This window comes from Streptomyces galbus (genome assembly GCF_005280195.1).
Lineage (GTDB): Bacteria > Actinomycetota > Actinomycetes > Streptomycetales > Streptomycetaceae > Streptomyces > Streptomyces galbus.
This window is the reverse complement of the sequence record NZ_SZPR01000019.1, coordinates 1-224666: the sequence shown is the minus strand read 5'-3', so window position 1 is coordinate 224666 and position 224666 is coordinate 1. Positions and strand designations below refer to the sequence as shown.

At 73.3% G+C, this 224666-nt stretch carries 213 protein-coding genes, 1 tRNA gene, 1 rRNA gene, 3 pseudogenes and 1 riboswitch (1 of these 219 running past the window's edge); of the genes and pseudogenes, 108 read left to right on the top strand and 110 right to left on the bottom strand.

Translation table 11 applies throughout. The features are described 5' to 3' along the window. Positions 1 to 739, bottom strand: partial view of an NsdA family TPR-like regulatory protein gene (locus E4U92_RS24305; RefSeq protein ID WP_137302574.1) — the 5' portion only. The gene continues 647 nt to the left of window position 1, outside the view; only the first 739 of its 1386 coding nucleotides appear in the window; the start codon lies at positions 737 to 739; its stop codon lies beyond the left edge, outside the window. Between the two features lie 265 nt (positions 740 to 1004). Here E4U92_RS24305 and E4U92_RS24300 point away from each other — a divergent pair, with 265 nt between their 5' ends. From E4U92_RS24300 to E4U92_RS24290, 3 genes are all read left to right on the top strand, one after another. Beyond that, positions 1005 to 1658, top strand: a complete 654-nt coding sequence (locus tag E4U92_RS24300) for a bifunctional DNA primase/polymerase (protein WP_137302573.1) — start codon at positions 1005 to 1007, stop codon at positions 1656 to 1658. 80 nt (positions 1659 to 1738) lie between these two features. Further along, positions 1739 to 2509, top strand: a complete 771-nt coding sequence (locus E4U92_RS24295) for an ABC transporter ATP-binding protein (RefSeq protein ID WP_137302572.1) — start codon at positions 1739 to 1741, stop codon at positions 2507 to 2509. Then, on the top strand, positions 2485 to 4095 hold the full coding sequence (locus E4U92_RS24290) for a transporter (protein WP_137302813.1): 1611 nt from the start codon (positions 2485 to 2487) through the stop codon (positions 4093 to 4095). Before E4U92_RS24295 ends, E4U92_RS24290 begins: the two co-directional genes overlap by 25 nt. Before the next feature lie 8 nt (positions 4096 to 4103). On the opposite strand, the gene E4U92_RS24285 is transcribed toward E4U92_RS24290, so the two are convergent. Further along, positions 4104 to 5030 carry an alpha/beta fold hydrolase gene (locus tag E4U92_RS24285; protein ID WP_137302571.1) on the bottom strand — a complete coding sequence of 309 codons (927 nt, stop codon included), beginning with the start codon at positions 5028 to 5030 and terminating at the stop codon, positions 4104 to 4106. A 434-nt stretch (positions 5031 to 5464) separates the two neighbouring features. Further along, a complete protein-coding gene (locus tag E4U92_RS24280; protein ID WP_067234232.1) occupies positions 5465 to 6157 on the bottom strand; it encodes an iron-dependent transcriptional repressor DtxR in 693 nt (230 codons plus the stop codon). 225 nt (positions 6158 to 6382) lie between these two features. Between E4U92_RS24280 and E4U92_RS24275 the strand changes: the two genes are divergently transcribed. Next, a complete protein-coding gene (locus E4U92_RS24275) occupies positions 6383 to 7138 on the top strand; it encodes an SIS domain-containing protein (protein WP_137302570.1) in 756 nt (251 codons plus the stop codon). A 49-nt stretch (positions 7139 to 7187) separates the two neighbouring features. On the opposite strand, the gene E4U92_RS24270 is transcribed toward E4U92_RS24275, so the two are convergent. Next, positions 7188 to 8690, bottom strand: coding sequence for a PAS domain-containing protein (locus E4U92_RS24270; protein WP_137302569.1), 1503 nt, complete (start codon positions 8688 to 8690; stop codon positions 7188 to 7190). 798 nt (positions 8691 to 9488) lie between these two features. On the opposite strand from E4U92_RS24270, the gene E4U92_RS24265 reads away from it, so the two are divergent. Further along, positions 9489 to 10529 carry an isopenicillin N synthase family dioxygenase gene (locus tag E4U92_RS24265; RefSeq protein ID WP_137302568.1) on the top strand — a complete coding sequence of 347 codons (1041 nt, stop codon included), beginning with the start codon at positions 9489 to 9491 and terminating at the stop codon, positions 10527 to 10529. An 86-nt stretch (positions 10530 to 10615) separates the two neighbouring features. Here the strand turns inward: E4U92_RS24265 and E4U92_RS24260 are convergent, their stop codons facing one another. Then, complete coding sequence (locus E4U92_RS24260; protein WP_229862548.1) at positions 10616 to 11545, bottom strand: PaaX family transcriptional regulator C-terminal domain-containing protein; 930 nt, start codon at positions 11543 to 11545, stop codon at positions 10616 to 10618. Next, positions 11542 to 12180 carry a GNAT family N-acetyltransferase gene (locus tag E4U92_RS24255; protein ID WP_137302567.1) on the bottom strand — a complete coding sequence of 213 codons (639 nt, stop codon included), beginning with the start codon at positions 12178 to 12180 and terminating at the stop codon, positions 11542 to 11544. The genes E4U92_RS24260 and E4U92_RS24255 overlap by 4 nt, the downstream gene beginning before the upstream one ends. 103 nt (positions 12181 to 12283) lie before the next feature. Between E4U92_RS24255 and E4U92_RS24250 the strand changes: the two genes are divergently transcribed. Next, a complete protein-coding gene (locus tag E4U92_RS24250; protein ID WP_229862549.1) occupies positions 12284 to 13366 on the top strand; it encodes an alpha/beta hydrolase family protein in 1083 nt (360 codons plus the stop codon). Positions 13367 to 13487: 121 nt separating this feature from the next. Here the strand turns inward: E4U92_RS24250 and E4U92_RS24245 are convergent, their stop codons facing one another. Then, positions 13488 to 14588: a citrate synthase 2 gene (locus E4U92_RS24245; RefSeq protein WP_137302565.1), complete on the bottom strand. Its 1101-nt coding sequence runs from the start codon at positions 14586 to 14588 to the stop codon at positions 13488 to 13490. A gap of 285 nt (positions 14589 to 14873) precedes the next feature. Here E4U92_RS24245 and pdxH point away from each other — a divergent pair, with 285 nt between their 5' ends. Next, positions 14874 to 15584, top strand: coding sequence for a pyridoxamine 5'-phosphate oxidase (gene pdxH / locus E4U92_RS24240; RefSeq protein ID WP_137302564.1), 711 nt, complete (start codon positions 14874 to 14876; stop codon positions 15582 to 15584). Positions 15585 to 15636: 52 nt separating this feature from the next. Here the strand turns inward: pdxH and E4U92_RS24235 are convergent, their stop codons facing one another. The 11 genes from E4U92_RS24235 to E4U92_RS24185 form a co-directional block, all read right to left on the bottom strand. Beyond that, complete coding sequence (locus tag E4U92_RS24235; RefSeq protein WP_137302563.1) at positions 15637 to 16272, bottom strand: TetR/AcrR family transcriptional regulator; 636 nt, start codon at positions 16270 to 16272, stop codon at positions 15637 to 15639. After that, a complete protein-coding gene (locus E4U92_RS24230) occupies positions 16260 to 17003 on the bottom strand; it encodes an enoyl-CoA hydratase family protein (RefSeq protein WP_137302562.1) in 744 nt (247 codons plus the stop codon). The genes E4U92_RS24235 and E4U92_RS24230 overlap by 13 nt, the downstream gene beginning before the upstream one ends. Continuing rightward, on the bottom strand, positions 17000 to 18568 hold the full coding sequence (locus tag E4U92_RS24225) for a 4-coumarate--CoA ligase family protein (protein ID WP_137302561.1): 1569 nt from the start codon (positions 18566 to 18568) through the stop codon (positions 17000 to 17002). The genes E4U92_RS24230 and E4U92_RS24225 overlap by 4 nt, the downstream gene beginning before the upstream one ends. A 31-nt stretch (positions 18569 to 18599) precedes the next feature. Then, positions 18600 to 19730 (bottom strand): acyl-CoA dehydrogenase family protein, encoded by a 1131-nt coding sequence (locus E4U92_RS24220; protein ID WP_137302560.1) that lies wholly within the window; start codon positions 19728 to 19730, stop codon positions 18600 to 18602. Positions 19731 to 19784: 54 nt separating this feature from the next. Then, positions 19785 to 21638 (bottom strand): acetyl/propionyl/methylcrotonyl-CoA carboxylase subunit alpha, encoded by a 1854-nt coding sequence (locus tag E4U92_RS24215; protein ID WP_137302559.1) that lies wholly within the window; start codon positions 21636 to 21638, stop codon positions 19785 to 19787. A gap of 10 nt (positions 21639 to 21648) precedes the next feature. Then, positions 21649 to 23247, bottom strand: a complete 1599-nt coding sequence (locus E4U92_RS24210; RefSeq protein ID WP_067234267.1) for an acyl-CoA carboxylase subunit beta — start codon at positions 23245 to 23247, stop codon at positions 21649 to 21651. Next, a complete protein-coding gene (locus E4U92_RS24205; RefSeq protein ID WP_137302558.1) occupies positions 23244 to 24917 on the bottom strand; it encodes an acyclic terpene utilization AtuA family protein in 1674 nt (557 codons plus the stop codon). Before E4U92_RS24205 ends, E4U92_RS24210 begins: the two co-directional genes overlap by 4 nt. After that, a complete protein-coding gene (locus E4U92_RS24200) occupies positions 24914 to 25708 on the bottom strand; it encodes a TIGR03084 family metal-binding protein (protein WP_137302557.1) in 795 nt (264 codons plus the stop codon). The genes E4U92_RS24205 and E4U92_RS24200 overlap by 4 nt, the downstream gene beginning before the upstream one ends. A gap of 100 nt (positions 25709 to 25808) precedes the next feature. Then, positions 25809 to 26735, bottom strand: coding sequence for an EamA family transporter (locus E4U92_RS24195; RefSeq protein ID WP_137302556.1), 927 nt, complete (start codon positions 26733 to 26735; stop codon positions 25809 to 25811). Between the two features lie 144 nt (positions 26736 to 26879). Further along, positions 26880 to 28016, bottom strand: a complete 1137-nt coding sequence (locus E4U92_RS24190) for a lipid II:glycine glycyltransferase FemX (protein ID WP_137302555.1) — start codon at positions 28014 to 28016, stop codon at positions 26880 to 26882. 92 nt (positions 28017 to 28108) lie between these two features. Continuing rightward, on the bottom strand, positions 28109 to 31012 hold the full coding sequence (locus E4U92_RS24185) for an FAD-binding and (Fe-S)-binding domain-containing protein (protein ID WP_137302554.1): 2904 nt from the start codon (positions 31010 to 31012) through the stop codon (positions 28109 to 28111). Positions 31013 to 31112: 100 nt separating this feature from the next. Here E4U92_RS24185 and E4U92_RS24180 point away from each other — a divergent pair, with 100 nt between their 5' ends. After that, on the top strand, positions 31113 to 31913 hold the full coding sequence (locus E4U92_RS24180) for a DUF817 domain-containing protein (protein WP_137302553.1): 801 nt from the start codon (positions 31113 to 31115) through the stop codon (positions 31911 to 31913). On the opposite strand, the gene E4U92_RS24175 is transcribed toward E4U92_RS24180, so the two are convergent. After that, positions 31852 to 32643 (bottom strand): alpha/beta fold hydrolase, encoded by a 792-nt coding sequence (locus tag E4U92_RS24175; RefSeq protein WP_137302552.1) that lies wholly within the window; start codon positions 32641 to 32643, stop codon positions 31852 to 31854. The two genes, E4U92_RS24180 and E4U92_RS24175, sit on opposite strands and share 62 nt — an antisense overlap. Before the next feature lie 154 nt (positions 32644 to 32797). Between E4U92_RS24175 and serC the strand changes: the two genes are divergently transcribed. After that, on the top strand, positions 32798 to 33916 hold the full coding sequence (gene serC, locus E4U92_RS24170; RefSeq protein WP_137302551.1) for a phosphoserine transaminase: 1119 nt from the start codon (positions 32798 to 32800) through the stop codon (positions 33914 to 33916). A 67-nt stretch (positions 33917 to 33983) separates the two neighbouring features. Here serC and E4U92_RS24165 read toward each other — a convergent pair whose 3' ends face one another. The 4 genes from E4U92_RS24165 to E4U92_RS24150 form a co-directional block, all read right to left on the bottom strand. Further along, entirely contained in the window at positions 33984 to 34256 is a 273-nt protein-coding gene (locus E4U92_RS24165) for a hypothetical protein (protein WP_229862555.1), read from the bottom strand. Positions 34257 to 34286: 30 nt separating this feature from the next. After that, the gene (locus tag E4U92_RS24160; protein ID WP_137302550.1) at positions 34287 to 35177 is read right to left on the bottom strand and encodes an RpnC/YadD family protein; all 891 of its coding nucleotides are present in this window, start codon (positions 35175 to 35177) and stop codon (positions 34287 to 34289) included. A 138-nt stretch (positions 35178 to 35315) separates the two neighbouring features. After that, positions 35316 to 36836 carry a cellulase family glycosylhydrolase gene (locus E4U92_RS24155; RefSeq protein WP_137302549.1) on the bottom strand — a complete coding sequence of 507 codons (1521 nt, stop codon included), beginning with the start codon at positions 36834 to 36836 and terminating at the stop codon, positions 35316 to 35318. A 173-nt stretch (positions 36837 to 37009) separates the two neighbouring features. Further along, on the bottom strand, positions 37010 to 38038 hold the full coding sequence (locus E4U92_RS24150) for a WD40 repeat domain-containing protein (RefSeq protein ID WP_137302548.1): 1029 nt from the start codon (positions 38036 to 38038) through the stop codon (positions 37010 to 37012). 113 nt (positions 38039 to 38151) lie between these two features. Here E4U92_RS24150 and E4U92_RS24145 point away from each other — a divergent pair, with 113 nt between their 5' ends. The 4 genes from E4U92_RS24145 (at position 38152) to E4U92_RS24130 (ending at position 41303) form a co-directional block, all read left to right on the top strand. Further along, the gene (locus E4U92_RS24145) at positions 38152 to 38826 is read left to right on the top strand and encodes a GDSL-type esterase/lipase family protein (RefSeq protein ID WP_137302547.1); all 675 of its coding nucleotides are present in this window, start codon (positions 38152 to 38154) and stop codon (positions 38824 to 38826) included. A gap of 95 nt (positions 38827 to 38921) precedes the next feature. Further along, on the top strand, positions 38922 to 39509 hold the full coding sequence (locus E4U92_RS24140; protein WP_067234300.1) for a Uma2 family endonuclease: 588 nt from the start codon (positions 38922 to 38924) through the stop codon (positions 39507 to 39509). A 29-nt stretch (positions 39510 to 39538) separates the two neighbouring features. Continuing rightward, entirely contained in the window at positions 39539 to 40180 is a 642-nt protein-coding gene (locus tag E4U92_RS35995; protein WP_168725184.1) for a maltokinase N-terminal cap-like domain-containing protein, read from the top strand. A 127-nt stretch (positions 40181 to 40307) separates the two neighbouring features. After that, complete coding sequence (locus tag E4U92_RS24130) at positions 40308 to 41303, top strand: aldo/keto reductase (RefSeq protein WP_137302546.1); 996 nt, start codon at positions 40308 to 40310, stop codon at positions 41301 to 41303. A gap of 132 nt (positions 41304 to 41435) precedes the next feature. Here E4U92_RS24130 and thpR read toward each other — a convergent pair whose 3' ends face one another. After that, entirely contained in the window at positions 41436 to 42008 is a 573-nt protein-coding gene (gene thpR, locus E4U92_RS24125) for an RNA 2',3'-cyclic phosphodiesterase (RefSeq protein WP_137302545.1), read from the bottom strand. A 116-nt stretch (positions 42009 to 42124) separates the two neighbouring features. On the opposite strand from thpR, the gene E4U92_RS24120 reads away from it, so the two are divergent. The 3 genes from E4U92_RS24120 (at position 42125) to E4U92_RS24110 (ending at position 44636) form a co-directional block, all read left to right on the top strand. After that, positions 42125 to 42718 (top strand): Uma2 family endonuclease, encoded by a 594-nt coding sequence (locus E4U92_RS24120; protein ID WP_137302809.1) that lies wholly within the window; start codon positions 42125 to 42127, stop codon positions 42716 to 42718. Positions 42719 to 43426: 708 nt separating this feature from the next. Beyond that, positions 43427 to 44017 (top strand): hypothetical protein, encoded by a 591-nt coding sequence (locus E4U92_RS24115; RefSeq protein WP_137302544.1) that lies wholly within the window; start codon positions 43427 to 43429, stop codon positions 44015 to 44017. Positions 44018 to 44114: 97 nt separating this feature from the next. Then, the gene (locus E4U92_RS24110; protein ID WP_137302543.1) at positions 44115 to 44636 is read left to right on the top strand and encodes a hypothetical protein; all 522 of its coding nucleotides are present in this window, start codon (positions 44115 to 44117) and stop codon (positions 44634 to 44636) included. Between the two features lie 77 nt (positions 44637 to 44713). Here E4U92_RS24110 and E4U92_RS24105 read toward each other — a convergent pair whose 3' ends face one another. Next, complete coding sequence (locus tag E4U92_RS24105; RefSeq protein ID WP_137302542.1) at positions 44714 to 46078, bottom strand: MFS transporter; 1365 nt, start codon at positions 46076 to 46078, stop codon at positions 44714 to 44716. 33 nt (positions 46079 to 46111) lie between these two features. Continuing rightward, positions 46112 to 46549, bottom strand: coding sequence for a MarR family winged helix-turn-helix transcriptional regulator (locus E4U92_RS24100; protein ID WP_137302541.1), 438 nt, complete (start codon positions 46547 to 46549; stop codon positions 46112 to 46114). 155 nt (positions 46550 to 46704) lie between these two features. Between E4U92_RS24100 and E4U92_RS24095 the strand changes: the two genes are divergently transcribed. Then, positions 46705 to 46887, top strand: a complete 183-nt coding sequence (locus E4U92_RS24095) for a ribbon-helix-helix protein, CopG family (RefSeq protein ID WP_137302540.1) — start codon at positions 46705 to 46707, stop codon at positions 46885 to 46887. Positions 46888 to 46912: 25 nt separating this feature from the next. Here E4U92_RS24095 and E4U92_RS24090 read toward each other — a convergent pair whose 3' ends face one another. Next, a complete protein-coding gene (locus E4U92_RS24090; RefSeq protein WP_137302539.1) occupies positions 46913 to 48367 on the bottom strand; it encodes an NCS2 family permease in 1455 nt (484 codons plus the stop codon). Between the two features lie 146 nt (positions 48368 to 48513). On the opposite strand from E4U92_RS24090, the gene E4U92_RS24085 reads away from it, so the two are divergent. Continuing rightward, positions 48514 to 48780: a DUF2530 domain-containing protein gene (locus E4U92_RS24085; protein WP_137302538.1), complete on the top strand. Its 267-nt coding sequence runs from the start codon at positions 48514 to 48516 to the stop codon at positions 48778 to 48780. A gap of 128 nt (positions 48781 to 48908) precedes the next feature. Then, positions 48909 to 51314: a cation-translocating P-type ATPase gene (locus tag E4U92_RS24080; RefSeq protein WP_137302537.1), complete on the top strand. Its 2406-nt coding sequence runs from the start codon at positions 48909 to 48911 to the stop codon at positions 51312 to 51314. Here the strand turns inward: E4U92_RS24080 and E4U92_RS24075 are convergent. The 4 genes from E4U92_RS24075 to E4U92_RS24060 all read right to left on the bottom strand — a co-directional run bounded on the left by E4U92_RS24075 (position 51298) and on the right by E4U92_RS24060 (position 57606). Beyond that, the gene (locus E4U92_RS24075; RefSeq protein WP_137302536.1) at positions 51298 to 52092 is read right to left on the bottom strand and encodes a hypothetical protein; all 795 of its coding nucleotides are present in this window, start codon (positions 52090 to 52092) and stop codon (positions 51298 to 51300) included. The genes E4U92_RS24080 and E4U92_RS24075 overlap by 17 nt on opposite strands. Positions 52093 to 52314: 222 nt before the next feature. Further along, positions 52315 to 53232, bottom strand: a complete 918-nt coding sequence (locus tag E4U92_RS24070) for a hypothetical protein (RefSeq protein ID WP_137302535.1) — start codon at positions 53230 to 53232, stop codon at positions 52315 to 52317. A gap of 153 nt (positions 53233 to 53385) precedes the next feature. After that, positions 53386 to 56568 carry a sacsin N-terminal ATP-binding-like domain-containing protein gene (locus E4U92_RS24065; protein WP_137302534.1) on the bottom strand — a complete coding sequence of 1061 codons (3183 nt, stop codon included), beginning with the start codon at positions 56566 to 56568 and terminating at the stop codon, positions 53386 to 53388. 111 nt (positions 56569 to 56679) lie between these two features. Then, positions 56680 to 57606, bottom strand: a complete 927-nt coding sequence (locus tag E4U92_RS24060) for a DUF3027 domain-containing protein (RefSeq protein WP_137302533.1) — start codon at positions 57604 to 57606, stop codon at positions 56680 to 56682. Positions 57607 to 57932: 326 nt separating this feature from the next. On the opposite strand from E4U92_RS24060, the gene E4U92_RS24055 reads away from it, so the two are divergent. The 4 genes from E4U92_RS24055 (at position 57933) to E4U92_RS24040 (ending at position 61449) form a co-directional block, all read left to right on the top strand. Next, entirely contained in the window at positions 57933 to 59336 is a 1404-nt protein-coding gene (locus tag E4U92_RS24055) for an MFS transporter (RefSeq protein WP_137302532.1), read from the top strand. A gap of 82 nt (positions 59337 to 59418) precedes the next feature. Beyond that, the gene (locus tag E4U92_RS24050; RefSeq protein ID WP_137302808.1) at positions 59419 to 59886 is read left to right on the top strand and encodes a DUF2771 domain-containing protein; all 468 of its coding nucleotides are present in this window, start codon (positions 59419 to 59421) and stop codon (positions 59884 to 59886) included. After that, a complete protein-coding gene (locus E4U92_RS24045) occupies positions 59856 to 60599 on the top strand; it encodes a futalosine hydrolase (protein WP_137302531.1) in 744 nt (247 codons plus the stop codon). The genes E4U92_RS24050 and E4U92_RS24045 overlap by 31 nt, the downstream gene beginning before the upstream one ends. Next, the gene (locus tag E4U92_RS24040; RefSeq protein ID WP_137302530.1) at positions 60583 to 61449 is read left to right on the top strand and encodes a 1,4-dihydroxy-6-naphtoate synthase; all 867 of its coding nucleotides are present in this window, start codon (positions 60583 to 60585) and stop codon (positions 61447 to 61449) included. The genes E4U92_RS24045 and E4U92_RS24040 overlap by 17 nt, the downstream gene beginning before the upstream one ends. A 10-nt stretch (positions 61450 to 61459) precedes the next feature. On the opposite strand, the gene E4U92_RS37060 is transcribed toward E4U92_RS24040, so the two are convergent. After that, positions 61460 to 61843: a cold-shock protein gene (locus E4U92_RS37060; protein WP_137302529.1), complete on the bottom strand. Its 384-nt coding sequence runs from the start codon at positions 61841 to 61843 to the stop codon at positions 61460 to 61462. A gap of 166 nt (positions 61844 to 62009) precedes the next feature. On the opposite strand from E4U92_RS37060, the gene E4U92_RS24030 reads away from it, so the two are divergent. Beyond that, on the top strand, positions 62010 to 62261 hold the full coding sequence (locus E4U92_RS24030) for a hypothetical protein (RefSeq protein WP_067234349.1): 252 nt from the start codon (positions 62010 to 62012) through the stop codon (positions 62259 to 62261). Here the strand turns inward: E4U92_RS24030 and E4U92_RS24025 are convergent. Together E4U92_RS24025 and E4U92_RS24020 are read right to left on the bottom strand one after the other, a co-directional pair. Next, on the bottom strand, positions 62237 to 62929 hold the full coding sequence (locus E4U92_RS24025) for an HAD family hydrolase (RefSeq protein WP_137302528.1): 693 nt from the start codon (positions 62927 to 62929) through the stop codon (positions 62237 to 62239). The genes E4U92_RS24030 and E4U92_RS24025 overlap by 25 nt on opposite strands. A 34-nt stretch (positions 62930 to 62963) precedes the next feature. Further along, positions 62964 to 64031, bottom strand: a complete 1068-nt coding sequence (locus E4U92_RS24020) for a hypothetical protein (protein WP_137302527.1) — start codon at positions 64029 to 64031, stop codon at positions 62964 to 62966. A 139-nt stretch (positions 64032 to 64170) separates the two neighbouring features. Here E4U92_RS24020 and E4U92_RS24015 point away from each other — a divergent pair, with 139 nt between their 5' ends. Further along, a complete protein-coding gene (locus E4U92_RS24015; RefSeq protein ID WP_137302526.1) occupies positions 64171 to 66768 on the top strand; it encodes a helicase C-terminal domain-containing protein in 2598 nt (865 codons plus the stop codon). A 45-nt stretch (positions 66769 to 66813) separates the two neighbouring features. On the opposite strand, the gene E4U92_RS24010 is transcribed toward E4U92_RS24015, so the two are convergent. Beyond that, positions 66814 to 67353, bottom strand: coding sequence for a hypothetical protein (locus tag E4U92_RS24010; RefSeq protein ID WP_137302525.1), 540 nt, complete (start codon positions 67351 to 67353; stop codon positions 66814 to 66816). 172 nt (positions 67354 to 67525) lie between these two features. Between E4U92_RS24010 and E4U92_RS24005 the strand changes: the two genes are divergently transcribed. After that, complete coding sequence (locus tag E4U92_RS24005; protein ID WP_137302524.1) at positions 67526 to 69169, top strand: DNA repair helicase XPB; 1644 nt, start codon at positions 67526 to 67528, stop codon at positions 69167 to 69169. Positions 69170 to 69228: 59 nt separating this feature from the next. Here E4U92_RS24005 and E4U92_RS24000 read toward each other — a convergent pair whose 3' ends face one another. Beyond that, on the bottom strand, positions 69229 to 71262 hold the full coding sequence (locus E4U92_RS24000) for a flavin monoamine oxidase family protein (protein ID WP_137302523.1): 2034 nt from the start codon (positions 71260 to 71262) through the stop codon (positions 69229 to 69231). Positions 71263 to 71494: 232 nt separating this feature from the next. Between E4U92_RS24000 and E4U92_RS23995 the strand changes: the two genes are divergently transcribed. After that, on the top strand, positions 71495 to 73483 hold the full coding sequence (locus E4U92_RS23995; RefSeq protein WP_137302522.1) for a CASTOR/POLLUX-related putative ion channel: 1989 nt from the start codon (positions 71495 to 71497) through the stop codon (positions 73481 to 73483). Here the strand turns inward: E4U92_RS23995 and E4U92_RS23990 are convergent. Continuing rightward, positions 73437 to 73628, bottom strand: a complete 192-nt coding sequence (locus tag E4U92_RS23990; RefSeq protein ID WP_067234370.1) for a hypothetical protein — start codon at positions 73626 to 73628, stop codon at positions 73437 to 73439. The two genes, E4U92_RS23995 and E4U92_RS23990, sit on opposite strands and share 47 nt — an antisense overlap. 260 nt (positions 73629 to 73888) lie before the next feature. Here E4U92_RS23990 and E4U92_RS23985 point away from each other — a divergent pair, with 260 nt between their 5' ends. Further along, positions 73889 to 75976, top strand: a complete 2088-nt coding sequence (locus E4U92_RS23985; protein ID WP_137302520.1) for a HelD family protein — start codon at positions 73889 to 73891, stop codon at positions 75974 to 75976. Positions 75977 to 76007: 31 nt separating this feature from the next. On the opposite strand, the gene E4U92_RS23980 is transcribed toward E4U92_RS23985, so the two are convergent. Together E4U92_RS23980 and E4U92_RS23975 are read right to left on the bottom strand one after the other, a co-directional pair. Continuing rightward, on the bottom strand, positions 76008 to 76754 hold the full coding sequence (locus E4U92_RS23980; RefSeq protein ID WP_137302519.1) for a copper homeostasis protein CutC: 747 nt from the start codon (positions 76752 to 76754) through the stop codon (positions 76008 to 76010). A gap of 159 nt (positions 76755 to 76913) precedes the next feature. Beyond that, the gene (locus E4U92_RS23975; protein WP_137302518.1) at positions 76914 to 77597 is read right to left on the bottom strand and encodes a maleylpyruvate isomerase family mycothiol-dependent enzyme; all 684 of its coding nucleotides are present in this window, start codon (positions 77595 to 77597) and stop codon (positions 76914 to 76916) included. A 66-nt stretch (positions 77598 to 77663) separates the two neighbouring features. On the opposite strand from E4U92_RS23975, the gene E4U92_RS23970 reads away from it, so the two are divergent. Further along, the gene (locus tag E4U92_RS23970) at positions 77664 to 78308 is read left to right on the top strand and encodes an HD domain-containing protein (RefSeq protein ID WP_137302517.1); all 645 of its coding nucleotides are present in this window, start codon (positions 77664 to 77666) and stop codon (positions 78306 to 78308) included. Between the two features lie 26 nt (positions 78309 to 78334). Further along, positions 78335 to 79426, top strand: a complete 1092-nt coding sequence (locus tag E4U92_RS23965) for a GNAT family N-acetyltransferase (RefSeq protein ID WP_137302516.1) — start codon at positions 78335 to 78337, stop codon at positions 79424 to 79426. A gap of 9 nt (positions 79427 to 79435) precedes the next feature. Here the strand turns inward: E4U92_RS23965 and E4U92_RS23960 are convergent, their stop codons facing one another. Further along, the gene (locus tag E4U92_RS23960) at positions 79436 to 79702 is read right to left on the bottom strand and encodes a DUF4031 domain-containing protein (RefSeq protein ID WP_137302515.1); all 267 of its coding nucleotides are present in this window, start codon (positions 79700 to 79702) and stop codon (positions 79436 to 79438) included. A 40-nt stretch (positions 79703 to 79742) separates the two neighbouring features. Next, a complete protein-coding gene (locus E4U92_RS23955) occupies positions 79743 to 80126 on the bottom strand; it encodes a hypothetical protein (protein ID WP_137302514.1) in 384 nt (127 codons plus the stop codon). A 55-nt stretch (positions 80127 to 80181) separates the two neighbouring features. Between E4U92_RS23955 and E4U92_RS23950 the strand changes: the two genes are divergently transcribed. The 4 genes from E4U92_RS23950 to E4U92_RS23935 are packed head-to-tail and all read left to right on the top strand — an operon-like array spanning position 80182 to position 84184. Next, the gene (locus E4U92_RS23950; RefSeq protein ID WP_373311512.1) at positions 80182 to 81072 is read left to right on the top strand and encodes a MurR/RpiR family transcriptional regulator; all 891 of its coding nucleotides are present in this window, start codon (positions 80182 to 80184) and stop codon (positions 81070 to 81072) included. A gap of 50 nt (positions 81073 to 81122) precedes the next feature. Beyond that, the gene (gene murQ / locus E4U92_RS23945) at positions 81123 to 82079 is read left to right on the top strand and encodes an N-acetylmuramic acid 6-phosphate etherase (RefSeq protein WP_137302512.1); all 957 of its coding nucleotides are present in this window, start codon (positions 81123 to 81125) and stop codon (positions 82077 to 82079) included. A gap of 16 nt (positions 82080 to 82095) precedes the next feature. Beyond that, positions 82096 to 83538, top strand: coding sequence for a PTS transporter subunit EIIC (locus tag E4U92_RS23940; RefSeq protein ID WP_137302511.1), 1443 nt, complete (start codon positions 82096 to 82098; stop codon positions 83536 to 83538). 58 nt (positions 83539 to 83596) lie between these two features. Further along, entirely contained in the window at positions 83597 to 84184 is a 588-nt protein-coding gene (locus tag E4U92_RS23935; RefSeq protein WP_137302510.1) for a hypothetical protein, read from the top strand. 24 nt (positions 84185 to 84208) lie between these two features. On the opposite strand, the gene E4U92_RS23930 is transcribed toward E4U92_RS23935, so the two are convergent. The 6 genes from E4U92_RS23930 to thrC all read right to left on the bottom strand — a co-directional run bounded on the left by E4U92_RS23930 (position 84209) and on the right by thrC (position 90536). After that, on the bottom strand, positions 84209 to 84865 hold the full coding sequence (locus E4U92_RS23930; protein WP_137302509.1) for a hypothetical protein: 657 nt from the start codon (positions 84863 to 84865) through the stop codon (positions 84209 to 84211). A gap of 87 nt (positions 84866 to 84952) precedes the next feature. Continuing rightward, a complete protein-coding gene (locus E4U92_RS23925) occupies positions 84953 to 86104 on the bottom strand; it encodes an NADH:flavin oxidoreductase (protein WP_229862557.1) in 1152 nt (383 codons plus the stop codon). A gap of 228 nt (positions 86105 to 86332) precedes the next feature. Beyond that, complete coding sequence (groL, locus tag E4U92_RS23920) at positions 86333 to 87955, bottom strand: chaperonin GroEL (protein ID WP_137302507.1); 1623 nt, start codon at positions 87953 to 87955, stop codon at positions 86333 to 86335. Between the two features lie 389 nt (positions 87956 to 88344). Continuing rightward, the gene (locus tag E4U92_RS23915; protein ID WP_004986573.1) at positions 88345 to 88548 is read right to left on the bottom strand and encodes a cold-shock protein; all 204 of its coding nucleotides are present in this window, start codon (positions 88546 to 88548) and stop codon (positions 88345 to 88347) included. Positions 88549 to 88974: 426 nt separating this feature from the next. Beyond that, positions 88975 to 89253, bottom strand: coding sequence for a MoaD/ThiS family protein (locus tag E4U92_RS23910; protein WP_137302506.1), 279 nt, complete (start codon positions 89251 to 89253; stop codon positions 88975 to 88977). Next, positions 89250 to 90536 (bottom strand): threonine synthase, encoded by a 1287-nt coding sequence (thrC, locus tag E4U92_RS23905; protein WP_137302505.1) that lies wholly within the window; start codon positions 90534 to 90536, stop codon positions 89250 to 89252. Before thrC ends, E4U92_RS23910 begins: the two co-directional genes overlap by 4 nt. A gap of 18 nt (positions 90537 to 90554) precedes the next feature. Further along, positions 90555 to 90700: riboswitch (SAM riboswitch) on the bottom strand. Positions 90701 to 90830: 130 nt separating this feature from the next. Between thrC and E4U92_RS23900 the strand changes: the two genes are divergently transcribed. Further along, positions 90831 to 91775 (top strand): glucosyl-3-phosphoglycerate synthase, encoded by a 945-nt coding sequence (locus E4U92_RS23900; protein WP_137302504.1) that lies wholly within the window; start codon positions 90831 to 90833, stop codon positions 91773 to 91775. 88 nt (positions 91776 to 91863) lie between these two features. Continuing rightward, entirely contained in the window at positions 91864 to 93270 is a 1407-nt protein-coding gene (locus E4U92_RS23895) for an alpha,alpha-trehalose-phosphate synthase (UDP-forming) (RefSeq protein ID WP_137302503.1), read from the top strand. Here the strand turns inward: E4U92_RS23895 and otsB are convergent. The 3 genes from otsB to E4U92_RS23880 form a co-directional block, all read right to left on the bottom strand. Beyond that, complete coding sequence (gene otsB / locus E4U92_RS23890; protein WP_137302502.1) at positions 93258 to 94115, bottom strand: trehalose-phosphatase; 858 nt, start codon at positions 94113 to 94115, stop codon at positions 93258 to 93260. The genes E4U92_RS23895 and otsB overlap by 13 nt on opposite strands. 154 nt (positions 94116 to 94269) lie before the next feature. After that, positions 94270 to 94488, bottom strand: a complete 219-nt coding sequence (locus E4U92_RS23885; protein ID WP_067234418.1) for a DUF3263 domain-containing protein — start codon at positions 94486 to 94488, stop codon at positions 94270 to 94272. Between the two features lie 15 nt (positions 94489 to 94503). Then, a complete protein-coding gene (locus tag E4U92_RS23880; protein WP_444545289.1) occupies positions 94504 to 95781 on the bottom strand; it encodes an extracellular solute-binding protein in 1278 nt (425 codons plus the stop codon). A 127-nt stretch (positions 95782 to 95908) separates the two neighbouring features. Here E4U92_RS23880 and E4U92_RS23875 point away from each other — a divergent pair, with 127 nt between their 5' ends. From E4U92_RS23875 to E4U92_RS23865, 3 genes are all read left to right on the top strand, one after another. Continuing rightward, positions 95909 to 96850, top strand: coding sequence for an ROK family protein (locus E4U92_RS23875; RefSeq protein WP_137302501.1), 942 nt, complete (start codon positions 95909 to 95911; stop codon positions 96848 to 96850). 68 nt (positions 96851 to 96918) lie between these two features. Beyond that, positions 96919 to 98049, top strand: coding sequence for an N-acetylglucosamine-6-phosphate deacetylase (gene nagA, locus E4U92_RS23870; RefSeq protein ID WP_229862635.1), 1131 nt, complete (start codon positions 96919 to 96921; stop codon positions 98047 to 98049). Positions 98050 to 98169: 120 nt separating this feature from the next. Beyond that, positions 98170 to 99099, top strand: a complete 930-nt coding sequence (locus tag E4U92_RS23865; RefSeq protein WP_137302499.1) for a 1-phosphofructokinase family hexose kinase — start codon at positions 98170 to 98172, stop codon at positions 99097 to 99099. Positions 99100 to 99106: 7 nt separating this feature from the next. Here the strand turns inward: E4U92_RS23865 and E4U92_RS23860 are convergent, their stop codons facing one another. Next, positions 99107 to 100072 (bottom strand): carbohydrate-binding protein, encoded by a 966-nt coding sequence (locus E4U92_RS23860; RefSeq protein ID WP_137302498.1) that lies wholly within the window; start codon positions 100070 to 100072, stop codon positions 99107 to 99109. Positions 100073 to 100236: 164 nt separating this feature from the next. Beyond that, entirely contained in the window at positions 100237 to 101901 is a 1665-nt protein-coding gene (cdgB, locus tag E4U92_RS23855; protein WP_137302497.1) for a diguanylate cyclase CdgB, read from the bottom strand. A gap of 372 nt (positions 101902 to 102273) precedes the next feature. Here cdgB and E4U92_RS23850 point away from each other — a divergent pair, with 372 nt between their 5' ends. Next, on the top strand, positions 102274 to 102846 hold the full coding sequence (locus E4U92_RS23850; protein WP_137302496.1) for a flavin reductase family protein: 573 nt from the start codon (positions 102274 to 102276) through the stop codon (positions 102844 to 102846). A gap of 27 nt (positions 102847 to 102873) precedes the next feature. Here the strand turns inward: E4U92_RS23850 and arfB are convergent, their stop codons facing one another. Continuing rightward, positions 102874 to 103311: an alternative ribosome rescue aminoacyl-tRNA hydrolase ArfB gene (gene arfB, locus E4U92_RS23845; protein ID WP_137302495.1), complete on the bottom strand. Its 438-nt coding sequence runs from the start codon at positions 103309 to 103311 to the stop codon at positions 102874 to 102876. Positions 103312 to 103487: 176 nt separating this feature from the next. Between arfB and E4U92_RS23840 the strand changes: the two genes are divergently transcribed. Next, positions 103488 to 104063, top strand: a complete 576-nt coding sequence (locus tag E4U92_RS23840) for a TerD family protein (RefSeq protein ID WP_048459028.1) — start codon at positions 103488 to 103490, stop codon at positions 104061 to 104063. Positions 104064 to 104159: 96 nt separating this feature from the next. After that, a complete protein-coding gene (locus E4U92_RS23835; RefSeq protein ID WP_137302494.1) occupies positions 104160 to 104696 on the top strand; it encodes a GNAT family N-acetyltransferase in 537 nt (178 codons plus the stop codon). Here E4U92_RS23835 and E4U92_RS23830 read toward each other — a convergent pair. Beyond that, positions 104693 to 106135 carry a M1 family metallopeptidase gene (locus tag E4U92_RS23830; protein ID WP_137302806.1) on the bottom strand — a complete coding sequence of 481 codons (1443 nt, stop codon included), beginning with the start codon at positions 106133 to 106135 and terminating at the stop codon, positions 104693 to 104695. The genes E4U92_RS23835 and E4U92_RS23830 overlap by 4 nt on opposite strands. A gap of 7 nt (positions 106136 to 106142) precedes the next feature. Here E4U92_RS23830 and E4U92_RS23825 point away from each other — a divergent pair, with 7 nt between their 5' ends. Then, positions 106143 to 106643, top strand: coding sequence for a hypothetical protein (locus E4U92_RS23825; protein WP_137302493.1), 501 nt, complete (start codon positions 106143 to 106145; stop codon positions 106641 to 106643). A gap of 70 nt (positions 106644 to 106713) precedes the next feature. Here the strand turns inward: E4U92_RS23825 and E4U92_RS23820 are convergent, their stop codons facing one another. Further along, positions 106714 to 107397, bottom strand: coding sequence for a pentapeptide repeat-containing protein (locus E4U92_RS23820; protein ID WP_137302492.1), 684 nt, complete (start codon positions 107395 to 107397; stop codon positions 106714 to 106716). Between the two features lie 125 nt (positions 107398 to 107522). Here E4U92_RS23820 and E4U92_RS23815 point away from each other — a divergent pair, with 125 nt between their 5' ends. The 5 genes from E4U92_RS23815 (at position 107523) to E4U92_RS23795 (ending at position 113496) form a co-directional block, all read left to right on the top strand. Beyond that, a complete protein-coding gene (locus E4U92_RS23815; protein ID WP_137302491.1) occupies positions 107523 to 108695 on the top strand; it encodes an FAD-dependent oxidoreductase in 1173 nt (390 codons plus the stop codon). A gap of 113 nt (positions 108696 to 108808) precedes the next feature. After that, on the top strand, positions 108809 to 109789 hold the full coding sequence (locus E4U92_RS23810) for a zinc-binding dehydrogenase (protein WP_137302490.1): 981 nt from the start codon (positions 108809 to 108811) through the stop codon (positions 109787 to 109789). Positions 109790 to 109859: 70 nt separating this feature from the next. Continuing rightward, positions 109860 to 111362, top strand: a complete 1503-nt coding sequence (locus E4U92_RS23805; RefSeq protein ID WP_137302489.1) for an MFS transporter — start codon at positions 109860 to 109862, stop codon at positions 111360 to 111362. A gap of 64 nt (positions 111363 to 111426) precedes the next feature. Then, positions 111427 to 112092 (top strand): rhomboid-like protein, encoded by a 666-nt coding sequence (locus E4U92_RS23800; protein WP_174864002.1) that lies wholly within the window; start codon positions 111427 to 111429, stop codon positions 112090 to 112092. A 9-nt stretch (positions 112093 to 112101) separates the two neighbouring features. Further along, positions 112102 to 113496 carry an NAD(P)/FAD-dependent oxidoreductase gene (locus tag E4U92_RS23795; protein WP_174864000.1) on the top strand — a complete coding sequence of 465 codons (1395 nt, stop codon included), beginning with the start codon at positions 112102 to 112104 and terminating at the stop codon, positions 113494 to 113496. Between the two features lie 20 nt (positions 113497 to 113516). On the opposite strand, the gene E4U92_RS23790 is transcribed toward E4U92_RS23795, so the two are convergent. Next, positions 113517 to 113927: a GNAT family N-acetyltransferase gene (locus E4U92_RS23790; RefSeq protein WP_229862559.1), complete on the bottom strand. Its 411-nt coding sequence runs from the start codon at positions 113925 to 113927 to the stop codon at positions 113517 to 113519. Positions 113928 to 113951: 24 nt separating this feature from the next. Here E4U92_RS23790 and E4U92_RS23785 point away from each other — a divergent pair, with 24 nt between their 5' ends. Next, positions 113952 to 114809 carry an 8-oxoguanine DNA glycosylase OGG fold protein gene (locus E4U92_RS23785; RefSeq protein WP_229862560.1) on the top strand — a complete coding sequence of 286 codons (858 nt, stop codon included), beginning with the start codon at positions 113952 to 113954 and terminating at the stop codon, positions 114807 to 114809. Between the two features lie 28 nt (positions 114810 to 114837). Then, positions 114838 to 114995, top strand: a pseudogene (locus E4U92_RS36725) (site-specific integrase); the annotation flags it as partial. An 81-nt stretch (positions 114996 to 115076) separates the two neighbouring features. Here E4U92_RS36725 and E4U92_RS23780 read toward each other — a convergent pair. Continuing rightward, positions 115077 to 115149 (bottom strand) — tRNA-Thr (locus E4U92_RS23780). A gap of 218 nt (positions 115150 to 115367) precedes the next feature. Here E4U92_RS23780 and E4U92_RS23775 point away from each other — a divergent pair. The 3 genes from E4U92_RS23775 to E4U92_RS23765 all read left to right on the top strand — a co-directional run bounded on the left by E4U92_RS23775 (position 115368) and on the right by E4U92_RS23765 (position 118207). Further along, the gene (locus E4U92_RS23775; RefSeq protein ID WP_137302488.1) at positions 115368 to 116453 is read left to right on the top strand and encodes an ABC transporter ATP-binding protein; all 1086 of its coding nucleotides are present in this window, start codon (positions 115368 to 115370) and stop codon (positions 116451 to 116453) included. A gap of 233 nt (positions 116454 to 116686) precedes the next feature. Then, positions 116687 to 117157 (top strand): hypothetical protein, encoded by a 471-nt coding sequence (locus E4U92_RS23770; RefSeq protein WP_373311515.1) that lies wholly within the window; start codon positions 116687 to 116689, stop codon positions 117155 to 117157. A gap of 318 nt (positions 117158 to 117475) precedes the next feature. Then, positions 117476 to 118207 carry a nucleotidyltransferase family protein gene (locus E4U92_RS23765; RefSeq protein ID WP_067234464.1) on the top strand — a complete coding sequence of 244 codons (732 nt, stop codon included), beginning with the start codon at positions 117476 to 117478 and terminating at the stop codon, positions 118205 to 118207. Between the two features lie 124 nt (positions 118208 to 118331). Here E4U92_RS23765 and E4U92_RS23760 read toward each other — a convergent pair whose 3' ends face one another. The 6 genes from E4U92_RS23760 to E4U92_RS23735 form a co-directional block, all read right to left on the bottom strand. After that, positions 118332 to 120026 carry a DoxX family membrane protein gene (locus E4U92_RS23760; RefSeq protein ID WP_137302487.1) on the bottom strand — a complete coding sequence of 565 codons (1695 nt, stop codon included), beginning with the start codon at positions 120024 to 120026 and terminating at the stop codon, positions 118332 to 118334. Between the two features lie 128 nt (positions 120027 to 120154). After that, on the bottom strand, positions 120155 to 121099 hold the full coding sequence (gene rlmB, locus E4U92_RS23755; protein WP_137302486.1) for a 23S rRNA (guanosine(2251)-2'-O)-methyltransferase RlmB: 945 nt from the start codon (positions 121097 to 121099) through the stop codon (positions 120155 to 120157). 87 nt (positions 121100 to 121186) lie between these two features. Beyond that, positions 121187 to 122587 (bottom strand): cysteine--tRNA ligase, encoded by a 1401-nt coding sequence (gene cysS / locus E4U92_RS23750; protein ID WP_137302485.1) that lies wholly within the window; start codon positions 122585 to 122587, stop codon positions 121187 to 121189. A 67-nt stretch (positions 122588 to 122654) separates the two neighbouring features. Further along, entirely contained in the window at positions 122655 to 123161 is a 507-nt protein-coding gene (gene ispF, locus E4U92_RS23745; RefSeq protein WP_137302484.1) for a 2-C-methyl-D-erythritol 2,4-cyclodiphosphate synthase, read from the bottom strand. Then, positions 123151 to 123903, bottom strand: a complete 753-nt coding sequence (ispD, locus tag E4U92_RS23740) for a 2-C-methyl-D-erythritol 4-phosphate cytidylyltransferase (protein WP_137302483.1) — start codon at positions 123901 to 123903, stop codon at positions 123151 to 123153. Before ispD ends, ispF begins: the two co-directional genes overlap by 11 nt. A gap of 358 nt (positions 123904 to 124261) precedes the next feature. Next, on the bottom strand, positions 124262 to 124744 hold the full coding sequence (locus E4U92_RS23735) for a CarD family transcriptional regulator (RefSeq protein ID WP_003953493.1): 483 nt from the start codon (positions 124742 to 124744) through the stop codon (positions 124262 to 124264). Between the two features lie 613 nt (positions 124745 to 125357). Here E4U92_RS23735 and E4U92_RS23725 point away from each other — a divergent pair. After that, positions 125358 to 126017, top strand: a complete 660-nt coding sequence (locus tag E4U92_RS23725) for a copper chaperone PCu(A)C (protein WP_137302482.1) — start codon at positions 125358 to 125360, stop codon at positions 126015 to 126017. 101 nt (positions 126018 to 126118) lie between these two features. Here the strand turns inward: E4U92_RS23725 and phoP are convergent, their stop codons facing one another. Beyond that, complete coding sequence (gene phoP, locus E4U92_RS23720) at positions 126119 to 126790, bottom strand: two-component system response regulator PhoP (RefSeq protein WP_018568744.1); 672 nt, start codon at positions 126788 to 126790, stop codon at positions 126119 to 126121. A 5-nt stretch (positions 126791 to 126795) separates the two neighbouring features. Then, a complete protein-coding gene (gene phoR / locus E4U92_RS23715; protein WP_137302481.1) occupies positions 126796 to 128109 on the bottom strand; it encodes a two-component system sensor histidine kinase PhoR in 1314 nt (437 codons plus the stop codon). Positions 128110 to 128352: 243 nt separating this feature from the next. Here phoR and phoU point away from each other — a divergent pair, with 243 nt between their 5' ends. Further along, on the top strand, positions 128353 to 129039 hold the full coding sequence (phoU, locus tag E4U92_RS23710; RefSeq protein WP_137302480.1) for a phosphate signaling complex protein PhoU: 687 nt from the start codon (positions 128353 to 128355) through the stop codon (positions 129037 to 129039). A gap of 519 nt (positions 129040 to 129558) precedes the next feature. Further along, positions 129559 to 129807 (top strand): SCO4226 family nickel-binding protein, encoded by a 249-nt coding sequence (locus E4U92_RS23700; RefSeq protein WP_137302478.1) that lies wholly within the window; start codon positions 129559 to 129561, stop codon positions 129805 to 129807. Between the two features lie 88 nt (positions 129808 to 129895). Here the strand turns inward: E4U92_RS23700 and E4U92_RS23695 are convergent, their stop codons facing one another. After that, positions 129896 to 130720, bottom strand: coding sequence for a helix-turn-helix transcriptional regulator (locus E4U92_RS23695; RefSeq protein WP_137302477.1), 825 nt, complete (start codon positions 130718 to 130720; stop codon positions 129896 to 129898). Positions 130721 to 130769: 49 nt separating this feature from the next. Here E4U92_RS23695 and E4U92_RS23690 point away from each other — a divergent pair, with 49 nt between their 5' ends. Then, complete coding sequence (locus E4U92_RS23690; RefSeq protein ID WP_137302476.1) at positions 130770 to 131195, top strand: DUF2000 domain-containing protein; 426 nt, start codon at positions 130770 to 130772, stop codon at positions 131193 to 131195. 118 nt (positions 131196 to 131313) lie between these two features. Here E4U92_RS23690 and E4U92_RS23685 read toward each other — a convergent pair whose 3' ends face one another. Further along, a complete protein-coding gene (locus E4U92_RS23685; protein WP_229862562.1) occupies positions 131314 to 132639 on the bottom strand; it encodes an MDR family MFS transporter in 1326 nt (441 codons plus the stop codon). Positions 132640 to 132845: 206 nt separating this feature from the next. On the opposite strand from E4U92_RS23685, the gene E4U92_RS23680 reads away from it, so the two are divergent. Then, positions 132846 to 133607 (top strand): phosphoglyceromutase, encoded by a 762-nt coding sequence (locus tag E4U92_RS23680; RefSeq protein WP_137302475.1) that lies wholly within the window; start codon positions 132846 to 132848, stop codon positions 133605 to 133607. An 80-nt stretch (positions 133608 to 133687) separates the two neighbouring features. Here E4U92_RS23680 and E4U92_RS23675 read toward each other — a convergent pair whose 3' ends face one another. Then, positions 133688 to 133873 (bottom strand): hypothetical protein, encoded by a 186-nt coding sequence (locus tag E4U92_RS23675; protein WP_137302474.1) that lies wholly within the window; start codon positions 133871 to 133873, stop codon positions 133688 to 133690. Between the two features lie 769 nt (positions 133874 to 134642). On the opposite strand from E4U92_RS23675, the pseudogene E4U92_RS23670 reads away from it, so the two are divergent. Then, positions 134643 to 135385: pseudogene (locus E4U92_RS23670) on the top strand (IS5 family transposase). 69 nt (positions 135386 to 135454) lie between these two features. Then, positions 135455 to 135781, top strand: coding sequence for a hypothetical protein (locus E4U92_RS23665; protein ID WP_137302800.1), 327 nt, complete (start codon positions 135455 to 135457; stop codon positions 135779 to 135781). 9 nt (positions 135782 to 135790) lie between these two features. Here the strand turns inward: E4U92_RS23665 and E4U92_RS36720 are convergent. Beyond that, positions 135791 to 135907: pseudogene (locus E4U92_RS36720) on the bottom strand (tyrosine-type recombinase/integrase); the annotation flags it as partial. Positions 135908 to 136128: 221 nt separating this feature from the next. Between E4U92_RS36720 and E4U92_RS23655 the strand changes: the two are divergent. The 5 genes from E4U92_RS23655 to E4U92_RS23635 all read left to right on the top strand — a co-directional run bounded on the left by E4U92_RS23655 (position 136129) and on the right by E4U92_RS23635 (position 143750). Beyond that, on the top strand, positions 136129 to 137730 hold the full coding sequence (locus E4U92_RS23655; protein ID WP_137302473.1) for a restriction endonuclease: 1602 nt from the start codon (positions 136129 to 136131) through the stop codon (positions 137728 to 137730). Positions 137731 to 138146: 416 nt separating this feature from the next. After that, positions 138147 to 138491, top strand: a complete 345-nt coding sequence (locus E4U92_RS23650; RefSeq protein WP_137302472.1) for a CATRA system-associated protein — start codon at positions 138147 to 138149, stop codon at positions 138489 to 138491. Between the two features lie 47 nt (positions 138492 to 138538). Further along, on the top strand, positions 138539 to 140074 hold the full coding sequence (locus E4U92_RS23645) for a CATRA conflict system CASPASE/TPR repeat-associated protein (RefSeq protein WP_190046399.1): 1536 nt from the start codon (positions 138539 to 138541) through the stop codon (positions 140072 to 140074). 156 nt (positions 140075 to 140230) lie between these two features. After that, a complete protein-coding gene (locus tag E4U92_RS23640; protein WP_229862568.1) occupies positions 140231 to 142924 on the top strand; it encodes a CHAT domain-containing protein in 2694 nt (897 codons plus the stop codon). A gap of 37 nt (positions 142925 to 142961) precedes the next feature. Further along, complete coding sequence (locus tag E4U92_RS23635; RefSeq protein ID WP_137302469.1) at positions 142962 to 143750, top strand: NUDIX hydrolase; 789 nt, start codon at positions 142962 to 142964, stop codon at positions 143748 to 143750. Positions 143751 to 143753: 3 nt separating this feature from the next. On the opposite strand, the gene E4U92_RS23630 is transcribed toward E4U92_RS23635, so the two are convergent. Further along, positions 143754 to 144170: a winged helix-turn-helix transcriptional regulator gene (locus E4U92_RS23630; RefSeq protein ID WP_137302468.1), complete on the bottom strand. Its 417-nt coding sequence runs from the start codon at positions 144168 to 144170 to the stop codon at positions 143754 to 143756. Positions 144171 to 144314: 144 nt separating this feature from the next. On the opposite strand from E4U92_RS23630, the gene E4U92_RS23625 reads away from it, so the two are divergent. Both E4U92_RS23625 and E4U92_RS23620 read left to right on the top strand, forming a co-directional pair. After that, entirely contained in the window at positions 144315 to 145187 is an 873-nt protein-coding gene (locus E4U92_RS23625) for an SDR family oxidoreductase (protein WP_137302467.1), read from the top strand. An 85-nt stretch (positions 145188 to 145272) separates the two neighbouring features. Next, positions 145273 to 145737: a hypothetical protein gene (locus E4U92_RS23620; protein WP_137302466.1), complete on the top strand. Its 465-nt coding sequence runs from the start codon at positions 145273 to 145275 to the stop codon at positions 145735 to 145737. Positions 145738 to 145770: 33 nt separating this feature from the next. On the opposite strand, the gene E4U92_RS23615 is transcribed toward E4U92_RS23620, so the two are convergent. From E4U92_RS23615 to mshA, 4 genes are all read right to left on the bottom strand, one after another. Next, positions 145771 to 146655 carry a DMT family transporter gene (locus tag E4U92_RS23615; protein WP_373311523.1) on the bottom strand — a complete coding sequence of 295 codons (885 nt, stop codon included), beginning with the start codon at positions 146653 to 146655 and terminating at the stop codon, positions 145771 to 145773. A 101-nt stretch (positions 146656 to 146756) separates the two neighbouring features. After that, positions 146757 to 147383 carry a TetR/AcrR family transcriptional regulator gene (locus tag E4U92_RS23610; protein ID WP_137302465.1) on the bottom strand — a complete coding sequence of 209 codons (627 nt, stop codon included), beginning with the start codon at positions 147381 to 147383 and terminating at the stop codon, positions 146757 to 146759. 431 nt (positions 147384 to 147814) lie between these two features. Then, a complete protein-coding gene (locus E4U92_RS23600; protein WP_137302464.1) occupies positions 147815 to 148327 on the bottom strand; it encodes a type III secretion system chaperone family protein in 513 nt (170 codons plus the stop codon). Beyond that, positions 148320 to 149660 carry a D-inositol-3-phosphate glycosyltransferase gene (gene mshA, locus E4U92_RS23595; RefSeq protein ID WP_168372497.1) on the bottom strand — a complete coding sequence of 447 codons (1341 nt, stop codon included), beginning with the start codon at positions 149658 to 149660 and terminating at the stop codon, positions 148320 to 148322. The genes E4U92_RS23600 and mshA overlap by 8 nt, the downstream gene beginning before the upstream one ends. Positions 149661 to 149977: 317 nt before the next feature. Here mshA and E4U92_RS23590 point away from each other — a divergent pair, with 317 nt between their 5' ends. The 3 genes from E4U92_RS23590 to E4U92_RS23580 all read left to right on the top strand — a co-directional run bounded on the left by E4U92_RS23590 (position 149978) and on the right by E4U92_RS23580 (position 153969). Then, complete coding sequence (locus tag E4U92_RS23590) at positions 149978 to 150820, top strand: class I SAM-dependent methyltransferase (protein ID WP_137302462.1); 843 nt, start codon at positions 149978 to 149980, stop codon at positions 150818 to 150820. A gap of 264 nt (positions 150821 to 151084) precedes the next feature. After that, positions 151085 to 152212: a C40 family peptidase gene (locus tag E4U92_RS23585; RefSeq protein ID WP_137302461.1), complete on the top strand. Its 1128-nt coding sequence runs from the start codon at positions 151085 to 151087 to the stop codon at positions 152210 to 152212. 398 nt (positions 152213 to 152610) lie between these two features. Then, a complete protein-coding gene (locus E4U92_RS23580; RefSeq protein ID WP_168725183.1) occupies positions 152611 to 153969 on the top strand; it encodes a PP2C family protein-serine/threonine phosphatase in 1359 nt (452 codons plus the stop codon). Positions 153970 to 154039: 70 nt separating this feature from the next. On the opposite strand, the gene E4U92_RS23575 is transcribed toward E4U92_RS23580, so the two are convergent. The 3 genes from E4U92_RS23575 to E4U92_RS36715 form a co-directional block, all read right to left on the bottom strand. Next, on the bottom strand, positions 154040 to 154378 hold the full coding sequence (locus tag E4U92_RS23575; RefSeq protein ID WP_174863998.1) for a DUF2516 family protein: 339 nt from the start codon (positions 154376 to 154378) through the stop codon (positions 154040 to 154042). Positions 154379 to 154541: 163 nt separating this feature from the next. After that, positions 154542 to 155213: a hypothetical protein gene (locus E4U92_RS23570; protein WP_137302459.1), complete on the bottom strand. Its 672-nt coding sequence runs from the start codon at positions 155211 to 155213 to the stop codon at positions 154542 to 154544. Positions 155214 to 155317: 104 nt separating this feature from the next. Then, positions 155318 to 155887 (bottom strand): helix-turn-helix domain-containing protein, encoded by a 570-nt coding sequence (locus E4U92_RS36715; protein ID WP_229862573.1) that lies wholly within the window; start codon positions 155885 to 155887, stop codon positions 155318 to 155320. Positions 155888 to 156054: 167 nt separating this feature from the next. Here E4U92_RS36715 and E4U92_RS23560 point away from each other — a divergent pair, with 167 nt between their 5' ends. Continuing rightward, on the top strand, positions 156055 to 156939 hold the full coding sequence (locus tag E4U92_RS23560) for a GNAT family N-acetyltransferase (RefSeq protein WP_137302458.1): 885 nt from the start codon (positions 156055 to 156057) through the stop codon (positions 156937 to 156939). Between the two features lie 66 nt (positions 156940 to 157005). Here the strand turns inward: E4U92_RS23560 and E4U92_RS23555 are convergent, their stop codons facing one another. The 7 genes from E4U92_RS23555 to E4U92_RS23525 all read right to left on the bottom strand — a co-directional run bounded on the left by E4U92_RS23555 (position 157006) and on the right by E4U92_RS23525 (position 165742). Further along, complete coding sequence (locus E4U92_RS23555; RefSeq protein ID WP_137302457.1) at positions 157006 to 157647, bottom strand: RraA family protein; 642 nt, start codon at positions 157645 to 157647, stop codon at positions 157006 to 157008. Positions 157648 to 157724: 77 nt separating this feature from the next. After that, on the bottom strand, positions 157725 to 159869 hold the full coding sequence (locus E4U92_RS23550) for a HelD family protein (protein WP_137302456.1): 2145 nt from the start codon (positions 159867 to 159869) through the stop codon (positions 157725 to 157727). A 104-nt stretch (positions 159870 to 159973) separates the two neighbouring features. Further along, complete coding sequence (locus E4U92_RS23545) at positions 159974 to 160552, bottom strand: TetR family transcriptional regulator (RefSeq protein WP_137302797.1); 579 nt, start codon at positions 160550 to 160552, stop codon at positions 159974 to 159976. A gap of 123 nt (positions 160553 to 160675) precedes the next feature. Continuing rightward, positions 160676 to 161482, bottom strand: a complete 807-nt coding sequence (locus tag E4U92_RS23540) for a hypothetical protein (protein ID WP_229862577.1) — start codon at positions 161480 to 161482, stop codon at positions 160676 to 160678. A 159-nt stretch (positions 161483 to 161641) separates the two neighbouring features. Next, positions 161642 to 163822, bottom strand: coding sequence for an aminoglycoside phosphotransferase family protein (locus E4U92_RS23535; RefSeq protein ID WP_137302454.1), 2181 nt, complete (start codon positions 163820 to 163822; stop codon positions 161642 to 161644). A 289-nt stretch (positions 163823 to 164111) separates the two neighbouring features. Next, the gene (locus E4U92_RS23530) at positions 164112 to 164912 is read right to left on the bottom strand and encodes an HAD-IA family hydrolase (protein ID WP_168725182.1); all 801 of its coding nucleotides are present in this window, start codon (positions 164910 to 164912) and stop codon (positions 164112 to 164114) included. Continuing rightward, a complete protein-coding gene (locus tag E4U92_RS23525; protein WP_137302452.1) occupies positions 164861 to 165742 on the bottom strand; it encodes a GntR family transcriptional regulator in 882 nt (293 codons plus the stop codon). Before E4U92_RS23525 ends, E4U92_RS23530 begins: the two co-directional genes overlap by 52 nt. A gap of 194 nt (positions 165743 to 165936) precedes the next feature. On the opposite strand from E4U92_RS23525, the gene E4U92_RS23520 reads away from it, so the two are divergent. Then, positions 165937 to 166119, top strand: coding sequence for a hypothetical protein (locus E4U92_RS23520; RefSeq protein WP_137302451.1), 183 nt, complete (start codon positions 165937 to 165939; stop codon positions 166117 to 166119). On the opposite strand, the gene E4U92_RS23515 is transcribed toward E4U92_RS23520, so the two are convergent. The 3 genes from E4U92_RS23515 to E4U92_RS23505 all read right to left on the bottom strand — a co-directional run bounded on the left by E4U92_RS23515 (position 166109) and on the right by E4U92_RS23505 (position 169427). Next, positions 166109 to 167035, bottom strand: coding sequence for a winged helix-turn-helix domain-containing protein (locus tag E4U92_RS23515; RefSeq protein WP_168725181.1), 927 nt, complete (start codon positions 167033 to 167035; stop codon positions 166109 to 166111). The two genes, E4U92_RS23520 and E4U92_RS23515, sit on opposite strands and share 11 nt — an antisense overlap. A gap of 384 nt (positions 167036 to 167419) precedes the next feature. After that, a complete protein-coding gene (locus tag E4U92_RS23510) occupies positions 167420 to 168694 on the bottom strand; it encodes a GNAT family N-acetyltransferase (protein WP_137302449.1) in 1275 nt (424 codons plus the stop codon). Between the two features lie 70 nt (positions 168695 to 168764). Next, complete coding sequence (locus E4U92_RS23505) at positions 168765 to 169427, bottom strand: RsiG family protein (protein WP_137302448.1); 663 nt, start codon at positions 169425 to 169427, stop codon at positions 168765 to 168767. Positions 169428 to 169585: 158 nt separating this feature from the next. Between E4U92_RS23505 and dtd the strand changes: the two genes are divergently transcribed. Then, a complete protein-coding gene (dtd, locus tag E4U92_RS23500; protein WP_137302447.1) occupies positions 169586 to 170011 on the top strand; it encodes a D-aminoacyl-tRNA deacylase in 426 nt (141 codons plus the stop codon). Between the two features lie 23 nt (positions 170012 to 170034). Here dtd and ygfZ read toward each other — a convergent pair whose 3' ends face one another. From ygfZ to E4U92_RS23465, 6 genes are all read right to left on the bottom strand, one after another. Beyond that, positions 170035 to 171000, bottom strand: coding sequence for a CAF17-like 4Fe-4S cluster assembly/insertion protein YgfZ (ygfZ, locus tag E4U92_RS23495; protein WP_137302446.1), 966 nt, complete (start codon positions 170998 to 171000; stop codon positions 170035 to 170037). Between the two features lie 9 nt (positions 171001 to 171009). Beyond that, on the bottom strand, positions 171010 to 171447 hold the full coding sequence (locus E4U92_RS23490) for a Fur family transcriptional regulator (protein WP_137302445.1): 438 nt from the start codon (positions 171445 to 171447) through the stop codon (positions 171010 to 171012). Between the two features lie 88 nt (positions 171448 to 171535). Beyond that, the gene (locus E4U92_RS23485; RefSeq protein ID WP_137302444.1) at positions 171536 to 172111 is read right to left on the bottom strand and encodes a heme-binding beta-barrel domain-containing protein; all 576 of its coding nucleotides are present in this window, start codon (positions 172109 to 172111) and stop codon (positions 171536 to 171538) included. 244 nt (positions 172112 to 172355) lie between these two features. Next, positions 172356 to 173264: a hypothetical protein gene (locus E4U92_RS23475; RefSeq protein WP_137302443.1), complete on the bottom strand. Its 909-nt coding sequence runs from the start codon at positions 173262 to 173264 to the stop codon at positions 172356 to 172358. Further along, positions 173261 to 174082: a hypothetical protein gene (locus E4U92_RS23470; RefSeq protein WP_137302442.1), complete on the bottom strand. Its 822-nt coding sequence runs from the start codon at positions 174080 to 174082 to the stop codon at positions 173261 to 173263. The genes E4U92_RS23475 and E4U92_RS23470 overlap by 4 nt, the downstream gene beginning before the upstream one ends. Further along, positions 174079 to 174756 carry a hypothetical protein gene (locus E4U92_RS23465; protein ID WP_137302441.1) on the bottom strand — a complete coding sequence of 226 codons (678 nt, stop codon included), beginning with the start codon at positions 174754 to 174756 and terminating at the stop codon, positions 174079 to 174081. The genes E4U92_RS23470 and E4U92_RS23465 overlap by 4 nt, the downstream gene beginning before the upstream one ends. Before the next feature lie 196 nt (positions 174757 to 174952). Here E4U92_RS23465 and E4U92_RS23460 point away from each other — a divergent pair, with 196 nt between their 5' ends. Continuing rightward, positions 174953 to 175315, top strand: coding sequence for a DsrE family protein (locus E4U92_RS23460; RefSeq protein ID WP_137302440.1), 363 nt, complete (start codon positions 174953 to 174955; stop codon positions 175313 to 175315). A 24-nt stretch (positions 175316 to 175339) separates the two neighbouring features. Here E4U92_RS23460 and E4U92_RS23455 read toward each other — a convergent pair whose 3' ends face one another. Beyond that, on the bottom strand, positions 175340 to 175600 hold the full coding sequence (locus E4U92_RS23455) for a DUF3099 domain-containing protein (RefSeq protein WP_137302439.1): 261 nt from the start codon (positions 175598 to 175600) through the stop codon (positions 175340 to 175342). A gap of 79 nt (positions 175601 to 175679) precedes the next feature. Between E4U92_RS23455 and E4U92_RS23450 the strand changes: the two genes are divergently transcribed. From E4U92_RS23450 to E4U92_RS23430, 6 genes are all read left to right on the top strand, one after another. Beyond that, the gene (locus E4U92_RS23450; RefSeq protein ID WP_137302438.1) at positions 175680 to 175934 is read left to right on the top strand and encodes a MoaD/ThiS family protein; all 255 of its coding nucleotides are present in this window, start codon (positions 175680 to 175682) and stop codon (positions 175932 to 175934) included. A gap of 10 nt (positions 175935 to 175944) precedes the next feature. Next, positions 175945 to 177237 (top strand): hypothetical protein, encoded by a 1293-nt coding sequence (locus E4U92_RS23445; RefSeq protein ID WP_137302437.1) that lies wholly within the window; start codon positions 175945 to 175947, stop codon positions 177235 to 177237. Positions 177238 to 177352: 115 nt separating this feature from the next. Further along, positions 177353 to 178075 (top strand): LmeA family phospholipid-binding protein, encoded by a 723-nt coding sequence (locus tag E4U92_RS23440; protein ID WP_137302436.1) that lies wholly within the window; start codon positions 177353 to 177355, stop codon positions 178073 to 178075. A gap of 240 nt (positions 178076 to 178315) precedes the next feature. Then, positions 178316 to 178396 (top strand): Ms5788A family Cys-rich leader peptide, encoded by an 81-nt coding sequence (locus E4U92_RS37260; protein WP_350751515.1) that lies wholly within the window; start codon positions 178316 to 178318, stop codon positions 178394 to 178396. A gap of 134 nt (positions 178397 to 178530) precedes the next feature. Continuing rightward, on the top strand, positions 178531 to 179376 hold the full coding sequence (locus E4U92_RS23435) for a sulfurtransferase (RefSeq protein WP_137302435.1): 846 nt from the start codon (positions 178531 to 178533) through the stop codon (positions 179374 to 179376). Positions 179377 to 179419: 43 nt separating this feature from the next. Next, the gene (locus tag E4U92_RS23430) at positions 179420 to 179707 is read left to right on the top strand and encodes a DUF1416 domain-containing protein (RefSeq protein ID WP_137302434.1); all 288 of its coding nucleotides are present in this window, start codon (positions 179420 to 179422) and stop codon (positions 179705 to 179707) included. Positions 179708 to 179811: 104 nt separating this feature from the next. On the opposite strand, the gene E4U92_RS23425 is transcribed toward E4U92_RS23430, so the two are convergent. After that, the gene (locus E4U92_RS23425; RefSeq protein WP_137302433.1) at positions 179812 to 180666 is read right to left on the bottom strand and encodes an alpha/beta hydrolase; all 855 of its coding nucleotides are present in this window, start codon (positions 180664 to 180666) and stop codon (positions 179812 to 179814) included. Between the two features lie 170 nt (positions 180667 to 180836). On the opposite strand from E4U92_RS23425, the gene E4U92_RS23420 reads away from it, so the two are divergent. The 7 genes from E4U92_RS23420 to E4U92_RS23390 all read left to right on the top strand — a co-directional run bounded on the left by E4U92_RS23420 (position 180837) and on the right by E4U92_RS23390 (position 187714). Continuing rightward, positions 180837 to 181616 (top strand): winged helix-turn-helix transcriptional regulator, encoded by a 780-nt coding sequence (locus E4U92_RS23420; RefSeq protein ID WP_137302432.1) that lies wholly within the window; start codon positions 180837 to 180839, stop codon positions 181614 to 181616. Positions 181617 to 181712: 96 nt separating this feature from the next. Then, positions 181713 to 182735 (top strand): LacI family DNA-binding transcriptional regulator, encoded by a 1023-nt coding sequence (locus E4U92_RS23415; protein WP_137302431.1) that lies wholly within the window; start codon positions 181713 to 181715, stop codon positions 182733 to 182735. A 154-nt stretch (positions 182736 to 182889) separates the two neighbouring features. Further along, the gene (locus E4U92_RS23410; RefSeq protein WP_137302430.1) at positions 182890 to 183987 is read left to right on the top strand and encodes a S1C family serine protease; all 1098 of its coding nucleotides are present in this window, start codon (positions 182890 to 182892) and stop codon (positions 183985 to 183987) included. Positions 183988 to 184219: 232 nt separating this feature from the next. Further along, positions 184220 to 184468: a hypothetical protein gene (locus tag E4U92_RS35985; protein ID WP_168725178.1), complete on the top strand. Its 249-nt coding sequence runs from the start codon at positions 184220 to 184222 to the stop codon at positions 184466 to 184468. A 127-nt stretch (positions 184469 to 184595) separates the two neighbouring features. Then, the gene (locus E4U92_RS23400) at positions 184596 to 185330 is read left to right on the top strand and encodes a response regulator transcription factor (RefSeq protein WP_137302428.1); all 735 of its coding nucleotides are present in this window, start codon (positions 184596 to 184598) and stop codon (positions 185328 to 185330) included. After that, entirely contained in the window at positions 185327 to 186814 is a 1488-nt protein-coding gene (locus E4U92_RS23395) for a HAMP domain-containing sensor histidine kinase (RefSeq protein WP_137302427.1), read from the top strand. Before E4U92_RS23400 ends, E4U92_RS23395 begins: the two co-directional genes overlap by 4 nt. Before the next feature lie 216 nt (positions 186815 to 187030). Then, positions 187031 to 187714 (top strand): PH domain-containing protein, encoded by a 684-nt coding sequence (locus E4U92_RS23390; protein WP_229862581.1) that lies wholly within the window; start codon positions 187031 to 187033, stop codon positions 187712 to 187714. A 70-nt stretch (positions 187715 to 187784) separates the two neighbouring features. Here the strand turns inward: E4U92_RS23390 and E4U92_RS23385 are convergent, their stop codons facing one another. Then, entirely contained in the window at positions 187785 to 189587 is a 1803-nt protein-coding gene (locus tag E4U92_RS23385) for a bifunctional metallophosphatase/5'-nucleotidase (protein ID WP_137302425.1), read from the bottom strand. Positions 189588 to 189779: 192 nt separating this feature from the next. Here E4U92_RS23385 and mshD point away from each other — a divergent pair, with 192 nt between their 5' ends. After that, positions 189780 to 190706, top strand: coding sequence for a mycothiol synthase (gene mshD / locus E4U92_RS23380; RefSeq protein WP_137302424.1), 927 nt, complete (start codon positions 189780 to 189782; stop codon positions 190704 to 190706). A 23-nt stretch (positions 190707 to 190729) separates the two neighbouring features. Here the strand turns inward: mshD and E4U92_RS23375 are convergent, their stop codons facing one another. From E4U92_RS23375 to E4U92_RS23355, 5 genes are all read right to left on the bottom strand, one after another. Continuing rightward, on the bottom strand, positions 190730 to 191398 hold the full coding sequence (locus tag E4U92_RS23375; RefSeq protein ID WP_137302423.1) for an ABC transporter: 669 nt from the start codon (positions 191396 to 191398) through the stop codon (positions 190730 to 190732). Positions 191399 to 191886: 488 nt separating this feature from the next. Further along, positions 191887 to 193026: a hypothetical protein gene (locus tag E4U92_RS23370; RefSeq protein ID WP_229862583.1), complete on the bottom strand. Its 1140-nt coding sequence runs from the start codon at positions 193024 to 193026 to the stop codon at positions 191887 to 191889. Further along, positions 193023 to 193892: an ABC transporter ATP-binding protein gene (locus E4U92_RS23365; protein ID WP_137302422.1), complete on the bottom strand. Its 870-nt coding sequence runs from the start codon at positions 193890 to 193892 to the stop codon at positions 193023 to 193025. The genes E4U92_RS23370 and E4U92_RS23365 overlap by 4 nt, the downstream gene beginning before the upstream one ends. Before the next feature lie 190 nt (positions 193893 to 194082). Beyond that, on the bottom strand, positions 194083 to 194922 hold the full coding sequence (locus tag E4U92_RS23360; protein ID WP_137302421.1) for a cupin domain-containing protein: 840 nt from the start codon (positions 194920 to 194922) through the stop codon (positions 194083 to 194085). A 154-nt stretch (positions 194923 to 195076) separates the two neighbouring features. Then, the gene (locus E4U92_RS23355) at positions 195077 to 195619 is read right to left on the bottom strand and encodes an RNA polymerase sigma factor (RefSeq protein WP_137302420.1); all 543 of its coding nucleotides are present in this window, start codon (positions 195617 to 195619) and stop codon (positions 195077 to 195079) included. 167 nt (positions 195620 to 195786) lie between these two features. On the opposite strand from E4U92_RS23355, the gene E4U92_RS23350 reads away from it, so the two are divergent. The 11 genes from E4U92_RS23350 to pstB all read left to right on the top strand — a co-directional run bounded on the left by E4U92_RS23350 (position 195787) and on the right by pstB (position 207960). After that, complete coding sequence (locus tag E4U92_RS23350; protein ID WP_137302419.1) at positions 195787 to 196245, top strand: GntR family transcriptional regulator; 459 nt, start codon at positions 195787 to 195789, stop codon at positions 196243 to 196245. Continuing rightward, the gene (locus E4U92_RS23345) at positions 196242 to 197198 is read left to right on the top strand and encodes an ABC transporter ATP-binding protein (RefSeq protein WP_137302418.1); all 957 of its coding nucleotides are present in this window, start codon (positions 196242 to 196244) and stop codon (positions 197196 to 197198) included. The genes E4U92_RS23350 and E4U92_RS23345 overlap by 4 nt, the downstream gene beginning before the upstream one ends. Further along, positions 197195 to 198250, top strand: coding sequence for an ABC transporter permease (locus E4U92_RS23340; RefSeq protein ID WP_137302417.1), 1056 nt, complete (start codon positions 197195 to 197197; stop codon positions 198248 to 198250). The genes E4U92_RS23345 and E4U92_RS23340 overlap by 4 nt, the downstream gene beginning before the upstream one ends. Next, positions 198247 to 199233 carry a hypothetical protein gene (locus tag E4U92_RS35980; protein WP_168725180.1) on the top strand — a complete coding sequence of 329 codons (987 nt, stop codon included), beginning with the start codon at positions 198247 to 198249 and terminating at the stop codon, positions 199231 to 199233. Before E4U92_RS23340 ends, E4U92_RS35980 begins: the two co-directional genes overlap by 4 nt. 340 nt (positions 199234 to 199573) lie before the next feature. Further along, positions 199574 to 201805 carry an RNA degradosome polyphosphate kinase gene (locus E4U92_RS23330; protein WP_137302416.1) on the top strand — a complete coding sequence of 744 codons (2232 nt, stop codon included), beginning with the start codon at positions 199574 to 199576 and terminating at the stop codon, positions 201803 to 201805. After that, entirely contained in the window at positions 201786 to 203054 is a 1269-nt protein-coding gene (locus E4U92_RS23325) for a CHAD domain-containing protein (RefSeq protein ID WP_229862586.1), read from the top strand. The genes E4U92_RS23330 and E4U92_RS23325 overlap by 20 nt, the downstream gene beginning before the upstream one ends. A 47-nt stretch (positions 203055 to 203101) precedes the next feature. Next, positions 203102 to 203563, top strand: coding sequence for an NUDIX hydrolase (locus E4U92_RS23320; protein ID WP_137302415.1), 462 nt, complete (start codon positions 203102 to 203104; stop codon positions 203561 to 203563). A gap of 227 nt (positions 203564 to 203790) precedes the next feature. Further along, on the top strand, positions 203791 to 204924 hold the full coding sequence (gene pstS / locus E4U92_RS23315) for a phosphate ABC transporter substrate-binding protein PstS (RefSeq protein ID WP_137302414.1): 1134 nt from the start codon (positions 203791 to 203793) through the stop codon (positions 204922 to 204924). A gap of 126 nt (positions 204925 to 205050) precedes the next feature. Then, the gene (gene pstC, locus E4U92_RS23310) at positions 205051 to 206061 is read left to right on the top strand and encodes a phosphate ABC transporter permease subunit PstC (RefSeq protein WP_137302413.1); all 1011 of its coding nucleotides are present in this window, start codon (positions 205051 to 205053) and stop codon (positions 206059 to 206061) included. After that, the gene (pstA, locus tag E4U92_RS23305) at positions 206058 to 207110 is read left to right on the top strand and encodes a phosphate ABC transporter permease PstA (protein ID WP_137302412.1); all 1053 of its coding nucleotides are present in this window, start codon (positions 206058 to 206060) and stop codon (positions 207108 to 207110) included. The genes pstC and pstA overlap by 4 nt, the downstream gene beginning before the upstream one ends. Before the next feature lie 73 nt (positions 207111 to 207183). Continuing rightward, complete coding sequence (gene pstB, locus E4U92_RS23300; RefSeq protein WP_137302411.1) at positions 207184 to 207960, top strand: phosphate ABC transporter ATP-binding protein PstB; 777 nt, start codon at positions 207184 to 207186, stop codon at positions 207958 to 207960. A 170-nt stretch (positions 207961 to 208130) separates the two neighbouring features. Here the strand turns inward: pstB and E4U92_RS23295 are convergent, their stop codons facing one another. Together E4U92_RS23295 and E4U92_RS23290 are read right to left on the bottom strand one after the other, a co-directional pair. Then, a complete protein-coding gene (locus E4U92_RS23295) occupies positions 208131 to 209129 on the bottom strand; it encodes an inorganic phosphate transporter (RefSeq protein WP_137302410.1) in 999 nt (332 codons plus the stop codon). An 8-nt stretch (positions 209130 to 209137) separates the two neighbouring features. Further along, positions 209138 to 209758 carry a DUF47 domain-containing protein gene (locus E4U92_RS23290; RefSeq protein ID WP_137302409.1) on the bottom strand — a complete coding sequence of 207 codons (621 nt, stop codon included), beginning with the start codon at positions 209756 to 209758 and terminating at the stop codon, positions 209138 to 209140. Positions 209759 to 209964: 206 nt separating this feature from the next. Here E4U92_RS23290 and E4U92_RS23285 point away from each other — a divergent pair, with 206 nt between their 5' ends. Next, on the top strand, positions 209965 to 210330 hold the full coding sequence (locus tag E4U92_RS23285) for a metal-sensitive transcriptional regulator (protein ID WP_137302408.1): 366 nt from the start codon (positions 209965 to 209967) through the stop codon (positions 210328 to 210330). Between the two features lie 61 nt (positions 210331 to 210391). Here E4U92_RS23285 and E4U92_RS35975 read toward each other — a convergent pair whose 3' ends face one another. Then, the gene (locus E4U92_RS35975; protein ID WP_168725179.1) at positions 210392 to 210568 is read right to left on the bottom strand and encodes a hypothetical protein; all 177 of its coding nucleotides are present in this window, start codon (positions 210566 to 210568) and stop codon (positions 210392 to 210394) included. Positions 210569 to 210701: 133 nt separating this feature from the next. Next, entirely contained in the window at positions 210702 to 211538 is an 837-nt protein-coding gene (locus tag E4U92_RS23280) for an SCO4651 family lipoprotein (RefSeq protein ID WP_137302407.1), read from the bottom strand. A 174-nt stretch (positions 211539 to 211712) separates the two neighbouring features. Between E4U92_RS23280 and E4U92_RS23275 the strand changes: the two genes are divergently transcribed. After that, a complete protein-coding gene (locus tag E4U92_RS23275; RefSeq protein WP_137302406.1) occupies positions 211713 to 211895 on the top strand; it encodes a hypothetical protein in 183 nt (60 codons plus the stop codon). Between the two features lie 96 nt (positions 211896 to 211991). After that, a complete protein-coding gene (locus E4U92_RS23270; protein ID WP_137302405.1) occupies positions 211992 to 213572 on the top strand; it encodes an FAD-binding oxidoreductase in 1581 nt (526 codons plus the stop codon). Between the two features lie 40 nt (positions 213573 to 213612). On the opposite strand, the gene E4U92_RS23265 is transcribed toward E4U92_RS23270, so the two are convergent. The 3 genes from E4U92_RS23265 to E4U92_RS23255 all read right to left on the bottom strand — a co-directional run bounded on the left by E4U92_RS23265 (position 213613) and on the right by E4U92_RS23255 (position 216339). Continuing rightward, positions 213613 to 214323, bottom strand: a complete 711-nt coding sequence (locus E4U92_RS23265) for a phosphatase PAP2 family protein (protein ID WP_137302404.1) — start codon at positions 214321 to 214323, stop codon at positions 213613 to 213615. A 192-nt stretch (positions 214324 to 214515) separates the two neighbouring features. Continuing rightward, positions 214516 to 215523: a C40 family peptidase gene (locus E4U92_RS23260; protein ID WP_229862589.1), complete on the bottom strand. Its 1008-nt coding sequence runs from the start codon at positions 215521 to 215523 to the stop codon at positions 214516 to 214518. Positions 215524 to 215592: 69 nt separating this feature from the next. Next, positions 215593 to 216339 carry a trypsin-like serine peptidase gene (locus tag E4U92_RS23255; protein WP_137302403.1) on the bottom strand — a complete coding sequence of 249 codons (747 nt, stop codon included), beginning with the start codon at positions 216337 to 216339 and terminating at the stop codon, positions 215593 to 215595. A 353-nt stretch (positions 216340 to 216692) separates the two neighbouring features. On the opposite strand from E4U92_RS23255, the gene E4U92_RS23250 reads away from it, so the two are divergent. From E4U92_RS23250 to E4U92_RS23225, 6 genes are all read left to right on the top strand, one after another. Then, entirely contained in the window at positions 216693 to 217001 is a 309-nt protein-coding gene (locus E4U92_RS23250) for a hypothetical protein (RefSeq protein WP_014673544.1), read from the top strand. Between the two features lie 177 nt (positions 217002 to 217178). Continuing rightward, positions 217179 to 218042, top strand: coding sequence for a DUF8175 domain-containg protein (locus E4U92_RS23245; RefSeq protein ID WP_137302402.1), 864 nt, complete (start codon positions 217179 to 217181; stop codon positions 218040 to 218042). Further along, a complete protein-coding gene (locus tag E4U92_RS23240) occupies positions 218032 to 219387 on the top strand; it encodes a hypothetical protein (protein WP_137302401.1) in 1356 nt (451 codons plus the stop codon). Before E4U92_RS23245 ends, E4U92_RS23240 begins: the two co-directional genes overlap by 11 nt. Beyond that, complete coding sequence (locus tag E4U92_RS23235; protein ID WP_137302400.1) at positions 219384 to 220943, top strand: SCO6880 family protein; 1560 nt, start codon at positions 219384 to 219386, stop codon at positions 220941 to 220943. The genes E4U92_RS23240 and E4U92_RS23235 overlap by 4 nt, the downstream gene beginning before the upstream one ends. Positions 220944 to 220951: 8 nt before the next feature. Continuing rightward, the gene (locus tag E4U92_RS23230) at positions 220952 to 222367 is read left to right on the top strand and encodes an ATP-binding protein (protein WP_137302399.1); all 1416 of its coding nucleotides are present in this window, start codon (positions 220952 to 220954) and stop codon (positions 222365 to 222367) included. Between the two features lie 37 nt (positions 222368 to 222404). After that, complete coding sequence (locus tag E4U92_RS23225) at positions 222405 to 223874, top strand: type IV secretory system conjugative DNA transfer family protein (protein WP_137302398.1); 1470 nt, start codon at positions 222405 to 222407, stop codon at positions 223872 to 223874. Between the two features lie 3 nt (positions 223875 to 223877). Here the strand turns inward: E4U92_RS23225 and E4U92_RS23220 are convergent, their stop codons facing one another. Together E4U92_RS23220 and rrf are read right to left on the bottom strand one after the other, a co-directional pair. Continuing rightward, positions 223878 to 224432 carry a GNAT family N-acetyltransferase gene (locus E4U92_RS23220; RefSeq protein WP_137302397.1) on the bottom strand — a complete coding sequence of 185 codons (555 nt, stop codon included), beginning with the start codon at positions 224430 to 224432 and terminating at the stop codon, positions 223878 to 223880. 107 nt (positions 224433 to 224539) lie between these two features. After that, positions 224540 to 224656 (bottom strand): 5S ribosomal RNA (gene rrf / locus E4U92_RS23215). Between the last annotated feature and the right edge of the window lie 10 nt (positions 224657 to 224666).

The window sequence follows — 224666 nt, the reverse complement described above, 5'->3', positions numbered from 1 at the left end:
GCGCCTGGATGTAGTACCGCTGGGCCAGGCCCGGTTGGCCGGTGTCCACGGCCATGTACCCGGCCAGCTCGGTGAGTCGGGCCACGGCGGCGAACAGGTCGCGGCCGACGGCCTCCCGGTAGGAGCCGGCGAGCAGCCCGGAGACGACGCTGTTGAGGTAGTGCACGACGACCGGGCGCACGTGCCCGCTGCCGTACTGGTGGTCCAGGTCGACCAGCGCCTGTGTCATCGCCCGCACGGCCGCGACGTCGGACTGCCCGACCCGCGGCCCCGCCGACCGCGCCACCTGGGCGTCGGGCGCGGAGATCAGCCAGTCGCGGCTGGGCTCGACGAGCGCGGAGGCGGCCACCGAGGACCCGGACAGGAAGTCCCGCCGGCCCACGTCGCTGCGCCACAGCTCGCAGACCTGCTCGATGGCCCCCAGTACCGTCGGCGAGAACTGGAGGCCCACGCCCGAGGCGAGGTTCTTGCCGTTGGCCATGCCGATCTCGTCGATCGTGACCGTCCGGCCGAGCTTGCGGCCGAGCGCCTCGGCGATGACCGCCGGGGCGCGGCCCCGGGGCTGCTGGCCGCGCAGCCAGCGGGCCACGGACGTCTTGTCGTAGCGCAGGTCGAGGCCGTGTTCGGCGCCGCACATGTTGACGCGGCGCGCGAGCCCGGCGTTGGAGCATCCGGCTTCCTGGATGAGCGCCTGCAGCCGTTCGTTCGGCTGCCGCGCGACAAGCGGCCTTGCGGCCATGGCATAACCCCCTGCGAACCCCTTGGAACGAAAAAGATCCGGCCGTGAAGATCGATGCCCCACGGACATACCGAAAATGCGGGACATGCGAGGATTGCCGGGGTAAGCCACCAGCCGACCCCTTCCGGTGCCTACCCGCTCCCCCTCGCGTTCCTGCCGCGCGCCCCCGCGTGTGCACCTGTGCGCCCCGGAGCCCGCGACGGTGCTCCTCCCCCGCGCACAGGGCACGGCGTAACCCCTGGTGACGGCTGGAGTTGTGTTCATCGTGGAAGAGACCATCCCGGAGACCGAAGCCGCCCAGATCCCGGAGCAGCGCGGGGAATCGCTGCTGGAGACCGCCGTCCGCTACGCCGGGGAACGGCACTGGGACGTGTTCCCCGGCACCTGGCTGGAGGCGGTCGACGGGGTGCAGCGCTGCTCGTGCGGCGACCCCGCGTGCGAGGCGCCGGGGGCCCATCCCGCGCGGGCCGACTGGGCGACCCGGGCGACGGGCAGCGCGACCGTCGCCCGCCGGATGTGGCAGAAGCAGCCGGCGGCCTCGATCCTGCTGCCCACGGGGCGGACGTTCGACGCGGTCCGCGTGCCGGAGACGGCCGGGTTCCACGCCCTCGCGCGCATGGAGCGCATGGAGGTGACGCCGGGACCGGTGACGCTCGCGCCCGACCGGCGGATGTACTTCTTCGTGCTGCCGGGGGCCGCCGCGAAGGTCCCGGACCTGGTGCGCGCGCTCGGCTGGGCGCCCGCGTCGCTGGACCTGGCGGCGCTCGGCGAGGGCGCGTACGTGGCCGCGCCGCCCACCCGGTTCGGGTCGCGCGGGGCCGTGCAGTGGGCGTGCCGGCCGACGCAGGCGAACCGGTGGCTGCCGGACGCCGAGGAGTTGGTCCCCCCGCTCGCCTACGCGTGCGGCCGGGACCGGTAGCCCCGTCCGCACGTCCGCGCGCGTCCCGGTGCGCCGTGCGGCCCTCCGCGCCTCCGGCTCCGTGCGCCTAAGGTGCCTGCATGAGTTCTGCCGTACGTGTACGCGACCTCCACAAGCGGTTCGGGCAGCAGGTCGCCGTGGCCGGGATCGATCTCGACCTGCCCGCGGGGCGGTTCATCGGGCTGGTCGGACCCAACGGTGCGGGCAAGACCACCACCCTGTCGATGGTGACCGGGCTGCTGCGGCCCGACGGCGGGACCGTGGAGGTCGTGGGGCACGACGTGTGGCGGGACCCGGTCGCGGTGAAGGCCCGGATCGGGGTGCTGCCGGAGGGACTGCGCCTGTTCGAGCGGCTGTCGGGCCGCGAACTCCTCGGCTACACCGGGCGGTTGCGGGGCCTGCCGGGGGCCGAGGCCGACAAGCGGGCCACCCAGCTCCTCGACGTCCTCGACCTCGCCGGCGCCCAGCACAAGCTCGTCGTCGACTACTCCACCGGGATGCGCAAGAAGATCGGCCTCGCGGCGGCGCTGCTGCACAATCCCGAAGTGCTCTTCCTGGACGAGCCGTTCGAGGGCGTGGACCCGGTGTCGGCGCAGACCATCCGGGGCGTGCTGGAGCGGTACACCGCCTCCGGCGCCACCGTCGTCTTCTCCTCCCACGTCATGGAGCTCGTCGAGTCGCTGTGCGACTGGGTGGCCGTGCTGGCCGCCGGGCGGATCCGCGCCCACGGCCCGCTGGAAGAGGTGCGCGGGTCCGCGCCGTCGCTGCAGAAGGCGTTCCTGGAGCTCGTCGGCGCCCGGGAGCGGGACGCCGGCTCCGACCTCGACTGGCTGGGCGGCGGGTCGCGGTGAGCGCGCCGACCGCCGTCGTCGTACGGCTGAAGCTGTCGCTGCTGCGCAACGGGCTGCGGCAGTCCGCGGGCCGGCGGGCCGCCTACGTCGCCTCCGCCGTCGTCGTCCTGCTGTTCGCCGCGCTGCAACTGGTGGGGCTCATCGCCCTGCGCGGGCACGCGCACGCCGCGTCCCTGGTGGTGCTGCTGGTGGCGGTGCTGGGGCTCGGCTGGGCGGTGATGCCGCTGTTCTTCCCCAGCGGGGACGAGACGCTGGACCCGACCCGGCTGGTGATGCTGCCGCTGCGGCCCCGGCCCCTGGTGCGGGCGCTGCTGGCCGCCTCGCTGGTCGGCATCGGACCGCTGTTCACCGTGCTGATGCTCGCGGGCTCCGTGGTGGCGGTCGCGCACGGGGCGGTGGCGTACGGCGTCGGCGTCCTCGGTGCCGTTCTGGGGCTGCTGATGTGCGTGACGCTCGCGCGGGCCGTGGCCGCCGCCAACATCCGCCTGCTGACCAGCCGTCGGGGGCGCGACCTGGCCGTGCTGAGCGGGCTGGTCGTCGCGGTGGGCGCACAGGTGGTCAACTTCGGTGCCCAGCGCCTGGGTTCCTCGGGCCTCGGCCAGCTCGACCCGGCCGCCGACGTGCTGCGGTGGGTGCCGCCCGCCGCCGCGATCGGCGCCGCGGACTCCGCGAGCGCGGGGTCGTACGGGACGGCGGCCGCCCAACTGCTGCTCACGGCTGCCGCCTCGGTGGCCCTGCTGGTGCTGTGGGAGCGCAGCCTGACCCGGCTGATGACCGCGCCCGACGGGTCCACCCTCCAGGCCGCCGGGGAAGGGACGCGGGGTCGGCGCGGGTCGTCCGGGCTCACGCGGCTGCTGCCCGCCGGCCGCACCGGGACCGTCATGGAACGCAGCCTGCGCTACGTGTGGCGGGACCCCAAGACGAAGGCGGCCTGGGTGACGTCCCTGGCGATCGGCCTGATCGTGCCGGTGTTCAACGCCCTGCAGGGCACCGGCTCGCCGTACTTCGCGTGCTTCGCCGCCGGGATGCTCGGCATCCAGATGTACAACCAGTTCGGGCAGGACACCTCCGCCTTCTGGATCGTCGCCCTGAGCATTTCCTCCGCGCAGGACGCCTACGCCGAACTGCGGGCGCGGGCGCTGGCGCTGCTGGTGATCACCCTGCCGTACGCCACCCTCGTCACCGTGCTGACCACCGGGCTGCTCGACGACTGGCCCCGGCTGCCGGAGGTGCTCGGGCTGTCCTTCGCGCTGCTCGGCGCGATGCTCGCGACCGGCGCCTGGACCTCGGCCCGCTTCCCCTACTCGATCCCGCAGGAGGGCTACAAGAACGTGGCCCCCGGGCAGGCGGGCCTCGCCTGGATCGCGATCTTCGGCGGCATGGTGGCGGCCGCCCTGCTGTGCGCCCCGGTGATCGCCGCGGCGATCTGGCTGAACGTCAGCGCGGGCGGGGCGGCGTGGAGCTGGGTGCTGCTGCCGGCGGGCGCGGCCTACGGCGCGACGGTGACCTGGCTGGGCCTGCGCCTCGCGGCTCCCCGCACGGCGGCCCGCCTGCCGGAGATCCTCGCCGCGGTGAGCAAGGGGTAGGGGCTGCCTCAGCCGGTGAGGACGCCGTCCAGGAACGGCTCGACGGCCTCCCGCCACCCCTCCGGCTGGTCGTAGTGCACCAGGTGTCCCGCGTCGGCCACCTCCGCGTACTCGCCCCGGGGCAGCACCCGCACCATCTCCTGTGCCTCCGCCCGTCCCAGCTCGCCGTCCAGGCCGCGCACGACCAGCGCGGGGCACCGCACCTGCGCCAGTTCCTCCCAGTGGGCGTCGTAGACCCAGGTCTCGCGGGAGCGCAGCATCTGCTCGGGCTCGAAGACGGGCCGCCAGCCGTCGGCGGCCTCCTGCATGACCTCGGCGTAGAACGCGCCGCGGGAGGGGTTGGGCCGCTCCACCCAGGGGTCGTCCTCGCCGAACCACTTGCGGACGTCGGCCAGGGTGGCGAAGGGCAGGGGCCAGGAGCGGAACCAGTCGGCCCACTCGCGCTGCGAGGCCGCGCCGATCGCGGAGGCCCGCATGTCGCAGATGACGAGGCCGCGGACGAGGTCGGGGCGCTTGGCGGCGAGCTGCCAGGCGGTGAGGGCGCCCATGGCGTGGCCGATGACGACGGCGGGGGCGAGGCCGAGCTGTTCGAGGGCGGCCTCGGCGTCCTCGACGTACGCCTCGCGGGTGTACGACGCGACCTCGGGCGGCTTCTCGCTGCGGCCGTGGCCGCGCTGGTCGAGGGCGACGGCGCGGTGCCGCTCGGAGAGCCAGCGGGCGGTGGGGGCCCAGTGGGAGGCGCGGCCCATCAGGCCGTGCAGTAACAGGACGCCGGGGCCGCGGTCCCCCTGCGGGCCGCTGCCGTCGGCGGCCGCGCCGGGCCGGCCGCCGAGGGGGCCGTCGACCGGGCCGGGGGCCTCCTTGGGCGGGTCGCCGAACTCCCAGGCCGCCAGGCGCACGCCCCCCGCCCCGGTCACGTCGATGCGTCGCGCCATCGGAACTGGCACCCCCTGGCTTGGCTCGCCGGCTTCCCACACTCACATGGCTCAGCGCACGCGGTGTTGCTCGCGTGTCACACGCAGACTATCGAACTTGCATTCGAAAAACGCCTGCGTGCCAGGCAACACCCCTCGTTCGAGTGACCCCCCTCAAGGAATGATCGCCGCTGCCGAGGGGAGACCTTCTGCGGGGGGCGGACCGCTCGGGGAAATCGGTCCGAGGGGCACGACCCTGAGAGCTCGGGGCTCCGGGTCGACCCAGGGGAGGACAGGCCCCGGTGCCGTACGGCACCGGGGCCCTCCTCTCGTCTGCGGCACATCGTCCCGCCCCCTCCGGTCATATGCCTCACGCGACAGCCTGGCACGAGACGCGGTGCGGCGCTGCCGTTTTTCGCCCGGCTCCCTCCTCGGGCGCGCGGCACGGGGCCGGCTCAGCGCTTGGCGACGAAGACGTGGGAGGCGACGTCCGACGCGAGCTCGGCGGCCTCGCCCCCGCTGCCGACCAGCACCCCGCCGGCCGACTCGGTGACGCTCACCACGGAGCCGGGCTGCACCCCGGCGCGGCGCAGGGTGTACATGAGCTGGGCGTCGGTCTGGATGGGCTCGCCGATCCGGCGCACGACCACCGTCTTGCCCTCCAGGCCCGGGTGGAGCTCGGCCAGCGAGACCATGCCCTCGTCCAGGAACGGGTCGGCGCCGTCCTTCTCGCCCAGCTCCTCCAGGCCCGGGATCGGGTTGCCGTACGGCGACTCGGTGGGGTGGCGCAGCAGCTCCAGCACGCGCCGCTCGACGGCCTCGCTCATCACGTGCTCCCAGCGGCAGGCCTCGGCGTGCACCTGCTCCCACTCCAGGCCGATCACGTCGACGAGGAGGCACTCGGCGAGGCGGTGCTTGCGCATCACGCGCGTGGCGAGGCGGCGGCCCTCGTCGGTCAGCTCCAGGTGCCGGTCGCTGGCGACGGACACCAGGCCGTCGCGCTCCATGCGCGCGACCGTCTGGCTGACCGTCGGACCACTCTGGTCGAGCCGCTCGGCGATGCGGGCGCGCATGGGGACGACACCCTCCTCCTCCAGCTCGAGGATGGTGCGGAGATACATCTCCGTGGTGTCGATGAGTCCGGACATACGTGCCCCTCGATGAGTGTCCCGGAGGCTGGACGGCTCTCCGGCGCGTGCGCTGGCCCTGACCTCAATTCTGCCGGATCCCACTGACAACCGTGCCGTGCCGAGGAAAGGGGGACCCCGCCGCGCGGGCCCGCGCCCGGCCGCCCGCCGTATTGACATCCCACTGGTCCAGACCGCACGGTGATCCGCGACACGGACACCCGACTCGGCAAAGGGGCCCCTCGGATGAGCGACCGCAGGCTCGGTGGGCAGTTCTTCGACGCGGCGATCGGGCTCCTGCAGCGGGTCCGCGACGAGGAGGCCGAGGCCGTCGAGGCCGCCGGGAAGCTCCTCGCGGACACCGTGGCCGACGGCGGCCGGCTCTTCGCCTTCGGCGCCGGTCACTCCTCCCTCGCCGCGCAGGACGTCGTCTACCGGGCCGGCGGACTGGCGCTGATGAACCTGCTCGCCGTGCCGGGCACCGTCGGCGTCGACGTCACCCCGGCCACCCTCGGCTCCGCCCTGGAGCGGGTCGACGGCCTCGCGAGCGCCGTGCTGGACACCTCCCCGATCGGCGCCGGCGACGCCCTGGTGATCATCTCGCTGTCCGGCCGCAACGCCCTGCCCGTGGAGATGGCCCTCAACGCCCGCGCCCTCGGCGTCCGGGTCATCGGCGTGACGTCGGTGGCGTACGCGACGGAGACCAAGTCCCGGCACTCCTCCGGCACCTTCCTGAAGGACCACTGCGACGTCGTCCTGGACTCGAAGATCGCGGTGGGGGACGCCGAGCTGACCCTGGACTCGGTGCCCGCGCCGTTCGCGCCCGCCTCCACCGTGGTCACCACCGCGCTGCTCCAGGCGGTCATGGCCACCGCGGCCGGCTCCCTGGCCGAGCGGGGCGTCGAGCCGCCGCTGCTGCGCTCGGGCAACGTCGACGGCGGCCACGAGTGGAACGGGCGGATCATGGACGAGTACGGGGCGCGCATCTTCTACCGGCACTGACGCCGGGGCGGACGACCGCGGCGATCGCGGCGATCGCGGCGGCGAACCGTCAGGTGTCCCGGCCCCGGTCGCCCACCGCCTCCGCGAGGTCCAGGGCCGCCGCGATCCGCACGGCCACGTCCTCCGCGTAGGCCGTGTCGGAACGCTCGAAGGGGCTGCGGCCGCGCCCGCGCAGGAACGTCACGACGCCGAGCGTGCGGCCCCGGCTGCGCAGCGCCGCGCACAGGGCGTGCACCGTGTCCTCGGGCCACTGGCGGGCGCGCGCCCACTCGCGGGCCTGGTCGGGCGGCACGCTGCCGGCGCCGGCCCGCACGGACCCGGCGCGGGCCACGCACTGCAGCGCCGGGTGGCCCTCGGCGTAGCGCGCGGGCAGCCCCGCGCGGCCGGTGAGCGTGCTGGGGCCCGGGCCGCCGCCGGAGGGGGTCTCGACGATGCGGACCAGCCGCAGCGGAGCCCCGGGCGGGCGCCCCCCGCCCGCGCCCGTCGCGCCGCCCTCCGACGGCGCCGTACCGCCGGTGACGCGGTCGATCAGCGCGTGGTCGGCGAATCCGGCGAGGGCGAAGTCGAGGTGGACGGTGACCGCCTCGGCGGGGTCCTCGCACTCGGCGGCCGCGCGGGCGGCCCGGTGGAGCTGGTTGCCGCGGAAGCGCAGCACGGACGCCTCCTGCTCGCCCTGCTTGGCCTCGGTGACGTCCTGGAACACCCAGCCCACGCCGAGCGGCACGGGTTCCTCCGCGAGCGGGGAGGCCAGGCGCAGGAAGCCGCTGCGCCAGCAGCGCCGCTTCTCGCCGTCCGGGGTGCGCACCCCGACCCACATCTCGGCGAGCGCCGGCGGGGCGCCCTCGGCGAGGACGTGCGTGAGGGCGTTCTCCACCTCCTCCACGCCGTGGGTGAGCAGCTCGCCCAGCGGGCGGCCCAGCGCGGCCGTGCGGCCGGTGCCCAGCGCGCGCGCCGCGTGCGCGTTGACGACGGCGGGCCGCAGGTCGGCGTCGACCAGGACCACGCCCCAGGAGGCGTCCTCCAGCAGTGCCTCGCTCAGCGCGATGGACCGCTCCAGGTCGATCTGGGCGTGCACCTCGCTGAACGCGCAGTACAGGCCGGCGGGCGTGCCGTCGGGGCCGCGCACCGCGGCGGACTGGGTGCGCACCAGGACCCGGCCGCCGTCCTTGGTGACCAGCGCGAACTCGTGCACCTGGCGGCCCGGGGCGCGCATGGCCGCCCGCAGCCGGCCCTCGACCTCCTCGGCGTCCGCCTCGCGCACCGCCCAGCCGGCGAACCCGTGCCGGCCGACGGCCTCCGCGGCCGTCCAGCCGAGGATGCGCTCGGCCTCCCGGTTCCAGTGGGTGACGACGCCGTCCGCGTCGAAGGCGCACAGCGCCGCGTCCATGCCGTCCAGGAGCGCGGCGAGCAGGTCGGCGCCGTCGGGGTGATCGGGGTGGCCGGGACCGCCGGGCGGCGGGGTGCCGGAGCCGGAACCGCCCCGGTCGGGCGGCTCGGGGCCGTCGTCCGGCCCCAGCTCGTCCGTGGTCCCACTACGCCGGGAAGCACTCACCTGGACCCCCATGCCGGCCGCGTCGGCAGCGACGGCGCGCCGGTTCGCTCACGGGCCGCCACCGGCCCTTTCCCTGGCCTTCATTCAACTCGAACGTGATGGAGCACACACAGGGTTCCTGCAATATTGCAGAGCAATCGTTAAAGAGCGGAGCGGCCCCGGCGCGCTCCCGCCGCGGGCCCGTCAACGGTGTCTCGGGACGGTCCGGCGGGGCCCGCAGCGGGTTCGTGGAAAAAAACGGTTGATCCGGCGGCGAACGGTTCCTAGGGTGGCTAGCACTTCGGAAAGGAGGTGGTTCGGCAGATGTATGCATACCGGACGGAAGAGGTGACTGCGGGCTAGCGGTCCGCCGTCAGACTCGGTTCGGCGCCGGACCAGCGTGTGCGCGACACACGCAGCCGGCCAGTTCCACGCAGTCACCCGACCCGCGAGTCGCCGGTACGTCCGGCCGGCTCCTCCCCCGGGAGGAACCAGACTCGCGGGTCGCTGCATGTCCGGAAGATCTTCCGGTTCCGGTCCGCGCGCTGTACGGGTCTTCCGGGCGAGCGGTACCCTGACGCCATGCTTTCGCTCGTTCGACGCCGCCACGTGGACTTCGTCCGCGTCACGAGCATGGGCTGTCGACGCTCCCTCTGAGCCGCCCCGGCTCCCGCCGAGCCGTCCGGCCCCCAGTGGTCCGAGCTTCTCCCCGCGCCTCGCCGGCGCCCCTCTCGCGGTCACCGCCGCCTCCCCTCCCCCGCTCCACCCGAGCGGCTTTCCGTCAGCTCTCGCCGAGCCCGTACACCCCGCGGACACCTCATGACGCACGCACCCACCCCCGTAGCGACGCACCCCGCCCAGCGGCAGCTCCCGATCATCGACCTGTCCGCCGCCGACCGCGGACCCCGCGCGCGGGCCCTGCTGCGCGCCCAGTTGCACAGCGCCGCCCACGACGTGGGCTTCTTCCAGCTCATCGGGCACGGCGTGACCCGGCAGGAGACCGACGGGCTGCTGACCGCCATGCGCCGGTTCTTCGCCCTGCCGGAGGCCGAGCGGCTCGCCCTCGACAACGTCCGCTCCCCCCACTTCCGCGGCTACACCCGCACCGGCGACGAGCGCACCGGCGGCCGGCGCGACTGGCGCGACCAGCTCGACATCGGCGCCGAACGGCCGGCCCGGGTGCCGGGCCCCGGGGAGCCGGCGTACTGGTGGCTGCAGGGGCCCAACCAGTGGCCCGCGTCGCTGCCGGAGCTGCGCGCTGCCGCGCTGCACTGGATCGAGCGGCTGAGCGCGGTCGCCGAGCGGCTGCTGCACGAGCTGCTCGCCTCGATCGGCGCGCCCGCCGACTTCTACGACCCCGTCTTCGGCGACCGGGCCCACCCGCAGCTCAAGCTGGTGCGCTACCCCGGCAGCGCCGGGGACGGCGCCGACCAGGGCGTCGGCGCGCACAAGGACTACGGCTTCCTGACCCTGCTGCTGCAGGACGAGGTGGGCGGGCTGCAGGTGCAGCGCGAGGACGGGCAGTTCCACGACGTCCCGCCGATCGACGGGGCGTTCGTGGTGAACCTCGGCGAACTCCTGGAGGTCGCCACCGACGGCTACCTGCTCGCCACCAACCACCGCGTGGTCTCGCCGCCCGGGGCGGTGGAGCGCTACTCGGTGCCGTTCTTCTACAACCCGCGCCTGGACGCGCGCGTGGAGCCGCTGCCGTTCCCGCACGCCCAGGCGGCGCCCGGCGCCACGGACGACCCGGCCAACCCGCTGTTCGCCGAGTACGGCTACAACGAGCTCAAGGGCAAGCTGCGCGCGCACCCGCTGGTCGCCCGGCGGCACCACGCGGGACTGCTGACCCCGGCGTGAGCCGGCCGCCGGGCCGGCACCGCTGACCGGCTGCCGGCCCGGGCGGGGATCACTCACCCCCGGGCGTCCTCCCCTGTACCGCGCCCTCAAGGGGTGTCGGGCACGTCGCCGAGCGTGTCGCCGTAGAGCCGGAACAGGCGCAGCCCGGCCGGCCCGCCGGTGTCCGTCCCGCGCAGGTGGTGCCAGCAGTCGGCGGTGAGGCGCCGCGCCTCGGTGCCGGGCCACGGCTGGGGCAGCAGCTCCGGCGGGAGCAGCGGGTCGGGGTCCATCGCCCTGGTGAACTCCGCCGCGAGTTCCACGGCCGTCGCCAGCCGCCCGGCGGCCACGCTCGCGGTGCCGTCGCCCCCTGCCGGCGCGTCCAGCCGGGTCAGGCAGTGCCGCGCGAAGGCGGTGAGCCGTTCGTAGCGGGCGGCGACCTCGTCCAGGGGCCACAGTCCGGCGGCCAGGGCGGCGGGGTCGGTGAGGGCGCCCACGCGCAGGTCGGTGCTGGTCAGGAAGGTCAAGGAGTCCAGGACGCCCAGGTGGCGGGCGTGCGCCTCGACGATGGCGGCGACGGGGTTGGCGGTGACGTAGAGGCCGCCCTGGAGGGGGGCCGCACCGAGGTGGAGGAGGGTGTCCCGCAGGGCGTCGCGGAGGGTGCGCCGGGATTCGGGGACGGCGAACGCGAACAGGTGCCAGACACCGTTCCAGGGGGCCTGCCCGGCGTCCTGCCGGTAGGCGTGGCGGACGTACTCCGCGTCCGGTGCGAGGGCGCCGGTGGGGTCGGCGACGGCCCGCAGGACGGCCTTGCGCCCGCGGCCCTCCTGGGTGAACCGCCCGTCGGCGACGAGGCGTCTGACGCACAGGCGCAGCTGTTGGTCGGTCATGCCGAGCAGGCCCGCGACGTCGTACAGCTCGGCGGCGTCGACGGTGCCGTCCTCCCGCACGAGGGCGTGCACGAGCAGCCGGGTGGGCACCTCCGGCCGGGGAGGGCCTTCCGCCCCCGTACCGGTGACGGGTGTGGCGGCGGCCGTCACCGCCCGTCCCCCGCGATGCGGTCCGCCCCGGTGACGGGTCGGTACATGGTCGTCACCGCGCCGAAGCCCAGCAGCCGGCGCAGCCAGGGCGTCCGCTCGGTGCGCCGGGCGACGTAACCGTGCCGTTCGTACAGGGCGCGCGCCCGGGGGTTGGTGTCGATGACGTCCAGCCGGATGCGCCGGCATCCGTTCTCGGCGGCGACGGCGGCGACCTGCCCCAGCAGGAGGCTGCCGATCCCGCCGCCCCGGTGGCGCGCGTCCACGGCGATGCCGTCCATGACGAGTTCCGCCTCCTCGGGGATGCGTTCGAACAGGGCGAGCACGGCGAGCCGGGGCAGGCCGCGAAGGACGCCGTAGGCGGACAGGACGTCCGGCACGCCACCGCCGGTCAGCGCGCGCCCGCCGAGATGGTAGCCCGCAATGCCGACCACCTTGCCGTCGACGAGGGCGGTCACGCCCCGGTCGTGGTTGAGGTGCGCGGCGATGAAGGCCCGCCCGGTCTCAGGGGGGTCGAGGGCGGGGCCGAGCTTGCGGCCGAACGCTTCCCAGTACAGCGCGGCCACCTCCGCCTCGGCCCCCTCGGGCACCCCTCGTCGGCACGTGACGGCCTCGGTCCTCGGGTCCGTGGGCTCCATGTCCTGCTCCCCCTGCCTTTTCGATCACCTTGCACTATCGATTCTAATACGTTCATTCTTAGCACGAGCGTTTTATAGACGAACGATAGATCGGAGCGGTCCGGTGCTGGGACGACGGAGGACGGTCCGCGCGAGGCGTGGCCGGCGGTACCTGCTGTGGGCCCTGGTGGGCGCCCTGCTCGTGGCGGGCGGGCTCGGCGGGGTCGTGGTGTGGCAGAACACCTACGACCTCCGCGAGGAGCGCGTGGTGCTGCGGCACCACGGTCACCGCCTGGAGGGGGTGCTGGCCCGCCCGCCGGCGGGCGAGGGGCCGTTCGGGCTGGTGGTCTTCGTGCACGGCGACGGGCCCGTGGACGCGACCCACGACACCTTCTACCGGCCCCTGTGGGAGGCGTTCGCGCGGGCGGGTTACGCCTCGCTGTCCTTCAGCAAACCGGGGGTGGCCGGCTCGGAGGGCGACTGGCTCGACCAGAGCATGGACGACCGCGCCGAGGAGACACTCGCCGCGGTCGCCTGGGCCCGCGGACGCCCCGGGATCGACGGCCGTCGCATCGGGCTGTGGGGCGCCAGCCAGGCCGGATGGGTCCTGCCCAAGGTCGCCGCGAAGGACCGGCGCCTGCGTTTCGTCATCGCCGTCTCGCCGGCCGTCAACTGGCTGCGGCAGGGCCGCTACAACCTGCTCGCCGAACTCCACCGGGAAGGCGCCGACGAGCGGCGCGTCGCGGCCGCGCTGCGCCGCCGCGAGACGACCGTGCGCCTGCTGAGGAGGGGCGCGACCTACGACGAGTACCGCGCGGCGGTCGGTGACACGGGCGGCATCACCGCGGCCCGTTGGCGCTTCATCTCGGCGAACTACACCTCCGACGCGGTCGCCGACCTGCGCGCCGTGCGGGGAACGCCCGTCCTGCTCGTGCTGGCCGGCCACGACGTGAACGTGGACGTCAGGGAGACGGAGACCGTGTACCGCGCGGTCCTTCCCCCCGCCGCGCTGAGCGTCGCGCACTACCCCGACGCCACCCACTCGCTGGTGGACCACGCCACCGAACGCTCGTCGCTGCGGCTGACCATGACCGCCGTCCTCGCACCACGGAAGCTGTACGCGGCGGGATTCCTCGACCGCCAGGCCCGCTTCCTGCGGGAGACCGGCGCGAGCGACGGCGGCGTGGCGACGTCTCCCGCTCCCTGACCCCGGACCGGCGGTGCCACGGACCCGCACCGCCGGTCACGGCAGCCGCTCGGCGACAGCCCCGGCAATTGGCTGACCGCCTCAGGAAGCGGGTGACCGCCTCAGGAAGCGGGTGACCGCCTCAGGAGGCGATGTCCGCGTACCCCTCGATCTCGCGCGGGTCGCGCGGGCCGGGGCCGATGTAGCGGGCGGACGGGCGCACCAGGCGGCCGGTGCGCTTCTGCTCCAGGATGTGCGCCGACCAGCCCGCGGTGCGGGCGCAGGTGAACATCGAGGTGAACATGTGCGCCGGGACCTCGGCGAAGTCCAGGACGATGGCGGCCCAGAACTCGACGTTCGTGGCGAGGACGCGGTCGGGGCGGCGGTTGTGCAGCTCCTCCAGCGCGGCCTTCTCCAGCGCCTCGGCGATCTCGAAGCGGGGGGCGCCCAGCTCGCGCGCAGTGCGGCGCAGGACGCGGGCGCGGGGGTCCTCGGCGCGGTAGACGCGGTGCCCGAAGCCCATCAGGCGCTCGCCCCGGTCGAGGGCCTGCTTGACGTACGCCTCGGCGTCGCCGGTGCGCTCGATCTCCTCGATCATCCCGAGCACGCGCGAGGGGGCGCCGCCGTGCAGCGGGCCGGACATGGCGCCCACGGCGCCCGAGAGGGCCGCGGCGACGTCGGCGCCGGTGGAGGCGATGACGCGGGCGGTGAAGGTGGAGGCGTTCATGCCGTGCTCGGCGGCGGACGTCCAGTAGGCGTCCACGGCGGCCACGTGCTTGGGGTCGGGCTCGCCCCGCCAGCGGATCATGAACCGCTCGACGACGGACTGCGCCTGGTCTATCTCGCTCTGCGGGACCATGGGCAGGCCCTGGCCGCGGGCGGACTGGGCGACGTAGGACAGGGCCATGACGGCGGCACGCGCGAGGTCGTCACGGGCCTGGTCGGCGTCGATGTCGAGGAGCGGTTTCAGGCCCCAGACGGGGGCGAGCATGGCCAGCGCGGACTGCACGTCCACGCGGATGTCGCCGGAGTGGACGGGGATGGGGAACGGCTCGGCGGGCGGCAGGCCGGGGTTGAAGGCGCCGTCCACGAGCAGGCCCCAGACGTTGCCGAAGGAGACGTGACCGACCAGGTCCTCGATGTCGACGCCCCGGTACCGCAGGGCGCCGCCCTCCTTGTCCGGTTCGGCGATCTCGGTCTCGAATGCGACGACTCCCTCGAGCCCGGGTACGAAGTCGGACATCAGGCGGCTCCTCGTGAGGTGAGTGACAGGTGGTGCGTCCGGGGGGACGACCAGGTGTCGGGCGGCTGGGGAGGGTGAGGGGCCCGTGGATCCGCGGTCGTGTCCCGGCTCGCGGTCCTGGGCGCTCACCCCTGTGATGCCCCGTGCGGTCGGCGGTCACCCCACCGGCACGGCACCAGCACGATATCCCCGGAGTGCCACCTTTGGGGAGCCCCCGCGGCACTCAGTGCCATCTCGGTCGGCCGGGGGGCTTCCGGTCCGCGGGCCGGGCGGTGCGGGCGGACCATGCGGCAAGATGACCATGTGAGCGACCGAGACGCCGTCCCGTACGATCCCGCCGCCGAACCCGCGCCCGATCCCGCGTCGATGCGCAAGCAGTACCGGGCCGAGGGCCTCGACGTGTCCGACCTGGCCGCGACGCCGGTGGAGCAGTTCGCCCGCTGGTTCCGGGACGCGGCCCTGGAGGCCCACCTCTTCGAGCCGAACGCGATGGTCGTCTCCACGGCCGACGCCGAGGGCCGGCCCAGCTCGCGCACGGTGCTGCTGAAGCAGTTCGACGAGCGGGGCTTCGTCTTCTACACCAACTACGACTCCCGCAAGGGCCGCGACCTCGCCGAGAACCCCCACGTCTCGCTGCTGTTCCCCTGGCACCCGATGGCCCGGCAGGTCGTCGTGCGGGGCGTGGCCCGACGCACCGGGCGCGACGAGACCGCCGCGTACTTCCGGACCCGGCCGCACGGCTCCCAGCTCGGCGCCTGGGCGAGCGCCCAGTCCACGGTGATCGCCTCACGCGACGGGCTGGACGCGGCGTACGCCGAGCTGGAGGCCCGCTACCCGGAGGGCGAGCAGGTGCCCGTGCCGCCGCACTGGGGCGGCTTCCGGGTCACGCCCGAACGCGTGGAGTTCTGGCAGGGCCGGCTGAACCGCCTGCACGACCGCCTGGCCTACGTCGCCGAGCCGGCCGGCGGCTGGCGCGTGGAGCGGCTGAGCCCCTGAGGGGGCCGTCGACATCGGCGACGTCCGGCCCGGCGGCGGCTCAAGCTCAGGCTCAGGCGAGGGCCGTGTCCAGGAGGGCCGCCCATTGCGCCACCACGCGGGTGCGGCGGGTCGTGTCGTCGGTGAGGAGGTTGGCGAGGCCCAGGCCGCGGGCCATGTCCAGCAGCCCCTGGACGGTCTCGCGGACGCCGGGGCGGGACTCGTCGGCGCCGAGCAGCTCGACGGCTATGCGGTGGGTCTCCCGGCCGACGCGGGCCTCCAGCTCGGTGACCCTCGGGCGGAGCTGCTCCTCGTCGGAGGCGGCGACCCACAGGTGCAGGGCGGCCCGGAACAGCGGGCCGGTGTACAGGTCCACCAGGGCGGCGACGACGGCGCGCCGGTCGCCGGCCGCGCCCTGCGGGAAGAGGGCGCGCAGGGCCGTGGAGCGCTCCTCGGCGACGTACTCGACGGCTGCGGTGAACAGGTCCTCACGGGTGCGGAAGTGGTGCTGGGCGGCGCCCCGGGAGACACCGGCGCGCTCGGCGACGACGGAGACCGTGGAGCCCGCCCAGCCGCGCTCGGCGAGGCAGGCCACGGCGGCCTCCAGGAGCCGCTGCCGGGTCGCGCGGCTGCGGTCCTGCTTGGGGAGGCGCTCCGCGCGCTGGTCCGCCGTCGCGGCACCGGCCGAGGCACCGGTCACAGCACCCATGAGGGATCCCGTCGTTCGAGGAAGGCCGTCATCCCCTCGCGGGCCGGCGGGGAGGCGAACAGCCGGCCCGAGAGCGCGGTCAGGGTGGCCGCGTCCCGGTCGAAGGTCTCCAGCACCCTAGCCGTGAGCAGCCGCTTCGTCTCGGCCAGGGCCTCGGGCGCGGATCGCCGCAGCCCGTCGAGGACCGGGTCGAGGACGGCCTCCACCTCCTCGCCGTCGCCCGCGGCCGCGGTGAGCAGGCCGGTGCGGGCCGCCTCGACGGCGTCGAAGCGCTCGCCGGTGAGGTAGTAACGGGCCAGGGCGCGCGGGTCGGCGCGGTCCAGGAGGGTCAGCGAGATGACGGCGGGGGCCACGCCGATGCGCACCTCGGTGAACGCGAAGGTCGCCGCGCGGGACGCGACCGCGATGTCGCAGGCGGCCAGGAGGCCGAGGCCGCCCGCGCGGACGTGGCCGGTGACCCGCGCGACCACCGGGCGGGGCAGCTCCACGATCCGGCGGAGCAGGTCCACGAGCGCGTCCGGGTGCGGCGGGTCCCGCAGGTCGGCGCCGGCGCTGAACGTGCCCCCGGTGTGGGTGAGCACGACGGCGCGGACACCGGGGTCCTCGGCGCAGTCCGCGAGCGCCCCCGCGAGTTCGGCGACCAGCGCCGCCGAGAGGGCGTTGCGGTTGTCCGGGGAGTCGAGCGCGAGGGTCTCCACGCCCCGCGCGCGGGTACGGCCGATCAGTGTCATGTGCGCTCCCTGAGCTGCCGGCGCAGGATCTTCCCGGACACGGCGCGCGGCACGGCGTCGATGAAGGTGACGCGGCGCACGCGCTTGTACGGGGCGACCCGCTCGGCGACGTACATCATGACCTCGCCCGCGGAGAGGTCGGCGGCGGTGGGCTGGCGGACCACGTAGGCGTGCGGCACCTCGTTGCGGTCGTCGTCGCGGGCGCCGACGACGGCCGCGTCCGCGATGCCCGGGTGGGTGAGCAGCAGCGCCTCCAGCTCGGCCGGGGCGACCTGGAAGCCCTTGTACTTGATGAGTTCCTTGACCCGGTCGACGACGAACAGCCAGCCGTCCCGGTCGACGTGGCCGACGTCGCCGGTGTGCAGCCAGCCGTCGGCGTCGATCATCGCCCCGGTGGCGTCGGGGCGCCCCAGGTAGCCCTTCATGACCTGCGGGCCGCGGATCAGGATCTCGCCCGCCTCGCCGACGCCGAGGTCCTTGCCGGGGTCGTCGAGGGAGACCACGCGCATCTCGGTCCCGGCGATGAGCTTGCCGACGGTGCCGGGCGGGGCCTCCTCCATGGCGTCCAGCGGGACCACGTGCGTGCCCGGGGACAGCTCGGTCATGCCGTACGCCTGGCCGACCGGCGGCAGGCCCAGCCGCTGCGCGCACGCGGCGGCGAGGTCGGCGTCCAGGGGCGCGGCGGCGCTGATGACGTACCGCAGGGACGACAGGTCGTACTGCGCGACCGCCGGGTGCTTGGCGAGGGCCAGCACGATCGGCGGCGCCACGTACAGCCCGGTGATGCGGTGGGTCTGGATCGCGGCGAGGAACGCCTCCAGCTCGAAGCGGGGCAGCACGACGACCGTGGCGCCCTTGCGCAGGGGGGCGTTCATCAGGGCGGTCAGCCCGTAGATGTGGAAGAACGGCAGCACGGCGAGGATGCGGTCGTCCGGTCCCGCCGGGATCGCGGGCTCGAGCTGGGCGAGGTTGGTGGCGATCTGGCGGTGGGTGAGCATCACGCCCTTGGGGACGCCGGTCGTGCCCGAGGAGTACGGCAGGGCCGCCACGTCCTCGGCGGGGTCGATGTCGGGCCGGGGCTCGGGGGCGCGGGAGGCGAGCATGTCGATCAGCGAACGGTGGCCGGGCGCGCTGTCGCAGACGAAGACCTCCTCGACGCCGCCCGCGAGTTCGGCCGCGCGTCGGGCCGTCGCCAGCAGCGGGGAGACGGTGACGATCCAGCGGGCCCCCGAGTCGCCGAGCTGCTTGGCGAACTCCTCGGGCGTGCACAGCGGGTGCACGGTGGTGACCGAGGCGCCCGCGCGCGTGGCCGCGTAGAACGCGAGCGGGAAGGCGACCGTGTTGGGGCTGTGCAGGGCCAGCACGTCGCCCTTGCGCACCCCGGCCTCGGCGAGCGCGGCGGCCACCCGGCGGTGGAAGCGGTCGACCTGTTCGTACGTGAGCGTGGTGCCGTCCGTGCCGTCGATCAGCGCCGGCCGGTCGCCGAACTCGGCGGCACCGCCCAGCACGGCCTCGTGGATGGGCAGGTCGACGGGCGGAACGTCTGCGTACTCGCTGCGGAACACGGTTCCTCCTCACGCACGCCGGCGTGCGTCGTCAGTACGACTTGGGCAGACCGAGGGTCTGGTGGGAGACGTAGTTGAGAATCATCTCCCGGCTCACCGGGGCGATACGAGCCACGCGCGCGGCCGTGATCAGCCGGGCCAAGCCGAACTCACGCGTCAGGCCGTTCCCGCCGAGGGTGTGCACCGCCTGGTCGACCGCCTTCACGCAGGCCTCCCCCGCCGCGTACTTCGCCATGTTCGCCGCCTCGCCCGCGCCGACGTCGTCCCCCGCGTCGTAGAGGTGGGCCGCCTTCTGCATCATCAGGCGGGCCAGCTCCAGCTCGATGTGGGCCTGGGCGAGCGGGTGGGCGACGGCCTGGTGGGCGCCGATGGGGACCTTCCACACGGTGCGCTCGCGCGCGTACTCCACCGCGCGGGCCAGGGCGTGGCGCCCCATGCCGATCGCGAAGGCCGCCGTCATGATGCGCTCGGGGTTGAGCCCGGCGAACAGCTGGAGCAGACCGGCGTCCTCGTCGCCCACCAACGCGTCGGCGGGCAGCCGCACGTCGTCCAGGACCAGCTCGAACTGCTTCTCCTCGCTGTGCAGTTCCATGTCGATCCGGCGGCGGGTGAAGCCGGGCGCGTCCCGCGGGACGATGAACAGGCAGGGCTTGAGGCGTCCGGTGCGGGCGTCCTCGGTGCGGCCGACGATCAGGGTGGCGTCCGCGATGTCCACGCCGGAGACGAAGACCTTGCGGCCGGTGAGCAGCCAGTCGGCGCCGTCGCGGCGGGCCGTGGTGGTGATGCGGTGGCTGTTGGAGCCGGCGTCGGGCTCGGTGATGCCGAACGCCATCAGGCGGGAGCCGTCGGCGAGGGCGGGCAGCCACTCGCGCTTCTGGGCCTCGGTGCCGAAGCGGGCGATCACGGTGCCGCAGATCGCCGGGGAGACGATCATCATGAGCAGGGGGTTGCCCGCGGTGCCGAGCTCTTCGAGGACGAGGGAGAGTTCGGCGATGCCGCCGCCTCCCCCGCCGTATGCCTCCGGCAGGTTGACGCCGATGTAGCCCAGCTCGGCAGCCTGCCGCCACAGGTCGCGGTGGGCGACGTCCCGGTGGCTTTGGGCGAAGGCCGCTACCGCCTTGCGGAGGGCCTGGTGCTCTTCGGGTTCGATGAGGGTGGTCACTGTCGTCCTCCGGGTGGCTGTCGTCGGTGGCCGGGCGCGCAGTTCCCCGCGCCCCTAAGGTTGGTTGCTCTCGACGACCGCCAAGAGCGTGCCCACCTCCACTTGCTGTCCTTCCGTCACCTGCACCGCCGTCACCGTCCCTGTCACCGGTGCGGAGATGCGGTGTTGCATCTTCATCGCTTCGAGCCACAGCAGCGGTTCACCGGCCCGGACACCCGATCCGGTGACGAGGCCGTCCGCGATCTTGACGACCGTGCCCGGCATCGGTGCGAGCAGGGAGCCGGGGGCCTGCTGGGCCGTCGGGTCGGGGAAGCGGGGCAGGGCGGTGAGCGCGGTGCCGTTCACCCAGACCCGGTCGCCGTGGCGGGCCACCTCGAAGCGGCGGCGCACACCGTCCGTCTCCAGGACGACGGCCGAGGCGTCCACGTGGATCACCTGGACGTCGTCCGCCGCGAGGCCGTCGCGGGTGTGCCGGTAGCGCACCTCGTGCTCGCGGCCCGCCATCACGTACCGCTTCACCTGCGGCTGCGAGGGCAGGTTGCGCCAGCCGCCGAAGCGGGAGCGGCCGTGGGTGTCGGCGAGGGCCGCGGCGAGGGGGGCGAGCGGGTCGGCGGCGGGCTCGGTGAGGGCGGCCAGGTGGCGGTCGTAGAAGCCGGTGTCCATGCGCGCGGAGGTGAACTCCTCGTGGCGCAGGGAGCGCACGAGCAGGTCCCGGTTGGTGACGGGGCCGTGGATCGCCGTGCGCTCCAGCGCGCCGGCCAGTCTCCGCACCGCCTCCGCGCGCGTGGGGGCGTGCGCGATCACCTTGGCGATCATCGGGTCGTAGTGGACGCCGATCTCGTCGCCGTCGGCACAGCCGGTGTCGAGGCGGACGCCGTCGGGGACGGCGAGGTGGTGCAGGGTGCCGGTCTGCGGGGCCCAGTCGGCGGCCGGGTCCTCGGCGTACAGGCGGGCCTCGACGGCGTGCCCGCGCGCGGGGGGCGGCTCGGCGGCCAGGGGGGCGCCCTCGGCGATCCGGATCTGCTCGGCGACCAGGTCGAGGCCGAAGACCTCCTCGGTGACCGGGTGCTCGACCTGGAGGCGGGTGTTCATCTCCAGGAAGTGCGCGGTGCCGTCGGCGACCAGGAACTCGACGGTGCCGGCGCCCACGTAGTCCACGGCGCGTGCGGCGCGGACGGCGAGGGTGCGCAGCTCCTCGTCGAGCGCCGGGGTGAGCCCGGGGGCGGGCGCCTCCTCGATCACCTTCTGGTGGCGGCGCTGCAGGGAGCAGTCGCGCGTGCCGAGCGCCCACACCGTGCCGTGGGTGTCGGCGAGGACCTGCACCTCGACGTGGCGGCCGTGTTCCAGGTAGGGCTCGACGAAGACCTCGCCGTCGCCGAAGGCGCTCGCGGCCTCGGCGCGCGCGGCCCGCAGGGCGGGGTCCAGCTCGTCCAGGCGGCGCACGACGCGCATGCCGCGCCCGCCGCCGCCCGCGGCGGCCTTCACCAGCACGGGCAGGTCGGCCTCGGTGACGTGCGCCGCGTCGAGCGGTGCGATGCCCATGAGCGCCTTGGCGCGGGTCTTGGACGCCATGGCCTCGATGGCCTGCGGCGGCGGCCCGATCCACACCAGGCCCGCGTCGAGGACGGCGCGCGCGAAGCCGGGGTTCTCGGACAGGAAGCCGTAGCCGGGGTGCACGGCGTCGGCGCCGGCCGCGACGGCCGCCTTCACGATCAGGTCGCCGCGCAGGTACGTCTCGGCGGGTGCCGCGCCCGGCAGGCGTACGGCGCTGTCGGCCACGCGCGTGTGCAGGGCGTGCGCGTCGGCGTCGGAGTGCACGGCGACGGTGCGGATGCCCAGTGCGGCGCAGGTGCGGAAGACGCGGCGGGCGATCTCGCCCCGGTTGGCCACGAGGACAGAAGTGATCACGTCAGGTCCCTCACATCCGGAAGACGCCGAAGCCGCCCCGCGCGCCTTCGTAGGGCGCGGTGTGGATCGCGGACAGGCACAGGCCGAGGACGGTGCGGGTGTCGCGCGGGTCGATGACGCCGTCGTCGTACAGCCGCCCGGACAGGAACATCGGGAGCGACTCGGACTCGATCTGCTGCTCCACCAGGGCGCGCAGGCCCGCGTCGGCCTCCTCGTCGTAGGGCGCGCCCTTCGCGGCGGCCGACTGGCGGGCGACGATGGAGAGCACGCCGGCGAGCTGCTGCGGGCCCATCACCGCGGACTTGGCGCTGGGCCAGGCGAACAGGAAACGGGGGTCGTACGCGCGCCCGCACATGCCGTAGTGCCCGGCGCCGTAGGAGGCGCCCAGCAGCACCGACAGGTGGGGGACGCGGGAGTTGGACACCGCGTTGATCATCATGGCGCCGTGCTTGATGATGCCGCCCTGCTCGTACTCGCGGCCGACCATGTAGCCGGTGGTGTTGTGCAGGAAGAGCAGCGGGACGTCGCGCTGGTTGGCGAGCTGGATGAACTGGGCGGCCTTCTGCGACTCGGCGCTGAAGAGGACGCCCTGGGCGTTGGCCAGGACGCCGACCGGGTAGCCGTGCAGCCGGGCCCAGCCGGTGACCAGGCTGGTGCCGTACAGCGGCTTGAACTCGTCGAAGTCGGAGGCGTCGACGATCCGGGCGATCACCTCGCGCGGGTCGAAGGGGACCTTGAGGTCGTCGGGGACGACGCCGAGCAGCTCCTCCGGGTCGTACTTCGGCGGCTCGGCCGGGCCCGGGTCGGGGTACGCCTTGCGGTGGTTGAGGCGGGCGACCACGCGGCGGGCCTGCCGCAGCGCGTCCGGCTCGTCGACGGCGAAGTGGTCGGCGAGGCCCGACACGCGCGCGTGCATCTCCGCGCCGCCGAGGGACTCGTCGTCGCTCTCCTCGCCGGTGGCCATCTTCACCAGCGGCGGGCCGCCGAGGAACACCTTGGCCCGCTCCTTGACCATGATCACGTGGTCGGACATGCCGGGGACGTAGGCGCCGCCGGCGGTGGAGTTGCCGAAGACGACGGCGACCGTGGGGATGCCGGCCGCGGACAGCCGGGTGAGGTCGCGGAAGATGGCCCCGCCCGGAATGAAGATCTCCTTCTGGGAGGGCAGGTCGGCGCCCCCGGACTCCACCAGGCTGATCACGGGCAGCCGGTTGGCGAGCGCGACCTCGTGGGCGCGCAGCGCCTTCTTCAGCGACCAGGGGTTGGAGGCGCCGCCGCGCACGGTCGGGTCGTTGGCGGTGATCAGGCACTCCACGCCCTCGACCACGCCGATGCCGGTGACCAGGGAGGCGCCGACCGTGTAGTCGCTGCCCCAGGCGGCGAGCGGGGACAGTTCCAGGAACGGCGTGTCCGGGTCGAGCAGCAGCTCGACGCGCTCACGGGCGAGGAGCTTGCCCCGCGCGCGGTGCCGCTGCACGTACTTCTCGCCGCCGCCCGCGAGGGCCTTGGCGTGCTCGGCGTCGAGGTCGGCCAGCTTGGCGAGCATGGCCGCCCGGTGGGCCGCGTGGTCGGGGCCCCGGGTGTCCAGGGCGGACGGCAGGACGGTCACAGCAGGGCCTCCGGGATGTCCAGGTGGCGGGAGCGCAGCCATTCGCCGAGGGCCTTGGCCTGCGGGTCGAAGCGGGCCTGCGCGGCGACGCCCTCGCCGAGGATGCCCTCGACGACGAAATTCAGGGCGCGCAGCCGGGGCAGGACGTGCCGGGTCACCGGCAGCGGGGCGGTCTCCGGCAGGAGCGCGCGGAAGCGGTCGACGGTCAGGGTGTGGGCGAGCCAGGACCAGGCCGCGTCCGTGCGGGCCCACACGCCCACGTTGGCGTGGCCGCCCTTGTCACCGCTGCGGGCGCCGGCGACCAGCCCGAGGGGCGCCCGCCGGGTGGGCCCGTCCGGCGGCGGACCGGGCAGCGGCGGCTCGGGCACGTCGTCCAGAACGGTGCTGTCCGGGGCCGGTGCCACGGGGACGCGGCGCCCGTCGGGCAGGACGGCCACGTGCTCGACGGCGTCCTGCGGGACGCGGGCGTCCTCGAAGACGCCGTACGGCGCGCCCTTCCCGGACGGGGCCAGCACGTGGAAGCCGGGGTAGCTGCCGAGGGCGAGTTCCACCGCGGCCCCGCTCAGCGCCCGGCCCACGGCCTGCTGGTCGGCGTCGCGCACGACGAGCCGCAGCAGCGCGCTCGCCGTCTCCTCGGTGGCGGCGTCGGGCCGGTCGGTGCGCACCAGCTCCCACCGGGCGTCGGCGACCTTGCCGAGCGCGGGCGCGAGCTGGCGCCGGACGAGGGCGGCCTTGGCCTCGACGTCGAGGCCGGTCAGCACGAAGACGACCTCGTTGCGGAAGCCGCCGAGCCGGTTGCGGCCGACCTTGAGCGTGGGCGGCGGCGCCTCCCCGCGCACGCCCTCGATCCGCACCCGGTCCGGCCCGTCCTGGCGGAGCCGTACGGTGTCCAGCCGGGCGGTGACGTCGGGGCCCGCGTACCGGGCGCCCGCCGTCTCGTAGAGCAGTTGCGCGGTGACCGTGCCGACGTCGACGAAGCCGCCGGTGCCGGGGTGCTTGGTGATGACGGCGGTGCCGTCCTCGTGCAGCTCGGCCAGCGGGAAGCCCGGGTGGCCGACGTCGCCGGGTCCTTCGGTGAAGAAGGCGTAGTTGCCGCCGGTGGCCTGGGTGCCGCACTCCAGGACGTGCCCGGCGACGACGGCCCCGGCGAGCCGGTCGTAGGCGTCGGGCGGCCAGTCGAAGTGGGCGGCGGCGGGCCCGGTGACCAGGGCGGCGTCCGTGACCCGGCCGGTGACCACGACGTCGGCGCCCGCGCGCAGACAGGCCGCGATGCCGAAGCCGCCGAGGTAGGCGTGGGCGGCGAGGCTGCCGGGGTGGGCGGCGGTGAGGTCGTCGCCCTCGACGTGGGCGACCCGCAGCGGCACGCCGAGCCGCTCGGCCAGCTCCCGGACGCGGGCGGCGAGCCCGGCCGGGTTCAGGCCGCCCGCGTTGGTGACGATCTTCACCCGCTTGTCGTGGACCAGCGCGAGGCACTCCTCGAGCTGCCGCAGGAAGGTGCGGGCGTACCCGGCGCCGGGGTCCTTCAGCCGGTCCCGGCCGAGGATGAGCATGGTCAGCTCGGCGAGGTAGTCGCCGGTGAGGACGTCGACCTCGCCGCCGGTGAGCATCTCGCGCAGGGCGTCGGAGCGGTCGCCGTAGAAGCCGGAGAAGTTGCCGATGCGCAGGGTCACGCGCCGGCTCCCTTCGGCGGCCGGCCGGCGCCGGGCGGGCCGGCGAACGCCTGGGCCAGGTCCAGCCAGCGGTCGGCGTCCGGGCCCTCGGCGCGCAGCGCCAGGTCGGCGCGGTGGGCCCGCCGGGTGACCAGGAGGCAGAAGTCGAGGGCGCTCCCGGTGACGCGCTGCGGGGCGTCCCCGGGGCCGTAGGTCCAGACGTCGCCGCCGGGGCCGGTCAGGTCGAGCCGGAACGGGTCGGCGGGGACGGGCAGGCCGTGCACGGTGTACGCGAAGTCGCGGGTGCGGTGGCCGAGCCGGGCGATGTGGCGCAGCCGGTCGGTGGGGGGCCGGGTGACCCCGAGGGCGTCGGCGACGTCCAGGCCGTGGGCCCAGGTCTCCATCAGGCGGGCGGTGGCCATGGAGGCGGCCGACATCGGGGGCCCGTACCAGGGGAAGCGGGCGCCGGGCGGGGCCGCGGCCAGGGCCCTGCTGAGGGCGGCGCGGCCCTCGCGCCAGCGGCCCAGCAGGTCGGCGGGCGCCAGGCGGGCGCCGTCCTCGGCGCCCTCGTCGACGAAGGTGTCGGGCGCGGCGAGGGCCTTCTCCACCAGCTCCCGGAACGCCTCCTCGTCGGTGACCGCGGTGAGCGCCGAACGGTCGGTCCAGGCGAGGTGGGCGATCTGGTGGGCGATCGTCCAGCCCGCGGCGGGGGTGGGCAGGGCCCACTGCTCGGGTTCCGACTCGGCGACGAGGCGGTCCAGTTCGTCGCTCTCGGCACGCAGGTCGTCGAAGACGGGCGTCGGGTCGGCCATGGGGGGAGCATGGCAGCGGGGCCAGAAACAAGCAAGCGTGCTTGCATGAATTCATGAGCCGGGTACCCCCGGGCCAGGGGGCCGGGAGGGCCCGCCGGGCTCACGCCTCCGGCGCCACCACCGGCTTGCGCCGCCCCACCTGGGTGCGCACCGCGCCCATGCTGGCCGCGATGACCAGGCCGATGGCCAGGGTCTGGGGCAGGCTCAGGGACTGGCCGAGGACGAGGAAGCCGGCGGTGGCGGCGAGGGCCGGCTCCAGGCTCATCAGGACGGCGAAGGTGGAGGCGGGCAGGCGGCGCAGCGCGAGGAGTTCGAGCGTGTACGGCATGACCGAGGAGAGCATGGCCACCGCGGCGCCCAGCCCCAGTGTGACCGGGTCGAACAGCTTCGTGCCGGACTCGGCCAGGCCCAGCGGCAGGAAGACCACCGCGCCCACCGCCATCGCCAGCGCCAGGCCGTCCGCCTGCGGGAAGCGCCGGCCGGTACGCGCGCTGAAGACGATGTACGCCGCCCACATCGCGCCCGCCCCGAGCGCGAACGCCACGCCCGCCGGGTCCAGGTCGTCGAAGCCGCCGCCGCCCAGGAGGAAGACCCCGGCCAGCGCGAGCCCGGCCCACACCAGGTTGATCGCCCGGCGCGAGGCGAGGACGGACAGGGCGAGGGGGCCCAGGACCTCCAGGGTGACCGCGGGGCCCAGCGGGATGCGGTCCACGGCCTGGTAGAACAGCCCGTTCATGGCGGCCATCGCCAGGCCGAAAACCACCACCGTGCCCCAGTCGGCGCGCGAGTGGCCGCGCACCTTGGGGCGGCACACCAGCAGCAGCACCACCGCCGCCACCAGCAGCCGCAGCGCGACCACGCCGAGGGCGCCGGCCCGCGGCATCAGCGTCACCGCCAGGGCGCCGCCGAACTGCACGGACACCCCGCCGGCCAGCACCAGGCCGACGGGACCGAGGGACGAGCGGGGGCCCGGGGCGGCCGGGGCGTGCGCCGCCGTGGGTGCGGTGGAGGTGCTGGGCGTGGTCACGGGCGGTCCAGGTTCTAGGTTCTCGGCTCGGAGATTGTTCAGCGTGCTGCACTGCGAAGTCCAGGGTAGTGGACCTCGTCAGGCGTGTGAACCCGTTATGCAACTGTCCCGCATGATGGACGGACCCGCGCGTCGTGAGTCGGCTCAGCGGCGGCTCAGGTAGAGGCCGAGCGCCGTGTGCAGCAAGCGGTTGAGGGGGAGGTCCCACTCGCCCAGGTACTCCACCGCCTCGCCGCCCGTGCCGGCCTTGAAGCGCAGCAGGCCGAGGAGGGGGTCGGACTCCTCCAGGGTGTCGGTGATGCCCCGCAGGTCGTAGACGGCGGCGCCCTCCTCGTGGGCGTCGCAGAGCATCCGCCACTGCAGCGCGTTGCCGGGCTGCACCTCGCGCCTGCGGGCGGTGGAGGCGCCGTAGGAGTACCAGACGTGCTCGCCGACGGTGAGCAGCGTGGCGGCGGCCAGGACCTCGCCGTCGTGGTGGGCGAGGTAGAGCCGCATCCGGTCCGGGTGCTCGGCGGTCAGGGCGGTCCACATCCGCTCGAAGTACGGCAGCGGGCGGGGCAGGAAGCGGTCGCGCTCGGCGGTCTCCCGGTACAGCTCGTGGAACACGGGCAGGTCCTCCCGGCCGCCGCGGACCACCTTCACGCCGGCCTGCTCGGCCTTCTTGATGTTGCGCCGCCACTGCTGGTTCAGGCCGCGGTGGACGTCCTCCAGGGTGCGGCCGGCGAGGGGCACCTGGAAGACGTGGCGGGGCTGGCCGGCGGCGAAGCCGTCCTCGCCGCCCTGCCGCGAGGGCCGCCAGCCGGCCCGGCGCAGCCGCTCGGCCACCCCGGCCGCGCGCGGGTCGTACGACGTCGGCTCGACGTCGCCCAGCCGGCGGGCGTCCGGGTCGGCGACGGCCGCCTTGACCACGTCGGCGCTCCAGCGGCGCAGGACGACGGGCGGGCCCATCCGCACCGAGAAGGCGCCCAGCCCCTTCAGGTGGGCGAGCAGGGGCGTCAGCCAGCGGTCCAGGTCGGCGTCGAACCAGTCGATCACCGGGCCCTCGGGCAGGTAGGCGAGGTACCTGCGCAGCCCGGGCAACGGCCGCAGCAGGACCAGCCCGGCCCCGGCCAGGCGGCCGTCCGGCGTGCACCAGCCGAGGCTCTCCGCCCGCCACTCCCGCTTCACCTCGCCCCACGCGGGGACCTGCAGGTGACTCACGGAGGGCCGCTCCGCGACGAAGGCGAGGTGCTCGGCCCGGGACAGGGGCCGGACGGACAGGGGCGGGGCGGGCAGGGACATACCGGGATCTCCTTCGCGCAACGGTTGCGACCACCGTAGGAGCCGGGCGGGGCGGAGCGCGCGACGAGAGACCTCCTGGGGTCACTCCGGGGTCATGCCTCGTCCGGCAGGGCCCGGGCCAGCACCTCCGCCAGGTGCCTGGCCCGCGTTCCGGTCAACTGCTCCACCTGGGTGCGGCAGGAGTAGCCGTCCGCGAGGACCACCGCGTCCGGTGGCGCGTCCTTCAGCGCCGGCAGGAGCTGTTCGTCGGCGCAGGCGCGGGAGACCTCGAAGTGGCCGCGCTGGAAGCCGAAGTCGCCCGCCAGGCCGCAGCAGCCGCCGCTCAGCTCCCCGTCGAGGCCGGCGGCCGCGCGCAGCCGGCGGTCCGGGGCGTCGCCGAGCACCGCGTGCTGGTGGCAGTGGGTCTGGCCGACGGCCGGGCGGTCCACGCGGGGCGGCACCCAGGAGGGCGCGTACCGCTCCAGCACCTCCGCGAACGTCAGCACGCGCGTGGCGAGGCGGGCGGCCCGCGGGTCGTCGGGCAGCAGCCCGGGCAGGTCGCCGCGCAGCGCCGCCGCACAGCTCGGCTCCAGGACGACGACCGGGGCGGTGGTCTCCAGCACCGGTTCCATCAGGTCCAGGGTGCGGCGCAGCACCGTGCGCGCGTGGTCGAGCTGGCCGGTGGAGACGTACGTCAGGCCGCAGCACACGCGCGTGTGGCGGGCCGTCAGCAGCGCGAGCGGCAACCGGGAGCGGCCGTCGCCGACCGGGCGCCCGCGCATCCGCAGCGTCGGCGGCAGCGTCACCCGCAGCCCGGCCGCCTCCAGCACGCGGACCGCGGCCCGCCCCACCGACGGCGCCAGGTGCTCGGTGAAGGTGTCGGGCCACAGCACCACCAGCGGCCCGGCCCCGCCGCTCTCCCCGACACCCCCATGGCTCCCGCTCCCCCGCCCCGCCGAACGCCGCCACCACCGGCTGAACGTCTCCCCGGCCAGGCGCGGCACCGCCCGCTCGGGCGCCACGCCGGCCAGCCGCTTGCCCACGCGGGCCAGCGGGCGTACCGCCGCGAGCGCGTTGACGAGCCCCGCCAGCCGGGCGCGGGACGTCCACCGCAGCCACCGCGGGAGCCGGCCCAGGCTGTAGTGGGCGGCGGGGCGGCGCCGGCCGGCGTAGTGGTGGTGCAGGAACTCCGCCTTGTACGTGGCCATGTCCACCCCGACCGGACAGTCCGAGCGGCAGCCCTTGCAGGCCAGGCACAGGTCGAGGGCGTCGCGCACCTCCGGCGAGCGCCAGCCGTCCGTGACCAGCTCGCCGGCCAGCATCTCGTGCAGCAGCCGGGCCCGCCCGCGCGTGGAGTGGGCCTCCTCGCCGGTGACGCGGAAGGAGGGGCACATCACGGCCGGGCCGGCCGCCGACGTCGTACGGCACTTGGCGACGCCGACGCAGCGCCGCACCGCCGCCGTGAAGTCGCCGCCGTCGGCCGGGTAGCCGAAGACCACCGGGACCGGTCCGCGGGGCAGCGGCGCGAAACGGAGGTGGGAGTCGAGGGGGGCGGGGCGGACCAGCATGCCGGGGTTGAGCAGGTCGTCGGGGTCCCAGACGGCCTTGGCCCGCTCGAACAGGGCCACGAGTTCCGGGCCGTACATGCGCGGCAGCAGCTCGGCCCGTGCCTGTCCGTCGCCGTGCTCCCCGGACAGCGAGCCGCCGTGCGCGACGACCAGGTCCGCGAGGTCCTCGGAGAACCGGCGGAAGCGGCCCACGCCGGCCTCGCTCAGCAGGTCGAAGTCGATGCGGACGTGGATGCAGCCGTCCCCGAAGTGCCCGTACGGGGTGCCGCGCAGGCCGTGGGAGGCGAGCAGGGCGCGGAAGTCGCGCAGGTAGGCGCCGAGCCGGGCGGGCGGCACGGCGCAGTCCTCCCAGCCGGGCCACGCCTCGGTGCCGTCGGGCATCCGGGTGGCGGTGCCGCTCGCGTCCTCCCGGACGCGCCACAGGGCCCGCTGGGCGGCCGGGTCCGTCACCACCAGCGCGTCCAGGACGTCGGCCGCCCGCACGATCTCCTCCGCACGCGCGCGTGCCTCGGCGGCCGTCTCCCCGCCGGTCTCCACGAACAGCCACGCGCCGCCCCGCGGGAGGCCCGCCCCCGGCGGCACCAGGTCGGCCGCCATGCCCTCCACGGTCAGCGGTCGGTGGGGCAGCAGCCCGGCCGCCGCCTCCGCCGCGGCGCCCTCGTCCCCGTAGGCGAGCACCGCCAGGGCACGCGCGCGGGGCGCCTCGACGAGCCCGACGACCGCCTCGGTCAGGATGCCGAGGGTGCCCTCGGAGCCGCAGAAGGAGCGGGCGACGTCGGCGCCCCGCTCGGGCAGCAGGGCGTCCAGCGCGTACCCGGAGATGCGGCGGGGCAGCTCGGGGAAGCCGGTGCGCAGCCGGGACAGCTCACCGTCCACCAGCGCCCGCAGGCCCTGCGGGGCCCCGGCCCAGTCCCGGCCGGGCCGCAGCCGCTCGCCGCGCGCGGTGAGCACGTCCAGCTCCCGCACGCTGTCCGCGGTGGTGCCCCAGGCCACCGAGTGCGAGCCGCAGGAGTTGTTGCCGATCATCCCGCCGAGCGTGCACCTGCTGTGCGTGGAGGGGTCGGGTCCGAAGCGCAGGCCGTGCGGGGCGGCGGCCTCCTGGAGCCGGTCCAGGACCAGGCCGGGCTGGACCACGGCGGTGCGGGTGTCCGGGTCCAGCGCCACCAGGCGGTTCATGTGGCGGGTGAAGTCCAGCACCACGCCCGTGCCGGTCGCCTGCCCGGCGATCGAGGTACCGCCGCCGCGCGCCACCACCGGCACGCCGTGCTCGCGGCACACCGCCAGTACGGCCGCCACGTCGTCGGCGTCCCGGGGCGCGACGACGCCCCGCGGGACCCGCCGGTAGTTGGACGCGTCCATGGTGACCAGCGCCCGGGCGGTCACCCCGAAGTCCACGTCCCCGCGCACGCCCCGGCGCAGCGCCGCCTCCAGCTCCGCGTGATCCGTCATGGGTCCAGCATGCCCACGGGCGGGCGTCCGTCCCCCCGGAGGCGGCCCGGCCGGCCGTGCCCGCAACCGGGGGCCGCGCCGCCCCGTCCTACCGGACACCATGCTCACGACACCCCTCACCGCCCCGCTCTCCGCCGCCCTGCGCCACCTGCTCGACTTCGCCTGGACGCAGACCCGGGCGTGCGCGTTCGCGATCTGCCTGCTCTCCGGGGTGGCGGCGTCCACGCTGCTGCCGCGGCTGCCGGTGGCGCGCTACGACCTCCTCGTGGTCTACGGCGTGCTGTTGACGGCGCTGTTCTGGCGGCGGGGCTGGGAGACCGGGCGGGACGTGGTCGTGATCGCCGCCTGCCACGTCATCGGGCTCGCCTTCGAGCTGGTGAAGGTGTCCCTGGGGTCGTGGAGCTACCCCGAGCCGGCCGTGCTGAAGTTCGCGGGCGTCCCGCTGTACGGGGGGTTCCTGTACGCGGCGGTCGGCAGCTACGTGTGCCGTGCCTGGCACCTGTTCGGCCTGGAACTGGTCCGCTACCGCCCGCGGGCCACGGCGGTGGTGGCCGCGGCCGTGTACGTCAACTTCTTCACCCACCACTGGCTGCCCGACGTACGGCTGCCGCTGGCCGCGCTGCTGCTGGTGGTGACCGCGGGCACGTGGGTGCGGTTCACGGTGCGCGGGGTGCGCCGGCGGATGCCGCTGGCCCTGTCGTTCGTGCTGATCGGGTTCTTCCTGTGGGTGGCGGAGAACCTCGCCACGTACGTCGGGGCCTGGCGCTACCCGTACCAGCTCCACGGCTGGGAGCCGGTCGGGGTGGACAAGTTCGGCGCCTGGTCCCTGCTGATCAGCATCACGTTCGTGCTGGCTGCGACCGGCGGACGGGGAACAGGGTCGGCACCGGGTCGTTCGTGAGGAAGTCCAGGATCAGCCGGTTGACCAGGTCGGGCTTCTCCATCGGCAGGGCGTGGGAGGTGCCGGGCACCACGGCCAGCTCGGCGCCGGGGACCGCGCGGAAGAGGGCGAGGGTGTGCTCCGGCGCGATCAGGTCGTCGTCGCCGACGAGGACGAGGGTGGGCGCGGTGATGCGGCCCAGGTCGGCGATCGGGATGTCGGGCTGGGTGCGGATCATCTCGACGACCTTGCCGGCGGCGACGGGCCAGTGGGCGGGGCCGTCCGGGGACACGGCCTCGTACATCGTGCGGAACATCGCCATGTCGGGGGCGTCGGGCGTGAGGTGCGCGAACATCTCGGGCGTCACGCTGCTGACGGGCCCGGGCCGGAAGTTGGCGGAGATGGCGACGACCTTGCGCACCAGATCGGGGCGGGCGATCGCGACGAGCAGCGCGACGATCGCGCCGTCGCTCCAGCCGACCAGGTGGGCGGGGCCGCCGACGACCCGGTCGAGGAAGGCGGCCGTGTCGTCGGCCATGTCCCGGTACGACAGCGGCCCCTCGACGTCGGGGGTGTGGCCGTGGGCGCGGCGCTCGGGCAGGTAGACCTGGAACCGGGCCGCGAGGTCGCCGCGCTGGGCGCCCCAGGTGTCGTTGGTGCACAGGCCGCCGTGCAGCAGGAGCAGCGGGTCGCCGGTGCCGTCGGTCTCGTACCAGGTCCGGACGGCGGGGAGTTCCACGTACGTGCCCATGGCGTGCGTCCTCCGTCGGGGCGGCCCCCTCCCTGTCAGTCTCCGCCGGGCCCGGAAGGCCCCGCAACACGACCGCGCGGGTGCCGGGGAGGGGCCGTCTCACCCGACGGACGACGTTTCGCCCAGGTTTCCCGGAACGGCTACCCTCCCCCTCGTGGCTGAGATCCGGATTCCCTCTGACATCAAGCCCGCGGACGGACGTTTCGGCGCGGGTCCCTCCAAGGTGCGGACGGAGGCGCTGGACGCCCTCGCCGCCACCGGCACGTCGCTCCTGGGCACCTCCCACCGCCAGGCCCCGGTCAAGAACCTGGTCGGCAAGGTGCGCGAGGGCATCTCGGAGCTGTTCTCCCTGCCCGAGGGTTACGAGGTGGTCCTCGGCAACGGCGGCTCGACGGCGTTCTGGGACATCGCGACCCACGGTCTGATCGAGAACAAGTCGCAGCACCTCAGCTTCGGCGAGTTCAGCTCGAAGTTCGCCAAGGCCGCCAAGCTGGCGCCGTGGCTGGCCGAGCCGACCGTGATCTCCGCCGACCCGGGCACGCACCCGCAGGCGCGGGCCGAGGAGGGCGTGGACGTGTACGCGTTCACGCACAACGAGACCTCGACCGGTGTCGCCATGCCGATCGAGCGGGTGGCCGGGGCCGACGAGGGCGCGCTGGTGCTGGTCGACGCCACGTCCGGCGCGGGCGGGCTGCCGGTGGACGTCTCCGAGACGGACGTCTACTACTTCGCCCCGCAGAAGTCCTTCGCCTCCGACGGCGGCCTGTGGATCGGCGTCTTCTCGCCGGCGGCGCTGGAGCGGGCCGAGCGGGTGCACGCGTCCGGCCGCCACGTGCCGGAGTTCTTCAGCCTGCCCACGGCGATCGACAACTCGCGCAAGAACCAGACGTACAACACCCCGGCGCTGTCCACCCTGTTCCTGCTCAACGAGCAGCTGGAGTGGCTCAACGGCCAGGGCGGCCTGGACTGGGCGGTCCGCCGCACGGCCACGTCGGCGCGCACGCTGTACGGCTGGGCGGAGGACGTGAAGTTCGCGACCCCGTTCGTCACCGACCCGGCGAAGCGGTCCCAGGTCATCGGCACGATCGACTTCTCGGAGGAGATCGACGCGGCCGCCGTCGCCAAGGTTCTGCGCGCCAACGGCATCGTCGACACCGAGCCCTACCGCAAGCTCGGCCGCAACCAGCTCCGCGTCGCCATGTTCCCGGCCGTCGACCCGACGGACGTCGAGACCCTGACGAAGTGCATCGACTACGTGATCGAGCACCTCTGACCCCACGGCACACGCGAAGGGGGCGCCCGTGACTGCGGGCGCCCCCTTCGCGCATCCCCGCCACGGCTCACGCCCCGGACGGCTCCTCGAACAAGTCGTCGGCCGAGCCGACGGTCACGGCCCGGTCGAGCCAGGTGCCGAGCACCTCGAGGTCATCGCAGGAACTGACCCGCTCCCGCACGGCATCAGGCACCTCGATACCCCGCACGCGCAGCACGCGGAGGATGTCCTCGACCCGAACCCGGATGCGGACCTCGTTACGGCCTTGTTCACGGCCCTTGAGGATGGCTTCCTCGATGATCGTGCCGCTGCCGGGGAAGCGAATCCGGTACGTCGACAACAGGTCCCTCCACAAGCCCTTTCGGACGACTCACGCCTCGGACGGCCCCTCGAACAACTCGTCGGCCGAGCCGACGGTCACTGCCCGGTCGAGCCAGGTGCCGAGCACCTCGAGGTCATCGCAGGAACTGACCCGCTCCCGCACGGCATCAGGCACCTCGATACCCCGCACGCGCAGCACGCGGAGGATGTCCTCACCCCGACCATCCTCCCGGCCCTTGAGGATGGCCTCCTCGATGATCGTGCCGCTCCCGGGGAAGCGCAGCGTGTACGTCGACAAGAGTTCCCTCCACAACGTCCGTGCCCGGGCGTCGCCCAGACCTGTTTCGGTGAATTCCGCCCAGCTGTAGGCCTGTTCCCTCTCGACGCCTGACAGCGCCGCCGCCAGTGCGTCCGGTATCGCAGGATGGCCCGGGTCCTTGGCGTGGGCGAGTGCGGAGAGGACGGCGAGGGCGAGGTCGCCGGCCGCCTCCTCCGGGTCGGTGATCGCGGGCAGGTTGCCGGGTCCCAGGACCAGCGGGAACACCACCATGCTGGTGTGGACGCGACGGCCGATGCGGATGGGCTCGGCTGCCCATGCGGCGGTCGCCTTGTCCCTGCACACGACCAGCAGGATGGGTGGCAACCGGTACTTGGCGTACAGGTGCGCCAGGTAGTACGTCCAACTGCCGGCCTTGTCCGCGTCCGGTCTGCCCTGCGCCTCGACGGCGAGCAGGAACCCGCCCTCCTCGCCCTCCGTGTGGACCCGGAACAAGCTGTCCACGCGGCGCTCCACAGGCCTGATCTCGGTGAGGTCCGTGTCCAACGGCTCGATCGAGGTGGCTTCGGGGAACGGGATGCCCGCGCGGGGCAGGACTCGGGCGAAGAGGTGCGGATCCTCGCGGAAGATCCGGTGCATCGCCTCGTGCGCTGTGCTGACCATGATTCGCAACGTAAGGGGACGACCACCTCTATCCGGGCGCGAACCCGATGACGTTCGCCCACACGGGTGATCAAGCCTGGGGTGCCCGGCGGAGGGCGCCCGGAGGCAGCGGGCGCCCTCGTGGTTCGGGGTGTGTCGTCAGGTCGCCGTGCAGGTCACCGTCGGGGACGTGCCCGCGGCCGGGGTCGCCCCGAAGCCCAGGGTGGCCGAGGCGCCCGTGCTCAGCGCTCCGTTGTGGGGGGCGTTGGTCGCGGTGACCGTGGCGCCGGTCTGGGTGTAGGTCGCGTTCCACATGTTCGTCACGTGCTGGGAACCCGACCAGGTCCAGGTGACCTTCCAGGACTTCAGGGCCGTGGTCGAGGTGTTGGTGACCTTCACCTCGGCGTTGAAGCCGGTGCCCCAGTCGCTGGTGACGGCGTAGGTGGCCGAGCAGGTCGGGGTCGTGCCGCCGCCCCCGCCCCCGCCGCCGCCCCCGCCGCCGCCGGTGCCGGGGAAGCCCGGTGCCTTGATGCTCGTCAGGTAGTTGTCCTTGGCGGTGTCGACGGTCGCCCAGTCGTCCTTGAGGATGCCGCCCGTGTCACCGGAGTTGGGGTTCCAGGCCCAGTAGGTCCAGCTGAAGCTGTCGGCGCCGTAGGTCGACGTGGGGCGCAGGTAGGACACCAGCGCCGCGAGCCACTTCTGGTCCACCGTGGACTGCAGGGTGGTACCGAACTCCCCCACCCACACGGGGGCGATGTTCTGCTTGAAGATGTAGCCCCAGTACTTGTCCCAGACGCCGGGCATGTTGGCGGGGAACGTCGGGTCGCTGAACCACGTCTGCTGGGCCACGCTGGTCGCGTAGTCGTGCGCCGAGTACACCACCCGGTTGGCGACGTCGAGCTGGACCGGGTACTGGGCGACGCCCATCAGGTTGCCGCCCCACCAGCCGGAGACGCCGTTGACCGTCTGCACGCCCTCCACGAAGATCAGCAGCTTGGGGTTGACCGACAGCACCGCGTTGCCCGCCCGCTGGGCCGCCAGGCGCCAGTCGGTGGCCGTGTCACCGCAGCCCCAACAGGCCGGGTCGTGCGGCTCGTTGTGCAGGTCGATGCCGACGACCGTGTCCTGCCCCTGGTAGCGCGTCGCCATCGCCTTGAGGTTGGCGATCCACGTCGACTCCGGCACGGCGGAGGTGTACCAGAGCGCCGACTGGCCCGAGGAGTCCGGACGGTGGCGGTCCAGGATGACCTTCAGGCCGTCCTGGCCGGCGTACGCCACGAGCTTGTCCAGGACCTGGAGGGAGCTGAGCCCCTGGAGGTCGGCGTTCTTGCCGCCGGAGAAGTCGATGCCGGTCGGCACCGTCCCGGGCTTGAAGATGTCGTCGCTGTACGGGACGCGGATCGTGTTGTAGCCCAGCGACTTCATCTGGTCGATCATGCTCTTGTAGTCGCGGGACCACAGGCCGTGGACGACGTAGTTGGCGGTCTCGAAGCCGAACCAGTTGATCCCGGCGATACGGACCGGCTGTCCGGCCTCGTCGAGGATCTGGCGGCCACTGGTGTGCCAGTACCCGGCGCCGGCGGCGGTGTCCGCCGCGTGGGCCGCGTGCGCGCCGGCCCCCAGCGGCAGCAGGAGCGCGGCGGCGACGGCGCACAGCGCTCTTCTCAAGGTGCGGAACATGCTCGCTGCATCCTTTCGGAAGGCGAGGGTCCGGAACCGATGGGAGCGCTCCCATCACCCTCGTCCCCTATGGAACCAGCTCCCATGCACACGTCAAGAGAGTGCGCACCGGTTCACAGCAACGGGCCGCGGAACGTGCCCCCTTGAGCACCCGTCGGACGACGGCCGCCGGACTACCGCCGCCGCACCAGCCGCCGCAGCCCGAACACCGCCGCGCCCACCACGACCACCGCGACGACGGCCGTGCGCGTGCCCCCGCTCAGCCCGCCGCCCGAGGACGTACCCGACGACCCGTTCCCCGACCCCGCCGACGACCCGCCGGACCCCGAGGACGACGAGGAGGACGCCCCGCCCCCCGGCGCGTCCTCCGGCACCACCTCGCTGCCGGTGCCCTCGCTGCCGTACATCAGCCTGCGGCCGTCGGCGGAGTAGGTGACGGACTCGCCCTGCCGTTGCAGGGGCACGTTCAGGCGCCCGGTCTTCTTCGGCTTCCCGTCGTTCCAGTCGTAGGCGATGCCGCCGAAGTACCCGCGCACGGCGAGCTGTTCGCCGTTCGGGGAGAAGGCCGCGTCGGTGGCCCACAGGTCGACGGGGGCGACGGGCCGGAAGACGTTGGAGCCGGGCCGCGCGGACGCCGTCAGCTTCGCGGGACCCTCGTAGAGGTGCCCGCCGTCCTCGTTCTTGTCGATGATGTAGACGCGCCCGGTCCTGGGGTGCACGACCAGGGACTCGGCGTCGCGGGGGCCGTCGGAGTAGGTGACGACGTACTGCGTGGCGCGCACCGTCCGGTCCTTGAGCTCCTTCGGCTCGGGCAGCCGGTAGATCCACACGTACGGCCAGCTCCCGCCGAGGTTGTCGCCGATGTCGCCGACGTAGATCTCGTTGTCGGGCCCGATGGAGATCGCCTCCACGTCCCGGGGCCGGCCGATGCCGGTGAGGGTGACGCGGGCGACCGTCCTGCCGGTCGCGCTGTCGACGGCGTAGAGGTAGGGGCCGTCGTCGCTGTCGTTGTGGGTCCAGTAGATCCCGGGGTGCAGCCGGGACGCGGCCAGCCCGCTGGACTCGGTGATGCGCGGGTCCTCGATGGTGAACCGCCCGTCGCCGTCCCCGGCAGCGGCGGCGGGCACGGCGAGGGCGCCGACGAGGAGGACCCCGAGGGCGGACACGTGGACGGACACGTGGGCGAGCAGTCGACGGCGCATGGGCCAAGCGTGCCATCCGGGGGCCGCCGTGAGCCGCGGTCCCCGGGCCGCGGCCGCCCCGGGGTGGTGACCCTCACATCCCACCGCGGACGCGGATCGTCCATGATGAGCGGATGCTCAGGTTCATGCCGGTCGGCGACTCCCAGACCATCGGCAGCGCGGGGGAACACACGTGGCGGTACCGGATGTGGCAGCACCTGTGCGCCACGTACGACGGCCCGTTCACCCTCGTCGGCCCGCGCGAGACGCTGTACGACCCGCGGACCGACGCGCCCACCTCGTACGCCTACGCCGAGCCGGACTTCCCACGCGCCCACCTGGCCGGCTGGGGCGAGGGTTGGCTGCACATGGCGCCGCTGGTCGAGGACGCGGTGCGGCGCGGCCGGGCCGACGTGCTGCTCGTCGCCCTCGGCCTGATCGACCTCGGCTTCTACACCGACCCGGAGCAGACGGCGGACAACGTCCGCGCGTTCGTGGCCGCCGCGCGCCGGGCCGACCCGCACGTCCGCATGGTCGTGCTGCCGGTCGTCCCCAACGTCCGCGCGGCCTCCGACGCGTCGTTCGGGGACCAGGTGACCGCCTTCAACGAGCTCCTCGCGAAGACCCTCGCCGACCTGGACGAGCCGGGCTCCCCCCTGCTGCTCGCGTCGCTGCCCGCGTCGTACGACCTGCACACGGACACGTACGACGGCACCCACCCGAACGCGAGCGGCGAACACAAACTCGCGGCGGCCTTCGCGGACGCCATGCACCAGGCGTGGGGGCTGGGAGCGCCGTACGCGGGGTGACGGGGGGCGCGGAGCCGGGCGTGCCCCGGTCACCGTGCGTATCGTTGTACCGCGCGGCCGTCCTTGTCGTGAGGCGGCCGGGGAGGAGCGCCACGATGACCGTCCTCGCAGACAGGACCGAGATGGCCGACGACAGCGGCGAGCTGACTCTGGACGAGCTGTTCGAGTCGATCGAGCGGACCACCCCTGAGGGTTACCGGGTCGAGATCGTCGAGGGGACCATCTTCATGGCGCCGCAGCGGGACATCCACTGGAAGATCATCCGTCGGATCGTCCGGGCGATCGAGGACCGGTTCGGGGTGGACGTGGCGGTCCTGTCCGACGTGCGGATCGACTTCCCGGGCAAGCTGAACGGCTACGCGCCGGACGTCGCCAAGCTGCGCGACGGTGCGCGCAAGGACGCGGACGGGCGCTGGCGGTGCACGGACGTCGAGTTCGTCGCCGAAGTCATCTCGCAGGGCACGGCCCAGAACGACTACGGCCCCAAGAAGACCGCCTACGCCCTCGCCGAGGTCCCCGCCTACCTGATCGCGGACCCCTACCAGGGCAGGTGCCACCTCTACACCCGGCCCAAGGACGGCGAGTACGTCAGCGAGCTCTCCGTGGCCTTCGGGGCCGACGTCGACCTGACGGACACGGTGCTCGGCCTGACCCTGGAGACCAAGGAGTTCCCCCGCGACTGACCGCGCGCCGGCTGTCAGAATCACGTCGTATGGCGATCATTCACCGGACCACGCTCGAACCCACCAAGCTGGAACTGCTCACCGGCTGGCTGCCCACGCGCCCCTGGTACGCCGGTGACGGCGCGCCCGAGCTGTCGCGGCCGGGCGGGTTCCGGCTGGACGACCCGGAGGGCGAGGTGGGCATCGAGTTCCTGGTCGCCCTCGACGCCTCCGGCCCCGCCCCCGTCGCCTACCACGTCCCCCTCACCTACCGCGGCGCCCCGCTCGCCGACGCCGACCACGCCCTCGTCGGCACGACGGAACACGGCGTCCTCGGCACCCGCTGGGTCTACGACGGCTGCCACGACCCCGTGTTCCAGGCGCAGTTGCTCGCCCTGTTCGCCGGCCGCGTCCAGGCCCAGGCGCAGAGCCTCACCGACACCCCCGACCACGAGGTGGCCCACGCCTGCACCGGCCCGGCCCCCACCGCCCCGACGTGGCCGGTCACCGTCACCGACACCGCCTCGGGCACGACCCTCCCGACGGCGGACGGCACGACCCTCCACATCCACCGCCGCCTCACCCCCGGCCCCCGTCCCGCCGACGCCCTGGGCCACGTCACCGGCGCCTGGCAGTCACCGGGGGGCGACCGCGTCCGAGCGGTGTTCGCGACGCTGCTGCCCGGGGACTGATCCCCGCCGGTGTGCACGTCCGCGACTCCGGGACCGCCTCCCCCGCCCTCCACGTCACCCCCACCCCCTGGACCGCCTTCCCCGCGTCGCTTGCCTAGAGCGCACTCCACGCCGTTGGCTGGGCGGTATGGAGTACACGCAGCTCGGACGCACCGGACTCAAGGTCAGCCGACTGGTCCTCGGCACGATGAACTTCGGACCGCAGACGAACGAGGCGGACAGCCACGCGATCATGGACGCGGCGCTGGACGCGGGCATCAACTTCTTCGACACCGCCAATGTGTATGGCTGGGGCGAGAACAAGGGCCGCACCGAGTCGATCATCGGCAACTGGTTCGCGCAGGGCGGCGGCCGCCGCGACAAGGTGGTCCTCGCCACCAAGGTGTACGGCAACATGGACGCCGACGGCGAGACGGTCTGGCCCAACCACGACAAGCTCTCCGCGCTGAACATCCGCCGCGCGGTGGACGCGTCGCTCAAGCGGCTCCAAACGGATTACATCGACGTCTACCAGTTCCACCACGTCGACCGGTCGACGCCGTTCGAGGAGATCTGGCAGGCCATCGACGTCCTGGTCCAGCAGGGCAAGATCCTGTACGTCGGCTCGTCCAACTTCCCCGGCTACAAGATCGCCCAGGCCAACGAGGTCGCCGCTCGCCGCGGCGGCACCATCGGCCTGGTCAGCGAGCAGTGCCTGTACAACCTCGCCGAGCGGCGCGCCGAGATGGAGGTCATTCCGGCGGCGCAGGACTACGGCCTCGGCGTGATCCCCTGGTCGCCGCTGCACGGCGGTCTGCTGGGCGGGGTCATCAAGAAGGAGGTCCAGGGCGGACGGCGGGCCTCCGGACGCGCCGCGGACACCCTGGCCGACCCGGCGGGCCGGGCGCAGATCCAGGCGTACGAGGACCTGCTGGACAAGCACGGCGTGGAGCCGGGCGAGGCCGCGCTGGCGTGGCTGCTGACGCGTCCCGGCGTGACGGGGCCGATCGTCGGTCCGCGCACGGCCGAGCAGTTGGAGTCCGCGCTGCGGGCGGTCGAGCTGGAGCTCGGCGAGGAGCTGCTGACCGGCCTGGACGAGATCTTCCCGGGTCCCGGTCCGTCGCCGGAGGCGTTCGCCTGGTAGGGCGGGGCCGGCGGTGGCCGGCGGCCGTCGGGCTACCTGCCGACGGCCGCCGCCACCGCCACCACGACGAACAACAACGCGAGCGCACCGGCCATGATCCGGTTCCGGGTCTTCGGGTCCACGGACCCGAGCCTAACCGGCCGCGCCGAGCGCCCAGCGGCCGACCGGCTCGTAGCGGGGCTGCCGACCCGGTACGCCCGAGGCGGGCAGGTGGCTGCGGACGAGCGTCAGCTCGGGGACGGTCCAGGTGCGGCCGGTGAAGCCGGCCAGGGCGTCGACCCAGGGCCGGGTGTCCACGGCGGTGCGGCCGCGGGCCAGCGTGAGGTGGGCCTTGTAGCGGCGGTGCTCGCCCAGGTCGATCCCGGCCTTGCGGCCGGCGGCCTCGGCGCGCTCGGCGAGCAGCCGCAGCGCGGGCAGGTCGCCGTGCGCGCCGGTCCACAGGGCGCGGCCGTGCCCGAACTGCCCGCCGCCGCGCAGGGCCAGCTCGAAGGGCGCACTGTGCTGCGCGGCCCGCTCCAGCCGCGCCGACAGCGCGGGCACGGTGGCGTCGTCGACCTCGCCGTAGAACGCGAGCGTGAAGTGCCACCCGGCCGGCTCGGTCCACCGCAGTCCCCCGGCCCCGGGCAGCCCGCGCAACGCGGCCACCTCGACGGCGAGCTCCCGGACGACGTCCTCGGGGGGCAGCACGGCGGCGAAGAGTCTCATGGGCCCAGCCTCTCGCGTCCGCCCCCTCGTTCGCCCGGCCGTGTCCCGGTCACCGTGCGTATCGTTGTACTGCGCGGTTGTCGTGAACGAAGCGGCAGCCGGTCAGGAGCGCCATGATGACCGTCCTTGACGACAGGATCGCGATGGCCGACAGCGGTGATGAGCTCACGCTCGACGTCATGTTCGAGTGGCTGGAGAAGATGCCGGTCCCCGAGGGCTACAAGACCGAGATCGTCGGGGGGCACATCTTCAGGGCGCCGCAGCGGGACACCCACTGGGACATCATCCTGGACCTCGTCGAGCAGCTGCGCGCCACGTACCCGCGCCGGCGCGTCAAGTCGGACGTCCGTATCGACTACCCCGGGCGTCTCAACGGGTTCGCCAGCGACGTGACGGCTCTCGCGGACGGCGCCGAGAAGGACGAGAAGGGCCGCTGGACGCACCAGGACGTCGAGTTCGTCGCCGAGGTCATCTCCAAGGACACCGCCGCCAACGACTACGGACCCAAGAAGACGGCCTACGCCCTCGCCGAGGTGCCGGTGTACCTGATCGTCGACCCGTACACCGCGCGCTGGCACCTGCACACCCTGCCGAAGGACGGCGAGTACCACGCCGAGGCCGCCTTCGGCTTCGGCCACGACATCGACCTCACCGGCACCCCCGTGGGCCTGGTCCTCCGCACCGGTGAGTTGCCCCGCGACCGCGACTGACCAGACCGCCCCCGCGCCTCCCCCACGGCCCGGCAAGATGGCCTCCGTGGAGATGACCATCAGAGAAGGCGGCACCCGCGACGTCCCCCTCGTACTCGGTCTGCTCGACCGGGCCGTGGTACCGAGGCTTCCGGGCCGAAGCCGCGGGGGAAGGGACAGTCGTGGCGCTTCCCTCACCCCCGTCCACCGCACCGGTTCCCGACGTCGCGCCGTGCGCGCGGGCCGCCGGGCGGGCGACGGCGTACGTGCACCGCGTGGTCGGAGCGGCGGGTGCGCCGCCGGCGGAGATGTCCCTGGGCCCCGGGTTCGGGCAGAGCTTCGACGGGGCGCGGGCGCGCGGGAGGCTCGTGGAGGTCTTGGGCGTGGACCCGGGCTTCGACCTGGGCGGTGAGGCGTTCTCCGCGATGGTGTCGCTGGTGCTGCTCGCGCCGGGCGGCGCACCGGAGCTGGTCCGGCGTCTGGCCCGTCAGGTGGAGGCGTGCCGGTGGCAGCGCAGGTACCGGTTCCTGCCGGGGCCCGGTGGTCTGCCCGCGGACACCGACAGCACCGCTCTGGCGCTCGGCGCCCTCTACGACGCCGGCCTGCTCCCCGCTGCCGCGCTGCGGGCGGGCGCGCGGGAACTCCTGCGGGCCGCGGCCCCGGCCGCCGGCCTTCCCCGTCAGCGGGCGGCGGACCGGGAGGGCGGTCGCGTCCGGCCGGGGGGTCTTCATGGTCTATTGGGAGGACGGGGAGGAGCCGGGGACGCTGCCGCGCGGGCCGAAGCAGGACCCCGTTGCCTGCGCCAACGCCCTCCACACCCTGCTCCTGGCCGACCTGACCGGGTCCTACGAGGCGCACTGGGCGGCCGACGCCACGGTCGGCTTCCTCGCCGAGCACCTGGCCTCGGGCCGCTTCCTGCGCGGCACCCGCTACTACCCCTCGCCGGACGCCTTCCTGTACGCCGTGGCCCGGCTGTGCGCCCGCTTCCCCGACGCGGCCCGTCCGCTGACCGCACCCGCCCGGCTCGCGCTGGAGCGGACCGGCACCGGCGCGTCGGCGACCACCGGCAGCGTCCTGGAGGTCGCGCTGCGGGTCCTGGCCGCCGACCACCTGGGCGTCACGGCCGGGCACGACGAGCGCCGCCTGCGGCTCGCCCGGGCCCAGCGACCGGACGGCTCCTGGCCCGCGGACGCCTACTACCGGATGGGCCGCTTCCCGGTGTACTTCGGCTCGCCCTACCTCACCACGGTGTTCGCGCTGAGCGCCCTGCGCCCGGCCCGCCCGGCGCCGGCGCCGGCTCCACCCCGTACGGGTGAGTGACAGGTGGTTCTCCCAGACGGAACACGGCCGGACGCCGAGCATGGGCGGCGGAAGTGTCCAGGCGTGGGGCCTGGCCCGGCACAGGAAGGCGCGAGGAATGTCAACAGGCCTGCCGCCCATCGGCTCCGAGATCCCCCGCTCGATGCTCGCCGTGGGAGCCACGCTGGAGATCGACGGTGCCACCGTGCAGGTGGACCTGCGCGGCGGCATCGAGCAGCGGGTCGACGTCGATCCGGACGCCCCGCACAACAGCGTGACGCTGCGCCCCGTCGGCTTCCAGGTCACCGGCGAGCTCCCCGACGGGCGCACGGTCACCCTGGCGCAGGCCGACGCCGGCGCCGACTCGGCCGGCGCGCTGCGGATCACCCAGCACCTGCCGCTGAAGTACGAGCTGCTCGACGTCGTGCCCGTCACCCTGACCCTCAGCGGCCCGGACCGTGAGGACGTCGTGGCGGCGGCGGAGCGACCGCTCGTCCTGGTGACCGAGGACGTCACGCAGTTCCCGACCCGCGGCGACCTCAGCTCCCTGGAGGCCCCGGTCGCCTTCGCCGCCACCGACGCCCCCGCCACGGTCGTCGCCCGGCTGGTGACGTTCCCCGTCCAGTCCGGCGGCGTCTGACCGGCGCCCGCGGCACCGGGCGGGCGCGCGGGCCGGCGCGGACCGCGAAGGTCCCCGCGCCGGTCCCCCGCCGGTGCTCACGCCGCCCGCGCCAGCTCCTTGCGGCGTTCACGCGGGACGAAGCGGAGCTTCGGGTGGCCGTGGTCCCAGGCCACCGTCAGGCGCAGGCCGCCCACACGGGCCAGGACCAGGCCGACGGTGACCGCTGCGGCGGCCGAGATCGCGCCGCCGGCCGCCAGGCCCGCGCGCACGCCGTACGCGTCCGTGACCCAGCCCGCGATCGGCGCGCCGACCGGGGAGCCGCCCAGGAAGACCATCATGTAGAGGGACATCACGCGGCCGCGCATGGCCGGGTCGGTGCCCATCTGGATGGCGGTGTTGGCGTTGACGTTGATCGTCATGCCGAACATCCCGATCGGGGCCATGAGCAGCGCGAACAGCCACAGCGAGGGCGCCGCCGCCGCGACCAGCTCCAGCGCGCCGAACAGCGCCGCCGCCGCGATCATCACCCGCAGCTTGGCCGTGCCGCGCCGGGCCGCGAGCAGGGCGCCGGCCAGCGAACCGACCGCCATCAGGGTGTTGAAGAGGCTGTAGGACCCGGCGCCCGCGTGGAAGACGTCGTCGGCGAAGGCCGACAGGTACACCGGGAAGTTGAAGCCGAACGTGCCGACGAACCCCACCAGGACGATCGTCCAGATGAGCTGCGGGCGCCCGGCGACGTAGTGCAGGCCCTCCCGCAGCTGCCCCTTGCCACGCGGCGCGCGCTCGACGACGTGCAGCTCGCGGGCGCGCATCAGCAGCAGCCCGGCGATGGGCGCGACGAACGACAGGCCGTTGAAGAGGAACGCCCAGCCGGTGCCGACGCCGGTGATCATCAGACCGGCGACGGCCGGTCCGACCAGCCGCGCGGACTGGAAGTTCGCGGAGTTCAGGCTGACCGCGTTCTGGAGCTGCTCGGGGCCGACCATCTCGGAGACGAACGACTGGCGGGCCGGGTTGTCGAGGACCGTGGCCAGACCGACCGCGAAGGCGGCGAGGTAGACGTGCCAGACCTGGACGTGGCCGCTGAGCGTGAGCACCGCGAGGACGACGCCGGTCACGGCCATCGCGGCCTGGGTGAACAGCAGGGTGGGGCGCTTGGGCAGCCGGTCGACGAGGACACCGCCGTAGAGGCCGAACAGGAGCATCGGCAGGAACTGCAGGGCCGTGGTGACACCGACGGCCGTGGCGGAACCGGTGAGGCTGAGGACCAGCCAGTCCTGGGCGATGCGCTGCATCCAGGTGCCGATGTTCGACACGACCTGGCCGAGGAAGAACAGGCGGTAGTTCCTGATCCTCAGGGAGCTGAACATCGAGGACCTGCGGGCGGGTCCCGGGGGCGGCGGGGAGTCGGGTCGGGTGTGCGGTGCGGGGGCGGAAGCTGCTCCGGATCCCGTACTCAAAAGGGTTCGCCTCCTCGGTGACGGTGACTGTGCTTACAGGTGTGCGAGCTTCTCCAGCACGGGGGCGGCAGCGCGCAGCTTGGCCCACTCGTCCTCGTCCAGGCCGTCCACCAGGTGCGCCAGGAAGGCGTTCCGCTTGGCGCGGCTCTCCTCGAGCATGCTCTCGGCCTGCTCGGTCCTGGTGACGACCTTCTGGCGGCGGTCCTCGGGGTGCGGCTCCAGCCGGACCAGGCCCTTGGCCTCCAGCAGCGCCACGATGCGGGTCATCGACGGCGGCTGGACGTGCTCCTTGCGGGCGAGTTCGCCCGGGGTGGCGCTGCCGCAGCGGGACAGCGTGCCGAGCACCGACATCTCGGTCGGGCTGAGCGACTCGTCGACCCGCTGGTGCTTCAGGCGGCGGGCGAGCCGCATCACGGCGGATCTGAGGGAGTTCACGGCGGCAGCGTCGTCGCCATGGGTGAGGTCCGGCATGTTCTTTAGCTTAACTCATTACTCTCGCTAAAGAACACCTGGAGAGCCGCCGGAGCGCCGTGATCCCCGCCACTGCGCCCCGAGATCACTCATACGGGTGATACGAGCGGGGAACGGCACGCATCACCCCGAACCGCCCCGCGACCCTCGTAGCCATGGGGACCAGCGTGCTCAGCCTGCGAATAGACCATGTCCTGCTGGAGCGGCTACGGCACCATGCCGCGAAAAGAGGAATGAGCGTCCAGGACTATGTCGTCCGGACGCTCATCCGCACCGACTTCGACGAGCGGTTCCAGGCCGCCGTCGAGGAGACGGAGAAGTTCTACGGGCTCACCTGAGGGCGGACCCGCGGGCCGGTCAGGGTCAGGTCAGACCCAGGGCCGGCATCAGGTAGTAGAAGCCGAAGACCGCGGCGACCACGTACATGGCCACCGGCACCTCCCGCCCGCGGCCGGCCGCCAGGCGCAGCACCGTGAAGGTGATGAAGCCCATCCCGATGCCGTTGGTGATCGAGTAGGTGAACGGCATCATCACCATGGTGACGAAGGCCGGGATCGCGATCGTGTGGTCGGCCCAGTCGATCTCCTTGACCGAACCCGCCAGGATCAGGAAGCCCACCGCGAGCAGCGCCGGGGTGGCCGCCTGGGACGGGACCATGGTCGCGACCGGGGTGAGGAACAGTGCCACGGCGAACAGCGCGCCGGTGACCACGTTGGCGAGGCCGGTGCGGGCGCCCTCGCCGACGCCGGCCGTGGACTCCACGAAGCAGGTGGTGGCCGAGGAGGAGCTGGCACCGCCGGCCGCGACGGCGATGCCGTCGACGAAGAGGACCTTGTTGATGCCGGGCATCTGGCCCTGGGCGTCGGTCAGCTTGGCCTCGTCGGAGACGCCCATGATCGTGCCCATCGCGTCGAAGAAGCACGACAGCAGCACGGTGAAGACGAACAGCACGCCGGTCAGCACGCCGACCTTGTCGAAGCCGCCGAACAGGCTGACCTTGCCGAGCAGGCCGAAGTCGGGGGCGCCGACCGGGTTGCCGGGCCACTTCGGGGTGGTCAGGCCCCAGGACGGCACCTTCGCGACCGCCTCGATGATCATGGCGAGCACGGTCATCGCCACGATCGAGATCAGGATCGCGCCGGGGACCTTGCGCACGATGAGCGCGAGGGTGAGCAGCGCGCCGAGCACGAAGATCAGCACGGGCCAGCCGTTGAGGTGGCCGTCGCCGCCGAGCTGGAGCGGGACGGTGGTGTGGGCGGCGTCGGGGATGCGGGAGACGAAGCCGGAGTCGACCAGACCGATCAGCATGATGAACAGGCCGATGCCGATGCTGATGGCCTTGCGCAGACCGAACGGCACGGCGTTCATGACCCGCTCGCGCAGCCCGGTGGCGACCAGCAGCATCACCACGAGACCGGCCAGCACGACCATGCCCATGGCGTCGGGCCAGGCCATGCGCGGGGCGAGCTGGAGCGCGACGACCGAGTTCACGCCGAGGCCGGCGGCGAGCGCGATGGGCACGTTGCCGACGACACCCATCAGCAGCGTCGTGAACGCCGCCGTCACGGCCGTCGCGGTGACGAGCTGGCCGTTGTCGAGCTGGTGGCCGTACATGTCCTTCGCGCTGCCGAGGATGATCGGGTTCAGCACGATGATGTAGGCCATCGCGAAGAAGGTGGCGAAACCACCACGGACCTCACGCGCCGGCGTGCTGCCCCGCTCCGAGATCTTGAAGAAGCGGTCGAGTGCGCCGTGGGCGGGCGTGCCGCCCGGCTGCTCGGACGCGGGGGCCTGGGAAGGGGCCGAGGTGGGGGCCATTGATACTTTCCTACGAACGGAACCGGTCATAGACAAACGGTTTCAGTATGAACATATGAAGCCGAGGTTGGCCATCTCCGCGCGTAGACCCCGGGCGGCCGCGGGGGACGGCGGCGGCCCGCCCCGGGCCTCGTAAGCTGTGCGGCATGGCCGGACTTTTCTCGGGATCCCCGAAGCACGAGGCGCCGGAGCCCCTGGAAGGGCCCGTGGTCGCGACCGTCGTCGGCGGCACGGTCGTCTGGTTCGTCCTCTTCCTGGTGCAGCTCCCTTTCTACGGCTGGTTCGACGACCACGGCCACCTGTGGTGGGTGTGGACCTGCCTGGCCGGGGGCGGCCTGGGCCTGATCGGCATCTGGTACGTCCGCAGGCGTGACGCGGCCCTCAAGCGCGCGGCCGCCGGGCAGGACGCGTAGGCCCTGCACGGGGCGACGAGACACCCCCTGGGGTGCGTCCTACCACCGCACGATCCGGCTCCTCCCCTGGTCTGATCTTCGGCGCCCCCGGCGGGTGGAGCCCCCCGTCCGCACGTACCGTCGAAGGCATGACCCACACCGACGCCGCCCCCGCGGTCCCGGCGCACCGGGCGACGGGGCTCACCGCCGCCGAGGTCGCCGAACGCGTCGAGCGCGGTCAGGTCAACGACGTGCCCGTGCGCAGCAGCCGCTCGCTCGGCGAGATCGTCCGGGCGAACGTCTTCACCCGGTTCAACGCGGTCATCGGCGTGCTCTGGCTGGTCATGCTGGCCGTCGCGCCCATCCAGGACAGCCTGTTCGGCTTCGTGATCCTCGCCAACACCGGCATCGGCATCGTCCAGGAGTGGCGCGCGAAGAAGACCCTCGACTCGCTCGCGGTGATCGGCGAGACCCGGCCCGTCGTGCGGCGCGAGGGCACCGCCGTGCCGGTCGCCACCTCGGACATCGTGCTGGACGACCTGCTGGAGATCGGCCCCGGCGACAAGATCGTGGTCGACGGGGAGTGCGCGGAGGCCGACGGGCTGGAGATCGACGAGTCACTGCTCACCGGCGAGGCCGACCCGGTCGTCAAACAGCCCGGCGACCCGGTCATGTCCGGCAGCTTCGTCGTCGCCGGCGCCGGCGCCTTCCGCGCCACCAAGGTCGGCCGCGAGGCCTACGCCGCCCAGCTCGCCGAGGAGGCGTCCCGCTTCACCCTGGTCCACTCCGAGCTGCGCACCGGCATCTCCACCATCCTCAAGTACGTCACCTGGATGATGGTCCCGACCGCGACCGGCCTGGTGGTCAGCCAGCTCTTCGTGAAGAACAACGACGTCAAGGACTCCATCGCCCGCACCGTCGGCGGCATCGTCCCGATGGTCCCGGAGGGGCTGGTGCTGCTCACCTCCGTGGCCTTCGCGATCGGCGTCGTGCGGCTCGGCCGCAAGCAGTGCCTCGTCCAGGAACTGCCCGCCATCGAGGGCCTGGCCCGCGTCGACACCGTCTGCCTCGACAAGACCGGCACGCTGACCGAGGGCGGCATGGACGTCACCGCGCTGCGCGCCCTCGACGGACACGACGAGGCGTCCCTGCGCCGGGTGCTCGGCGCCCTCGGCGCGTCCGACCCGCGCCCCAACGCCTCCCTGCAGGCGATCGTCGACGCCTACCCCGACACCGGGGAGTGGCGCCCCACCCGGGCACTGCCCTTCTCCTCCGCCCGCAAGTACAGCGGCGCCACCTTCGACGAGGGCGACGGCACGAGCAGCACCTGGCTGCTGGGCGCACCCGACGTGCTGCTGGACGACGGGAACCCCGCCCTGGCCGAAACCGAGCGGCTCAACGAGGACGGCCTGCGGGTGCTGCTGCTGGCCCGCGCCGGGCGCGCCCTCGACGACACCGACGTCACCGCGGGCGCCGAGCCGGCCGCGCTGGTCGTGCTGGAGCAGCGGCTGCGGCCCGACGCCGCCGACACCCTGCGCTACTTCGCCGAGCAGAACGTCCGCGCGAAGGTCGTCTCCGGCGACAACGCGGTGTCCGTGGGGGCGGTCGCCGCCAAGCTGGGGCTCAGCGGCAGCGCCGTCGACGCGCGGCGGCTGCCCGGGGAGCCGGACGCGATGGCCGAGGCGCTCGACGAGGGCACGGTGTTCGGACGGGTCACCCCGCAGCAGAAGCGGGACATGGTCGGCGCGCTCCAGTCGCGCGGCCACACCGTCGCGATGACCGGCGACGGTGTCAACGACGTGCTGGCGCTCAAGGACGCCGACATCGGCGTCGCGATGGGTGCCGGGTCCGAGGCCACCCGGTCCGTGGCGCAGATCGTGCTGCTCGACAACAGCTTCGCCACGCTGCCGTCGGTGGTGGCGGAGGGGCGGCGGGTCATCGGCAACATCACGCGGGTGGCGACGCTGTTCCTGGTGAAGACCGTCTACTCGGTGCTGCTGGCGCTGCTGGTGGTGTGCTGGCAGGTGGAGTACCCCTTCCTGCCCCGCCACCTGACCCTGCTGTCCACGCTCACCATCGGCGTGCCCGCGTTCTTCCTGGCCCTCGCCCCGAACCGGGAGCGGGCCCGGCCGCACTTCGTCCGGCGGGTCATGCGGTACTCCGTGCCGGGCGGTGTCGTCGCGGGGGTGGCCACCTTCGTGTCGTACCTGATCGCCCGGCACCACTACACGGGCCCCGGGTCGCTGGACGCCGAGACCAGCGCGGCGACCCTCACGCTGTTCCTGATCTCGCTGTGGATCCTGGCGATCATCGCCCGCCCGTACACCTGGTGGCGGGTGCTCCTGGTCGCCGCGATGGGCGTGGCGTTCCTGGTGGTGCTTCTCGTGCCGTGGCTCCAGCACTTCTTCGCGCTGAAGCTGGTCGGGGCGACGATGCCGTGGATCGCGGTGGGCATCGCGGCGGTGGCGTCGGCCGCCCTGGAGCTGGTGTGGCGGTGGGTCGGCCGACGCTTCCCCGTCCAGCGGGCTCGGCTGCGGACTAGCGCACGTCGATGAAGTCGCCGGTCGCGGAGACGGCCGGGGTCGTCGTGGTGCCCGCGAAGGTGTAGCGGAAGTAGCCGTCCGCGGTGGCCTTCACGGTGGTCTTCAGGGTGCCCGTCGACGAGGTCTTGATGGTCTTGACCGTCGTGTAGGTGCTGCTGCCCTTCTTGCGGAACTGGAGCTTCACCGGCTGGCTCGCGTAGCCCGCGTACTTGTTGGTGTCCCAGTTGGCGCGGGTCAGCTTGCCCGTCACGGTGATCGTGGCGCCCTTGCGGACCGGCTCGGGCGTGGCGTCGGCGGTCAGCTTGGACAGGCGCTGGATCGCGGCGGAGCCCAGGTCGCCCTTCCAGGTGGCGTGGTTGGCGGAGTCGACGGCGAGGGCGCCGACCTTCCAGGCGCCGGCCTCGTCGTTGATCAGGTCGCCGTGGGCGCTGTCCAGGACGATCGTGGCCTTGCAGTGCAGCACGGTCGAGGAGGCCGCCGTGCAGGTGCCCGGGTCGTCGCTGATGAACAGGTCGGACGGGGAGGTGATGGAGGCACCGCGGTACAGGACCGGGCCGGTCTGGAAGGAACTCGAGCTGAGGCCGGCCGGCTTGGTCACGGTGTAGGTGACCGGGGCGGAGACCTTCGCCGAGGCGCCGACCACGATGCTGCGGCCGCCGTTGACCTTGACGGCGGAGAAGGTCACGGCCGGGCCGGTGGAACCGGTCGCCTGCGCGGCGGGCGCGGCGAGGGCGGTGAGGGCCAGCGCGCCGAGCGAGGCGGCGACGGTGGCGGTGGCGCGTATGCGCATGTGCGTTCCCCAGTGGGAGGAGTGGATCGTGGAGTCTCGTGACTCACATGATCGGATTCGTCAGGTGCCTGCGGGGTTGCAGGGGTTGGTGAGGTCTTTGCGACCGGTTGGTGTGCCGTTGGCGTCCGGCCGGCGACGGGTCGGGCGGACGCGCGGGCGCCCGCCCCGGACGGCTTCCGGGGGCGGGCGCCCGCTGTGGTGTCGTAGTCCGCCGGCCGCGGGTCAGCGCACGTCGACGAAGTCACCGGCCGCGGAGACGGCCGGGGTGGTGCTGGTGCCCGCGAAGCTGTAGCGGAAGTAGCCGTCCGCGGTGGCCTTCACGGTGGTCTTCAGGGTGCCCGTCGACGAGGTCTTGATGGTCTTGACCGTCGTGTAGGTGCTGCTGCCCTTCTTACGGAACTGGAGCTTCACCGACTGGGTCGCGTAGCCCGCGTACTTGCCGGTCTCCCAGTTGGCGCGGCTCAGCTTGCCGGTGACCGTGATGGTCCGGCCCTTCTTGACCGGCTCCGGGGAGGCGTTGACCGTGAGCGCGGAGCGGCGCTGCAGCTTGACCGGGCCGAGGTTGTCGAACTCCGCGACGCCGACCTTGCTCCAGTCGATGTCGTCCGCGTACGGGTCGACGTCGTTCCAGTCGACGACGTAGCCGGACGCCTTCCAGGTGGTGGCGTCGGCGTTGTACAGGTCCTCGGCCGGGCGGACGTCGATGGTGCCCTTGCAGGTGTCGACCGTGGCGGACACCGCGGTGCACACCGGCCAGTTGTCGCCCTCCAGGAAGTTGACCGGATTGGAGTAGGAGCCGCGGTAGAGCGTGACGTCCACCAACGTGTCGCGGGCCCTGAGGTCGACGTCCGCCGAGTGGGTGACCTTGTAGGTGACGGGCGCGACGACGTGACCGGTGGGACCGGCCACGATCGGCTTGCCGTTGTTGACCTTGACGTTCGAGAAGGTCGCGTTGAGCTGGTACGGGGTGCCGGTGTCGGCCGAGCCGGTGTACGTGGTCCGGCCGTCGGCGGCCTTCAGGGCGGCGCGGACGACGTCCCGCTTGGCGGGCCCGCCGTCGGCGGCCGTCGCGGCCGGCACGGCGAGGGCGGACAGGACCAGGGCGCCGCTGAGGGCGGCCACGGTGGCGCGGATGCGCATGTTTCCCCCGGTGGGAAAAGGGGCCCCCGGCGAGTCGGTCCCGACGACGCGTCCTCGCGGGGGGCCCAAGTGATCATGGAGCCTGTTGGCTCACATGATCAGATCCACGACGGATGCGAATGGTTGTACGCCCGCGTGAAGATTCCGTGCCCGTCAGTCGAACCAGCGGTCCCGGGCCAACTCCTCGGTGCGGGAGGGGTCTTCGAGCAGGGCGGCCACCTCGAAGCGGCGCGGCCACTGGCGTGCCGCCCAGGCGAGGCCCGCGGCCACGCCTTCCAGGGTGGCGGCGTGCAGCACACCGTCCTGGGTCAGCCGCCAGTCGATCTCCACACCGTCCACGACGAGTTCCTCGTGCTCGACGTAGGTGCGCGGGGTGAGCGGGCCGAGCAGCACCCGCACCGGCTCCGGTACGTCGTGCTCGGCGCCCTCGGAGTCGATCCCGCCGGTCACCGACTCGCTCAGCCGTCGCACCTGGAACAGCTCCGCGAGTTCGGCCGCCAGGCCCGGGCGGACCGGCAGCAGCGGCACGCCCGCGGTGAAGGGCAGCAGGTCCGGGGAGTCCACGACCACCGCGTCGGCGGCGTCCACCACCTCCACCCGCCCGTCGACCACGGCCCGCAGCTCGTCCGGCAGGGTCACCCGCTCGGGCTCCAGCTCGGCCAAGGCCCCGTACAGCCCGTGCAGTTGAGCGGCGGTCACGGTCCGGTCCGGGTCGGCGAGACGGTCGAGCAGCTCGGCCGCGCCGCCCGGCTCGTCCAGCAGCGCCGCCACCGAGGTGCGGACCCCGAGCGCGCGCAGCACCTGCTCGTCGTCGAAGCCGGTCGCGTCGGCCTCGTCGTACAGGCCGCGCAGCAGCGGGTCGCCGCCGGCCGCGAGCAGCCCGGCCGGGCGCCGCCCGTCGAGCACCGGGTGCCCGCGCAACCACCAGGCGGTGTACGGCCGGACGAGCTCGTGGGTGCCGTCCGGCAGCAGGATGCGCACCGGCTGGGTCAGGGCGTCCCGCAGCGGCGGCCGGGCCAGCAGGGCGAGCGCCCGGGTCCACTGCCCGTCGTCGACGAGGTCGAGGTCGCGCACGGCGACCAGTTCGGTGGCCACCGGCGGGACCGGGCTGTCCGGGAACCGGTCGAGGACGTCCTCGCACCACACGTCGACGGCGTCCAGCAGTCCCGCGTCGTCCGGCTCCGCGAAGTCGCCCTCGCGGGGCTCCAGTTCGTCCGGGTCCAGCACGACGTCGGTGGCCCGCACGAGCGCGAAGTCCGCGAGCACGCCACAGGCGGCCAGCGGCTGTTCGCCCCACCGGGCGGCCAGCTCGGCGTCCACGAAGGGCAGTTCGCCCTCGCGGATCACCTCGGCGAACGGGCTGCCGGGCAGCACGAGTTCCCCGGCGGGCGCCGGCTCGCCGTCTTCGTCGGGCAGGGCGAGCGCGCCCAGCCAGGGCTCGTCGCCGGGTTCCAGGCCCGCGTCCCGCACCAGCGTCAGCACCGTGTCCGCCAGCTCCTCGGCGTCCGGGGTGTCCTCGTCCCAGGCGCCGGCGTCGTCGTCCAGCGAGGCGGCCACCGCGGCCCGCACCTGCGGGGTGGTCAGCACCGCCCGGGGCGTGGCGGGCAGCGCGCCGAGCTTCTCCAGCAGCGGGTGCGCGGCGTCCGCGTGGGCGACCTTGAGGCCGAGGCGGGCCAGCACGTCCGCGTCCACCCCGGCGGCCTCGGGCGTCGGCAGCAGCACCTGGCGCGGCCCGATCGTCGTCCGCCCGTCGGCCAGCGGCACCGGCAGCCCGGACAGCCGGTCGGGGTCCACCCCGGCGAGGCTGTCGTAGAGCCGGTACCACCAGCCGGGGTCCTTCTCCAGACCGGCCAGCCGGTCGACGGCGTCGGCGAGGGGGACCCGGGCGACGCCGAGGGTCCGCAGCTCCACGCGGCGCTCCAGGCCCGCCGGGAGCAGCGTCGGCAGCACCTCGGCCAGCACCCGCACGGTCTCGGCGCCGGCGCCCTCGACGACCTCGGCGTCCCGCGGCCGCAGCGCCTCGGGCAGGTCGTCGTCCCCGGGTCCGGGTTCGCCGGGTTCCCAGCGTTCCCCGTGTTCCCCGGGTTCCCCGGGCTCCCCGGACCTGCCGGGCGGGACGGCAGGCGGCAGGAACGCGGTGCGCGGGAGCCGCTCCAGGACCGCCCGGCGCAGCGCGCCGTCCAGCTCGCCCTTGCCGAGCGGGCCGGGCACCAGGTCGATGACGCCGGGGCCCACCGGCCGCCACCCGGCCAGCAGCTCGGCGTACGCGTCGGCGGCGCGCTCCACCAGGAAGTCGGTCAGCGGGCCGGGCGCGGCGTGCCGGCGCGTGGTGTCCAGCGGCAGGGACGCGATGAGCAGCGCGGGCACGCCGAGGGGCTCGTCGCTGGGGGTGGGCGCGTGCACGACGGGCGCGGTGCGCGGCCGGACCGGGGCGCCGTCCGCGTCGACGGGCACGGCCCAGGTGACGGACCAGTGGGGCCGCAGCCGCTCCTCGACGGGCCGGTCGGCCAGCAGCGCGGCCGCCAGCGGGCCGTGCGCGGCGACCGTGCGCCAGCGGGTGGTGCCGTCGCGCGAGTCGTCGACGACGACGGTCCCGGGCCCGTCGGTCCCCCGCCGCAGGGTGCGGGGGGCGTCCTGGCCCACCTCGACCACGACCTCCTCGAGGCCGGGCAGGGCGAGCAGCAGGGCGTCGTCCACGGCGTGCAGCAGCCGCTCGGCGAGGTCGGCGGCGGCGGTGTCGCGCAGCGGCAGGATCACGGCCGTGTCGTAGGGCGCGGGCGGCAGGCCCTCGGCGGCGAACGGCAGCCGCAGCAGCGGCACGTGCCCGTCACGGCGCCGGATCTCGTCCCCGAAACCCGGGCTGTGCCGGGCGGTCTCCCCGGCGAGGTCGCGGGCCTCGGCCAGCGACCAGCGCACGCCCCCGTGGCGGCTGACCACGGCCGGTTCGTCGGTGACGGCGAGCACGGCGGCGAAGCCGACGCCGAACCGCCCGACCGCCTCGCTGTCGCGCTTGGCGGACGCCCGCAGCGTGGCCAGGGACTCGACCCCGGCGGCGTCCAGCGGCGCGCCGGTGTTGGCGGCGACCAGCACCCCGTCGCGCAGGGTCAGCCGCAGCCGGCCGGCCACCCGGCCGCGGGCCGCGGCGTCGGCGGCGTTCTGGGCGAGCTCGACGACGAGCCGGTCCCGGTACCCGCCGAGGACCAGGTCCTCCTCGGCGTTGGCGTCCTCACGGAAGCGGGCGGGGCTGGTGGCCCAGGCGTCGAGGACGCCCCGGCGCAGACGGGCGGTCCCGAAGGGGTCGGCGCCCTCGGCCGCGGGCCGCACGAAGTTGCTCACGGTTCCTTCTCCTCGTCGATGTGAGGACGAAGGTACCGCTCGCCGACCCCGACCTGCGCCGCCCACCGGGGAGCGGGGCCCCTGCCGCCGCAGGGCCGGGCCCCTCCCGCCTCAGGAGTGACCGAGTTCCGCCGTCTCCTCGTCCGCGGTCACCGGGACCGAACCCGACTCCGGGGACGGGCGCAGCGGGAAGGGGTCGACGCGGGTCTCGTCGACGACCGGGTCGGCCGGGCGCGGCGGCTTGGGCATCACCGCGGCCTCGGAGTGGCCGCCGCAGCCGTACGTCAGGGACACCACACGGCCGTCGGCCGGGGAGAACTCGTTGGCGCACACGCCGAACGCCTGGCCCAGGGAGCCGCCGATCGGCACCAGGAAGCCACAGCTCAGACAAGCCGCGGGGGCCGCCTGCGCCATGGGCGTCTTCGCGCCGAACGCCTCCTCCCAGCGGTCGGCCGCGGTGTGCAGGCCGTAGCGGGAGAGCACCCGGGCGCGCCGCATGCCCAGCTCCTCGGCCACGGCGGCGATGGAGCCCCGCCGCGGCGCGGTGGGCAGCTCGGCCGGCGGTCCGGCCGTCACGTCGGCGTCCTCCGCCTCGGCGAGGTCGGCCATCTCCGCGGAGACGGCCGAGTTCGGCGGCGGCTCGTCCTCGCCCGTGTAGCCGGGCTCCAGGCGCAGGTCCTCCGCGTCCGTGGGGAGCAGGTCGCCCGGGCCCATGTCGCCGGGGCGCAGGCGCTCGCTCCACGGCACCCACTCCGGGGCCAGCACGGCGTCCGGGCCGGGCAGCAGCACCACCTCGTCGAGCGTGACGACCTTGGCGCGCGACGCGCGGGCCACGGTCACCGCCCAGCGCCAGCCGCGGTACCCCAGCTCGCGGCACTCGAAGAAGTGCGTGACGACGCGGTCGCCCTCGGAGACCGTCCCCACGTGCGCGCCGACCACCCCGGGCGCGGCCGCCTCCTCCGCTGCGGCGCGGGCGAGGTCGACGGCCTCGGCGCACAGACGGTCGGGGGTGCGGCTTCGCGTTGTCGCTGCGCTCACAGGTATCGCTTCTCTCCTACGCCGTCTCTCGGGTGCGGTTGCCTCCGGCGGTGGGGCGGACGGAGCGGACCGGGGGGCCGCGTCGACGTCCGCGTCCGAATCGCGCTCGGGCGCACCTGTGCCATCCATTGTGCGGGATGGCTGAGATACGCACGCTACCTGTTCGCAGGCGGTTGGCCTACACCGACGGTGATTCTTCGGCGCTCCGCGCCGCGTCCGGCGCGCCGGACGGGCCGTCGCGGGGGCCCCGCCGGGCGTGCCGAGGATCGCAACTCGCTTCCCTTCAAACCGCACTACCTCCCCCCGAGTCAGGGCACTATGACGTCGTGGCAGCCGCGAAGACACCTCCGGGCACGGCCGGAGTACGGCGGGGCGGTTCGGGCCGGTTCGGCGGGTCCGTCCGCGCGGTCGGGCGTGCCCTGCACTTCCCCGTGACCGGAACCGCCCGGGGAATCCGCAAGGCGACGCACGCGCACGGCGCGGGCGAGTCGGGACTCGGCAAGCTGATCGAGCTGCACGCGGTGAACGGCGCGGGCGACGTCATGATCACCGTCGCGCTCGCCTCCACCGTGTTCTTCTCGGTGCCGACCGACGAGGCCCGGGGCCGGGTCGCGCTGTACCTGGCGATCACCATGGCCCCGTTCACGCTCCTCGCCCCGGTCATCGGCCCCCTCCTGGACAAGCTGCCGCACGGCCGGCGCGCCGCGATGGCCGGGGCGATGCTGGCCCGGGCCCTGCTGGCGCTGGTGCTGTCCGGGGCGGTGGTCACCGGCAGCCTCGAGCTGTACCCGGCCGCGCTCGGGGTGCTGGTCGCCTCCAAGGCGTACGGCGTGGTCAGGAGCGCGGTCGTGCCGCGGCTGCTGCCACCCGGGTTCTCCCTGGTGAAGGCGAACTCACGGGTCACCCTGGGCGGGCTGCTCGCCACCGGCGTGGCCGCGCCGATCGGGGCGGGGCTCCAGGCGGTCGGGGCGCGCTGGCCGCTGTTCGGCGCGTTCGCGATCTTCGTGGCGGGCATGTTCCTGTCGTTCTCGCTGCCGGGGAAGGTCGACTCGGCCAAGGGCGAGGACACCGCCCTGCTCGCCTCGGACGAGCAGCACGTGCACGGCCCGCGGCGGCGGACCGCGAAGCGGCCGGGCCTGAGGACGGTCGGGATAGGCGTGACCCACGGCCTGGGCGCCAACGCGGCGCTGCGCTGGCTGTCCGGCTTCCTGACGTTCTTCCTGGCGTTCCTGCTGCGCGAGCACCCGCTGACCGGGCAGAGCGCGGCCGTGTCGCTGGGGATGGTGGCGGTCGCCGCGGGCCTCGGCAACGCGCTCGGCACGTCGGTGGGGGCGTGGCTGCGCTCCCGGGCCCCCGAGCTGATCATCGTGACGGTGGTCGCGGTGGTGCTGGGCGCGGCGGTCGTGGCGGCGGCGTTCTTCGGGGCGTTCCTGGTGGCCTGCCTCACCGCGGTCGCCGGGTTCTCGCAGGCACTGGCCAAGCTGTCCCTGGACGCGCTGCTCCAGCGGGACGTGCCGGAGCTGGTGCGCACGTCGGCGTTCGCCCGCTCCGAGACGCTGCTGCAGATGTCCTGGGTGTTCGGCGGCGCCGTCGGCATCGCCATGCCGCTGAACGGCGCGCTGGGCCTGTCGGTGGCCGCCGCGGTGCTCGCCCTCGGATGGGTGACGACGGTACGGGGCCTGCTGAGCTCGGCACGCCACGGCGGGGCGTCGCGGACCCGCGTGGCGTAACCCACAGCGACGCCGTACCCCTCGTAGGGGGAGCGCCGGGCGTGCCCGATAGCCTTCGGGCATGACCCTGCAATCCGCTGCTGTGCGACGCCGCCGCGCCGTCGCCGCCGCCGGCGCCGTTTCCGCCGGACTGCTCGTCCTGTCGGCCTGCGACAAGCCGACCCCGCTGTCCACGATCACCGTGGGCCGTTCCTCGGTCAGCGCTGAGGCCACCTGCGGTGGTCAGGGCGACACCCTGAAGGCCGCGGAGCTGACCAAGTGCCTGAAGGACACGGACATCAAGTCGATCTCCGTGGACCCGGACGCGACCGTGCGCTTCGGCGTCGACCCCGACATCGCCGACAAGCGCTGGACGATCCTGATGAACGGTCAGCCGCTGACCGACGAGAGCACCAAGACGTACCGCACCATCCCGGGCAGCGTCTTCTTCAACGCCCAGTACGGCGCCCAGGGCGACTCCACACTGGTCTCCATCAAGGCGTCCGACGGCAAGAAGGACAGCCAGTCCGTCACCGGGCTGTGGTCGTTCAAGCTGAAGAAGGAAGGCTGATCGTCGCGGCCGGGCCGGGCCGGGTCCTGGTGGCCACCGCCGTCCCCGTGGAGCGGGACGCGGTGGCCGCGGCGCTGGACGCCGTAGGGACCGGGCGCGGTGCGCCGGGCGGCCTCGTCGTCGACCCGGTGGCCGCCGGCGTGGGGTCCGCCCGCGCCGCCGCCACCACCGCCACCGCCCTGGCCGGTGCCGCCCGTGACGGCACCCCGTACGACCTCGTCGTCAGCGCCGGGATCGGCGGCGGCTTCCTGCCCGCCGCGCCGGTGGGCTCGCTCGTGGTCGCCGACGCGATCACCGTCGCCGACCTCGGCGCCGAGACCGCCGACGGTTTCCTCCCGGTCACCGAACTCGGCTTCGGGACCGTCACCCACCGCCCGCCCGCCGCGCTCGTGCGGCAGGCCGCGGCCGCCACGGGGGCGCGCGCCGGCACCCTGCTGACCGTGTCCACGGTCACCGGCACCGCCGACCGGGCCGCCGCCCTGCGGGCCCGCCACCCGGACGCGCTCGCCGAGGCCATGGAGGGCTTCGGCGTCGCCGAGGCCGCCGCCCTGCACGGCGTGCCCGTGCTGGAGGTCCGTGCGGTCTCCAACCCCGTGGGACCGCGCGACCGCGCCGCCTGGCGCATCGCCGACGCCCTCGCGGCTCTGACCGAGGGCTTCGGGAAGCTCGTGCCCGTCCTGGAGAGTTGGAGACACCATGACGACGACCGGTGACCCGCTGCGGATCGCCTACTCCCCCTGCCCCAACGACACCTTCGTCTTCGACGCCCTCGCCCACGGCCGCGTCCCCGGCGCGCCCGCGCTGGACGTGACGTTCGCCGACATCGACGTCACCAACGGCATGGCCGAGCGCGGCGAGTTCGACGTGCTGAAGGTGTCGTACGCCGTGCTGCCCTACGTCCTCGGCGAGTACGCCCTGCTGCCCTGCGGGGGCGCGCTGGGCCGGGGCTGCGGGCCGCTGGTGCTGACCCGGGAGGCGGGGACCGCCGGCGGGGCGGAGCTGACGGGCCGGACCGTCGCCGTGCCCTCGGAGCGGTCCACGGCGTACCTGCTGTTCCGGCTGTGGGCGGCGGACACCGTGCCCGGCGGGGTCGGCGAGATCGTCGTCATGCCGTTCCACGAGATCATGCCGGCCGTGCGGGACGGGAAGGTCGACGCGGGCCTGGTGATCCACGAGGCCCGCTTCACGTACCAGACCTACGGGTTGCACCGGCTCGCGGACCTGGGCGAGTACTGGGAGGACACCACCGGGCTGCCGATCCCGCTCGGCGCGATCATCGCCAAGCGGTCGCTGGGCGCGGACACCCTGACCCGGCTCGCCGACGCGGTGCGCGCCTCGGTCCGGGCCGCCTGGGACGACCCCGAGGTGTCCCGGCCCTACGTCATGGAGCACGCCCAGGAGATGGACCCGGCCGTCGCGGACCAGCACATCGGGCTGTACGTCAACGAGTTCACCGCCGACCTGGGCGACGACGGCCACGCGGCGATCCGCGGGCTGCTCACACGCGCGGCGGCCGAGGGACTGGTGCCGCCCCTCGGCCCGGACGCGCTGGAATTCCCCTGAGCGCAGCGCGTCAGACGTCGAGTTGGTCGGCGACCGCGCGCAGCAGACCGGCGATCTTCTTGCCGGAGACCCGGTCGGGATAACGGCCCTTCTCGAGCATCGGCGTGATGTTCTCGAGGAGGGTCGTCAAATCCTGGACGATGGAGGCCAACTCGTCGGGCTTCTTGCGCTGGGCCGCCGCGACCGACGGGGTCGGGTCGAGGATGGTCACCGAAAGGGCCTGGTCGCCGCGTTGTCCGGCGACGACGCCGAACTCCACGCGCTGTCCCGGCTTCAGTGCCTCCACGCCGGCGGGGAGGACCGAGGAATGGACGAAGACGTCACCGCCGTCGTCACGGGAGAGAAAGCCGAAGCCCTTCTCGCTGTTGAACCACTTGACCTTGCCGGTGGGCACGTCTGTCCTCGTCCTCGTACTCGTCGGAAAACTGCATCGGAAAACGGCTTTTGACAGCACTGCGGCGGGTCGCCCTCGACCCGCGAGGTACCAAGGCTAATGGTCTGGGAGCGGGTGACAAGACGTCGCCCGGTTGTTCCTTCGCGCTGGGAACTACCCTGGTCCGGTGCGTGACAAAACCCAAACGAATTCCGCCGGGCCCGGTGACCGACTGATCCGCGCCGGTGTCCTCGTGTTCTTCGCCGGTGCCGTGGCCACTCTCGTCACCGTGGCCCCGCTGTTCTTCGGTTCGCGGCCTTTTCCGACGTACATGTTCGGATTGAGCATGCTCATGGGCGTCGGCTTCCTGATCGCGGCCGCGGGAGTGCTGCGCGCGATCGCGGCGGGCCGCCGTCAGGCGCGGGGCGCCTCGCGGTAACCGGGGGCGCAGTTCCCGCCGTGGCCGCTCCGCCGGTATTCCGCCAGCCACTCCGGGAACCGGGTGAGGTCCGCCAGGACCACGTCCGCGCCCGCCGCGCGCAGCGCCGCCGCGTCGTACGGCCCGGTCGCCACGGTGACCGACAGCGCGCCGGCCGCGCGGGCGCCGCGGATGTCGCCGAGGTGGTCGCCGACGTAGACGCCCGCGCCGTGCTCGCGCAGCGCCTCGGCCTTCTGCTCGGCCCACAGGTCGCCCACGACGGCGTCCGGCTCGATGCCCAGGTGCGCCAGGTGCAGCTTGGCGTTCGGCTCGTACTTGGCGGTGACGACGAGCGCCCGCCCGCCGGCCGCACGCACGGCGTCGATCGCCTCGCGGGCGCCGGGCAGCGCGGGGGTGGCCTCGACGGCGTACGCCGGGTACATCTCCCGGTACAGCTCGGCCATGGCCTCCACCCGGTCCGCCGGGAACCAGTTGCGCAGCTCGTCCACGAGCGGCGGCCCGAGCCGGGTGACCGCCAGGTCGGCGTCGATGAACGTCCCCGTCCGCTCGGCCAGCGCCAGGTAACAGGCGCGGATGCCGGGCCGGGAGTCGATCAGCGTCATGTCGAGATCGAACCCGACGGTGGGCGCGGGCACGGACGAGGACGCGGACGCGGAGGGGAGGACCATGCCCGCCATTGTCCCCGGTGCGCAGGTGTGGCGGCTACGTGCGGCGTTGGGAGCGCCAGGTGAGGAACAGGGCCGAGGCGATGGCCGCGCCCCTGACCACCCAGGGCCAGGTCTCGGTGATCGCCTCGTTCAGGTGGCCGTCGGTGATGGGGGTGCCCCAGCGGCCCTCGCTGCGGCCCCACAGCCAGGCCAGTCCCGCGGCGACCGCGGTGGCCGGCAGCCAGATGACCGCGATCTTCGTCTCGGTGTCGGTCAGCCGGCGCGAGGCGTAGGCGATGAGCCAGCCGAGCAGCAGGGCGAACCAGTTGCCGAGCACCGCGCCGGCGACCAGGCACAGCGCGCCGAGCAGCAGCAGCGGGTTGCTCCAGCGGCGGGCGGGCAGGGGCAGCAGCCGGCGCCGGGGCCGTACGGCCGCCTCCTCCGCGGCGGGCGGCTCCGCCACCGGCTCCGGCCGTGGCTCGGCCACCGCGTCCGTCTCCTTGCGGGGCGGCGGCTTGAGCAGGTCCGGGATCTCCACCCCGCCGACGAAACCCGGCACGTGGTCGTCGAGTCCCGCCGGGCCGAAGGGGCCCCGCCGCCACCAGTCCGGCACGGAGGTGGTGTCGCCCAGCTCGTGGGTCCCGGCGCGGTGCGGCGGGGACGGCACGTCGGCGGGGGCGGCGGGCGCCGGGGCCGCGGGGCGCGGGCGGGGGACGACGCGGCGGAATCCCCTCGGCCGGTCCGGCTTCGGCGTCGCGTCCTCGGTCCCGTCCGCCGTGGCCGGCTCGGTCCGCCGGGGCTTCGTGGTCCTGCGGGGCCCCCGGGCCGGCTCCGTGCCGCCCTCGCGCTGGACCGGGACCGCCGGGCGCGGGGGCTCCGGCACGGCCGGGCCGCCGCCCTCGGCCGCGGCGGTGACGACGTCGTCGGGGCTGCCCAGACGGGCGATGATGCGGCGGACCGCGGCCGGGGAGTCCACGGTCGCCCGCGCGCGGCTGCGGTCGATCTCGTTGCGCAGGTCCGACACGAGCCGCATGCGCGTGGCCGACGACAACTGCCGCTGCTGCGCCACGTCGCCGACGCGGCTCAGGTACTCGTAGACGACCTGGTCGCTCTCGATCCCCAACGCAGTCCCCTCCGGCGTGGGTGGGCCGATACCCGGACGGGACGACGGTAGCGCAGCGCGCGGTGCGCGGTGCCGGTCGGACCGGGCGTCGGGGCGCGGGGGCGGTGGGGGCGGGCCGCCACCCGCTACCGTTGAGCGGATGAGCAGCGACGAGAAGCCGGACGGCCGGCCGGCGGCCCCGCGGTCCCTCGCGGAGGCGCTCCGCGCCCGGGACGACGCCTCCCTTGCGGCACTGCTGCGCGCCCGTCCCGACCTCGTCGCGCCGGTGCCGACCGACCTGACCCAGCTCGCCACCCGCGCGGGCACCCGCGCCTCCGTGGTGCGGGCGCTGGAGCGGCTGGACCGGTTCGCGCTGCAGACCGCCGAGGCGCTGGCCGTGGCCGGGGACCCGGCGCCCTACGACGAGCTGCTCGCCCTGATGGCGGGCGACGACGGCGACACGGCGGTGGCCGCCGCCCTCCCGCACGCCCTGGGGACCCTGCGCGAGCAGGCGCTGGTGTGGGGCGGCGACGACCGGCTGCGCCTGGTGCGCACGGCCCGCGAGCTGCTGTCGCCGTCCCCGCAGCACCCCTCGCCGACCGGGCTCGGCCCGACCGTGCAGGAGGCCACGGCGGGCATGTCGCCGGGCCGCATCCAGGAGCTGGTGACGGCGGCCGGGCTGCCGTCCACGCACGACGCGGTGTCGGCGGCGGCCGCGCTGACGGCGCTGTTCACCGACCGCGAGCGGATGGCGAAGCTGCTCGGCCAGGCGCCGGCCGAGGCCCGCGAGGTGCTGTCCCGGCTGGTGTGGGGTCCGCCGTACGGGCAGGTGACGCCCGATCCCGCGGCCCACCTGCGCTGGCTGCTCGACCGGGGGCTGCTGCTGCCGACCGCGCCGGGCACGGTGGTGCTGCCCCGCGAGGTCGCCCTGCACCTGCGCGGCGGGCGCGCGCACCGCGAGACGCAGCCCGTGCCGCCGCCGGTCGAGCCGGCCGGGACGCGGCAGAGTTCTCCCCAGGCTGTGGACGCGACGGCGGCGGGCCAGGCGTACACCGCGCTGGCGACCGTCGAGGAGCTGCTGAAGGACTGGGACGAGGGCGGCCCCGCGGTGCTGCGGGCCGGCGGCCTGAGCGTGCGCGACCTCAAGCGCACGGCCGTCGCCCTCGACGTGTCCGAGCCGGTCGCCGCGTTCTGGGTCGAGCTGGCGTACGCGGCCGGCCTGATCGCCTCCGACGGCGAGGCCGACGAGCGCTACGCCGCCACGCCCACCCACGACGAGTGGCGGGAGCGTCCCGCGGCCGACCGGTGGGCGGAGCTGGCCGGGGCCTGGCTGGCGGCGACCCGGACGGCCGGCCTGGTCGGCGGCCGCGACGCCAAGGACCGCACGCTGGCCGCGCTGGGCCCCGGCCTGGACCGCTCGGCGGCCCCCGAGGTGCGCCACCGGGTCCTGGCACTGCTGGCCGCGCTGCCCGCGGGCACCTCCCCCGACCCCGAGTCCGTGCTGGCGCGGCTGCGCTGGGAGCGTCCGCTGCGCGGGCCGCAGCAGGAGGACGACCTGCGGTCCCGGCTGGCCCGCTGGACGCTCCAGGAGGCCGAGCTGCTCGGCGTCACCGGCCGCGGCGCGCTGTCCTCGCACGGGCGGGCGCTGCTCGGCGCGCCGCAGCCGCAGGCGGCGGACGACGCCGCGCGGACCCCGGACTCCCCGGACGTCCCCGACACCCCGGGCGACAAGCTGCCGGTCCACCACCGGGCCGCGCCGGCCGGCACCCCCGGCGCCGGGCCCGTACCGCCGGGGCCCTCCGATCCGCAGGCCCGGGCCGCCGCCCGCGCCGCCGCGGCCCGGCTGCTCGCCCCGCTGCTGCCCGAACCGCTGGACCACGTGCTGCTCCAGGCCGACCTGACAGCGGTGGCCCCCGGCCCGCTCCAGCGGCCGCTCGCCGACGTGCTGGACGTCCTCGCCGACGTCGAGTCCAAGGGCGGCGCGACGGTCTACCGCTTCACGCCCGCCTCGGTGCGCCGCGCCCTGGACGCCGGCCGCAGCGCCTCCGACCTGCACGCCTTCCTCGCCGCCCACTCCCGCACCCCCGTGCCGCAGCCGCTGGCCTACCTCATCGACGACGTGGCCCGCCGCCACGGGCACCTGCGGGTGGGCGCGGCCTCGGCGTACGTGCGCTGCGACGACGACGCCGTGCTGAACGAGATCCTCGCCGACAAGCGCTCCGCCGCCCTGCGCCTGCGCCGGCTGGCGCCCACCGTGCTGGCCGCGCAGGCCGACCCGGCGGCGCTGCTGGAGGGCCTGCGCGCCCTCGGGTACGCGCCCGCCGCCGAGTCCGCCGAGGGCGACGTGCTGATCACCCGCGCCGACGCCCGGCGCACCCCGCCGCGCACGCCCCCCGCGCCGGTCCCCGAGGGCCCGCCCGTCCCGGACGCCACGCTGCTGAGCGCCGCGGTCCGCGCGATCCGGGCCGGCGACCTGGCCTCCACGGCCCCCCGCAAGACGCCGGGCACCCCGCCGGCCCCCGGCGAGCTGCCCCGCACCTCACCCGCCGAGACCCTCGCGACGGTGCAGGCCGCCGTCCTCACCGGCGAGGCCCTGTGGATCGGCTACGTCAACGCCGACGGCGCGGCCAGCCAGCGCGTCATCGCCCCGGTCCGGGTGGAGGGGGGCTTCGTCACGGCGTACGACCACACCGCGGACGAGGTGCGCACGTACCCCCTGCACCGCATCACGGGCGTGGCGGAACTGGCGGACGAGTGAGACGAACAACAGGGCCGGGCGCCGGCCGGTCCCGCTCACTCCCGCTCAGCAGTCCGTGACACGGGCGTCCGGCGGGAGGCCGAAGTGGGAGCGGGCCGCCGTCTCCAGGGCCGCCTGCGCCGAGGGGTCCGGGCGGTCGGGGTCCGCGAAGAGGCCGAAGTGGTCGCGGCGCCAGGCGGCGCTGCCCGCGCCGTCCGGGGCCTCCTCCAGGGCGACGACCCGGTAGCCGCCGTCCGCGGCGCGCCGCAGCCGGACCTCCTGCGGGACCTGGTCCCCGCTGCACGCGACCAGGGCGCCGTCGCGCACCCCGTACTCCACGCACAGCGTGGCGACGCCCGCGCGGACCACGCCGTCCCGCTCGTCGAGGTCCAGGGGCCGCGCCCGGCAGAACCACCGCGCCCCCAGCCCGGGCAGCGCCGACCCGTACCCGGTGCCCTGCTCCTGCGCCGCGAGGCGCGCCTCGATCACCGGGCGGACCTCCTCCCACAGGGGACCGTCCACGCCCGCCGCCCACCGCACCCACGCCCCGGTGGCCACCAGCACCCCCGTGGCCGCCACACCGGTCACCCACCTGCCCGCCGCCATCCCGCGCCTCCCCTCCGGGCGGCGCGCACCACGCCGCTGTGCCGGTCAAGACAGTCCAGGGCGGCCCGGGGTTGCCCGGGAGGCCGTGCGGCCGTGACCGGGGCCCGTGCGGCGCCGAGTGGCACACTGGACGTTTGGCCGCGTCCCCTGGCCTGACGGAAAGGTTCCGCGCGTGAACGGTCCACTCATCGTCCAGTCCGACAAGACCCTGCTCCTGGAGGTCGACCACGAGCAGGCCGACGACTGCCGGCGTGCCATCGCGCCGTTCGCCGAGCTGGAGCGGGCTCCGGAGCACATCCACACCTACCGGGTGACCCCGCTCGGCCTGTGGAACGCCCGCGCCGCGGGCCACGACGCCGAGCAGGTCGTGGACGCCCTCGTGCAGTACAGCCGCTACCCGGTGCCGCACGCCCTGCTGGTCGACATCGCCGAGACGATGGACCGCTACGGCCGCCTCACCCTGAGCAAGCACCCCGCGCACGGGCTGGTGCTCACCACCACCGACCGGCCGGTGCTGGAGGAGGTGCTGCGCTCCAAGCGGATCGCCCCGCTGGTCGGCGCCCGCATCGACCCCGACACGGTCGCCGTGCACCCCTCCGAGCGCGGGCAGATCAAGCAGACCCTGCTCAAGCTGGGCTGGCCCGCCGAGGACCTCGCCGGGTACGTCGACGGCGAGGCCCACCCGATCGCGCTGCGCGAGGACGGCTGGGCGCTGCGGCCGTACCAGCACCAGGCGGTGGAGAACTTCTGGCACGGCGGCTCCGGTGTCGTGGTGCTGCCGTGCGGCGCCGGCAAGACGCTGGTCGGCGCGGGCGCCATGGCCCAGGCCGCCTCGACCACGCTGATCCTGGTCACCAACACCGTCTCCGCCCGGCAGTGGAAGCACGAGCTGGTGAAGCGGACCACGCTGACCGAGGACGAGATCGGCGAGTACAGCGGGACGCGGAAGGAGATCCGGCCCGTCACCATCGCCACCTACCAGGTCCTGACGACCCGGCGGAAGGGCGTCTACCCGCACCTGGAGCTGTTCGACTCCCGCGACTGGGGCCTGATCGTCTACGACGAGGTGCACCTGCTCCCGGCGCCGGTCTTCAAGTTCACCGCCGACCTCCAGGCCCGGCGCCGGCTGGGGCTGACCGCCACCCTGGTCCGCGAGGACGGCCGGGAGTCCGACGTGTTCTCGCTGATCGGGCCGAAGCGGTTCGACGCGCCGTGGAAGGAGATCGAGGCGCAGGGGTACATCGCGCCCGCCGACTGCGTCGAGGTCCGCGTCAACCTCACCGACTCCGAACGCCTCGCCTACGCCACCGCCGAGGCCGAGGAGAAGTACCGCTTCTGCGCGACGACCGCGACCAAGCGGAAGGTGACCGAGGCGATCGTGCGGCGCTTCGCCGGACAGCAGGTCCTGGTCATCGGCCAGTACATCGACCAGCTCGACGAGCTGGGCGAGCACCTGGGCGCCCCGGTGATCAAGGGCGAGACGTCCAACGCCCAGCGCGAGAAGCTGTTCGACGCGTTCCGGCAGGGCGAGATCAGCGTGCTCGTGGTGTCGAAGGTCGCGAACTTCTCGATCGACCTGCCGGAGGCCACGGTCGCCATCCAGGTGTCGGGCACCTTCGGCTCACGCCAGGAGGAGGCCCAGCGCCTGGGACGGGTGCTGCGCCCGAAGGCGGACGGCCACCAGGCGCACTTCTACTCGGTGGTCGCCCGCGACACCATCGACCAGGACTTCGCCGCGCACCGCCAGCGGTTCCTGGCCGAGCAGGGGTACGCCTACCGGATCATGGACGCGGACGAACTGCTGGCGGAGAGCTAGGCCGTGTGCCGCGACACCGGGCGCCGCTCCCTCGTACGGGGAGCGGCGCCCGGCGCGGTTCACGCCGAGTGGACCTCCAGGGCGGCGCGCACGGCGGACTCCAGCGCTCCCTCGATCCACGCCGGTTTCACGGAGGTGTGGTCGCCCGCGAAGTGCAGCGGCCCCTCGGGGGCGGGGATGGACGTGAGCAGCTCCGTGTGCTGGCCGGGCAGCAGCACGGACGCCTCGCCGTAGGCGTACGGGTCGCGCATCCAGCTCTGGGTGCGGCCCGCGCCCGTGTAGAAGACCTCGATCCGCTGGCCGTAGACCTCCTGCAGGCCGCACAGGGCGTGCGGGTAGCGGGCCCCGTCATCGAGGGAGTCCCAGCGCAGGGCGTCGTCCGCCCAGCTGTAGGAGGCCAGGACCACCCCGCCGGCGCTGCCCGGGACCGGGTGGGACGGCTGGTACATGAACCGGTTGGCGTTGTCCGACACCGAGCCGCCGCCGGTGACGTCGGCCGCGGGCGGCTGGTCCCGGGTGACGGCGCGGTTCGCGGCGTAGTGGGTGCGCTGGCCGGCGGTGATGTGGCCGGACGGGACGGACGGGTGGGCGCCCAGCAGGCTGCCGTCGCCCGGGGTCCGCCCGGTGCGGTAGGCGTCGTACAGCCCGGGGTCGATGCGGCGCAGCTCCCGCTTCCAGTCGGCCTCGTCGAACTCCCACCAGCGGCGGCTGAACTCCAGCAGCACCTTGGTCGCGCAGTCGTAGTGCAGTTCGGTGACCGCCCGGCGCTTGGTGTACGACATCGGCGGGCTGATCTGCACGTGGCGCAGGCCGGAGAAGGGCACGGTCACCACGGCGGCGTCCGCCGTGAACTGCTCGCGCACGACCGGGCCGCCCCGCCCCTCGGAGACGGTGTCCACCCACACGTGGGGTCCCCGGGCGCGCACGTGCCCGGTGTCGCCGCCGGACCGGCCGGGGTCGGGGTCGTAGTACTCGATCCGGGTCACCCGGCGGTCGAACCGCACGCTGTCGCGGACCTTGGCCAGCAGGGCGTCCGGCAGGACGGCCGTGCCGCCCTCCAGCTCCCAGAACGCGGTGTCCGGGCTGATCAGGGAGGACCCGATGAAGCTGTGCACGAAGGACAGCGGCAGCCGTGAGGTGAGGTTCTCCACGGTGCCGATCAGGTCGACCGTCCGCTCGTCCAGGCCAGCGTGCTCGGTCAGGAAGCGGAACATCGACCAGTCGCCGAAGCGCTGGATCACCCGGGCCCAGCCCTGGATGCGTTCGGGCAGCGGCTTGTCGGTGCGCCTGCCGTCGGGTCCGAGCGTGCTGAACTCGTCGCGCACCGGGTCGAGGACCGAGCGCAGGATGGCCGCGGCCGGGGTGTCCCAGTGGGCGCGCGGCACGCCGAAGGAGCGGTTGATGCGCCGGGGGGCGCGGGCGTAGTCGGCGCGGCGCATGCGCACGCCGTTGACGTGGATCCAGGTGTGGGAGGCGGGCCGGCCCTGGGCGTCCACGTCGACGTAGTAGAACGGCCGCTTCTTGAGGCCCAGTTGGCCGATGAGGTCCATGACCAGCGGGTGGCTGCCGGGCAGCCGCATCGCGCCGGCCTCGGCGTACTGGCGGGGGTCGGCGAAGGGCTGCGCCGCCTTCTCGTGGCCGCCGCGGCGGAACGTCTTGATGCGTCCGCCCACCCGGTTGCCGTTGGCCTCCAGGACGGTCACGTGGTGCCCGGCGCGCCGGAGCAGCCACGCCGTGACGAGGCCGGCCGGGCCCGCGCCGATGACGAGGACCTTCTTGGCCCCGGTCCGGGTGCGGGGCAGGCCGTCCTTGAGCACGCGCCGGTAGCCGGGGACGAGGGGCCGGCCGTCGTCGTCGACGACGAGGAGGGCCCGGGCGACGGCGAGGCAGCGGTCGAAGTCCGCGCCGCGTGCCGCGGACGGGGCCGCCGCCGGGACGGGAGTGCGCGGGGGCGCCTGTGCGGGCAGCGCCGCCGCGCTGCCCGTGCCGCCCGCGGTGAGGAGGCCGGCCACGGCGGTCGTGCCCGCGGCGGTGGTGAGCGTACGTCTGGTCAGGCCGCCGTGATCGGCGTCAGCCTGGTGATGCTCGGTCATGGCGCTACTTCTACGGGTCCGCCGGACCGGTTCGCTCCGGGTTGTGGTGGATTGCCACGGACGAGCGAAGACTCCAATCCAAACCATGCGAACCGGGTGCGCGGAGGCACGCGGGGGCGGGCGCCTGCCCCCGATTACGGCGAAGGGATGAATCGCGCCCTCGTGCCGCCCGGCGCGCGAGGCCGGGTCAGGACACTGCCCCCTACAGACCTGCGCGCGGAGGGGGAACACAGTGGAACAGCGGCCCGGGGCGGGTGCCCGAGCGCGGTACTGGTTCGACACGACCCTGGCGCGCGGCACCTCGGCCCTGGTGGGCTGGCTGGTGCTGGTCTGCCTGGCCGTGGTCGTCCCCACGAGCGCGGCGCTGGTGTGGACGAGCGGGCACGCCCCCGCCACCTTCTCCGGGAAGGTGGCGGCGATCTGGCACCTGACCGGGGAGACGATGCGGCTGGGCGGCACCACGGGCAGCCCGGCCCGGGTGGCGCTGTCGGTGCTGCTGGCCCTGGTCGCCCTGGTGTACGTCTCGACCCTCGTCGGTCTCATCACGACCGGGCTCACCGAGCGGCTCATCGCCCTGCGCCGCGGCCGCTCGAAGTTACTGGAACGCGGTCACGTGGTGGTCCTGGGCTGGTCGGAGCAGGTCTTCACCGTGGTGAGCGAACTGGTCGCGGCCGGTGCCAACCAGCGGCGCTCGGCCGTGGCGATCCTGGCCGACCGGGACAAGACGGCGATGGAGGAGTCTCTGCAGAGCAAGGTCGGCCCGACCGGCCGGACCCGGCTGATCTGCCGCAGCGGACCGTCGGCGGACCCGGCCGTGCTGGCGCTGACCAGTCCGGCCACCGCCGACTCGGTGATCGTGCTCCCGCCCGACGCGTCCCGGGGCGACGCGGACGTCGTCAAGGCACTGCTGGCCCTGCGGGCGACGGCGCGCGGGGGCGACGTCCCGGTGCCCGTGGTGGCGGCGGTCCGCGACAGCGGCTACCTGCTCGCGGCCCGCCTGGCCGCCGGATCCCGGGGCGTCGTCCTGGAGAGCGACACCGTCACGGCCCGGCTCATCGCGCAGGCGGCGCGCCGCCCGGGACTGTCGCTGGTCCACCGCGACCTGCTCGACTTCGCCGGGAACGAGTTCTACCCGGCCGCCCACCCGTCCCTGGCGGGCCGGGAGTTCGGCGAGGCGCTGCTCTCCTACGGCAACGCCAGCGCGGTCGGGCTGATCCGCGGCGGGGTGCCCTGGCTGAACCCGCCCGCGCGGACGGTCCTCGAACCCGACGACCAGCTCCTCGTCATCGCCGCCGACGACGACACCGCCGAGCTCGCCGACTGCGCGCCGCTGGTCGACGAGCGGTCCGTGGCGAGCCCCCGGCCCGCGGACACCCGGCCGGAGCGGCTGCTGGTGCTGGGCTGGAACCGCCGCGCGCCCCTCGTCCTGCGGGAGTGGGGCCGCAACGCTCCCCCGGGGTCGGTCGCCGACGTGGTCGCGGACGAGGACGAGGCCACGGTGCGGGCCGCGTACGAAGCGGGCGGCGGCCACGGGGACGGCGGCGACGACAGCGGCGACGGCGACGGCTCCGACTGGACCTGCGTGGCCCTCAGGGGCGACACCACCCGGCCGGAGACCCTGGCCGGCCTGGACCTCGCCTCCTACGACAGCGTCGTCGTGCTCGGCCAGGAGCCACGGGCCGGTGAGCCCCCCGAGGAGCCGGACACCCGCACGCTCGTCACGCTGCTCGTCCTGCGCCACCTGGAACGGCGCACCGGCCGGGCGCTGCCGGTGGTCACCGAGCTCACCGACGACGGCAACCGGCCCCTCGCCCCGCTCGGCCCCGGAGCGGACGTGATCATCAGCGGCAAGCTCATCGGGCTGCTGATGGCGCAGATCTCCCAGAACCACCACCTGGCGGACGTGTTCGACGAGCTGTTCTCGGCGGGCGGCACCCAGATCCACCTGCGGTCGGCCGCCGACTACGTGGTGACCGGTCACGAGACGGCCTTCGCCACGGTCGTCGCGGCGGCACGCGACCGGGGCGAGTGCGCCATCGGCTACCGCAGCCACGCCGAGGCCCGCCGGGCCCCCGGCTACGGGCTGCGCCTCAATCCGCCCAAGGCGGACCGCCGGCGCTGGTCCGACGGCGACGAGGTGGTCGTCATCGCCGGGGAGGGCCGGCGGGGTGCCGTCAGGAGCGGCGGACTCCCGCTTCCTCGCCGTACTCCCCGAGGATGATCACGTCGAAGGCGGCGCCCGCGAAGACGCGTATCGCGCGCAGGGTGTCGCCGAGGCGGTGGTGGTGGCTGCCGGACACGGACAGGGACGTGGCGCCGGGCGGACGGCCCGGTGCCGGGGCGTGGGTGATGGTCGCTGCGCTCATGTCTCCATGGTGCGATAGCGGACATAAGGGCGGCATCGGTCTGGAGAGCCAGTTCGGGAGGTTCCTCGCTCCACCCCCGGGTGGACCGCCTCCCCCTACGGGCGGGGGACGCCTCCCCTAGGGGTCGGGACCTTCCGGGGCGCCCGGGCCGGGCGGATATCCATTGGCCCCCCGCCCGCCCGCGGTCCTAGAATCTCCGCTCTTGCCCGCCTCCCTCACGGAGCGCCGCCGACCGGACGGAAACCGGCCGGCCCACCGCCATGACGTCCCGCAGGCCCGGAGGCACCCCCTTGTCCACGCTCCTGTCCGCCGACGACCCCCTCTCCCGCGAACGCTCCCACCTGGCCGCCTCCCGTGCCGCGCTGCGCGCCATGCGCGAGGACGTCGAGTCGCTCGACATCCGCGACGTCACCGCCAACTGGGTCAACGCCGAGGTGCTGGCCCGCCAGATCGACGACCGCATCAAGGCGCTGGCCGACCTGAGCGACACCCCGCTGTTCTTCGGCCGGCTCGACTACCTGCACGCGCCCGGCGCCGAGCAGGCCGAGGGAGCCGGAGGGGAGCGCTTCTACATCGGGCGCCGGCACGTGCACGACGCCGACGGCGACCCGATGGTCATCGACTGGCGCGCGCCGGTCTCGCAGCCGTTCTACCGGGCGTCCAAGAAGGACCCCATGGACGTCGCGCTGCGCCGCCGCTTCGGCTACACGCGCGGGGACATCACCGCGTACGAGGACGAGCACCTCTCCGACCCCGGCGAGGCGGCCCGCACCAGCAAGCTGCTCCAGCAGGAGATCGAGCGGCCCCGCGTCGGCCCGATGCGCGACATCGTCGCCACCATCCAGCCCGAGCAGGACGAGATCGTCCGGTCGGGCCTCGGCGGCACCGTGTGCGTGCAGGGCGGCCCCGGCACCGGGAAGACGGCGGTCGGCCTGCACCGGGTGGCGTACCTGCTGTACGCGCACCGCGAGCGGCTGGCCCGCACCGGGACCCTGGTCATCGGGCCGAACCGGTCCTTCCTGCACTACATCGAGCAGGTGCTGCCCGCGCTCGGCGAGCTCACCGTGCGGCAGGCGACGGTCGACGACCTGGTGGCGCACGTGGAGGTGCGCGGCACCGACGACGCGGCCGCCGCCGTGGTCAAGGGCGACGCCCGGATGGCCGAGGTGCTGCGGCGGGCGGTGTACTCGCACGTGACGCCGCCGACCGAGCCGGTCGTGGTGGTGCGCGGCTCGCGGCGCTGGCGGGTGCCGGCGTACGAACTGGAGGACATCGTCCGGGAGTTGCTGGACCGCGACATCCGCTACGGCGCCGCCCGCGAGGCCCTGCCGCAGCGCATCGCGCACGCGGTGCTGGTGCAGATGGAGCGCTCGGGCGAGGCGCCGGACGACCGCGTGCAGGACGCCGTCGCCCGCAACAGCGCGGTGAAGGCGGCCGTGAAGGCGGTGTGGCCGCCGGTCGACCCGGCGAAGCTGGTCCTGCGGCTGCTGACCGACGCGGACTTCCTCGCCCGGCAGGCCGAGGGCGTGCTGAGCGAGGAGGAGCAGAAGACGATCCTGTGGCGGAAGCCGGTCCGCTCGGTGAAGTCCGCCCGGTGGTCACCCGCCGACGCCGTACTGGTCGACGAGGCCACCGACCTGATCGGGCGCACGCACTCGCTGGGCCACGTGGTGCTGGACGAGGCGCAGGACCTGTCGCCCATGCAGTACCGGGCGGTCGGGCGGCGCTGCACGACCGGTTCGGCGACGGTCCTCGGCGACCTCGCGCAGGGCACCACGCCCTGGGCGACCCGCAGTTGGGAGGAGGCCCTCGGGCACCTCGGCAAGCGGGACGCGGTGATCGAGGAGCTGACGGCCGGCTTCCGCGTCCCGACGGACGTGATCGCCTACGCCTCGCGGCTGCTCCCGCACATCGCGCCGGGGCTGACCCCGGTGGCGTCGGTGCGGGAGAACCCCGGCTCGTTCGAGGTCCGCGCGGTCGCCGGGGACGCGGACGTGGTGGCCGCGTGCGAGGAGGCGCTGCGGCACGAGGGGTCCATCGGCCTGATCGCGGCCGACGCGCGCGTCCCCGCGCTGGCGGACGCCCTCGCGGCCGCCGGGCTGCCCCACCTCGCGCCCGGCGAGGAGACGACCGCCGAGGCCCGCCTCACCCTGGTCCCGGCGTCCCTCGCCAAGGGCCTGGAGTACGACTACGTGGTCCTGGACGAGCCCCGGGCCGTGGTCGACGGCGAGCCGGACGAACGCACGGGCCTGCGGCGCCTGTACGTCGCCCTCACCCGGGCGGTGTCGGGCCTGACGGTGACCCACACGGGCCCCCTGCCGGAGCAACTGGCCCAGGGCGGGTCCTAGCGGGTGTCTTCGGCCTGTCGCAACGACGGCCCTAGAGCAGTTCGCCCACCTCCGCGGCCCGTATGTCCCCTGCCCCCTGGACAGCCGGGGTGCCGTCCACCGCGCGCCGCCACTCGGCGACCGCGTCCGCCGAGACCGGGCCGGTCCAGCCGTCCGGGCGGGCCGCGCCGCCGATGTGGAAGGCGTCGATGCCCGCCGTCCGCAGGGCCGGGACGTGGTCCAGGCGCAGGCCGCCGCCGACCAGGAGCTGCTGCCCGTAGCCCGGCCGGCCGCGCCGTTCGGCCTCGGCGACGAGCACGGACAGCCCCTCGTCGACGCCCGCCGCGGAACCGGCCGTCAGGTAGGTGTCCAGGCCCGGCAGGCCGTCGAGCCGCTTGCGCAGGGCGTCGCGGTCGGCGGCCCGGTCGATCGCGCGGTGGAAGGTCCACCGGCAGCCGTCCAGCGCCCCGACGACCCGCTCGACCGCGCCCAGGTCGACCTCGCCCGCGGCGTCGAGGAAGCCGAGCACGAACTGGTCGGCCCCGGCCGCCCGCAACTCGCCGGCCAGCGCGGTCAGCCGCGCCACGTCCCCCGCCGCGAACCCGTCCGCCAGCCGCAGCATCACGCGCAGGTCGAGGTCGACGGCGGCGCGGATCCCGGCGAAGGTCGCCACGGACGGGGTCAGCCCGTCGGCGGCCATGTCGGTGACGAGCTCGAGGCGGTCCGCGCCTCCGGCCTGGGCGGCGACCGCGTCCTCGGGGTCGAGGGCGATCACCTCCAGGACTGCACGCGTGCTCATAGGACCCCTTCCGTCGTGTTCCCCTGGAGCGGCTACAGGTCTAGTCCAATGCCAGGGTACGCCGGGAGGCCGGGCCCGGGGGCCACAAGGGAGTGTCTCGTCGGTCAGGCCGGATCAGGGCCGCGAGCCCGGCCTGACCGACGAGACATCCCCGGGGGGTCAGTCGAAGATGTTCAGCTCCCCCGGCTCCGCCCCGGCGAGTTCGTACGACACCCCGTCCGCGGGCCGGCGCCCCGCGTACAGCCGGACGAGGGTCGGGGCGTCGCCGATGAAGCGGGCCGGGGTCCGCCCGCCGTCGGCGGCGCCGAGCAGCAGCGGCTCGTCGAGGTGGTCGAGGTCGGCGTGCAGGGCGGGACGGCCCTTCTCCCGGGTCACCCGCGCCAGCAGGGCCAGCGCGTCGGGCAGGCCGGGACCGCCGTACGCCCCGGGCTCACCGAACACGTCCCGCACGTCGCCGCCGTGCACCCACTCCCCCAGGGCGACCAGGTCGAGCACGCCCCCCGCCTTCGCGATCGCCGGACCGGCCTCGGTCATCCCGCGCTCCAGCTCGTCGACGACGCGCTGGTTCGGCCAGTCGGCCCGCTCGGCGATGTCCCGGTCGTTCGACGCGGGCGAGAACACGCCCTTCTCGAAACGCCCCTCCACCACCCGCATCAGCGCGGACGAACAGTGCGCGACGACGTCCCGCACCGTCCATCCCGGACACGCGGGGGCCGGCCGCGCGAAGTCGTCGTCCCGGCGGGACCGCAGCAACGGCACCAGCCCGTCCCGCTCGGTGACGAGCAGCCGCCCGGGCAGCTCGGGGTCCCTCGGCTCGTACGCATCGGTACTCGTGGTCGTCATGGGCCCCACGCTAGGGGGTGTGCGTCCCGGACCGCCCCGCCTCGCGACAAGGCGGAGAATGGGGCCATGGTCGATCTCGACGCCCTGCGGTCCCGCTGGCTGCGCACCCTGCTGTCGGTCCGGGAGGGCACGCGCCACCCCGATCCCGACACGTACGCCGACGCCCTGCTGCGCCGCTGGCAGGAGCCGCAGCGGCACTACCACACGCTGACGCACCTCGCCGCGGTCCTCGACCACGTCGACACCCTGCAGGCGTACGCCGACGACCCGGACGCCGTGCGGCTGGCGGCCTGGTTCCACGACGCCGTGTACCTGCCGGACCGCTCCGAGAACGAGGAGCGCTCCGCCCGGCTCGCCGAGCGCGCCCTGCCCGAGGCGGGCGTCCCGGAGGGGACCACCGCGGAGGTCGCCCGGCTGGTGCGCCTCACCGTCACCCACGACCCGGCCGACGACGACCGCAACGGCCAGGTCCTGTGCGACGCGGACCTCGCGATCCTGGCCTCCGCGCCCTCGGCGTACGCCGCCTACACCGCGGCCGTCCGCGAGGAGTACCACTTCGTGCCGAACGACGCCTTCCGCGCGGGCCGCGCCGAGGTCCTGCGCCAACTGCTCGGCCTGCCCCGCCTGTTCCGCACCCCCTACGGCGCGGAGCACTGGGAGGCCACCGCCCGCTACAACCTCGGCGGCGAGCTGGAACTGCTGTCGAGCTGAGCGGGCGGTACGCCTACGCTTCCCCCATGCGGACTTGGGGCGGAGATCAGGTGGAGGCGGCCGTCGCGAGCAGCGTCGGGCTGCTGCGGTCGGTCACGGACCGGGACTGGGAGGGGGTGCCGGCCGGCCGGCTGGAGTGGAGCTGCCTGCGGACCGCCGAGCACCTGGCGGGCACGCTGCTCGCCTACGCGGGCCAGCTGGCGGGCCGTTCCGCCGACGCCTACGTCCCCTTCGAGCTCGCCCTCGGCGAGGGCACCGGCCCGGCGGGCGTGGCGGACGTGGTCGAGACGACCGGCACCCTGCTGGCGATGGCCGTGCGCACCACCCCGCGCGCGGTCCGCGCCTACCACCCGTACCCCTTCGGCAGCGCCGGCCGCGAGGGCTTCGCCGCGATGGCCGTGACCGAGCTGCTGCTGCACACCCATGACATCGCCGAGGGCCTGGGCGTGCCGTACGAGCCGCCGGCGGACCTGTGCGCGGGCGTGCTCACCCGGCTGTTCCCGCACGTGCGCCCGGACGCCGGCCCCTGGCCGACCCTGCGGTGGGCCACCGGCCGCGGCGAGCTGCCCGACCGCGCGCCGGTCACCGGCTGGCGCTGGGTCAACCCGCTCGTCCTGCCCGCCGAGCGGCTGACCCTGGAGGCGCTGACCCCGGCCGCCGCCCTCGACCTGCACACGGGCGGCGACGGCGGTTTCGCCTGGCTGGGCGGCGCACCCCTGCAAGGGGCCCGGGACGCCGCCGGGATGCTGGTCAAGGCGTACGAGAACGGCGTCCTGCACCCGGAGTTCGGTGTCTTCGTCGTCGTGCGGCGGGAGGACGACCGGGCGCTCGGGAGCATGGGCTTCCACGGTCCGCCCGACGACGAGGGGCGGACGGAGGTCGGCTACGACCTGGTGGAGGCGGCCCGCGGCCACGGTTACGCGACCGAGGCCCTGCGCACCCTGACGGCGCACGCCCTGACCCACGACGCGGTGCGCACGCTGTGCGCGGTCATCGACGAGGACAACCTGCCGTCGCAGGGCGTGGTGAGCCGAACCGGCTTCGTCCCGGTCCCGCTGGAGGCGGAGCGGACGGAGCCGGGGGCGCGGGCGATGCGGCTGTACGTGCGCGAACGGTAGGCCCGGGCCTCAGTGGGCCCGGCCCTTGGGGCGGCGCAGCCCCGCCGCCGTGAGCCGGCGCACGAGGTCCTTGGAGCCGATCTCCACCGCGCCCGCCGCCACCGCGTCGGCGTAGCGGTGGGAGGGCAGGTCGTAGTGGTCGCGCTCGAAGGCGCGCCGCGGTACGCCCAACCGCTCGGCGAAGGCGTGGAGTTCGGCGAACGAGACGTCGCTGACCAGGTGCGACCACAGACGGCCGTGCCCCGGCCAGGTCGGCGGGTCGATGTAGACGGTCATGAGGGGAGAAGCCCGCAGACAGTGCGGGCGGCGCAGCCGGTCATGACGGGCGCGTGCCCCCCGCCGCCGCGCCGAGCGAGCCGACGGCCGCGACCCGCACGCCCGCCTTGTGACACACCCAGTGCGGGTCCGGGCCGAGTTCGGGCTCGACGTCGAGGGCGTGCGGGTCGCCGGAGCCGCAGACCGGGCACAGCGGCCAGCGGCCGTACCGCTCCAGCAGCGCGTCCTGCACGTCCTGGGCCACCAGACCCGGCAGGTAGGCCGCGCCGTCGGGCCACTGCTCCACCCACCAGCGGCGCTCCACGACGGAGTTCTCCACCATCGACACCACGTCCGCCTCGGCCACCTCGCCCGCGACGAGGTCGGCCAGCACGCGGGCGCGGGCGGCGTGCAGCGCCTGTTCCAGGGGGCTCACGGGATCCATGGTCCCATTGTGCGCACTCTTGACCGGGCCACCGAACCGGAAATAACTTTCACCTGTGTCCGAGCACGTGAAGGAAACTTTCCCTCCGCCGGCCGCGCTCGCCGCCAAGGTGCGCACGCTCGCGCCCTCGATGACGCGCTCGATGCAGCGCGTCGCCGAGGCCGTCGCGGGTGATCCCGCCGGGTGCGCGGCCCTGACCGTCACCGGTCTCGCCGAACTCACCGGCACCAGCGAGGCGACCGTCGTGCGCACCGCCCGCCTCCTCGGCTACCCCGGCTACCGCGACCTGCGCCTCGCCCTCGCCGGGCTGGCCGCCCAGCAGCAGTCCGGGCGCTCCCCCGCGATCACCACGGACATCGACGTCGACGACCCGATCGCCGACGTCGTCGCCAAGCTCGCCTACGACGAGCAGCAGACCCTCGCCGACACCGCGGCCGGTCTGGACACCGCCCAACTGGGCGCCGCCGTGGCCGCGGTGGCCGCGGCCCGGCGCACCGACGTGTACGGGATCGGGGCGTCCGGGCTGGTCGCCCAGGACCTCACGCAGAAGCTGCTGCGGATAGGGCTGATGGCGCACGCCCCCGGCGACCCGCACCTCGCGGTCACCAACGCCGTGCAGCTCCGCGGCGGGGACGTCGCCATCGCCATCACGCACTCCGGGTCGACGGGCGACGTCATCGAGCCGCTGCGGGTCGCCTTCGAACGGGGCGCCACCACCGTGGCGATCACCGGGCGCCCGGACAGCGCCGTGACCTCCTACGCCGACCACGTGCTGACCACCTCGACGGCCCGGGAGAGCGAGCTGCGGCCGGCCGCGATGTCCTCGCGGACCGGTCAGCTCCTGGTGGTGGACTGCCTGTTCGTGGGGGTGGCACAGCGCACATACGAGTCGGCCGCGCCCGCGCTTGCCGCGTCGTACGAGGCCCTCGCGCACCGGCACCGGTAGACCGTAGGGGTCGTTGTCCGTGATCAGCCGAACGGGAAGAGCCGTCCGTCATGACCTCCCACACCCCCCGCAGCCCCCGCACCCCCCGTCCCGACCCCCTGCTCTCGCAGCTCTCCGCCCTGCCCACCGAGGCGTTCCGCGCCGACCTCGCCGAGATCGACCGCCTGCCCACGCTGGAGATCGCGCGGCTGATGAACGCCGAGGACGCCGGCGTCCCGGCCGCCGTCCGGACCCAGCTGCCACGGATCGCCGCCGTCATCGACGCCGTCGCCGCCCGGATGGGCCGGGGCGGGCGGCTCGTCTACGCCGGTGCCGGGACCGCCGGGCGGCTCGGGGTGCTGGACGCCTCCGAGTGCCCGCCCACCTTCAACACCGAACCCGGCGAGGTGGTCGGGCTCATCGCGGGCGGCCCCGACGCCCTGGTCAGCTCCGTCGAGGGCGCCGAGGACTCGCGCGAACTGGCCGTCGCCGACCTGGACGCCCTGCGCCTCACGCCCGACGACACCGTTGTCGGAGTCTCCGCCTCGGGCCGCACCCCCTACGCCCTCGGCGCCGTCGAACACGCCCGCGCCCTGGGCGCGCTGACCGTCGGGCTGGCCTGCAACCCGGGCAGCGCGCTCGCCTCGGCCGCCGAGCACGCCGTCGAGGTGGTCGTCGGACCGGAGCTGGTCACCGGCTCCACCCGGCTCAAGGCCGGCACCGCGCAGAAGCTGGTGCTCAACATGCTGTCGACGATCACCATGATCCGGCTGGGCAAGACCTACGGGAACCTGATGGTCGACGTGCGCGCCTCCAACGACAAGCTGCGCGCCCGCTCCCGGCGCATCGTCGCGCTCGCCACCGGTGCCGGGGACGAGGAGATCGAGGCGGCCCTCGCCGCCACCGGGGGCGAGGTGAAGCACGCGATCCTGGTGGTGCTCGCCGGGGTGGACGGGCCCACCGCCGCCCGCCTTCTGGAGGAGTCCGGCGGACATCTGCGTGCCGCGCTCGCCGCCACGCCGGGGTGACCCGCACGCTCTGCCCATGAGCACCGACCGCACCGACCCCACCGGCCCGCGCGCCACGGCCGCCGCCCTCCTGCCCCTGCTGGGCGGCCCCGCCAACGTCACGTCCGTCGCCCACTGCATGACCCGGCTGCGGGTGGGGCTGCTCGACCCGGCGCGGGTGCGGGAGGAGGCGGTGCGGGCCGTGCCCGGGGTGCTGGGGGTGGTGGCCGACGACGGGACGTACCAGGTGGTCCTCGGACCCGGCGCCGTGACCCGGGTGACGGCCGCCTTCGAGGAACTGCTCGGCTCCACCGTCGCCGGGGAACTCGCCGCCCGTGGCGCCGCGTTGCGCCAGGAGCGCGGGCGGCGCAACGCCACGCCCCTGAAGGCGGCCCTGCGCCGCGTCGCCGCCGTCTTCGTCCCGCTGATCCCCGCGCTCGTCGGCTGCGGGGTCCTCGCCGGGCTCGACGGCCTGCTGGTCAACGCCGGGTGGCTGCCGGGCGTCACGCCCGCCCTGAGCGTCGTGGCGTCCGCGTTCATGGCGCTCGTCGCGGTCTTCGTCGGCGTCAACACCGCCCGCGAGTTCGGCGGGACCCCCGTGCTGGGCGGCGCCGTCGCCGCCGTGGTGGTGTACCCGGGGGTGGCGAAGGTGACGGCGTTCGGGGCGGCACTGGCGCCCGGCCAGGGCGGGGTGCTCGGCGCGCTGGCCGCCGCGCTGCTCGCCACGTACGTCGAGAAGGCCTGCCGCGGGCGGGTGCCGGACGCGCTGGACGTCCTGGTGACCCCGACCGTGACCGTCCTGGTCGCCGGGCTCACCACGCTGTACGGCCTGATGTACGTGGCCGGCGCCGTCTCCTCGGCCGTCGGCACCGCAGCGACCTGGCTGCTCACCCACACCGGCGCGGTCGCCGGGCTGCTCCTCGGCGGCCTGTTCCTGCCGCTGGTCATGCTCGGTCTGCACCAGGCCCTCATCCCGCTGCACACCACCCTGATCGAACAGCAGGGCTCCACCCCGCTGCTGCCCGTCCTCGCCATGGCGGGCGCCGGCCAGGTCGGCGCGGCCTGCGCGGTGTACGTCCGCCTGCGCCACGACACGGCGCTGCGCGCCACGATCCGCTCGGCCCTCCCCGCCGGCCTGCTCGGCGTCGGCGAGCCCCTCATCTACGGCGTCTGCCTCCCGCTCGGCCGTCCCTTCCTCACCGCCTGCGCGGGCGGCGCGGCCGGCGGGGCGTTCGTCGGGTTCTTCGCGATGCTCGGCGACAGCGTCGGCGCCACGGCCATCGGCCCCTCCGGCTGGGCCCTGTTCCCGCTCCTGACCGGCTCCCACGGCCTGGCCGCGGCCGCGGCGGTCTACGCGGGCGGCCTGCTCACCGGCTACGGGGTGGGCTTCGCCGCGACCTGGGTCGCCGGCTTCCCCGACGGCCCGCCCCGCACCGCCCCGGGGGCGGGCGCCCCGGAACCGGTCCGGTCGTCCGGCTGAAACCGGCCTACCCTGGAGGCCGCTCCCCCTCGTCGAGACCGTGAGGCGTCGACCCACCATGAACCACGCGCAGCTCACCGCACTGGGCCGTGCCCTCCGCCTGCTCGGCGAGCACGGTGACGCCCTGACCACCGACACCCCGGACGCCCGGCTGCACGAGGTCAAGGCCGACCTGCGGCGGGCCCTGGACCTGCTGGAGGAGAGCGTCGGCGCCGCCGCGCCCGCCACCCGGTGCGCCGAGCACCCGAACGGGCCGGTCGACGAGAGCGCCCCCGACCTGTGCCTGCTGTGCGAGACCCGGCGCCGGGCCGCCCGCCGCTCCGAGTACAGCGGCCAGAACCCCTACGGTCCGTCCCGCCCGCACGGCGACCACCCCGGGTCGGCGCCCTCCCGGTACGGCGTCCGGGGCGACCGTCCCCAGCCCCAGCAGCGGTGGCTGCCGGAGCTGTGGAACGGGCAGGAGTGGCAGCTCTGCGGCACCCCGCGCCGCGACCGCCGCGAGGCCGAGCTGTACCTGGCCGCACTGCGCCGCGGGTCCCGGCCCGCCATGGCCTACCGGCTGGTCCACGAGTTCACCGACTACGAGGTGCTGCGCGTCTGGGGCACCCCGGTGAAGGTCGACATCGAGCCCATGGGCAACCTGTAGCACCCGCCGCGGCCGGCCCGGGGGTCAGAGGCCGGCCGAACCGGCCGAGGCCGAACCGCCGGAGGTCCACCCGGAGTTGGGCACCGGCCGAGAGCGGGTGCTGCGCTCGGTGCGCAGCTCCACCACCACCCCGGCCGGACCGAGCAGGCCCTCCAGCGCGTCGGCGAGCCGCTGCGGGTCACCGCCGAACGGGAGCGGGCCGATCCGCTCCGGGCCGTCCCGCAGGGCGAGTTCCAGCACGAGCGTGGAGACGGCCGGCCTGTGGTCCCCCTCGTACGGCTCCACCACCTCGTGCGTCAGCCGCACCTCGCGCAGGGTGTCGACGGGCAGCCGGTCGTCCGGCCCGGCGGTCCGGACCAGCCGCAGGGAGGCGGGCACCCCGGCCGGCGCGAACTCCACCCGCAGGATGTCCCGGGCCCGGGACAAGGCCAGCACCGGCCAGCCGAGCAGGTACTCCAGCCCGGCGATCACCGCCACCACCACGAACACGGTCGACGCCCGCGCCTCGGCCAGTGTCATCAGGAAGGCGACGACCGCGGTCGGCACGACCAGGGCGAGCGGAACGAACAGCGCCGGCCCCGCCGACGCCAGCGCGATGCGGACCGGCCCGGCCGGCGAGCCGCGGCGCAGGATCAGATCCGTCGAGTCGGGGCCTTGCCTGAGTAAGGGATCGGTGGCCATGCGTCCAGCGTAGGACCGGTCCGCAAGAGCGCCCCCGAGGTCCCGGCGGCGGACGCCGGACGGTCCGCCCGGCGTCCTGAAGCCGGGTCAGCTCAGGGTCTTCAGCGCCGCCGCGTCGTACGGCTTCAGCTCGTCGAGGCGGCCGGCGAGCACCTTCGCGGCCCACTCGGGGTCCTGGAGCAGCGCGCGGCCGACGGCGACCAGGTCGAACTCCTCGCGCTCCAGGCGGTCGAGGAGGTCGTCCAGGCCCTTGACCGGGGAGCCCTCGCCCGCGAAGCCGCGGATGAAGTCGCCGTCCAGGCCGACCGAGCCGACCGTGATGGTGGGCCGGCCGGTCAGCTTCTTCGTCCAGCCGGCCAGGTTCAGGTCCGAGCCGTCGAACTCGGGCAGCCAGTAGCGGCGCGTGGAGGCGTGGAAGGCGTCGACACCGGCCGCGGCGAGCGGGGCGAGGACGGCCTCCAGCTCCTCGGGGGTCTCGGCGAGCCGGGCGTCGTAGTTGTCCGACTTCCACTGCGAGTAGCGCAGGACGACCGGGAAGTCGGCCGACACGGAGGCGCGCACCGCGGCGACGATCTCGGCCGCGAACTTCGTCCGGGCGACCGGGTCACCGCCGTAGGCGTCGGTACGGCGGTTGGTGCCGGCCCACAGGAACTGGTCGATGAGGTAGCCGTGCGCGCCGTGCAGCTCGACCCCGTCGAACCCGATGCGCTCGGCGGCCGCGGCGGCCTGGGCGAAGGCGCCGATGACGTCGTCCAGGTCGCCGCGGGTCATGGCCTTGCCGTCCTGCGTGCCGTCCAGCCGGATGCCGGACGGGCCGACCGCGGGGGCCTGCTCGAACGGCGGCTTCCCCGGCCTGCGCACCATGCCGATGTGCCAGAGCTGCGGGAAGATCGTGCCGCCGGCCGCGTGCACCGCGTCGGCGACCTTCGCCCAGCCCGCGAGCTGCTCCTCGCCGTGGAACCGCGGCACCCGGTCGCTCTCGCCGGCCGACTCGTGGCCGACGTAGGTGCCCTCGGTGACGATGAGTCCGACCCCGGCGGCGGCGCGGCGGGCGTAGTACGACGCCACGTCCTCGCCCGGGACGCCGCCCGGCGAGAACATGCGGGTCATCGGCGCCATCGCGATGCGGTTCGGCACGGTCAGGCCGTTGATCGAGACCGGCCGGGCGAGGATCTGCGCCGCGCGGGAGGCGGACGACCCGGGAGTGGGCTCGGTGGACTCTGCGGTGGTCGCGGTCACGTGGGGGCTCCTTCGGGATATACCGGACGGTATGTGCACACGCATGCATGGCACGTCAACGTCAACCCGCGCCACGCGCCCGCTCATTCCGCGCCCGCTGCCCGATGGCTGTGATTCAGCCCACCCGGACGTCCGGTCCCGGCCCCGGGGAACGCCCGAGGGCGGCACCCCCCGTCGTACGGGGTGTGCCGCCCTCGGTCCGCAGGACGGTTGATCGACCGGGGTCGATCAGAAGTCCATGTCACCGCCCGGCATGCCGCCGCCGGCCGGGGCAGCGGCCTTCTCCGGCTTGTCGGCGATGACGGCCTCGGTGGTGAGGAACAGCGCGGCGATGGAGGCCGCGTTCTGCAGCGCGGAGCGGGTCACCTTGGCCGGGTCGATGATGCCCTCGGCGACCAGGTCGACGTACTCGCCGGTCGCGGCGTTCAGGCCGTGACCCGGGGTGAGGTTGCGGACCTTCTCCACCACGACGCCGCCCTCGAGGCCGGCGTTCACGGCGATCTGCTTCAGCGGGGCCTCCAGCGCGAGCTTGACGGCCTGGGCGCCCGTCGCCTCGTCGCCGTCGAGCTCCAGCTTCTCGAACACCTGGGAGGCCTGGAGCAGGGCCACGCCACCACCGGCGACGATGCCCTCCTCGACGGCCGCCTTGGCGTTGCGCACGGCGTCCTCGATGCGGTGCTTGCGCTCCTTGAGCTCCACCTCGGTGGCGGCACCGGCCTTGATGACCGCGACACCGCCGGCGAGCTTCGCCAGGCGCTCCTGCAGCTTTTCGCGGTCGTAGTCCGAGTCGCTGTTCTCGATCTCGGCGCGGATCTGGTTCACGCGGCCCGCGACCTGCTCCGAGGAGCCGGCGCCGTCGACGATCGTGGTCTCGTCCTTGGTGATGACGACCTTGCGGGCCTTGCCCAGCAGGTCCAGGGTCGTGTTCTCGAGCTTGAGACCGACCTCCTCGGAGATGACCTCGCCGCCGGTGAGGATGGCGATGTCGTTCAGCATCGCCTTGCGGCGGTCGCCGAAGCCCGGGGCCTTGACCGCGACGGACTTGAAGGTGCCGCGGATCTTGTTGACGACCAGGGTCGACAGGGCCTCGCCCTCGACGTCCTCGGCGATGATCAGCAGCGGCTTGCCCGACTGCATGACCTTCTCCAGGAGCGGGAGCAGGTCCTTGACGCTGGAGATCTTGGAGTTCGCGATCAGGATGTACGGGTCGTCGAGGACGGCCTCCATACGCTCCATGTCGGTCGCGAAGTAGGCGGAGATGTAGCCCTTGTCGAAGCGCATGCCCTCGGTGAGCTCGAGCTCCAGACCGAAGGTCTGCGACTCCTCGACGGTGATGACGCCTTCCTTGCCGACCTTGTCCATGGCCTCGGCGATGAGCTCGCCGATCTGGGTGTCGGCGGCGGAGATGGAGGCCGTGGAGGCGATCTGCTCCTTGGTCTCGACGTCCTTCGCCTGCTCCAGCAGGGCGGCGGAGACGGCCTCGACGGCCTTCTCGATACCGCGCTTGAGGGCCATCGGGTTGGCGCCGGCGGCGACGTTGCGCAGGCCTTCCTTGACCAGTGCCTGGGCCAGGACGGTGGCGGTCGTCGTGCCGTCACCGGCCACGTCGTCCGTCTTCTTCGCCACTTCCTTGACGAGCTCGGCACCGATCTTCTCGTACGGGTCCTCGAGCTCGATCTCCTTGGCGATGGAGACACCGTCGTTGGTGATCGTGGGGGCGCCCCACTTCTTCTCGAGGACGACGTTGCGGCCCTTGGGGCCGAGGGTGACCTTGACGGCGTCCGCGAGCTGGTTCATGCCGCGCTCGAGGCCGCGCCGCGCCTCCTCGTCGAACGCGATGATCTTGGCCATGTGAAGTGGTCCCTCCAGGACTGGGGGTGATTCCTTCGGACCGCGCCCGCGCCCGCGACGGACGGCTCGCCGGCCCGGTGGTTCCTTGCCCCACCCGGCCCGCGGGCCTCACCGACCCGGTCCTTCGCTGTCACTCTCACCTTCAGAGTGCTAACGCCAATGATTAGCACTCGGACTAGGAGAGTGCAAGACGCGCTCGCGGAGCGAGTGCTCCTCCAGGGGTGGTGGCCGGGCGACGGGCGGGCGCAAGCGGCTCTCGGGGACCGAGCCACGACTCAGCCGGGGGCGAACGGACGGGCGCCCCGCGCACACGGACGAGGGGCCCGCGCCCTGGGCGGGCGCGGACCCCTCGGTGAGTGACTGCGGAAGAACGTTCAGGCGGTGAACGTTCAGGCGGTGACACGAACCATGTCGGCCTGCGGGCCCTTCTGACCCTGCGAGATCTCGAACTCGACCCGCTGGCCTTCTTCAAGGGTGCGGTAGCCGTCCATCTGAATGGCGCTGTAGTGGACGAAGACGTCCGCACCACCGTCGACCGCGATGAAGCCGTACCCCTTCTCCGCGTTGAACCACTTGACGGTGCCCTGAGCCATGCCTAACTCCCCTATTACTGGCCCTTGCACAGATCCGCACTTCGCGGATCCGGGTCAGACCTCACCCCCCAGACTGGTTGGGGGCGTGCGCCGGAACGCGTCGACCGCGGCTGAATGTATCTGTCCAACTGCCGTCTGCAACAGGTCAATCGGACGAGAATTCTGGACGCCGACGATCCGGAATGTGGTCAGAATTCGTCCGAATTCAGGGCAAGTCGGGCCCCATAAAAGGAACATAAGCCGCGGCGGCAGCACACAGTTTGGCTACTTCTCATCGGGCACGCGGCAGGAAACAAGGCCCGCCGATTCCTGGATCCGGGGCGGGTTCCCCAACTCTACCGCGCTCAACCACATGGAATTGCCCCCTCCGCTTCTCTCACGGTGGGGGCAATTCGATGAACGCGCGGTAATCGCTATTACCGAGGGTTATTGACCGCCGGCGACGGCCGGGATGATGGAGATGCCGGCGCCGTCCGGGGTCGCCGTCTGCAGGCCCTGCTCGAAGCGCACGTCGTCGTCGTCGACGTAGACGTTCACGAACCGGCGCAGCTTGCCCTGGTCGTCGAGGACGCGGGCGGCGATGCCGGTGTGGTGCTTCTCCAGGTCCTCGATGACCTCGGCGAGGGTCGCGCCCTCGGCGGCGACCTCGGCCCGGCCGCCGGTGTAGGTGCGCAGGATGGTGGGGATGCGGACGGTCACGCTCATGCGAGGCCAGCCTCTCGGAAGGAGTCCAGGGTCGGGCGGATGGTGGCGGTCAGGCCGGTGCCGGCCACCGCGTCCAGGGTCTTCAGGCCGTCGCCGGTGTTGAGGACGACCGTGGTCAGCGACGGGTCGAGCACCCCGGCGCCGATCAGCTTGCGCGTCACGCCCACCGTCACCCCGCCCGCCGTCTCGGCGAAGATGCCCTCGGTGCGGGCCAGCAGCTTGATCGCGTCGACGACTTCCTCGTCCGTGACGTCCTCCACGGCACCGCCGGTGCGCCGGGCGATGTCCAGGACGTAGGGCCCGTCGGCCGGGTTGCCGATGGCCAGCGACTTGGCGATGGTGTTCGGCTTCTGCGGGCGGACCACGTCGTGACCGGCCTTGAAGGCGGCCGACACCGGGGAGCAGCCCTCGGCCTGGGCGCCGAAGATCTTGTACGGCCGGTCCTCGACGAGGCCCAGCTCGACCAGTTCCCGCAGCCCCTTGTCGATCTTGGTGAGCTGGGAGCCGGAGGCGATCGGCACGACGATCTGGTCCGGCAGCCGCCAGCCGAGCTGCTCGCAGATCTCGTACGCCAGCGTCTTGGAGCCCTCGGCGTAGTACGGCCGCAGGTTGACGTTGACGAAGCCCCAGCCCTCGCCCGCCGGGTCGCCGATCAGCTCGGAGCAGAAGCGGTTCACGTCGTCGTAGTTGCCCTCGATGCCGACCAGCTCGCCGCCGTAGACCGCGGCCATGACGACCTTGCCCTGCTCCAGGTCGTGCGGGATGAACACGCAGCTGCGGAAGCCGGCGCGGGCGGCGGCGGCGCCCACCGCGCCGGCCAGGTTGCCCGTCGAGGAGCAGGACAGCGTGGTGAAGCCGAAGGCGCGGGCGGCCTCCAGGGCCTGGGCGACGACGCGGTCCTTGAAGGAGTGCGTCGGGTTGCCGGAGTCGTCCTTGACGAACAGCCTGCCGGGCTCGACGCCCAGCTCGCGGGCCAGGTTGTCGGCCTGGACGAGCTTGGTCCAGCCGGGGTTGATGTTCGGCTTGTCGGCCACGTCCGCGGGGACGGGCAGCAGCGGGGCGTAGCGCCAGATGTTCGCCGGGCCCGACTCGATCCGCTTGCGCAGTTCCTCGGTGTCGTGGGCGGAGAAGTCGTAGGCGATCTCCAGCGGACCGAAACACTCCTCGCACGCGAAGACCGGCCCGAGCGGCACGCGGTGGCCGCACTCGCGGCAGCTCAGGGCGGCGGCGGGGCCGAGGTCGACGGTGGAGTCGGTCGTGCTTTCAACAGTCTGCGCAGCCATGTGAGGCGAGGCCCTTTCTCCTCATCTTCCTCACGACGCATCTCGCCGTGAGACGGATTTGGCACCTTCCCTAGCCGGGAGCCTCGCTGCACAGGTCAGGAGAACCGACTGGAGGGTTGCCGGGGCTTCATCGGGCCGTGTCCCTCTGCCCCTCTGGATGAGCTGTATGTGGTTGTGGACGCCGGCCGACCCCGACATGCGATGGTCACCAGCGTTGTCCAAGACTGTAACCGACGACCAGGACAGTTGAGATAGTCGTCCGAACCGCGAGACAACCGTGAGGAGCCGCTGACCGTGCTGGAAGAAGTCGAACGCTGGCTGGCCACCCGGTCCTGGTCCGTGGCCGACCGCCCCCTCCACCGGGTCCTGGCGGCCAAGCGCGCCGCGGGGCTGACCGTGTCCGTCGTCCTGCCCGCGCTGAACGAGGAGGAGACCGTCGGCGAGATCGTCGCCGTCATCCGGCACGACCTCGTGCAGCAGGCGCCGCTCGTCGACGAGATCGTGGTCGTGGACTCGGGGTCCACCGACCGCACCTCCGAGGTGGCCGCCGCCGCGGGCGCCCGGGTCGTCCACCGCGACACCATCCTGCCGCGCATACCCGCCGTGCCCGGCAAGGGCGAGGTGCTGTGGCGCTCCCTGCTGGTGACCGGCGGGGACATCGTCTGCTTCATCGACGCCGACCTCAGGGAGTTCACCTCCGACTTCGTCACCGGCCTCGTCGGCCCGCTGCTCACCGAGCCGGACGTCGACCTGGTCAAGGGCATGTACGACCGCCCCCTCGGCGGCACGGCCGGCCAGGGCGGCCGGGTGACGGAGCTGATGGCCCGCCCGCTGCTGAACATGCACTGGCCGCAGCTCGCCGGCTTCGTGCAGCCGCTCGGCGGCGAGTACGCGGCCCGCCGCTCCCTGCTGGAGCAGCTTCCGTTCCCCGTCGGCTACGGCGTGGAGCTAGGCATGCTGGTGGACGCGCTGCACCTGGTGGGCCTGGACGCCCTGGCCCAGGTCGACCTCGGGGTGCGCAAGCACCGCCACCAGGACGGCCAGGCCCTCGGCCGGATGGCCGCGGCGATCTACCGCACCGCCCAGCTCCGCCTGGCCCGCGGCCACCTGATCCGCCCGGCCCTCACCCAGTTCGAACGGGGCGAGTCCGGCTTCGAGCCCCGCACCTATTCGGTGGACACGGAGGAGCGCCCGCCGATGACCGAGATCGCCGAGTACACCACCCGCAAGGTGGCGTGAGGGCCCCGGACCCGACGGCCCGTATACGGTCGCTCGCCCAGGGGAACCGTACGTTTGAGCGTTTACGGGTCGGGCTAGGTTGAGGCGTATGGCTCTCACGCGCGGTGCTGATCAGAAGGCTCGGGTGCTGGTCGCGTCCAATCGCGGACCGGTGTCGTACACGGTGGGCGAGGACGGTTCGCTGACCGCGAAACGGGGCGGGGGCGGACTCGTCTCGGGGCTCTCCGCGATCGGCCCGGACGCGGACGCGCTGTGGGTGTGCTCGGCGCTGTCCGACGGTGACCGCGAGGCCGTGCGGCGCGGCGAGGGCGAGCCCGGCACCCGGATGCTGGACATCCCGGCCGACGTGCACGCGGACGCGTACAACGGCATCGCCAACTCGGTGCTGTGGTTCGTCCACCACATGATCTACCAGACGCCGCTGGAGCCGGTCTTCGACGCGGAGTTCCGGCGCCAGTGGGCGTCGTACGAGGCGTACAACCGCGCGTTCGCCGAGGCGCTCGCCGAGGAGGCGGCGCCGGGCGCGGCCGTGCTGGTGCAGGACTACCACCTGACCCTGGTCCCCGGGATGCTCCGCGAGCTGCGGCCCGACCTGCGGATCAGCCACTTCTCGCACACGCCGTGGGCACCGCCGGAGTACTTCCGGATGCTGCCGCGCGACATCGCCGGGCAGGTGCTGCGCGGCATGCTCGGCGCCGACCGGCTGGGTTTCCTGACCCGGCGCTGGGCGGACGCGTTCGCCGCGTGCTGCGAGCAGTTCGCGGGCGGCACCGGCGACACCCTGATCGGGGTGCACGGGCTCGGCGCGGACGGCGAGTTCCTGCGCGAGCGGGCCCACCGGCCCGACGTGGCCGAGCGGATGGCGGGGCTGCGCGAGGAGATCGGCGCGGGCCGCCGCACGATCGTGCGCGTGGACCGCACCGAGCTGTCGAAGAACATCGTGCGCGGCCTGCTGGCCTACGAGCAGCTGCTGGTGGACCACCCCGAGTGGCGCGAGCGCGTGGTGCACGTGGCGTTCGCCTACCCCTCGCGGCAGGACCTCGCGGTGTACCGGGACTACACGGCCGAGGTGCAGCGCACCGCGGAGCGGATCAACGAGCGGTTCGGCACCCCCGGCTGGACCCCGGTCGTGCTGCACGTCAAGGACGACTTCGCCCGCTCCCTGGCCGCCTACCGCCTCGCCGACGTGGCCCTGGTGAACCCCATCCGGGACGGCATGAACCTGGTCGCCAAGGAGATGCCCGTCCTGTCCGAGGAGGGCTGCGTGCTGGTGCTGTCCCGGGAGGCCGGGGCGTTCGAGGAGCTGGGCGAGGACGCCCTCGCCGTGAACCCGTACGACGTGGTCGACACCGCCCGCGCCCTGCACGAGGCGCTGACCATGCCCGCGGAGGAGCGGGCCGAGCGGACCAAGCGCCTGGCGGCAGCGGCGACCGCGCTGCCGCCGGCGCAGTGGTTCCTGGACCAGCTCAACGCCCTGACGGCTCAGCCGAGCTGAGTCGACAGCGCCCGCAGCAGCCGTACGACGCCCTCCGGGCCGTCCACCACCAGGTCGGCCCGGTCGGCGAGTTCGGTGACCTCGGCGCTGCCGCTGCACACCAGCAGCCCGGCGACGCCCTCACCGCGCAGCCGCTCCACGGCGGCGAACGCGGGCAGGTCGCCCAGGTCGTCCCCGGCGTACAGCACGGTCTCCGCGCCGGTCGCGCGGACGTACCCGGTCAGCGCGACGCCCTTGTCCACGCCCGCCGGACGCACCTCCAGGACCAGGCGCCCGGGTTCCAGGACGAGTCCGTGCCGCTCGGCCAGGTCCCGCAGCGGGTCGAGCAGGGCGCGGAAGGCGCCGTCGGGGTCGGTGGCCCGGCGGGTGTGCACGGCCACGGCCCTGCCCTTCTCCTCCACCCAGACGCCGTCCCAGTTCCCGGCCCGCTCCAGCACGGCCGGCAGCTCGTCGCGGACCCCGGCGAGACCGGGGTGCGGGGCGGGGGCGGTGACCTCGCCGGTGCGGGCGTCCCAGCGCTCGGCCCCGTAGTGCCCGAGCACGGTCAGGTGCTCCAGCCCGGCGGCCCCGGCGAAGGAGCCGTTGCGCACGGCGACCTCGGCGGGCCGCCCGGTGACGATGGCGACCCCGGCCAGCCGAGGCGCGAGGGCGGCGAGGGCCGGCAGGGCGTCGGGGTGGGCGCGGGCCTTCTCGGGGTCCTCGACGATGGGCGCGAGGGTGCCGTCGAAGTCGAGGCCGACGACGGCCCGCCCGGGCCGGGCGACCAGCGCCTCCAGCGCGTCCCTCCCGGCCTGGGTACGCGGCGTGGGCAGACTCTCGGCGGAATACGTCTCAGGGCTTCCCATGACACCGACCCTAATGGGGGCGCGTCCTGGACACCGCGAGCAGCACCCACCCCTCAGGGGCGCGGGGAACTGCGCGACCAGCCACGAACAGACCCGCACCCGGCGACGCACCGCACCCCCACGGCGCACGACCGCCGGCGAACACCCCGCACGGCTACCGCTCACCCCGCCGCGCGTCCCGCACCCGCCGCAGGCGGTTCACCGTCACCGGATCGTGCTCCAGCGCCCGCGGATCGTCCAGCAGGGCGTTGAGGAGCTGGTAGTAGCGCACCGGCGCCAGCCCCAACTCCTCCCGTACCGCCCGCTCCTTGGCCCCCGGTGACGAGAACCCGCGGCGCTCCATCGCGAGGATGTCCCGCTCCCGCTGCTCCATACCCCGCACGGTAACTCAGCCCGAGGTACTGGTGTCCGCCGTCATCGCCTTGGTCTGGAGCTCGCCGAGGACCAGCGCGGGGCTCGCGCCGGGCTGCACCGCGGTGCCGATCTGCTTCTTGACGGCCGCGCTGACCGTCGCCCAGGAGGTGCGGCCGACCGGGTACAGCTCGGCCAGCGGGAGTTCGTCCAGGAACGGCTTGAGGTCCTGGTCCCCGGCCGCCGTGGCCATCACCCCGCTCGCCGACGTGGTCACGGGCAGCAGGTCGTACTCGCGGGAGAAGGCGAGCACGTTCTTCTCGCTGTAGACGAAGTCGAGGAAGTCACCGATCTGCTCGCCGTGGCCGTTCTGCTTGAAGGCGGCCATCCAGTCGGCCACGCCCAGGGCGTTGCGGGCGGCGCCGTCCTTGCCGGGCATCGGCACCATGCCGAACTTCACGCCCTTCGCCGCGGCCGTCTTCATCAGCGAGGGGTGCCCGTTGAGCATGCCCACCCGGCCGTCGGCGAACGCCGCGAACGCGGCCGCCCGGTTCAGCTTGCCGGGTGCGACCGGCCCGGTCAGCCCCTTGCCGACCAGTTCGTCCTTCAGCCATGTGAACGTCTCGACGTTCTCGGCGGCGTCGAGGCTGTAGCCGCCGACGGTGGAGGTGTAGCCGCCCCCGCCGCTCAGCAGCCACTGCAGGGTCTCGGCCTGTGCCTCCTCCGGCCCGAGCGGCAGCGCGTACGGGTACGTCACCCCCTCGTCCTCGAGCGCGGCGGCGTCGGAGGCCAGCTCGGCCCACGTGGTGGGCGGCTTCAGGCCGGCCTTGTGGAAGAGGGTCTTGTTGTAGAACAGCAGCCGCGTGGAGGCCGCGAACGGCATGCCGTACTGGACGCCGTCGACCTCGCCGGCCCGGGCGAGCTGCGGGACGAAGTCGGCCTGCACGGGGATGGAGAGCACGTCGCCGGCCCGGTAGAGCCGGTCCTCGGCCGCGTAGTCGGCGTAGGCGCCGATCTGCGCCATGTCGGGCGCCTCGCCGGCGTCGACCATCCGGCGGACCTTGCGGTCGACCTCCGTCCAGGAGTAGACGCTCACCTCGACGTGGACGTCGGGGTGCCGCGCCTCGTACGCCTCGACGAGGTCCGCCCAGTACTTCTTCGAGCTGTTGGCCGCGCTGTCGCCGTAGTCGGCCGCGACCAGCTTCAGCGTCACCTCGCCCGAGCCGCCGCCGAGCCCGCAGCCGGAGAGGACTCCCGTCATCCCCAGCGCGGCCGCCGCCGCGATCGTCCCCGTACGCCAAGCGCGCCGCTGCACGTGTCATCCCCTTGACCGGTAGTGCGGGTGAACCATGGTGGATACACCCGGTCCGTATATCGGAATAAGGTCTACACCACGCAAGTGGACTAGACCTCTTGCGGGTCCTGGGGCCACACTGTCCCCCGTGAGACATGTCATCGCCCTCGACGTGGGCGGCACCGGGATGAAGGCCGCCCTGGTCGGAGCGGACGGCGCGCTGCTGCACCGGGCGCGCCGGGCCACCGGCCGCGAGCGCGGCCCCGACGCCGTCGTCGCCGGCATCCTGGACTTCGCCGCCGAGCTGCGCGCCCACGGGACCGAGCGGTTCGGCGAGGGCGCGGCCGCGGCCGGCGTCGCCGTCCCGGGCATCGTCGACGAGACCCACGGCGTGGCCGCCTACTCGGCCAACCTGGGCTGGCGGGACGTCCCGCTGCGCGCGCTGCTCGCCGAGCGGCTGGGCGCCCCGGTGGCCCTCGGCCACGACGTGCGCACCGGCGGCCTGGCGGAGGGCCGGCTCGGCGCGGGCCGGGGCGCCGACCGCTTCCTGTTCGTCGCGCTGGGCACCGGCATCGCCGGCGCCATCGGCATCGACGGCCGGGTGGAGGCGGGCGCCCACGGCTTCGCCGGCGAGATCGGCCACATCGTCGTACGGCCCGGCGGGCCGCCGTGTCCGTGCGGGCAGCGCGGCTGCCTGGAGCGGTTCGCGTCGGCGGCGGCCGTCAGCGAGGCGTGGGCACGGGCGAGCGGCACGCCGGACGCGGACGCGGCCGACTGCGCGAAGGCCGTCATGTCCGGCGACCCGAACGCCGTCCGGATCTGGCAGGAGGCGGTGGACGCCCTGGCCGACGGCCTGGTCACCGGCCTCACCCTGCTGGACCCGCGCACCCTCGTCATCGGTGGCGGCCTCGCCGAGGCGGGGGAAACCTTGTTCACACCACTGCGGGACGCCGTCCGCCGACGGGTCACCTTCCAGAAACTGCCGGAGATCGTCCCCGCGGCCCTGGGCGACACGGCGGGCTGCCTGGGCGCGGGCCTCCTGGCCTGGGATCTCCTCGACACCACCGACGGCAAGGAGGACACGCCGTAATGGCAACCCACCCAGGGGCGCGACACACCCCGACGAGCCCGCACCCCGTGACGAGCGGCACCCCCCTGGTGCTCTCCGGCGCCACGGTCGTCCTGCCCACCGGCGCCGTACCGGGCGGCCGGGTCGTGGTCGACGGCACCCGCATCGCCGCCGCCGCACCCGAGCACGCCCGAGTCCTCGACCTGAGCGGCCACTGGGTGGTCCCCGGCTTCGTCGACCTGCACAACCACGGCGGCGGCGGCGCCTCCTTCACCTCCGGCACCGTGGAGGACGTCCTCCAGGGCATCCACACCCACCGCCTGCACGGCACCACCACCCTCGTGGCCTCCACGGTCACCGGCGCCATGGACTTCCTGACGCAGCGCGCCGGGCTGCTGAGCGAGCTGGCCGAGCAGGGCGACATCGCCGGCGTCCACTTCGAGGGGCCGTTCATCTCGCCGTGCCGCAAGGGCGCGCACTCCGAGGAGCTGCTGCGCGACCCGGACCCGGCCGAGGTGCGCAAGCTGGTCGACGCGGCGCGCGGGCACGCGAAGATGGTCACGCTCGCCACCGAACTGCCGGGCGGCATCGACTCCGTGCGGCTGCTCGCCGAGCACGGGGTGATCGCGGCGATCGGGCACACGGACGCCACCTACGAGCAGACCGTCGAGGCGATCGACGCCGGCGCTACGGTCGCCACGCACCTGTTCAACGCGATGCCGCCGGTCGGCCACCGCGCCCCCGGGCCGATCACCGCGCTGCTGGAGGACGGGCGGGTCACCGTCGAGCTGATCAACGACGGCACGCACCTGCACCCGGCGGCGCTGCAACTGGCCTTCCACCACGCGGGCGCCGACCGGGTCGCGTTCATCACGGACGCGATGGACGCGGCCGGCTTCGGCGACGGCCGCTACATGCTCGGCCCGCTGGAGGTGGAGGTCGCGGACGGCGTGGCCCGGCTGGTGGAGGGCGGCTCCATCGCCGGCTCGACGCTCACCCTGGACCGGGCGTTCAAGCGGGCGGTGACGATCGACCGGGTGCCGGTGACGGACGCGGTGCGCGCCCTGTCCGCCAACCCGGCGCGGCTGCTCGGCCTGGACGACCGCATCGGCTCCCTGGAGCCGGGCAAGGACGCGGACCTGGTCGTCCTGGACGCGGACTTCGAGCTCAGGGGCGTGATGCGGCGGGGCGCGTGGGTGGTCGATCCCCAACTGGCCTGATACGTCCGCCCGTACGGTGACGGTGGTCGACCCGAGGTCTGGGCCGGCCGCCGTGCGTTTGGCATGATCGAGCCTCCGGACAGCAACGTCGCACGCGCACATCGGGGGAGGTCGGGCCAGGTGATCCTCACGGTCACGCTGAACACCGCTCTCGACATCACCTACCGGGTACGGTCCCTGCGGCCGCACGCCTCGCACCGGGTCGCGGAGGTCACCGAACGGCCCGGCGGCAAGGGGCTGAACGTGGCCCGGGTGCTCGCCGCCCTCGGGCACGAGGTGACCGTCACCGGCTTCGCGGGCGGGGCCACGGGGGACGCGGTGCGCGAACGGCTCACCGCGACGCCCCGGATCACCGACGCCCTGGTCCCGGTCGGCGGGCCCACCCGCCGCACGGTCGCGGTGGTCGACGAACTCACCGGCGACACCACCCAGTTCAACGAACCGGGGCCGGTCGTCGACCCGGTGCGGTGGGCGGCCTTCCAGGAGGCGTACGAGGGTCTCGTCGGGCGCGCCGACGCGGTGGCCCTGTGCGGCAGCCTGCCGCCGGGGGTGCCGGTCGGGGCGTACGCGGGGCTGGTGCGCACAGCGCGGGCGGCGGGGGTGCCGGTGCTGCTGGACACGGCCGGCGAGGCCCTGCGGCGCGGGGTGGCCGCCCGCCCGGACGTCATCACGCCCAACGCCGGCGAACTGGCCGAACTGACCGGCTCCCACGAGCCGTCGCGGGCCACGCAGGACGCCCGGCGGCGCGGGGCACGCGCGGTGGTGGCGACGCTCGGCCCGGACGGCCTGGTCGCGGTGACCCCGGAGGGGTGCTGGCGGGCGGCGGCGCCGGCCCGGGTGCGGGGCAACCCGACGGGCGCGGGCGACTCGGTCTCGGCGGCCCTGCTGGCGGGCCTGGTGGACCGCCTGCCGTGGCCGGACCGCCTGTCCCGCGCGGTCGCCCTGTCCGCGGCGACGGTCCTGGCCCCGGCGGCCGGCGAGTTCGACCCCGCGGCCTACCGGGACCTGCTGGACCGCGTGGCGGTGACCGGGGACGTCACCGCCGCCTGATCCGGGGCTACTGGGTGACCTGGCCCTTCTTCAGCCAGAGCTGGTCGAGCAGGACGTTGCACTTGTCGCCGTCCTGGCAGGACAGCGAGATGGTGTTGGTGCCCTTGGTCAGCGACGGGTAGGCGTACGTCGTGGTCCAGCCCTGGGCGAAGTCGCCCTGGGCGGCCTTGGCGTAGTTCTTCAGCGGCATCTTCGTGCCGAAGACCTTGCCGTTGACGGTGAGGGTCATGGACTGGTCCTCACCGGGCGTGCTGTAGCGCGCGAACAGCGTGTAGGCGCCGTCGTCGGGGATGCTGCTGACCGTCCAGGTGACCGAGGCGCCGACGTTGTTCAGGTTGCCGACGTAGACGCCGCCGCCCGCCCGGGCCCCCTCGACGTCCGAGGACGTCGCGGCGCCGCCGTCCAGCCGCAGCGCCTTGGCCTCGATGGCGGGCAGCTTGGTGTCGCTCGCCTCGCTGGTGCTCGACTCGCTGGGTGAGGCGCTCGCGGACGTGGTGGGTGTGGACGCCGCCTCGTTGCCGCCGCCCTTGTCGTCGTCGGTGTTGCCGTTGGCCATGGCCACCGCGATGCCGATGACGACCGCGGCGACCACGGCGACCGCGCCGATCAGCAGGCCCTTGGTGTTGGGCCCGCGGCCCCGGCCGCCGCCGGTGGACGCCGCCTGCTGGCGGGTCGTGGGGGCCCCGCCGGGCAGCGTCTCGGGCGCCGCGTAGTGGGCGTTCGGCCTGCCGTACGCCGCCTGCTGCTGCGGGGGCGCGCCGTGCTGTCCGTAGGACGGCTGCTGCCCGTACGGCTGGGTCTGCTGCTGGCCGTACTGGCGCTCGCCGACCGTGCGCACCCGGCCGACCGCGTTCGGGTAGCCGTAGCCGCTGTTGGAGGGCGGCTGCGCTCCGTTGGCCTGTCCGTCGGCGTAGAGGTAGCCGAACGGGTCGTCGTCCTCGGGTGTGCTCGCGCCGTTGTTGCCGGGCGTCATCCCTTCGTACTCCTCAACAGGTGCGGGGGGCGGATGCGGGGGCGACCCGGGACGCGGTGGGCGTCTCGCGGGGCGCGTCTGAATCATGTGGCGAAGTGCGAGCCTACCCGCTCCGCAAGGCCCGAACGGGTGACCCGGACCGCATCACCGCGCTGACCTGCACCTCATCCGGCACGCCGGTGCTGTTTGGGACGAGATCGTTTCTCGACGTACATCCGCTCGTCGGCGGACTTCAGCACCTCGTCGGCCGTCATGCCGCAGTGCGCCCAGCCGATGCCGAAGCTGGCGCCCACCCGCACGGCCCGCCCCTCGGCGCGGATCGGCTGGATGATCTCGTTGCGCAGCCGTACGGCGAGGTCCTGGGCGTCGGCCCGGCCCAGCCCGTCGGCGAGGATCACGAACTCGTCGCCGCCGAGCCGGGCCACGGTGTCGCCGTCGCGCACGCCCCGCGAGAGCCGGCGCGCGACCTCGATGAGGACGGCGTCGCCCGCGTTGTGCCCGAACCGGTCGTTGATCGACTTGAAGCCGTCGAGGTCGCAGAAGAGCACCGCGAGCCCCTTCGTGCCGTCGTCGCGGCCCTCCTCGGGGGCGACGGTGTGCACGTGGTGGTCGTAGCCGTCGAAGGCGTCCACCGGGTCGGGGCGGTAGTCGAAGCCGTGCCCGCTCAGGTCGGGCACCGCGTGGCCGAAGGCGGCGTCGTGGGAGTCGAAGGTCTCCTCCAGCGCCGCGTGGGCGGGCCGCCGGCACAGGCGGGAGGAGAGGCGCGAGCGCAGCTCGGCGGAGTTCGGCAGGCCGGTCAGGGAGTCGTGCGAGGCGCGGTGGGCGAGCTGGAGCTCGCGGCGCTTGCGCTCCTCTATGTCCTCGACGTGGGTGAGCAGGAAGCGCGGCCCGTCGGCGGCGTCGGCGACGACGCTGTTGCGCAGGCTGACCCAGACGTAGGTGCCGTCGCGCCGGCCGAGGCGCAGCTCCGCGCGGCCGCCCTCGGCGGAGGTGCGCAGCAGGGTGCCTATGTCCTCGGGGTGGACGAGGTCGGAGAAGGAGTAGCGGCGCATCGCGGAGGCGGGGCGGCCCAGCAGGCGGCACAGGGCGTCGTTGGTGCGCAGGATCCGGCCGTGCTGGTCGCCGCCCATCTCGGCGATGGCCATGCCGGAGGGGGCGTACTCGAAGGCCTGGCGGAAGGATTCCTCGCTGGCGCGCAGGGCCTGCTGCTCGCGCTCCAGACGGACCAGGGCGCGCTGCATGTTGGCCCGCAGCCGGGCGTTGCTGATGGCGATGGCGGCCTGGAAGGCGTACATCTGCAGCGCCTCGCGGCCCCAGGCGCCGGGCCGGCGGCCGTTGCGCGGGCGGTCCACGGACAGCACGCCGATCAGCTCGCCGCCGGAGCCGCCGGGCACGGAGGGCGTGTACATCGGCGCGAACAGCCGGTCGGAGGGGTGCCACTCGTCCTCGAAGCGCGGCGCGGGCCCGTCGGTGTACCACTGCGGGACGTCGTCGTCGTCGAGGATCCAGCCCTCGGTGTGCGGGATGAACACCAGGTCGCCCCAGTGCTCGCCCATGGTCAGCCGCCGCTCCCAGGACTCGCGGGAGCCGACCCGGCCGGTGATCAGCGCTTCGGCCGCCGGGTTGCCGGCGAAGGCGGCCACCACGAGGTCCCCGTCGGCGCGCACGAGGTTGACGCACGCCAGCTCGTAGCCGAGTGCGGTGACGACGCCGTCCGCGACCGTCTGCAGTGTGTCCGCCAGGCTGCGGGCCGTGTTCATGTCGGCCATGACCTGGTGCAGCTGTCGCAGGGAGGCAAGACGGACGTACGGCTCCGACTCGGTCTCCATGCTCGCCCTCCCCCCGAGACTTCGCAGCGAATCAAGGGTCTGTCGTCGGCGTACTGTTCTCCGCAGCTGTCGGGCTGCTGTCCTGCTGCTGTTCTTGAGCGGTCCCCGCCACTGAATCACAGCGCGAAGCCCGGTCGGTACACAGGGTCAACAATTCATGGCCCTTGTGACTCAAGTCACATAAGAACATGAACAATTGGGGGAGATTTCCGCGTTTCCCGGTGTTCGCGGCCTTTCCCGGGTTTGCCGCGCTTCCGGTGGTTCGGGACCCCGGGCGCCGCGGCACCTCACGGCCGGGACCGTGGTCCTAGGACCGGCTTCGGGCCGAGGTCCGATGCGGGGCGCGGAGAGGGAAGACTAGCGTCGGGAAGCGTGCCGAACACATCCCCCGCCGCCCCCGCCGCCCCCGTTGTGCATGCTGAGGGGGTGAGCAACGACGAGTTCCGCGCCGCCATGTCCCGGCTGGCCGGCGGCGTGGTCCTGGTGACCGCGCAGGAGCCCCCGCTGGACCCCGGCGACCCCTCGGCCCCCCGGGGCGAGGACGTCGGCATGACGGCCACCGCCTTCGTCTCCGTCTCCCTCGAACCGCCGCTGGTGATGGTCAGCCTGCGCGAGGGCTCGCGGATGGACGACCTGCTCGCCGAGCAGCCCCTGTGGGCGGTCTCCGTGCTCTCCGAGAGCCAGCGGCACATCGCCGGCCGGTTCGCCATGAAGGGCCGCATCAGCGACCGGCTGCTCTTCGAGGACATCCCCTACGTCCGCGGCGAGGCCACCGGCGCCCCGCTCGTCGGCGGCGCGCTGGCGACCCTGGAGTGCCGCACGGAGCAGGTCGTGGCGGCGGGCGACCACACGCTGGTGATCGGCCGCGTCCTGACCGCGGGGGTGCCGAGCGCGGAGGGCGGGCCCCTGCTGTACTTCCGGGGGCGCTACCGGCAACTTGACTGAGGCACCACTGGCGCCGTCGGCGCCGCGTCAGCCCCAGTCCCTCGCCGAGCGGCCGCGCTTGGTCTCCGAGCGCTGCTTCTTCTCCCGCAGCCGGCGCTCGTTGATGCCGCGCGGGACGCGGGTGGGACGGCGCGGCCTGGGCGGGGGCGCGGTGGCCTCCGCGAGCAGCGCCGCGAGGCGCACCGCGGCCGCCTCCCGGTTGCGCCACTGGGAACGGTGCTCGGAGGCGCGCACCGAGATCACCCCGTCGACGAGCCGGGACGCCAGCCGTTCCAGGGCGCGCCGCTTCCACACCTCGGGCAGGGCCTCGGTGCGGGCCAGGTCGAAGCGCAGCTCCACCTGGGAGTCGCTGGTGTTGACGTGCTGGCCGCCGGGCCCGGACGACCGCGAGAAACGCCACATGAGCTCGGCCTCCGGGAGGGAGACGGAGCCGCGGATCAGATGGGGACCGGACATGCCGTACATGTTCCCGGCTCTGACCCGTCCACGTCACGCGAATTAGAGAAGGGTAAAGAAAGTAAAGGGGGGCGGAACCTTCGCGCCCCCTGACGGCGTTCCTAGGGGTAGAGGTAGCTTCGTGCCCGTACGAAGCCCCGTAAGGCACCACCGCGCACGCGGAACGAGGGAAGGGACTCCCAACAATGGCTGTAAGCCTGTCCAAGGGTGGCAACGTCTCGCTCACCAAGGAGGCTCCGGGCCTGACCGCCGTCACCGTGGGCCTCGGCTGGGACGTCCGCACCACCACCGGCACGGACTTCGACCTCGACGCCTCCGCGATCGCGGTCAACACCCAGGGCAAGGTCTACTCCGACGCCCACTTCGTCTTCTTCAACAACAAGCAGACCCCGGACAACACCATCGTCCACACCGGTGACAACCGCACCGGCGAGGGCGAGGGCGACGACGAGGCGATCAACGTCAACCTCGCCGCCCTCCCGGCCGACATCGACAAGATCGTCTTCCCGGTGTCCATCTACGACGCCGAGAACCGCTCGCAGAACTTCGGCCAGGTCCGCAACGCCTACATCCGCATCGTCAACCAGGCCGGCGGCGCGGAGATCGCCCGCTACGACCTGTCGGAGGACGCGGCCACCGAGACCGCCATGGTCTTCGGCGAGCTCTACCGCAACGGCGCGGAGTGGAAGTTCCGCGCGGTCGGCCAGGGCTACGCCTCCGGCCTGGTCGGCATCGCCCAGGACTTCGGCGTCAACGTCTGAGCAGTCCGGCCGGCCGCTGCGGCCGGCCCGGCGGGAGCCCCCGGCCGCGGTGCGCCACGGCCGGGGGCTCCGCCTGTCCCCGCGAAAGGTCTCCCCGTGATCCTGGAGCCCCTGCCGCTCACCCCGGACCGGGACATCCCGCCCGCCGTCCTGACCGAGCTGACCGCGCTCTACGCCTCCGACCACGTCTTCCAGGCACTCAGCGGCGACTTCCCCGACCCGGACGACATCCGGCCGGAGCAGGTGGCGGCCGAGCTGGCCGACGAGCTGGCCACCCCGCACGGGGAGGTGCTGCTCGCCCGCTCCGAGGGACGGCTCGTCGGCGTCGCGGTCACCCTGGCCCACCACCCCGACCCGGCCGACCCGGACCCCTGGATCGGCCTGCTGCTGGTCGACGCGGCGGTGCAGGGCCGCGGCTTCGGCCGCCGGATCGCCGAGGCGGTGGAGGACCGTTTCCGCGCCGCGGGCCGCGACGCCGTGCGCCTGGCCGTCCTCGACGCCAACCCCAGGGGCCTGGCCTTCTGGACCGCCCTCGGCTACACACCCGTCGCCCACCGCCGCGACCTGCGGCGGAACCGCCCCTGCACGGTGCTCCGCAAGCGCTTGGCCGACCGAGCCGCGGACACGACCTAGGGCCGGGGTGGCTTGCCCTCGCCGTACAGCCAGGTCTTCCAGATCGGCGCCCAGTCCTCGTCCGGGGCCTGCCGCTCCACGTACGCCGTGAAGTCGGCCGTGCTCGCCGTGCCGTGGCGACGGGCGGCCGTCCAGCCCTGCACCAGGTCGTAGAAGGCGTCGTCGCCGACGGTCCGGCGGATCATGTGGACGACCATCGCGCCGCGCGCGTACACCGGCCGGCCGGAGAGGTGCGCGGCGCCCGGCGGCTTCGCGGGCGGGAAGTCCCACAGGTGCTCGTCGCCGTCCTCCCCCTCGTCGTAGAGGGTGTCGAAGGTCTCCTGCGCGCTGTCGCCACCGTGGTCCTCGTCCCACAGCCACTCGGCGTACGTCGCGAAACCCTCGTTGAGCCACATGTCCCGCCAGGTCCTCGGCGTGACCGAGTCCCCGAACCACTGGTGGGCCAGCTCGTGCACCAGGGTGCCGGTGTCCGGGGCGCCCGGGAAGACGGGCCGGTTCTGGGTCTCCAGGGCGTACCCGGCGTCCTCGGGGCGCTCCACGATCGCACCGGTGGAGGAGAAGGGGTACGGCCCGAAGTTGTACGTCGCCCAGTCCATGATCTCGGGCAGCCGGGCCAGCACCGCCCGGCTGTCGTCGGCCTGCCCGGGGTCGACGGCCGTGTACACCGGCACCCCGCCGCCGGTGGTGGCGCGCCGGACCTCGTACCGGCCGATCGCGAGGGTGGCCACGTAGCTCGCCATGGGTTCGGCGGTGTGCCAGGTGAAGGTGGTGCGCCCGCCGGCGGTCGTGGTGCGGGTGAGCTGCCCGTTGGACACCGCCGTGAGTCCCTCGGGGACGGTGACGGTGAGGTCGTAGGCCGCCTTGTCGGACGGGTGGTGGTCGCCCGGGAACCACGCCATGCCCCCGACCGGCTCGCCGAGGGCCAGGGCACCGTCCGCGGTGTGCAGCCAGCCCTCCTGCGAGCCGTCGGGGTCGGTGAGCGTGCGCGGGCGCCCGGAGTAGCGCACGACCGTCTCGAAGACCTCACCGGCGCCGAGGGCCTCGGCCGGCCGCACGACGAGCTCCTGTCCGCTCCGGCGGACCCCGGCGCGCCGCCCCTCGACGGTGACGTCCCGCACGTCCAGGCCGGCCAGGTCCAGGTCGAAGGCGGCGAGGTCCCGCGTGGCGCGGGCGGTGACGACGGCTCTCCCGGTGAGACGCCGGGACCCGGGGTCGTAGCTCAGGGTCAGGCCGTAGTGGGACACGTCGTAGCCGCCGTTCCCGGCCCGGGGGAAGTAGGGGTCGCCGACGCCGGGGGTGCCCGCGTCGCCGCGTCCGTCGTCGTCGCACCCGGCCAGGGGGAGCGCGCAGAGGACGAGGGCGGCGGCAACGGCCGGGCCGGGGCGGACAAGGCGCGTCAAAAAGGACACGACCGCGATCCTATGCGGGCATGACACCATCACTGGCGTGCTCGACATCGGCTACGCCCTCTCCAACCGCTTCCCCGACCCCCCGCAGACGGACTACCGGCGCGCGGACGTCCACGCGCTGCGGCACGACCTGTTCTGCGGCGACGTCTACCTCGCCGACACCACGTCGGACCGGGAACTGTCCACAGCCTGGGGATGGGTGCCGGTGCTGGACTTCGCGTGGGCGCTGTGCGACATCGCCGAGCGCCTCGACCGGGACCCGGCGGGCTCCCGCGCCTCCCGCCCCCAGCACGCCGAGCTGGACTTCACCGAGTCCACCGACCGCATGCTCTTCGAGCGCCGCTTCGGCTGGGTGGACATCGAGGCCGACTGGATGCCGGCCGAGGAGCCGCCGCTCACCTTCTCCCACGCCGAACTGCGCCGCGAGGCCCGCGACTTCCTCCACGACCTCCTCGCCGACCTGATCGACCTGCACGAGGACCTGGGCGAGAACCCGGCGATCTGGACGCTCCAGGCCAGGTTCCCGCGGGTGGGGTGAGCGCGGGGGCAGAGGGCCGAGCGCCTGCCGGAGAGGGCCGGTGACCCCGCAGGACGTCGGGCGCCGCCCGTCAGTCCTCCACCCTGACCCCCAGCGCCGCCGCGAACACCGGGGCCAGGTCCATCAGCTGACCCGTGCTGATCACCGCGCCCGACAGCCGGTCCACCCCGCCCGACACCGTCAGCTCGGTCGCGCCGCGCAGGTCCGTGTCCTTGAGCGTGGCGGCCGTGAAGTCGGCCGATCTCAGGACGCAGTCGACGAACTCGACACGCTCCAGACGGGCCCCGCCGAAGTCCGGCTCCACCAGGACGCAGCCCTCGAAGACGACGTCCTTCAGGCGGGCCTGGCGCAGGTTCAGGTAGTCGATCTTGCCGCCGCGCACCAGCACCCGCTCCAGGACCGCGCCGTAGAGCTGGGTGCCGCCCAGGCGGGCCTCCGTCAGCTCCACGTCGCGCAGCGTGGACTCCGCCAGGTCCGTGCCCACCCCGGTGACGCCCGCGAGCACCGAGTCCAGGAACCGGGCGTGCCGCAGCCCCGTCTCGTCCAGCGCGCACCCCCGCAGCGCGCAGTCCATGAAGCGGGCGCCCCCGCCCTCCTGCCCGGCCAGGTCCCGCTCCCGGAACTCCAGCCCGTCGTAGTCCCCGTCGGGCTCCAGTTCCGCTCCCCCGAACTCCTCCAGCGCGGGCAGCCGCACCTGGGGCCGCCGCGCCCCCTTCACCCCGCCGCGTCCGGGACCGGTCCTCGCGCTCGTCATGCGCCCATCCTGCACCGTGCCACCGACAGGGCCCCCGACCTGCGGACGTACCGCTCGATGTCACACACGGCGCCCGGGAACCGTCACAGGTGCGACAGGTGAACCCGACCGCAGGGAGACCCCTCATGCACCGCATCACCGTCATCGGCGGCGGCCTCGCCGGACTGACCGCGGCCATCGCCGCCGCCGAGGCGGGCGCCCGGGTCACCGTCCACGAGGCCCACCACACCCTGGGCGGGCGCGCACGGACAGCCGAGGGCTGGTACCGGACGAACGAGGGCCCGCACGCCCTGTACAACGGCGGCCCGCACTGGACCTGGCTGCGCCGGCGCGACCTCATCGGCCCGCTCGCCCCGGTCCCGCCCCTGGAGGGCGCCCGGCTGCGGCTGCGCCACCACGGCACCCTGCGCCGCACCCCGCCGTTCGCGATGCTCCGGCTGCTGCGCCGCACCGCCCGGCAGGCCCCCGTGGACGTCGACTTCCTCACCTGGGCCACCGGGCAGGCCGGGGAGGAGGGCGCCCGCGCCGCCGCCCACTACGCGGCCGTGGCCCTGTTCCACCACGACCCGGGCGCGCTGTCCGCCGCGTTCGTGCAGGAGCGGCTGCGCCGCGCCACCAGGCTGCCGCCCGAGGCCCACTACCCGCGCGGCGGCTGGGCGAGCGTCGTCGACCGGATGGCCGCCCGCGCCTGGAACCTCGGCGTCCGCGTGGAGACCGGGTCCCGCGTCGACACCCTCCCCGACGCCGACGGGCCGGTCATCGTCGCGACCTCCCTCGCCGCCGCCCGCCGGCTCCTCGGCGACCCCACGCTGACCTGGCCGAGCGGCCGCACCGTCCTGCTCGACCTGGCCCTGCGCACCCGGCGCGGCGACGCCTTCGTCGTCTCCGACCTCGACGCGCCCGGCTGGATCGAACGGTTCACCGCGCAGGACCGCACCCTCGCCCCGGCCGGCGAACAGCTCCTCCAGGCCCAGATCCCGGTGGCCCCGCACGCGCCCCGCCGGGACGGTATCGCCCGCGCGGAAACCCTCCTCGACCTCGGCTTCCCCGGGTGGCGCGAGCGCGTCACCTGGCGGCGCGAGGCCGTCGCCGACGGACGTACCGGCGCGGTGGACCTGCCCGGCACGCACTGGCGCGACCGGCCCGCCGTCGACCGCGGCGACGGCGTCTACCTGATCGGCGACCAGGTCGCGGCCCCCGGCGTCCTGTCCGAGGTCAGCTTCACCAGTGCCCTCATGGCCGTGTCCCTGGCCCTCGGCCTCGGCCACCGGGAGGGGCTTGACCTCAAGCGCGCTTGAGGCCGGAGGGTGGGCACCCGACGGCGGCCGGCACCCACCGCCACCGCCGCCATCCACCAGCCCACCGCCGGCGGACCGGCCACCGAGCCCGCCGGCCCGCCCAGGGGGACCCCATGCACGCCATCCGGCTCCACTCCTTCGGCCCCGCCGAGAACCTCCGGTACGAGGAGGTCGACGATCCGCGGCCCGCCCCCGGCCAGGTCCGCGTCGCCGTCGCCGCGGCCGGGGTGCACCTGCTCGACACGGCCCTCAGGGAAGGGGTGCGCGGCCCGGCCCCCGCGCTCCCGGAACTGCCCACGATTCCCGGCCGCGAGATCGCAGGCGTGGTCGACGCCCTCGGCGAGGGCACCGACGCCCGCTGGCTCGGCAAGCGCGTCGTCGCCCACCTCGGCTTCGCCCCCGGCGGCTACGCCGAGCTGGCCGTCACCGACGCCGGCCGCCTGCACGAGGTCCCCGAGCCCCTCGACCTCGCCGCCGCCGTCGCCATGATCGGCACGGGCCGTACGGCGCTGGGGATCGCCCGGTTCACCGACCTCGGCCCCGGCTCGGTGGTCCTGGTCCCCGCGGCCGCCGGCGGCATCGGCACCCTGCTCGTGCAGTACGCCAGGAACGCCGGCGCCACCGTGGTCGGCCTGGCCGGCGGAGCGGAGAAGGTCGCCCGGGTCCGCGCGGCCGGGGCCGACCTCGCCGTCGACTACACCGACCCCGGCTGGCCCGGCACGGTCCGCGCCGGGCTCGGCGGCCGGGTGCCGACCGTCGTCTTCGACGGGGTGGGCGGCGACGTGGCCCGCGAGGCCGTCGCCCTGCTCGGCCCGGGCGGGCGGCACCTGGTCTTCGGCTGGTCCGCCGAGGGGGTCGTCGACGGCCGCGGGTACGTCGTCGACGGCGTCTCCGAGCAGGTCCTGGGCCCCGCCATGCTGAGCTGGGTGGGCGGCCCCGACCCGCTGCGCACCCTGGAGGAACAGGCCCTGGCCGAGGCCGCCGCCGGCCGCCTCGTCCCCGCCGTGACCCGCTTCCCCCTCGCCCGGGCCGCCGCCGCGCACCGGGCCCTCCAAGGCCGGGGCACGGTCGGGAAGGTGGTCCTGGAGCCGTGACCTGCGCCGCCCGGGGCCGGGGCTCCGTCCCGAAGATGCAGCTCGTCCCGATACATGGTCTTCTGGGCGAATGAGTGTCACCCACACAGGTGAACCCCCGACGGATGCCGGAGCCGACCCCCGCCGCTGGTGGGGCCTGGTGGTCATCGCCCTGGCGCAGCTCATGGTCGTCCTCGACGCCACCATCGTGAACATCGCCCTGCCCTCCGCCCAGCAGGACCTGGGCATGAGCAACGGCAACCGCCAGTGGGTGATCACCGCCTACACCCTGGCCTTCGGCGGCCTGCTGCTGCTCGGCGGCCGCATCGCCGACCTGGCGGGCCGCAAGCGGACGTTCGTCATCGGGCTGATCGGCTTCGCCGTGGCCTCCGCGATCGGCGGCGCGGCGACCACCGACGGCATGCTCTTCGCCGCCCGGGCCCTGCAGGGCGTCTTCGCGGCCGTCCTGGCCCCCTCCGCGCTGTCCCTGCTCACCACGACCTTCACCGACCCGAGGGAGCGCGGCAAGGCGTTCGGCATCTACGGCGCCCTCGCCGGCTCCGGGTCCGCGATCGGCTTCATCGTCGGCGGCCTGCTCACCGAGTACCTGAACTGGCGCTGGTGCCTCTACGTCAACGTGCCGATCGCGGCCGTCGCGGTCTTCGGCGCGTTCGCCCTGCTGCACGACCGCCCCGGCCACGCCGACGCCCGCCTGGACGTGCCCGGCGTGCTGCTGGGCTGCGGCGGCCTCGTCGCGATCGTCTACGGCTTCAGCGAGGCCGAGCCCCGCGGCTGGTCGGACCCGCTGGTACTGGCGCTGCTGGCCGGGGGCGTGGCCCTGCTCGCGGTGTTCGTGTGGTGGCAGACCCGGGCGAAGTCCCCGCTGCTGCCGCTGCACATCGTCCGCGACCGCGACCGGGCCGGCTGCTTCCTCACCATGGGGCTGGCCACCATCGGCATGTTCGGCCTGTTCCTGTTCATGACCTACTACCTCCAGGTCATCCTGGCCTACTCGCCGGTCCGCACGGGCCTGGCCTTCCTGCCGCTGACCGTCGCCATCATCATCGGGTCCACGCAGATCTCCGCCCGGCTGCTGCCGCACGTGGCGCCGCGCGCCCTGATGGGGCCCGGCATGGTCCTGGCCGCGGGCGGCATGCTGATCCTGACCCGGATGACGGTCCACTCGTCCTACACCACGGAGATCCTGCCCGCCCTGCTGCTGATGGGCCTCGGCATGGGCCTGACCTTCATGCCGGTGTTCTCCACGGCCACCGCGGGCGTCGCGCCCCGCGACTCCGGCGTCACCTCCGCCACGGTCAACACCTCCCAGCAGGTCGGCGGCTCCATCGGCACGGCCCTGCTGAACACCATCGCCACCACCAGCGCCGCGAGCTACGTCGCCGCCCACCTGCGCGACCCCGCCCGGCGGGCGCGGGTCGTCGCCGAGGGCACCGTGCACGGCTACACGGTGGCCCTGTGGTGGGCCGCCGGCGTCATGCTCCTGGCCGGCCTGATCGCCGTGCTCCTGGTGACGGCCGGGCCGCCGAAGCACGGGGCACGGCAGCAGGAGGCGGTCCCGGAGCCGGTGGTCTGACCCTCCGTCCGGCCGGCCCGGCTCGACAGGTGCCGCGACCGCCCCCGGGACGATACTGACGGGGATGAAACGGCACACGCGTGTCCCCCGGGCCCTCGCGGCGGTGCGGTCGTACGTCCGCAGCGCGCCCGGCACGTACGCGTGGCTCGGCGTCCTGTTCGTCACCACGGTCGCCCTGCACCACATGTCGCCGGAGTTCGAGCAGGACTTCCTGCGCCAGCGGTCCACCAACCTGCACGAGCTGTCGCAGAACCCCGTACGGGTACTGGTCGCCAGCGCCATGTGGATCGACGGCGGCCGCTGGCTGCCGTACGCGGTGCTCTACACCGTCTTCCACGCGAGCGCCGAGCGCCGGCTCGGCACGGCCCGCTGGCTGCTGGTGTGCGTGCTCGCGCACGTCCTCGCCACGCTGATCAGCGAGGGCGCGCTGCTGTGGGCGATCGAGCAGGGCGTCGCACCGCACTCGGAGTACAACACCCTCGACATCGGCGTGAGCTACGCGCTGGCCGGGATCGTCGCGGTGCTCACGTACGAGATCCGCACCCCCTGGAGGTACGGCTACCTGGCCGCGGTGCTCCTCGTGTACACCCTGCCGCTGACGAGCGGACCCACCTTCACGGACGTCGGCCACTTCGTCGCCGCACTGGTCGGACTGGGCTGCTTGCCGCTGGTCAGAGGCCGTACGCAGGTACGGAATCCGAAGGAGACAGCCCCCGTCCCCAGGGGCTAACGTCCGCCCATGGACAGCTCGGCACGCGGCCCCGTGAACGGCGGCATCTCCTTCTGGTACGCCCACGACGGCCTGCCCGACCGGCGCCCGCCGCTGTCCGGGGACGCGGACGCCGACGTCGTGATCGTGGGCGGCGGCTACAGCGGCCTGTGGACCGCCTACTACCTCAAGAAGGCCGACCCCGCCCTGCGCGTCACCGTCCTGGAGCGCAGCTTCTGCGGTTACGGCGCCTCCGGGCGCAACGGCGGCTGGCTCTACAACGGCATCGCCGGCCGCGACCGCTACGCGAAACTGCACGGCCACGAGGCCGCCGTACGCCTGCAGCGGGCGATGAACGCCACCGTCGACGAGGTGATCGCGGTCGCCGCGGCCGAGGGCATCGACGCGGACCTGCACCGCGGCGGCGTCCTGGAGGTCGCCCGCACCCCCGCCCAGCTCGCCCGCCTGAAGTCCTTCCACGCCCACGAGCTGTCCTACGGCGAGGACGACCGCGAGCTGTACGACGCGACGGAGACCGCGGCCCGCATCCGCGTCGCCGACGCGGTGGGCTCGTCCTGGACGCCGCACGGCGCCCGGGTGCACCCGGTGAAGCTGGTGAAGGGCCTGGCGGCGGCCGTCGAGAAGCTCGGCGTGACGATCCACGAGTCGACCCCGGTCACGGAGATCCGCCCGCGCCACGCGGTCACCCCGTACGGCACCGTCCGCGCCCCCTACGTGCTGCGCTGCACCGAGGGCTTCACGGCGGGCCTGAAGGGCCAGCGCCGCACCTGGCTCCCGATGAACTCCTCGATGATCGTCACCGAGCCGCTCACCGACGACCAGTGGGCGGCGATCGGCTGGGAGGACCGCGCGACGCTGGGCGACATGGCGCACGCCTACATGTACGCCCAGCGCACGGCCGACGGCCGCATCGCGCTCGGCGGCCGGGGCGTGCCGTACCGCTTCGGCTCACGCACCGACAACGACGGCCGCACGCAGCCCGGGACGATCGAGGCACTGCGCGACATCCTCACCGCCTTCTTCCCCGCCCTGGCCGGCGTCCGCGTCGAGCACGCCTGGTCGGGCGTCCTGGGCGTCCCGCGCGACTGGTGCGCCACGGTCACCGTCGACCGCGCCTCGGGCCTCGGCTGGGCGGGCGGCTACGTCGGCTCGGGCGTGGCCACGGCCAACCTGGCCGCCCGCACCCTGCGCGACCTCGTCCTCACCGAGACCCCCACCGACCTCACGACCCTCCCCTGGGTCGCCCACAAGGTCCGCCGCTGGGAACCGGAACCCCTCCGCTGGCTGGCGGTCCACACCCTGTACGCGACGTACCGCACGGCGGACCACCGCGAGGAATCCCTCCGCACGACGAGAACGTCCCGCCTGGCCCAGGCAGCCAACCGCCTGGCGGGCCGCCACTGACCCGCAGCCCCGTGGGCCGATCAGCCGACCAGGCTCTTGTACAGGTGGACGTCCTCGGCGCCACCGGGGATGCCCAGAGTCCTGCCGGTCTCGACGTACCCATGGCCCCGGTAGAACGCCGGGGCCTGGAACGTGAACGAGGAGACGCAGGCACGATCGCAGCCCCGCTCCCTTGCCTCCTCTTCCGCGGCCAACAGAAGCCGGCTCCCCCAGCCGTCCCTCCGACTCCGTTCCCGCACCCAGAGCATCTCGATACCGAGCAGCCCGCCCCAGGTCCAGGCGGACAATCCGCCGATGAGCTCCCCTTCGTCGTCGACGGCCTTCACCGACAGCGCGCCCTGGTCGGCGGCGGTCGTCCCGGTCGCGGGGAAGTTGACCTCGTCCAGCCCGCGGGACAAACGCCGGTCCAGCTCGGTGTCCCGGTGCCCCACACGTATCGCCGCGTCCTCCGGGTCATGCCCCGCGACGGCCTGTGCAGCCTCGTGCGCGCCTCCGTACGCGTCCGCGCGACCACGCTCCTTGGCCGCTCCGAGGCGCGGTCCGTGGTCGGGCAACAGATCTCGCGTGATCGCTTCGTCATCCACCTGCCCAACCTATTCTGTGGCCCACCGCACGCCGCAGCCATGGTCGGGGGAAGCATGCTCAAGCAGTTGGACGAACTCGTCGGCCGGCACAGCGGCTGCGAGCAGCAGCCCGTGCGTTTCCGTCCACGAACGTGGCACCCGCGGCTGGAGCCGCACGAAGCGGCGCGCGTCCTCGACATCGGGGTCGCGTGCGTGAACGGACCGAGCGGTGACCGGCTCGTCAGCCGGGGCGATCTGTCCCACCTCCGTGATCGTGCCGGCGACGATGACGACAGCCTGCGTGACCTGTTCGTGGCCGTCATGATCTGGGGCTCGGGCACCACGAACGGACGCGGGCCGCGTTACACCGAAGCGGCCCTGTCAGACGCCCGCATGGCCACTGTCCTCCGCACCACGTCCGAAGCGGTCCGAGACGGCGACCTGAGCGGGGCTTACCGGCACTTCGTCCTCAAGGGTGTGGGACGGTCCTTCTTCACCAAGTGGTTCGCGGCCGTCGACGACCGGGACGGCACTCATGAGCGGGCCCTGATCCTCGATGACCGCGTCTTCCGTTCGCTGAACGCGCTGGGGTGGGTCAGTTGGAAGGCGGCCGGCACCCGGTACTGGCCCACCCGGTACGCCACCTACGTCAGCTCCCTGCACGAGTGGGCGTCGGCTCTGGGAGTCACGGCGGACCGGCTCGAATGGCTCCTCTTCCACGTGAACGGCCGCATCGACGAGGTCTCATGAGGTGCAAGGGCTTGATCGGAGCCGAGTCACCGCCTCCGGCGTCGCGCCCCGCGTCGTGATGGAGACCCTCGGGCACAGCCAGATCAGCATCACCATGGACGTCTACACGCACGTGACGTGGACACGCAGCGCGAGGCCATCAGTCACGTGGATCGGCTGCTCAGGCGGCGTGTCGACCGTGAGTGACCGCCCCGGTTGATGTCACCCGTGGATGTCGAACGCCCCGGACCGATCTTCGGCCGGGGCGTTCCCGCTGTTCAGCGTCAGAGCCCCCTGTCGGATTCGAACCGACGACCTTCGCTTTACAAGAGCGGTGCTCTACCAGCTGAGCTAAGGAGGCGTGCGCGGGTCCGTAGGACGTGCGCCCGTGCAGTGTACCCAGGTCGTCCCGAGGGCCCGGCGAGAATTTCCGCGAAGTTCACTGTCCTCCGGGTACTGACAGGGCGGGTGAATGGCAGGTACCGTCCTGACCCAGTTCACTCGTGTGGACTACACCAACCACCTTCCTACAACGGATCGTCCGGCACGTTCCTGCCGGTAGAAGGGGGCCCATTCACCATGGCCACTGTCACGTTCGACAAGGCGACCCGGATCTACCCGGGTTCCGACAAGCCCGCCGTCGACGCCCTGGACATCGAGATCGCCGACGGGGAGTTCCTCGTCCTGGTCGGTCCCTCCGGTTGCGGCAAGTCCACCTCCCTGCGCATGCTCGCCGGCCTGGAGGACGTCAACGGCGGCGCGATCCGCATCGGCGACCGCGACGTCACCCACCTGCCGCCGAAGGACCGGGACATCGCCATGGTGTTCCAGAACTACGCGCTCTACCCGCACATGACGGTCGCCGACAACATGGGCTTCGCGCTCAAGATCGCCGGCGTCAACAAGGCGGAGATCCGGCAGAAGGTCGAGGAGGCCGCCAAGATCCTCGACCTCACCCAGTACCTGGACCGCAAGCCGAAGGCCCTCTCCGGCGGTCAGCGCCAGCGTGTCGCCATGGGCCGCGCCATCGTGCGTGAGCCGCAGGTCTTCCTCATGGACGAGCCGCTGTCCAACCTGGACGCCAAGCTCCGCGTCTCGACCCGTACGCAGATCGCCTCCCTGCAGCGCCGCCTCGGCATCACCACGGTCTACGTCACCCACGACCAGGTCGAGGCCCTCACCATGGGCGACCGTGTCGCGGTCCTCAAGGACGGTCTGCTCCAGCAGGTCGACACCCCCCGCAACATGTACGACCGCCCGGCGAACCTCTTCGTCGCCGGTTTCATCGGATCCCCGGCGATGAACCTCGTCGAGGTCCCGATCACCGACGGCGGCGTGAAGTTCGGCAACTCGGTCGTGCCGGTCCAGCGCGAGGCCCTGTCCTCCGCCACCGACAAGACCGTCACCGTCGGCGTCCGCCCCGAGCACTTCGACGTCACCACCGACCCCGCCACGGGCGTCCCGGTCGTCGTCAACGTCGTCGAGGAGCTGGGCTCCGACGCGTTCGTCTACGGCACCGCGCAGGTCGGCGGCGAGGCCAAGGACCTGGTCGTCCGCGTCGGCGGCCGGGAGGTCCCGGAGAAGGGCAGCACGCTGAACGTCGTGCCGCGCTCCGGCGAGACCCACGTGTTCTCGACCTCCACGGGCGAGCGCCTCTCCGACTGACGTCCACCGGCGCCACACCTTCGGCCCGCCTCCCCGCGGGCAACCGGAAGGGCCCCGCAGCACCCGTGCTGCGGGGCCCTTCCGCTGGGTCCGTGCCGCCGCTCCGATACCCCGGCGAAACCGGCGTTTCGAGCGACACTCGTCAACCCACTACCCAAAAAGGTGCACGGGTTCATCCCCCGACCGGGTGACTAAATGTCGCCAAATCATTACCGGGCGCTACCCTCACTCGCGTGAAGCACTCCGTGAAGCACTCCAGCTCCTCCCCCAGCACGCGACGCGGCCAGGGCCCCGCCCGCCACATCGGCCGCACCCTCGCCCTCGTCCTGCCCGTCGTCCTGGTGCTCTCCGGGACCCTCGCGGTCACCCGGGTCAACTGGTCGGGGGACCCGGCCGACTCGGTGCTCGCCGCGTCCGACGTCGCCGCCGCGGGCGACGCCAAGCACACCGCCCCGCGCGCCCCGCAGGACGTCCTGCGCGACCGGCTGCTCACCGAGCTCCAGGAGAAGGACCCGGGCACCGCGCTCACCCACCTCCAGGAGGCGGTCAACGGCAGGCCGTCGCTCGCGCGCCACTGCTCCTCCATCGCCCGCGCCCTCGGCCGCGCCGCGGTCCGCGTCTACGGGCCCACCCGCGCGCAGTCATACGCCCGCCCCGTGTGCGACACCTCCTTCGCCTCGGGCGTCCTCGCCGCCCACAGCTGAGCGCACGGCTCAGGCGTACGGCCGTGGTCAGAGGCGAGGTGGCGTCCGTGCCGTGACCGCCGTCGCCACGGCGGTCACGGCCCCACGCCCCGGCAAGGCCACAGCAGGATCGAAGCGACGACAGCACCGGAGCAGACGGCACCGAAGCAGACAGCACCGAAACGGACAGCACCGAAGCGACACCGAACCACCGCAGCAAGGCCACCGCGCGCCCTCCGTGCGGTCCTCACGGCCCCGCGGCCGCCCTCACGGCGACGGCGGGTGAAGGACCCGGTTCCCGGCCTCCGGCGCCCGCGCGGCGCCACGTACAGTGCCGTCATGACCCATCCGCACGCCGCGTCCCGCCCGACACAAGCCGTCGTCCTGGCCGGTGGCCAGGGCTCCCGGCTGCGCCCTTACACCGACGACCGGCCCAAGCCGATGGTCGAGATCCCCGGCACGGGGACGCCGATCATAGGTCACCAGCTCGGCTGGCTCGCCGAGGAGGGCGTCACGGACGTCGTCGTCTCCTGCGGCCACCTCGCCGAGGTGCTGCAGCAGTGGCTGGCGACGGCCGACCTGCCGCTGAAGGTCACCACGGTCGTCGAGCACGAGCCGCTGGGCCGCGGCGGCGGCCTGAAGTACGCGGCCGCCCACCTGCCCCACCCCGACCGGCCCTGGTACGCCACCAACGGCGACATCTGGACCCGCTTCTCGCTGCGGGACATGGCCGACTTCCACACCGAGCGCGACGCGGTGGCCACCCTCGCCCTCGCCCGGCCCCGCATCCCCTGGGGCGCCGTCCAGACCGACGGGTTCGGCCACATCACGGACTTCATCGAGGCACCGCCGTCGACCTTCGAGATCAACGCGGGCGTCTACGTCTTCTCCCCGGCGTTCGCCGACCTGCTCCCGGAGCGCGGCGACCACGAGCGCACGACGTTCCCCCGCCTCGCCCGTGAACTGCGCCTGGCCGGCTTCCCGATCCCCCAGGGCGCCTACTGGCGGGCCATCGACACCGCCAAGGACCTGACCGAGGCGGCGAAGGAACTGGCCGCCCTCGGCCGCTGACGCCGACCACCGGGCGAGCACGCGGCTCCCGTACGCCCACGCGGAAGGGCCCCGCACCGGAAAGGTGCGGGGCCCTCTGTCGTGCGCCGCGGAGCGCGGGGCCGCCAGGCCCTGGCCGACAGCCCTAGCCCAGCAGGCCGCCCACCAGGCCCGGGCGGTCCGAGTGGGACGAGCCGCCGTCCGAGCCGCCGCCGCCCGTCGAGCCGCCACCGCCCGAGGTGCCGCCCGACGTGGGGCCGGAGGACGTGCTCGGCGCCTCCTGGACCGGCGCGGGCTGCTCGGGCGGGCTGTCGTTGCCGACGGCACCCTGCGTCTGGCTGGGCGCGCCGGTGCTGGAGGTGTCCTCGTCGCGCGGGGAGCCGGTGTCCTCGCGGTCCTCCCCGGCCGACGGCTCGGACGTGGCGCCCTGCGTCGGCGAGGTCGACGCGGCCGGCTTGCGGCTCGCCTTGTGCTTGCCGGACTCCCCGGGCAGCGGGGTCCCCGGCAGTTCGTTGCGCGGGGCCTCGCCGGGCCCGGGCACGACCACCCGGTCCGAGTCGCGCACGGCGCCGCCGAGCAGCGAGCCGACGAGCAGGGTGAGGCCGACGGTGACCGCCGTGACGAGGGCACCGCGCCGCAGCACGTACCGGCGCAGCTCCCACAGCTCGGAGCGCGGGCCGAGGCGCCGCCAGGCGCTGGCGGCGAGCCGGCCGTCGATGGAGTACACGGGCGCGCCGGCGATGATCAGCGGCGACCAGGCGGCGAGGTAGATGATGTCGGGCGCGTCGTAGACCGGGACGGTCTTCCAGCTGACGGTGACGATGAGCGCGGCGGAGAGCAGCGCCCCGACCACCGCCGCGACCCGCTGCCAGCAGCCGAGGACGGTGAGGACACCGACGACGACCTGCAGGAAGGCGATGACGAGCCCCGAGCCGACGGGGTGGTGCAGCGCGAACTGCCGCAGCGGCTCGGCGACTTCCCAGGGGTGCAGGGTGTTGAGCCACTTGACCATGGAGCCGCGCTTGCCGCCGTCGAAGTAGACGGGGTCGCACAGCTTGCCCATGCCGGCGTAGAGGGAGATGAATCCGAGGAAGACGCGCAGCGGGAGCAGGACGACGCCGAGGTTCATGCGGCGGCCGGGGTAGTAGGCGTGCCGCGCGGGGTCGTCGCCGTGCCGCCTGCCGCGCGCCGCCGCATCGGCGTCCGGGTCGTCGGGGTCGGCGTCCGCGCCGGCGTACGGGGCCCCGGGGAACGCCGCCGTCTCGGACAGCGCGCCGCCGTCGTAGGCGCCGCCGGTCCCGTCGTAGGCGCCGGTGTCGTCGTAGGCACTGCCGACCGTGCGCATCGGCGGCAGCAGCCGCTGCCCGCCGTCGCCGTGGCTGCGCTGGGCGCCGACGACCGGCGTCTCCAGGGTCTGGGCGGTGACGTCGTCGTAGCCGCCGACGTCGACGCGCGGGATGACCTGGGTGGCGCCCGCGTCGGCGCGGCCGTCCTCGCCGTGCCCGACGCTGCCCGCCCGCACCGCCTGGAGCAGCCGGTGGGCGCCGGTGTCGTCCGGGGCGGTCTGGCCGCTCCACACGACGGGCCGGCGCCGCGCGACGGCGACGCCCTCGGCGGCGGGAGTGCGCGCGGCGTCCTGGGCGGCGCTCACGGGCCGGGCGATCCGCGAGGAGGCGCCACGCCACGACGACGCGCCCAGCAGCACGCGGAAACTGGCGTGATTGACGATGATCTGCGCCGGATCGCTCGGCACCTTCACCATGCTCAGCGCGGGAGCGTCGTCGACATCCGACGAGCGGTCCCCCGTGGGTGTGCGGGGTGTTCTGGTGTCCACACTCATCTAACCGAGTGACGTGTGGTTAGGACACTGCTTTGACCGGTCCGATCTGTCCGGACCCCGTCAAGGTTGCCCTGCTCCCGCACTCCTCGCCGGAATCGACCCGCACGGGGGTACCGCCGGACAGGTGTTCAGGCGCGGCGGCGTGCCGCCTCGTAGAGCACGATGCCCGCCGCCACACCGGCGTTGAGGGACTCGGCGCCGCCCGGCATCGGGATGCGCACCCGGTAGTCGCAGGTCTCGCCGACGAGCCGGGACAGGCCCTTGCCCTCGCTGCCGACGACGATGACGACCGGGCCCCCGAGGGCTTCCAGTTCGCCGAGTTCGACCTCGCCGTCCGCGGCGAGCCCGACCACGACGACGCCCGCCTTCTTGTACGCCTCCAGCGCGCGCGTCAGGTTGGTGGCCCGCGCGACCGGCGTACGGGCGGCGGTGCCCGCGGACGTCTTCCAGGCGCCGGCGGTCATGCCGGCCGCGCGCCGCTCGGGCACGACCACGCCGTGGCCGCCGAACGCGGACACCGACCGGACGACGGCGCCGAGGTTGCGCGGGTCGGTCACCCCGTCGAGGGCCACGACCAGCGGGTCCTCGCCCGCCTCGGCGGCGGCGTCGGCCAGGTCCTCGGGGTGGGCGTACTCGTACGGCGGGACCTGGAGCACCAGGCCCTGGTGGTTGAGGCCGTTGGTCATGCGGTCCAGCTCGGGGCGGGGCGCCTCCATGAGGTTGATGCCGCCGCGCTCGGCCGCGAGCTGCAGCGCCTCGCGCACCCGCTCGTCGTTGTCGATGAACTGCTGGACGTACAGCGTCGTCGCGGGCACGCCCCCGCGCAGCGCCTCGACGACCGGGTTGCGGCCGACGACGAGCTCGGAGGCCGAGCGGCCGCCGCCGCGCCGCTGCGGCGCGCGGCCGCCCTGCGCGCGCTTGACCTTGGCCTGCGCGGCACGCTGCTTGACGTGGCCCTTGCGCATCTCGGCGGGGGGCGTCGGCCCCTTGCCCTCGAGGCCCCGGCGCCGCTGGCCGCCACTGCCGACCTGCGCGCCCTTCTTGCCGGACATGCGGCGGTTGTTCCCGGCCATGACCTACCTGTCTTCGTGATGCGGGTGAATGTACGTGAGTGCCAGTGTGCCGCCCGGGGGGCCGGGCGGCACATTCGTGTGCGGTGGCTACCGCGGGCCGAGGGTCCAGCGCGGACCCTGCGGGCTGTCCTCGATGGCGAGCCCGGCCTGCTGGAGCTGGTCGCGGATGGCGTCCGCGGTGGCCCAGTCCTTGCGGCCGCGCGCCGACTCGCGCTGGTCCAGCACGAGCCGTACGAGGCTGTCGACGACGCCGTGCAGGTCCTCGCCCGCGTCGGACTCGCCGGCCCAGTGCGGGTCGAGCGGGTCCAGGCCGAGGACGCCGAGCATGGCGCGGACCTCGGCGAGCCGGGCCACCGCCGCGTCCTTGTCGTCGGCGGCGAGGGCGCTGTTGCCCTGCCGGACGGTGGTGTGCACGACGGCGAGCGCCTGCGGGACGCCCAGGTCGTCGTCCATCGCCTCGGCGAAGGCGGGCGGGACCTCGGCGGCCGGCTCGACGGTCTCGCCGACGAGTTCGACGACCCGCTGGGCGAAGCCCTCGATGCGGCCGAAGGCGGCCTCGGCCTCGCGCAGCGACTCCTTGCTGTACTCGATCATCGAGCGGTAGTGCGGGGTGCCGAGGTAGTAGCGGAGCACGATCGGGCGCCACTGCTTGACCATCTCGGAGACCAGGACGCTGTTGCCCAGCGACTTGGACATCTTCTCGCCGCTCAGGGTCACCCAGGCGTTGTGCACCCAGTACTGGGCGAAGTCGTCGCCGAACGCCTTGGCCTGCGCGATCTCGTTCTCGTGGTGCGGGAAGATCAGGTCCAGGCCGCCGCCGTGGATGTCGAAGGCGCTGCCCAGGTACTTGTGGGCCATCGCCGAGCACTCCAGGTGCCAGCCGGGCCGGCCGCGGCCCCACGGCGTCTCCCAGTCGGGCTCACCGGGCTTGGTCGCCTTCCACAGCGCGAAGTCCCGGCGGTCGCGCTTGCCGGTGATGCCCTCCTCGGAGGGCTGACGCAGGTCGTCCAGGTCCTGCCGGGACAGCTCCAGGTACGCCGGCCACGACCGTACGTCGAAGTAGACGCTGCCGTCGGCCTCGTAGGCGTGGCCGCGCTCGATCAGGCCGCGCATCATCTCGACCATCTCGGTCACGTGGCCGGTGGCCCGCGGCTCGTAGGTGGGCGGGAGGCAGCCGAGGGCGGTGTAGCCGTCGGTGAAGGCCCGCTCGTTCTCGTAGCCGATGGCCCACCAGGGGCGGCCCTGGTCGGCGGACTTGGCGATGATCTTGTCGTCGATGTCGGTGACGTTGCGGACGAACGTGACGTCGTAGCCGCGGTAGGCGAACCAGCGGCGCATGATGTCGAAGTTCAGCCCCGAGCGGATGTGCCCGATGTGCGGGGCCGCCTGCACGGTGGCGCCACACAGGTAGATCGAGACGCAGCCCGGCACGAGCGGGGTGAAGTCACGGATCTGCCGGGCGCTGGTGTCGTACAGGCGAATAGTCACGGGTCCAGGGTAGTGGGCGCGGGCCGCTGCGCGTGCCGTGCCGGGCATCACGGCCCGCACCCCCGGGTCAGCGGCCCGGCGCGGCCTGCGCGACCAGCGCCGTCGCCACCGCCATCAGGCCCTCGTCCCGGCCCGGGAAGCCCAGTCCGTCGGTGGTGGCGCCCGACACGGTCACCGGGGCGCCGGCCGCGTCCGACAGGATCTTCTCCGCCTCGTCCCGGCGCTTGCCGATCTTCGGGCGGGGGCCGATCACCTGCACGGCGACGTTGCCGATGACCCAGCCGGCCGCGCGCACGATGCGGGCCGCCTCGGTCAGCAGGGTCACCCCGGACGCGCCGGACCACTCGGGCCGCCCGGTGCCGAAGTGCCGGCCCAGGTCACCGAGGCCGGCGGCGGAGAAGAGCGCGTTGCACGCGGCGTGGGCGACGACGTCGGCGTCGGAGTGCCCGGCCAGGCCCGGCCCCTCCCCCTCCCACTTCAGTCCCGCGCACCACAGCTCGCGGCCCTCCTCGAACGCGTGGATGTCGGTGCCGATGCCCACCCGGGGCAGCACGAGCTGCGGCTCAGAAGCCATCGTTGAGCCTCCTGCGGGCCAGGACCGCCTCGGCGAGGACCAGGTCCAGCGGGCGCGTCACCTTGAACGCCTCCTCGTGGCCCGGCACGACCACGACCCGCTCGCCGAGCTGTTCCAGCATGCTCGCGTCGTCGGTGACCTCGCCGGTCACCGTCTCGTGCGCGCGCACCAGCGCCGCCCGGTCGAACCCCTGGGGCGTCTGCACCGCGCGCAGCCGGGCCCGGGAGGGGGTGGAGAGCACCGGCTCGGGGTCGCCGGGCGTCCCGGCCGGTTCGACCTCCTTGACGGTGTCCGCGAGCGGCAGCGCCGGCACGACCGCCGGGGCGCCCTCGCGCACCGCCTCGATCACCGCGTCCACGGTGTCGACGGGCACCAGCGGCCGGGCGGCGTCGTGGACCAGGACGATCCGGTACTCGGGAGGCAGGGCCTGGAGCCCCAGGCGCACCGACTCCTGGCGGGTCTCCCCGCCGGGGACGACGACGAAGTCCGTGCGCTCGGGCAACGCGTGCGCGTCGAGGAGGGACTTCACCTCCGCCGCGCCGTCCGGCGGGGCCACGACCACCACGAGGGACACCGCGCGCGAGGCGGCCAGCGCGCGCACCGCGTGGATCAGCATGGGGGTGCCGTTGAGCGTGCGCAGCGCCTTGGGGGCGCCCGGACCGAGGCGGACTCCGCGGCCGGCGGCGGGAATCACGGCCGCCGTACGGGCCGGCGGGGGCGCGGGAAGCGAATCGTCAGACATCGGTTCCTGTCAGGTTTGTGTGCTCAGCCTACGTGGGTATGGCCTGGGGAGTGCCGGGCGCGACGCTTGACCAGACCCTTCCGTGACGCACCGGTCGAGCCGCTCGGCCCGGGCCCGGCACGCCAAGTATCGGGGGCTTCCCCGAGGTACCCGCCCCAGGTGCCCGTTCCCCGGGTGCCCGCCGTGGCGGCGCGAGTGACCCGCCGGAGCGCACCGGCACCCGAACGGCAGCCGGGTACGAACATGCCGCAGCGCCCGGCGACGAGGAATCCGTCATCGGGCACCGCGGCATTTCGATGTGCTGCTTGTGCTGCTGGATGCTGCTGTCTGGGCTGCGCCGGACCAGGGGGGCCTGACGTCAGGAGGCGAGAACCTCGTCGAGCAGCGCCTCGGCCTTGTCCTCGTTGGTGTTCTCCGCGAGGGCGAGTTCGCTCACCAGGATCTGGCGGGCCTTGGCGAGCATGCGCTTCTCACCGGCGGAGAGTCCGCGCTCGCGCTCGCGACGCCACAGGTCACGCACGACTTCCGCGACCTTGATGACATCGCCGGAGGCGAGCTTCTCCAGATTTGCCTTGTAGCGACGGGACCAGTTCGTGGGCTCCTCGGCGTACGGCGCGCGCAGCACCTCGAAGACCCGGTCCAGCCCGTCCTGACCGACCACATCACGCACGCCGACGAACTCCGCATTGTCCGCTGGCACACGCACCGTCAGGTCGCCCTGGGCGACCTTCAGCACCAAGTAGGTCTTGTCCACGCCTTTGATCTGGCGAGTTTCGATGGCCTCGATCAGCGCGGCCCCGTGATGGGGATAGACCACGGTGTCGCCAACCTTGAACGTCATGTGACAGGTACCCCTTCCGTGGCTATCCAGGGTAACACGGAAACCGGCGGTTCTGAATGGCGTTTTCGCAGGTCAGGGCATATCTCGGGGCTTGACAACAGCGACAGGAACGTGCTGCGCGGGGTGCCCGGAAGCAGGTATTCGCAGGTCGGAGCGGCTGTCCGCGCCGGGTGAAACGCGCACGTCACACTCATCCGGAGGCCCGCGAAGACGCCCGAAACTCCCCAAATGTCTGGTTCCAAGCGTGCGACTTCCGCTACTCCGTTCGGTGCGGGGAGTCGGATCCGCGTCGTTTCCGGAATTGATCACGACGGCGCCGAACGGGCGGTGATCAATTCCGGCGACGGCCGCGCCATTCGGGTACGGAAAATCGCCGGGCACGGCCGTCGACGCTTATGTGAATGGAGGACGTCCGGGTCTGTTGTGACTCCTGAGACGCATGTGACCTGTGTGACGCAGGTGACTCGTGGGCCTGCGCAACGGGTGCGGTGCCCGTTAGAGGCGGGTCGGGTGCGGCGCCCCGGGAACGGCTCGGTAACCTAAGGCCGCTGACTGACCCTTAGGGCGGCTTTGTCAAGGGAGCCGTCCGTGCGTTCAAGGAGTTGCCGCCGCCGTGAGCAGCAGCCTTCGACGCGGCGCCCTCGCCGCCTCCGCCCTCGCGTTCTCGATCGCCACGCTCGCCGCCTGCGCAGCCGGCAACAACGCCCAGACACTGGAGATCAAGCCGGACAACGCGGCCGTCCAGGTCGGCGACATCAAGATCCAGAACGCCACCGTCATCACCCAGCCCGACCGCGAGTCGACCGGCCCGGCCGTGGTCGCCGCCACCATCTTCAACGGCAGCGACACCGACCAGACCCTCGACTCGGTCACCGTCCAGGGCGCGGACAAGAGTGCCGCGCTCAACCCCGCCAAGGGCCAGAAGGGCAAGCTGGTCGTCCCGGCCGGCGGGTCCCTGGTGCTCGGCGGCAAGGACAACGCCTCCGCGGTGCTCTCCGGCAGCCCCGAGGCCGTCCAGGACGGCAACGCGCAGAAGGTGACCTTCACCTTCAGCAAGACGGGCGAGGTGAGCCTGCGCGCCTTCGTCGTGCCGGCCAAGAGCTACTTCTCCGGCTGGGGCCCGACCGACGTCCCCAGCGCCTCGCAGAGCCCGTCCGCCTCGCAGAGCGCGCCCGCGTCGGCGAACCCGAACACGGACGTCTCGGGCGCGAGCGAGTCCCCGGCCGCCGACGAGTCCTCCTCGCCGTCGGCGTCGGAGTCCGCGTCCCGGTGACCCGGTGACCCGGCTCCGGGCATGACGCCCGCGGAACCACGGAGAAGGGCGGCACCCCCTCGGGGGTGCCGCCCTTCTCGTCGTCATCGGGTGCGGGCGGTCTACGGCTCGAACTTGTAGCCGAGGCCGCGGACCGTCACCAGGTAGCGCGGGGCGCCCGGGTCCGGCTCGATCTTGGCGCGCAGGCGCTTGACGTGGACGTCGAGGGTCTTGGTGTCACCCACGTAGTCGGCGCCCCAGACACGGTCGATGAGCTGCATGCGGGTCAGCACGCGGCCCGCGTTGCGCAGCAGCATCTCCAGCAGGTCGAACTCCTTCAGCGGGAGGTCCACCTTCGAGCCGGACACCGTCACGACGTGGCGGTCCACGTCCATCCTCACCGGGCCGGCCTCCAGGGCGGCCGGGGTGACCTCCTCCGGCTCGCCCCGCCGGCGCAGGACGGCACGGATGCGGGCGACCAGCTCGCGCGAGGAGAACGGCTTGGTGACGTAGTCGTCGGCCCCTATCTCCAGGCCGACCACCTTGTCGATCTCGCTGTCCTTGGCGGTCACCATGATGACGGGGACGTTGGAGCGGCCGCGCAGCTGGCGGCAGACCTCCGTGCCGGGCAGCCCCGGCAGCATCAGGTCGAGGAGCACGAGGTCGGCGCCGTTGCGCTCGAACTCGTCGAGGCCGTCGGGGCCGGTCGCCGCCACGGCGACCTCGAAGCCCTCCTTGCGGAGCATGTACGACAGGGCGTCGGAGAAGGACTCCTCGTCCTCGACGACGAGCACACGGGTCACGGATGGACCTCCGGAGCGGAAAGCGTTTCGTACGCGGGGGATGCGGGGTGGGACGGGCCGGGAGAAGAGGGGTGGGACGGGCCGGCGGCGGAGCGCCGGTCCCCGTCTCGGACGTCGTCCTCGTCGTCGAGAGCGGGGTGCTGCTGGGCCCGGTCGCGGGCGGCGCCCGCCTCCGGGAGCCGCAGGGTGAACGTGGAGCCCTGACCCTCGGAGCTCCAGACCGTGACCTCCCCGCCGTGCGAGGCGACCACGTGCTTGACGATCGCCAGCCCGAGGCCCGTGCCGCCGGTGGCACGGGAGCGGGCCGGGTCGACGCGGTAGAAGCGCTCGAAGATGCGCTCCTTGTCCTTGTCGGAGATGCCGATGCCCTGGTCGGTCACGGCGATCTCGATGAGGTCCCCGCCGGGCGCGGTGATCCGGCGCACGGCGATGCCGACGCGGGTGCGGGCCGGGGAGTAGTTGACGGCGTTCTCGACCAGGTTGCCGAGGGCGGCGGCGAGCTGGCCGCGGTTGCCCCACACGTGCAGGTCGGCGGTGCCGCCGGCGGCCATGGTGATCTGCTTGGCGCCCGCCTGGTGCCGGCACCGGTCGATCGCCTCGGCGACCAGCTCGTCGATGCGGACGGGCTCGGCGTCCTCCAGCGGGTCGTCGTTCTGCACCCGGGAGAGGTCGATCAGCTCCTGCACCAGGTTGGTCAGCCGGGTCGCCTCGATCTGCATCCGGCCGGCGAAGCGCTGCACCGCCTCCGGGTCGTCCGAGGCGTCAAGGACGGCCTCCGACAGCAGGGAGAGCGCCCCGACCGGGGTCTTCAGCTCATGGCTGACGTTCGCCACGAAGTCGCGCCGGACCGCCTCGATGCGCCGGGCCTCGGTGAGGTCCTCGACGAGCAGCAGCACCAGCCGCGAGCCCAGCGGGGCCACGCGCGCGGAGACCGCGAGTGCGTCGCCGCGTCCGGTGCCGCGCCGCGGGAGGTCCAGCTCGACCTGGCGTATCTCGCCGTCGCGCCGGGTGTCCCGGGCCATCTGGAGCATCGGCTCCACGGCCAGCTTCCCGCCGCGGACCAGCCCGAGGGCGTACGCCGCGGAGCTCGCCTTGACGACGGCGTCGGCCTCGTCGAGGACCACCGCGGAGGACCGCAGTACGGAGAGCACGGTGTCGACGCCGGGCGGGAGCACCGGGTCGGTGTGCAGGGAGGTGCGGGTGGGACGGCTCTGGTCGCGCTCGCTCCAGCGGAACGCCAGCATGGCGATGACACCGGTGAGCACCCCGGCGATCGCTGCCGCTGCGGCGACCGCCGCGTTCACGTCCATGCGTCCAGGTTAGGCATGCCATCCGTGCTGGCCACAGCCATCGAGGTGCGACCTCGAACACTCGTCGCCCAGAGTTCACCTGGGAGCCAGGGGTGGTTCATTTGAGGGGACGGAAACCGACGCGTACGGGGCACACCGTGGGAACGTGGGGTTCGCACCGCCGGTTCCCGGCCCGGGACGTCCCCGGCACCCCCGAACCCGGAACCCCCTGGACCCCAGGAACACATACGAGAGGGAAGCCTGATGCGGGACGCGTACCACGAGGAACTTGACTCGATCGGCGACGGTCTGGTGGAGATGGCCCGGCTGGTCGGCTCGGCGATCGGACGCGCCACCACCGCGATCCTCGACACGGACCTGAAGCTGGCCGAGAGCGTCATCGAGGCCGACAAGCGGGTCGACGAACTGCAGCACGAACTGGAGGCGCGGGCGATAGCGCTGCTCGCCCGCCAGCAGCCGGTGGCGACGGACCTCCGTATCGTCGTGACGTCGCTGCGGATGTCCGCCGACCTGGAGCGCTCCGGCGACCTCGCCCAGCACGTGGCGAAGCTCGCGCGGCTGCGCTTCCCGGACCGCGCCGTCCCGCACGACCTGCACGCCACCATCCTGGAGATGGGGCAGCTCGCGCAGCGGCTGATGGCCAAGGCGGCCGAGGTGATCGTCACCAAGGACGTCGACCTGGCCATGCAGCTCGAGCAGGACGACGACGAGATGGACCTGCTGCACCGCACGCTGTTCCAGCACCTGATGGACGAGCGCTGGCGGCACGGCATCGAGACGGCCGTCGACGTCACCCTGCTCGGCCGCTACTACGAGCGCTACGCCGACCACGCGGTGGCGGTCGCCAAGCGCGTCGTCTTCCTGGTGACGGGCGAGCACGCGGACCTCCTGGGCCAGGACTACCAGCCCGAGATCCAGGCCGAGGCGTAGCCGGCCGCACCCTCCCCGTGCGAGGAGAGCCGGGAAGCCGGAGGGAAGCCGGGGGGCGGGCGGGTGCCCGGCGGGGCGTGGGCGAGCCACTGTGCGCCGTTGATGCGCCCAGCCCGGCGGGCATGCAATGGGCACAGGCACCAGCCTCGAGGAGGGTCCATGGCCGAATCCCCCAGCACCCCCGGTACGACACCCGACCCCACGCAGGAGCGTCCGACCGAGCAGCCCGCCGAGATCAGGAACCTCACCCTGATAGGCGCGTGCGGCTGCGGCTCGGGGTGCGGGTGCGGGTGCCAGTCGGGCAATCCGTGCCAGTGCGGGTGAGGTGAGCGCGCAGCTCAAGGAGCAGAACGCGCAGCGCAGAGCGCGGAGCGCGGACGCAGCAGGGCCCCGGCGGGCGATCGCCGGGGCCCTCGTCGTGCGGGGTGCTCGCCGCTCGGCCGGTGATCGTCTGCGGGTCGGCGCGGGGCGGCGCAGCATGGAGGGAGGGCGGGGCGGAAGAGAAGGAGGTGCGGGGACATGCCCAAGTTCATGGACGTCCACCACGGCATGGCGGGCATCACGGCGGAGCAGCTGATGGAGGCCCACAACGCCGATCTCGCCATCGAGAAGGACGAGAACGTCCACTTCGAGAGCGCCTGGGCGGACCCGGAGGCCGGCGTCGTCTACTGCCTGTCCGACGCCCCCTCGGCCGAGGCGGTCCAGCGCATCCACGAGCGCGCGGGACACAGGGCGGACGAGGTGCATCCGGTGCCGCTCAGCGTCTGAGGCGGGACTGTGCCGGGCGGGGTTCCGGGCGCTGGTGCCGGGGCCCCGCCCGGCTCGGCGCCCGGCCGCGGGCGTGGACCGGACCGGTTCAGCGGGCCGAGCGGCGGTAGCGCCCGGGGGTGACTCCCACCAGCTTGCGGAAGTGGCGGGTCAGGTGCGCCTGGTCGAAGAAGCCGGTGGTGGTGGCCACCTCGCCCGGCGGGAGCCCGTCGAGCAGGAGCCGGCGGGCCCGGCCGACCCGGCGGGACGTCAGGTACTGGTGCGGGGCGATGCCGTAGGCGCGGCTGAACGCCCGTACGAGATGGGCGGGATGGGCGTGCAGGAGGCGTGCGGCCTCCTCCAGCGTGACGCCGTCCGCCACGCGCGCGTCGAGGAGGTCGCGCAGCCGGCGCGCGAGGGCGGGGTCCCGCGCATCGCGCCCGGCGGGACCCGGTGCGGAACGGCCGGCGGGGCGCAGTCGTTCGTACAGCCGCTCGCGCAGGTGCTCGGCGACGAACGTCAGCCGGCTCTCCGCCTCCAGTTCGTCCCCGGGACGGGCCAGCGCGGTGTGCAGTTGCCCGACGCGGTGACGCAGGAGCGCGTCGCGCAGGTCGGGCCCGTCGACGGCCGCTCCGATCAGGTCCTCGCCGAGCACGCCGGCGTCGAGGTAGACGACGCGCTTGCGGAAGCCGTGCGGGGTGGCGGGGGCGCCGTTGTGGGGGACGTGCGGGGGCAGCAGGCTGACCGTGTCGTGCGGGGTGCCGTGCTCGTGCCGCTCCAGGTCGTACCGCACGGCGCCGTCGTCGACGATGAGCAGCGTCCACGCGTCGTGCACGTGCATCGGGTAGGCGTACTCGGTGAAGTGGGCGTGGAACACCTCGGTGACGCCCCGGACGCGGGGGCGCCAGGCGGTGACTTCCTGCCGGGCGGCCATGCAAAGAACGTACAAGACGGGGTCGTACGGGGCTCGGCAGTCTCGTCGTATGAGCACTGAACCCCTCCGTTTCGACACGAAGATCGCCGTGCTGCTGCGCGAGGACCTGGAGCCGTGGCAGCGGTTGAACGTCACCGCGTTCCTGGTCAGCGGGCTGGGCACGCAGGTCCCCGAGGTGATCGGGGAACCGTACGAGGACGCGGACGGCGTGGGCTACCTGCCGATGTTCCGCCAGCCCGTCCTGGTCTTCCAGGGCACGAAGGAGACCCTGACGGCGGCCCACGCGCGCGTGCTGTCCCGGGCGCTGCCCCGGGCCGTCTTCACGGGCGACCTCTTCACGACGGGCAACGACCGGGACAACCGGGCGGCGGTACGGGCCGTGCCGACGGCCGAGCTGGACCTGGTGGGGCTGTCGGTGTACGGGCCGCGGAACGCGGTGGACAAGGTGTTGAAGGGGACGCGGATGCATCCGTGAGGGACCGCGAATGCCTCCGGGAGAGGGTCGCACGGGTGGGTGAGGGGGCGCGCCCGCCGGGCGGTCGCTGCACGCCAGCGCGGGGCGCTGGATCAGGCGGGCTGGGCGGGCCGTCGGATCAGGCGGGCTGGGCGGGGCGGTCAGAGTCGGTGGGACGGTCGCTGACGCTGGGACCGTCGGAGACGCTGGGGATGGTGGGGGCGGTGGCCCGGGGTGTGAGGTCGGCGGCCCCCTCCGTGCCCTCGGGCAGGCGGCGCATGAGGGCGGCGTAACCGAGGCCCGCCACCGTGCCGACGACGGCGCACAGTCCCCACAGCCACTCCGCGCCGAACCGGTCGATGACGAAGCCGGACATCAGGGGGGCGACGAGGGCGGCGACGGCCCAGGAGAGGGTGTACATGCCCTGGTAGCGGCCGCGTCCGTGGACCGGGGAGAGGCGGACGACGAGCCCGGTCTGGGTGGGCGCGTTGACGATCTCGGCGAGCGTCCACACGCACACCGTGAGGGCGAAGGCGCCGACGGACCCGGCGAAGGCGGTGAGGCCGAAGCCGTACCCGGCGAGGACCGAGGAGACGACGAGCAGCCGGCGCGGGTCGCGGTGTTCGATGAAGCGGGTGACGGGGATCTGGAGGGCGACGATCAGGACGCCGTTGACGGCGACGGCCATGCCGTAGTCGGCCGGGGTGAACCCGGCGGCGCCCATGGCGACGGGCAGGCCGACCGAACCCTGCTGGAAGATCAGCGCGATGAGGAACGACAGCCCGACGACACCCATGAACCGGCCGTCGCGCAGGACGTCCCCGAGGCCGACGGCGGGTGCCGGGCCGGCGTCGGACTTCGGGGCGGGGGCGGGCCGGGACTCGGGCAGCTTGAGGAAGACGACGACCGCGCAGGCGAGGGTCATGCCGGCCTCGAGGAGGAAGCCGGCGCGGTAGCTGACCTCGGCGATGAAGCCGGCGGCCATGGAGGAGACGGCGAAACCGAGGTTGATGGCCCAGTAGTTGAGGGAGAAGGCGCGGACGCGGTCCTCGGGGCGGACGATGTCGGCCATCATCGCCTGCACCGCGGGCCGGGAGGCGTTGGAGGCCATGCCGACGAGGAAGGCGACACCGGCGATCGCGGCGGGGTGCTGGACGAAGCCGAGCAGGGCGACGAAGACGGCGGTGGCGGTCTGGGCGACGAGCAGGGTCGGGCGGCGGCCGAGCCGGTCGGCCATGACGCCGCCGCCGAGGGAGGACAGGACGCCGCCGAGGCCGTGCAGGGAGGCGACGAGGCCGGCGAAGGAGGCGGAGTAGCCGCGGTCGAGGGTCAGGTACAGCGCCATGAAGGTGGCCACGAAGGCGCCGAGCCGGTTGACGAGGGTGCTCGTCCACAGCCACCAGAAGGCGGGGGGCAGGCCGGAGACCGACTCGCGGGCGGCGCGTCTGAGACGGGCGACGGGCATGGCGGGACCCCCGGTGGTGTGCGGATGCCTGTGGACGGCCGCGCCTGTGAACGGCCGGCGGCCCGGCTCAGGTAAGCGGCTGGAACGGCAGGCACACCTTACGAACGCGCACGCCGGGCAGGCCACTCGATTAACAATCCCCGTCAACCGTCCGCCTGTCGGGCACGGCCGCCCCGCGCCCAAAACCTTGGATTACGCTCATACGCATGGCCGACGCACCGTACAAGCTGATCCTCCTCCGTCACGGCGAGAGCGAGTGGAACGCGAAGAACCTGTTCACCGGCTGGGTGGACGTCAACCTCAACGAGAAGGGCGAGAAGGAGGCAGTCCGCGGTGGCGAGCTCCTGAAGGACGCCGACCTGCTGCCCGACGTGGTCCACACGTCGCTCCAGAAGCGCGCCATCCGCACGGCCCAGCTCGCGCTGGAGGCTGCGGACCGCCACTGGATCCCGGTCCACCGCAGCTGGCGCCTGAACGAGCGCCACTACGGCGCCCTCCAGGGCAAGGACAAGGCGCAGACCCTCGCCGAGTTCGGCGAGGAGCAGTTCATGCTGTGGCGCCGTTCCTACGACACCCCGCCGCCCCCGCTCGAGGACGGCACGGAGTTCTCCCAGTCGGACGACCCGCGCTACGCCTCCATCCCGCCGGAGCTGCGCCCGCGCACGGAGTGCCTGAAGGACGTCGTCGTCCGCATGCTGCCGTACTGGTACGACGGCATCGTCCCCGACCTGCTGACCGGCCGCACGGTCCTGGTCGCGGCCCACGGCAACTCGCTGCGCGCCCTGGTCAAGCACCTCGACGGCATCTCGGACGCGGACATCGCGGGCCTGAACATCCCGACGGGCATCCCGCTCTACTACGAGCTCGACGCGGAGTTCAAGCCGGTGACCCCCGGCGGCAAGTACCTCGACCCGGAGGCGGCCGCGGCGGCGATCGAGGCGGTCAAGAACCAGGGCAAGAAGAAGTAATTCTCAGTTTCCAGGCCCCCTGCCTGCGACTTTCTCGTGGGTAGGGGGCCTGCTGCTGTGTCCGGGCCGCCTCTGGGCCGTCAGATGTGGGTGGGGCGGCGCGTCAGTTGGACCCGCACCCGGAACGCGACCAGGAAGCCCGTGACCCAAGCGGCGGCCTCCGGTACGGATGCCCAAAGGGGCAACGAGGCCACGAGGCCACCGAGCAGCGGCAGCGAGGCCGGGTTCGGGACGATGGTGATGGTGAGAAGCGGACGTGCGAGCATGGTTACTCCCGTTGCGTGCTGGCGAAACGCATCGATGGGATGGGCCGCTCCCCTGGCCGGGAGCGGCCCTCGAAATGCATGCGCACTTTATTGAGAGAAACATCCTCCGCGCAAATCGCCTTTTCAGAGAGGCCACGGAACCCCGAATTGCCCTCAGGGGTGCGTGAACTTCTCCCGGAAGCACCGTACGTGTGTCGGTCGGATGTGGGCTGCACGGCATCCCGCGGCAGTGGAGCGAGCGCGCAGCCCGCTTCCTTGAAGTAAGGGCCCTCTGTCGGGCTATGCTTGACCGCGTCGCGGTCAAGCATAGCCCGACAGAGGGCCCTTGATGCCCCATCAGCAATTTCTCCTGCGTGTTGCGGTCTCGGTGAGGGGCGGGCGGGTTGCACGAGAGGGATCCAAGTCCCGGGACACTCTACGTCTGCTAAATATTGGTTCGACCTAACGCGCCATCTAACGGTGAAGCTATTCGGCGCCACTATTCGGTCTTCTTATTCAGCATGCAGCTCTGCGTTAACTATCGCTCCTGCATCTACGGCGAAGGTTGCTACCGAACTCTTATTGAGTGCGCTTACGAGCGAACGCTGTAGCTACGGCTTTCCGAGTCCGCTCCTGGCTAGACGGCATCAGGTGGGCGTACACGCGGAGCGTCAGGCCCGGGTCCGAGTGCCCGAGGTACTCAGCGAGGGCCTTGATGTTCTCCCCCCGCGTCTAGGGCGTGTACTAGAAGCGGGCTTCGCTGCTCGCCCCGTGCCGTGATGATCGCGGTGTGGGGCGAGGGGATCTCTCTGACGAGCAGTGGGCCGTGCTGGAGCCGATGTCGCCGGTCGCGATGGGGGGCAGGCCGGCGGTGTCCGAGTACGGGCCGTGGCAGACGGTCTATGGTCTCTTCCGTCGGCGGCAGCGTGACGGCACCTGGCCCGAACTGCTGACCCGACTGCAGGCCCGGGCGGACGCGGCCGGGTTGATCATGTGGGAGGTCAACCTCGACTCCACGATCTGCCGGGCCCATCAACACGCCGCGGGTACCCGCCGCGACGGATGGGCTTACAAAGAACCGCCAGACGGCATCTTTGTCGAACCGGACGACCACGGCCTGCGGCCGGTCTCGAGGCGGTTCCACCACGAAGATCCACCTGGCCTGCGAACAAGGCCATCGGCCGCTGTCCCTGCTGGTCGCCGCAGGTCAGCGCGATGACAGTCCGCAGTTCGCCGCCGTCCTGGAAGGCATCCGAGTGCCTCGCACCGGCCCGGGCCGTCCTCGTGTCCGGCCCTTGCGGAATGCGATGCACGATCCCCGAACCGGCGGGCCAGGCCGCCAACCGCAAGCGACGCGGGAGGGCCGGCGGGCGGCCTCCGGCCTTCAACCCAGAGGACCACAAAGCCCGGCACGCGGTCGAGTGCGGAATCAACCGGCCCAAGCGCAACCGCGCGGTCGCCACCAGGTTCGACAAGCTTGCGGTCCGCTTCGAGGCCACCGTCCTGATTGCTGCGATCGGCGAATGGTTATGACCGGCCAGGACTGTCGGTTGCCATGCCATGCTGAACGACCAGGGTGAACAGGGCGAGGGAGAGGCAACGATGGGGGCTCAGTACTACGGTGCCGACAGCGAGAACGGCGACCGCATCGACGACCCCTCCGAGGATGCGCTGTTCATGATGATCAGCGACCTCAACGACTCCGACAACACCTTCCTCGTTGTCCAGCCTGACGACGACCCCGTGTGGTTCGCCTCAGTGGCCGTCCTGGACGAAGGCGGCTACGAGATCGTCCAGCGCGACACCGTCCGCAACGAGCACGAGGTCACCACGGCGACCAGCATCAACGACATCGCTCGCGACCTCACCATCTGGTTGGCCGGCCGCGACTTCCCCAAACGGCCAGCCAGACAAGTCAGCGAGTTCTGAAACACGACCTAGGAGGACCGAGGCGTAGAAGTGGCGGAGAGCGCGCATGCCGTTCTCGCGGGATCCGGCATGCGGCTGGCCCTGCTCGGGCGTGGGTATGACGCCAGCCGCCGCCAGCGCCCGCTTTCACTGTCAGGCAGACCCCAGATGTCGGACGTGATCTCCTCGTCCGGGGTGCTGGGGGCGATGCCCTGTCAGGCTTTGATCAGGTCGTTGAGGTGCAGCCGACTTGAGTCAACGGTGCACCGTGCGGTCCGGTTACGTGACGTCCCTACTGGGTGTGATTCTGCGATGTGGAAGGGGAATGCAGCCCTGTGGCGGAGTAAGGCCATGGGAGGGGCAAAGAGGTGGCGCAACGGGGCAGCAGCCGGGGCAACGACTATCAGCGGCAGCAGCAAGCCTTACGACGTGCCCAGGAGCAACGGGCGCGACAAGCTGAGCGGGAACGCAGGGCCGCTGAGACAGCCAGCAAGCGGCAGGAGCAACAACGGAAGGCCGCATATCAGGAGCAGCAGGCCGAGCAGGCGCGGGTTCGCACAATCGGGGTCGAGCACGAGGTCGAGCAACTCGGGCAGTTGCTCCGTGACGCGTTGGTCGGCGATCCGCCGACGACCTTTGAGCGCCGGCGGAGGACTCACACACCGATCGCGTTGGACGAGCGTCCCTGGTCTCGTCCGGAGCCTTCACCGCGCTGGGAGGAGTTCGTACCACCGGAACCAGGTGGTCTGGCTGCTGTCCTGGGTCTTGGCAGGAAGCGCTATGAGGCTGAGGTTGCCGAGGCGCGTGTGCGGTTCGGGGAGGCACAGGATCGCCACAGGCGGGCGGAAGAGAAGCGGCTGGCTATGCTGGAGCGCAAGCGTGCCGAGCACCGCCAGGCCGAAGCGAAGGCCCTTGATGAGGTGGCGGCCTTCAACGGGAAGTTGGATGAAGAGCGCGAGGCATACAGGGCAGGGGAGCCCGCAGCAGTCGAGGCTCATCTAGGGGCTGTTCTGGATGCGTCGGTGTATCCAGCGGGCTTCCCGCACGAGCATCGAATTGCCTTTCGCCCTGCCACCGGTGACGTACTCGTTGAGATCCATCTGCCTCCTGAGGCGATCGTTCCGACCGCGCGGGGCTACCGGTACGTGAAGAACCGAGACGAGATGACCGTGCTGCCTCGTCCGGAGAAGGAGCGCAAGGAGATCTACGCCTCCGTCCTGGCCCAAGTCGCTCTGAGGACAGTCCACGAGGTCCTGACGAGCGATCCAGACCGGATCGTCAGTGGCGTGATCCTGAACGGCCATGTGAGAACCATCGACCGGGCCACCGGTCAGGAGGTCTCACCCTGTCTGGTGACGCTCAGCGCCAGCAGGGAGCAGTTCGGAAAGCTCCGTCTCAGTCAGGTTGATCCAGCGCAGTGCCTGAGGGGACTGAACGCGCTGGTGTCTCCCAACCCCTACGATCTCGAACCGATCCGCCCCATCGTCGAGTTCGACCTGTCGAAGTACCGGCTCATGGACAGCATGGACGTGGTCGCCGGCCTGGACAGCAGGCCCGTGCTGGTGAAGCTGACGCCCACCGAGTTCGAGCACCTGATTCGGCAACTGTTCGAGGCGATCGGCATGGAGGCCTGGAACACCCAGACGTCCAAAGACGAGGGCGTTGACGCGGTGGCCGTCAGCAAGGACCCCGTCTTCAACGGTGAGTGCATTATTCAGGCGAAGCGCTACAGCAAGCTCGTGGGCGTTGAGTCCGTCCAGGCGCTCGCCGGAGTGGTCGAGCACAAGCGTGCCGCCAAGGGGGTCCTGATCACCACATCGTGGTTTGGCAGGGCCAGCCACGACTTTGCCCGCCAACATGGCCGGCTCCAGCTCATCGAAGGGCCGGAACTCAAGTATCTGATCAAGGAACACCTTGGCAAGGACGTGATCCCGGGCCCCGTCCCCCCGAAGAGGCGCCCCTCGCGCTGAGGTCGGAGGCCCGCCCAGTCAGACCGAGGGGCTGGGGCGCCCCTGGGCCGTCCGAGGCCGCGCAAAACGGCCAAGGGCCCAGCTCACTAAGATCCCCGGCAAGACTCAGGCCAAGAACAAGTAAGCGCCCACGAACAAGCCCCCTGCCTGCGGGTTCTCCGTGAGCAGGGGGCTTGTCGCTGTCTCTGGGCCGTCAGGGCTCTGGAGCCGTGCGCTGTCCGGGCCCCGGCGTGTCGTCCTCGGTGGACTCTTCGTCGGGCATCTCGCCCTCCTGGCTCAGCGAACGGGAGCGTACGCGCCACATCCACTTCGACGGATCCCAGGTCACGACGATCGCGGAGCGCTACGCTGTGGGCACCGAAGGTGGGGGGCGCCTTCAGGTGCGGCGCGCCCTTCGAGGGCCGAGGGGGACCGGTGTGAACACCATCGACATCGGGCGGGTACGCCGTCGCGTGGAAGCCGTGGAGGACTGGTTCCTGGCCGAAGACCAATGGCCGGTGGTCAGTTCAGCACTCACGGAGCTGGAGTCGGCTGTCGTGCGGCGCGACGACACAGCGGTCCGCGCCGTGTTCGACACACTGCAGTCCCTGGAGCAAGGCGCCCGGCGCGCCAACGCCCTGCCCGGTCCGGTGAAGACCCCCATCCCCCCGCATCAGCGGGAACAGCTGAACTACCTGGTCCGTCGCCTCACCCTCGATCTGGGGCAGCCACCGCCGGCGCCCGGCGGCACCGAGGGAAGGCCTCCGCGACACAGCGGCTGACCACGGCATCCGTCCGGCTCTCCGCACCGGGAAGCGAGTCACCGGCAATGCGCCCCTTCATCAGACCGGCCCTGCTCGTGACGTGTTTCGCGCCGCGCGCCAAGGAGGCCGGTGAACCCAACCACCCGTATCTGCAGGCGCTGTGGTCGGCGTGCCGTGCTCTTGGGATGACCTCACCGGTCGCCGGCGCCCCGGCACCCTCGGAGGTCCTGCCGTCCGGCCTCGACCATGACCAGGAGTTCACGTCGTTGGGCATCGCCGTCCGAGCGAGTGCGAGCGGGCTCTACTCCGCGTTCGCCTTCACCGAGCACGACGTGACCGGTCTCGTCGCGCTGCTCGCGCCCAACGAGACCCGAACGGGGCTGGAGGGCTGGAATCCACTGCTCCGGGAGTGGACGGACGCGCTCACGGCCGCGGGGCCGGTGCCCTCTTCCGAGGGCATCCTGCACGAGTTCCGCATCTTCGAGGCGCTGTACCGGGGTCGCGGCGCGAGCGGCAGACGTACCCACCCGGAGCACATCCGCAGCAACGCTCCGTCGGGCGGGAACGGTACGTGGTGGCAAGGGTTCGACGAGACGGATGAAGGCTTCCGTATATGGAACGCCGACGGGTACGACTCCCCGGACCCGCTCTCGGCTCTCTACGTCCTGGCACCGGTCCGGCATGAGGACACTCTGGACGCGTGGGCCTGGGCGCTGCCGGGGCAGCAGGGCCTCAGGCCGCTGACGCGCTACCTCATGCACGCGGCGAAAGTGCGCTACGAGGAACGGCTCTACGCATCCTCCGAGCTCGTGCACACGCGCGTGGACCGCAGCGACGCGGAGACCGAGGCCCTGCTCCGGGTCCTCGCGCCGACGTCGACGGGCCGCCCGGTGTCACTGGACCGCATCCGCACGGCGGCGGCGCTCCTGGACCGGGGTCAGTTCGGCCCCCAGGGACTGCTGTGGACGATCACGCAGCAGCGCCAGCTGGTGCGTACGGTCTCGATCGCCGTCGACAACCTGCGCCTTCACACGCCGGGCGTCCGGCGGCATGGTCCGGGCAGCACCTGGCCCGAGACCGAACTCGCCGTGGCACAGCGGGTGATCAGACAGGTCGAGGGTGATCAGGTCCAGCTGGAGGCCTGTCGCGAACGCGCCGACGCGGCTCGCACCGTGGCCGCCGGCATCACCGAACGGGCGCTCAACGAGCACCGGGTCTGGCTGACGCTCGTCCAGACCTCCGTCCTGGGCGCCATCCTCACGGCGCTCACCGTCGTCCAGGCCTTCCAGTACGAACCCCCGCTCTCCCGGCATCTGCAGTCCCCGGTGATCCTGCTGCTGGCATCACTCGCGCTCGCCCTGCCGCTGCTGGTACTGCGCTCGGCGCGAGCCGCCGTGTCCACGCCGTACCGGTGGCTGGATGCGAGCGCCGTGGTCCTGCTGGGAGTCGCCGCGGGCTGGACGGCGGTGGTGGCGTGGGGTGTGCACTACGGGCACGCGCCTGTTCCCTTCATGGTCACCGTGCCGTGCAGCGGGGCGGGCGGGCTGCTCGCCTACGGCGCGTACCACTGCTGGGACCGGCGAAGATCGCGGCCCGACTGACTCTCCGCACCGAGTCCGGGCGGGACTCGTGCGGCCCGTACGTGAGTTTCCCTGACCATTTCGGCGACCGGAGCGAGGTTCCCCATGGGCCGGAACGATGACGTACGTCAAGAACCGGAGGAGCCCCGGGAGCCGGATGAAGCCCAGGAGCCGGGCGTGCCCGGGGATGCGGACGTATCCGGGCGGCCTGAGACGTCGGGGGCGCGTCCGGAGCCGGACCCTGACTCGGCCATCGGTGACTTCGTCGAGGCGCTGGACGTCGAGGACCTCATCATGAGGTTCGACGTCGATTTCGACGTACCGATGCGGCAGTCCCGTGCGATCGGCATGCTGCGACTGGCCGAAGCGGACGAGCCGGGGCCCCGGGACGACGTCCGCCGCACCGCCCGCCGCGTCGGCGTGCACTGGTGCGAGACGGTCCGGGCCGACGTGGCCTACGAACTGCTCACCGGTCTGCGGCAGATCGAGGCATCCCGGTCCGACGCCGAGTACCTGCACGCACGACTGACGCGCGGCGAGCTGGACCCTGCGGACGCCTTCACCCGTTACGTGATCGCCCGGTGGTTCGACGGGGCGGGCCGGATCCAGTACCGGCTGGGCAGTTTCACCACCGCGCGGCTGTCCTTCGAGACCGCAGCCGCCGTGGCGGAGGCGTCGGACCTGTGGTGGGTCCTGCCCGACCTGCGGAGCAATCTCGCCCGTGCCCGCTACGAGGAACAGAACCAGACGGCACGCGCGGGGGACGGCGGTACGGGGGCTCCCTCGTTCATCGCCGGGCTGTACGAGCTGTGCGACACGATCGTCGACGCCGGCCGCGCGCACGGGGTGGACATGGAAGGGCAGCCGTCCCCGGAACTCCCCCGCGAGCACCGCGAGTTCCTGCGGGGATACTCCAATGCCCTGCACAACCTGGCGACCGCACTGGGCCAGTCCGGTGACAGCGCGCGTTCGCTGGAGGTCACCGCGCGGTCCCTGGCCATCTCGGAGGGACTGCGTGACGAGTACCGGATCGCCCAGTCGGTCACCAACCAAGGACTGCGGGACAAGGAACGGTCCGCGGAGCACTTCGCCAGGCTGCGCGGCATGGGATGGCGCCGGGGCCGGCTCATCGCCCGACAGAACCTCGCCATCGGCACGGGGGGCCTCGACGGTCTGAGGGAGCTGGGCCGGCTCCTGGACGAGCTCGGCCAGGACACACCCGGAGCGGGCCGCCAGACAGGCATGGACGTGGACTTCCACGCGTACACCGTGCAGGGGTACCGGCGGGTGGCCGAGACGCTTCCCGAGGAGAGCCGCCCGGACGACCTGCTCTCCCGCCGGCTCGACATGGCGAGGTCGGTCCGTGCCGCCATCGCCCTCCCCCTCTACAAACGCGCCTACGCCCGCCACGTACGACCGGCGTACCTGCAGGCGATCGCCCACCACGTCCGCTGCGGGGACGGCTCGCGGGAGAACGTGGAGAAGGTGGTGTCCCTGATCGAGGAATCGTCCGGACGGGAGCTGCTGGATCTGCTGGCGTCCTCCCGCCCCCAGACCCTCGGCCCTCCGACGCGCACCCTCACGCTGTCCACCCCCTCCGGCCCGCCGGCCGGCGACGAGAAGCGCCGGGGGGCACCGCAACCGGTCACCGGCGAGGAGGAGGCGGCTCTGCGGGAGCTGGTCGCCGAACGGGAACGCGCCTACGAGGACCGGTTCCTCCACGAGCCGCTCACCTCCGCGACCCACGACGAGGACATCGCTCACCGTCTCGCCCAGTACACGCTCAACCATCCCGGCTCCTGCGTGATCCGCTACTTCCGCTTCGCCGCTCCTGACGGCGTCAAGGGCACCGGAGGCGAGGCCGTGCCCGACTCCCTCGGCATGGTCGTCTGCAAGGAAGGGCAGCTGACGATGCTGCCCGCAGTGCCGTACGACCACGTGACCGAACTGGCCCGCCAGGTGTCGTCCGACCGCCAGGACAAGGCGCCCACCGAGCGGACCTGTCGCCGCGTCTGGGATCTGCTCATCGCTCCTGCCTGGGATTCGGTCTGCCGGGGTGGCATGCCCACCCATCTGACGCTGATCCCGACCGACGACGTGTTCGCCGTCCCGCTGCACGTCGCTCTGGCACCCGACGATCCACACCCCCTCGCCGCGCGCGTCCCGTTGTCCCACTCCGTGAGCGTGGCCGCGTTCGTGACCCACGGCCGGCACCTGCTCAAAAGACAACTCGTCGAAGCGAACGACGACTTGGCGGCCCTGCTCGTGACGGACGCCGCGGCCACGGGAGGCGAGGTGGTCAGAACAGGCTGGCCGCCCGAGCACATCGCCGTCGCGGGACGGGTGCCGGCGCAACTGACCGGTCCTGTCCGGAAGCTGCCGGGTGACTGGGACGGCATCGCGGAACTGACCGCGTCGAAACCGGAATTCTTCGTGTACGCCGGTCACGGCCGTTTCGTCGACACCTCCGAGGACTACGGTCCCCTCCTGCACTTGGGCGACGGCGACTGGGTCACCCAGTTCGACCTCGCGCTGCGTCTCAGTCTTCCCCGGAACAAGGTGGCGATCCTGGGGGCCTGCCTGGCAGGTCAGGGCATGCGGTCGGAAGGCGGCGACGTGCTCGGGTTCATGCGGTCGCTGATCATCAGCGGGGCCGGTGCCATCGGTGTCCCCCTGTGGAAGGTTCTGGACTCGGCGATGGTGGCCACGGTGCGGTCCGTACTGCGGCAGAGCAGGGAAGCGGTCGGGCCCTCGGGGGCGGGGATCTTCGACGTGGTCGAGGCCCTGCACGGTCACTACCGGCAGGTCGCCGAGGACTACGACGGCGCAGCCGGACGTATCGAGGCGATGCCGCTCGCCCTGTACCTATGATCGGGAGCACCGAGATCGCGGCGGACGAGGGGCAGACATGAACCGCAGTCACAGCCACGAGGGGCACGACGGGGCCGGCGGCGGGGAAACGGCCGGCGAGGCACGCAGGAGCGCCCGGCTCGCCGCGTACGACGCGCTCCGCGAGCAGCACCCGGACATGTTCGCGAACCCGCCGGGCGGGACGATCGACATCCTCCTCGACCCCTCGGATCAGGAGCGGGTGGCACGTGAGACATCGGAACTCGCTGTCGCTCTCGGGTTTCCCGAGGAGTCCGGAGACATCGGCATCGTCTACCGCGACCCCTACGTCAGGGTGCTCCGCGACGCCGTGCGGTTTCCCTCCGGCCGCACCGGCACCTACATCCGCATCGTCCCCGAGAGCGGAGCACCGGGTGCTGCCGTGCTCCCGGTGCTCAGCGACGGTCGGCTCGTCCTGCTGCACCACTTCCGTCACGCGACCCGCGGCTGGCACTGGGAGATCCCGCGCGGCTTCGGAGCCCCCGGGGAGGACGGCTCGGAAGCCGCCCGCCGGGAACTGCGCGAGGAACTGGGGTGTGACGCCGTGGACCTGACCTACCTGGGCCCGATGTCCCCGGACACGGGCCTGCGAGCCGGGCACGACGAGCTGTATCTCGGCCGCGTCGACGCGGCGGCCTTCCAGGACACCTCGAGCACGGACGCCCGGGAAGAGGGCATCGGCACCATCCGTCCCGTCTCCCTGGAGGAGTTCGAGAACATGCTCCTCAGCGGCAGGATCTCGGACGCGTACACCTTGGCCGCGTACGGTCTGGCACGCGCCCGCGGCCTGCTGCGCACCACGGCGTGATGATCAGTTCGGGCCCGCGGGCGTGGCTCGCCGCCGGTCGTCGTACTCTTCGCGGGCGGTGATGACTTCTTCGATGTGCAGCACGGACCACTCCGTGAGCGCCTTCAGCGGTTCCCGCAGCGTCTGGCCGAGCGCGGTCAGCTCATACTCCACGTGCGGCGGCACCTCCGGGTAGACGGTCCGGCTGACCAGCCCGTCGCGTTCGAGGGTGCGCAGCGTCTGGGTGAGCATCTTCTCGCTCACGCCCGCCAGCGCCTGCCGGAGCCGGCCGAACCGGGAGGTCCCGTTCCGGCCGAGTTCGCCCAGCACGAGGACCGCCCACTTGCTGCCGATCTGGTCGAGCAGGTCCCGCGACGGGCAGCCGCGCTCGTACGGATCGAATGACGGCATGGGCCCGGTCACGTTCTCGACAGCAGCCATACGGCTCACCTCAATGCTATCGGTCGGGTAAGTACCCTACCAAGAAGTGGTTACTCCCCAAAGGAGAGTGTGCAGGTCATTCTGTGTTCCATCCCGCCGCGGACGGACCGCGGCAGGCGTGCGAACAACGCGCGGAAGGAAGGAATGACCATCATGCCGATCGTCGTCACCGGAGCCACCGGCCAGCTGGGCAGGCTCACCGTCGAGGCACTGCTGCGGCGCGGGATCCCGGCCGCGGACATCATCGCGACCGGCCGGGACATCGCCGGGATCAAGGATCTGGCCGACCGAGGCATCACGGTACGCCGCGCCGACTTCGCGGACACGGACGGCCTGGCCGAGGCATTCGCGGGGGCGGACAGGCTGCTGCTGATCTCGGCCTCGGTCCCCGTGGGCGAGCGGGTCGCCAACCACCGCCGCGTGATCGACGCCGCGGCGTCCGCAGGCGTGTCGCTCGTGGCGTACACGAGCACGACGCACGCGGACACGGCCACCACCGTCATCGGTGCCACGCACCGCGAGACCGAGAGGTACCTGCGGGACCGCGGAATCCCCAGCGTGCTGCTGCGCAACGGCTGGTACCTGGAGAACTACACCAGCCAACTGCCGCAGATCCTGCAGAACGGCGCCGTCGCCGGCGCAGCGGGCGAGGGGCGGATCAGCGCCGCGTCCCGCGCCGACTACGCCGAGGCCGCAGCGGTCGTCCTCAGCGCTGAAGGCCACACCGGCGCCGTGTACGAGCTCGGCGGCGACGAATCCTTCACCCTCACCGAGCTCGCCGCCGCGATCTCCGCCGCGGCCGGGAAGCAGGTCACCTACGCCGACCTCCCGGTGGCCGACTTCGCCCGGGCACTGGCCGCCGCGGGCCTGCCCGCCGAGCTGGCGGAGGTCCTCGCCGACGCCGACCGCGGGATGACCCGCGGCGAGATGTACACCGACTCCGGCGACTTGCGCCGCCTGATCGGCCGCCCGCCCGTGACCCTGGCCGAGGCACTCCCGGCCGCCCTGCAGCACTGAGGTTCGAGGCGCGATGTGCCCGGGTTGCTCAGGTGGGCCCGCGGGCAACGGACCGGCGGCTGCGGGCACATGGTCAGCTAGAGGCGTGGAGTCCATCATCGCCAGTGCCATAGCCGTCCTCGGGACCCTGCTCGGGTCAGGGATCACCCTGGCCTTCCAGCAGCGCACCATCGACCGGAGTCATCACCTCGCCCGGCGCGAGACGTTGCGGCAGGAGCGGCTCGACGCCTATTCCGCCTACGCCGGCGCGTTGGTCAACTACCGGCGTTGCCTGATCCACCTCTGGTTCTGCGGGCAGGAGCAGCCGCCGCCCGAGGATCCCGACGCGGTGCGTATCCGTGCCTACGACCTGCGCTCCGCCGCTCAAGAGGCCCTGTTCCGGGTCCAGATGCTGACGGACGACGCGGGACTGGGCCGGGCGGCGGCAGACCTGCTCGACGGCGTGACGATGCTGCAGAAGGCCGAGACCAGGGCAGCGCTGGACCAGTTGAGGGTCCGCACCCGTGACGACATCGGGCGGCTCGTCAGTTCGGCGAAGCAGCACCTGTGAGGTGCAGCCCGCTTGGGCACGCGCGCAGGACGCCTAGGCCGCCTCCGCACCGCCCCTCCACGTCAGCACCGTCAAGCACGCCCCCACCGAGCCCACCCCCCACCACCCGACCCACGCCAGGTGTTCGCCCACGATCAGTACCGCCAGCACCGCCGCCACCGCCGGTTCCAGCAGGGTGAGGGTCGTCGCCGTGCTCGGCGGGACGTGGGTGAGGCCCCAGCCGAAGAGGACGTAGCCGGTGAACATCGGGATCAGGGCCATGTACGCGCCGACCGCCGCGTTCGTCCACGACTCCAGCAGGGGCGCGCCCGTCGCGAGCAGGACGGGCAGCAGCAGTACGCCGCCCAGGCCGAACACCGTGCCCATCGCCGCCCGCGAGGAGACACCCCGGGTGATCAGGCGGTGCGCCGCCCAGGAGTACAGGGCGTACGTCGTCGCCGCCAGCAGGCCCAGGCACACACCCAGCACCGTCTCCGCCACCGAGCCCGCCCGGCCCGCGGACTCCGCCCCCATCGTCTCCGCCGCGCACAGCAGCACCGTGCCCAGCACGCCCAGCGCCGCGCCCAGTTTCCAGCGGCGCGTCAGGCTCCCGCCGTCCAGCACCCGTTCGATCAGCGCCGACGCCAACGGAGCCGTGCCCAGGGACACCACCGTGCCCACGGCGACCCCGGCCAGGCGCATCGACGTGTAGAACGCCAACGGGTAGACCGCCACCGCCAGCGCACCCAGCGCCACCGTGCCCCCGGAACCACGCAGCGCCCGCCTCTCGCGCGCGATGTGCGCCGTCGCCGTCAGCGCCTGGAGCAGGCCGCCCAGGCCCATCGCCACCGCGCCGATCGCCAGCGGGCCCACCGCCGGCGCGAAGGTCGCCGCCGTCCCCGTCGTGCCCCACAGCACCGAGGCGGCCAGGACGCACAGGCTCCCCACGGCCGCCGAAGGACGGGTGTGCGACTGTCGTCGGTCCTCGTCCGCCGGTCGGGTCCCTGCGGCCGCGGCCACCACCGGCCACGTGCCCTCCCTCACGACCGGCCCAGCCCTTCCAGCACGCGCGCCGCCAGCTCCCGCGCGTGCCGTACGCGCGTGTCCTCGCCCTCCAGGCCCGCCCGGGCCATCGCGCCCTCCAGCAGGAACGACAGGTGCTCCGCCGTCGCCCGTACCTCGTCCGGACGGTCGGGCAGCAGGTCCCGCAGGTGGCCGGCGAGCAGGGCCTCGACCTGCTCCTTGTGCCGGCGGACGACCGCGCGCCCCTCGTCGCCGGCGGGCAGTTCCGCCGCCGCGTTCAGCAGGCCGCAGCCGCGGAAGCCGCGCTCGTAGGCGAACGCCGCGTGGTCGGCGTACGCGTCGAAGACGGCGAGGACGCCCTCGCGCGGGCCCTCGGCCCGGTCCAGGCGGGCGCGGTACAGGTCCAGCCACTCCTCGTGGCGGGCGTCGAGGTAGGCGCGGACCAGCTCGGACTTGGAGGAGAAGTTGTTGTACAGGCTCATCTTCGCCACGCCGGCGTCCGCCGTGATCGTGTCGATGCCGGTCGCCGCCACGCCGTCCGCGTAGAAACGGCGGGCCGCGGCGGCCAGCAGGCGTTCGCGGGCGGGGCGCCGGCGCCGGCTCGCGGTCCCGACGTCCGCCGCCGGCCCCTCGGTCTCCTTCATCGTTCACCCCGGGACATGACTAGGTAGGTCGGTCTACCTAGCGTAAACCACGGGTGGCCGGGCACGTCCAGTCCCACTTCCGTCCGCGACGAGGGAGCCTCATGGACTGGCACACTGGCACCGCGCCTACGACAGCCCCGACTCCTACCTCAGCCGCCGCCTGGCGCTCGTGGGGGCGCGGAGGATCGCCAAGGCCCTGGACGACGCGCCCGACGGGCCCGTTACGCGCGGTCAGTGTGTGCGCGGGGCAGGGGCGCGACCTGATCGGGGTGCTGGCCGGGCACCCGCGCCGGGACGACGTACGGGCCCGGCTCGTCGAGCTGGACGAGAAGGCGGAGGAGGGTGGCGATGCGGAGCATCGCCGGCCGACGACAACGCGGCGAGGCGCGGTGCCGGGCGCCGCGAGCGCGGCCTGACCGACGAGACACCCCCTAGCTCCGGTCGCCCTCCGGCCGGGTGAGGTGCGCGAACGCCTCCAGGTTGCGCGTGGACTCGCCGCGCGAGACCCGCCACTCGTACTCGCGCCGGATCGCCGACGCGAACCCCAGCTCCAGCAGGGTGTTGAAGGCGCCGTCGGCGGCCTCCAGGACCTGGCCGAGGAGGCGGTCGATCTCCTCCGGGGTGACCGCGGCCAGGGGCAGCTTGGCGGTGACGTAGACGTCGCCGAGGCGGTCGACGGCGTAACTCACGCCGTACAGCTTGAGGTTGCGCTCCAGGAGCCAGCGGTGGACGCCTGCCTCGTTCTCGTCGGGGTGGCGGACGACGAAGGCGTTCAGGGAGAGGGAGTGGCGGCCGAGGCGCAGGGAGACCGTCGTGGCGAGCTTGCGGGTGCCGGGGAGCTGCACGACGTACGTGCCGGGCTCGGCGCTCTCCCACTCCAGTTCGGCGTCGCGGAGGGCGCCCTCGACGGTGGTCTGCGCGGCCTGTTGCTGTGCGTCACCCATGGTGCGAGCGTACGCGACGGCGGTGGGCGTGCAGGGCGGCCGTGTACACCTCGGCGGTCGCCCCGGCGGCCGTGTCCCAGCCGAAGGACTGCGCGTGCCGGGCGGCGGCGGCGCCCATCCGGGGGGTGAGCGCGGGGTCGTCGGCGAAGCGGGCCAGGACGCGCGCGTAGGCGGCCGGGTCGTGGCCCTGGACCAGGAAGCCGGTCTCGCCGTCGCGCACCGCGACCGGCAGGCCGCCGACCGCAGCGGCCAGCACGGGCGTGCCGGTGGCCTGCGCCTCTATGGCGACCAGGCCGAACGACTCGCTGTAGGAGGGCACGACGAGCACGGACGCGGCGCGGAACCAGTCGGCGAGCTGCTCCTGGCCGACGGGCGGGCGGAACCGTACGACATCGGCGATGCCCAGCCGGGCCGCGAGCTTCTGCAGTCCCTCGGGCTTGGCGAGGCCGCTGCCGCTCGGGCCGCCGACGACGGGGACGACGATGCGCGAGCGCAGCTCGGGACGCCGGTCGAGGAGGGCCGCCACCGCGCGCAGCAGCACGTCGGGGGCCTTCAGGGGCTGGATGCGGCCGGCGAAGAGCGGGACGAGGGCGTCCTGCGGCAGGCCGAGGCGGGCGCGGGCGGCGGCGCGGCCGTCGGCGGTGCGGAAGCGGTCGAGGTTCACGCCGGGGTGGACGACGGCGACCTTGCCGGGGTCGGCCGCGTAGTGCCGGACGAGTTCGTCGGCCTCCTCGGCGGTGTTGGCGATGAGGCGGTCGGCGGCCTCGACGATCTGGGTCTCGCCGATGACGCGGGCCGGCGGCTCGGGGGTGTCGCCGGCCGCCAGGTTGGCGTTCTTGACCTTGGCCATGGTGTGCATGGCGTGCACCAGGGGGACGCCCCAGCGCTGGGCGGCGAGCCAGCCGACGTGGCCGGAGAGCCAGTAGTGGGAGTGGACCAGGTCGTAGTAGCCGGGGCGGTGGCCGGCCCACGCCTGCATCACGCCGTGCGTGAAGGCGCAGAGCTGGGCGGGCAGGTCCTCCTTGGCGAGGCCCTCGTAGGGGCCCGCGTCGACGTGCCGGACGAGGACGCCGGGGGCGAGCTGGACGGCCGGGGGGAGGGCCGCGGTGGTCGCGCGCGTGAAGACCTCGACCTCGATGTTGAGGGCGGCGAGGCGCTGCGCGAGCTCCACGATGTAGACGTTCATGCCGCCGGCGTCGCCGGTGCCGGGCTGGTGCAGCGGTGAGGTGTGCACGGAGAGCATGGCGACGCGGCGCGGCCTGCGGTGCGGCAGCCGGAGCCGTGAGGACGTGGCGGGAGAGCGACGCCCGAGCCTGCTGACGTACTGGCTCACGTGGCGTTCCTCCTTGCTGCGGGCATGCCGGACGGAGGGTGTGGGGTTCCCTCCGAGCTGGTGCAACGTCGGAGGGGCGGGGCCCATTCCGGTCGGGGCGGTTTTTGCCGAGGTATTACCGGGTTTCGCTCAACCGTTCGACGCGGCGCTGCGTCACGGGGATCGTGGGCGTCGGGGGGCCGCGTCAGGGACTGTCGGGGCCGGTCCCGGACGCGGTGTGCGGCAGAGGGTCCCTCCGCCGCACACCGTCGATCGACCGCCACCCCACGTGGTACGTCCCGGGTGCCCCGCATCCCACGCCGCATACCCTCGTACGCATGACCCCCCGCACCACACCCCGCTCCCCGGGCCCGGCCGCGCGCCGCCCCGTGGGCACGGTGACGCGCGGGACGACGAACCCCAACCGGCTGCGCCGCATGGACCGCTGGATCGCGGCGGCGCACGGCGCCGAGCTGCGCCGGGCCGCCGAGCCGGTGGCGGTCGACCTCGGCTACGGCGCCGCCCCCTGGACGGCCGTCGAGCTGCTCGCGCGGCTGCGGTCCGTCGCGCCGCACGCGCGCGTGGTGGGCGTCGAGATCGACCCCGCGCGCGTGGCGGCCGCCCGGCCCTACGAGCGGGACGGACTGGTCTTCCGGCACGGCGGCTTCGAGGTCCCGCTGGCCGGGCGCCCGTCGCTGATCCGGGCGGCGAACGTGCTGCGGCAGTACGACGAGGGCGAGGTCGCCGGCGTGTGGGAGCGGCTGTGCGCGCGGCTCGCGGCGGCCGACCCCGGGTCCGGGTCGCGGGGCGGGCTGCTGGTCGAGGGCACCTGCGACGAGATCGGCCGGCGGCACGTATGGGTGGCGCTCGGCCCCGAGGGGCCGCGGACGGTCACCTTCGCGACCCGGCTGGGCTCGCTGGAGCACCCCTCGGACCTGGCGGAACGGCTGCCGAAGGCGCTGATCCACCGCAACGTCCCGGGCGAGCCGGTGCACGCCTTCCTGCGCGACTTCGACCGCGCCTGGGCCGCCGCCGCGCCCTACGCCTCCTACGGCGCACGGCAGCGGTGGATGCGGGCGGTGCGGGACCTGACGGCCGACTGGCCGGTGGTGGACGGGCCGGTGCGCTGGCGGCAGGGCGAAGTGACAGTGGCCTGGGAGGCGTTGGCGCCGCGCGGGTGACGGCGCTTCCGCCCCCGACCCCGCCCCCGCCCCTGACTCCGACCTCCGGGTTCCCTGACCTTCCCCTGGTCGTCGCGCGGATCGTGCCCGCCCCGGAACGATCTCCGTGAGGTGTTCGTCACACAGGCGGGGATCGCGTCATGACCAGGCCGTCGTGGCGGGAAGTGACCGGACGTACTGCCTCTGTCGTTTTCGGCCGCGGCATGGCACGATCCCCCAGGCGACCGTAAGTTACTGACGGTAAATCAGTTTGGGGGTAGCGACATGGCGAGCGGCACGACACGCGGCGGCCTGATCGCGGCAGCCGTGACCGTGGTCTGCGCGGTCACCGTCCTGGCGGCACCCGGCATGGCCTGGGCCGGCCCGAACCCCGCGCCGTCGGCCTCCGCCACCCCGGCACCGGGCACGGCACCCGGTACGACGGCGGGTGCGGGCGCCGGTGCGACACCCGCGCCCAGCAAGGACCTGCAGGCCGTGCGGGCCCGGCTGGACACGCTGTACCACGACGCGGCGGTCGCCACCGACGCCTACAACGCGGCCGAGGAGGCCGCGAAGAAGCAGTCCGCGGCGCTCGTCGCACTGGCCAGGAAAATCGTCGAGGGCCGCGAGCGGCTGGCCGAGTTGAAGACCCGGGCCGGCGCCGCCGCGGCCGCCCAGTACCGCACGGGCGGGCTGCCCGACGAGGCGCAGTTGCTGCTGAGCGACGACCCTCAGGAGTTCCTGGACGGCACCGGCCGGGTGCTCCAGGGCCAGAAGGCGACCAAGGGCCTGCTCGCGGAACTGGCGCAGACCCAGCAGGACTTGGAGCAGTACGCCGCGGACGCCTCCGCGCAGTGGCAGAAGCTGGAGGCCAACCGCAAGGCGAAGGCGAAGGCCCAGAAGCGCATCGAGCAGCAGATCGCGGCGGCCGAGGAGCTCGAGTCGCAGCTGGAGAAGCAGGAGAAGGAGCGCCTGGCCCAGCTCGAGGAGGAGGCCGCGCGGCAGGCGCAGACCGCGTGGCTGGACACCGGTGTCCTCAAGGGCGCGCAGGGCAAGGCGACCACGCAGGGCGCGAAGGCGGTCCGGTTCGCCACCGCGCAGCTCGGCAAGCCGTACGAGTGGGGCGCCGAAGGGCCCAGGACCTTCGACTGCTCGGGCCTGACCTCGCAGGCGTGGGCGAACGCCGGGGCGCCCATCCCGCGGACCTCGCAGGAGCAGTGGAAGCGGTTGCCGCACGTCGCCGTGGCGGACATGCGCCCCGGCGACCTGATCATCTACTTCGAGGACGCCAGCCACGTGGCGCTGTACATCGGCAACGGCACCATCGTCCACGCCCCGCGGCCGGGACGGACGGTGACGCTGGCCGGGGCGGGTTCGATGCCGATCCTGGGGGTCGTACGACCGGGGGCGTGAGCCGGAGGCCGTGGGACGGGGCGTGAGACGAGGGCACGGTGAGCCGGAGGCCGTGGGCCGGGGGCGTGAGGCGCGGGCGCGTGATGTCGAACACGCGGGACCCGGATGCGACATGGGTCCGGCACGAGTCCGACATGACGGACCCGTGACCCGGGCCACGTGACCCACGGCACGTCAATCGGCGCCCAAACCGGGCGAAGACGTGACGTTCGTCATCCCCGCTGGTCGCGGGGGCCGTCCAACTGCGGTGCGAGGACCGGCACATGACGGCGGTCCGCGATCGGCCGGGGTGCCGTGGACCATTCCCCCGCGCCGCCCGTTGCGGCTATGGTCCCCGTCGGTGGGTCGAGGTCCCTCGCCCCGCCATGCCCTCGGGGGGAGGGAAGGAACCCAAGACGATGCCCGTACCCGTACCGCGGCAGAGAGCGATCCCGGCCGTGGAGAGCGGTCAGGCGCGGACCGCGTCACCGCAGGGCGGCGGCGCTCCCCTCGAGGAAGAGGCGAACAACGAAGCCGCGCGCCCCGACGGCCGCAAGGAAGCGGCGGTCCGGACCGCCGGCGCCGCTCCCGGCACCCCGGCCAACCTGAGCCTGCTGCTGATCCAGGACGACCCGGCGGCCGCCCTGGTCGTGCCCGGTCTGCTCGACCAGACCGGCAAGCCCATCCGGGTGCGCACCGCCCGCAACCTCACCGAGGCCGAGCGGCTGCTCACCGACGACGTCCACTGCATCCTGCTGGACCTCGCGCTGCCCGCGACCGGCCGCGCCCAGGAGGGCGACGACGAGCTCGCCGTGCTCAAGCAGGTCCTGCGGCTCGCGCCCCGGCACGCCGTGCTGGCGCTGACCGCGTCCGGCGACGCCGAGCGCGGCGCCGAGGCGGTGCGCGTGGGCGCCCAGGACTACCTGTTCCGTGAGGAGCTGGACGGGCGGCTGCTGAGCCGCGCGATCCGCTACGCCGTGGAGCGCAAGCGGTCCGACAGCGCGGAGCGCCGGCTCGCCGAGGGCAGGCTGCGCGCGCAGGAGAACGCCCGCCTGGAGCGGGGCCTGCTGCCCACGCCCCTGCTGGAGGGCTCCACGCTGCGCTTCGCCGCCCGCTACCGCCCCGGCCGCTCGCGCGCGCTGCTCGGCGGCGACTTCTACGACACCGTGCGCACGCCCGACGGCACCGTGCACGCCATGATCGGCGACGTCTGCGGGCACGGGCCCGACGAGGCGGCGCTCGGCGTGGAGCTGCGCATCGCCTGGCGCGCGCTGACGCTGGCGGGACTGTGCGGGGACGAACTGCTCGGCACGCTGCAGCAGGTGCTCGAGCACGAGCGGGACGACGACGAGATCTTCGCGACGCTGTGCACCGTGGACATCGCACCGGACGGCCGCCGGGCCGGCCTGTGCCTGGCCGGTCACCCGGCCCCGCTGATCGCGCGGCCCGACCGGCCCGCCCGCCTGCTGCCGTACGACAACAACGGCCCGGCGCTGGGGCTGCTGCCCGGCGCCCGCTGGCCGCGCACGCAGGTGGAGCTGGGCGCCGAGTGGAGCCTGATGCTCTACACCGACGGCCTGATCGAGGGCCGCGTCGGCACGGGGAGCCGGGAGCGGCTGGGGCAGGACGGCATGGTGGAGATGATCCGCCGGCTGCTCGGCGAGGGGCTGCGCGGCGAGGAGCTGCTGCGGTCGTCGGTGAACGAGGTGCGCGAGCTCAACGGCGGCGAGCTGACGGACGACGTGGCGCTGATGCTGCTGGAGCGGACGCGGGACTGAGGCGTCCGTCGGGCGCCCCCGGGCTGCCCACGACCGCCGTTGCGGGTGCCGACCCTGGCGCCGGCTGCTGTCAGCGGCCGCCGTTGTACGGGCCGTAGGGGCCGTCGCTGCTGGAGCCGCGGCCCCGGCCGCTGCGGCCGCCGCCCGGGAGGGTGCGCAGCGCGGGACGGACGTCGACCATGTACACGATGGTCGCGATCAGGCCGATGATCGGCAGGAACGACAGGATGTTGAAGATCAGGTTCACCACGAAGGCGAGCGCGAGGACGATCAGCCAGAAGGGCTTGGTCTGCTTGTCGGCCGCGCGGTAGGCGTCCTCGCGGCGCGTGGCGGCGTCGATCAGAGCGAAGCCGCTGAAAAGGATCAGCGCCATGCTCAGCAGCCACATGAAGCCTGCGAACCCCTGCATCAGCACTACGTCCACCACCCGACTCGGCGCGTCCTTACGCGGTCACCGTACCCGCAAACCATGTCACCGCCACCGCGATCGGGACGGTCCACCAGGAGAACGGGCCGGACGCTCCGGGAGTGCCCGGAGTGCCGGCCCGATCCGTGTGCCGCCCGCGTCGGGGTCACTTGGCGGGCGGGGGCGTCTTCTTGTCGGTGGTCGTCGTCCGGCGGGGCGCCGGGGTCTTCTTGGCGGCCGGGGTCTTCTTGGCCGAGGCGGACGCGGCGGTGGGCGTGGCGGTGGCCGGGCCGGCCGTGCCGCCCTCGTCCTGGACGGTGACGGGCTGCGGCTTGGGCTCGGCGTCCGACTCGACGGCGACGGCGAAGTTCTCCACGCCGTCGGCGACGCTCTCGATGCCCCCGGCGATGTTCTCGATGCCCTCGGCGGCCTCGCCGCGCCACTGCCGCACGGCCTGCTCGCCGTGCTCGGCGACCTTCTCGTAGGTCTCGCGGGCCTTGACGGCGTACTCGGCGGCGACGCCGACGCTGCGCAGGGCGAGGTCCTGGGCGGACTCGCCCAGCTTCTTCAGGTCGCCGTCGAGGGAGGAGAAGAACTCGGTGACCCTGCTCTGCAGGGTCTCCTGGGCCTCCTTGGCGCGGGCGGCGGCCTTCTCCTGGACGTCCTTGGGGTCGGTGTTGCGCACGGCCTCGAAGCGGGCCGGGGCCTCGACGCGGAGCTGCTCCACCAGGCCGGGCACCTTCTTGGCCTGCTGCAGCGCCAGATCGGCGGTGCCGGCGGCGAAGTAGAGCGGCGTGGGGTCGCTGAGGGTCTTGCGCAGGTCGTCGGTGATGGCCATGGTGAGGGTCCTCCCTTGGGCGCGTGACGCGCGGTCGTCGTGGTCGTCGTGGTCGGCTGGGGGTGGTGTCGTTCCGCGGCCGGGCGGTCGGTCCCCTGGACCGGTCAACCGGCCGTCCGCCGCGGATCGGCGTCGTCGCCGTAACCACCGTGCGGGCCGTGTTCGTCGTGCGTGTCGTGCGTGTCGTGCGTGTCGTGCTCGCCGTGCCCGTCGAGCCGGCCGCGTGGGCCGTCCTCGCCGACGGTACGACCGCGGTGCACGGCGGTGCCGTCGACGCGCCCGGGGGGCGGGGCGTCGGCGTGGCGCTCGCTGCGGGTGTCGATGTCGAAGCCGTTCTCCTTGCGGAACGACTCGTAGATCTGGAGCAGCGCCCGCTTCTGCTGCTCGGTGAGCGTCGGGTCGGCGAGGATTGCGGCGCGCGTCTCGACCTCGTCGCGGTCGCGCTCGGCGTCGAGGATCCCGGCCCGCACGTACAGCGTCTCGGCGGAGATCCGCAGCGCCTTGGCGACCTGCTGCAACACCTCCGCGCTCGGCTTGCGCAGCCCGCGCTCGATCTGGCTCAGGTACGGATTCGACACCCCGGCGGCGTCGGCGAGCTGCCTGAGCGAGAGCTGGGCGTTGCGCCGCTGCTCGCGCAGGTACTCACCGAGGTTGCCGACGTTGAGCGATGCCATGCCTCCAGCCTGCCCCAGCCCCGCTAACAATTGCAAGCATTCGCTAGCAAGAGTGTGTCACGCCACCCGGGAGGGCGAAGGAGCCCCCTCGGACTGGGCCCCGGCCCCGGCCCCGGGGTGGCCCGTATCCGCCCCCCCCACGACCAGCGCATCGGAAACGATGAGGCATGCGCGCCGATGACTCACGCCCCGTCGCCCCGGACCACTGGCACCTCGTGGACGACGTCGGGGAGTTCCTCCGGCGGGCCGGGGAGTTCCTGCGGGGGCGGCCCGGGGTGCACGTCATGCAGTCGACGTGGGCCGAGCGCGTACGGGTGCGCGGGGTGGGGGCGTTCGGGCCCGGGACTCCCTCCTTCGGCTTCCTGGAGCAGGGCGGGCAGGTGCGCGGGACCTTCTACCTGCTCCCGCCCGGCTCGCTCGGCCTCTCCCCGCTCACGCCCCCGCAGGCCGACGCCCTCGCCGCCCGGCTGGCCGCCCTCGGGCACGCGCCGCGCTCGGTCAGCGCGGACCAGGACACGGCCACCGCGTTCGCCGATGCCTGGCGGCGGCAGACCGGGACGAGGCCGGAGCCGCGGGACGTCCGGGTGCGGCTGTACCGGCTGGGCACCCTGACCCCGCCCGAGCCGATGCCGGCGGGCCGCGGCCGCGTGCTGGGCGAGCAGGACCTGGAAGAGGTCATGCACTGGTGCGGCGAGTTCGCCCGGGCGGTCGGCGAGGCCGCGCCGACCGACGCCGCGTCCTGGCCACGCACCCGCTTCGCCGACAAGCGCTACACCCTCTGGGAGACCCCGGACGGCACCCCGGTCTCCGTCGCCGGCATGAACCCCCTGATCGGCGGCCAGATCCAGGTGGACATCGTCTACACTCCGCCCCACCTGCGTGGACACGGCTACGCGGCCGCCGCGGTGACCGAGGTGACCCGGGCCGCCCTCGCGGCGGGCGCCCAGGACGTCGTCCTGTTCGCGGACCGCTCCAACCCGACGAGCAATGCCCTGTACCAGCGCCTGGGTTACCGCGCGGCCACCGACTGGGGGGCGTACGACTTCACGTAGACCCGCCGAACGGGATCAGCGTGCCGTCGATGTCCAGGAAGAGCAGTGTCGTCATCGGGTCCAGGGTCAGTCGTGGAAGCCTCCCTTCGCCAGGAGTGCGTCGATGCGGGTGCGGTGGGAGGTCTCCCAGTCGTCCAGGGTCTGGGTGGCCTCCTCGCGCAGGCGGGCCTCGGCCGCGGTGCGGACCGCTTCCGTGTCGGCGGACGGGACGACCACCACGCCCTCCTCGTCGGCGACCACCACGTCCCCCGGCTCCACGCGGACCCCGCCGCAGTGGACCGGCTCGTTCAGGGGGCGGACCTCCGCCTTCGCGCCGGGGATGGGGACGACGCCCCGGGCGTACACCGGGAAGCCGGCCTCCCGGGTCTCCGCCAGGTCGCGGATCAGCCCGTCCAGGACGAACCCGGCGATGCCCCGGCGCTGGGCGACCGCGCAGACGTTTCCGCCGGCCAGTGCGTACTCCAGGTCGCCCGACTCCACCACGACCACCGAGCCGGCCGGGGCGCGGTGGATCGCGGCGTGCAGCATCAGGTTGTCGCCGGGCGGGCAGCGCACGGTGAACGCCGGTCCGGCGAGCCGGGGGCCCGGACCCCACAGCGGACGGATGCCGGTGTCCATGACCCGCGCCCGGCCGAGGAGGTCGGCGAGCGTCGTGGTGGGGAGCCGGGTGAAGGGGTGGGCGTCGGGTTCCGCGGCAGGGGTCGTCATGGGGCGACCGTAGTGCGGTGTGCGGTCGTACAGTGATCGTTTTCTTCGCCCCTCGACCGGGTTTTGTCCTGTACGCCTCAGATGGGCAGCCCCTCCGCCTCCTCCCACGGCAGCCCCCGCGCGTACACCACGTCCAGCCGCGACACCGCGCGCGTGAGCACCACGTACAGCCGGTGCAGCCCACGGGGGCGGGTCTCCGCGATCGCCGCCGGCTCCACGGCGACGACGTGGTCGTACTCCAGGCCCTTCACCACGCTCGCGGGGACCACGGTCACCCGGTCCGCGGTGGTCTCCGGCCCGGACGTCGCGATGCCGGCCGCCGCGAGGGCGCGGCGGACCCCGTCCGTGTGGGCGTCCGCCGTGACGACGCCGACGGAGCCCTCGCGGCCCAGGGCCTCGCGCACCGCGTCGGTGACCGCGGTGAGCAAGTCGCCGTCCGCGCGGCGCAGGCGCAGTTCGCCGTCCGTGCGCAGGGACCGCGCGGGCGGTACGTCCACGTCGAGGTGGGCGAGGAGCCGGTTGGCGAGGCCTGCCACTGCGGCCGGCACCCGGAAGCCCGTGGTGAGGGGGACGACGGGCGCCCCGGGCCGGCCGAGGTGGGCCATCTGCACCGGCCAGGACCGCGCGGCCCACGGGGTCGTGCCCTGGGCCAGGTCGCCGAGGACGGTGAGGGAGCCGAAGCGGACCCGGCGGGCGATGGCCCGGCACTCCATCGGGGAGAGGTCCTGCGCCTCGTCGACCACGACATGGCCGTAGCCCTCCGGGTGGTCGATCAGTCCGGCGACCTCGTCGAGCAGCACCTGGTCGGCGGCCGTCCAGCGCACGGACTTCCAGGAGCGCGGGGGACGCGGCGGGCGCAGCGATGCCTGCTCGGCCGGGTCGAGCAGGCCCTCGGCCGCCGACGCCAACGCCTCGCGGTCGATGAACAGTTCGGCGACGATCTCCTCCGGCCGCACCTTCGGCCAGACGGCCTCCACGCAGGCGCTCACCACCCGTGCCCGCTCGACGCGCCGCACCCAGGAGGCGGGGCGCGGCCCGGCCCGGCGCTCGGCCTGGTCCTGGATCCGCCGCACGATCCGGGCCCGCACCCGCTCCCGCCCGATCGCGTACGGCGGCTCCTCGGCGCGCACCCCCGCGACGATCGCGGCGAGTTCGTCGCGTGTGACGCGCCACCGGTAGGAGTCCTCGGCGATGACGAGGCCGGTCGCGCGGTCGGCGCTCACGCGTGCGTGGAGCGCCCGGCGCAGCACCTCCGCCATCCGGGCGTCGTGCTTGACGCCCGCGGCCAGGTCGCTGTCGGTGCCGGTCACCGGGTGGCGGGCGATCTCGTCGTGCAGGGTCGACTGCCGTACGCCCGTCTCGCCGAGGGAGGGCAGGACCTCGGCGATGTAGGAGAGGAAGGCGCGGTGCGGGCCGAGGACGAGCAGGCCGCCGCGGTGGATGCGCTGGGGGTGGGTGTAGAGGAGGTAGGCGGCGCGGTGCAGGCCCACGGCGGTCTTGCCGGTGCCGGGGGCGCCCTGGACGCACACGGTGTCGCCGAGGCCGCCCCGCACGAGGTCGTCCTGCTCGGGCTGGATGGTGGCGGCGATGTCCCGCATGGGGCCGACGCGGGGGCGTTCGATCTCCTGGGCGAGCAGCGCGCTCGGGGCGGCGGCCGGCCGGGAGGTGGCCGGGCCCTCCCCCGCGCGTGCGCCCAGGTGCTCGTCCTCGAACCCGGTGAGGTCGGCTGAGTCACCCCGGCTGCCCGGCGCCCAGCCGAACCGGCGGCGGACGACGACGCCCTGCGGGTCACCGGCGCTCGCCTGGTAGAAGGCGCGGGAGACGGGGGCGCGCCAGTCGACGACGAGCGGCGGGGCGGCCGGGTGCTCCCCGATGCGCAGGCGCCCGATGTGCAGCCCGCCCAGACCGGCTCCCGGGCCCTCGTCGCCGAAGTCCAGCCGGCCGAAGAACAACGGGCCCTCGGGCAGTTCGCGCAGCGCTTTGGCGTGGCTGCGGAGGCGGCGGCCGAGGACCTCGGCGTCGGCACCGGAGGCGGAGACGTCCTCGCCGATGACGACCTGCTCCTGGGCGCCGGCGACCATGGCGGCGAGGGCGGCGCGGCAGCGGTCGTGGTGGGCGCGCTCACGGTGGAGCTGGGGGTGGAGGTCGTGATCGACGTGCCGGGCGGCCTCGTGTCGAGTGTCGTGGGAGGGGCTGGAGGCAGGGGCGGCGGAGTCGGTCATGCGCCGAGGATACGCCGGATTACGTTACCGAGTAACGTTTTTTACTGCGACTCACTGGGGCGTCCCCGTGACGGCGCCCGGCTCGACCCCCGCCCTGCCTGCCCCTACGCGGAGGCGAACCGCCGCAGCCCCTCCTCCAGCAGGCCGAAGGCCCGTTCCGCCGCTGCTACGGCGTCCGGCCGTACGGCGTCCACCGGCTCGCCCGCGGCGACGCGCCGGAAGTTCTCCTCGGCGAGGATGCGCTGCACCGCGACGACCTGCCCGGCCGCGAGCCGGGACTCCAGGTCGCCGCCGAGGGCCTCGGCCAGCGCGGCCTCGGAGCGTTCGAGGTGGCGGTACATGCGGGCGACCAGGGACGGGGTGCCGTAGACCAGGGAGTGGAAGGCGACGACCTGGGGGTGGTCGTTGAGGCCGGTGACGGGGTCGTCGGCGGCGAGCCGTTCGAGGAAGTGGCGGCGCAGGGCCCGCAGGGGCGGCACGTCCGGCGCGGCCTCGACGACCCGCGCCGCCTCCCGCTCGTGGTCGGCGATCCGGTACAGGACCAGGTCCTCCTTGGCCGGGAAGTACCGGAACAGCGTCGGCTTGGAGATCTCCGCCGCGGCGGCCACCTCGGCGACGGACACGGCGTCGAAACCGCGCTCCAGGAAGAGCCGGATGGCCGTCTCCGACACGGACGCGTACATCCGCTGCTTCTTGCGCTCCCGCAGGCCCGTGGCCCGCGTCGGGTCATCGCTCACGGGGGTGAGCCTACGCAGCGGGGCCCGGGAGCAGCCGTTCTGTCCTTCGCGCCGCCCGCGGTTCGGGGTTCAGCGGCGGGGTCCCCGCCAAGGCGGCGGCGAGGCGAGGGTCCACAGGTCGTCCAGGTGCTTGTTCCACGTGGCGACGACCGTCTTGGAGCCCTCGACGCCCTCCGGGGACCACACATTGAGGTCCGTGCGGTATCCCTTCGGGTCGTAGTGCTCGGAGCCGGCGCTGCGCAGGACGGTGCGGGCCGTCACGTCGTACAGCCCGTGCAGCACCATCTCCCGGTTGAAGACACAGATCTTGTCGCGCGGCACACCCGGATAGAGGCGGTACTCGCAGTGGGCGTTGACCCGTCCGACGGCCGTGAGCCGCTCGGCGAGACCGGACAGCGTCTCGTCGAACTCCTGGCACTTGCCTTCGAGGCGTTTGCGGAAGTCCGGGTCGTCGACCGGCCGACCGTCCTCGCCCACGCGTGACGGCACCGTCATCGGCCGACCGAAGTCCGGGACGAGCACGCGGATGGTGACGTGCCGTGTCGGCCCGGGGTCCTCCAGCAGCCCTTCGAGGCGGTGGTAGAGCTCGTTGTAGAGGGTCTCCCCCGTGTAGCCGAGGAACCTGATGTCCACGGTCCGCGCCCGGAACGCCTCGCTCACGAACAGCCCCAGCTCCCGGGAGTTGACCTGCCCCCGGCTGGGCAGTCGCAGGGAGACCGACAAGTCCTTGACCGTGTCGTAGAGGACGTATCCGACCAGGCTGAGCAGCGCGCCGCCGAGGTAGGCCTTGCCCTCCAGGGCGTCACCGACCGGCTTGATGAACTGGGCGGTCAGACCGGTGACGAAGATGCCGAGCAACAGGACGCGTGTGACCACTGGTTCCAGACGGTCCTGGTACCGGCGCAATCGGTCTCCCACGCCGGCATCGCCCGTCGCCACACTCCCCCGTACGGACATGCCGCCCCCCCTCGCGCCACGTCCTGCGGACGTCAAGCGCCCCTGGAAGAACCGGAGTCGAGCCCTGTCATGGTCCCCCTACGCGAGGGCGACGGCAAGATGGGGATTGGCCGTCCGTGGTACGGGCAAACCCAGGGCGGCGGTGGCGGCGGCGAGGGTCTGGGCGTACGAGTCCACCGCGCGCCGGACGTTCGGGGCGTCCATGCCGGACCCGGTGACCAGGCGGTCGAGGTCGATGTAGGCCGATCGGACGAGTTCGAACCAGCGGTAGACACGCCGGTCCCGGCGCCAGTCGCGGGTGCACTCGGGCGGCAGCCTGCTCTCCCACCGGCGGAACATGCGGTCCCTGATCTCGCGCCGGGTGGGGGTGAGGTGCATGTGCCTCACCAGGTCGTACAGGGGGTCGCCGACGATCGCCATCTCCCAGTCGATGATGGTGACGCCGAGGCGGTCGTCCCGGCGGACCAGGTTCCAGGGGTTGAGGTCGCCGTGCAGCAGGCTGGGGCGACGGCGGGCGACCTGATGGCGGGACAGCAGTTCGCGCAGCCGGTCGTGGTCCGGGAGACCGAGGGTGCGGGCCAGTTGGCTCGACTCGTTCGGCAACGTCCGTACCAGGTGGACGAGCTCGTCCACGAGCCACGGGTAGAAGCCGCCCTCTCCGGCGGTCGGGTCGACGCGCTTGTAGTCCACCCGCGTCAGGGCGCAGAGCTGGTCCACGAGCCCGTCCGCCTCGTGCGGGAGCAGGCCGTCGACCGGATGCCGAGGCCGCTGGTCGATGTCCGTACCGCCGACGTACGTCTGGATGGCGAAGGGATCGTCGCCATGGCTCTCGCCCAGGGCGAGGACGCGCGGTGCCGCGACCTCGGCACCGCACTCGTGGATCGCCTGCAACACCGCGTGCTCGCTGAGGTACTTGGGCTCCCTGCGGGAGACACCGGGGAGCTTGCGGCGTACGACCACGGGCGCGACGCCGGGCAGACGGACCACGGTGTTCAGGTGGGCCGTGCCCTTGAACACCCGGTCGGCCGGCGCGGCACCCTCGGCCAGCAGGGCTTCCCGCACGGCCCGCGCGGGGAAGCCCCGGTCCTCCGGGACGCGCGGGTCGGGCCGCCAGCCGAGGGCGTTGCGGATCCAGCCGTCTCCCCTCCCCTCGCCCTGGGAGGCCAGCCAGCGGACGAGTGCCCGCTCGATCTCGCTCTTGGCCGGGACACTGCTCAGGCGCAGCGGTCCGGCGGCCGTCTCGAGCGCCCGGTGCACCTCCGTCGTCGCCTCGTCCAGGCGCTTGCCGGTGCAGGACTCCAGGAGGGACGACGCGGCCCGCATGACGTCCGGGTACACGGACTGCGCCCACTCGAAGTCCAGGTAGTGCGGCAGGTCACGGGCCAGTCCGTTGACGGCCGCGGGGCGGGTTCTCTGCATGGCCGTCAGCCATGCCTGGATCACCTCGTCCCACTGATCGGCCGGGTAGTGCATACGCACCAGGTGGGTCGCCAGGTCGTGCAACGGGTCGCCGAAGGTGGCCAGCTCCCAGTCGACGCAGATGAGCGGAGGCTCACCGTCGTAGGCGAGTATCACGTTGGCGCGGTGCAGGTCCGTGTGGAGCAGGCTGTACGGCCGGCGGGCGAGGGACGGGACGCGGTCGGCCAGATCCGAAAGAGCGTCGTCGGGGATGCCGAGAGCCTTGAACAGACCGCCGAAGACCGGCCAGTTGGGCTTCCGGATCTGCCGGTCGGCGAGGTGGGCCAGCGTGCGGAGGAAGGCCTGGCTGTCGGTGTGGTTGGCGGGCCACTCGGGCGGCAGCGGGGGCAGCACCGCCCTGCGTACCTGGGTCATCCGTGCCAGCAGGTCGGCCAGCGCCTGGACGAGCAGGGTGTCGACGGGCTTGCCGTCTCCGTTGACGCTGGAGAGCGGCACGCCTTCCACATAGCTGTGGAGGGCGAACTCCGGTGTCCTCACCAGGCACTCGGGGGCGGGCAGGACGCTGCCGACGGCCCTGAGGACGGCTGCCTCGTCCTGCCAGGTCCTGATGACCACGGGCAGCACGTCAGGACGGCGGATCCGCACCGTGACCTGCGTCCCGGGCGGCCGGCCCACCAGCCGGGCCACGTCCTCGGTGAGCGGACGGACGTGGTTCAGGTTGTGGTGGCCGCTGCGCGCCGCAGTTCCTCGCGCGGCCCTGACGAACGACTCAAGGGCGGTCTGCGGTCGACCGACGGCCCGCTCCCCCTGGGTGCGACGGGGAACAAGAGGCTCGACCACTGGCCGCTCCGTGACTCGCATGCTGCTGAATGGGTAGGACGAACGGTAGACGCATGACCCCGCGTCAGCGACCGGAACGGCGGCGGGGTGGGCGCAACGGGTGGTCCGCCACTCTTCCGCGTCAGGCCGTACGACGGCGCTTCGTCCACCGTCTCCTCGGTACGGGCGGGAGCGGTTGCTCGCGCGTTGGGGGGATGCTAGCGCACCGACCGGGGCGCCCCTGTGAGATGAGTCGAGACCCGCTCGAACCAGGCTCTCCGGCCCCCACGCCCGGTCTCCACGCCCGCCGTCAGGGCTGCCCCCGGACCGCCCTCAGGACCTGTTCCAGCGACCCCACGATCGCCGTGGCACCCGCTTCCCGCAGCACCTTCTCCTTGCGCTCGTTGCGGGCGTAGCCGAGGAACGGCACTCCGGCGGCCCGCGCGGCCAGGAAGTCCGACGGGGTGTCCCCGATCATCAGGGCCGCGTGCGGAGCACAGCCCATCGCCGCCAGGGCCCGCTGCAGGCAGTGCGGGTGCGGCTTGAGGAGGTGGAGGTCCTGGGTGCGGCCGTAGACGTGCGGGGCGAAGCAGGGGGTGAGCCCGCGGCCCGCGAGGTACTTGGCCACCACCCGGGGCGAGTTGTTGGTGGTGATCGCCAGTCGGGAGCCGACCGCGGACCAGGTGCGGATCAGCGGGTCGGCCCAGGCCGTGGGCATCGCCGACGACGCGGCCTTGAGCTCCTCCTCGGTGAGGCGCTCCTCCAGCTCGGCCACCAGGTCGCTGCCGGGCCGCCGGCGGTCCACGGCGCGCAGGACCACGTGCGGGTCCAGGGACTCGACCTCGGCCTCCGTCAGCAGACCGTGCAGACCCCGGTTCCCGAGCCATTCCACCAGGCCTTCGGCCACGTGCTCCGCCGAGTGGCCGGCGAACAGCCGGCAGACCGGTCCGTCGAAGTCCCACAGCACGACCTGTGCACGAGTGATCAGCTCCCGCATCTCCGCGGTCCCGTTCCTGGTCTCGGATGCCACCTGTTCCGTCTGCGCCGTATCAGAAGTCACTAGGAGAGTGTCAGGTCCGTGGTGATGGTTTCCCAGAGGGCGTCGAACCACTTCTGGGATTCCTTGACGAACGCGGCGTCCCGTGCGCCGGACTGCTTCTCGAAGGAGAACAGGAGGGACTCCGAGCCGAGGGCGTCCCACATCTCCAGGGTCCGGCTGTCGTACTCCTCCTCCCGGCGTTCGAGCATGTAGTAGCCGAGCAGCGCTTCCTCGCCGTTGAGGAGGTACAGCTTGACCGGCGGGGTGAACGGCAGGGCGCGGAAGGTGACGCTCACGTCGATGTTGTGCACCGAGCGCAGGGCCAGCAGGTTGTGGCGCAGCACCTGGGCCTGGGCGTTGCGCATGGCCAGCCAGCGCTCGTGGACCGGGTCGTCGGCGGTGTGCCCGTCGACGAGGACCGGGAAGGCGAGGTTGATGTCCCGCGAAGGCAGCAGCACACGGAAGCGGATGCTCTGGGGGCGGCTGGAGCCGTCGTATATCCGGCGGACGGGCTCGCCGAGGGCCAGCATCAGGGTCTCGGAGGTGTGGCTGACCACGTCGACGCACACCTCGCGGGCGGCGAACGCCTTCGTGAGGCGGGGCGCGAGTCCGACCGTCGTCGGCAGCGGGGTGTCGCCGCCCGTCGGCTGCAGCTCCGCGATCCGCGGTGGGCTCCCCTTGCTCACATGGGTCAGCAGGCCGTCCTCCTGGAGGGCGCGCAGGGCCTGGCGGACGGTGCCCCGTTCCACGCCGAACTCCTCCGCGAGTTCGGCCTGGGTGGGCAGCCGGTCGCCCGCCCTGAGCTCGCCGACGCGGATGCGTTCGCGCAGGACGTCGGCGATCTCCTGGGGGGTGAGCCGCCTGCTGCCGTTCACTGCCACGTTCTCCTGGGTCACAACCAAACGCTACAACTCAGATCCATCTGCGGGGAGTTGCCGGAAAGCTGTTTGAGAGTTGGTACCAAGTGGGGACAACCTTAGTGAAGTTGGTTGCCAACTCGGAGCGAGTTGGCGGAAGGTTTGCCTCCCCTCCACCGGAGTGCGGGCCTTCGCGTCCCCGCCCCCGCACGACCGGACCCTCCGAAGGGAGGAAGACCGTGCCTGCCTACGCCCTCCTCTCCGCAGTCCTCGAACAGGCCGTCCAGTGGAAGTACGGCACCGCCGGCGCCGCCGGGCTGTTCCTGCTGACCGTCGGCCTGCGGGCCAGGATCCCCGCCGCCGTCTCCCTCGGTGCCGTGATCCTCGCGGTGCTGGTCACCGGGCCGGCGGTCAGTTCGTGAGCACGAGCGGCGAACTGATCGTCTCCCACAGCGCGTCGAACCACAGGTGGGACTGCTCCACGAACGTCGTGTCCCGCAGCCCGGCACCCTGCTCGAAGGCGAACAGCATCGAGCGGGTGCCCTCGGCGTCGTACATCTGCAACTGCTCCTGGTCGATGAGCTGCTCGCGCCGCTCCAGCGTGTAGTACGCGAAGAGCGCCTCCGTGCCGTTGAGGAGGTACAGCTTGACCGGCGGGGTGAACGGCAGCGCGCGGAAGGTGACGTCCACGTCGATGCGGTGCGTGCTGCGCAGCGCCAGCAGGTTGTGCCGCAGCACCTGCACCTGCGCGTTGCGGTGGGTGAGCCAGTGCCGGCGCAGCCGGGCGGCGGCCGAGCCGTCGGCCACCGGCGCCGGGAACGCCAGGTCGATGTCCCGCGACGGCAGCAGCACCCGCACGTCGACCTTGGCCGGATTCAGTCGGCCCGCGTGAATCTGCCGGAGGGGTTCGCCGATGGCAAGTGTGAGCGAGACGGAGGTCAGGCAGAGCGCGTCGATCTCCACGTGCTCCGCCGCGAACGCCTCCGCGATCCGCGGTGCCAGCGCCACCATCGTCGGCTGCGGCGCCGCCCCCGGGCCGGCGGGGATCCGGCTCAGCCCCAGGTCGGGGGCCACGGTGGCCGGTGCGCCCTTGGAGACGTTGGTGAGGAGGTGCTCCGCCTGGAGGATGCGCAGGGCCTGCCGTACGGCACCCCGTTCCACTCCGAACTCATCGGCCAGCTTGGCCTGGGTGGGCATGCGCTGCCCCGGCCGCAGCACCCCGGACCTGATCCTGGCGCGCAGCTCGTCGGCCACCTCGCGGTGTGATGTCTGTGGCCGCTGTTGCCTTTTCCGCCCACTGGCGGAGGCGTGCTCCGGCTCCACGTCCGAACAGTACAACTTCCCGCCATCTTCCGGCAGTTCACGGAGAGATGGTTATGAGACGCTTCCCGGAGGACATAAGTACAGTGAAGTTGGCTGCCAACTTCCCCGACATGGTCACGCTTCCTGGTGGTTGGTCGGGCTCCCTTCCGGAGGGGAGCCGGGAGTCCGGCACACGGCCACCGCGATCAGCACGGCCGCCACGAGCGCACAGCCACAACCGCACAGCGAGCACAGCCGGCACAGTCACAACCCAAGACCGGGCACAGCCACAACCGAACACCGAGCACGACCCGCACAGCCACAACTGAATGCCGGTGCGACGACACCGGCGCCGCACCGCCACAACCGAACAGCCACGGATACCGCACCACCACCGTCGCCGTCCGGGAGGAACCGCCCTCAGAAGATGTCCGGGCACCACGGTTGCCTGGGCGTACGCAGCAGGGCGTCGGCCTTCCGGGCGGCGCCCGTCCGTTCCTCCCGCACCCGGCCCGCCGCCGCGAGCCGCACCGCCGACTCGCCGCCCAGCCACAGCGACGCCAGGTCGGCCACGTCCAGCGTGAGGTCGGCGCTCCGCGAGCTCGGGACGCAGGAGCCCCCCTCGCGCGACGCCGTCAGCAGGTGCCGGCCCCCGGTCAGCCCCGCGCGGTCCACCACCTCCAGCACCAGCTCGCCCTCCCCCGCGTACGTCCGCGCCTCCAGGGCCCGTACGACGTCCAGGAGCCGCACCCACATCCAGTCCGCCCGCATCGTGATCCGGGCGGCGCGCGGGTCCGGCAGGAACAGCGGGAGCAGGTCGTCGGGCGCGCGGTCGCCGGAGGTGACCGTGGTGACCCAGTCGATCGAGCACAGGTAGTGCCACAGCGCCCGCTCGGCGGCGGGCGTGCTGCCCACCAGCCAGAGCACCGACGCGGTGTTCAGCGGCTGCTTGGCGTCGCCCCACCGGTCGTCCGTGCGGTACGCCACCATGCCCTCGACCTCGCCGGCCGGCGAGCGGTACACGGCGAAGAACGGCTCGGTCCACTCCCGGCGGGTCCGCAGCACCCCGGTGGCCACCTGCCACCAGCGCTCGGGCCGGTCGATCGCGCCGGGCAGCGCGCGGCGCACCCGGTCGTACAGCCCGGGGCCGAGCTTGCGGACCTCCGCGCCGTCGGCGAGGTCGATGCGGCCGCCGTCGTCGGGCACCGGGCGGCGCCGGTCGAGGCCGGTGCGCGGCACGTCGACGCTCCACTGCGCGGCCCAGGTGGCCGGTCCGAAGCCGAAGCGGCCGTAGATCGGGTACTCGGCGGCGATCAGGGTGGCGACGGTGTCCCCGCGCTCCTTCGCCGCGGCCAGGTCCCGGCTCATCATGCGGGTGAGCAGGCCCCGGCGGCGGTGGGTGGGGTGCACGGAGACGTTGGTGATCGCGTCGGCGGCGACGGCCGCGCCCCCGACGGCCGTCAGCTCCTGCGGGAACGACCGGAACGTCGCCACGCACCGGCCCGCGTCGAACGCCCCCAGGGTCCGCTCGGGGTCGATCCCCGTCGCCCGGTCGGCCAGCTCCCGCTCGGAGAGCCCGCCGCTGCGCAGGAAGCCGACGTCCAGGGCCCGGCTCCAGTCCGCCGTCCCGGCCTCGGTGACGGGACGTACGTCGAGGGCGTCGGCACGGGAGGCGGACTCGGCAGGGGTGGTCATGGGGCCACGGTAGGCACACGGCACGGCGGTGTCGCCCGGTTTTCCGCGCGCCGCCCCGCCCCTGCCCCCGCTACACCAGCAGGTCGTCCACCTGGGCCTCGCCCTCCCGGTAGCGGCGGGTGATCTCCGCGCCGCAGTCGTCGGCCGTGAGCTGGAGGACCTGGCGGCGGCGGGAGACCTGCTGCTCGTAGCGGACGAGGCGGGCCATCGCGTCGCGCAGCTCGGTGTCGGTGCGGGCGCCCAGGTCGGACAGCTCCACCTCGTCGAGCATGTCGGCGGCCAGCCGCCGGTACTCCTCGCTGTGCGGGACGCCGACCGTGACGTGCCGGGCGGAGGAGCGCTGGCGGGCCGGGGCGTCGGTCAGGATCTCCGGCAGCCGGGCCACCACGTCCCCGTCCCCGGGCGGCGTGGGACCGCGCCGGGTCAGCTCCGCGCGCAGGATGTCGATCCGGCCCTGCAGGAGCCGCCGCAGGTAGCTGAGGTCGGCCTCGTCGCGCTGGGCGTCCCGGCGCAGGGTGCGCAACTGCGGCAGGCTCAGCCGGGACAGGTCGTGCCCGGGCGCCGGGTCGGCCACCTCACGGGTGCCGGGCGCCTCGGACTGCGCTGCCGCGCCGGGCGCCTCGAACGCTTCCGCCGCGCCGGGTGGGTGCGCGGGCAGCCGCGGACTGTCGGTGCGTTGCACGGGCGTGCGCTGGGTGGCCGTGCCCGACCGCCCGGTACTCGGTGTGCTCATGTGCCTCTACCGTCCCCTCGACCGGCGTGTGGGAAGCATCGTGCCACCCCAAGTGGCCGCTATGTGACCGAGTGCCCCCGAACGGCCCCAGATGGGGGCTTAGGGACAAAAAGAAGGCCCGGTACGGGGGTTGCCGGGCACAGGGCATGATGGGCCGCATGCGAGCGGTGGTACAGCGGGTCGACGGCGCGAGCGTCGTCGTGGACGGCGAGACGGTGGGCGCGATCGAGGGCGAGGGACTGTGCGTCCTCGTCGGGGTCACGCACGAGGACACGAAGGAGAAGGCGGCCCAGCTCGCCCGCAAGCTGTGGTCGGTGCGCATGCTGCACGACGAGAAGTCGTGCAGCGACGTCGACGCGCCGCTCCTCGTCATCAGCCAGTTCACGCTCTACGGCGACGCCCGCAAGGGCCGCCGCCCCACCTGGAACGCGGCCGCCCCCGGCGACGTCGCCGAACCCCTCGTCGACGAGGTGGTCGCCCGGCTCCGCGCGCTGGGCGCGACGGTGGCGACGGGCCGCTTCGGGGCGCAGATGCGGGTGTCCCTGACGAACGACGGCCCGTTCACCGTCCTGCTGGAGATCTAGAAGGCGTCTCGGCCCGGCCCGTCCTACGGCTCGACGACGGCCTCCTGCGCCGCGGCCGTGTCGCCGGCGACGAGCCGGGCGTCCAGGGGGACGTTGCGCTTGACGAGGGCGAGGGCCACCGGGCCCAGCTCGAAGTGGCGCACCGACGACGTCACGAAGCCGACCTTGCGGCCGTCGGGGTCCTCCTCCGCGACGCGGATCTCGGTACCGGGCGCCGGCAGGTGCACCTCGCTGCCGTCCAGGTGCAGGAAGACCAGCCGGCGGGGCGGCTTGCCGAGGTTCTGGACCCGCGCGACGGTCTCCTGGCCGCGGTAGCAGCCCTTCTGCAGGTGCACGGCGGTGCCGATCCAGCCCAGCTCGTGGGGGATGGTCCGGTGGTCGGTCTCGAAGCCGAGGCGCGGCCGGTGCTGCTCCACGCGCAGCGCCTCGTACGCCAGGATGCCGGCCGGGGAGCCGACCTCGGCCGCGTAGGACTCCAGGTCGGCGCGCGGCAGGAACAGGTCACGGCCGTACGGCGTCTCGCGGACCACGACGCCCTCGGGGACCGGTGCGATGGAGCCGGCCGGCAGGTGCACGACGGCGGTGTCGGCGGTGCGGTCGGCGACCTCGACCCGGTAGAAGAACTTCATCGACTCCAGGTACGCGAGCAGCGCGTCCTGGGTGCCGGGCTCGACGTGGGCCCACACGGTGGTGCCGTCGTCGACGAGGTACAAGGCGTGTTCGATGTGGCCGTGGGCGGAGAGGATCAGCGCCTCGGTGGCCTGGCCGGCGGGCAGCTCGCTGACGTGCTGGGTGAGCAGCAGGTGCAGCCAGCTCAGCCGGTCCTCGCCGGAGACGGTGACGACGCCTCGGTGCGAGAGGTCGACGAAACCGGTGCCGTCGGCGAGGGTGCGCTGCTCACGGAACAGGTCGCCGTAGTGCGCGGCGACACCTTCGTCCACGCCCTCGGCGGGGACGGCGCCGGGCAGGGACAGCAGGGGGCTCTTCATACCTCAAGACTACGACCCGGTACTTGAACCCTTGAGCGAGCAGTCCCGGCAGCGGCCGAAGATCGCGAAGTGCTTCATGTCGGTGTCGAAGCCGAACTGCTCGCGCAGCTTCGCGGTGAAGTCCGCCGCCACGTCCACGTCCGCCTCGATGACGTTCTGGCAGTCCCGGCAGACCAGGTGGATGTGGTGGTGGCGGTCGGCCAGGTGGTACGTCGGCGCCCCGTGGCCCAGGTGGGCGTGGCTGACCAGCCCGAGCTCCTCCAGGAGCTCCAGGGTCCGGTACACCGTGGAGATGTTGACCCCGGACGCCGTCTTCCTCACCTCGCCGAGGATGGCGTCGGGGGTCGCGTGCTCCAGGGTGTCCACGGCTTCGAGCACGAGTTGCCGCTGCGGGGTCAGCCGGTAACCCCGCTCCCGCAGATCGCTCTTCCAGTCGGTGCTCACCACACGGGCCAGTCTAGGCCGTGTCGTGCGGATCACCCCGGGACGGCGGACCGCGGGCCGCCGCCGGGGCGGCGGCGGCCCGGGCGGCGCCCTACTTGAAGAAGGCGATCCCGTCGTCCGGGAGGTCGCCCGGCAGGGCCTTCGCCCAGCGCTCGACGTCCTCCGGGGTGACGACCTTCTTGAGCTGGGCCGACATGTAGGGGCGCAGCGCGACGTCGGGCGTCTGCTTCTCGCCCACCCACATCAGGTCGCTCTTGACGTAGCCGTACAGCCGCTTGCCGCCGCTGTAGGGCGGGGAGCCGGCGGTGCGGGCGACGGCGTCCGTGGCCAGGTCGATCTGGGGCTTCTTGTCGGCGAGGACGCCGTACCAGATCTCGACGACGCCGTCGTCACGGGTCATGGTCACCTCGACCCGGCGCTCGTCGTCGATCCGCCAGAAGCCGTGCTCGGACTCCAGCGGGCGCACCTTGTTGCCGTCCTCGTCCAGCACCCAGCTGTAGGAGTGGTATTCCAGGAAGTCCCGGCCGTCGTGCGTGAAGCTGACCTCCTGGCCGAAGTTGCACTTCTCGTCGCCGGGGAAGTCGTGCACGCCCGCGCCGGCCCAGTTGCCGAGCAGGAAGACGAGCGGGACCAGGTTCTTGTGGAGGTCGGACGGGATCTCGATCATGAGAGGCGGTTCCTGGATAGGGGTCAGCGCTGGCCCTGGTACAGCTTCTTCACGGTCAGACCGGCGAAGGCGAGGACGCCGACGCAGACCAGGACCAGCAGAATTTCGAAGAAGAGTTCCACGGGATGCTCCTTGAGCGAGGATCGGAGGGTCCCCCGGCGGGGGAGTACACAGAGCCGGGCCCCAGCTTACGCGGCCGGGACCCGGGGCTCCGTGCGAGGGACGCCCTTGCGGGCGGGGCCGGTCAGGCCAGCAGCTCGGACTGCAGGGTGACGGTCTGCTGGAACGGCACGGCCGCGGCGGTGCCCTTGCGGGACTGCACGACCAGCGCGACCACGTCACCCGCCTGGACGTACGCCTGCCGCACCTGTTCGGGGCCGTACGGCTCGGCCTCGTCGTAGGCGTAGCGCGTGACCTGGACGGGCACGGCCGACGCCGGGTAGGCCTCGTCGTTCGTCGTCTCGGCGGCGCCGCTGAGGGCGTACGCCGGGCTGTCGTACGTCACGAGGGTGCCGAACAGCTCGTCGACGACCTCCGCCGTGCCGAACTGCATCAGGTAGATCCGGGTCCGGGTGCCGTCGCCGGTGGTCCAGCCGCGGGCGGCGACGTGCCGCAGCCCGTAGTCGGTCAGGAGCTGCCCGAGTTCCTCCTGGTCCGCCTCCGCGGCGTACTGGGACAGCAGGTCCTTCGCCGGCAGCCAGCCGTCCGCGCCGTGCAGCGCCTTGTCGTCCCGCGCCCCGTCGGGGGCCGGCAGCAGCAGGGCGCGCAGGTCCGCGTAGTGGGCGTTGACCAGGTTGTCGCCGTCGAACGGCCGTGGCCTGCCCGGCGGCAGCGGCGGCCGCTCGATCCGCGGGTACGCCCAGCGCCCGTCCGACTCGGTCGCCAGGCCGGGCAGGTCCGTCCGGTCGGCCCGCGTGATCCCGTACGCCGAGCCGGCGCCGAGGGCCGCGAACACGGTGACGACGGCGGTCCAGCGCAGGGCGGCCCGCAGCACGCGCCGGTCCTTGCGGGGCGCGGGAGCCGGGGGCACGTCGGGGGCGGGTGCGGTGAGGGGCCCGGGCACGGTGAGGGGCCCGGGGGCGGGCTGCGTCTCGGGGGCCCGCTCCTCGGCGGCCCGCGCCGGGGCGTCCGTGGTCTGCGGTTGCTCGGTCATACGGCCTGTCCCGGGTTGTCGATGCGGTCGAGCTGGGCGGTGAAGAACGCGCCGACGTCCTCGCCGGACAGCGGGACGGGGCCGCTGGCATAGGCGCTGACCAGCACGTCGCCGACGTATCCGGAGCAGATCGCGCTCTCCAGCCCGTACTTCTTGCCCTTGGGGGTCAGGAAGCACCCCGCGTCCTTGTGCCCCTGGATCTTCGGCGCCTTGCGGAAGACGTCGGTGGCGCCGAGGAGCCCGGTGTACAGGGTCGACAGGTCGCGCACGGCGGTGCGGTTCGCCATGCGCTCGAGCGTGACGCTCACCGTGAAGGTGTTCCGGCTGCCGACGGCCTGCCCGTAGTTCACGAGGTAGCTGCGCATCGCCATGCCCTGGATGCGCTGCTTGTCGACCTGCTCCTGGAGCCTGCGGCGGGTGGGGCCGGGCAGGTCCCGCAGGGAGTCCTTCTGCAGTGCGGCGGCACGGGCGCCGCTGAGTTCCGTGTCGTTGCCGAACTCGCCGACGTCGGGGCCGACGGCGTGCCCGTCCTCGCCGAACGGCAGGAACAGCGCCTTCAGACCCTTGTCCCGGCCGGCGTCGTCCGCCTTGTGGTCCTCGGCCTCGGCGGGCAGCTTCCACGTCGGCCGCCCGGGGTCGCGGTCGGCGCCCCGCACGGCGACGACCGTGTACCCGGTGCCGCCGAGCACCGCGGCGGCGAGCAGCGCGGCACCGGTGACGGCGGCGACCCGGGCGGGCCGGTGGCGCCGGGCGGGCGGGGCGGCGGGCTCGGGGCCGGGCTCCGGGGCGGGGTGGGGCTCGGGGACTGTCTCGCTCACAGCTTGCCCACCTGCCGTTCCGCCAGGTCCATGATCTTCGCCTTGGGGATCGGCTCGGTGTCGTTCACGTAGATCTCCATGTAGACGTCCCCGCGCCAGGCGTGGGCCTCGGCCGTGTACAGCGGGAGGTAGCCGGCCTTGCGTTCGGGCTCGTCGTGCACGTAGACCATGCCGTTGTCCTCGCCGGTGCCGGGGAGGGGCCAGCTACGGGTGTGGTCCCGCTCCTCGGCCCAGTACTTGCCGTTGTCGGCCCACTCCGACGCGCCCATGGTGGTCTTCTGGCGGAACTGGACCAGGTGGATCACGACGCTGTACGTCTCGCCCACCCGCCACGAGGTGGCGACCGCGCGGCGGAAGCCGTCGCCGTTGGCGTCGACGAAGGCGACGGACGGTTTGTTGTAGGTGTCCGCGTAGTCGGCGAGGTCCAGCCAGCCCTCGCGCAGGGACGGGACGGCCCTGGTCCCCTTGGGCCGGTCGACCAGCAGCTTGCGCAGGTCGCCGTCGGTCGCCACCTGGCGGTCCTGGGCCGCGGACAGCGGCGCGACCTTGCCCTCGGCCTGTCCCACCACGGGCTGGGAGAGCGGCGGGAGCGGCGTGGGGTCGCGGTCGACCTGGACGAGGTAGCCGACGCAGGTGCCGGCCAGCGTGCCGAGGACGGCGGCCGCGGCGACCATCAGCGCGGTTCGGCCGCGCGGGCGTCCCGTCCGCCCGGCCGGGCCCTGTGGGCTTCCGGGACTTTCGGGTATTTCTGATCTTTCGGGTTCTTCCACCACGTCCCCCCTCAGAAGGAAAGCGCATGCCGTCGAGGCTGCGCACAGGAGACTCGTGGTCCCCACAAGTAGTTGCGGAGGAGTTGATTACGATTCCGTCATGGCGAAGAAGCTGGTGATCAAGGTGACGGCGGGGGCCGACGCGCCCGAGCGGTGCTCGCAGGCGTTCACGGTGGCGGCCGTGGCCGTCGCCAGCGGCGTCGAGGTGTCGCTGTGGCTGACCGGTGAATCGGCGTGGTTCGCGCTGCCGGGCCGGGCCGCGGAGTTCGAGCTGCCGCACGCGGCCCCGCTCCCCGAGCTCATCGACGCGGTCCTCGCGGGCGGCCGCCTCACCCTGTGCACCCAGTGCGCGGCCCGCCGGGACATCACGGAGAAGGACGTCATCGAGGGCGTGCGCATCGCGGGTGCCCAGGTGTTCGTCCAGGAGTCCCTGGCGGACGACACCCAGGCACTGGTGTACTGACGCGGCGCTGGACCCCGGCCGCGCCTACCGCGGGCGCTTGCGGCCGTCCAGTTCGTCCCACCACTCGTCGGACTTCGGGTCGCCGGACGGGTCGTCCCACCAGCGGTCCTCGGGCCCGCGGCGGTTGGCGACCATCGCGGCGAGGGGCGGGATGACCATGGCCACGACGCACATGCCGACGGCCGCGGGCACCGACCAGATGCGCACGACGCCCCAGGCCAGGACGAACAGGGCCACACAGGTCCCCATCATGGCGAAGTACACGTGCCGTCGCCTTGCGTACATGGGTCCAGGGTAGGCCGCGCGGGCCCAGTAGCCTGAGCGGTGTTCACAGCCGATTCCGCATGACCGACAGAGGGACGAGATGGCAGAGGTCACGGTGCGCTACTGGGCCGCCGCCAAGGCCGCCGCGGGCGTCGCCGAGGAGCCGTACGACGCGGTCACCCTGGCCGAGGCACTCGCCGCCGTGCGCGAGCGGCACCCCGGCGAGCTGACGCGCGTCCTGCTGCGCTGCTCGTTCCTGGTCGACGGCGACCCCGTGGGGACCCGCGCGCATGAGACGGTACGGCTGGCCGAGGGCGGCACGGTCGAGGTGCTTCCGCCGTTCGCAGGAGGGTGACGAGACACCGATGACCGATCAGCCGTACCAGCCGTACCAGCCGTACCCGGAGGGGCAGGACGGGCAGGATGCCCACGGGTCCCCTCAGCCCGCCGCCTGGCCGGGGCAGCAGCCGTACCCGCAGGAGCCGGGGTACGGGCGGTACGAGGAGCAGCCGTACGACGACCAGTACACCCAGCAGTGGCAGGGCCAGACCTGGGAGACCAGCACACAGCCGCCGGTGACGGCGGCCGGCCCGGCCGAGACGGCCTACCTGCCCCCGACCCCGGCGGCGGACGCCTGGCAGCAGCAGGCCCCCCAGGCTCCTTACGCCCCGCAGGCCCCGTCGGCGTACGGGCAGCAGCCCGCGCAGCAGTACCCCGACGCGCAGTCCCCCGCGCACGCCTACGCGTACGCCCCGCAGCAGGCCGCCCAGCCCGCTCCCCAGCCGTTCGACGCGGCGCTCCCCCCGGCCGCACCGGCCCCCGCCGCGCCCGCCGTCCCTCAGGCGGCGGCCCCGGGCCAGGAGCCCGAGTACGGTCCCGCCACGCTGGCCGGGAACGCCCGGATCACCGACGCCCAGCGGGCCCGCCTGGAGGGCCGTTCGCCGGTCATAGAGCCCGGCATGCAGCCGGCCCTGCTCACCGCGCTGCTCGGTCTGCTCCTGTCGGGCACGGCGGCGCTCGGGTCGTACGCGCTGCTCGTGCCGCTGGTCGTGCTGCAGGCGGTGACGGCGGCCGGCTGGTTCCGGCTGAACGGCATGTGGCCCGCCCGGCAGGGCATCGCGCTGGCGTTCCTCGGCGCGCTGGTCTCCGACGCCGCCCTGCTGGTGGCCGGCCGGGACGACGCGCCCACCGCGATCCTCGGGACGCTCGGCGTGTGGGTCCTGCTCTGCCTGGTGCTGCAGCTCCGTTCGCACGCCGACCCCGACGAGCGGATGTACGGGCTGATGGCGACGGTCGCCTCGGCGGCCCTGGCGATCCTGGCGACCGGCTGCCTGGCCGCCGAGCCGGACGCGGTGACGGTCGGCGCGGCCGCGGTGGCCGTCGCCCTGGTGGCCCGGGCGCTGCCGCTGCCGACACCGGTGTCCGTGGTGGTGGCGCTGCTCGCCGCCGCGGGCGCGGGCATCGCGGTCGGCGGGCTGACCGGCGTGGGCGCGCCGGGCGCGCTGATCGGCGCGGGGGCCGCGGTGTGCGCGCTGATCGGACACCGGGTCGCGAGCTACGACTACCCGTCCCGGTTCGTGCACTTCACGGCCGGCGTGGCGCTGCCCCTCGCGGCGGCGGCCCCGGCGTTCTACGTGCTGGGACGGGCGCTGGTGTGACGGCGTCCCTGTGTCACAGCTGATCGACAATCGACCGGCCGGTCCTGCCCTCAGGGTTACCGTGAGTGGTCACTGACCGTGAGGCCGACCGTCCCGGGTGGGGGAAGCAACTGCAATGCGTGCACTGCGAATACTGCTGATCGTCGTCGTGGTCCTGGGCGGCCTGTTCGTGCTGGCGGACCGGCTGGCCGTCCACTTCGCCGAGGGCGAGGCGGCCGACAAGCTGAGGACCAACGAGAACCTGGCCTCCACCCCGGACGTGTCCATCAAGGGCTTCCCGTTCCTCACCCAGGTGGCCGGCGGCTCCCTGGACGACGTCGAGGTGGGCATCAAGGACTACGAGGCGAAGACCGGCAACGGCGGTGAGACCCTCCGCATCGACGACCTCAAGGCGACGATGAAGGACGTGGAGTTCTCCTCCGACTTCGGCTCCGCCACCGCGTCCACGGCCCGCGGCACCGCGTCGATCACCTACGCCGAGCTGCTGAAGGCGGCCAAGTCGCAGCCCACCGACCTGGGCTTCGGTCTCACCGCGCGCGTGGTGAGCCTGGCCGACGGCGGCAACGGCAAGATCAAGGTGGGGGTCAGCGCGGCGGGCCTGCCGACGGTGTACGTGCTGAGTTCCGTGGCCGTCGAGGGCGACACCGTGCGGGTGCACGCCGACTCGCTGCCGAGCATCGGCGGGGTGAGGATCGGCGAGAACCGGGTCCGCTCGGTCACCGACTTCCAGCAGAAGATCGACGACCTGCCGGGCGGCATCCACCTGGACACGGTGGCGCCCGCGAAGAACGGCGTCGAGATCACGGTGAAGGGTTCCGGCGTCCGCCTGGCCGGGTAGGCACCCCTCTGGCCGGAACCCGCCGTACGGACGGTCCGGCGCGGAGGACGCGCCCGGACGGCCGCTGTCCGACTGGCGAGACGGTGCCGTCCGCACCGTAGCCGCCCGGGCCCGCGGGGCGCTCCGGGGCGCCCGCGGACGGCGTCCGGACAGCCTCCTCATCCCGCCATTCGGACGATCGTGTCTCGCCATATGACACGGCGGTGACACGCGTCCCGATCCGTCCCTACGATCGGGACCATGAAGCGACAGGCGGATCTCACGAAGCGGCGGGCAGTAGACCTGTGCCGCGTCGCCGCCATGCTCTGTCGCCCCTTCTGAGCGGACCCCGACCCGAGCGCCGGGCCTCCGTGTCCCCGCCGCCCTGCCCAGGGCCTCCGTGCGCCCCGCCCCTGCGCCCGCGCACGTCCCTCACCTGCACACCCCCGCCGCGACTGCCCCGGAGGAGAACGAGCATGAGCCGCAGCGACGTCCTGGTCGACGCCGACTGGCTCCAGGACCACCTGGACGACCCGACCATCGCCATCGTCGAGGTGGACGAGGACACGTCCGCCTACGAGAAGAACCACATCAAGAACGCGATCCGCATCGACTGGACCAAGGACCTCCAGGACCCGGTCCGCCGTGACTTCATCGACCAGGAGGGCTTCGAGAAGCTCCTGTCGGAGAAGGGCATCGCCAACGACACCACGGTGATCCTCTACGGCGGCAACAACAACTGGTTCGCGTCCTACGCCTACTGGTACTTCAAGCTCTACGGCCACGAGAGCGTCAAGCTCCTCGACGGCGGCCGCAAGAAGTGGGAGCTGGACGCCCGCGAGCTGGTCGCCGGCGACGAGGTCCCCGAGCGCCCGAAGACCGAGTACAAGGCCAAGCCGCAGGACACCTCGATCCGCGCCTTCCGCGACGACGTCGTCCAGGCCATCGGCGCGCAGAACCTGGTCGACGTGCGCTCGCCCGACGAGTTCTCCGGCAAGCTGCTCGCCCCGGCCCACCTGCCGCAGGAGCAGTCCCAGCGCCCCGGCCACGTGCCGTCCGCGAAGAACATCCCGTGGTCGAAGAACGCCAACGACGACGGCACGTTCAAGTCGGAGGAGGAGCTCAAGGAGCTCTACACCCAGGAGGACGTGGACCTCGCCAAGGACACGATCGCCTACTGCCGCATCGGTGAGCGCTCGGCCCTGACCTGGTTCGTGCTGCACGAGCTGCTGGGCGTGGAGAACGTCAAGAACTACGACGGCTCCTGGACCGAGTACGGCTCCCTCGTGGGCGTGCCGATCGAGCTCGGCGCCGGCAAGTAACCCACCCACCGACCGCATCCGACCTCTTCTTCAGGAGTACGACATGTGTGGAGCGAAGGCCGGCGGGCCGGACGCCTCGACGATCAAGCCCGGTGAGACCACCATCCAGGGCCAGGTGACCAAGGACGGCGAGCCGGTGCAGGGCTACGTGCGCCTGCTCGACTCGACCGGCGAGTTCACCGCGGAGGTCCCGACCTCCGCCACCGGGCAGTTCCGCTTCTACGCGGCCGAGGGGACCTGGACCGTCCGCGCCCTCGTGCCCGGCGCCAGCGCCGACCGCACGGTGGTCGCCCAGCAGGGCGGCCTCGCGGAGGTCGCGATCGCGGTCTGAGCCGGACCGCACCGCACGCAAGGGCCGCACCCCGCGGGTTGGACACCTGGGGTGCGGCCCTCGCGCGTGCCCGGGGTGCCGGCCCAGCCGGTCTCCGCGGGGCGTCAGCCGGTCTCGCGGAGCCGGGTCACCGTCCACTCGGCGATGCGGGTCAGCAGGGGGTCGGCGGCGGCGTGCTCGGCGTGGCCCATGCCCGGTTCTAGCCACAGCTCGGCGTGGCCGGCGGCGGCCTCGGCGAGCATCCGCGGGTGGTCGACGGGGAAGTAGCCGTCCTGGTCGCCGTGGACGACGAGCAGCGGGGTGGGAGCGATCCTCGGCACCGCCTCCACCGGGGACAGCGGCACCGGGTCCCAGTCGCGGTGGTGGATGCGGGTGCGGAAGCCGTAGCGGCCGACCAGGCGGCCGGCGGGCCGGGTCACCAGCCAGTGCAGCCGCCGCATGGGGGCCGTGCCCCGGTAGTACCAGCGGGCGGGGGCGCTGACCGAGACGACGGCGTCCGTGCCCTCGGCGTCCCGGTGCAGGGCCGCGTGCCGCAGCACCACCGAGCCGCCCATGGAGAAGCCGACCGTCGCCACGCGCGTGTGCCCGAGCGAGCGCGCCCAGCCGACCGCCGCCGCCAGGTCCAGCACCTCCCGGTCGCCGACCGTGGAGCGCCCGCCGGAGGCCCCGTGGCCGCGGAAGGAGAAGGTGACGACCGCGCCGTACCGCCCGAGGACCCGCACCACCCGGCGAACATGAGGACGATCCACGTCGCCCGTGAAGCCGTGCGCCACGACGAACACCGGGTGATCGGCCGGTGTCGCCGGGCCGTCGTATACAACGCGTCCCGGATCGTATACGGAATCGATCGATATCCCGTCTGCCGTGTGCAGGAACGTCCGCAATGGTGCCGGTCCGTTCGTCTCGCAATCCGGACGAACGCGGGAACGCGCCGCATGACCTGCCGAACCGTCGCTCATGTCGGCTATTGTGCTGGGAAGAGGACTCGGGCAGTGAAGCCCCCGGGTCCTTTCGTGCTTTCGGAAGCGTTGTATACGAGGCGGGAAACCCCTGGTGTACGGGCCCCCGGGATCGCAGAGCAGTGCCGCACCGCCCACGTCCTCGCAGGGACCGAGGAGGAACCAGACGTATGAGTTCTCTGCTGCTCCTGACCAACGCCCTCCAGCCGTCGACGGAGGTGCTCCCCGCCCTCGGACTGCTGCTGCACACCGTGCGGGTCGCCCCGGCGGAGGGACCCGCCCTCGTCGACACCCCGGGCGCCGACGTCATCCTGATCGACGGCCGCCGCGACCTGCCCCAGGTGCGCAGCCTCTGCCAGCTGCTGCGCTCCACCGGGCCCGGCTGTCCGCTCGTCCTGGTCGTCACCGAGGGCGGCCTCGCCGCCGTCACCGCCGACTGGGGCATCGACGACGTGCTCCTGGACACCGCCGGGCCGGCCGAGGTGGAGGCCCGGCTGCGGCTCGCCATGGGCCGGCAGCAGATCGTCAACGACGACTCCCCCATGGAGATCCGCAACGGCGACCTGTCGGTCGACGAGGCGACCTACTCGGCCAAGCTCAAGGGCCGGGTCCTCGACCTGACCTTCAAGGAGTTCGAGCTCCTGAAGTACCTCGCGCAGCACCCCGGCCGCGTCTTCACCCGCGCCCAGCTCCTGCAGGAGGTCTGGGGCTACGACTACTTCGGCGGCACCCGCACCGTCGACGTCCACGTACGGCGGCTGCGGGCCAAGCTCGGCCCCGAGCACGAGTCGCTGATCGGCACCGTCCGCAACGTCGGTTACCGATTCGTGACGCCGGAGAAGGGCGACCGCTCAGCGGACGAGGCGAAGGCCCCGGCGGACCGTGCAAAGCCGGGCGATGCGGACAAGGCGGCCCGGATCGGTGCCGAAGAGGTGGCGGCAGACGCGTAGGACCCCTGCCACCTGGGCATTGCCACCGCACGGGCGGCCCGGGGCAAGCCCCCGGACGCCCTGCCCAGGGCGGGTCTCTCCGCGTAGACTCCGCGCGTGGCCAAGGTGACTCGGGACGACGTGGCGCGGCTGGCGGGGACTTCGACCGCCGTCGTGAGCTACGTCATCAACAACGGACCCCGGCCGGTCGCCCCGGCCACGCGCGAGCGTGTCCTCGCCGCCATCAAGGAGCTGGGGTACCGGCCCGACCGGGTCGCCCAGGCCATGGCGTCGCGGCGCACCGACCTCATAGGCCTGATCGTCCCGGACGCCCGCCAGCCGTTCTTCGCGGAGATGGCGCACGCGGTCGAGCAGGCCGCCTCCGAGCGCGGGAAGATGGTCCTGGTCGGCAACTCCGACTACATCGGCGAGCGCGAGGTCCACTACCTGCGGGCGTTCCTCGGGATGCGCGTCTCGGGCCTGATCCTCGTCTCCCACGCGCTGAACGACTCCGCCGCCGCCGAGATCGACGCCTGGGACGCGCGCGTGGTGCTGCTGCACGAGCGGCCCGAGGCCATCGACGACGTGGCGGTCGTCCTCGACGACGTAAACGGCGCCCAGATGGCCGTCCGGCACCTGCTGGAGCACGGCTACGACTACGTCGCCTGCATGGGCGGCACCGCCGAGACGCCGGCCGTGGGCGACCCGGTCTCCGACCACGTCGAGGGCTGGAAGCGCGCCATGGAGGAGGCCGGCCTGTCCACCGAGGGCCGCGTCTTCGAGGCGCCGTACAACCGCTACGACGCCTACCGCGTGGCGCTCGACATCCTCTCCGGGCCCCGGCGGCCGCCCGCGGTCTTCTGCTCCACCGACGACCAGGCCATCGGCCTGCTGCGGGCCGCCCGCGAGCTGCGCATCGACGTGCCCGGCGAGCTGGGCGTGGCCGGTTTCGACGACATCAAGGAGGCGGCCCTCGCGGACCCGCCGCTGACGACGGTCGCCTCGGACCGCTCGGCGATGGCCCGCGCGGCGGTCGACCTGGTCCTCGACGACGGGCTGCGGATCGCGGGCTCGCGGCGGGAGCGGCTGAAGGTGTTCCCGTCGCGGCTGGTGGTACGGCGGTCCTGCGGCTGCGCGTGAGGCCGGCGTGAGACCCCGGGCGGCTTTCCTGAGAGCTTCCTGAACGACCCGCGCGAGCGCGCTGCACGGCCCTTATACCGGGCGAACACGCTTCTGCCGGGCTTCTCAGGGAGCACTCAGGGAGCTCTCATGGTCGGGCGGCAAGCTCGGTGACATGACCGAGAGCTTCCGCCGCGAAGGCGAGTACGACAGCGCGTACCCCTACCCTCACCAGGGCGCCCAGCAGCACGCCTCCACCCCCGCCGCCCCCTCGCCGGTCGACCCCGAGTGGCCGCCCCCGCCGGCGTACCGGCCCGGCCCGGCGCAGGGCGCCGGGGACGGCGACGGCGGCGGAACCGCTCTCCTCACCCCCGCCGCGGCCGAGCCCGCGCCGCACGCCCGCCGGCGGCGCTCCCGCGGCCCGCTCGGGCTGCTGGCCGCCGTCGCGATCGTGGCCGCGGCCATCGGCGGCGGCACCGCCTACGGCATCCAGGAGCTCACCGGCAAGAACGAGGCCGTCTCGTCCTCGACCACCACCAGCGTGGTGCCGACCGGCAAGACCGGCAGCGTCGCCGCGATCGCCGCCGCCGTCAGCCCGAGCGTCGTCGAGATCCAGGCGACGTCGAACTCCGGCCGGTCCACCGGCTCCGGCGTGATCATCACCAGCGGCGGCGAGGTCGTCACCAACAACCACGTCGTGGCCGGTGCCTCCTCGGTCAAGGTGACGACCAGCACCGGCAAGACCTACACCGCGCAGGTCGTGGGCACCGACAGCAAGAAGGACCTCGCGCTGCTCAAGGTGCAGGGAGCCACCGGGCTGAAGGCGGCCACGCTCGGCAACTCGGCCGGCGTGCGGGTCGGCGACACGGTCGTCGCGATCGGCTCCCCCGAGGGCCTCAGCGGCACCGTCACCAGCGGCATCGTCTCCGCCCTCGACCGGGACGTCACCGTCTCCACCGAAGAGGGCCAGCAGCAACAGCAGCAGGACGGCGGCTGGCCGTTCGAGTTCGGCGGCCGGCAGTTCAACGGCGACACCGGCTCCTCCACCACGACCTACAAGGCGATCCAGACCGACGCCTCGCTCAACCCTGGCAACTCCGGGGGCGCGCTGATCGACGCCGGCGGCAACATCATCGGCATCAACTCCGCGATGTACTCGGCGAGTTCCTCGTCCTCCTCGGACGCGGGAAGCATCGGCCTGGGCTTCGCCATCCCGATCAACACCGTGAAGTCCGACCTGGCCACGCTGCGGGCCGGCGGCGCGGACGACTAGGGCCTGTCGTTTGGATCAGCCCGGCCTGGACCTGCGACGCCTTGTCGCCGACCCGAGCGGGGTCTGGTGCGTGCAGCTGCAAGGCGGAGGAGGGCGGCGACGCGGTGGGGGTCCCCCCGCGCGAGCTCGGCCGAGCGTGGGGGAGTCGACAACCGACGACAACGCCGCAGATGCGCGTGCCAGACCCCGCGACGCCGGGATGATCCAAACGACAGGCCCTAGGGAGGACGTCATGATCCAGCAGGTGTCCCACGCGGCACCGGGCGCGGGTGCCGCCGACCTCGCCCTGGCACTGGGGGTGGCGTACGCGCTGCACGGCCCGGTGACGCGGGCCGCGGAAGTGGCCGGCGCCACCCCCGCACCGGACGCCGCCCGCCGCACGGCTCCGACCCGCACCGGTGCCTCCCGTACCGATGCGCCCCGTACCGCTGCGTCCCGCGGGGCCCGCCGCCGCACCCGCCCGGCCCGCCGGGCCGCCTGACGCCGGCTTTGCCCCCGAGGGCCTCCTCGAGTCGGCCGGGATTCGTGCGACGCTGAGAGGGCCCGTCCGTGTCCGTCAGCACATCGTCGTTCCCGCATCCGCATCCGTACCCGAGGAACCCACGCCCATGAGCCCCGCCGAAGGCGACCGTGACACCCAGCGCATCCTGATCGTCGACGACGAGCCGGCGGTGCGCGAAGCACTGCAGCGCAGCCTCGCCTTCGAGGGCTACGACACCGAGGTCGCCGTCGACGGCGCGGACGCCCTGGAGAAGGCGACCCGGTACCGGCCCGACCTCCTCGTCCTCGACATCCAGATGCCCCGCATGGACGGCCTGACCGCGGCCCGCCGCATCCGGGGCGCCGGCGACACCACGCCCATCCTCATGCTCACCGCCCGCGACACCGTCGGCGACCGGGTCACCGGGCTGGACGCCGGGGCCGACGACTACCTGGTCAAGCCGTTCGAGCTGGACGAGCTGTTCGCCCGCATCCGGGCCCTGCTGCGGCGCAGCTCCTACGCCGCCGCCGTGTCCGCCCAGGCCCAGGAGGACGAGGCGCTCACCTTCGCCGACCTGCGCATGGACCTCGCGACCCGGGAGGTCACGCGCGGCGGGCGGCCGGTGGAGCTGACCCGGACGGAGTTCACCCTGCTGGAGATGTTCATGGCGCACCCGCGCCAGGTGCTCACCCGGGAGCAGATCCTGAAGGCCGTGTGGGGCTTCGACTTCGAGCCGTCGTCGAACTCGCTGGACGTCTATGTGATGTACCTGCGGCGCAAGACCGAGGCAGGCGGCGAGCCGCGCCTCGTCCACACCGTGCGCGGCGTCGGCTACGTGCTGCGGCAGGGCGGCGCCGAGTGAACCGGCTCGTCCGCCGCTTCCGCACGCTCCCGATCCGGGCCCGGCTGTCCCTGCTGGTCGCGGCGGCGGTGGCGTTCGCGGTGGCGGCGGTGTCGGTGACGTGCTGGTTCATCGTGCAGGGGAAGCTGATCGACCAGGTCGACAACGACCTGCGCAAGCAGTACGACGCGCCGGCGCTGCAGCGGCAGGCCGAGGACGCGGTGAACAAGTGCAGCCAGCGGCCGGCGCAGGAGTCCGGCAGCGCGGCTCCCCGCAGCGTCTACTACCAGGTCCTCACGGAGAACGGCCAGGTCTGCGTGCTGCCGTTCACCGCCGGCACGGTCAAGGTCACCCGGGCCGACAAGGACCTGGTCAAGAACGGGACGCCCGGAGAAGGCGTCTACCACAACAGCACCGACACCAGCGGCAACGACGTGCGCGTCCTCGCGGTGCCCGGCTACACCATCAGCGACCCGGCCACGGGCACCACCACCGCCGCCGCCCTGCTGATCGCGCTCCCCCTGAAGAACACCCAGAACACCCTCAACGACCTGGCGCTGATCCTCCTGCTGGTCTCCGGCGTCGGCGTCATCGGTGCCGGTGTGGCCGGGCTCGCCGTCGCGCGCGCCGGGCTGCGGCCCGTGGACAAGCTGACCGAGGCCGTCGAGCACATCGCCCGGACCGAGGACCTCAGCGTCCGCATCCCCGTCGAGGACGACGCCGAGGACGAGATCGCCCGCCTGTCGCGGTCGTTCAACTCCATGACGAGTTCCCTCGCCGACTCCCACGAGCTGCAGCAGCAGCTCATCGCGGACGCCGGGCACGAACTGCGCACGCCGCTCACCTCGCTGCGCACCAACATCGAGCTCCTCACCCGCAGCGAGGAGACCGGCCGCCCCCTGCCGGAGGCCGACCGCAAGGCGCTGCTCGCGTCGGTGAAGGCGCAGATGACCGAACTGGCCGCGCTGATAGGGGACCTGCAGGAGCTGTCCCGCTCGGAGCGCCAGCGCGGGGAGCGGGTGCAGGTCGTGTCGCTGGAGGACACCGTGGAGTCGGCCCTGCGCCGGGCGCGGCTGCGCGGCCCGGAGCTGACCATCACCGCGTCGCTGGAGCCCTGGTACACCCGCGCCGAACCGGCCGCGCTGGAGCGGGCCGTGGTCAACGTCCTGGACAACGCGGTGAAGTTCAGCCCCGAGGGCGGCACCGTGGAGGTGCGGCTGGCCGACGGCGTGCTGACCGTGCGCGACCACGGTCCCGGTATCGCCGAGGACGAACTCCCGCACGTCTTCGACCGGTTCTGGCGCTCCCCGAGCGCCCGGGCACTGCCGGGCTCCGGCCTCGGCCTGTCCATCGTGGCCCGGACGGTGCAGCAGTCCGGCGGCCAGGTGACGCTGGCCCGCGCGGAGGGCGGCGGCACGGTGGCGACCGTACGGCTGCCGGGTGCGCCGACGCCGCCGCCGGAGATGCCGGGCATCGCGGGTACGCCGGGGACTTCACCGCCGTGACCCCGTGACGCGCCGACCGCCCGGGGGAGCGGCCGCCCGGGGACCCAGCCGTACGATCTCCCCGCCCGGGCGGAGGTGCCGCCGGGGCGGGGAGGGGACGCGCCGATGAACGCGGACGGACAGGACGAGCCGGAAAGACCGGAGGAACCTGAAGACCCGGAAGGACCGGAGGACTCGCAAGGCCCTCACGACGCACTGCGGCGCGAGTACCGGAAGGTGCGCCCGATACCCGCGCAGACCGTCCTGCTGATGGTCTCGGGAGCACTGATGGTCGCGAGCGCGCTGCTCAACGCGAGCGCGTCGGGGCCGACCGGCTGGGCCGCCGCGGCGATCGCGGCCTGGTCCGTCACGCTCGTCCTGCACGGCCTCGAGCTGTGGCGGGCCCGCACCCTGGTCACCTGCGCCGGCATCACCGCCCGCGGCCCCCTGCGCACCCGCGTGCGCGCCTGGCACGAGGTCTACGACATCCGTCTCGAACCCGGCAAGCGGCCCCAGGGCACCACCGCCGTCCGCTGGCCGGCCTACCTCTACGACACCGGCGGCCGCCGGGTCCGCCTCCCCCACCTCGACGAGCAGCAACTCCCGGACCCCGCGGCCGACATCGCCCACCTCCGGGCCACGGCCACCCGCCTGGGCCTCTACTCCTGGTCGCCCCGTCCGGACCTGGAGACCCGTATCGCCCGCGCCGCCCGCCGGCGCACGGCCTGGCACCGCGCCGTCATCACCGTCCTGGTCCTGACGGCGGCGGCCTTCGTCCTGGACACCGCCCTCCTCTTCACCGACCACCCCGCCCACGCCTACGCCCTGGTGCTGTGCGCCCCGCTGGCGGCCCTCCCGCCGGCCTTCCTCGCCTGGGACCGCGTGGGCGAGGGGATGTGGCGGAGGGCGCGGCGGGCCTGAGGCGGGCCGGTACGCACAAGGGCCCCATGCGTACGACACGCGTACGCACGGGGCCCTCTGCGGCCGGGGCCTACTTCACGATCGTGATCCGGTTCGGGACCGGCGGGGCGATCGGGCTGGTGGGCGAGGAACCGGCCGTCAGGTACTGCGCCAGCGCCGTCAGGTCGTCGGTGCCGACCAGGTCGTTGGTGCCCAGACCCAGCGTGGTGAAGCCGTCACCGCCGCCCGCCAGGAAGCTGTTCGTCGCGACCCGGTAGGTGGCCGCCGGGTCGATCGGGGCGCCGTTCAGCCGGATCGAGTCCGTGACCACGCGGTCCGCACCCGACTTGGTCAGGTCCAGGGTGTAGGTCAAGCCCGACGACGGCTGCAGGATCTTCGGCGCCGCCGCGTTCGAGCCGCTCACCTGCTCCTTGAGGGCCTGGATCACCTGGGCGCCCGTGAAGTCCTGCAGGTTCACCGTGTTGGCGAACGGCTGCACCGTGAAGCCCTCCGCGTACGTCACCACGCCGTCGCCCTCACCGGCCTTGGCCGCGTAGGTCAGGCCCGCGCGCACCCCGCCCGGGTTCATCAGCGCCAGGTCGGTCTCCGGGTCGAGCTGCTTGCCGTAGGCGAGCTGGGCGTCGGCGATCAGGTCGCCCATCGGGGACTCGGTGCCCGTGTTGGGGACGTCGGCCGCGATGTAGCCGATGGGACGGTTGCCGATCGGCGCGGCCAGCGTGTTCCACTTGCTGATGAGCTGGGTCATGTCGGGCGCCTTGGGGACGTCCCGGGTGACCACGCGGTTCGCCGACTTCACCGCCGTGCGCGCGATGTCACCGGTGAACCGGTCGTACGTCAGCGTGGTGTCCGTGTACAGGCGGCCGAAGCTCGACGCCGAGGTGACCATGCGGGGCCGGCCCGCCGGGTCGTTGATCGTGCACACGTACGCGTTGTGGGTGTGGCCGGTGACCAGCGCGTCCACCGCGGGCGTCACGTTCTTGGCGATGTCGACGATCGGGCCGGAGATCCCGGCGCCCGCACCCGGCGCGTCACAGTCGTAGTTGTACGACGCCGAGGCCGGGAAGCCGCCCTCGTGGATGAGCGCCACGATCGACTGGACGCCCTGGCGCTGCAGCACCTTGGCGTACTTGTTGATCGTCTCGACCTCGTCCTTGAACGCCAGGCCCTTGACGCCGTCCGCGGAGACGATGCCCGGCGTGCCCTCCAGGGTCACCCCGATGAAGCCGATCTTGACGTCCTTCTTCTTCCAGACCCAGTAGGGCTTCAGGATCGGCTTGCCGGTCTTCTCGTTCAGCACGTTCGCCGCGAGGTAGGGGAAGTCCGCGCCCTCGAACGGCTGGTCCGTGTAGCAGCCGTCGGTCGGGTGGCACCCGCCGTTCTGCAGCCGGCCCAGTTCCTTCGCGCCCTCGTCGAACTCGTGGTTGCCCACCGACGTGACGTCCAGGTCGAGCTTGTTCAGCGCCTCGATGGTGGGCTCGTCGTGGAACAGGCCCGAGATCAGCGGCGAGGCGCCGACCATGTCACCGCCGGCCGCGGTGACGGAGTACGGGTGCCCCTGACGGGCCTGGCGCAGGTGCGTGGCGAGGTACTCCACACCGCCCGCGTCGATCGTCTTCGTCGTGCCGTCCGCCTGCAGTTCGGTGACCCGGCCGGAGGAACCGGACGGCGGCTCCAGGTTGCCGTGCAGGTCGTTGAAGGACAGCAGCTGCACGTCCTGGTAGCGGCTCGGCAGCGGACGGGAGTGCTTGCTGTCGTGCGCGTCCGCCGGGAGCGCCGCGGCCAGCGCGCCCGCGCTGGCGAGCGTGACGGCCGCCGCGAGCATGCGGTACGTCCGGCGTCGGCGGCTCGGATACGACTGGGAAGTGGCTGGCATGCGCCCCCCTGTGCTTCAACGGTGGTGAGTGGTTCGCCCGGCGCAGCCTAAAGTCAACGCGCGTAGCGCGACAGGGGGTTCGTGGTTACATCATGGTTTCCCTTTGCCGACGTCTTTGCCGACGTCTTTGCCGAGCCCGCCCCGCTCGGCGCTGCCGCCACTTCGGCCGGGGCGAGCCTTACCCTCGTACGCATGACCAGCGACGACCCCGCACGGCTCCCCGTCTCCCGATCCATCGAGACCGCCTCGGCGCTCACCCCGGACCAGATCGACGCCGTCCTCGACCTGCTCGCCGAGGCCGCCCGCGCGGACGGCCAGCAGGCGGTGTCCGAGCAGGGCCGGCTGCACCTGCGCGGCGGCGCCCGCACGGGCGTGTCCCACCTGCTGCTCACCGTGGGCGACGAACTCGTCGGCTACGCCCAGCTCGAGGACACCGACCCCGTCGAGGCACCGGCCGCCGAACTCGTCGTCCACCCCGGTCACCGCGGTCACGGGCACGGCCGCGCGCTCGGGTCCGCGCTGCTCGCCGCATCCGGCAAACGGCTGCGGGTCTGGGCCCACGGCGGGCACCCCGCCGCCCGGCACCTGGCCCAGGTGCTCGGCCTGACCCTGTTCCGCGAACTGCGCCAGATGCGCCGCTCCTTGACCGACCTGGATCTGCCCGACCCCGTGCTGCCCGAGGGCGTCACCGTACGGGCCTTCGTGCCCGGCACCGACGACGCCGCCTGGCTCGCCGTCAACGCCGCCGCCTTCGCCCACCACCCCGAGCAGGGCTCCCTCACCCAGGTGGACCTCGACGCCCGCAAGGCCGAGCCGTGGTTCGACCCCACGGGCTTCTTCCTCGCCTTCCGCGGACAGCAGCTGGTCGGCTTCCACTGGACGAAGGTCCACGCGGAGGAACAGCTCGGCGAGGTCTACGTCGTCGGCGTCGCCCCCGGCGCCCAGGGCGGTGGCCTCGGCAAGTCCCTCACCACCATCGGTCTGCGGCACCTGGCGGCCCAGGGGATGCCCACGGCGATGCTGTACGTGGACGCCGACAACAAGGCCGCGGTGTCCGTGTACGAACGGCTGGGGTTCGTCACCTACGAGACGGACCTGATGTACCGCACGGAGACGTGACACCGGGGCTGGAAGGGCCGGGGTCAGCGCGCGGCTGACGTGCGCCCCGGCCGGTCGCCGGGCCGTCCGTGCCCCGGGCGCCACCGCCGCAGCGGCTCCGGTGTCGCCACCGCGCACCACAGCGCCGTCAGGCACAGGACCGACGCCCACCTCACCTGGGTGCCGGTCCACCACGGCTCCCCGGGCACTCCCAGCAGTCCCCAGCGGTCCGGGACCAGCGCCAAGGCCGGGGCGGCCAGGGCCAGCCGGGCCGCCGTCGTCCTGCCCGGCCGGGTGCCGTCCGTGCAGCGGATCACCGCCGTGGCGAGGGCGAGTGCGGTCGTCGCCATGGCCGCCGCCTCCACGGTGACCGGTCCGGCCGGGGGACGGGCGGGGCCCGGTATGAGGAGCAGGGCCGTCGTCCACCACACCGCCGCGACCGGGAGGGCCAGCGCCGTCCGCAGCCCGGCCCGGACCGCCCGGCCCACCGGTGCGGCGGCGGTGGTGTGCCGGGCGGGGTCGTCGAGGATGAACCCGAACGCCACCGCCCCGAGCAGCGCGACCAGCCGCAACACGGCCCATCCCGCGCCCTGGTCGGGCACCCGCTCCGGGAGTCTGGTGCTCCCGGCCAGCAGCAGGCCCCCCGCCCCGGCGAGCGCGGCCGCCCTCCAGGGCAGCGTCCGCCACACCGGCGGCACCAGCGCCCGCAACACCGCCCGAAACAGTGGGCACCTCCCCGTCCGCGACGGGGGACGGCTCTTCATCCGCTGCAGCGGGCCGCTCCTAGACCTCACAGGTCTCCTTCCCCTTCGGCACCGGCACGCCCAGCAGCCGGGCGGTCCGTGCCGTCGTCGTCCGGGGGGACGTCAGGTCCCGCCAGTGCGCCTTGACCCGGGCGGTCACCTCCGCGCGGGGCCGGTCCAGGAGGGCGCGCAGGACCTCGGTCTGCTGGGCCGTCAGGGACAGCGGGTCCGTCGGGGCCAGCACCACGCCCGAGCCGGTGACGTCGTCGTCGAGGCGGAGGTCGTGGAAGGTCGCCAGGGGGTGCGCGTCGCCGCCCAGGGCCAGCCACATGACGGTCACCATGCGGCCGTCGCACAGCGCGTCGGCCCTGGCCTCCGTGCCGGCCACGAGGACCGCGGCCACGCCCACCGCCAACTCGCCGACGCGGTTGCCGCCCCAGCGGGTGCCGACCGTGACCTCACCGGGCGTGGTGGAGGGGGACAGCGTGCTGTCGACCTCCAGGCCCCCGGTGAGGTCGATGCGCTGCCGGACCGTCAGGTGCAGGCCGGACGCCGGGGCGCCGGCCGCCGAGCGCACCCGGTCCACGACCTTCGCCCACTCCCCCCCGCACGCCGTTCCACTCGGGGAAGGCGCAGTACGTCGCCCCGCCACGGGTGGTGCAGGACTGGACCCGCTCCGGTGCCGTGGACGCCGTCCTCCGCGCCGCTTCCAGGGCCGCCGTGTCCCGTGGGAGCTGGCCGACGACGCCCGCCGCGGTGGCCGCGAGGGCGACCGCCGTCACCGCCTTCACCGTGCGCGTGCGGCCACCGGCGACGAGCAGCGCCGCGCAGGCCAGCAGGGCACACAGCCCGGCCAGGTACAGCGCGTGCCAGGAAGCCGGGCGGCCCAGCAGGTCCGACGGGACCGGGTCGCCCCCGCCGCCGCCCGCGTCGAGGACCGGGACGAGCCGCCGCACGCCCTCCGGCGCGCTGTCGGACGTCAGCACGATCACGATCAGGAGGTACGCGGCGACCGCGAACAGTATGGGCACGAAGGTCGAGGGGAGCAGCCGGGCCAGCAGCACGCCGGCCACGCCGGCCAGGAGCACCGTCAACGGCCCGACGGCCAGCTCGCCGAGCGAACCGTGGCCCACCGCACCGGGCTTGAGTGCCGACCAGCCGTAGTCGACGCCGACCAGCAGCGCGGTCAGCAGGACGAACGGCACCACCGACAGCAGGTGTGCCAGCGTGCGGCGCCAGGGCTCCATGGGCAGGACGCCGAACTGGTGGGCGGTGCCGTTCCTGCGGTCACGCAGCACCGCCACGTTGACGGAGAGCAGCAGGGCGATACAGGCGAGCAGCGGGGCGGTCTGGGTGCCCCGGTCCACCGTGTTGAGCACCGGGAAGGCGTCCATGCCCTCCTCGTCCCAGCACTTCCAGACGAGCAGACCGGCTTCGAGCAGGAAGAAGAACAGCACCGGGATCGTCATCACCAGCTCCCGCGCCTCCGCGCGGGCGAGGGCGAGGACGGCCGCCGTGCGCTGGGCGGTGCGGGTGGGGGCGGCGCCGGGCGGGGTGGGGGTGGGCTCCACCGTGGGCTCCTCGACCGTGGTGCTCATGCCGTCACTCCCGCGCTCTCGCCGTCCAGGGTGAGCAGGTAGCCGTCCTCCAGGGTGGGTTCGAGCAGGTCGGCGCCCTCGGGCGGGTCTCCGACGTTGCGGAACGTGCCCGTGCCGGTCCGCCAGCCCGCGCGTGCGGCCGGGTCGCGCCGGTCGCTGCTCCACACCCGGCCGGCCGCCCGCGCCGTCAGCTCGGCGGGGGTGCCCTCGAAGCGGACCCGGCCGTGGGCCAGGACCACCACCCGGTGGCAGAGCATCGCCACGTCCTCCGTCTGGTGGGTGGACAGCAGCACCGTGCGGCCCTCGCCCGCCTCGGCGATCAACTCCCTGAACCGCATCCGCTGTTCCGGATCCAGGCCGACGGTCGGCTCGTCCAGGACGAGGAAGCCGGGGTCGCCGACGAGGGCGGCGGCCAGGGCGACGCGCTGGCGCATACCGCCGGACAGCCGCTTGAGCCGCTTTCCGCGCACCTCGCCGAGGTCGACGGCGTCCAGGACGCGCCGCACCTCCCGGTGGCGTGCCCCGCGGTCGGTCAGCTCCTTGAGGATCGCCACGTAGTCGACGAACGCGAAGGCCGTGAAGTCCGGGTGGAAGCCGGGGGTCTGGGGCAGGTAGCCCAGTTCCCGGCGGAGCGCGAGCCGGCCCGCCGAGCCGCGCGGGTCGTGGCCCAGTGCCCTGAACTCGCCCCCGTCCGGCGGCACGGCCGTGGCCAGCACCCGCAGCAGGGTGGTCTTGCCCGCGCCGTTGGGCCCCAGGAGCCCCGTGACCCCTCGCGTCAGGCTCAGTGAGACGTCGTCGAGGGCGCGCGTGCCGCCGTAGCGGAGGGTGAGGCCGGAGGCCGTCAGCGTGGTGGGTGCGGCGGTCATGCGGTGCTCCCGGAAGGGCAGTGGCCTGCGCGGCCGTCGGGTGAGGGGCGGTGGGCGGAGGCACCGGCCGCTGGGCGGTCGTGGGGTGAGGTGCCGTCGGAGGGGCCGTCACCCGCCGCTCCACGGGGCGACGGGCAGTGGTGCGACGGGGCCCGGGCCGGCGCTGGGGGTGCCGTGCGGCGGTCGGCCGTCATGACAGGTCCCCTCCCGCGATACGGCCCGCCCGCCCGGTGTCGAAGCGGTCCCGGGACTGGACGAGCAGCACGGTCGCCAGGGCCGCCACCCCGGCCGCGGCCGTCTGCCCGGCCGCCGTGAACGGCACGGGCGTGTGGCCGTCGGCCCGCGTGGCGGCCACCAGCAGCAGCGTCAGCCACCCGCCCCCGACCAGGGTGGGCGCGAGCACCGGGCCCAGCCGGGCGCTGAGCGCGAGACCGGTCGCGGTGAGGGCGAGCGCGGGCAGCAGCCAGGCCAGGGCCGACAGGCCGTACCCCGGCAGGGCCAGGGTCGCCAGGCCGTTGCAGGCGAGGCCGGTGGCGAGGACCGCGACCGTGCGGATCATCAGCAGCCGGAAGCCGTGCAGCGGGGCCACGACCGCCATCTCGAAGGTGGGGTCGAGCGACGGGCCGAAGGACAGCGCCACCCCGGCCAGCGGCAGCAGCGGCGCCAGCGCCAGGAAGAGACCGGGGGTGTCCGCCACGCGGACCACCAGCACGGTCATCACCAGCAGCGACAGCACCGCCAGCAGCCAGGAGCGCCGCAGCACCGGCGTCGCCGTCAGCAGGCGCGCGGTGTGGTCGGCGACGCCGAGCCGCAGCAGCAGCCGCTCGAAGGGGCCCGGCCGGGGCGCGTCCAGCTCGGCGTCCAGCCGCTGCCAGCCGGCCTCCAGCACGGCCGGCTCGGTCACCTCCGCCAGCCGCGCCCGGCAGTGCGCGCACGCCGCGAGGTGCGTGTCGGCCGACCAGAGCGAGGGGGGCGCCAACGCGCCGCGGGCGTAGGCCCGTAGGTCCTCCTCGGTCACGTGCCACGTCATGCCGCCACCTCCTGCTGCCACCGCTCGACTCCCCTGCTGTGCGCCAGGGCTCCCCGACCGCGCCCGCGGGCTCTCCCGCCCCGCGGGGGAACACCGCGTCCGTCCACGGCCCCGCGTCCGTGCGCGACCCGCTTCCTTCCGTGCCTGACCCACTTCACGCCAGCGCCTCCCGCAGTTGCTTGCGGGCGCGCTGGGCCCGCGTCTTGACCGTGCCGGCCGGAATGCCGAGCAGGACCGCGGCCTCCCGCGTGCTCAGGCCGTCGATGACCGTCGCCTGGAGGACCGCCCGCAGCTCGGGGGACAGCCGTATGAGGGCCCCGGCGAGGTCCCCGTGCTCCACCCCCGCGAGCACGCGGTCCTCCGCCGACGCCTCGTCCCGGTGGCGCAGCCGTGCCAGCGTCTGACGCAGCCGGCCGCGCGCCCCGTCGTTGCGCAGTGCGTCGACCAGCCGGCGCGAGCCGATGCGCCACAGCCAGCCGGCCACGTCGCCCTCCTCGCGGTAGCGCGCGGTGCCGCGCCACACCGCGAGGAACGTCTCCTGCACGACGTCGTCGACTATCCCGGCGTCGGCGCAGCGGCTGCGCATGCGTGCGCTCAGCCACGGCGCATAGCGCCGGTACAGCTCCTCGAAGGCGTGACGGTCCCCGTGCGCCGCGATGGCCCGCAGCAGCTCCCCGTCGCTTCCCGTTTCGCTCACACCCCCTCATCGGACGAGCCCCGCCCATCGGTTCACGCTCCGCGGGCCGGATTTCCTCGACCCGTGCGCCCCCTCGGGCACCCCATCACGCAGCCGCCCCCCGGCTTGACTTCCGCCCCACCCCTGCACCACCCTTTCACTACTCAATTAGTGAAAGGGTGGTTGCCGTGGTCGAATACCGCATCGACCGCCACAGCGGCGTCGCCACCTACGTCCAGATCGTCCAGCAGACCAAGCAGGCCCTGCGCCTGGGCCTGCTGCGGCCCGGGGACCGGCTGCCGACCGCCCGTGAGGTCGTCGAGGCGACCGCCATCAACCCGAACACCGTCCTCAAGGCGTACCGCGAGCTGGAGCGCGAGGGCCTGGTCGAGGCCCGCCGGGGGCTCGGCACCTTCGTGCGGCGCTCCCTGGGCGCCGCCCCCGCCGACGACTCCCCGCTGCGCGCCGGACTGGGCGCCTGGGCGGCTCAGGCCCGCGAGGCGGGACTGGACCGGGAGGACGTGGCCGCGCTCTTCGCCGCCGTCCTCGACGACGTCTTCCCGGCCCCGGACAGCCCGTCCGGCCACGCCGACCACCCCACGAACCCGAGCAGCAAGCCTGCGCTCCAGGGGGGAGACCCTTCATGACCAGCCGCCCCACCCCGCCGTACGCCCTGCGGGCCGGTGCCCTCGGCAAGCGGTTCGGGCGCCGCGGCGCCTGGGCCCTGCGCGACTGCTCGTTCCGGCTGCCCGCCGGCCGGGTCTGCGCCGTAGTCGGCCCCAACGGCGCCGGGAAGTCCACCCTGCTCGCCCTCGCCGCCGGACTGACCGCACCGTCCGAGGGCGCGATCACCGTGCTGGGCACCGACCCGGCGTCGGCACGCGCGCGGGTCGGATACGTCGCCCAGGACAAGCCGCTCTACCCCCAGCTCACGGTCGCCGAGACGCTGCGCCTGGGCGCCGACCTCAACCCCGGACACTGGGAGCCTTCCGTCGCCGAGGCCGTCGTACGGGCCGGGGAGCTGGATCCCCGGGCGAGGGTCCGGTCGCTCTCCGGCGGTCAGCGCACCCGGGTCGCCCTGGCGCTCGCGCTGGGCAAGCGGCCCGACCTGCTGCTGCTGGACGAGCCGATGGCCGATCTGGACCCGCTGGCCCGGCACGAGCTGATGGGCACGCTGATGGCGCAGGCCGCGCAGTACGGCACCACGATCGCGATGTCCTCGCACGTCGTCGCCGAGCTAGAGGACTCCTGCGACCACCTGCTGCTCGTCGGAGGCGGCCGGGTGCGGCTGGCCGGCGAGATCGACGAGCTGATCGAGGCGCACGCGCGCGTGAGCGCGCCCGCCGAGTCGGCAGACCTGACGGGGCACACGGTGGTCGAGTCCCGCACCACGGGCCGCCAGCTCACGGCCCTGGTCCGGCCCGGCGGCCCGCTGCCCGCCGAGTGGCGGGCCACGCCGCCCGCCCTGGAGGAACTGGTCCTCGCGTACCTGCGCAATCCGCAGGCCGCGCCCCTCACCCCCGCGGAGCCCGCCGACGAGGCCGGCACCGCCGCGGACGCCACCGACCGGACCGGGAACGCCACGGAGGCCGCCGCATGAGCGCCCTCGCCTCCCCCCTGCCGACCGCCCCCGGCCCCCTGCCGGCCGCCCCGGCACGCTCCGCCGCGCTCACCCGCGACCTGCGCTGGCTGCTGCGCCTGCACCGTCCCGCGCTGTACATCTGGGCGGCCCTGGTGGTCGTCCTGGCCGCCGCGCTGCTCTGGCTCGCGGGCCCGTTGACGGACGCGTCCGCCGACGCCTGGCACGACTACGACGCGTGCCATGGCGAGGGGGCCTGCTCCTACTACCAGGACGCGATCCTGCGCTACAAGAACGTGTACGACTGCACGACGATCGCCCTGACCGCGCTGCCCTTCCTCGTCGCCGCCTGGTCCGGTGCCGCCCTGCTCGGTCGTGAGCTGGAGTCCGGCACCGCGCACCTCGCCTGGACGCAGGGCATTTCCCCGGTCCGCTGGCTCGCCGTCAAGCTCGCCGCACCGGCCGTGCTGGTCACCGCGGGGACAGGACTGTTGGTCTGGCTGCACCACCACGCGTGGTCGGCGGCGAACGGCCGCGTGGACACGGCGAAGTCCTGGTACGACGGCCTCACCCTGCACGCCAACGGCCCGACCACGGTCGGCTTCGCCCTCGCCGGGCTCGGCTGCGGGGCGCTGGCGGGCCTGCTGTGGCGCCGCGCGCTGCCCGCGCTGGCGACCGGGCTGGTCGCCACCGCGGCGGTCCGGGTCCTCGTGGACCGGCTGATGCCGCACCTGTGGCCCGCCGACACCTCGGTCACTTCCCTGAGACGGGGCATTCGGGGCGTGGGCATCACCGTCGACGAGGGCATCGTCACCTCCACCGGCGCACACCTCCCACGCCCGCACTGCCCGCCCGAGGACGCGGTGCACGGCTGCACGTCCACCTATGCCAAGGCGGACGCCGTCGGCTTCTTCCAGTCGTACCACCCCGTCTCGCACTTCTGGCCCCTGCACCTGGTCACCACAGCCGTCCTGCTGGCCCTGGTCGTCGTGCTCGGGACGACCGCGTTCGCGCTGGTCAGACGGTCGACCGGCGGAACCGCCCGGAACCGTCGGACAGGAGTCGCCGGATGACCGCGCTCACCGGTGGGCGGACCGTCACCGCGCCGTCCGCCGCCCCGCGCGCGTGGGGCACCGCCCGGACCGTCCTGCGGCTGCACCGCACCGCGCTGCTGCTGTGGGCCGCGGCCGTGGCGGGACTGTCGGGCTGGCTGGTGTGGCTGACGCTGGTCACGGCCCCCGCCGAGCGGGCGGCCGTCGATTGCGGCGGCGAGGACTTCTGCGACAGCACCGTGCCCGGCTTCGGCTTCGGCTTCGGCACCCCGGTCGGCTGGATCGGCACGCTCGTGGCCTACGCCTTCCTCGGCGTGGCCGCGTTCGCGGGCGGCGCGCTGATCGGCCGGGAGGTGGAGTCGGGCACCGCCCGCCTCGCGTGGACCCAGTCCGTCACGCCCACCCGCTGGCTGGCGGCCAAGCTCGCCGTGCCCGCCCTGGTGATCGCGGGCGGCGCGACCGTGCTGGTCCTGGTGTTCCGCTGGTCCTGGGACGCCCATCCCGATCTGGTGTTCCAGGAGTGGAGCGAGGCCGCGGCGTTCCTGGCGCGCGGCCCGGCCACCGTCGCGTACGCCCTGTGCGCCCTGGCCGTCGGCACGCTCACCGCGCTCCTGCTGCGCCGCGCCCTGCCCGCGCTCGGCGTCTCGGTGGCCGCCATGGCGTTGCTGAACCTGGCCCTCACCCGCCTGCGCCCCTCCCTGTGGCCGGAGGTCCACCGCACCTCGGCGACGCAGGTCGTCCCGCCGGAGCACGCGTGGGTGCTGGCCGAGGGCGCCCTGGTCCACGGCCGGCCCCGGACCGGCGTCCCGTACTGGAACTGCGGCGGCGTCCCCGCCGCGGTCCGGCGCTGCCTGGACGACCTGGGCGTCACCGGCTCCTACGCGTCGTACCACCCGCAGTCCCACTACTGGCCACTGCACCTGGTGGAGACGGCGATCGTGCTGACGGTGGCGGCGCTGGCGACCGCCGCGGCCTTCACCGTCGTACGCCACCGGAGGCACTGACGCGGGGACGCCGCGGCGGGGCACCGCCGCCGTCGTCCACGCCCAGCACCCCCCGCGCGTACGCATGCGTGACCCCCGGCCGGGCCACCACGCGTGCGTACGCGCACGGGCACACCCGCCCGCCCCACGACCCGCACCGGCCCCACCGACCCCCGCGGGACCCTCCCCGCTATCCCGCACGTCATGTCTCCGTAACCGGTGATTCAGACGGCCTTGCGACGCTCGGCCAATGAACGCCGCCGTGCCCGAGCCCTCGCCGCCCCCCGACGGGACCGCCGCCGTGCTCCCGCCCGCGCGTTCCGACGCGCCTGTCCCGCTCGTAGCGCGGAACAATGACTCCATGAGCCAGCAGAACTCCGAGGCGAAGATCCAGCACGCGCAGCCCTCCGTGGGCTCCATCGCCGCGCACCGCCCGCACACCGTGGCCGCCGTGGTCTCCGATCTGGAACCCGACCTCGACGCGGACCTCGACGCGTACGAGGACACCGCGGTGGACGGCGTCCAGTTGCCGCAGGGTCGTTTCCTCGACCGGGAGCGGAGCTGGCTCGCGTTCAACGAGCGGGTCCTGGAGCTCGCCGAGGACCCCGACACCCCCCTGCTGGAGCGGGCGAACTTCCTCGCCATCTTCGCCAGCAACCTCGACGAGTTCTTCATGGTCCGGGTGGCCGGTCTGAAGCGCCGCATCGCCACCGGCGTCGCCACCCGCTCCGCCTCCGGCCTCCAGCCGCGCGAGGTGCTGGAGATGATCTGGGCCCGCTCGCGCGAGCTGATGGCCCGGCACGCCGCGTGCTACCACGAGGACGTCGCCCCCGCACTCGCGGAGGAGGGCATCCACCTGGTCCGCTGGAGCGAGCTGGCCGAGAAGGAGCAGGCCCGGCTGTTCACGCTGTTCCGGCATCAGATCTTCCCGGTCCTGACCCCCCTCGCGGTCGACCCGGCGCACCCCTTCCCGTACATATCGGGCCTGTCGCTGAACCTCGCGGTCGTCGTGCGCAACCCGGTCAGCGGCCACAAGCACTTCGCGCGCGTGAAGGTGCCGCCGCTGCTGTCCCGCTTCCTGGAGAGCTCCCCGGGCCGCTACGTCCCCATCGAGGACGTCATCGGCGCGCACCTGGAGGAGCTGTTCCCGGGCATGGAGGTGCTGGAGCACCACGCGTTCCGGCTCACCCGCAACGAGGACCTCGAGGTCGAGGAGGACGACGCGGAGAACCTGCTCCAGGCGCTGGAGAAGGAACTCATGCGGCGCCGCTTCGGGCCGCCGGTGCGCCTGGAGGTCGAGGAGTCCATCGACCGCGAGGTGCTCGACCTGCTGGTGCGCGAGCTGAAGATCTCCGAGGCGGAGGTCTACCCGCTGCCCGGCCCGCTCGACCTGACCGGCCTGTTCCGCATCCACGGCCTGGACCGGCCCGAGCTGAAGTACCCCCGGTTCATCGCCGGCACCCACCGTGACCTGGCCGAGGTCGAGTCGGCGTCCGCGCCGGACATCTTCGCCGCGCTGCGCCAGCGGGACGTGCTGCTGCACCACCCGTACGACTCGTTCTCCACGTCCGTGCAGGCCTTCCTGGAGCAGGCGGCGGCCGACCCGGACGTGCTGGCCATCAAGCAGACCCTGTACCGCACCTCCGGCGACTCCCCGATCGTCGACGCGCTGATCGACGCGGCCGAGGCCGGCAAGCAGGTCCTGGTACTGGTGGAGATCAAGGCCCGCTTCGACGAGCACGCCAACATCAAGTGGGCGCGCAAGCTGGAGGAGGCCGGCTGCCACGTCGTCTACGGCCTGGTCGGGCTGAAGACGCACTGCAAGCTGTCCCTCGTGGTCCGCCAGGAGGGCGAGACGCTGCGCCGTTACTGCCACGTCGGCACCGGCAACTACCACCCCAAGACGGCCCGCCTCTACGAGGACCTCGGCCTGCTCACCGCCGACCCGCAGGTCGGCGCGGACCTGTCCGACCTGTTCAACCGGCTCTCCGGGTACTCGCGCCGTGAGACCTACCGCCGGCTGCTGGTCGCCCCCAAGTCCCTGCGCGACGGCCTGGTCTCGCGGATCAACGCCGAGGCGCAGCACCACCGCGCGGGCCGCCCGGCGTTCATCCGCATCAAGGTCAACTCGATGGTCGACGAGGCGGTCATCGACGCCCTGTACCGCGCGTCCCAGGCGGGCGTGCCGGTCGACGTCTGGGTGCGCGGCATCTGCGCGGTGCGCCCGGGGGTCGCGGGCCTGTCGGAGAACATCCGGGTCCGCTCGATCCTCGGCCGCTTCCTGGAGCACTCCCGGGTGTTCGCCTTCGGCAACGGCGGCGAGCCCGAGGTGTGGATCGGCAGCGCCGACATGATGCACCGCAACCTCGACCGCCGTATCGAGGCGCTCGTCCGGGTCGTGGACCCGGGCCACCGCGCCGCGCTCAACCGGCTGCTGGAGACCGGCATGTCCGACGCCACCGCGTCCTGGCACCTGGGCGCGGACGGCGAGTGGACCCGGCACGCGACCGATGCGGACGGCGCGCCCCTGCGCAACGTCCAGGAGATGCTCATAGACGCCCGGAGGCGCCGGCGTGGCACAGCGACACCATGACCTGACGGACTCCGCGGCCGGGGCCCCGGTGACGGGGGACGCCCTCGCGGGCTACCTCCGCGCCCGGGCCACGGAGTTCCTCCGCGCGCTGCGGCTGCAGCGCGAGGGCGGGTCCCACGGGGGGACCGGCGAGGCGGCCGACGCGGCGCGCGCCCTGCGCCGCTCGGCCCGCCGCATCAGCGGCAGCCTGCACACCTTCCGGGCCCTCCTGGACGCCGACTGGTCGGAGGAGATCCGCCCCGAACTGGCCTGGCTGTCGGGGACGCTGGCCCTGGAGCACGCGTACGAGGCCCGGCTGGAGCGGCTGCTGCTGGCGCTGCACCGGCTGTCGGGCGCGACGGCGCTCCCCGGGCAGGGAGCGGGCGGGGGCGCCCCCCTGCCCGGGACGGCCCACCTCGCCGACCCGGCCGACGCGTCCACCGCGCCCCGGGCCGCCCCGGGCCCGGCCCACCCCCCGGCCGCCACCCGCACCGCGGGCCCGTCCGCCGCCTCCCGCACCACCGCGAGCGCCTCCGCCGCGTCCCGCACCGCCCACACGCCCGCCGGCTCCCGGGCGGCGGGCGCGGCCACCGCCTCCCCCGGCCCCGTGGCCACCGCGCCCGGCCCCGGCCCCGGCATCGACCGCGGGAACCTCACCGTCGGCGCCGCCAAGGCCGGTGCCCTGCTCGACCGCCAGCTCACGCTCGCCCGCACCCGCGCCCACTCCACGGCGCTCCAGGCGCTGGGCTCCTCCCGCTTCCACGCCGTCGCGGACAAGGTCGCCGTCCTGGCCAGCGAGGTCCCCCTGACCCCGGACGCGCCCGGCACCGACCTGGTGCCGCTCGCCACGGCCGCCGAGGAGCGGCTCACCGACGCGGTCGCCGCGCTGCCGCTGGTCACCGCGGGCCACCCGTACAACGCCGAGGCGCTGGTCCACGGGCTGTCCCCGGACACCGCCCCGCACCCCCAGGACGCGCCCTGGCACCAGGTGCGGCTGCTGCTGCGCCTGCACCGGTACGCGCTGGAGGTGCTGCACGGCGACGACGGCCCGCCCGACGTGCGCCTGATCGCCGCGGGCGAGGCCCTGGACCGGCACCGGGACGCCTCCGAGGCGGCGGCCGCCGCGGCCCAGGCGGCGCGTACGCCCCGCATCGCGCCGGCGACGGCGTACGCGCTCGGCGTGCTGCACGCCGACCAGCGGCACGAGGTGGAGGCGGCCCGGTACGCGTTCCAGCGGGCCTGGCAGAGACACGCCGTCCACACGGCGTGACCCCCACCCCCCTTCCACTCCGTCGTCCTGGAGGCGGTGACCCCACGGTGAGCTCTCCCGAGGACACGCAGCACCCCCACGGCGCGTACGGGCCCGAGGACACCGGCGACACCCCCGTCCTGGCGGCCGGCTGCGTCCTGTGGCGCCGGTCCGCCACGGGCGGCGGCCTGGAGCTGTGCCTCGTCCACCGGCCGAAATACGACGACTGGTCCCACCCCAAGGGCAAGCTGAAGCGGGGTGAGGACGCCCTCGCGGGCGCGCTGCGGGAAGTGGTCGAGGAGACCGGGTACACCGCCGTGCCCGGCGCCGAGCTGCCCACGCTGCGCTACCTGGTCCAGGGCCGCCCGAAGGAGGTCCGCTACTGGGCCGCCGAGGCGGGACCGGGCGGTTTCGTGCCGAACCTCGAGGTCGACCGCGTGCTGTGGCTGCCGCCGGCGTCCGCCCGCACCCGGCTCACCCAGCCCCGGGACCGCGACCTCGTCGACGCGCTGCTGGAGTCCCTGCACTAGGGGGGACCGGGACCGCGCCGTGTCCTCGACGTAAGCCTTCCGTGACCTAACCGCACCGACCACCAGGGTTCACCGCGCGTTCATTCACGCCCATCGGCGCCTTCACCTGTTCTGCCTAATTTCGGCCTTACCCGGTGCGGAACGCGACCTGTGGGTCGCATCCGCGCAACCCAGTCTTTCGCACGCCGCCGAATCAGGACGGCGGCTCCTGGAAGGAATCACCCTCAGTGAAGCTTCAGCGCATGAACCGGCGGGCCCTCACCCTCGGTGCTCTCGCCGTCTCCGGCGCCCTGGCCCTCACGGCGTGCGGCTCGGACGACACCGGCTCCAGCGGTGACAGCAGCAGCTCCGCCTCCGCCACCACCGCGGCCGGGTCCATCAAGTGCGACGACGCCAAGGGGCAGCTCCTGGCCGACGGCTCCTCCGCGCAGAAGAACGCGATCGACGCCTGGGTCAAGAACTTCACCCAGGCGTGCAACGGCGTCCAGATCAACTACAAGGGCTCCGGTTCCGGCGCCGGCATCACCGCCTTCACCCAGGGCCAGGTCGCGTTCGCCGGCTCGGACTCCGCGCTGAAGCCCGAAGAGGTCACCGCCTCCAAGCAGGTCTGCTCCGGCGGCCAGGGCATCGACCTGCCGATGGTGGCCGGCCCGATCGCCGTCGCCTTCAACGTCTCCGGGGTGGACGGCCTCACCCTCGACGCTTCCACGATCGCCAAGATCTTCGACGGCAAGATCACCAAGTGGAACGACGCGGCCATCAAGAAGCTGAACCCGAACGCCAAGCTGCCCGACCTGAAGATCCAGGCGTTCCACCGCTCGGACGAGTCCGGCACCACGGACAACTTCACCAAGTACCTGATCGCCGCCGCCCCGAACGACTGGAAGTACTCCGGCGGCAAGGCCTGGCAGGCCAAGGGCGGCCAGGCGGCGCAGGGCTCCTCCGGTGTCGCCCAGGGCGTCAAGCAGACCAACGGCGCGATCGGCTACATGGAGCTGTCGTACGCCAAGGACGGCCTGAAGACGGTCGACATCGCCACGGGCGCCTCCGCCCCGGTCAAGGCCTCCTCCGACGGCGCCACCAAGGCCGTCGCCGCCGCCCAGGTCGTCGGCACCGGCAGCGACCTGTCGCTGAAGCTCGACTACACCACCAAGGCCGACGGCGCCTACCCGATCACCCTCGTCACCTACGAGATCGTGTGCGACAAGGGCAACAAGTCCGCCACCCTGCCCGGTACCAAGGCGTTCCTGAACTACATCGCCTCGCAGGAGGGCCAGTCCATCCTCTCCGGCATCGACTACGCCCCGATGCCCGACGCGATCATCTCCAAGGTCCGCAGCACTGTCGCGAGCCTGAGCTGAACTGAAGGCGCGGTCCGGGCCGGCTGACCCGGTCCGGACCGCGCCGTCCGGTGCACCGCCGCCAGGGGCCGCCGAACCCGGCCCCGCCCGAGCCGCCCGGAGCGGCTCCGCAGACCGGAGAACCCCATGGACATAACGACACAGAAGACAGACGAAGCCCCACCTCCCACCCCGCTGCCGACCCCGGTCGAGCAGAAGCGCGCCGCGCGGGGCGCCACCCGCCCCGGTGACCGCATCTTCCTCGGCCTCTCCCGCGGCTCGGGCATCCTGCTGCTGGCCGTCATGGCCGCGATCGCGATCTTCCTGACCTACCGCGCCTCGCTGGCCATCAGCAAGGACGAGGCCAACTTCCTCACGACCTTCGAGTGGAACACCGGCCTCGTGCCGCCGAAGTTCGGCATCGCGGTGCTGGCGTTCGGCACGGTCGTGTCCTCCGTGATCGCCATGGTCCTCGCGGTCCCGATCGCCGTCGCCATCGCGCTGTTCCTCACCCACTACGCCCCCCGCCGGACGAGCGGCCCGATCGCCTACGTGATCGACCTGCTCGCCGCGGTGCCGTCCATCGTGTACGGCCTGTGGGGCGCCCTGGTCCTGGTACCGCACCTGGACGGCCTGTTCGGCTGGCTGGACGACTACCTCGGCTGGACCGGGGTCTTCAGCTGGGAGGAGGGCGCGCCGCGCTCGATGCTCACCGTGGGCATCCTGCTGGCGATCATGATCCTGCCGATCATCACCAACGTCAGCCGCGAGGTCTTCCGCCAGGTCCCGCGGATGCACGAGGAGGCCGCGCTCGCGCTCGGCGCCACCCGCTGGGAAGTGGTCCGCATGTCGGTCCTGCCCTTCGGCCGCTCCGGCGTGATCTCCGCCTCGATGCTCGGTCTCGGCCGCGCGCTCGGCGAGACGATGGCCGTGGCCACCGTGCTCTCCCCGGACTTCGACATCCACGCCAGCCTGCTCAACCCGGGCGGCGGCACCTTCGCCCAGAACATCGCCAGCAAGTTCAGCGAGGCGACCGAGTTCGGCCGGGACGCGCTGATCGCCTCCGGCCTGGTCCTCTTCGTGATCACCCTGCTGGTCAACGGCGCGGCGCGCTGGATCATCGCCCGCCGCAAGGAGTACTCGGGGGCCAACGCATGAGCCACGCAGCCATCGCCGACAAGCGCCCCAGCACCCTGCGCGGCGCCAGCCTGCCGAAGTGGACCCCCTGGGCGATCGCCGCCGGGTCCGTCGCGCTGGGCCTCGGCATCAGCGCCGCCGCCGGCCTCGACAGCAAGATCCAGTGGGCCCTGATGGCCGGGGTCCTGTTCGTCACCGGCACCTACGTCGTCGCCGCCCGCGTCGAGGGCCGGCGCCAGGCCAAGGACCGGGTCGCGACCAGCTTCGTCTGGGTCGCCTTCCTGCTCGCCGTGATCCCGCTGCTGTCCCTGGTGTGGGCGACCGTGCAGCGCGGCACCAAGGTCCTCGACGTCTACTTCCTCACCCACTCCATGGGCGTCGTCGCCGACTCCGAGGCCGGCGGCGGCATCTACCACGCCATCATCGGCAGCCTGGAGCAGGTCGGCCTCGCCACGGTGATCGGCGCCCCCATCGGCGTGCTCACCGCGATCTACCTGGTGGAGTACGGCCGGGGCAACCTGGCCCGCGCGGTCACCTTCTTCGTCGACGTGATGACCGGCATCCCGTCGATCGTCGCCGGCCTGTTCATCCTCAGCCTGATGCTGATGTGGGACATGCAGCCCTTCGGCTTCGCCGGTTCGCTCGCGCTCGCGATCCTGATGATGCCGGTGGTCGTGCGCTCCACGGAGGAGATGCTCAAGCTCGTCCCGAACGAGCTGCGCGAGGCGTCCCTCGCGCTGGGCGTGCCCAAGTGGCGCACGATCCTGAAGGTGGTCCTGCCGACCTCGATCGGCGGCATCACCACGGGCATCATGCTGGCGATCGCCCGTATCGCCGGTGAGACCGCCCCGGTCCTGCTGCTGGTGTTCGGCAACCCGTTCATCAACAACGACCCCTTCGAGGGCGCCCAGGCGTCGCTGCCGCTGTTCATCTACCAGCAGTACTCGCAGAGCGCCGGTTCCACGGCGGCGTACGACCGTGCCTGGGCGGCGTCCCTGACGCTGATCGCGTTCGTGATGATCCTCAACCTGGCGGCCCGCGGCATCGCCCGCTGGAAGGCCCCGCGCTAACCCTCCGCGGCTACCGCCGCGCGGCCGGTCGCTGACGGCGACCCCAAGGCGACTATCTGGAAGTGACGAAGCAATGGCCAAGCGAATCGACGTCAGCGGGCTGACCGCCTACTACGGATCCCACAAGGCGATCGAGGACATCTCGATGACCATCGAGCCCCGCTCGGTGACCGCCTTCATCGGCCCCTCGGGCTGCGGCAAGTCGACGTTCCTGCGCACGCTCAACCGCATGCACGAGGTGACACCGGGCGGCCGGGTCGAGGGCAAGGTGCTGCTGGACGACGAGGACCTGTACGGACACGGCATCGACCCGGTGTCGGTGCGCCGCGAGGTCGGCATGGTGTTCCAGCGCCCGAACCCGTTCCCCACCATGTCGATCTTCGACAACGTGGCCGCGGGTCTGCGCCTGAACGGCAAGTACAAGAAGTCGGAGCTGTCCGACGTCGTCGAGAAGTCCCTCAAGGGCGCGAACCTCTGGAACGAGGTCAAGGACCGCCTGAACAAGCCGGGCTCCGGCCTCTCCGGCGGCCAGCAGCAGCGGCTGTGCGTCGCCCGGGCGATCGCGGTGGAGCCGGACGTCCTGCTCATGGACGAGCCCTGCTCGGCCCTGGACCCGATCTCCACGCTCGCCATCGAGGACCTCATCGGCGAGCTGAAGGAGCGGTTCACGATCGTCATCGTGACGCACAACATGCAGCAGGCGGCCCGCGTCTCGGACCGCACCGCGTTCTTCAACCTGGCCGCGGTCGGCCAGCCCGGCAAGCTCATCGAGATCGACGAGACGGAGCGCATCTTCTCCAACCCGTCGGTCCAGGCGACCGAGGACTACATCTCGGGCCGCTTCGGCTGACCGGGCCGTCCCGGCGAGCCGGGCCGTCCCGCAAGACCCCTCGCGGTGCTGCATGGCGGTGCCACCGCGAGGACGCAAAGGGCCCGCCCCTGGCTCCCGGGGGCGGGCCCGCTGCTGTTCCGAAACGTTTCCCCTCCGGTGGGTGGAGCGGGGAACGAACCCGGCGGCGCCTACAGCACCGTGAGCTTCACCAGACCGTAGGCCAGCGCGGCGACCACCGCGGCGGCCGGCATCGTGATGAACCAGCCCAGCACGATGTTCTTCGCCACGCCCCAGCGCACGGCGTTGACCCGCTTCGTCGCGCCGACGCCCATGATCGCCGAGGTGATGACGTGCGTCGTGGAGATCGGCGCCTTGAACAGGAACGCCGTCACGAACATGATCGACGCGCCGGTCGTCTCCGCCGCGAACCCCTGCGGCGGGTCCAGCTCGATGATCTTCCGTCCCAGCGTCCGCATGATCCGCCAGCCGCCGGCGTACGTGCCCAGCGACAGCATCAGGGCGCACACGAGCTTGACCCACACCGGGATCGGGTCGCCGTAGTCCTCGACGTCGGCGATGACCAGGGCCATCACCACGATGCCCATGGTCTTCTGCGCGTCCTGCAGACCGTGCCCCAGCGCCATGCCGGCCGCCGACACCGTCTGCGCGATGCGGAAGCCGCGCTTGGCCTTGTGCGGGTTGGACCGCCGGAAGAGCCACAGGATCGCGGTCATCACCAGGTAGCCGACGACCAGGCCGACCACCGGCGAGATGAACATCGGCAGGACGACCTTGTCCAGCACGCCGTTCCAGTACACGGTGGTACCGCCCGCGAGCGCCGCCCCGACCATGCCGCCGAACAGCGCGTGGGACGACGAGGAGGGCAGCCCGAAGTACCAGGTGACGAGGTTCCAGGTGATCGCACCCACCAGGGCGGAGAACAGGATCGCCATGCCCGTCGAGCCCTCGGGTGTCTGGATCAGCCCCTCGCTGACGGTCTTGGCGACCCCGGACCCGAGGAACGCGCCGGCGAGGTTCATCACGGCCGCCATCGCCAGCGCGGCCCGCGGCGTGAGCGCCCGGGTCGACACCGACGTGGCGATCGCGTTCGCCGAGTCGTGGAAGCCGTTCGTGTACGTGAAGAAGAGCGCGACCATGATGGTCACGACCAGAGCGAAGGTGTCCATGGTGGGGCTCAGGACTCCTTGACGGCGATGGTCTCCACCGTGTTCGCCACGTGCTCGAACGCGTCGGCCGCTTCCTCCAGGACGTCCACGATCTGCTTCAGCTTCAGCACCTCGATCGCGTCGTACTTGCCGTTGAAGAGGTGGGCCAGCAGCTTGCGGTGGATCTGGTCGGCCTGGTTCTCCAGCCGGTTGACCTCGATCCAGTACTCCGTGAGGTTCGTCATGGTCCGCAGGTTGGGCATCGCCTCCGCCGTGAGCTCGGCGGCCCGGGCCAGGACCTCGATCTGCTGCTCCACGCCCCGCGGCAGTTCCTCGACGTTGTAGAGGACGACCAGGTCGACGGCCTCCTCCATGAAGTCCATGATGTCGTCGAGGCACGAGGCCAGGGAGTAGATGTCCTCCCGGTCGAACGGCGTGATGAACGAGGAGTTGAGCTGGTGGAAGATCGCGTGCGTGGCGTCGTCGCCCGCGTGCTCGGCCGCCCTCATGCGTTCCGCGATCTCGGCCCGGGCGGACGCGTCCGCTCCGAGCAGTTCCATCAGGAGTTTGGAGCCCGTGACGATGTTGTCCGCGGATGCGGCGAACATGTCGTAGAAGCTCGTCTCCCTGGGGGTCAGACGAAAGCGCACGTGGGGTCCTCGGGATGCATCGGTTTCGGTCAGGGTGATGCTAAGCGCATCATCCGGCCACGGCTAAGGGGCCGTCCCCCAGTGTCGCCCATGAGGCAGAGTGATCAGCACAGGGGCGACCAAGGGTCCTGTACCCGCCAAAGTTGGCTACCATATACCCGGCAGGGGTATATATCCCCCGCCACCATCCGAAACGGGAGGACGCGATGACGACGACCGAGGCCGGCGCGACCCCGGCGCCCTCCCCGGACACCGGCGCGGACGCGGTGGTCACCGACCACGACCGCGGGGTGCACGGCTACCACCACCAGAAGGACGAGCACCTCAAGCGGCTGCGCCGGATCGAGGGCCAGATCCGCGGCCTGCAGCGGATGGTCGACGAGGACGTCTACTGCATCGACATACTCACGCAGGTCTCCGCCTCCACCAAGGCCCTGCAGTCCTTCGCCCTGCAGCTCCTGGAGGAGCACCTGCGGCACTGCGTCGCCGACGCGGCCCTCAAGGGCGGGGGCGAGATCGACGCGAAGGTCGAGGAGGCCACGAAGGCCATCGGCCGCCTCCTGCGCACCTGACCGCACCGCCCCGGAGGACGTCTTTCGGCCACGCCCGCGTCGCGTACGTCACGCGCGCACGTCACTCGCGTCCGGCGGTCTCCCGCTCCTCCGCCACCCGGAGCACCTCGTCGATGCTCTCCAGGCTGAGCCGCTCCTCGGCCGCCGAGGCCGCGATGATCAGCTCCCCGCACAGTTCGATCTCGGCGAGGGCCTCGTGGTCCTGCACCGCCGTACCGCCGCCCGGAGCCACGCGCATCACCTCGTCCCTGCCGTCACCGGCTTCCTAGAGTAGGGAGCGGCCCACGCACCGCGCATGGCACGGACGGGCTAGTCCACGGCGTAGTCACCGCCTACCGCGCCCCGCGTACGCCGGCCGTGCCACGGGGTCGCTATTCCTCGGCGACCCGCCCCGCGTAGATGTCCCGCGACGCCGGCAGCCGTACGTCCACGGCGGCGCCGAAGCCGTAGAGCAGCGTCGTCGAGGCGACCGCGACCGCCCGCTCGCGCTGGCCGTTGACGAAGCTGAACCGGTAGCGGACCTTGCGGATGCGGCCCTGGTCGTCGAGGTAGGCGTCGAACGGCACCCGTGCCGTGGCGAACCCTTTCGCCGCCGCGGCCAGCGACGCCCGGTTCCCGCCGGTCGCGTTCCGCGCGGCCACCGTGAGGTCGGCGGTCCCGCGGTAGTGCCGCACCGCGGTGCCGGCCAGCTCGGTGCGCCCCACGTACGTCGCCGTGCGCGTGCCGCGCAGCACCTCGGCCGCGGCGAGCGGATCGGTCGCCCCGCCGGTGACGAGGTTGCCGTCCGACAGCGACGCCGTCGCCACCCGCACCCACTTGTCGGCGGGCACCCCGGCACCCCGGTTCTTCATGAACAGCGCCTCGGGCGTGAGGAGTTCGGTGATCGGGCGGTGCCGGCTCTCGCCCGCGGGGTCCTGCGGGAGCATCACCTTCAGCCGGCCCAGCCGGTGGCGGTAGTCGTAGACCCCCTCCCCGCGGATGGTCACCCGGGTCCCGCCGGTCGCCATCTCCATCGAGGTGCGCGCCTTGGAACTGCCGGCGCCGACCAGGGTGTCGGCGGCCCGGTGCAGGGTCCCGACCGGGTCGGCGGCCCGCCCGCCCTCGGCGGCCGCCCCGCTGCCGGCGCACCCGGCGGCACCCGCGCAGACCGAGGCCACGAGCCCCGCGACGGCCACCGCACCCGCCCACCTGTGCTGTCGCTGCGCCATCGCTGCCTACCCCCAGCCGCTCACGTCCGTCACGGGCGCCCTGTCGTCCGGTTAACGAGGTGCGGGGGTCGCCGTCACGCGCGGCCGGGGCGTGCGCAGGGCGTGCGCCGGGCGCCCGGAAAGCGGTGCGCGCGACGGGGAAAGCCTTTGCCGGGCGTGGGTACCTTAGTCGTCGTGACGCAGCAGGACGGACCCACGGCTCCCCCCGCACCGGGCGAGCACCGCACCGACACCGTCGAACAAGGCCGCTTCTGTTTCGCCCGCTGCGCCTGCGGCTGGCGCGGCCCCGCCCGCCGGGCGAGAAGCCTGGCGCGCACGGACGCCGAGGGACACACCGCGGACGGCTGGAACCCCTGAGGCCCCGCCGCCGTCTCGCTCCATGAGGCGCGGTCCCGCCGGTCGACGGGAGCGTGCAGGACGGCGCCCCCGGGCGCACCACACCAGGGACGGACCATGCAACGGCGTACGTTCATAGGCGGCGCCGCCGCGCTCACGGCGGCCGTGACGGCCGGGTGCAAGGGCGGCGACAGCACCCGCGGCGGCTCGGACCCGGCGGGCGGCGGCACACCCCGGGGCTCCGCCTCCTCCGGGGGCATCACCGCGCTCACCGCGAGCGGCGCCGCCGCACCGGCCACCTGGTCGGCGCTCGCCCGCGACCTCGACGGCCCGCTGGTCCGCCCCGGCGACGCGTCCTGGAAGACGGCCCACCAGCTCTACAACACCCGCTTCGACGGCCTGAAGCCCGCCGCCGTCGCCTACGTCGCCCACCCCGACGACATCCGCACGGCCCTGTCGTTCGCCCGCGCCCACGGCACCAAGGTCGCCATCCGCAACGGGGGCCACTCCTACGCCGGCTGGTCCTCGGGCGACGGACGGCTGATCGTGGACGTCTCCCGGCTCAGCCGGGTCCGGGTCAGCGGCAGCGAGGCCGTCGTCGGCGCCGGCGCCAAGCTCATCGACGTCTACCGGGCGCTGGCCGCCAAGGGCGTGACGATCCCGGCCGGCTCCTGCCCCACGGTCGGCGTCTCCGGCCTCGTCCTCGGCGGCGGCCACGGCGTGGTCTCCCGGGCCTACGGCCTGACCTGCGACAGCCTCACCCAGGCCACACTGATCACCGCGGACGGCAAGCAGCTCGTGGCGAACGCCACCCAGAACAAGGACCTGTTCTGGGCGCTGCGCGGCGCGGGCAACGGCACCTTCGGCGTCGTCACCGAGCTGCGCTTCCGCACCCACCCCGCGCCGCAGGCGGTCACCGGGTACCTCACCTGGCCCTGGTCGCGGGCGGCCGCGGTGGTGCGGGCCTGGCAGGAGTGGGGCCCCTCCCAGCCCGACGAGATCTGGTCCTCGCTGCACCTGGAGAACACCCCGGGCGGCACGCCCAGGATCGCGGTCGCGGCCTTCTCCATCGGCACCTACGGCCAGCTCCAGAACGCCGTCGACCGCCTCGCCGACCGCGTGGGCGCCCCGGCGACCAGCGTCTCCCTGCGCCGCCGCTCCTACGAGCAGGCCATGGAGGCCTACGCCGGCTGCTCCTCGTTCGCCGCCGACGCCCAGTGCCACCTGCCGGGCTCGACCCCGGGCCGCTCCCCGCAGGGCGCGCTGGGCCGGGAGACGTACGCGGCCCGTTCCGACTTCTTCGACCGCTCGCTGTCGGCGGCCGGGATCCAGGCGCTGCTCGCGCAGACCAAGGCGGTGCGCGGTGGCGGCGGCAGCATCACGCTCACCGCGCTGGGCGGCGCCGTGAACCGCGTCGCGCCGACGGCGACGGCCTTCGTGCACCGCCGCTCCCGGATGCTGGCCCAGTACCTGGTGTCCTGGAAGGCGGGCACGGCCGGGACGTCGGCCCAGTCCTGGCTGACGGCGGCGCACCGCGCGATGAAGCCGTACGCGTCGGGTGCGGCGTACCAGAACTACGCGGACCCGACCCTGACGGACTGGAAGAAGGCGTACTACGGCGACGCGGCGGCCCGGCTGACGCAGCTCAAGAAGCAGTACGACCCGAACCGCTTCTTCACCTTCCCGCAGTCCGTGTAGGGACTCGGGGCGCCCACGGCACGGCGGGCGCGGGTGCCGCTCAGGCCGCCAGGTCCCGGTCCTCGGCCGTGGCCTCGCGGGGGGCGCCCGCGACCACCGCGTCGCGGGTGGCGAGGCGGGCGGACCGGCTGCGCACCAGCCCGCCGACGCGCGGGGACCGCTCGACGGCCTTCAGCAGCGGGGTGAGCAGCGCCGAGGCGAGCGGCGACAGCAGCAGCGCGACGGCCGTGCCGAGCGCGAACCCGCCGACCACGTCGGTCGGGTAGTGCACGCCCATGTACACGCGGCAGAAGCCCTCCAGCAGGGCCAGCCCTATGCCGACGAGCCCGAACCTGCGGTGGGCGACGAACAGCGCGACGGCCATGGCCATGGTGAGGGTGGCGTGGTCGCTGACGAAGGAGTAGTCGGTCTTCCCGGAGACCAGGACGTCGAGCCCCTGGTGGGTGCGGAAGGGCCGGGGCCGCTCGACGAAGCCGCGGATGGGCACGTTGACCAGTACGGCGATGCCCGCGGCCAGCGGCGCCCACACCAGGGCGGCCACCGACGAGGCGGCCTCCTCCCCGGAGCCGGCCCGCCGCCGCACGCCCGCCCAGCACCAGAGCACGAGCAGCACCATGGCGAGCAGCAGTCCGTACTCGCCGACGAACTCGACGACGCGGTCGAACCAGTGCGGCGCGTCCTTGGCCAGCCCGTTGATGTCGTAGAGCAGGTCGACGTCGGGGTTCGACCCGGATTCGGCGAGTCCAGCCATGGTGCGCGGCCCCTTCGTCGTGTTCCGCCCGGCACACGGTGCGCCGGCTCGCCCACCCCCGTGGTCGATGTCGTACGTCAACAGGAACGCACGGCCCCGCTTGATACGTTCCACTCTCCACTGAATGATCACGCAGACGTTATCGAAGAGAGATACGTCGTCGCAGCTCAGAGCGGTCGGACCGACAGGATTTCAGACAGTTGTGGGCAACGCGTTCGCGCCATCCTGGGTGACCCGGGTCGCCCCGAAGTAGTCCCTGGTGTCGATCGGGTCGAAGCGGATCACGGCGCCGGTGCGCGGCGCGTCGATCATGTAACCGCCGCCGACGTAGATGCCCACGTGCCGGATGGCCCGGGAATTGGTCAGGTCGTCGGAGAAGAACACCAGGTCGCCGGGGAGCAGCTCGCCGCGCGAGGGGTGCGGACCGGCGTTGTACTGGTCGTTGGCGACGCGGGGCAGCGTGATCCCGACGCTCTCGTAGGCGGCCTTCGTCAGGCCCGAGCAGTCGAAGCGCCCGCCCTGGTCCGCCGTGCCGTTGCCGCCCCACAGGTAGGGCGTGCCGAGCTTGGTCTGCGCGTAGGAGATGGCACCGGCGGCCTGCTGGGTCGGGCCGAGCCGGCCGACGGGCGCCGCGAAGGAGTCCTCGAGGGAGGTGATGATCCGGACGTAGTTGCGCGTCTCCTTGTACGGCGGCACGCCCCCGTACCGGATGACGGCGTCGGGCCCGGCGTTGTACGCGGCGAGCATGTTCTCGGTGATGTTCCCCGGCACGCTCTTGACGTAGGAGGCCAGGGAGCAGTCGTACGACGCGGCCGACGGGATGGCGTCGCGCGGGTCCCAGACGTCGCGGTCGCCGTCCCCGTCGCCGTCGACGCCGTGCGTGGCCCAGGTGCCCGGGATGAACTGCGCGATGCCCTGCGCCGCGGCGCCGCTCTGGGCGCGCGGGTTGAACCCGCTCTCCTGGTAGAGCTGGGCGGCCAGCAGCGCCGGGTTGATGGCGGGGCACAGGTTGCCCCACTTCTGCACGATGGCCTGGTAGGCGGCGGGCACGGACCCCTTGGCCAGGGCCCGGGTGCCGGAGCCGACGCCGTTCACCATGTTCCCGGCCACCATGTACACGCCGACGACGAGCACCATCACGAAGGCGGCACCGGCGCCCACGGCGGCGGTCGCCACGATCCACGCCTTACGCACCGTCAACCGCCCTTCACCGTCCGGGAGTCCGCCTCGGTCAGTGTAGAGGCGGGGCCCTCACCTGGGAACGATCACTCACGGGTCGGCGGCGGCCTCCCGGTACAGCGCGGTCGCCTCGCGGCCCAGGACGACGCTGTAGGAGACGCCGGCGGTGGTGCCGCCCCGCTCGTGCCCGCCGAGCACCCCGACGACCTCGCCGTCGCCGTTCACCCAGGGGCTCCCGCTCGTGCCGCCCGTGAAGCCGGGGCAGGCCAGGCGCTGCTGGCTGACGCCGTGCGCGCGGGGCCGGTTGGAGCACGTCACGGGCGCCTCACGGGCGTCGGGGTAGCCGGTGAGCGTCACCGCGGTGGCCCCGACGGCGGTCCCGGCCACGAACCGGTACGCCCCGACGACGTCCTCCACCTCCCGCCCGCGCACCGGGCCGAGGACGCCGAACGCGACGTCGCTGTCCTCGTCCCCTCCCGCGGCCCACCCGCCGGGCAGGAACTGCCGCCGCAGGGGCCAGATCCCGTAGGGCGCCCTCCCGTCCCGGTACCCCGGCACGAACACCAGGGCCGTTCCGTCGCTGCCGTCCAGGCAGTGCGCGGCGGTCACCACCAGGTCGTGGTGCGGGGAGTGCACGACGGACGCGGTGCAGAAGTGCCCGCCGGCCAGGTGGCCCGCGCGGTCGGCGCCGAACAGCGCCCCGACCCGCGCGAACGGGCGCCCGGCGGACGCCACGACGGTCACGCCGAGGGGGCCGGGCCCGTCGTCGGCCACGGCGGCGGAGGCGGAGGGCGCGGCCAGCAGCGCGGCCGCGGCGATCCAGGCGGTTCGCTTCATCGGGTGCACTGTGCCGCACGAAGGTGAGAGAACCGTCAGACCGGACGCGGAAGGGACCTGACGCCTCATGAGACCATCGAACGGCGGGGGCTCACCCGACCGGCCGTCAGAAAACGGAACGGCCGTGAAGAGGGGTCAACGACGGAACCACACCACAGGTTCCGCCCAGATCTCGTTGCCCGGCGTGAACCTCCGTGATACACAGAGTAACCGTACGGTGGTATTCGTACGAATCCAGTCCATCAATGACGTCAAGTCGACATCCGACGCCGTCGTTGTCGGCGAGAATGAGGCGTGACCTCTGCACACCGGCAGGGGCCGTGCGGAACTACCCACCAGGGGCGGTGACTTACATGCTCTTTGCGGCCGACAAGGGAGACATCAACACCATCATCGGCGGGATCGCTCCGGACTGGGGCCCCTTCGGCAGCCTGGGCAACGAGGCGAAGGTGATGATCGAGGTCGTGATGGCGGTGGCCATCCTGCTCTGCCTCGGCATCGCGGTCTGGGGCGCGGCGAAGCAGCGCATCGGCGCCACGGCCCTGCGCGACACCTTCAGCGCCGAACAGGGCAAGGGCCTCATCATCGCCGGCCTCACGGGCGTCTTCATCATCGGATCGCTCGGCACGCTGTTCACCATCGTGTACGGCATGGCGGTGTAGCCCCTCCCCCGCACCCCGGGCACGCCCGGCCCCCTCCACCCACCCACCCGTCGTGCCCACCGGCTGAGGTTGCGTTTCCCTGATGTCGAGTCACCACACCGCGCCCGCGCGGGAACCAGCACGGCTACCGTCGTACTACCACGCGTTCCGGTACGGCAACGAGGGGGCGGACAGGGCATGAGTCCCGGCGACGAACACGGCTACGGCGAGCCCGCCCGCGCCGGCGAGGACGGCGGGTACGTCTACGGCGGCGGAGGCGGCCAGACCCGCCTGCGCGTCCCCGACAACGACCCGTACGGCGGCGCCCGCCGCGGCGGCCGCTCCTCCTCGCGCAGCATGGTCACGGTGGTCGGCGTGGTCGTCCTCCTCATCGCGGCGATCGCCTTCGCGAACCGCGGCGGAGACGGCTCAGCAGGCTCGCCCGACACCGGCAGACCCAACCAGAAGGCGGCCCCTACGGCAGCCTCGGGGGCGCAGCCGGTGCGGACGAAGAGCGGCGCGGGCATCCCGGCCGGCTTCGCGCGGAGCCAGGAGGGCGCCCAGTCGGCCGCGGCCAATTACGCCGTCGCGCTCGGCTCGACCGGCATGTTCCAGCCGGCCACCCGGCACACCATCGTCGACGCCGTCTACACCACCGACGCCGCCTCCCGGCTCCGCACGGCCCTCGACCAGGCGTACTCCGCCGCCTTCCTCGCCAAGATGGGCCTCGACGCGGCCGGCAACGCCCCGCAGGGCAACACGTTCGTCTCCCGCGTGATCCCGGCCGGGACCACCGTGCTCGCCTACACCGACACCAGCGCCCAGGTCTCGGTCTGGTACGTCGGACTGATCGGCATGTCCGGCCAGAACTCCACCGACCCCGTCACCACGTCGTGGAAGACCTGGACCTTCGACCTGCGCTGGGCCGACGGCGACTGGAAGGTCGTCACCGACACCCAGACGGACGGCCCCTCCCCGGTCCCGGGCGACGACAAGGCGGCCACCTCCGACGAGATCAGCAAGGCCATCGAGGAGTACGGAGGGTTCACGTATGCCCGGTAACCCCCGCCGCGTGCTCACGCTCGCCGGTGCCGTGACCGCCGTCCAGACCACGGCCGTCCTGCTGGCCACCCGCGCCTTCGCGCTGCCCACGCCGGACCCCTCCCCCACGCCCTCCGGCGGGCCGTCACCGTCCCAGAGCCTCGACTGCTCGCTGATCCCGGGCCAGGCCAAGAAGTACTGCGAAAAGGGCAACGGCACCTCGGGCACCACCACCAACCCCGGCGTCTCCGACACCCTCGACCCCCTGTCCTCGCTCGCCCGCGGCTGCGCCGACGCCGCCTCCTGGACCGTCGGCAAGCTCAGCGAGGCCGTGAAGGAGACCGCCAACGTCGACTTCACCAACGCCAAGTTCCTCCAGCAGTACGCCGTCGTCTTCGCCGCCTCGACGATCCTCACGCTCCTGCTGTGGCTCCTGGCCGTCGCCAAGCGCGCCGTCCGCGGCGTCCCCCTGACGACCGCGATCTCCGAGGCCATCGGCTTCCTCTGGCTGACCGTCCTCGCCTCCGCCTTCACCCCGCTGATCCTGTACACGGTCGTCTCCGCCACGGACGGCGTCAGCGAGGTCCTCGCGAAGGCCACCGGCGACCAGACCGACACGTTCTTCGGCACCTTCTCCGGCGCCCTCGCCAAGGGCCAGGACATCGGCGGCGGCCCGATCATGCTGATCGTGGTGTCCCTGGTCAGCATCCTCGCCGCCGGCGTCCTCTGGCTGGAACTCGTCGTCCGCGCCGCCCTGCTCTACGTTGGCGCCCTCCTCGGCACCGTCGTCTACGCCGGCCTCGTCGACAAGAACCTCTGGGGCCACGTCCGCCGCTGGGCCGGCATCATGATCGCCGTCATCCTGGCCAAGCCGGTCATCGTGATCGTCCTCGGCCTCGCCGGCGCCCTGTCCTCGAACGACGGCCCCGGCGCGTTCTCCGCCGTCGTCTCCGGCCTCGCCATCATCCTGCTCGCCATCTTCGCCAGCGCGATGATCTACCGCTTCGTCCCCGGCTTCGGCGACGAGATCGCCAACTCCCGCAACAACCGCATCATGCAGGGCGCCGAGAACAAGGCCGCCGCCGTGATCTCCTCGCCCGCGTCCCTGGTCGCCCAGGGCATCAAGACCCACAGCACCCGCGCCGACAGCAACGGCGGCGGCTCGTCCTCCGGCGCGCCCCGCCCCGCCAACACCACCGCCGGCGGCATCGCCGCCCACAGCACCCGCCCCGCCACCGGCGGCACGGGCGGCGGAACCGTCCCCTCCGCCGCACCCGCACCCCGCGCGAGCAGCCCCATCAACACCCCGCACGCCGGCAACACCCGCAACAGCAGTACCAACCGCACGGGAGGTGAAGGGCGTTGACGACCGAGTCCCACGTGTCCCATCCGGTCACGCCCCGCCGTACATATCTGATCGGCCGCGCCCGGCCGAACGCGATCATCGGCCGCAACCGCGAGACCGGCGAGATCGCGCTGATCGTCGCGGGCGCGTTCCTCGGCATGATGTGCGGGCTCCTCGTCCCCGTCCTCGCCCTGCGCATCGTGCTGCTCACCGGCTTCCCGCTGACCGCGCTCGCCGCGGTCTACGTGCCGTACAAGCACCGCACGTTCTACAAGTGGTTCGAGATCAACCGCAGCTACAAGCGCACCCTGCGCCGCGGCACCGTCTACCGCTCCGCCGCCATGGAGGCCGGCACCCGCCTCGACGGGCGCGAGGTCGAGGTCCCCCCGCCCCCCGGCATCGGCCGCATCAGCTGGCTGGCCGCGCCCTTCGGCCCCGACGAGATCGCCGTCCTGCTGCACGCCGACCGCCGCACCGTCACCGCCGCCATCGAGATCGAGGGCCCCGGCGTCGGCCTGCGCGACAGCGAGGACCAGGAAGCCCTCGTCGACCGCTTCGGCACCCTGCTCAAGCACGTGGCCAACGGTGACGGCTTCGTCACCCGCCTGCAGATGCTCGCCCGCACCCTCCCGGCGGACCCCGACGCCCACGCCAAGGACGTCGCCCAGCGCGGCGACGACCGGTCCCCGGGCTGGCTGCAGCAGTCGTACGACCAGCTCCAGTCGATGGTGTCCACCAGCAGCGAGCAGCACCGCGCCTACCTCGTCGCCTGCATGCACTACTCCCGCGAGCTGGCCGCCGAGGCCCACGCCATGGCCCGCGCCGCCCGCCCGCAGAACGGCCGCAAGCTCGACCGCGACGCCGGCCTCGCCGTCGTCATGGCCCGCGAGCTCACCGACATCTGCTCGCGCCTGCAGGAGGCGGACATCCGTGTCCGCCAGCCCCTCGGCCAGGGCCGCCTCGCCTCGCTCATCCACTCCATGTACGACCCGGACCACCCCATCGACCACATCCAGGCGATGACCCGGCGCAACGCCTGGCCGGCCGAACTGGACGCCATGGAGCCCACCTACCTCCAGGCCAAGACCCGCGAGTCGGCCACCCGCCACCCCTGGTGCCACGCCACCGCCTGGGTGAAGGAGTGGCCGATGACCCCGGTCGGCGTGAACTTCCTCGCCCCGCTGCTCGTCCACACCCCGGACGTCATCCGGACGGTCGCCGTCACGATGGACCTCGAACCCACCGAGGTGGCCATCGAACGCATGTTGACCGAGAAGACCAACGACGAGGCCGAGGCGTCCCGCGCCGCCAAGCTCAACCGCACCGTCGACCCCCGCGACGTCGCCGCCAACAGCCGCCTCGACCAGCGCGGCGAGGACCTGGCGAGCGGCGCGGCGGGCGTCAACCTGGTCGGCTACATCACGGTCTCGTCCCGCACCCCGGAGGCACTCGCCCGCGACAAGCGCACGATAAGGGCCTCGGCCGGCAAGTCGTACCTCAAGCTGGAGTGGTGCGACCGCGAGCACCACCGCGCCTTCGTGAACACCCTCCCGTTCGCCACCGGCATCCGAAGGTAGGGCCACCCATGCGGGACCCCCTGTCGATCCTCACCGAAGCGTTCACGTCCTTCCTCTTCGGGAAGGTCGAGACCACGCGCCTCCCGGTGCGCACCTCCACGGGCCAGGCCCAGGCCGTCTACCTGCCCACGGCCGCCCCCGGCCTCGGCGACTCCGGCGTCATCATCGGCCGCGAGGTGTACTCCGGGAAGGGCTACATCTACGACCCCTTCCAGCTCTACGGCCAGCAGTTGCCGGCCCCCCACTGGCTGGTCCTGGGCGAGTCCGGCAACGGCAAGTCCGCCCTGGAGAAGACGTACGTCCTGCGCCAGCTCCGCTTCCGCGACCGCCAGGTCGTCGTCCTGGACGCCCAGGGCGAGGACGGCGTCGGCGAGTGGAACCTCATCGCCGAGGAGCTGGGGATAACCCCCATCCGCCTGGACCCCACGGCCGCCCTGAACCACGGCATCCGCCTCAACCCGCTCGACCCGTCGATCACCACGACCGGCCAGCTCGCGCTGCTCCGGACGATCATCGAGGTCGCCATGGGCCACGGCCTGGACGAGCGCTCCGGCTTCGCCCTCAAGGTCGCCCACGCCTACGTCAACGAGACGATCGTCGACCGCCAGCCCGTCCTGACCGACATCGTCGACCAGCTCCGGCACCCCGAACCGGACTCGGCCGAGGCCATGAACGTCGCCCTGGACGACGTCCGCGCTTGGGGCCTGGACGTCGCCCTGGTCCTGGACCGCCTGGTCGACGGCGACCTGCGCGGCATGTTCGACGGCCCGACGACGGTCGGCATCGACCTCGACGCCCCGCTGATCGTGTTCGACCTGTCCCACATCGACCGCAACTCCATCGCCATGCCGATCCTCATGGCGATCGTCGGCGTCTGGCTGGAGCACACCTGGATCCGCCCCGACCGCAAGAAGCGCATCTTCCTGGTCGAGGAAGCCTGGCACATCATCAACAGCCCCTTCGTGGCCCAACTCTTCCAGCGCCTGCTGAAGTTCGGCCGACGCCTCGGCCTGTCCTTCGTGGCGGTGGTCCACCACCTGTCCGACGTGGTCGACGGAGCGGCGGCGAAGGAGGCGGCGGCCATCCTCAAGATGGCGTCCACCAGAACCATCTACGCCCAGAAGGCCGACGAGGCCCGCGCGACCGGCCGCGTCCTGGGCCTGCCCCGCTGGGCGGTGGAGATCATCCCCACCCTCACCCCCGGCATCGCGGTGTGGGACGTCAACGGCAACGTCCAGGTGGTCAAACACCTGATCACCGAGACGGAACGCCCGCTGGTCTTCACCGACCGCGCCATGACGGAGTCCTCCAGCGACCTCCTCCGGAACGACGACGCCCTGCGCGCCGCCGAACTGGAGGCGGAACAGCGCGCGGCCGCCTTCGTGGAACAGCACCTCGGCGACTCCGAGTCGACGGTGGCGTAACGGACGTACAGGAAAGAGCCCGGAGAGCGAGGAAGCCGTGAGACCGGTCGACGACGGCCCCGACCGCCGGGGCGCCCAGGGCGGTGTCCCCGACGGACTGCTGCTGGGCTTCCTCGCGTTCCTCCTCGGCATGACCCTGCTGGTGTGGACGGCCACCGGCCTGGCGGCCCTGTTCTCCCACGGCGCCTGGCCCGACGGCGTCACCTTCACCCACACCCCCCTGGCCATGCGCCACCTCATCGGCCGGCCGCACGACATCCCGGGCGCCTGGCCCGACGCCCCCACCGGGGCGCTCTCCGGCTACGGCCTCTTCTGGGGCCTGCTCATCGGCCAGCTCATGATCCTGTTCGTCCTGACGGTGTTCACGATGGGCACCCTGGCGAGGTGGCGGGCGGTACGGGCCCGCAGGAAGCTGGGCCCGGAGCGCCCGCCGGAGCCGGTACCGCACCCCCGACAGGAGGTCCAGGAGGTCACCGAGGTGCTCGCACCTCCGGCACGGACGACTGTCGAGGAACCGGCGGAGCCGCCGGCCGCACCCCCGCCCCAGGGCGAACCCGTGACCGGCTGGGAGACCCACCGCGCCGAGGGCACGGTGCTCTACGCCCCCCGGGAGGCGCGCGAGCTCACCGCGGCCCAGGCCGTCCGCGACGCCGAGGGCCCCGCCCTCGTCGTCACCTCCAACCCCGCCCTCTGGCAGTCCACCAAGGACGCCCGCGCCAAGCTGGGCCCGGTCCACGTCTACGACCCGGCCCACCTCTGCGACACCCCGGCCCGCCTCCACTGGTCCCCCACCAGCGGCTGCGAGGACAGGAACACCGCAGCGCACCGAGCCGCCGCCCTCCTCGCCCCCGTACGCCCCGCATCCCGCCTGGACCAGGCCGTCAGCGACACCGCCGAGACCCTGCTGCGCAGCTATCTGCACGCCGCCGCCGTGGACGGCCGCACCATCCGCCACGTCCACCGCTGGTCCCAGGGCACCCAGGTCCAGGACGCCGTCCGCATCCTCCGTACGAACCCGAAGGCCGCCTCCGGCTCCGCCGGCGAACTGGAGGCCGCCCTCACCGCCCACGCGGAACGCCGGGACATCGCCCAGGAGTTGGCCACCCGCGCCCTGTCCGCGCTCACCATGGTCAACATCCGTGAGGCGTGCACCCCGAACCGAACGGACGCCCTGGCGCTGGATTCCTTCATCGACGAAGGGGGCAGCCTCTACGTAGTGGGCGAGTCCCTCGAGGACCCCCGGACGACGCCGGGCGCGATGCCCTTCCTGACGGCCCTCGCCGCAAGCGTGGTCGAGCACGGCCGGCGCATGGCCGAACGGTCATCCTCCGGTCGGCTCGACCCACCACTCACCCTCGTCCTGGACGACGTGGCCGCCGTGGCCCCGATCCCCCAGCTCCCGGCCCTGCTCGCCACCGGCACCGACCGCGGCCTGCCCACCCTGGCCCTGCTCCGCTCCCGCGAACAGGCCCGCACCCGCTGGCCGCACGACGAACTGCCGGTGTGAGCGCTACGACCGCTCGAGCACGAACTCCAGCTCGGTCTCGTCCCCACCGTCGCCCAACGGCACGGTCACGCCACTGGGAACGAACCCGACCCGGCGGTACAGCGCCTGGGCGACACCGTTCTCCTCGTGCACGATGAGCCGCACCCGTTCCACGCCACTGTCCCAGGCCCAGCTCAGCCCGGCGTCGAACAGCGCACGGCTCACGCCACCGCCCCGCCACTCCGGCCGCACATAGACCCCGACCACATGCCCCTGCCGTCGCTCGACGGGGAAGCCGGCCCAGTCGACGGTGCCGGCCTCCTCGATGAGCACGGTCAGCGTGCCCACCAGGTCCCCTCCGGGCGCCTCGGCCACGAACTGCCGTGCCCCGGGGGCCCCGTCGGCGGCGCCGGCCGCCCGCCCCTGCCAGAACTCGTCGGGCCTGGCGACGGCCTGCTCGTACGTCTCCAGGAACGCCAGGTGCGCGACGGGGTCCTGCAGCGCGACCAGCCGCAGCCCCTTGACCGCGGCCCACTCCTCCGCCCGTACGGTCCGTACGACGAAGCCCGTCTTTGTCATGTCCCTAGTACTCACGTGGCCACGGTAGTACCCGACCCGGGCAAGCTTCACCTCATATAACGCAAAGAAGCCCCGTGCCGAATGGCACGGGGCTTCTTATAAGAATTGTTCGGCGGTGTCCTACTCTCCCACAGGGTCCCCCCTGCAGTACCATCGGCGCTGTAAGGCTTAGCTTCCGGGTTCGAAATGTAACCGGGCGTTTCCCCTACGCCATGACCACCGAAACACTATGAA

Excerpts from the sequence above, each read along its gene's own strand:
- E4U92_RS24295 (WP_137302572.1), top strand. The coding sequence starts at position 1,739 with ATGAGTTCTGCCGTACGTGTACGCGACCTCCACAAGCGGTTCGGGCAG.
- E4U92_RS24285 (WP_137302571.1), bottom strand. The coding sequence starts at position 5,030 with ATGGCGCGACGCATCGACGTGACCGGGGCGGGGGGCGTGCGCCTGGCG.
- E4U92_RS24280 (WP_067234232.1), bottom strand. The coding sequence starts at position 6,157 with ATGTCCGGACTCATCGACACCACGGAGATGTATCTCCGCACCATCCTC.
- E4U92_RS24275 (WP_137302570.1), top strand. The coding sequence starts at position 6,383 with ATGAGCGACCGCAGGCTCGGTGGGCAGTTCTTCGACGCGGCGATCGGG.
- E4U92_RS24265 (WP_137302568.1), top strand. The coding sequence starts at position 9,489 with ATGACGCACGCACCCACCCCCGTAGCGACGCACCCCGCCCAGCGGCAG.
- E4U92_RS24255 (WP_137302567.1), bottom strand. The coding sequence starts at position 12,180 with ATGGAGCCCACGGACCCGAGGACCGAGGCCGTCACGTGCCGACGAGGG.
- E4U92_RS24245 (WP_137302565.1), bottom strand. The coding sequence starts at position 14,588 with ATGTCCGACTTCGTACCCGGGCTCGAGGGAGTCGTCGCATTCGAGACC.
- pdxH (WP_137302564.1), top strand. The coding sequence starts at position 14,874 with ATGCGGCAAGATGACCATGTGAGCGACCGAGACGCCGTCCCGTACGAT.
- E4U92_RS24235 (WP_137302563.1), bottom strand. The coding sequence starts at position 16,272 with ATGGGTGCTGTGACCGGTGCCTCGGCCGGTGCCGCGACGGCGGACCAG.
- E4U92_RS24230 (WP_137302562.1), bottom strand. The coding sequence starts at position 17,003 with ATGACACTGATCGGCCGTACCCGCGCGCGGGGCGTGGAGACCCTCGCG.
- E4U92_RS24200 (WP_137302557.1), bottom strand. The coding sequence starts at position 25,708 with ATGGCCGACCCGACGCCCGTCTTCGACGACCTGCGTGCCGAGAGCGAC.
- E4U92_RS24190 (WP_137302555.1), bottom strand. The coding sequence starts at position 28,016 with ATGTCCCTGCCCGCCCCGCCCCTGTCCGTCCGGCCCCTGTCCCGGGCC.
- E4U92_RS24185 (WP_137302554.1), bottom strand. The coding sequence starts at position 31,012 with ATGACGGATCACGCGGAGCTGGAGGCGGCGCTGCGCCGGGGCGTGCGC.
- E4U92_RS24180 (WP_137302553.1), top strand. The coding sequence starts at position 31,113 with ATGCTCACGACACCCCTCACCGCCCCGCTCTCCGCCGCCCTGCGCCAC.
- E4U92_RS24175 (WP_137302552.1), bottom strand. The coding sequence starts at position 32,643 with ATGGGCACGTACGTGGAACTCCCCGCCGTCCGGACCTGGTACGAGACC.
- E4U92_RS24160 (WP_137302550.1), bottom strand. The coding sequence starts at position 35,177 with ATGGTCAGCACAGCGCACGAGGCGATGCACCGGATCTTCCGCGAGGAT.
- E4U92_RS24155 (WP_137302549.1), bottom strand. The coding sequence starts at position 36,836 with ATGTTCCGCACCTTGAGAAGAGCGCTGTGCGCCGTCGCCGCCGCGCTC.
- E4U92_RS24150 (WP_137302548.1), bottom strand. The coding sequence starts at position 38,038 with ATGCGCCGTCGACTGCTCGCCCACGTGTCCGTCCACGTGTCCGCCCTC.
- E4U92_RS24145 (WP_137302547.1), top strand. The coding sequence starts at position 38,152 with ATGCTCAGGTTCATGCCGGTCGGCGACTCCCAGACCATCGGCAGCGCG.
- E4U92_RS24140 (WP_067234300.1), top strand. The coding sequence starts at position 38,922 with ATGACCGTCCTCGCAGACAGGACCGAGATGGCCGACGACAGCGGCGAG.
- E4U92_RS35995 (WP_168725184.1), top strand. The coding sequence starts at position 39,539 with ATGGCGATCATTCACCGGACCACGCTCGAACCCACCAAGCTGGAACTG.
- E4U92_RS24130 (WP_137302546.1), top strand. The coding sequence starts at position 40,308 with ATGGAGTACACGCAGCTCGGACGCACCGGACTCAAGGTCAGCCGACTG.
- thpR (WP_137302545.1), bottom strand. The coding sequence starts at position 42,008 with ATGAGACTCTTCGCCGCCGTGCTGCCCCCCGAGGACGTCGTCCGGGAG.
- E4U92_RS24120 (WP_137302809.1), top strand. The coding sequence starts at position 42,125 with ATGACCGTCCTTGACGACAGGATCGCGATGGCCGACAGCGGTGATGAG.
- E4U92_RS24115 (WP_137302544.1), top strand. The coding sequence starts at position 43,427 with ATGGTCTATTGGGAGGACGGGGAGGAGCCGGGGACGCTGCCGCGCGGG.
- E4U92_RS24110 (WP_137302543.1), top strand. The coding sequence starts at position 44,115 with ATGTCAACAGGCCTGCCGCCCATCGGCTCCGAGATCCCCCGCTCGATG.
- E4U92_RS24100 (WP_137302541.1), bottom strand. The coding sequence starts at position 46,549 with ATGCCGGACCTCACCCATGGCGACGACGCTGCCGCCGTGAACTCCCTC.
- E4U92_RS24095 (WP_137302540.1), top strand. The coding sequence starts at position 46,705 with ATGGGGACCAGCGTGCTCAGCCTGCGAATAGACCATGTCCTGCTGGAG.
- E4U92_RS24090 (WP_137302539.1), bottom strand. The coding sequence starts at position 48,367 with ATGGCCCCCACCTCGGCCCCTTCCCAGGCCCCCGCGTCCGAGCAGCCG.
- E4U92_RS24085 (WP_137302538.1), top strand. The coding sequence starts at position 48,514 with ATGGCCGGACTTTTCTCGGGATCCCCGAAGCACGAGGCGCCGGAGCCC.
- E4U92_RS24080 (WP_137302537.1), top strand. The coding sequence starts at position 48,909 with ATGACCCACACCGACGCCGCCCCCGCGGTCCCGGCGCACCGGGCGACG.
- E4U92_RS24075 (WP_137302536.1), bottom strand. The coding sequence starts at position 52,092 with ATGCGCATACGCGCCACCGCCACCGTCGCCGCCTCGCTCGGCGCGCTG.
- E4U92_RS24070 (WP_137302535.1), bottom strand. The coding sequence starts at position 53,232 with ATGCGCATCCGCGCCACCGTGGCCGCCCTCAGCGGCGCCCTGGTCCTG.
- E4U92_RS24040 (WP_137302530.1), top strand. The coding sequence starts at position 60,583 with ATGACGACGACCGGTGACCCGCTGCGGATCGCCTACTCCCCCTGCCCC.
- E4U92_RS24025 (WP_137302528.1), bottom strand. The coding sequence starts at position 62,929 with ATGGTCCTCCCCTCCGCGTCCGCGTCCTCGTCCGTGCCCGCGCCCACC.
- E4U92_RS24015 (WP_137302526.1), top strand. The coding sequence starts at position 64,171 with ATGAGCAGCGACGAGAAGCCGGACGGCCGGCCGGCGGCCCCGCGGTCC.
- E4U92_RS24010 (WP_137302525.1), bottom strand. The coding sequence starts at position 67,353 with ATGGCGGCGGGCAGGTGGGTGACCGGTGTGGCGGCCACGGGGGTGCTG.
- E4U92_RS24000 (WP_137302523.1), bottom strand. The coding sequence starts at position 71,262 with ATGACCGAGCATCACCAGGCTGACGCCGATCACGGCGGCCTGACCAGA.
- E4U92_RS23990 (WP_067234370.1), bottom strand. The coding sequence starts at position 73,628 with ATGAGCGCAGCGACCATCACCCACGCCCCGGCACCGGGCCGTCCGCCC.
- E4U92_RS23985 (WP_137302520.1), top strand. The coding sequence starts at position 73,889 with ATGACGTCCCGCAGGCCCGGAGGCACCCCCTTGTCCACGCTCCTGTCC.
- E4U92_RS23980 (WP_137302519.1), bottom strand. The coding sequence starts at position 76,754 with ATGAGCACGCGTGCAGTCCTGGAGGTGATCGCCCTCGACCCCGAGGAC.
- E4U92_RS23975 (WP_137302518.1), bottom strand. The coding sequence starts at position 77,597 with ATGACGACCACGAGTACCGATGCGTACGAGCCGAGGGACCCCGAGCTG.
- E4U92_RS23970 (WP_137302517.1), top strand. The coding sequence starts at position 77,664 with ATGGTCGATCTCGACGCCCTGCGGTCCCGCTGGCTGCGCACCCTGCTG.
- E4U92_RS23965 (WP_137302516.1), top strand. The coding sequence starts at position 78,335 with ATGCGGACTTGGGGCGGAGATCAGGTGGAGGCGGCCGTCGCGAGCAGC.
- E4U92_RS23960 (WP_137302515.1), bottom strand. The coding sequence starts at position 79,702 with ATGACCGTCTACATCGACCCGCCGACCTGGCCGGGGCACGGCCGTCTG.
- E4U92_RS23955 (WP_137302514.1), bottom strand. The coding sequence starts at position 80,126 with ATGGATCCCGTGAGCCCCCTGGAACAGGCGCTGCACGCCGCCCGCGCC.
- murQ (WP_137302512.1), top strand. The coding sequence starts at position 81,123 with ATGACCTCCCACACCCCCCGCAGCCCCCGCACCCCCCGTCCCGACCCC.
- E4U92_RS23940 (WP_137302511.1), top strand. The coding sequence starts at position 82,096 with ATGAGCACCGACCGCACCGACCCCACCGGCCCGCGCGCCACGGCCGCC.
- E4U92_RS23935 (WP_137302510.1), top strand. The coding sequence starts at position 83,597 with ATGAACCACGCGCAGCTCACCGCACTGGGCCGTGCCCTCCGCCTGCTC.
- E4U92_RS23930 (WP_137302509.1), bottom strand. The coding sequence starts at position 84,865 with ATGGCCACCGATCCCTTACTCAGGCAAGGCCCCGACTCGACGGATCTG.
- groL (WP_137302507.1), bottom strand. The coding sequence starts at position 87,955 with ATGGCCAAGATCATCGCGTTCGACGAGGAGGCGCGGCGCGGCCTCGAG.
- E4U92_RS23915 (WP_004986573.1), bottom strand. The coding sequence starts at position 88,548 with ATGGCTCAGGGCACCGTCAAGTGGTTCAACGCGGAGAAGGGGTACGGC.
- E4U92_RS23910 (WP_137302506.1), bottom strand. The coding sequence starts at position 89,253 with ATGAGCGTGACCGTCCGCATCCCCACCATCCTGCGCACCTACACCGGC.
- thrC (WP_137302505.1), bottom strand. The coding sequence starts at position 90,536 with ATGGCTGCGCAGACTGTTGAAAGCACGACCGACTCCACCGTCGACCTC.
- E4U92_RS23895 (WP_137302503.1), top strand. The coding sequence starts at position 91,864 with ATGGCTCTCACGCGCGGTGCTGATCAGAAGGCTCGGGTGCTGGTCGCG.
- otsB (WP_137302502.1), bottom strand. The coding sequence starts at position 94,115 with ATGGGAAGCCCTGAGACGTATTCCGCCGAGAGTCTGCCCACGCCGCGT.
- E4U92_RS23885 (WP_067234418.1), bottom strand. The coding sequence starts at position 94,488 with ATGGAGCAGCGGGAGCGGGACATCCTCGCGATGGAGCGCCGCGGGTTC.
- E4U92_RS23860 (WP_137302498.1), bottom strand. The coding sequence starts at position 100,072 with ATGACGCCCGGCAACAACGGCGCGAGCACACCCGAGGACGACGACCCG.
- cdgB (WP_137302497.1), bottom strand. The coding sequence starts at position 101,901 with ATGGAGACCGAGTCGGAGCCGTACGTCCGTCTTGCCTCCCTGCGACAG.
- arfB (WP_137302495.1), bottom strand. The coding sequence starts at position 103,311 with ATGTACGGCATGTCCGGTCCCCATCTGATCCGCGGCTCCGTCTCCCTC.
- E4U92_RS23840 (WP_048459028.1), top strand. The coding sequence starts at position 103,488 with ATGGCTGTAAGCCTGTCCAAGGGTGGCAACGTCTCGCTCACCAAGGAG.
- E4U92_RS23830 (WP_137302806.1), bottom strand. The coding sequence starts at position 106,135 with ATGGTGTCATGCCCGCATAGGATCGCGGTCGTGTCCTTTTTGACGCGC.
- E4U92_RS23820 (WP_137302492.1), bottom strand. The coding sequence starts at position 107,397 with ATGACGAGCGCGAGGACCGGTCCCGGACGCGGCGGGGTGAAGGGGGCG.
- E4U92_RS23815 (WP_137302491.1), top strand. The coding sequence starts at position 107,523 with ATGCACCGCATCACCGTCATCGGCGGCGGCCTCGCCGGACTGACCGCG.
- E4U92_RS23810 (WP_137302490.1), top strand. The coding sequence starts at position 108,809 with ATGCACGCCATCCGGCTCCACTCCTTCGGCCCCGCCGAGAACCTCCGG.
- E4U92_RS23805 (WP_137302489.1), top strand. The coding sequence starts at position 109,860 with ATGAGTGTCACCCACACAGGTGAACCCCCGACGGATGCCGGAGCCGAC.
- E4U92_RS23800 (WP_174864002.1), top strand. The coding sequence starts at position 111,427 with ATGAAACGGCACACGCGTGTCCCCCGGGCCCTCGCGGCGGTGCGGTCG.
- E4U92_RS23795 (WP_174864000.1), top strand. The coding sequence starts at position 112,102 with ATGGACAGCTCGGCACGCGGCCCCGTGAACGGCGGCATCTCCTTCTGG.
- E4U92_RS23785 (WP_229862560.1), top strand. The coding sequence starts at position 113,952 with ATGCCCCGCGACGGCCTGTGCAGCCTCGTGCGCGCCTCCGTACGCGTC.
- E4U92_RS23775 (WP_137302488.1), top strand. The coding sequence starts at position 115,368 with ATGGCCACTGTCACGTTCGACAAGGCGACCCGGATCTACCCGGGTTCC.
- E4U92_RS23765 (WP_067234464.1), top strand. The coding sequence starts at position 117,476 with ATGACCCATCCGCACGCCGCGTCCCGCCCGACACAAGCCGTCGTCCTG.
- E4U92_RS23760 (WP_137302487.1), bottom strand. The coding sequence starts at position 120,026 with ATGAGTGTGGACACCAGAACACCCCGCACACCCACGGGGGACCGCTCG.
- rlmB (WP_137302486.1), bottom strand. The coding sequence starts at position 121,099 with ATGGCCGGGAACAACCGCCGCATGTCCGGCAAGAAGGGCGCGCAGGTC.
- ispF (WP_137302484.1), bottom strand. The coding sequence starts at position 123,161 with ATGGCTTCTGAGCCGCAGCTCGTGCTGCCCCGGGTGGGCATCGGCACC.
- ispD (WP_137302483.1), bottom strand. The coding sequence starts at position 123,903 with ATGTCTGACGATTCGCTTCCCGCGCCCCCGCCGGCCCGTACGGCGGCC.
- E4U92_RS23735 (WP_003953493.1), bottom strand. The coding sequence starts at position 124,744 with ATGACGTTCAAGGTTGGCGACACCGTGGTCTATCCCCATCACGGGGCC.
- phoR (WP_137302481.1), bottom strand. The coding sequence starts at position 128,109 with ATGGACGTGAACGCGGCGGTCGCCGCAGCGGCAGCGATCGCCGGGGTG.
- phoU (WP_137302480.1), top strand. The coding sequence starts at position 128,353 with ATGCGGGACGCGTACCACGAGGAACTTGACTCGATCGGCGACGGTCTG.
- E4U92_RS23700 (WP_137302478.1), top strand. The coding sequence starts at position 129,559 with ATGCCCAAGTTCATGGACGTCCACCACGGCATGGCGGGCATCACGGCG.
- E4U92_RS23695 (WP_137302477.1), bottom strand. The coding sequence starts at position 130,720 with ATGGCCGCCCGGCAGGAAGTCACCGCCTGGCGCCCCCGCGTCCGGGGC.
- E4U92_RS23690 (WP_137302476.1), top strand. The coding sequence starts at position 130,770 with ATGAGCACTGAACCCCTCCGTTTCGACACGAAGATCGCCGTGCTGCTG.
- E4U92_RS23685 (WP_229862562.1), bottom strand. The coding sequence starts at position 132,639 with ATGCCCGTCGCCCGTCTCAGACGCGCCGCCCGCGAGTCGGTCTCCGGC.
- E4U92_RS23680 (WP_137302475.1), top strand. The coding sequence starts at position 132,846 with ATGGCCGACGCACCGTACAAGCTGATCCTCCTCCGTCACGGCGAGAGC.
- E4U92_RS23675 (WP_137302474.1), bottom strand. The coding sequence starts at position 133,873 with ATGCTCGCACGTCCGCTTCTCACCATCACCATCGTCCCGAACCCGGCC.
- E4U92_RS23665 (WP_137302800.1), top strand. The coding sequence starts at position 135,455 with ATGGGGGCTCAGTACTACGGTGCCGACAGCGAGAACGGCGACCGCATC.
- E4U92_RS23645 (WP_190046399.1), top strand. The coding sequence starts at position 138,539 with ATGCGCCCCTTCATCAGACCGGCCCTGCTCGTGACGTGTTTCGCGCCG.
- E4U92_RS23635 (WP_137302469.1), top strand. The coding sequence starts at position 142,962 with ATGAACCGCAGTCACAGCCACGAGGGGCACGACGGGGCCGGCGGCGGG.
- E4U92_RS23630 (WP_137302468.1), bottom strand. The coding sequence starts at position 144,170 with ATGGCTGCTGTCGAGAACGTGACCGGGCCCATGCCGTCATTCGATCCG.
- E4U92_RS23625 (WP_137302467.1), top strand. The coding sequence starts at position 144,315 with ATGACCATCATGCCGATCGTCGTCACCGGAGCCACCGGCCAGCTGGGC.
- E4U92_RS23610 (WP_137302465.1), bottom strand. The coding sequence starts at position 147,383 with ATGAAGGAGACCGAGGGGCCGGCGGCGGACGTCGGGACCGCGAGCCGG.
- E4U92_RS23600 (WP_137302464.1), bottom strand. The coding sequence starts at position 148,327 with ATGGGTGACGCACAGCAACAGGCCGCGCAGACCACCGTCGAGGGCGCC.
- E4U92_RS23590 (WP_137302462.1), top strand. The coding sequence starts at position 149,978 with ATGACCCCCCGCACCACACCCCGCTCCCCGGGCCCGGCCGCGCGCCGC.
- E4U92_RS23585 (WP_137302461.1), top strand. The coding sequence starts at position 151,085 with ATGGCGAGCGGCACGACACGCGGCGGCCTGATCGCGGCAGCCGTGACC.
- E4U92_RS23580 (WP_168725183.1), top strand. The coding sequence starts at position 152,611 with ATGCCCGTACCCGTACCGCGGCAGAGAGCGATCCCGGCCGTGGAGAGC.
- E4U92_RS23575 (WP_174863998.1), bottom strand. The coding sequence starts at position 154,378 with ATGCAGGGGTTCGCAGGCTTCATGTGGCTGCTGAGCATGGCGCTGATC.
- E4U92_RS23570 (WP_137302459.1), bottom strand. The coding sequence starts at position 155,213 with ATGGCCATCACCGACGACCTGCGCAAGACCCTCAGCGACCCCACGCCG.
- E4U92_RS36715 (WP_229862573.1), bottom strand. The coding sequence starts at position 155,887 with ATGGCATCGCTCAACGTCGGCAACCTCGGTGAGTACCTGCGCGAGCAG.
- E4U92_RS23560 (WP_137302458.1), top strand. The coding sequence starts at position 156,055 with ATGCGCGCCGATGACTCACGCCCCGTCGCCCCGGACCACTGGCACCTC.
- E4U92_RS23555 (WP_137302457.1), bottom strand. The coding sequence starts at position 157,647 with ATGACGACCCCTGCCGCGGAACCCGACGCCCACCCCTTCACCCGGCTC.
- E4U92_RS23550 (WP_137302456.1), bottom strand. The coding sequence starts at position 159,869 with ATGACCGACTCCGCCGCCCCTGCCTCCAGCCCCTCCCACGACACTCGA.
- E4U92_RS23545 (WP_137302797.1), bottom strand. The coding sequence starts at position 160,552 with ATGTACGCGTCCGTGTCGGAGACGGCCATCCGGCTCTTCCTGGAGCGC.
- E4U92_RS23510 (WP_137302449.1), bottom strand. The coding sequence starts at position 168,694 with ATGACCACCCCTGCCGAGTCCGCCTCCCGTGCCGACGCCCTCGACGTA.
- E4U92_RS23505 (WP_137302448.1), bottom strand. The coding sequence starts at position 169,427 with ATGAGCACACCGAGTACCGGGCGGTCGGGCACGGCCACCCAGCGCACG.
- dtd (WP_137302447.1), top strand. The coding sequence starts at position 169,586 with ATGCGAGCGGTGGTACAGCGGGTCGACGGCGCGAGCGTCGTCGTGGAC.
- ygfZ (WP_137302446.1), bottom strand. The coding sequence starts at position 171,000 with ATGAAGAGCCCCCTGCTGTCCCTGCCCGGCGCCGTCCCCGCCGAGGGC.
- E4U92_RS23485 (WP_137302444.1), bottom strand. The coding sequence starts at position 172,111 with ATGATCGAGATCCCGTCCGACCTCCACAAGAACCTGGTCCCGCTCGTC.
- E4U92_RS23475 (WP_137302443.1), bottom strand. The coding sequence starts at position 173,264 with ATGACCGAGCAACCGCAGACCACGGACGCCCCGGCGCGGGCCGCCGAG.
- E4U92_RS23465 (WP_137302441.1), bottom strand. The coding sequence starts at position 174,756 with ATGGTCGCCGCGGCCGCCGTCCTCGGCACGCTGGCCGGCACCTGCGTC.
- E4U92_RS23460 (WP_137302440.1), top strand. The coding sequence starts at position 174,953 with ATGGCGAAGAAGCTGGTGATCAAGGTGACGGCGGGGGCCGACGCGCCC.
- E4U92_RS23455 (WP_137302439.1), bottom strand. The coding sequence starts at position 175,600 with ATGTACGCAAGGCGACGGCACGTGTACTTCGCCATGATGGGGACCTGT.
- E4U92_RS23450 (WP_137302438.1), top strand. The coding sequence starts at position 175,680 with ATGGCAGAGGTCACGGTGCGCTACTGGGCCGCCGCCAAGGCCGCCGCG.
- E4U92_RS23445 (WP_137302437.1), top strand. The coding sequence starts at position 175,945 with ATGACCGATCAGCCGTACCAGCCGTACCAGCCGTACCCGGAGGGGCAG.
- E4U92_RS23440 (WP_137302436.1), top strand. The coding sequence starts at position 177,353 with ATGCGTGCACTGCGAATACTGCTGATCGTCGTCGTGGTCCTGGGCGGC.
- E4U92_RS37260 (WP_350751515.1), top strand. The coding sequence starts at position 178,316 with ATGAAGCGACAGGCGGATCTCACGAAGCGGCGGGCAGTAGACCTGTGC.
- E4U92_RS23435 (WP_137302435.1), top strand. The coding sequence starts at position 178,531 with ATGAGCCGCAGCGACGTCCTGGTCGACGCCGACTGGCTCCAGGACCAC.
- E4U92_RS23430 (WP_137302434.1), top strand. The coding sequence starts at position 179,420 with ATGTGTGGAGCGAAGGCCGGCGGGCCGGACGCCTCGACGATCAAGCCC.
- E4U92_RS23425 (WP_137302433.1), bottom strand. The coding sequence starts at position 180,666 with ATGAGCGACGGTTCGGCAGGTCATGCGGCGCGTTCCCGCGTTCGTCCG.
- E4U92_RS23420 (WP_137302432.1), top strand. The coding sequence starts at position 180,837 with ATGAGTTCTCTGCTGCTCCTGACCAACGCCCTCCAGCCGTCGACGGAG.
- E4U92_RS23410 (WP_137302430.1), top strand. The coding sequence starts at position 182,890 with ATGACCGAGAGCTTCCGCCGCGAAGGCGAGTACGACAGCGCGTACCCC.
- E4U92_RS35985 (WP_168725178.1), top strand. The coding sequence starts at position 184,220 with ATGATCCAGCAGGTGTCCCACGCGGCACCGGGCGCGGGTGCCGCCGAC.
- E4U92_RS23400 (WP_137302428.1), top strand. The coding sequence starts at position 184,596 with ATGAGCCCCGCCGAAGGCGACCGTGACACCCAGCGCATCCTGATCGTC.
- E4U92_RS23385 (WP_137302425.1), bottom strand. The coding sequence starts at position 189,587 with ATGCCAGCCACTTCCCAGTCGTATCCGAGCCGCCGACGCCGGACGTAC.
- mshD (WP_137302424.1), top strand. The coding sequence starts at position 189,780 with ATGACCAGCGACGACCCCGCACGGCTCCCCGTCTCCCGATCCATCGAG.
- E4U92_RS23370 (WP_229862583.1), bottom strand. The coding sequence starts at position 193,026 with ATGAGCACCACGGTCGAGGAGCCCACGGTGGAGCCCACCCCCACCCCG.
- E4U92_RS23365 (WP_137302422.1), bottom strand. The coding sequence starts at position 193,892 with ATGACCGCCGCACCCACCACGCTGACGGCCTCCGGCCTCACCCTCCGC.
- E4U92_RS23360 (WP_137302421.1), bottom strand. The coding sequence starts at position 194,922 with ATGACGTGGCACGTGACCGAGGAGGACCTACGGGCCTACGCCCGCGGC.
- E4U92_RS23345 (WP_137302418.1), top strand. The coding sequence starts at position 196,242 with ATGACCAGCCGCCCCACCCCGCCGTACGCCCTGCGGGCCGGTGCCCTC.
- E4U92_RS23340 (WP_137302417.1), top strand. The coding sequence starts at position 197,195 with ATGAGCGCCCTCGCCTCCCCCCTGCCGACCGCCCCCGGCCCCCTGCCG.
- E4U92_RS35980 (WP_168725180.1), top strand. The coding sequence starts at position 198,247 with ATGACCGCGCTCACCGGTGGGCGGACCGTCACCGCGCCGTCCGCCGCC.
- E4U92_RS23330 (WP_137302416.1), top strand. The coding sequence starts at position 199,574 with ATGAGCCAGCAGAACTCCGAGGCGAAGATCCAGCACGCGCAGCCCTCC.
- pstC (WP_137302413.1), top strand. The coding sequence starts at position 205,051 with ATGGACATAACGACACAGAAGACAGACGAAGCCCCACCTCCCACCCCG.
- pstA (WP_137302412.1), top strand. The coding sequence starts at position 206,058 with ATGAGCCACGCAGCCATCGCCGACAAGCGCCCCAGCACCCTGCGCGGC.
- pstB (WP_137302411.1), top strand. The coding sequence starts at position 207,184 with ATGGCCAAGCGAATCGACGTCAGCGGGCTGACCGCCTACTACGGATCC.
- E4U92_RS23295 (WP_137302410.1), bottom strand. The coding sequence starts at position 209,129 with ATGGACACCTTCGCTCTGGTCGTGACCATCATGGTCGCGCTCTTCTTC.
- E4U92_RS23285 (WP_137302408.1), top strand. The coding sequence starts at position 209,965 with ATGACGACGACCGAGGCCGGCGCGACCCCGGCGCCCTCCCCGGACACC.
- E4U92_RS35975 (WP_168725179.1), bottom strand. The coding sequence starts at position 210,568 with ATGCGCGTGGCTCCGGGCGGCGGTACGGCGGTGCAGGACCACGAGGCC.
- E4U92_RS23280 (WP_137302407.1), bottom strand. The coding sequence starts at position 211,538 with ATGGCGCAGCGACAGCACAGGTGGGCGGGTGCGGTGGCCGTCGCGGGG.
- E4U92_RS23270 (WP_137302405.1), top strand. The coding sequence starts at position 211,992 with ATGCAACGGCGTACGTTCATAGGCGGCGCCGCCGCGCTCACGGCGGCC.
- E4U92_RS23265 (WP_137302404.1), bottom strand. The coding sequence starts at position 214,323 with ATGGCTGGACTCGCCGAATCCGGGTCGAACCCCGACGTCGACCTGCTC.
- E4U92_RS23255 (WP_137302403.1), bottom strand. The coding sequence starts at position 216,339 with ATGAAGCGAACCGCCTGGATCGCCGCGGCCGCGCTGCTGGCCGCGCCC.
- E4U92_RS23250 (WP_014673544.1), top strand. The coding sequence starts at position 216,693 with ATGCTCTTTGCGGCCGACAAGGGAGACATCAACACCATCATCGGCGGG.
- E4U92_RS23245 (WP_137302402.1), top strand. The coding sequence starts at position 217,179 with ATGAGTCCCGGCGACGAACACGGCTACGGCGAGCCCGCCCGCGCCGGC.
- E4U92_RS23240 (WP_137302401.1), top strand. The coding sequence starts at position 218,032 with ATGCCCGGTAACCCCCGCCGCGTGCTCACGCTCGCCGGTGCCGTGACC.
- E4U92_RS23230 (WP_137302399.1), top strand. The coding sequence starts at position 220,952 with ATGCGGGACCCCCTGTCGATCCTCACCGAAGCGTTCACGTCCTTCCTC.
- E4U92_RS23220 (WP_137302397.1), bottom strand. The coding sequence starts at position 224,432 with ATGACAAAGACGGGCTTCGTCGTACGGACCGTACGGGCGGAGGAGTGG.